Here is a 220,067-nt window from a genome sequence, read left to right as displayed (position 1 = left end):
CGCCGTTTGTCGAACCATTGTCCTGCATGCCGGTCCCGGTGGTGAATTGCATAGCCTAGTTATGTCCAACGCGTACGCGGCTTCATGGCAGCCGCGATGGCGCCGCGAATCAGTATTGCTTCCCCGCGAAGCCTAACTGCGAAAGTGTTAATGCCGGGATAAGGGTAGCACCCGATAGGGCCGGCAAGCGAACGGGTGGCTGGTACGGGTGGCGGGACTCGAACCCGCACGAGCAAAGCTCAGGGGATTTTAAGTCCCCGGCGTCTACCATTCCGCCACACCCGCCGATGGGGGCCGCTCTAATCGCTGCCGGTCGGGCGGGCAATCGCGGATCGTGCGCCGGCCAGCCAATCGCTCACTCGTCGTTGAGGCGCCGGCGCATGTCCTTGCCCGGCTTGAAATAGGGGACCCGCTTGGCGGGTACGTCGACGGTTTCGCCCGTCCGCGGATTGCGGCCCTTGCGCGCTTCGCGTTCGCGGGTGGAAAATGCCCCGAAGCCGCGCAATTCGACCCGACCGCCTTCGGCCAGTCGCTGCGCGATTTCCTCGAAAAAGATATCGACGACCTGCTCGACCTCTTCAGCCCGCAATTCGGGATTGTCCTGGGCCAGAGCGGCAAGAAGTTCGGATCGGATCATATGGATCTCCGGGTGCGTTCGATCGCAAATATCGTTTCCACGATGCGTCCCCGCCGAAATCACGCTCTCCCGCCCGATTCCAACCGTCAGACTGTGGCAGAACTGCTTGGCTGCCGCAAGGATGCAAAACGCCCCCCGGCGCAAGCGCGGCGGGCGCTGTCAGGCGTCGGCCAGCAATTCGCGCGCCGAGACGCCGAGACGGTCCATCCGGGCCCGGATCTCGGGCCATTCGACCTGCAGGAACTGTTCGCGTTCGGATTGGCGGAGCCGGTTCGCGGCGCCCTCGACCACATACATGCCGACGCCGCGCTGAACTTCGACCAGGCCGTCGTTCTGGAATTGCTGATAGGCCTTGGCGACGGTGAGCGGATTGGCGCCCTGCTCTGCCGCCAGCGCGCGCACCGAGGGCAGCATCTCGCCCTCGGCATAGCGGCCGTCGATGATTGCCGCCGCGATCATGTCGCGCAGCTTCATATAGACCGGCTTCGACTGGTTGCTCATCACTTGTCCCCGCAACAGACTGCATCAGTGCCATAATACAGCGCGGCGCACAAGGTTCCCGCCCTAGCGGGGAATACCTAGGGCGCCCGCAGGCAGACGGTCACTGCTGTAACTAATGCTTCACATGGGCGCGCAAGACGTTACGGTGCGCGCTTCTTCGGGGAGGAAGCACCGCGCGAGGCGGCTTCCTGAAATCAATCTAAGAGGTTTGCCACGCATGGCCACAACACAACCGGTTGACGGGGATTCGGCGGGGACCTTCCTCGGCCACCCCAAGGGACTGTTCGTCCTGTTCTTTGCCGAGATGTGGGAGCGTTTTTCCTATTACGGGATGCGCGCCCTGCTGATCTTCTACCTGACCAAGCACTGGCTGTTTTCGGATAGCGATGCGGGCATCATCTACGGTGCCTATACCGCACTGGTGTATATCACCCCGGTGGTTGGCGGTTATCTGGCCGACAAGTATCTGGGGCAGAGGAAGGCGGTGCTGTTCGGCGCGGTCCTGCTGACGCTGGGCCATTTCTTCATGGCCTTCGAAGGCGATCCCGCCGCGGGGACGGAGAACAATCCGATCGTCTACGTCTTCTGGCTGGCACTGGCGCTGATCATCGTCGGCTCGGGCTTCCTCAAAGCGAATATCTCCGTGATCGTCGGCCAGCTCTATCCGCGCACCGATACGCGCCGCGATGCAGCTTACACCATCTTCTACATGGGGATTAACCTCGGCGCCGCGATCGGTTCGCTGCTGTGCGGCTATATCGGCGAAACCTATGGCTGGGCTTATGGCTTCGGCCTCGCCGGGATCGGCATGCTCGCGGGTCTCGTCGTCTTCGTCTGGGGCAAGCCGCTGCTGCTCGGCCGCGGCGAACCACCCAAACAGCTCGCCAAGAAGACCGAATGGTCGATGTACGGTGTGGGCATCGCGCTGGTCGGCATCTGCTGGCTCGCGATCCAGTACCAGGACATGGTCGGCTATGTGCTAGGCCTTTTCGGCGGCTCGCTGGTGCTTTACGTGCTGTTCATTGCGGTGGTGAAGCTGCCCAGCGAAGAACGCGACCGCATCTTCGCGGCGATGTTCCTGATCCTGACCTCAATCGTCTTCTGGGCGCTGTTCGAACAAGCCGGTTCAAGCCTCAACCTGTTCACTGATCGCCATGTCGATCGTGGCGGCGTGCCGGCATCTACCTTCCAGTCGATCAATGCGATCTACATCATCCTGCTCGCCCCGGTTTTCGCGGTTACCTGGCAAACGCTTGGTCGCAAGGGCCTCGAACCCAGCGCACCGCTCAAGTTCGGCCTGGGTATCGTACAGGTGGGTCTCGGCTTCCTCGTGCTCGTATGGGGTGCGCAGTCGGTCGGCATGGACGCAGCGGTGCCCGTGCTGTTCATTTTCCTGATCTACCTGCTGCACACCACAGGTGAGCTGTGCCTGTCGCCGGTCGGCCTGTCGGCAATGAACCGCCTCGCGCCGTCACATATGGCTTCGTTGATCATGGGCACCTGGTTCTTCGCTTCGGCCACCGGCAACTTCGCCGCCGGCCTGATCGCCTCGGCTACCGGTGCCGAAGGTGTCGGCGAGGAAGCGGGCAAGCAGGTCGTGCTCGATGTCTATTCGACCGTCGGCTGGTATGCGATCGCGATCGGTGTCGGCGTGATGGTGATCAGCCCGCTGATCAAGAAGCTGATGCACCTCGATACGCTGCAGGACGACGACGTCGGCGACGACCTGCTCGGCCAGAGCGAGGGTCCGGGTGAGCCGCAGGGTGCCGGGATCCATCCGGAAACCCGCCCCAACAGCTGACGGGCAACCGGCGCCAATCTGCGAACCGCTTGATAGCGCCGACAAAATGCAATTGACCGCACGGGCCGGGGCAGCGATGCTCCGGCCCGACTGCATTGGGGGTTCCATGACACGTATTGCCTTGCTCGCCTGCGCGGCCGCATTCGCGGTTGCCGGATGTTCCACCACCGGGGGCGACGGCGTGGCCTCGGCCTCCGCAAAGGACTGGAGCGCCCCCGTCGGCGAGGACGGCAGGGTGCCCTTCGCATCGACTTATGCACCCTATCCCGGCCGCCCGACCGCGTTGACCGGCGCAACCATCTATGACGGGCGCGGCGGCATGATCGAGAACGGCACCGTGCTGTTCCGCGATGGCAAGGTGGTGGCGGTGGGCGATGCCTCGCTGGCCACCGATGGCTACGACCGGATCGATGGCACCGGCAAGTTCGTCACTCCCGGCGTGATCGACATCCATTCCCACCTGGGCGACTATCCCACTCCCAGCGTGCAGGCGCATTCGGACGGCAATGAAGCGACCAGCCCGATGACGCCCGAAGTCTGGGCCGAACATTCGGTCTGGCCGCAGGACCCGGGTTTCACCCGCGCGCTGGCCAATGGCGGCGTCACCAGCCTGCAGATCCTGCCCGGTTCGGCGAACCTGACCGGCGGACGGTCGGTCACGCTGAAGAACGTTTCCGCGCGCACCGTGCAGGGCATGAAGTTCCCCGGCGCGCCCTATGGCATGAAGATGGCGTGCGGCGAGAACCCCAAGCGCGTCTACGGCGGCAAGGGCCGCATGCCCTCGACCCGGATGGGCAATTTCGCGGTCAACCGGCAGATGTGGCTCGATGCGCAGGCCTATGACGGCAAGAAACGCGATCTCGGCAAGGAAACGCTCAAGGGCGTGCTCGACGGCGAAATCCTCGTCCACAACCATTGCTACCGCGCCGACGAGATGGCGCTAGTGATGGATATGGCCAAGGAGATGGGCTACAAGGTCACCGCCTTCCACCACGCGGTCGAAGCCTACAAGATCGGCGACCTGCTGCGCGAAAACGACGTCTGCAGTGCGATCTGGGCGGACTGGTACGGCTTCAAGATGGAAGCCTATGACGGCATCCTCGAGAATGCCGCCTTCCTCCAGCGCGAGGGCGCCTGCGTCGTGATCCATTCCGATGACGAGAACGGCATCCAGCGGCTCAACCAGGAAGCCGCAAAGGCCCAGGCGGCGGGGCGCCGTGTCGGTCTGGACATTCCCGACGCCGAGGTGGTCGGCTGGTTCACCTACAACGCCGCGAAGGCCATGGGCATCGCCGAGATGACCGGCAGCCTCGAGGCCGGCAAGATGGCCGATGTCGTGCTGTGGAACGGCGACCCGCTGTCGGTCTATTCACGGCCCGAAAAGGTCTGGGTCGATGGCGCGCTGATGTTCGACGCGATGGACCGCAAGCGGCGACCGGTGAGCGATTTCGAGCTTGGCCAGCCCGGCGAAGGAGACGTGAAATGATGCGCCTTGCCACTCTCCTCGCGACCGCTGCCTGCGCCCTTGCGACGCCCGCCGCTGCGCAGACCTTCGCGGTGACCAATGCCACGGTCGCAACCGGCGACGGCGGCGAACCGATCGAGGACGGTTACGTCGTCGTCGAAAACGGCGCGATCGCACAAGTCGGCCGCGGTACGCCCAGCGGCAACTATTCCGTGATCGACGCGGGAGGCGCTTGGGTGACCCCCGGCATCTTCGCAACGGTGACCAATCTCGGATTGTGGGATGTCGGCGCGGTCAGCGAATCCAACGACAGCCGGGCCGGCAATTCGCCTTTCAGCGCGGCACTCGACGTCGCCCCGGTGGTCAATCCGGCATCGCAGCACATCCTCGTCCACCGCGCCGCGGGGATCACGCGCGCAGCGACCGTAACGATGCCTTCGGCTTCGATCTTCGGCGGCCAGGGGGCGCTGATCGATCTCGGCGCCGATCCGCAGGCGATCAGCCGTCCGCGCGCTTTCCAGGTGGTCACGCTGGGCGAGCGTGGTGGGCAGATTGCCGGCGGAAGCCGCGCTGCGACGCACGCGCTGCTGCGCAATGCCCTGCGCGAAGCGGGCAGCTACGGTGACGGCGCACGCATCCCGGCGGGCGGCGCCCGCGCCGACCTGCGCACCGGCGACGACTTGCCGATTGATCCTCGACTGGCGGGACGCGAAACCGAGCGCGCCGGCGATGCCCTGCTGACCCGGTTCGATGCTGCCGCGCTGGTGCCCGTGGTGCGCGGCGAACAGCCGCTCTATGTCTATGTCGAACGCGCGTCGGACATTCGCGCCGCGCTGGCGCTGACGCAGGAATTCCCGCGTCTCGAACTGGTCCTGGTGGGCGCCAGCGAAGGCTGGCTGGTCGCGGACGAGATCGCAGCCGCGGGCGTTCCGGTGATCGCCGACGGGCTGGACGACCTGCCCGCGAATTTCGAGGAACTAGCTGCCACACAGAGCAATATCGGCCGGATGGTGAAGGCGGGGGTCAAAGTGGCGATCAACGCCGCCGCGATGGAAAACCCGCGCAACCTCAACCAGTATGCCGGCAATCTGGTGGCGCTGACCCGCATCCCGGGGGCCGATGGGCTGAGTTGGGGTGAGGCTTTCGCGGCAATCACGTCCGTGCCGGCCAGCATCAGCGGAATGGGCGGCAAGGCGGGCGTGCTGGCGCCGGGTGCGACCGGCGATCTGGTGATCTGGGACGGCGACCCGCTCGAAGTCGGCGCCATGCCGGTAAAGGTCTATATCGACGGGATCGAGCAGCCGCTCGACAGCCACCAGAGCCGCCTGCGCGATCGCTATCGCGATCTCGACACCAGCGATCTGCCCAAGGGCTACGACTGGTAGGGCGATGAAGGACATGCGCACCACCCTGCTGGCGCTTGGCGCAGCGGCGGCGGCCATCGGCTTCCACGCGCTGGCCGCACAGGATACGCCCGACCGGTCGCAGGATATTGCCTGGATGAACGCGCAGCAGGCCTATCTCACGGGATTGTCCGCCGAAGACGGCTGGCGCGTGATGCCCGGCGGCCTGCGCTGGCGCTATGTCGATTATGCCGGAAGCACGCAAAGCCCGCGCGTCGAAGACACGGTGACCGTGCATTACGCCGGCACTTTCATCGATGGCGAGACCTTCGATTCCAGTTTCGAGCGCGGCGAACCGGCAACCTTCCCGCTGAACCGTCTGGTCAAGGCGTGGCAAATGGCGATCCCGGAAATGGGCGTGGGCGACACAATCGAAATTGCCGCCCCTGCCGACCTCGCTTATGGGCCCCGCGGCAAGGGGCCGATCCCCGGTGGAGCCACGCTGCTGTTCACCGTCCAATTGCTCGGCATCGAACCCGCCGCCTGACTTGCTATCGACGATGCCGCTTGCTTCGCGGCACAGGCCTGCCACCCATGTTGATGCTGTAAACATGGAGGGGGTAATGGATCACGCCCTGGTTTCGCTGCTTGCCGCTTCGCTCGCTTTCGTCGGAATGCATTTCGCGCTGTCGCATCCGCTGCGCGCGCCAATGGCCCGCAAGCTGGGCGAGAACGGCTTTCGCGCGCTCTATTCGCTGGTCGCGCTGGCTACGTTCGTCTGGGCCGCCCGCGCGTTTCGAGCCGTCGGGCCCGGCGGCACTCCGCTGTGGAATGGTTCGGGCGACGCCATATGGGCCCTTGCCACCGCCATCATGCTCATCGCCTCGATCCTGCTGGCAGGCTCTTTCCAGCGCAACCCCGCCCTGCCCGATCCGCGGGCGGCAGCGCATGCGGCGCTGGCCCCGCACGGGGTCTTCCATGTCACGCGGCACCCGATGATGTGGTCTTTCGCGCTCTGGGCCGCCGCGCACATCCTGGTGAGCCCGACTCCGCGCCAGATCATCCTTGCCGGCGCCATCGGTCTGCTCGCACTGCTTGGCGCGCATCTGCAGGACCGCAAGAAGGAAAGCCAGCTGGGTGATGCATGGGCAGGCTGGGAAGCACGGACGAGTTACTGGCCGCGCTTCGCCGGGCTTGCGCGCGCAGGTACTGTGGCCTGGACCGGCGGAATCGTAATCTGGCTTGCCGCCACCTACGGCCATATCCACGCCAATGGCATCGCCGCTGGCCTGTGGCGCTGGTTCTAACCACCCTCTGACGGTTCAAGGCAGCGGCGCTCGTCCTGGCAGGCCCGCATATCCTCACGCGATTTGCGGTCGATCGCGACGAACCGGTCCCATTCGCGGCCGTTCATTCGGCTGATTTCGGCAGCGACATAATCATGCCGGTCCGCCGCGTCGTCGGAGACCCCCGAGCGCAGGGCGAACTCCGTATGGTCCAGATTGATCTGGTACGAAGCCTTTGCGCCATAGACCGGCGCCACGAAGGAGCGGCGAAACGCGGCCAGGTCATCGCCGCATTGCCGCGCAGCCACGCGGGAGATTTCGGGCCGTGATCGTCCCTGCAGGGTGGCAACGCACTGCGGATAGGGTTGCTGCTCTGCGCAGGTGAAGTCGGGCGGCTCGCCCAGATGGTCGCGCGCCCAGTCGGCCAGCGCCTGGGGTACGGCAACCCCGCAGCGTGCCACTGGCGGGCGGGGATCATCCGGAACCGGTGTGCGCGTCGGAACCGGCGTTGGCGTCGCGGTGGGTGCAGGCGGCGGCCCTGGGGGCGCGTCGGTGCGACTGGGGTGCGGGCCGGGCGAGACGAATGGCGAGGGTTCCGGCGTAGGCGTGGGCCGCGGAGGAAGGCCGCGTTCGCTGGCGAACACGAATGTAGCAACGCCGACCACGCCGCCGACCAGCGGAAAGACGACCGAGCGCTTGAGCCACTTGCCCGTTTCCTCGTCACGCGGCTGCCAAATCCCCGCAAGCGCGGCGAAACCGAGCAGTACGACCCCGACAAACAGGCCGACGCACGTCCAGACGACGACCGCGAGAACCCCTGCCGGCATGCCATTTCCCCCTTCGCTCCGGCGCGAAGTCTCACCGATTTTCGGGCGGCTGGCAAGCGCGGCCCCGACCGGGCCCGGTCAGGTGCCCTTGAAGACGGGCGCGCGTTTCTCGAGCAGGGCGTCCACCCCTTCCATGTGATCATCGGTCAGATGCATCATCGCCTGCGTGTTGGCGGCCAGTTCGAGCGCCGAATCGTAGCTCATCGAACGCCCCTGCCGCATCAGGTTCTTCGCATGGCGCAGCGCGTACGGGGGCATGGCGGCGATCTTGGCGGCGAGCGCCTGCGCTTCGGACATCAGCGCTTCGCCCTCGACCACCCGGCTGACCAGCCCCCAGTCGCGCGCGGTGGCCGCATCGATCACATCGCCGGTGTAGAACAGCTCCGCCGCGCGCGCCTCGCCGATGATCCGCGGCAGGATCCAGGTTCCGCCATCGCCCGGGATGATGCCCAGCTTGAGGAAGGTCACGCCGAACTTGGCACGGTCGCTGGCGATCCGCATATCGGCGAGGCAGGCGAGATCGCAGCCGAGCCCGATTGCCGGCCCGTTGACCGCTGCGATCAGCGGCACGCGCAGCGAATACAGCGCGCGCAGGACCTTGTGGATATTATTGCGATAACCATCGGAAATCTCGGGCGCGGTCCCGCCGAAAGTGCCCGTGCGCTGTTTCATCGCCTTGATGTCGCCGCCCGCACTGAACGCGCGTCCGGCCCCGGTCAGGATCACGCAGCGCACATCCATATCGGCATTGATCGCATCGCAGGCGGCGGCGAAAGCATCCCCGTCGCCCTTCGCGCCGAGCGGGTTCATGGTGTCCGGACGATTGAGCGTCAGCGTCGTGACGTGATCGGACGTTTCTACAGTCAGCAGGGTCATGCAGCCTCTCTTTCGCCCGCGGTCTTGCCAGTCCGCGGCGCGATGCGAAAGAGCTAGCTTGGGCGGGTGGCAGTCCGGTGGAACCGCGGCAGGAAAACGCGCACACCCGCGCCCGGTCAGGCGCGCGCTTCTTCGACCCCGGCGCTGTTGTGCCGCAGCGCGTTCAGCACCGTATCGACGATATGCGGCGCATTGAGCCCGGCTTCGTCATATTGCTTGGCGGGATCGTCATGGTCCTGGAATACGTCGGGCAGCCGCATCGTGCGCACCTTCAGCCCGGAATCGGTCAGCCCCTCATCGCTGGCGAAGGTCAGGACATGCGCGCCGAGGCCGCCCACGGCGCCTTCCTCGACCGTCACCACCACATCGTGGCTGCGCATCAGTTTCTCGATCAGCGCGGTGTCGAGCGGCTTGGCGAACCGCATATCCGCAACCGTGGTCGACAGCCCCTTGGCTTCGAGCAGGTCGGCTGCCTTCTTGGCTTCTTCCAGCCTTGCGCCAAGTGAGAGGATCGCGACTTTCGAGCCTTCGCGCACGATCCGGCCCTTGCCGATTTCCAGCTTCTCGAGTTCTTCGGGAATTGCCACGCCCGTGCCCGCACCGCGCGGATAGCGGAACGCGATCGGGCCTTCGTCATATTCCGCCGCAGTGTAGGTCATATGCGCCAGCTCGGCCTCGTCGGCGGCGGCCATGACCACGAAATTGGGGAGCGTCGCGAGATAAGTGACGTCGAAGCTGCCGGCATGCGTGCAGCCATCCGCACCGACCAGACCGGCGCGGTCGATCGCGAAGCGCACGGGCAGGTTCTGGATCGCCACGTCGTGGACCACCTGGTCGTAGGCCCGCTGCAGGAAGGTCGAATAGATCGCCGCGAAAGGCCGCATGCCCTGCGCTGCCAGCCCTGCGGCAAAGGTCACACCGTGCTGTTCGGCGATGCCCACGTCGAACGACTTGTCCGGATGCGCCTTGGCGAACTTGTCGACGCCGGTGCCGCTGGGCATCGCGGCGGTGATCGCACAGATACGCGGGTCGGTGTTTGCAAGCTTGGCGAGCGTTTCGCCGAAGACGTTCTGGTAGGCGGGCGGTCCGCCCTTCGACTTCTTCTGTTCGCCGGTGACCACGTCGAACTTGGCGACACCGTGATACTTGTCCGCGCTGTTTTCGGCCGGGGCATAGCCCTTGCCCTTCTGCGTCACGACATGGATCAGCACCGGGCCCTGTTCGCTGTCGCGGATGTTCTCGAGCACGGGAATGAGGTGCTCGAGATTGTGCCCGTCGATCGGCCCGACGTAATAGAACCCCAGTTCTTCGAACAGAGTACCGCCGGTCGCCATGCCGCGCGCGTATTCTTCTGCCTTCTCGAGCCCGCCCCACACGCGCCGGCCGAGCTTCTTGGCGATCTTCGAGGCCATGGTGCGCAGCCCGAGATACTCGCTCGAGGACACCATGCGCGCGAGATATGCCGACAGCCCGCCGACCGGCGGCGCGATTGACATGTCGTTGTCGTTCAGAATGACGACCAGCCGGTTGCCTGCTTGTTCGGCGTTGTTCATCGCCTCATAGGCCATCCCCGCGCTCATCGCGCCGTCGCCGATCACGGCGATGCCACGGCCGGGCTGGCCCTGCATCTTGTTCGCCATGGCGAAACCGAGCGCAGCCGAGATCGATGTCGAGCTGTGCGCCGCGCCGAAGGGATCGTATTCGCTTTCGGCGCGCTTGGTGAAGCCGCTGAGGCCTCCGCCCTGCCGCAGCGTGCGGATGCGATCGCGCCGCCCGGTCAGGATCTTGTGCGGGTAGCACTGGTGGCCGACATCCCAGACGAGCTTGTCCTCGGGCGTGTTGAAAACGTAGTGGATCGCCGTGGTCAGTTCGACCACGCCCAGCCCCGATCCCAGATGGCCCCCCGTCTGCCCGACGGCGTCGATCATTTCGGCGCGCAATTCATCGGACAATTGGCGAAGCTGGTCCTTCCCCAGCTGGCGCAGATCTTCGGGGGTATTGACCGTATCCAACAACGGCGTCTTGGGGCGGGTAGTCATAAACGAAGGCCCTACACCGGTAGAACGAAACTGTCGATGAACGCTTTAGCGGCAGGATCGCACGATCCGCCGCTGGCGCTCAGCTGGCGCAATCGTCGCACAGGCCGCGCAATTCCACCACCGGCCGGACATCGGTAAAGCCGGCATCGCGGCCCGCTTCGCGCAGCGCGCCCGAGACGCGTTCGTCGTCGATATGCGTGGCCTTGCCGCAATCGTCGCAAATCAGGAAAATGCAGTCGTGCCGGCAACCGGGATGCGTGTTGACCAGATAGGCATTCGCGCTCTCGATCCGATTGGCCAGATTGCTGCGGACGAACAGGTCGAGGATGCGGTAGACGCTGTTGGGAGCCACCCGCTTGCCGCGGCTTTGCGACAGATTGTCGGCAATGTCGTAGGCGCTGGCGGGTTTGTCGTGCCGCGCCAGTTCTTCGAAGACCGACTGCCGCATGCCAGTCCATTGCTCACCGCTGTCGGTGAGGGTGTCGCGCGCGGCCGCGATGAGTTCCGCGCCCTGATGTTCCTGATGTGCGTGCCTGGCCATGCGCCCGAAGTAAGCGCGCGCAGGGCCTATCGCAAGCTAGTCGGGCTGGAAACGCGCCGAATAGGCCCCCGGGTAAAGCGCCTTGAGAGCCTTCACCTTGGGAGCGTCCCACCGCACGATGTACCGGTGACGCGGGTTCTTGAGCATGAAGTCCTGGTGATAGGTTTCGGCAGGATAGAACGCCTGCGCGCGTTCGATCCGCGTGACGATCGGCTTGTCCCACAGATCGACAGATCGCAGCTGCGCCAGATAGGCCTTGGCGACCGCGTTCTGTTCGGCCGACAGCGGCACGATCGCGCTGCGATAATGCGCCCCGACGTCGGGGCCCTGCCGGTCGAGCTGGGTCGGATCGGTGACGACCGAAAAGAAGATGCGCAGCAGCTGGTCATAGCGGATGACCTTGGGGTCGTAGGTTACCCTGACCGCCTCGGCGTGGTCGGTGATCCCGCTCGATACGAGCTTGTAGTGCGCCTGCCGCTCGGTCCCGCCATGGTATCCGGAAACCGCGCTGGTTACGCCGCGGACATGGCTGAAAACCCCTTCGACGCCCCAGAAACAGCCGCCGGCGAAGATCGCGGTCTTGAGGCCGGATCCCTCCTTGGCCGCACGCTTCGCCGCCGGTGCCTCGACCGCGTTTTCAGCGGCGAGCAGCGGTTGCTGACACGCCGACGCGCCAAGCGCGAGCGCTGCTGCAGCGATGGCGTGACGCCAGCGCATCACAGGATCGAGGCGACCAGTTGCGGAACCGCAGACAGGAAATCGCTGCCATTCGAGAGCAGGACTGCCACGGCACCAAGGCCGAAGCCGATGCCGAAATTGCGATAGAGGTCGGATGTGAACAGGGCCATGAGGGGGGTGCTTTCGTTATGCTGACCCAGATGGCTACACCCACCGGACTTGCAACCGCCTTAATGGCCCCGTCGTCGGGCGTTCAGCTTCGTTCGTCGATCGTCTGCGCTCAGTGGCGGAAGTGGCGCATGCCCGTGAAGACCATGGCAAGCCCCTGTTCGTCGGCGGCCGCGATGACCTCTTCGTCGCGGATCGAACCCCCGGGCTGGATGATCGCGCTCGCACCTGCCTCGGCTGCGGCGAGCAAGCCGTCGGCGAAGGGGAAGAACGCATCCGATGCGACCGCGCTGCCAACCGTGCGGCTCTGGTCCCAACCGTATTTCTCCGCTGCCTCGGCTGCCTTCATCGCGGCGATGCGCGAGGAATCGCGGCGGTTCATCTGTCCCGCGCCGATACCCGCAGTCGCGCCGTCCTTCGCATAGACGATGGCGTTCGACTTGACGTGACGCGCCACGGTCCAGGCAAACAGGCAGTCCTTGAGCTCCTGTTCGGTCGGGGCCCGCTGGGTGACGACCTTGAGATCCGCTTCGCTGATCGTGCCGTTGTCACGCGTCTGCACCAGCAGGCCGCCGGTGATCGGCTTGACCGCCAGCCCTTCGCGCCGCGGGTCGGGCAGGTCGCCGGTCACCAGCAGGCGCAGGTTCTTCTTTCTGGCGAATGCCGCGCGCGCGGCTTCGCTGACCGCCGGGGCGATGACGACCTCGGTAAAGATTTCGCAGATGGCTGCGGCGGTTTCACCGTCGAGTTCGGTGTTCACCGCGACGATGCCGCCGAAAGCCGACACGCTATCGCAGGCAAGCGCGTGGTTCCACGCCTCGAGCAAGGTCGCAGCTTGAGCCACGCCGCAGGGATTGGCGTGCTTGACGATCACCACTGCGGGATCGCCGCCGGCAAATTCGGCGCACAGTTCCAGCGCAGCATCGGCATCGTTGTAATTGTTGTAGCTCAGTTCCTTGCCCTGCAGCTGCTCGGCCTGCGCGATGCCCCGGGCATGCGGCCCCACGGGCGTGTAGAGCGCCGCCTGCTGATGCGGGTTTTCGCCATAGCGCAGCTCGACGGGCGCCTTGCCGTTGATGGCCAGAAACTGCGGAAAACGCTGCTGTTGGTCGGCGAAGGCGAACCACTGGCTAATCATCGAATCATAGGCAGCGGTGGCGGCGAAGGCCTTGGCTGCGCACTGGCGGCGGAAATCGAGCGAGGTCGCGCCCGATGCCTCGAGCTCGCCCAGCAGCGCGGGATAGTCGGCGGGATCGGTGACGATGGTGACGAACTGGTGGTTCTTCGCCGCGCTGCGGACCATGCTCGGCCCGCCGATATCGATATTCTCGATGATCTCGTCACGCCCTGCGCCCTTCGCCACGGTCGCCTCGAACGGATAGAGGTTGACCACCACCAAGTCGATCGCGCCGATGGCGTGCGCTTCCATCGCCGCAGCGTGTTCGGGATTGTCGCGCACGGCGAGCAGGCCGCCATGGACCATCGGGTGGAGCGTCTTCACGCGCCCGTCCATCATCTCGGGAAAACCCGTCAGATCGGACACGTCGCGCACGTCGAGCCCCGCTTCGCGCAGCGCCCTGGCGGTGCCGCCGGTCGAAACCAGTTCGACGCCCCTCGCGGCCAGCGCTTCGCCCAACTCCACCAAGCCGCTCTTGTCGGACACCGAGAGCAGTGCCCGCTTGATCGCCACGTCAGCCACGTAAAATCACCCCATGCGTTTGAGCAGCCAGGGGAACCGTCCCCCGCTGCGCGATGTCAGCCCTTCGACGACCAGCTGTTTGGTGGCGCGCGGGCGGCCCTGCCCGTCGACCCACAGACTGTCCTCGATCGCGATATGCGCCTCGCCGCTATCGCCTCCGAGACGGAATTGCCAGTAGCTTCCATCGGGCAGCGCGAGCCCCGCGCCGCGCCGGTCGTCGGCCAGTCCGGCTTCGATCCCCGGACCGAGGTGGAAACGGATTGCAAAGGATATCTTGCCGCGCTTGCCCTGCCGGCCCGAAGGTTCGAGCACGTCCTCGCCGGACAGCCCGCTGCCGTCCGCGCCAAGCAGGAGGGTGCGGCGGTGGATGAGGCCATAGCGTGCCGCGTAGCCATTGTGCGACGCTTCCAGCCGCGCCGTGTCGCGGCCCTTCTGCTTCACCGTGGTGCGAGCAATATCGACTTCCTCGACACCCTTGCCGATCTGCCCCTTGATCAGGACGGCAGTGGAATTGGCATCGTCGAGCACCAGCGTCGAATGGGCCGCGGTGCCGCGCAGGCCCTGCTCGATCCGCACGGGCACCTGCCCGCCAGCCAGTTCCCCACCGCCGCAATTCACCACCACGCGCTGCTCTGCGTAGGACAGCTCGAATGCCAGCGTCGAGGCGCAGCCATAGCGCGAATGGCGCGAACGCGGCGGGGGCGCGGCATCGAGCACCAGCGTGGCCTTGCCGGCATCGACGCGCTGGTATCCCCAGTGCTTGGAATCCTTCCCCGGCCGCGCGCGGATGCCGCTTGCTGCGACGAGCGCATCGACCCGTGCCGCCGAAGTGGCACCGGCGCCCTGCCAGCTGCCCAGCCCCCGGTCGCCCATCCGCAGCGCGAGCAGGGGCGGCACGAGCAGGCCGAGCATGGTTTCGAGCGCCGGCGGAGGATCGCGATCGACTGCCGCATAACAGGCGCGCAGGTCGATCAGCAGCGCGATCGCATCCATCTGCGCGAGCGGGCTGCGCGACAGGACGCCGCCATCTTCGGCCACCAGTTCGCCCAGCGCGCGCAGCAGGCCGGCTTCGCCGAACACGCGCCGCGGGCGACCGTCGGGCAGCAGCAGGCCGGCCGCCACGATGGCGCACCAGCCCGCGACGCGGCCCAATCGGTCTTCGGTATTGGCGACCTGTCGGTCGAGATAGCGGGCAGTGGCTTCCATCGCTGCCAGCGTGCGGGCACGCAGCCCCGCATCGCCGCCGAGCAGGAGCGGCGCATTGACCAGCCAGCCCAGCAGCCGCAGCCCGGCGTGTTCGACAGTCCACGCGGGACCGCGGGCCGGCACCGGATTGGCCTTCAGCCACCGCGCCAGCAGCTTTTCACCGATCCCGGCGCATTCCTCGCGCGGGGCACAGGCCCCGAGATCGCGCAGCCAGGTGAACCCCTGGACCGCGCGCTGGACCGGCGGGGTCAAGGGTGCGTTGCTGGCGAAGTCCACCTTGTCGACGGGAACCTTGAGCCCGTGAACGACGAACTGGCCCGCCCGCAGCGCCATGCCCGCCCCGCGCTCTCCGCGCAACGGGCTGGACACCGTGGCCAGCAGGCGCGGAGCGGCAGGCTTGCGCAAAGGGGCGGCGAGCACCGAACCGGGCACACCCATGCGGTAGGCCAGCCGCAGAACCGCATCCACCGGCCCGGTGCGCGGCGCTTCGAATTCGGCCAGCACCAGCGCGCGCGCCGGTTCGAGCGGGACCGCTTCGGGCAATTCCTCCGGTTCGGTCTCGACCAGCGGTTCGTGCACTTCGCCGAGCGGCAATGCGGGTGCGGCGCTTTCATCGGGCGCGGCGCCTCCCTTCAGGAGAGTGCGCGCCCCGGCGTTCACGCCTGGCCCTTCAGCGCGGCGATATTGGCGGCATAGCGCTCCGGCCCGCCCTTGAAGGTCGCCGAACCGGCCACCAGCACATCGGCGCCGGCATCGACGCACAGCCGCGCGGTCTCGGCGTTGACCCCGCCATCGACTTCGAGATGGATGGGCTTGCCCAGTTTGTCGATCCGCTCACGGATCGCCTCGACCTTGCGCAATTGCGAATGAATGAAGCTCTGCCCGCCGAAGCCGGGATTGACGCTCATCACCAGCACCAGATCGACATCCTCGAGGATGTAGTCCAGCGCCTCGACCGGCGTGCCGGGATTGAGCACGACCCCTGCCTTCTTGCCCAGATTGCCGATCGCCTGCAGCGTGCGGTGGATATGCGGTCCGCCCTCGGGATGGACTGTGATGATATCCGCGCCGGCTTCGGCGAAGGCTTCGAGATAGGGATCGATCGGCGCGATCATCAGGTGCACGTCGAACGGCTTGTCGGTATGCGGGCGCAGCGCCTTCACCACAGCGGGGCCGATGGTAATATTGGGGACGTAATGGCCGTCCATTACGTCGACATGGATCCAGTCCGCCCCGGCAGCGTCGATGGCGCGCACTTCCTCGCCCAGCGCAGCGAAGTCGGCAGACAGGATCGACGGGGAAATCAGCGGGGTGGTCATGGCGGGCGTGGGGCCTCGGGTCGCGGGATAGCCTGGGCCTGCCCTACGCGCGCGAAACGAGGGTTAACAAGCGACCCGTCCCGCCTTTTCCACATTGACCACGCGCTGGATGAGCGCCGAGGCAGGGAATTCAGGCCTAATTCAGCGCGATTTGATAAACCGCACGTCATATCGGAGAACAAACAGCCGATCGGGCGCATGCGCGCCGAACCCTTTCCAGTTGAAGACGGACCCTGATCCTATGAACCGCAATCTCGTCGCCACCGTCGGCATTGCCACGCTTGCCATCGCCGGGCTCGCAGCCCCGGCCCCGGCCGAAGCGCAATATCGCCAGAAAATCACCAACGATGCCGCCAAATGCGCAGCAGGCGCAGGCCCCGCGGTCCGCGTCACCGTGACCGACATCAAGGAAAGCAAGGGCACGATCCGTATCCAGAACTATCGCGGGACGAAGGAAGACTGGCTCGAGAAGGGCAAGTGGATCTACCGCATGGAAGCGCCCGCCAAGGCGGGATCGATGACCTTCTGCATGCCCGTGCCCAAACCGGGGACCTATGCCATCGCGGTGCGCCACGATGTGAACGGCAATGGCGATACCGATATCTTCGCCGACGGCGGGGCGATGTCGAACAATCCCAGCATCAACATCTGGAACCTCGGCAAGCCGAGCTACACCAAGACCCGGTTCGATGTCGGAACGGGTGTCGAAACTATGTCGATCCGCATGCGCTACCGCTGAGCGCGGCGCTTGCGCCACAGTTCGAACAGCGCACCGGGCGCTGCGAGCAACGGATGCCGCGCGCGAAACGGCGTGACTTCGAGCGTTATGCCGGTGTGGCGCTGGAGCTTCCACGCGGCGTAATCGGCAGCGCCATCGAAGGTCGTGGTGGCCTTGGCCAGCCGCAGCAGGTTGAGCGGCTTGCCCAGCCGTGCGCGGCGGCGCCACCACTGCAGTACGCGCGCGCGTTCCGCCGCCGGCAGGTCGGGCTCGTACAGGCCATCATGGCATGCAAACGTGATCCCGCCCGCCTCCCAGGCAAGCGGCAGCAGGCCATCAAAATGCGCCGCGTTCACCTCGAGGATGGCGTTCTCGCGCCCCGGCTTCTCCACCCGGAATTCGGCCTGGTAGGTCGCACGGAACAGCGCCCGCCAGAAATCTTCCGCAGTGCCGCGTGATGGACCGACCGCCGCCGCCAGCTGCGCTGCGGTTATGGCTGCTGCACCGAGCGCTGCCAGCACCTGGCTACGCGCCTCGTCATGGGCGGACCACACCAGCGCCGACGGCTGCACGAACCGCGCCCAGATCGTCGTATCGCGCGATCCGCCGTTCGCGGCCTGCGCGAACTGCTGGAGCGACAGCGTGGCGATCTTGGCCCTGAGCCGCACCCCTGCATGATCCCATTCACGGTAGCTGACGCGCGGCCAGATCGCCTCGCGCTGGTCGCCGGGCAGGAGCACATAGAAATCGAGCACGCCGTCAAGCGATCCGGTACGCAGGTTCGACCCGTAGAACAGGACCGCCTGCGCACCCGCCTCCTCGCCGAGCCGGCGGGCGTAGGCCGCGACCGCAGCGTCGACCGGCCGCTCGAGGGCAGCTGCGATGCGATTGGCGAGGGTCTCGCTCACGTGCTGACGAAGGTGAGTTCCGGGCCCTGTTCGACGCGGTAGCGCCCGGGCGGAAAGGCTTCCCCGTCGAGGATGACGGGTTCGGCGACATCGACAGCCAGCCCTTCGGCATCGAGCTGGTGCAATCCTGCGCGGGACAGCCATTTCGGCCGCCACCCCATCAGCACCGCGGGCAATATCGCCAGCACCGAGCGGCGCGGACGATCGAGTACGGCCAGCTTGAAGCCGGGCCGTTCGGGCCCGTAAAGCTGGATGCCCATCGGCATGCGCTTGAGCGTCGAGACCAGCAACACGTGGCGCCGCGCGGGATCGCCCGAGGCGGAGCGCGGCACCGGCTCGCCCGAGGGCAGGAAATTTAGTTGCATTGGCGTCCCTCTCCGCCACTTGTTGCGGTCGGTCCCGAACAGGGCCTGCAGAATTCCCCATGCGCTGGTCGCCCCCACGGCAAGGCTGTTGAAGAAGCCCAGCGAATGCGCGTCCTGGCCGGCCTCGATACCCAGCGTGAACGCGCCCGCGCCGAAGATGAACCCGAGCATGGTCGGATCGTCATGGCCTTCGCGGCTCACGGCCAACGGGCGGCGGACCAGCCGCCGCCCGGAACCATAGGCCTCGATCGCCCCTTCGAGCGACCAGTCGGCCGGGGCGCCGAGGTCGACGTTGAGCGCATTGGTCTTGCCCTTGGGCAGCACGGCAATCGCCGGCCAGCGGTCGGCAAACACCGCCTGTCCCATGGTCAGCACGTCGCGCACCGTGCCATCGCCGCCGTTGATGATCAGGAAATCGATCCCGTCCCGTGCGAACCCCGCCAGCGCATGCGCGATCTCCTCGCGCGTGCGCGGCTGCGCGACCATGACGGTGTCGGCGCCGGCGCAGGCCAGGTCCTGCCCCTGGTTGCGGTGGCTGCGCGGATTGTAGATGATGCCGATGCGCGGCTCGCGCGTCTGCGGCGCACGGTAGACCGACCGGCGCTGGGGCGCTGCCGGGGGAGTGCTGCGCATGGGCAGGCTGTCGAAATTGTAGATTTGCCGGTCCATCAACCTTGTGCCTTAATCCGCCCCGCGGGCGCATACCTAGGGCATTTTCGTCATATTGTAATGGCGGGGCACAGGTTTCTTGGCTTGAGGATATCTGTCAGTAGCGGTTCCGCAGCCCACCATCGGCGGCGCGTGTCTACCCTCACCATGTCAGATGCTTGGGGGTGCTCGGATACCATAGTCATGTTCCCATGAGCTTCGAAACCGGCGGGCTCCAGGCGAGTGCCGAGATCATGGATCGGTTGCAATAGACTGAGTATGATGCAGCGCAGCTGCGAGTTGAGATGCACCGAAGCTTTGTGTGCAGGAAGCCTGCAAGAGCCGCCGATTGCCGTTCCTTCCGACATCGCAATGTCGCAACGGCCATTCGTTTCGTGATACTTCCCAAGCTGACGCGTGGTGCACCCGACAGGATTCGAACCTGTGGCCTCTGCCTTCGGAGGGCAGCGCCTAATTTCGAAAATGGCGGAAAACTGCGGTTTCTTCTTTTCTGATACGCGGAACAATACAAGAATACAACGTGAATATCGGCTAATTTCACCGGAGTTTCACCGGAGGACTGGAGCATCGAAAAGCTCCGGTCCGAGATTCTCCAAAGCCTTCTTACGCGTCCTCCAGTCGGGCATTTTTTCAGTAAGGTGAGCGATGAAGGCCGGTCCATGATCGCCATATCCAACGTGCGCGAGCTCGTGAGCGACGACGTAATCGATCAGCGGTGGCGAGACCTGCACGAGTGATCGATTGAGAATCAACGTATGGGTCACCTCTGCTGCGGTGTGCCCGTGCGCCGCCCAGTGCATCTTGTTCTGCACCGTCTGAAAGAAGGTCTGGCTGGTCTCCGCCTTCGGGTCGTAATCCACGCTGAGCGCGTAGATATCGAGCACCTTGCGGTAGAACACCTTCTCGGACGAACGGATGTCGCGAATGCGAGCGAGCAGCTCCGGGGGCGTCGATCCGCGCGCACGCTCGCCGAGCTGCCGACGAGGTGCAGGTCCTTTGGTTGACCTACCTTGCGGCCGGCTGCCGCGAGAACGACCGGACCTCGCTGGGCTCAGCCTACCAAGCCTGGCGGGCGATCGAGAACGCTCGCCCGCTCGTGTTCTGACGAACCGTGATTGTGCCGACATACAAGGAAAGGAAAAGGCAGATGGCGAAGCAAAGCTACATCGCGCTCGATTGCGAATTTCACTGGGATCAGGAACTGCACAAGGCCCATCTTGCAATGGATCGCAAATCGAAACGCAGAGCGGTTGCGGTCAAGAAGGTCATGGCAGCAGCTGCGTTCCAATTTTCGATCGACGAAGAAGGCCGGGTTTGCACTGGCGAAGTAGCCAGCTGGAACGAATACGATTGGGGTGATGAAGAGGCGGTAGTCACCCAGCTTTTCGACTTTCTGCGCGCGCGCGAGGACAAGCCAATCGTCACGTTCGGAGGGTTGGCGACGGATATCCCAGTGCTGCTTCTCGCGGGCTTGGCGCATGGTATTCGTCTACCGCCTCAGATGATCGATCAGCCAGGCAGGCGTGGGCCACGGCCACACCTCGATTTGGGGTTGATGTTGAAGGGTGGCGGTAGAACCTGGAGCCACCTGTCGCAGGTGCTGCTCCGGATGGGTGTGCCGTTCGACCTAGTAGCGGCAAAGCCGGGCGTGCAGCGACCCGTCAGCGCGGGCGCATGGCAGAACCTGCGGGATCACGTCGAGCTCGACTGTCTGCTGCTGTCTATTGCCAAGCTGGGCTGGTTGGTCGCGCAAGGCAAAGCGTGCCTGAGGCTTGAGCCCGCCATCATCGCATTGATCGAAGGGTTCCTCCGTCGGCGCCCAGACCATTCGTTAAGCAACGAGTTGCGGACCTATTCTAATCGGTTGCAACAGGAGCTTGCCAGAGGGTTCGACCTCGCAGCCTGAACCACGCCTCAGAATGCGCCGGACCGACGGAAACCAAGCACCGTCGGTCCGGCTCTTCAAGTATCATCCCACATTTAAGACTTCAGCCCTTGTGCTATTCGGGCTCGGAGGTCAGATCCCACCCGCTTAAATCCAAGTAGTCTCGCGGTAGCACGAATAAGATCATCAGCTTCAGCGCCCGCATTGTCCGTCAGCGCGATTTTCAAGGCTGCACGGATTTCAAGCAGCGAGATCGACTCTGCTTTGAGAGTGGCGCCGGCTTCATCCGTCCGGTCTCGCACAGTCGTCTCATCACGCTGCGCCTGCGTAAAATAGAAGCCATCATCGTAGAGTATCGAACCGCTGCTTTTGAGAGTCTTTAGCGCATCGAGCGCTACAGACTGGATGCGCCTGCCTGCACGTTCGCGACCGTAACAAGACGATATTCTACGAGCTGTCTCTTCTGCAGAAATCGGCCCCTCGAATTCTACAACCTTCAATGCCAATTCGCGCAATTCATAAGGATGAGCCTCATGCGGTTCACAGTTCGATGCAATGGGGAAGTATGCCCGCTCATACCTAGGCATTTGTCGTTCTTCCACTTCGGGAAGTGGCGCGACAGGTTCTTCATGAGTCGGGGTCGGCGCAGCTTCGGGCTTCTCGATAGTCTTCGGAGGTGAACCGTTCTCTTGGTCTCGCTTGGCGCTTTCCAATGCTTTGCGGAGGCGCTTGATTTCACGTTCGCGATTATAAAACCAATCGGTGCTCCATATCCTATGGAAGCGCCATCCCAGATGCTCCAGCACGCTTTGACGGAGGCGATCGCGCTCGCGTGCCCACAGCGCCGAATGGTATGTGGCTCCGTCGCACTCAACCGCCAGCAAATAACTCCCCGGTCTGTCAGGGTGGCGGATGCCCAAGTCAATCTTGAAGCCTGCTGATCCTACCTGTGGATCTGCAAGGAAACCGAAGGACCGTATGGTGTCCGCGACATCCTCCTCAAAGGGGGTGTCGGCTTCCTCGCCAGTTGGCATATGCTCGACAAGCTGGCGGTGCTTCGCAAATTCGAGGAAACGTTTGAGAACGCGCGGCCCTTCACGTGAAGCGCGACTTACATCAAGTTCGCCCGGGTCGAAGGAAGCTAAGATTTCACACCTGAGCCTAGCCCGCGTGAAAAGCACATTGAGACGACGTTCGCCGCCTTCGGAGTTGACCGGCCCGAAGCTCGCGCCAATCATTCTCCCGCCAGGCTCGGTCGGGCCATAACCGACACTGATGAAAATCACGTCGCGCTCGTCGCCCTGAACGTTCTCGATATTCTTGACGAAAACATCCTCAGCACCGCCTTCCCTCAGAAAATCGTCAAGAATGGCGTCCTTGCGACGAGCAAGCTCAAGGAGTTCGGTGATAGTGTTCTTTTGCGTTGCAGAGAACGTAACTATTCCCAATGACTGGTCCGGCATCGTTCGCGCGTGATTTGCAACGGCCTCCACCAGGGCTTCGCCCTCCAGCCGATTATCGCGACGACCACCCTTGTCATATGCGCCTGGGACTTGGGTGAAAACGAGGCCGTAAGCTGGGTCTTTCTCCAATGGCGAAGGTGGGAGGATCAAGCGGTCCGCATAAAATTCGCGGTTTGACACGCGAATGAGCGAAGGATCCCGCGATCGATAGTGCCATTCGAGCAGGCGGGCACCGAGGCCCCGCGCCTCGCACAGGGTCAGGATGCTTTCCAGCTCCGCCAGCTGGGCGGCGCCACCAAGCAAATCCTCGTCTTCGAGCTGTTCATCGTCGTCTTCATCTTGGCTGGCACTGGTGAGTCGGTCGAAGAAGGAGGTCGGTGGGAGCTGTTTTTGATCGCCAACAACGACGATCTGGCCAGCGCGGGCGATCGCACCAAGCGCATCCTCGGGGCGCACCTGACTGGCTTCGTCGATCAGCAACAGATCGAAAGAAAGCATCCCTGGTGTCAGATATTGCGCCACCGAGATGGGGCTCATCAACAGCACCGGTTTAATGCGCTGGATGGCATTTGGCGCTTCCGAAAACAGGCGACGAAGCGCTTTGTGGCCACGTTTCTTCCCCATCTCGCCGCGCAGCACCTTCATTTCTCCCAACGCACCGCGCGGGAGCTGGCCGAGATGGTTGGCGACAATATGCGTTACGTTGTCCCGCAGATGCTGCTTTTCGAGTTTGGTAAAGTCTGCAACGAGGGCGTTGCGATCGACGCTGCTGAGCTCCCGCAACGCCGGTTCGGCGCTTAGTGCACGTTCCCAAATCGCTTCCGCCCTTGCAAATTTGAGTTCAACGACCGCTGCATCGGCAGCGCATTCACCGGACTCCATGCGATCGGCGAGAGTGCCCGCACCAGCGGCGTCTACCTTTGCGCGAGCGTCGATAAGAGCAGCCCACTCTGGATACCGTTCTATTGCCGCTGACATCTGCGCGAGAGCGCCGGCAATTTCGGCTAGTTGCGCATCATCCCATCCTTCTTCGAAGCGGTCATCAGCTATCCCGAGTCGATCGCGAACAAGCGCGACTGATGTCCGTGCCGGGCCCGCCAACTGTCTGATCTTATCGGCCCAGTTTTCGGGCTGCCCAGCTAAAGCAGTGGAGACGAGGAATTCGGGTTCGGCATCAAGATCGGCATTGGCTGACAACACTCGCGCGGCCCATGCCTCGACAGCCTCGATGCCCTCCCAATCGGTCCGCTCGCCGCGCCAATTTTCGCCAAGCGTAGTTCGACAAAATTCCTCCTCTTGGCCCCATTCGTTGCGCAGGCGGGAGACTTGCAACAGGCTATCCACCAGCTCCACACGCTCATCGGCGGATTTCGGCAACTGATCAGTTAGCAAACCCGCAAGTTCACGCGATGCATTGCGGTAGGCACTACCCCAGCGAGCGAAGAATGATGTTGTCCCTGCGATAAGCGGGGCACGAAGGTGCGCCACATCAACCGTGAAGGCGTGATCGATAAAGTAAGCACTGGCCGCATCGCGTTCTTCGCGCCACCGGCGACCAGATGCGAGGGCTTGAGACAGGCGGTCCATATCGCGGCATTGCAGAAGCTCTTTGGCAAGATTGCCTTCGCCCTCGTTCAAACCGGAAAGCGCACGCAGTAGTTCTTCGACCGGCGCGACCAGGTCGAACCAGCCGCCTTCCGCCAAGCCGAGTGAATCCAAAGCGACATTCAGGACTTTATCAAGGGCCGTTACCGCTTCCCGTGCCTCATCCAGCATCGGTCGCAATCTTGCCTGATCGACCGGCTGCAGCTGCGTCACGGTTACTGACCGAAACGGATGCTTGGCGGGATCACCAGCCTCTTTCAACGCGGCGCCATAAAGCTTGAGTGCATCCACCGCCTTGTTTTCGGCAGCTCGATCCATTTCAGCTAAGTCATCTGCAGCGAAGGTCGGCGGAGGCGCTTTCAAGCCCATGAAGCGCGCTTGGCGACTCAGCATCCCGAACGCCGTTTCGTCTGTATCGCCGATAGGCGAATGGAGAGCCTGGGTAATGGCGTTGAGCTTGTCTCGGCTATGCTGCAGCGCTTCAGGCCGTTCTGGAATTGCAGGCACGGCGGCACCAGCGTTAAGGGTGCGCTTCAGCTCCTCAAGAACCTGGCGCTTGTTCGCGCTACGGGAATGCAGCTCAAGGCAGATATCTGCCAAACCCACTTTCACCAATCGGTCGTGCACGACCTCCAGTGCGGCCATCTTCTCGGCCACGAACAAGACGGTTTTGCCCTCCTGCGCGGCAGCCGCGATGATGTTGGCAATGGTCTGACTTTTCCCCGTGCCCGGCGGCCCCTGCACGACAAGGTTGCGACCAGACCGGGCCTCTTCGATTACCCGGGCCTGGCTCGCATCGGCATCGACTACGTGGAAGATTTTGTCCGGCGGCAAGACATCATCAAGCTTGTCCACTTCACCAAAAATTGCGTCATCGTCGCCCTCGAACCCTTCATAAAGAAGGCCTTTGACGAGCTCGTGGGTTTCCAGCGCGCTATCGGGCCATACATCGATATCAAGGTCGCGATACATCAGCAGTTTCGAGAACGAGAAGAAGCCCAGTTGAATGGCATCACGGTCGATTTCCCAGCGATCGCGCTCTTCGACAATTTCCTCGACCTCGTCGAAGTATTGCGACGGCTGCCAGTCCTCGCCGACTTCAAGTTCGGGAAGAACCAACCCGAAATCGTCCTGCCATCGCTGCTGAAGCGGAAGGTTCGTAATGAGATCCTCACCGCGCATGCGGATGTCATATGTTGACGTGCGCTGGTTGCGGACAAGTTCCACTGGGAGCAGGACAAGGGGCGCTTCTCGTTGAACGTCGGATTTCTCGTCTTCAAACCAAGAGACGAAGCCGAGCGCCAGGTAGAGGATATTTACCCCTTGCTCCTCCTCGGCGGTGCGCGCATCCCGCGCGATCTTAAGTAGCTTCTTGGCAAGTGCATCCGGCCCTAGCGGGCTTTCCAGCAAGTTGTCGGTGTAGCGGTTATCGTCGAAGGTCTCCGCGTTAGCAGTATCCTCTGCGAGCAGGATCTCACCTTGCTCGTGCTTGTCCTTGCCAAGGGCGCGAAAGCGCATCGTTTTGCCATTCGCAAGGATCGCATAGACGTCATCTGAGCGTTCGTTGATGATGTTGACGACCGCGCCGCGGGTGTTGGCTCTGTTGACGTGCACCAGCCTGTTGCGCGTTCCAGTTTCCACGAGGCGACGTCGCGTTTCGTCAAAAAGCTTACGCACCTGCGGACTGGCTTCGATATTCAATCTGATTCTCCCCGGCCTGTGTCGCCAACCTATTGACTTATCGCACCGTGAAGCAAGCGGGGTCACTCATAACGATGAGCGAAATCTACGCGGCTGATGCAGGCACGAGTAATTCGAAGTCCAAGAAACTCTCTGGCGGGACAACACCGAAATATGTCCGCTTCCGGGTCGTTCAGGGCGATCCTCGAAGTCAGACATTGGGGTGGAAATCGGTCAATCGATGCCCGCGATTGGAACGACAGCTTCTGGGCCGCTTCGAGACAGTCTGGTTTTGGGAGCTTTCCTAACAAAACGGACAATCCGTTCGCAATTCAAATCAGGGCGCGTGCCACATCCACATCGCATTCAAAGGCAAGCCCGCAAGTTAGCGACATAACTTACGTTCCCTGCCATTTCGAAGACGATGCCTGTCGCAACGAGGTACAAGCGATCGCGGCCTTACCGAATTTATCGGAATGGTTGCGCCTATCCGGGTTCCGCCTGTGCGTTACGGGCAGCAGCAATCGCCGCTGCAAGCTCCTTCGCTGGACCCACTCCCCAGTAGTGGAGGAAGTAGAACATCGGTTCGCCCCCGATCATGTGATTATGAAGCGCAACTATGTGAATTCCCTTCTGGCGCAGGGCGCGAAGGACGGGCTGAACTTCGTCCTCGGTCATGATGAAGTCGCCATCGACGGCAGCAAGATCGTCAGTCCCCGAGAATGCCGCCCACGTCGTCAGCCCCATGGATCCTCCGATATCGATGCCGTGCATGCGGCCCTGACGGGCGAAGGTGTATTTCACAACGCCGTCGCCAATGCTGGGCTCGGCGCCTAGGGTATCGCTCAGAGGCGCGGCATTTATCGTTCCGTCAGCATCCGGTGTCATGCCGCCGAAGCTGCGCCGCGGTGTCGGGGAGGCGGCGCGCACTTCCTTGATGGCATCCCAGACCGCCTTCACGCCCGCTGCCATCCTGGCTGTTTCTCCGTGCCCGCCGATGTGCATGAAATACACGGGTGGATCGTCGAAAATGAAATGATTGTGTAGCGCGGTGACCGAAAGACCGTTCGCCAGGGCAGCATCCATTGCAGCAGTGATTTCGTCCTCGAACACGACCGTATCACCCATGACCATGACCCCGCCATCGACGGGTTTGAAGGCAGCCCATGAACCGAGACCCGCAGGCGGATCGAGGCGCATGCCGTCGACCATCACCTCGACGTCGTCGCGCGTCCAGCCAATGCGCGCCACCCCGTCCTCGGTCATGGTAACGGTTGCATGCGAAGCTTCGAAGACGAGCGCCTCGAGGTTACCCGAATTGTCCTGTGCATGCAGATGCGACGGCATCGCCGCTACCGATAAAGCCAGACTGCCAACAAGCATTGTTTTGTGGAAAGGTTTCATTTTCCGGTCTCCTTCGATGTGTTTTCAGGCGCTCTGGGCTGTTCCAGGAAAGTCAGGTGCCTGGCGTTGTTCCAGAAAAGTAGAGCGCCCCTATGAGGGCGCTTGCAAAAAGGACAGGCAACATCCCGATCTTGAAGCGCAGCATCGCAACCAACGCTGCGGCGGCAATGACAACCGACGCGAGGTCGATCGTCGCCAAATCCGGCACGAGCAGTCGCGCGCCGTAACCTTGAACCTCATTGAGCTGTGAGAAGGCAACGTGCAGCGCGAACCAGATAGCGAGGTTGAGGATCACGCCCACGACCGCCGCCGTGACGCCCGAAAGCGCCGCCGTCAGGAGCTTCACACCGCGTAATTTCTCGATGAACGGTGCGCCAAGGAAAATCCAGAGGAAGCAGGGCACGAATGTGACCCAAGTCACGATCACCGAGGCCGCAATACCCGAAGCTACCGGGCCCAACAAATCTCCTTCGCGGTATCCCCCCATGAATCCTACGAACTGGACAACCTGAATCAGTGGCCCCGGCGTGGTTTCCGCCATACCCAATCCATCGAGCATCTCCCCCGGGGCCAGCCAACCATGCGTTTGCACTGCTTCCTGCGCCATATAGGCCAGAACCGCATATGCGCCGCCGAATGTGACGACCGCCAGCTTCGAGAAAAAGATCGCCAATTGCGTGAACACGTGATCGGGGCCGACGAGAAGGATCAGCGCGATTATGGGCGCCGCCCACATGCTGCCCCAGATCATTGCCGTGCGAACGGCTCCGCGCCACGTCGGCCGAACCGTCGCCATTCCCCCAGCATGAAGCACGGCTTCCGTCTTGCCCTCCCCGTCCTCGGATGTCTCGCGGGTGCGGATGACGAGGAAGCGCGCAGGATCGAAATGGCCGCCGAGAAATCCGATCAGCGCGGCAGCGACGATGATCAGCGGAAAGGGGATATCGAAAACGAATATGGCCGCAAACGCAGACGCGGCGATCAGATACATTGGCCACGTCTTCAGCGCCTTCCTTCCGATGCGAACCAGGGCTTCGATGACCACTGCAAGGACTGCGGCCTTTATGCCGAAGAAAATCGCCTGGACGAAACTGGCTTCCTGGAAGCTGGCATAGAGCACGCTGAGTGCTAGAATGCTGAGAAAGCCGGGAAGAATGAACAAACATCCCGCGACAAGGCCGCCGCGCACGCCGTGGAGCAGCCAACCGATATAGGTTGCAAGCTGCATAGCCTCCGGACCTGGCAGGAGCATGCAGTAATTGAGTGCATGCAAAAATCGGTTCTCGCCAATCCAGCGCTTCTCATCGACCAGAATGCGATGCATCACGGCAATCTGGCCAGCCGGTCCGCCGAAGCTCAGGGCAGCGACCCGCGCCCAGACACGCACAGCCTCTGAGAAGGGTATCGGACCTTGATCTACGGAGACTTGTTTACCGGGAGAATTCATCAACGCGTCCTTCGCACACAGCCCATCGGGCCGGACTTGGGCGCATTGCCTTACCGGGCGCCGGAATAAATGCCCGAAGCCAAACTGTTAGATCATCGATTTGGTGCTGTCAAAAGCCTTACGCGAACAGTCTACCTTGCACTTGGAGAATGTCGGCTTTCGATATCGGCATCTGTATCTTCGATTTCCGAATCGAGGGCACGAAGCCGCCCCCAAGCTACTACCTAATCCAATGGCAGGTATCAGGGTCGCGACGAGAACGATGAAATGTCCAATATGGGGGCGCGAAGCGGACATCTAACCGGCCTGCATACGAGTTAAAGGCTAACCGATCGATCGTTTATCGTCGCTGCCCATTTCCTCACACTTAACAGTCAATTTTTCAGCATCCTCAAAACGAAGCAGCCGGGCGAGCGCGTGCGAGGTCAACGCCAGTCGATCATCTATCGAGCCCTCGACCCGTCTAGCGAGCTTACGGGATGCGTGCATGCCGCGCTCAAACCTAGATAAAGTGCTGGCATCCACCCCGGCTGCTCGCGCAGCAGTTTCCAGCGATACGCCCCGTTCCTTACGGAGCAATCTCAATCCGACACCGGGATGTTCCGTGCCCGTCGTCAGTCTGTTGAGGTCATCGTCCTTCCATCCAGGTGCTAAATCCGAAATCTGAACTCCTAGCGCCGTCGCCAAGCGGCGAAGCGCAGGTTCGCTGGGGCGTTGTCTTCCCTGCTCATGCCTAGCCAGCGTCTTGCACGCGATCCCTGCTTCGGACGCTAGTTCTTGGCGGGTCAGACGCTTCGATTGGCGAATTGCCTTCAAACGCTTGGCGACCTCGGTGTCGAGGTCGTTGCGTGAAAATCGAGGAGGTCCTTCGGCTGGCATGGGTCGAGTTTGCAAAAACAGATTCCGTCCAATCCTACAAGTTCAATCAGCCGATTTGGCGACTGAATTTGCAGGAGCGAAGCGTGGAGCAGTCTTTGGGTGAGATCGCCCGGAAACGCGATGCCCGCGAACGGCGCGCGCATTTTTCCGCACTTGGACTGGCCATCCTCAACCGACGGAAATATAGCATCTCTAAGGGGATGGATGATGGCGAACCGTTCGAAGTTGCTGAAACTCGCTATTAAAAATGTAGGTTGCATTGGTACGGAGGGTGTAGAGGTTGCGCTAGATGATGTTGTTTGCCTCGTCGGTAAAAATAACGCCGGCAAATCGACCATTCTTCGAGCTTACGAGCTCGCGCAAAGTCCAAACAAGTTTGATGTTGGCCGTGATCGTTGCCGTTGGGCACCTGATGGTGAACCGTCGGTAGTGGAGCTTGACGTTCACATCCCGGAGGGCATTGCTAATGTTGCCGAAGAATGGAAGGTGGTTGAGGGTGATCTCCGTATTCTGAAGAGCCGGTGGGAGTGGCAAGCGGACGGATCGGGCGCGCGCAAGACATGGAGCCCTACGGAGAGCGGCTGGTCAGCAGATGCTAAGGCCGGTGGTGCCGACAATGTCTTCAAGTCACGGCTTCCTCGACCGCTACGAATTGGCTCCCTGGAGGATGCGGATAAGACCGAAGAGCTGCTGTTGACTCTAGCCCTCTCCCCCTTCGTGGCGGAGATGAAGGTGCATCAAGGTGATCCTGAGTCCGATCTCTCGAAGTCGGTCGTCACGTTGATGGGAGTCGTCGATGAGTTGAGTAAGACACACGAGGAGCGCTTCGACGGCATCGCGGCGAAGGTGCACGACGGGTTCAAGGGAGTGTTCCCAAGCCTTGGTGTCCGGCTGGACGTGGCAATGGCGGCGCCATCTATAAGCCTCGAGAAGCTAATGAAGGAGGGCTCCGGCATCCGTGTGCAGGATGGTGAGGTTGAGACCTCCCTTGCCCAGCAAGGCACAGGGGCGCGGAGAGCACTCTTTTGGTCAATGCTTCAGGTGCATAATCAACTCACCCGACAACTCGAAGTGCGGTCGGGGCTTGAGAAGGAGGCCAAGGGCAAAAAGGGCGAAGTCCTCGAAGCCGCTTTAGCCAAAATCGCCGCATTCGATGCGGGTGAGAAGCTGCCCGAGGCGGAGGACGATCCTGCGTTCCCTGGCTATCTCTTGCTTATCGACGAGCCAGAGAATGCGCTCCATCCGATGGCTGCCCGAGCGGCTCAACGACATCTCTACCAGCTCGCCACTGACCCGGACTGGCAGGTAATGATGACCACTCACTCGCCGTACTTCGTCAACCCGCTCGAAAATCACACCACCATTGTCCGACTCGAGCGCAAGGGTGGAGACCAATCCCCGCTTGAGCGTAAGACATACCGCACGGAAGAGGTGACGTTCGACGAAGGAATGAAGAAGAACCTCCAAGCATTGCAGCAAATGAACGTGGGCTTTTCTGAGGTGTTCTTTGGGTCCTACCCCATCCTCGTTGAGGGCGACACAGAGCACGCTGCATTCATTGCTGCGGTGGTCGAAACCAACCACGAACTCGCGGACCGAGCGGCCGTAATTCGGGCTCGCGGCAAGGGTATCCTTCCGGGACTCATTCGGATGCTCCGACACTTCCAAATCCCGTTCGGCATCGTTCATGATATAGATTGGCCTTACACGTCCAAGGGGGGCGCCAGCGCTATGTGGACGATCAATCAGAGCATCTATGACGAAATCGAGCAGTGCCGGTCAGACGGTGTAACCGTCCGCCATCGTTGCAGCGTGCCGGACTTCGAGCGAGCTCTCGGGGGGAGGAGCTAGGCAAAGATAAGCCGCTCGAGGCCTATCTCCGCATCAAGGCGGACCCCGATCTGGCAGGGCGGGCTCTGGCGATGATGCTTGACCTCTGCGACAGTGACGAACACCTCCCCTTTGGGCATGGCCCGGGGGACGGTGCTTACATCGACCAAGTTCACGCGCAACTTGGTGAGTGGTGCAACGCCAATGGATACAATGACGATATTCGTTTCAAGGGTGCCGCTTAAACCGCTGAGGGCTCGTGTCGTTCGCTCGATTGGCCACCGGGGACGGTACAGCCCGTTGTGCGCCCCTTTCGCTCTCGACATTGGAGGCAAGGCCGTGCCACCATAGCGGACGGCTGCCCGGAGCCGGGGCTTAGGTTTTTCCGCCCAAGGCAGCGAATATTGGGCAAAAAGATCTTTTCAAAGATCTAATTTTTTCCTAGTGTGTTCGGCATGAACATTGCCCAGACCCAACCGCTCCGCCCCGAACTTGAACCCGCGCCCCTGCCCCGAGTGGTTGGCGGCTTCTCTACCGTGCTGGCCGATCCCCCTTGGCGCTTCTCCAACCGCACAGGGAAGGTAGCGCCGGAGCATCGGCGGCTCGATCGCTATTCGACCATGTCGCTTGAGTCGATCAAGGACCTTCCGGTCAGCGATGTAGCGGCGAAGAACGCGCACCTCTATCTCTGGGTGCCGAATGCTCTGCTGCCGGACGGGCTCGATGTTATGTCAGCGTGGGGCTTTCGGTATGTCTCGAATATTATCTGGGCTAAGCGCCGGAAGGACGGCGGCCCGGATGGTCGTGGGGTGGGCTTCTACTTCCGCAATGTGACTGAAATCCTCCTCTTCGGGGTCAAGGGCTCGATGCGGACGCTCGCGCCCGGTCGCTCGCAGGTCAACATGATCGAGACGAGGAAGAGAGAGCATTCGCGCAAACCGGACGAGCAGTACGACTTGATCGAGAGCTGTTCGCCCGGGCCGTACCTCGAGCTCTTCGCCCGGCACCCCCGGCCGCAGTGGACGCTGTGGGGGGACAGAATCAGCAGAGGGCCAAGTACCGCGCGGGAAGGTCCACAAGGGGTATGCGGGTGGCGAAATCCTCCCTGAGCTTCGCGCCAATGAGCACCTCCAACCGGATGTTGCCTTGGCGCTTGGTGCCGAGCTCAAGAGCCGTTACGAGGCAGGAAACAGCGTTCGCCAGATCGCAGACGAGACCGGGTACTCGATCCAGCGGGTGCGTTCATTGCTTGCCAGTGCGGAAACGTCGATGCGCCCAAGGGGCAGACGGGGGAGCTAAGTCAGACGTAGGGCTGCCCGTTCCACGTGCTCTCGTTCGCCGCGACTATCAGGACGGGGCATGACCCCATCACGCCCCGGCGCATGCGCATCTCGGCCTTGTCCAACGCCGTCACGGTGGATGTGGTTAGGTCGATAGGCAGCCTAGCGACCCGCTCCTCCTGGGGCAGGGTAGCCTGATAGTCGCCCCAAAGTCGACGGGCGAGAGCTAGCAGGGAGAGTCGGTCCTTCGTGATGATGACGCCTGCGGAAATGATGCCAGCATCGAACCACGAGCGGTAGGAGGCGAGGTCGCGGTCGAGGTTGCCGTCCTTCGCGTTCCACTCCACGTCCAGCACGATACGGTTCTTAAAGTTGTCCACGAGGTAGCCCTCTTGCCGGATGACGGGGAGTTCGCCCACGGAATTGCCGTCCTTGTCGAACAACAGGCCGCGTGTCTCTAGGTCGAGCCGGGTCTCAGACCAGCCGCGCTTTCCGAATTCATCATCAATCTGCTCGGCAATGTCGCCCCGATTGCCACCGGCCTTCAACCAATACTTCGGGTCCAATCGGTAGGTCGAGAGCACCTCGACAATGTCCCTCCACTCGTCCGGGCAGACCGCCTTCATCACTGCGGCAGCGGAATTGCTCTCCATGTAGGCCCAGTGATCGCGGGAGGCGGCCGGAAGAATGGCCGGATCATCATAGGTGAAGGTCTCGTACATGCCCCACCAATGCTGCAATAATCGTCCAGTATCAATGCCGTATCCCCGGACGCTTCCTCCCTTCTCTTCCACACCGCGCCATCTCCCTGTATCAAGGCACCTCGGAAAACAGGGTATTCTGAATGACTAAGCGATGGCTGGGGCTCAGTGCCTCGAAGGAAGGTGTAACCTACGTCGATGTTGAGGTCCCCGACGACGAGGGGCCGATTGTCGTTTTGACCGACGACACTTGGAAGGTGCAGAAGGGCGACCGGAGCGAGGCCTACAGCTTCCTCCATCAGCAATGTGCCGACTACATCCGCGAAAATGGCATCGAAGACGTGGTGGTGAAAGCTAGCGCCGTGATGGGCAAGGGCGCAGCGAAGCTAGGGATGCTTCATAGCGCCGAGGTTCGCGGCATAGTCATCGCAGCGGCGGCTTCAGTCTGTCCGGTGAGGCAACTCACCAAAGGGGTAATCAGTCGCACCTATGGGGAGCGCAACGTGGACGACTATGTGGCGGATGACTCGTTCTGGGACGCCCACACGACCGGCGGGAAGCTGAGGAAAGGAAGCCGCGAGGTTGCGATGCTCCTCGTCGCTGCAAGGAATGACTGATGACCGACTACATTTCCGGCCTCACAATCGGCGTGAAAATTGGAAATGGCCATTTTGGTGAGGTGTTCCATGGTGTCGATCCGGCGCATGGAAACGTTGCGGTGAAGGTCCTGCGACGCGAAGCCCACCACGACGATGCGCGGTGGCAACTCTACAAAGGTGGCTCGCTGAACGAGGCCCAACACCTATCCAAGGCCACCCACAGGAACGTAGTCCAAGTCCATCACGTAGTGGAGGGCGACGGCGGCGACAGCGTCGTGATTTGCATGGAATACTGCGCTGGCGGCTCCCTTGAGAAGAAATACGAGGCCGGGCCCATGACTCTCCGGGCCGTAAAGAAGGCGGCGACCGAGGTGCTACAGGGCCTCGGGGTTCTGCATTCAAGGGGAATGCTGCACCGGGACATCAAGCCCGCCAACATCCTCCTCAACGGTCAGGGCGTGGCAAAGCTCGCAGACTTCGGCTTGGTGACGGATGACTTGCTCCTGGGCTATGGATCTCAGGCGGGCTACTGGGACCACATCGCCCACGAATGTTGGCACAACGGCCCAACCAGCGCGAAGAGCGATATATGGGCTCTCGGCATGACGCTTTACCGCCTCCTCCACGGCGAGGTCTGGTACGAGGAGGCCCCCAGACCGCAGACGATGATCGAGGACGGGGGCTTCGTGGATACCCTCAAGTGGCTTCCGCACATCCCGAAGCCTTGGCGCACGTTCATCCGCCGCACGATGAACGATGACCCGGCAAAGCGCTTCCAAAACACAACCCAAGTGCTGGCAGGCATAGCCGCACTTCCAGTCGAGCCGCAGTGGGAGGTTGAAGTGGCGCCCCAGCTAATCAAGTGGCACCGGACCAAGGGACAGCGGCGAATAAAGGTTGAGTGGGAACGGATTTCGTCACGTAAGCATCAATGGCGCGCGTGGAGCGAACCAATCGCTAGCGGGCGTTCCATGTCGTTGGACGGCTCCGGCGGAGTGGTTGGTCAAGGGAAGGCAATTGCAGGATTGAAGGCCTTCTTCGGCGCTTAGCTTGAGCGCAATCGCCTTGGGAGCAAATACGCACCTTTGATGTCGGAGGGGCTCAGGCGTTTCAGGCCAAAAACACCGACAGCTTTCGCGTGACGCTCCTTGGCGCACCGTTTGCAGTAAGCAGCGTTCGCATTGACGCCCGGCGCTGGACGCCAATAATTGCCGCAACAACGGCACTTGGGGAGACTTACCCCTATATTTGGTGACTTGCGCTTCATCGTTTGACCTCCCCTTCATACTGGGGACAAGCTGTGAACAAACCGTGAATCATCTGCGGGTTCCTGTCAAGAGTCACAGTATGTGGGGGCTCACGTCGAGCTTCCGGCGCGAACCGCATAGGCGGTTAAAAGCAACCTTCGCTCTCGAAGGCTTCCGACGCCGGCGCGCCAATTAGGTAGGAACGAAATGGGGTTGATAAGGAAATGGCGCACCCGACAGGATTCGAACCTGTGACCTTCGCCTTCGGAGGGCGACACTCTATCCAGCTGAGCTACGGGTGCTTTACGCTTACGCGATGCTTACGCGGAAAGAATTGCGATGTGAACCCAATCCTCGCATTCATCTAAGCTCTTAAATTTTTAACCAATTCCTTCGAACTATACAGCACAATCCCGCTTGACACCTGCCTTCGGAGGGCAGCGCTCTATCCAGCTGAGCTACGGGTGCTGGTCGCCGTGGCGAGGGGAGCGCTTAGCAAAGCGTATTCATGCTCGCCAGTGCTAAAACGGCCTTTGCCCAGCCTGGTGCCGCCGCGCGTTAGGCTTTTTGCAAGATTGCCCGCGTACCTCCGCCAGCATGAATGCGCTCTCCAACGAGTTCGACCTGTCCGAAGCCACCATGCTGTCGCCCGATACCGGGACCGCGGGCGAGCCCGACCCCGCGCTGGTGACCGAGCAGTGGGAAGCAGTTCATGAAGCAGCGGCCGCGGTCGGCGTTCTCGCCCAGCTCGGCCGCGAAACGATCGCACCCGAAGTCGCCGACCTGCCGCAACGCGCGGCGCGCAAGGGCGGTTGGCACTATGCCATGGCAGCGCGCGGCATTGACGACATTGCCGCCTTCATGCAACCGGGCCTGCGCGCATTGCTGGCGCTGACCGCCAAGGGCCAGGACACCACCGCCGCGGCGCTGACGCTGTGGCGCGAATTCCACGCGGCGCGCTGCGCCATCGGCGAGCTGATCGAAACCGCCTGAAGCGAATTCTCCCCGGTACGCCCGGCGTGTCCGTGCGCAGCGTGAAGTGTTTCTGCCCCAACCCTTGACCACGTTCCTCCTATGTTCCAGTTCGGCGGCATGAGCGAATCAACCCTGGCAGCCACCACGGCAAGCGACGTCGCCCGCGGCGTAGCGCGGCTGTTTGCGCGCAACGATATCTGGTGCCTCACCGAAATGCCGCTGCGCAATGGGCGGCGCGCGGACATGATGGGGATCGACGCCAAGGGGCAGGTGATCATCGTCGAGATCAAGGTCCAGCGGGGCGACCTGCTGGGCGATGGCAAATGGCCCGATTATCTCGATTTCTGCGACCGGTTCTTCTGGGCCCTGCCCCCGGGGATGGATCGCAGCCCGCTCGAAGGCGACGCATATCGCCCCGATTGCTGCGGCATCGTCGTGGCCGATGGCTATGACGGGGAAATTGTCCGTCCCGCCCCGCTCAATCCGCTGGCCGCCGCGCGCCGCAAGCTCGAGGTCGAACGGCTCGCACGAACGGCATTGCGCCGGGCGCGCGTGGCGCTCGATCCGCAATGCGCGCCCTGGGGTACGCCCGAGTAGAACTTCGCCTGTTCCCCCCGGCGCCGCGGGGGGCTAGGGTCGGCCCATGCCCTGGGCTGCCATTCTCCTGTCTGCTGCCGCCATGACCGCGATCGTGGCGCTGCGCTATCTTGCCGCCAGCGGGGCCTTCGCCTTCGTCACCGCGCGGGTGCGCCCGGGGTACCACGCACGGCTGGGCCCGCAGATCCGCCGCGAAATCGGCTGGTCGCTGGCGTCCGCGGCGATCTACGGCATTCCGGCAGGCATCGTCGCCTGGGGATGGCAGACCCACGGCTGGACCCGGATTTATACGCAGTGGGATGCCTATCCGCTGTGGTATCTGCCCGTCGCCGTGCTGTTGTACCTGCTGGCGCATGACACGTGGTTCTACTGGACTCACCGCCTGATGCACCGCCCCAAATGGTTCCGGAAAATGCATGCGGTCCACCATGCCAGCCGTCCGCCCACCGCCTGGGCGGCAATGAGTTTCCACCCGTGGGAAGCGATAACCGGTGCCGTGGCCATCCCCGCGCTGGTGTTCCTGATCCCGATCCATGTCGCCATGGTGGGCACGGTGCTGCTGATCATGACGGTCATGGGAGTGACCAATCACATGGGGTGGGAGATGTTTCCGCGCCGACTGGTTCATTCCAAGTTAGGCGAGTGGGTGATAACTGCCAGCCACCATCAGCGTCACCATGAAGAGTACAGATGCAATTACGGCCTCTATTTTCGCTTCTGGGATCGCGCCTGCGGGACCGATCGCGGGCTCAGCCCCAACGCCTGAAGAGGGCGGCGGCACTTGCCCTGATCCCGGCCGGCGCCGCGTTGGCTGGCGCGGTGCCTGCCCCCCGGCGGGCCCGGCTGCCAGTGCGCAAGCGCCGGGGGCGACGATCACGATCACGGTGACCGACCTGCGCAGCGCCAAGGGCATCGTGCGCGCCTGCATGACTGCGGACGAACACAGCTTCCCGCGCTGCCGCGGCGTGGCGGGCGCATTCGGCGCGACGGCGCAGGCGCGCGAGGGCAGCGTCTCGTTCACCTTCCGGCACGTCCGACCGGGGCATTATGCGATCGCGCTGCTTCACGACGAGAACAACAACGGCAAGGCCGACCGCGCGCTGGGGATGATGCCCCGCGAAGGGTTCGGCTTTTCGCGCGATGCCAAGGTGCGCATGGGTCCGCCGAGCTTCTCTGATGCCGCGCTCGACCTCGGCGGGAAGGATCGCGAGCTGACCATCCGGATGCGTTACATGCTCTAGACCGCCCGCATTTGCCTGCGGCATTCGGGACCCATGGTTAATTTCCTTTACCCGATGTTTACCGCGCCAGTCGCATAGCGGCCCCCTACGAGCAGAACTCTTCGGGGACAGACGCAGTGATAGACAGGCTAGGCGGCTTTTTCGGCTCGCGCGATGTGGACGAGGACTTCGACGACGATATCGAGGACTTCGACCCCGTCCCCGAACCGCCACCCTCGCCAGTTGGCCAGGATGAGCGCCGCATGCAGGTGCGGGCCTATAATCACTGGGCAAGCCTGCTCGGCGAATTCGACCTGCCGCTGGTCGCCGACCTCGATCCCGACGCGCTGCCCGATTTCGGCCCCTATTCGGTCCTGCTCGACCTGACCGGCGACATCGACGACCCGCAACTGCGCTTCGTTGGACGCGAGCTGGCCAGCGAAGCCGGGCTGACCGGCGCATGCCCCGCGCTGCTTTCGGCAGTCCCCGGACGCTCGGTGCTGAGCCGGATTACCGACCATTACCTGCAGATCCTTGCCAACCAGGCGCCGATCGGGTTCGAGGCGGAATTCGTCGGGGCAAGCGGTGCCGCCCTGCTGTACCGCGGGATCCTGCTACCCTATTCGAGCGACCGCCAGACGGTCGATTTCATCTATGGCGTGATCAACTGGAAGGAAATTGCCGACCAGCAGACCGCCGACGAGCTGTTGCTCGCGATCGACCAGTCGCTGGCCATGCCCGAGGAAGCCGACAGCGGCAGCGAACGCACGCTCGAAACCGCCGAAACTCTGACCCGTGCAACGCGCGAGGCAGCGGAGGCCGAAGTGCTCGAGCTGGGCGTCACGCACGTGCTGGAGCATCGTGAAAACCTGCCCAGCCCCGCCTTCGGCTCGATGATGCCCGGCGCCGATATCGACCTCGACGACGAAATCGGCCTCGACGACGAATTCGCAGCCGATCTCCCGACCGCGAGCCTGCCCGCGGCGACTGGCGGCGGTGGCCGGGTCGACGCCCTGGGCAACCGCGTCGGCGGGAACGCCCCCAGCGACGATGAGGGACTGGACGACAGCGGCGAGTTCGACAGCGCGATCAAGACCGCTGCCGATTACGGCCTGCCCGACTGGGAAGACGAAGAGGACGAGGGCGATGTCGACTCGGTGGTCGACCCCCTGGCCGATGAAGATACGGCAAGCAGCCTGGTCGCGCTGGTGAATCGCGGCGATCGCACGAAGAAGGCGATCGACCTTTCGCTCGATGGCGGCGCGGCGATCCCGCAGGCCTTCGAACCCGCCGAACCGGCACCGCCGCCGGTGCCGCAGGCGTTCGAACCCGCGCCCGGCATGCCCTTCGACGCCGAGGAAACTGCCGAGCCGATGGGGGCCGAGTTCTCGATCCTCGCGGAAAAGCCCGGAGCGCCGGAGCGCGACATTTTCATTCCCGAACTCGAGGCGCCGGCCCCGCAGCCAGCCGACAGCGCCGCGGACGAACCGCCTGCCGGGCTTTACGACAGCCTCGCCGCCGCGCGCGAAATGGCGCAGGCCGCGCAGAACACCGAGGACCGCAGCCGCAAGACGCTCTACGAAGCGGTCGGACGTGCGTATGACTTCAGCCTTGCCGCGCAGGACAATCGCGCCGACTTCGAGGCGCTGCTCAGCGACAACGGCCTGGTCCAGCAGGACCGCGCGCCGATGACCCCGGTGGTGAAGCTCGTCTTCGGGGCGGATTACGACAAGACCCGTCTGACCGAATACGCCGCCGTGCTGACCCATGCCCATCGCCGGCAGGTCGAACCGGGCGGACTGGCCAGTTTCCTGCGCCAAGCCGACGGCGGGCTGAAGGGCGTGGTGCAGGAGGAGCGCCGCCTGCGCCGGGAAGAGCAGGGCAAGCCGGTCGAGGACAGCCGGGTCGTTCGCCCTGCGCTGGCGCAGAAGCTGCGCGACGCGGACGCGCTCGAAATGGCCGACCTCGAGGAACACGATGGCGCCGAATTTGCGCTGGTCATGGTGCGGCGCACGCCCGAAGGGGCGCTGGAAATCATCGGCGAAGTGCCCGACGACGTGCCGCTGGTCGAACGCGCCGCGCGCAAGCTGCTGGGCTAGCAGGGCAAAGCGGGGAAAAGGCTTGTCGGGTCCGCGCTGCTCCGGCTAGCGCCCGGCGCATGCCATTCCTTCCGACCGCCCCCGTCCGCATCCAGCCCTATCTCGGCTATCGCAACCGCGAGCGCCTGCACATTACCGCACGCGCCCTGCGCTCACGCGTCGGCAAGTTCGAGAAACGCAGCCGCTGGCGTGCTGCGAAGACGATGATTGGCCAGTTCGCCAGTCACGAGGTCGCCGACATGCCCGTCGAACTCGAGATCGCGCGGCCGGGCGCGCCGCCGCAGCGGCACCGGGGCCTGACCGACGCGGAGGGGTTCGTCCGGTTCGATATCGAGTTCGATTCCGCATGGGATTACGACGAGCACCCCGCCTGGGAAACAGTGGTCTTCCACTGGCACACCGGCGACGAAGACCAGTGCATCGATGCGCATGTCCTCGCCCCGGGCGACGATACCGGCCTGGCGGTCATATCGGACATCGACGATACGATAATCGAAACCGGCATTACCGGCGATTTCCGCAAGGTGATGCGCAATTGGCGGCGCGTGCTGATGCAGATGCCCGAAGAGCGCATCATCGTGCCCGGCGCCGATGTCTTCTACAATGCGCTGGGCGGCGGTGAGGTGCTGGCCGAAGGCGCGGGCCATGTCGGCGATCGGCAACCGGCCACGCACCGGCCGTTCTTCTATGTGTCGTCCAGCCCGTGGAACCTGTTCAGCTATCTGGTGACCTACATCCGCGGTGCCGGCCTGCCGCTGGGCCCCATCGCGCTGCGCGATTGGGGGCTCGATCGCGCGACGTTCGGTTCGTCGAGCCATGGCGCGCACAAACGCACCGCGATCGAGGGCATTCTCGGCACCTTCCCCGATCTGAAGTTTGCGCTTATCGGCGACGACAGCCAGGGCGACCTGACGGCCTTTGCCGATATTGCGCTGGCGAACCCCGGGCAGGTGCGGGCAATTTTCATCCGCAAGGTCGGCGAGACGATGAGCCCCGAGGAACTGAACGCCAAGGCCCAATTGCGCGCTGCAGGCGTGCCGCTGTGGCTGGGCAACAGTTACGACACCGGTCACCAGTTCCTCGCTTCGATCGGCCTGCTGGCCGATGACGAGGCAACGGCCATCGTCGATTCGGTCGAGGCCAGCGACCCGGCGCGGAAATGAGCCGGGGCATGAAAATCCTCATCGCACTGCTCGCCGTCGCCCTGCTGGCCGGAGCGGGGCTGCTGGTGGCAATTCGCACCAACGGGCCCGCAGTGCTCAACGCGCTCGACCGGGTCACGAGCGGCAGCCGCGATGTCGCACTGGTCGCCCGGACCACCTATGGCGAACATCCCGCACAGAAGCTGCGCATCTATGCGCCCGCGGATGCGGCCGGCCCGCTGCCGGTATTCGTATTCGTCCATGGCGGCAGCTGGAGCTGGGGCGATCCCGACGATTACGATTTCGTTGCCCGTGCGATTGCGCCGGCAGGCTTCGTGACGGTGCTGGCAGGGTACCGGCTGGGCGGGGACGGGCGCTATCCCGCCATGCTCGAAGACACGGCGGCGGCGATTGCCGAAGCGGCGAGGCTGGCGCCGCAATATGGCGGCGATCCCGCGCGCATCGTGATCGCCGGGCATTCGGCGGGGGCGTACAACGTCGTCCAGGTGGCGCTGGAAGAACGCTGGCTGGCAGCCAGCGGGGTGCGCCCGGCCGGAGTGATCGGCCTGTCGGGACCATATGATTTCTACCCGTTCGACAGGCCGTCGGGCGAAGCCGCATTCGGATCGGTCGGTGCCGGGCCCGAGAGCCAGCCGATCAACCATGCGCGCGCCAATGCGCCGCCGATGCTGCTGGTCCATGGCGAACAGGACACGCTGGTCAAACCGCGCAACACCCGCGTGCTGGCGGCCGCGCTCGACCAGCTGGGCGCACCGGTCGAAACGCTGCTCTACGATTCGTTCGATCACAACGCCCCGCTGATCTCGCTTGCCAGCCCGTGGCGCGGTTCGCGCGATGTGGATGACGCGGTAATCGCCTTCGCGCAGCGGCACACCGAGGTTTCAGTTCCGGTTCAGGCTCAAACCCCCTAAAGCAGTCGCGATGCGTCTGATCGCCCGCCTGCTCGCCTTCCTTGCAGCTGCAACGCTTGCGGCCCAGCCGCTCGCCGCCCAGTCGATCCTGCGCGACGCCGAGACCGAGGCCTTTCTCGACGAGATTTCCGCCCCGCTGATCGAGGCCGCGGGCCTCGAGCCGGACAATGTCGACATCGTGCTGATCAACGATCCGTCGATCAACGCTTTCGTCGCGGGCGGACAGGCGGTCTACCTCCATTCGGGGCTGATCGACGCCGCCGACAGCGCCGAGGAAGTGCAGGGCGTGATCGCCCATGAACTGGGCCACATCACCGGCGGCCATATCCTGCGCTACGGCGAAGGCATGGCCGCGGCTTCGCGCATATCGCTGCTGTCGATGATCGCCGGGATCGGCGCCGCACTGGCCGGTGCGGGAGACGCGGCCATGGGAATCATGATGGCTGGCCAGCAAGCGGCAATGGGCAATTTCCTGTCCTTCAGCCGCACGCAGGAATCTTCTGCCGATTTCGCCGGCGCGCAATATCTGTCGGACGCGGGGATTTCGGGTCGCGGCTCGCTCGAATTCTTCGGCAAGCTGCTCAACCAGGAATATCGCTATGGATACAGCCAGAGCGACGAAGCCGGCTTCTATCGCACGCATCCGCTGTCGGGCGACCGTATTTCCGCGCTGCGCGAAGTGTACGAAGGCGATCCCGCATGGGAGCGTCCGCCCGATCCACGCAACCAGGCGAATTTCGAGCGGGTGAAGGCCAAGCTGACCGGTTATATCTCGAAGCCTTCGGTGACGCTGCGCAAGTATCCGGAGACCGACCAGTCGATCCCGGCGCTCTATGCGCGCGCCTATGCCTACCATTCGAACGCGCGCGTAGATCTGGCGCTCGATACCGCCGACCAATTGCTCGCCAAGGACCCCGCGGATCCCTATTTCCTCGAACTCAAGGGGCAGGTCCTGCTCGAATCCGGGCGCCCGCATGAAGCGCTCGATCCGCTGCGCCGCGCCACCGCGATGACCAATGCGGAACCGCTGATCGCCAGCCTCTTCGGGCATGCCCTCATCGCCACCGAGGACGACGGCAATTTCGAGGAGGCGGAACGCGTCCTGCGCGCCGCGGTGGGCCGCGATCGCCGCAATCCCTTCGCCTGGTACCAGCTCGGCGTGGTCTATGCCGCGCGCGGGGATACCGCGCGGGCCCGGCTGGCCTCGGCCGAACAGCAGGTGATGAACCGCCAGTACGGGCTAGCCCTGCGCAGCGCGCAGGCGGCCGAATACGGGCTCGAGCACGGCACCCCCGACTGGATCCGTGCACAGGATATCGGCATGCAGGCGCGCGCGCTGCTCGAACGCCAGTGCGAAATGGAACGCGGCCGCGATTGCGCGCCCGGCTGAAGCGAACAAGGGGCACCATGAAGAACCATCTGCTGACTGCGCTGATCGCGCTGGGATGCGGCTTTGCGGGTGCGGCCCTGTGGTCGCTATCGGGGCTGGGCCATGACCAAACCCGCGAGTATCTGATCGCCAATCCGCAGATCCTGCCCGAAATGAGCGAAGCCTATCAGCGCCAGGAAAGCCAGGACCGGCTCGCTGGCATTGCGGACGAGGTACGCGAGCCATTCCCCGGGGCGGTGCTTGGCAATCCGGACGGCGGCACGGTGTTGGTCAAATTCACCGATTACGGCTGCACCTATTGCCGCCAGTCGATTGCCGTGATCGACGAACTGATCGCAGGCGACCCCGATCTGAAGGTGGTGATCCGCGAATGGCCGATCTTCGATGGCAGCGAACAGGCCGCGCGCATGGCGCTGGCCGCAGCAAAGCAGGGCAAGTATCCCGCCTTCTACCACGCCCTGTTCGAACAGGGCCCCCCAAGCGACACCACGATCGCCCGGGCTGCGCAGATCGCCGGCCTCGATATCGAGCAGGCCCGCGCCTTCGCTGCGTCGGATGATGCCACCGGCGAACTGGCGCGCAACATGGCGCTGGCGCGCACGCTGCAGTTCACCGGCACGCCGAGCTGGGTGGCCGGTGGTGAAACGATCCAGGGGCTGGTCCCGCCCGAGCGCTTGGCCGAAGCGCTGGCCGCCGATAGCTGACCGCTTCGCAGCGGCTATTCTTGTTCGAGCGCCTTGGCATAGGCCGAGGCAAGCGGACGGGCCATCACCCGGCGCACCATCGGTTCGAAGAATTCGAGCGGTTCGCTGTCGTAATCGGGATCGAAGGCCGCCTGGTCGTATTTCTCGCAGAACAACCGGCACGCTTCGTAGTGCGGGTGACCGGTGAACTTGTCGCGCGCGTTCTGGTCCATGCCGAGGAAGTGGAAGTAGTAATACCCCTGGAAGGCGCCGTGGTTCTGGCAGATCCAGTGCACTTCCTCGCTGACGAAGGGCTTGATGATCGACGCGGCCACCTCGGGGTGGTTGTAGCTGCCCAGCGTGTCGCCGATATCGTGCAGCAGCGCCATCACCACATATTGCTCGTCCCGCCCGTCGCGGTGGGCGCGCGTGGCGGTCTGCAGCGAATGTTCCAGCCGGTCGACCGGGAAGCCGCCGAAATCGCCGTCGAGGAGCCTGAGATGGTCGAGCACGCGGTCGGGCAGCCCCTTCGCGAAGGCACGGTATTCGCCGCCGATGATCGCCCAGTCGTCGGCTGTGCCCTGTTTCATTTCGCGGAACTTGGCGCGTCCCGGTCCCGCTTCGTCGATAGTTTCCTGCACGCCCATCGCGTCTCTCCCTCGCTTCGGCTGTCACCGACGGTGTAGCGGCTGGCGCAATTCGCTGCAATTGCGCTAGGGAGGGTGGCTCATGGCCGTTTTGCCCATTCGTCCTACGCCGTTCTTCGCCAACAAGAACCAGGCGTTCTGGAACCTCCAGCTGGCCGGCTGGGGCGGGGCGACGATGCTGCGCGGGATGTCGGCGCTGGCCAATGGCCAGTCGCCCGACCGGCTGGTGATCATCCTGATCGCCACGATCACGGGCTTCTCGCTCAGCCTGATCCTGGCGGTGGCGTACGGCCGGCTGATCCGCCAGCGGCCGCTGGTTACCTGGGGCGCCACCGTGCTGGTGCTGGCCGCCGCAACCGCGGTCTACGCCTTCATCGACAGCTGGGTGCTCGATGTCGCCGGCGCTTCGGCAGGCAGCGCGAGCTTCGCCAATCTGTTCGTCGGGATCTACTTCATCGACCTGACGCTGCTCGGCGCATGGTCGGCGCTCTATTACGCGATCAATTTCTTCCTCCAGGTCGAGGAGCAGGCCGACCGGCTCGAACGGCTCGAAGCGCAGGCGACCAGCGCGCAGCTGGCCATGCTGCGGTATCAGCTCAATCCGCACTTCCTGTTCAACACGCTCAATTCGATCAGCACGCTGGTCCTGCTCAAGCAGAGCGAGACCGCCAACGCCATGCTGACCCGGCTCTCAAGCTTCCTGCGCCACACGCTGGTGACGCAGCCGGGCGGTAAGGTGACCGTGGCGCAGGAAATGGAGACGCTGCAACTTTATCTCGGCATCGAACAGATGCGGTTCGAGGAACGACTGCGGTCCAGCTTCCGGATCGAACCCGAAGCGGCCAAGGCGGAACTTCCCGCCATGCTGCTGCAACCGCTGGTCGAGAACGCGATCAAATACGGCGTCAGCCCGCAGGAGGAAGGCGCCGAGATCGACATCGTGGCGCAGGTCGTCGGACCGCGGCTGCGCGTGACCGTATCGGATACCGGCCCGGGCATGACCATGAACAGCGTCGAGGATGGCCTGCCCGCGGTGCGCCACACCCATGCCCGCCGCGATTCGACCGGGGTCGGCCTGGCCAATATCCGCGACCGGCTGGCCCAGGCTTACGGCGAGGAACACCGCTTCGAGATCCGCTCGCCCGAAAGCGGCGGGTTCTCGGTCCTGATCGAACTGCCTTACGAAACCAAGGAATCCCCCGCGTTAAGCGAGGCGCAAGCCGCACCCGCGCAGGCGCTGTCGCAGAAACCCTCGGCACCCCCGGTCGTTGTACCCTCACCCCTACCCCCGAAAGCACCCCAGACGACATGACCATCCGCACCATTCTCGTCGACGACGAAAAGCTCGCCATCCAGGGTCTCCAATTGCGCCTCGAACCCTTCGAGGACGTCGAGATCATTGACACCTGCCAGAATGGCCGCGAGGCGATCCGCGCGATCAAGACGCAGAAACCGGACCTGGTTTTCCTCGACATCCAGATGCCCGGCTTCGACGGTTTTTCGGTTGTGCAGGGCGTGATGGAAATCGACCCGCCGCTGTTCGTCTTCGTCACGGCGTTCCAAGAACATGCAATCCGTGCCTTCGAGGCGAATGCGGTCAATTACCTGATGAAACCGGTCGACGAGGACAAGCTAGCCGATACGATCGAACGCGTGCGCCAGCGGCTGGCGGAAAAGAAATCCACCGAGGAAGCCGAAAAGCTCAAGAGCGTGCTTTCCGAGGTCGCCCCCGAAGCTGCGGAGAATCTCGCCGGGGAAGATCCCGAAGCGGCCAGCCGGTTCGAAAAGCTCATCAACGTCAAGGACCGGGGGCAGATCTTCCGGGTCGAAGTCGGCACGATCGAGCATATCGAGGCCGCTGGCGATTACATGTGCATCTATACCGGCGACAATTCGCTGATCCTGCGCGAAACGATGAAGGATCTCGAACGCCGCCTCGACCCGCGCAAGTTCCAGCGCGTTCACCGCAGCACGATCGTCAATCTCGACCAGGTGCGGCAGGTCAAGCCGCACACCAATGGCGAATGCTTCCTCGTGCTCGAATCGGGCGCGGAGGTGAAGGTCAGCCGCAGCTACCGCGACGTCGTCGCGCGGTTCGTGCACTGACTTGCTTTTCGGCCCCGCAACTGCGGGGCCGTCCTCGACGCTGTCCCTCCGCTTCGCTACGGGCGTCTGCGGGCGGGCGGTCGCCCTTGCCGGGCCGCACCCGGCCCCGTTCTGGAGCGATCACTGTGACATTCAATCTCGACGGTTTCGACCTCGACGCCTTTGTCCGCAATACGCTGGCGGAAGACCTCGGCGTGGGGCTTTCGGGCGGCGGCCGCGACGTGACCAGCGAAAGCGTCATCCCTGCCGATGCCCGCTTCGCCGGGGTGATGGACACGCGCGATGCGATAGAGGTGGCGGGGCTGGGCGTAGCCGAAGCCTTCTTTCGCGCACTCGATCCGGACATGAAGATAGAGCTCGTGGTCGCCGATGGCGAAAGCGTGCCCGCGGGCACCGACCTGATGCGCCTGGAAGGCAATGCCCGCGCCATGCTGACCGCCGAACGCAGCGCGCTCAACACGGTGCAGCATCTTTCGGGCATCGCCACGATGGTGGCCCAATATGTGCGCGCGATGGACAATCCCGACTGCACCCTGCTCGATACGCGCAAGACCATCCCGGGCCTGCGCCACCTGGAGAAATACGCGGTGCGCATGGGCGGCGGCGCGAATCACCGGATGGGGTTGTGGGATGCGGCGATGATCAAGGACAACCACGTGCTGGTCGCCGGATCGGTCGGGGAAGCGGTTCGCCGCGCGGTTGCCGCCGGGGTTTCCGATATCATCTGCGAGGTCGACAGGATCGACCAGATCGAACCGGCGCTTGCTGCAGGGGCTACGCGGCTGCTGCTCGACAATATGGAGCCCCCGGTGCTGCGCGAAGCGGTGGCGCTGGTCGGCGGGCGCGTCCCGACCGAAGCGAGTGGCGGGATCAATCTCGAGACGATCCGCGCCAAGGCGGCGACGGGGGTGGATTATGTCTCGGTCGGCCGCCTTACCCAGAGCGCGCCGGCAGCCGATATCGGTCTGGACTTTACGCCCTTGTGATTCGGCGCCATTCCTGCCCTTTCGCCGTAAAGGGATAATCCATGCGCCCGACCTCCATCGTCCTGTTCGAACGCCTTTTCCTGCTCAGCCTGGCGATCGCGCTGGTCAACGGGTTCCTCCAGTATGACGCGCTCGTCGCACAGGTCGGAAACGATCCCGCACTGGCGCAGCTGGGCTGGGGTAGCGGCGCGATCCTGGCCGTCATGGCGATCAGCCTGCTGATCCCCTTGCTGCTGTGGTATTTCATCGCCCGCCGGGCCAGCAACATCGCCAAGTGGATCCTGGTGGTGATGACGCTGCTTGGACTGCTGTTCGTCAATCTCGATCCCGGCCAGCTCGGCAGCCTGGCCGGCATCGCCTCGCTGGCCGTGACCATCCTGCAGCTGGTCGCCATCGTGCTGCTGTTCCGCGCTGATGCGCGCGCGTGGCTGAGCGATGATGCCGATGATGCCGAGGCGCCCTAGCCTAACCGTCCTGGCGCCCCTGGCCTGCCTGCTGGTGCCCGCCGTACCGCTGGCAGCGCAGCACTATCAATGCAGCGTCCCGCGCAGCGTCAACGTGCCCCGGGTAACGCCCGATGCGCCGCCGCGTCCCATGCCCGTCACCGGCTATACGCTGGCGCTCAGCTGGAGCCCCGAATTCTGCAAGCCGCGTCGGGGGCAGCCGCGCCATGCGCGCCAATGCAGCGGGCAGGCCGGACTGTTCGGTCTGGTCGTGCATGGCCTGTGGCCCGAAAGCGGCCGCAGCTGGCCGCAGTGGTGCCCATCGCGCCGCCAGCTCCAGTCGCGGGATCTGGCGGCGAACACGTGCCTCTCGCCATCGGCGGCGCTGCTGGCCCGCCAATGGGCCAAGCATGGCAGCTGCATGGCGCGAAAACCGGCAACGTACTTCCGGGTAACGCGGATATTGTGGGACGGCCTGCGCCTGCCCGATTACGACCGGGTGAGCCGCGAGGACGGGCTTACTGCCGGCACGATCCGCACCCGCTTCGTCGATGCCAACAGGGGCTGGCCACGCGAGGCAGTGGGCGTGAAGCTGAATGCGCGCGGCTGGCTGGAGGAATTGCGGCTATGTTACGACAAGCGGTTCATGCCCGCACGCTGCGATCGGACGCGCTTCGGCGCGAGTGATGCCGCCCCGGCCAAGATCTGGCGCGGCCTCTAGCCGGCTCTTTGCCGCGAAGCTGGCGGCGTTCACCGTCGCTGCCTGAAAAACCCCTGCAGCATGTCCGCGGCGCGCTGCTCGCCGATTCCCGCATAGACTTCGGGACGATGGAGGCACTGCGGCTGGTCGAAAACGCGCGCGCCATGTTCGACTGCCCCGCCCTTCGGATCGCTGGCCGCGTAATACAGCCGGCCGATCCGCGCGTGCACGATCGCGCCCGCGCACATCGCGCAGGGCTCCAGCGTGACCCACAGGTCGCAATCGGTCAGCCGCTCGGTGCCGAGCGAATCGGCAGCGCGGCGAATCGCGAGGATTTCGGCATGGGCAGTGGGGTCGTGAAGATCGCGCGGCGCATTGTGCGCTTCGCCGACGATTGCGCCGTTCCGGGTGACGACTGCGCCGACGGGCACCTCGCCCGCAGCGGCGGCGGCGCGCCCCAGTTCAAGCGCGCGGTCCATGAAGCGCCGATCGATCACGGCGCTTGCCGTCCGGTTCGATGCCGAGGACCGCGCGCCGATGCTTATTCGTCGCCGGTTACGGGTTCGCCAGTGGCATCGTCCGGGCCATCGACATCGACGTCGAGCGTCGGGACTTCGACGGTTTCGGTACCGGTGTCGACATTCACTTCGGGGCCTTCCACGTCGAATTCGGGCATGTTGCCGCCATCGACATCGACTTCGGGCATTTCGCCTTCTTCCGTCTGGTCGACATCGCATGCCGCCAGCGACAGCGAGGCAAAGGCAACCGCGCCAGCAAGGACAAATTTACGCATAGAAGTGCTCCTAAGGATTGGAAGTGTATGGTAGGTGCCTGTGCGAACCGGCGCAACAACGCATCTACCTTGACGATTCGGCCCCTCGCCGCTATCCGCGCCGCTTTCCGGGACAAACCGAGCCCCGAACCCGATTTTCGGGGCACCAACACTCGAACGAGAGACGTATCATGTCGCGCATTTGCGAACTCACCGGCAAGGGCCGCCAGGTCGGTCACAATGTGAGCCACGCCAACAACAAGACCAAGCGGGTGTTCCTGCCGAATCTGCAGAACGTCACGCTGATGAGCGAGAAGCTCGATCGCAGCTTCAAGTTCCGCGTGTCGACGCAGGGCCTGCGTTCGGTCGAACACAATGGCGGGCTCGACAACTGGCTGCTCAAGACCAGCGACGAGAAGCTGTCGACCAACGCGCTCAAGGTGAAGCGTGAACTGAAGAAGGCGAACGCCGCTTCCGCATAAGCCGTGCGGGCGCTGCGGCGCCCCGGCACCTGCGGCGGTTCGAAAGGCGCGCGAGGGCTACTCGCGCGCCTTTTCGCGTGTCTGCCACCGCAGCTTGAGCAGCAGCGTCCGCTGGAAGGACATGAAGTTGTCGTCCGAGATCAGCCAGACATGCTGCCCATCGGCATCCTCGGTAAGGGTCAGGCCCTCGTAATTGTCGCGCGGGATGGTTTTTCCCAGTTCGGCCAGCAGGCGGGCCGTCACGATCCCGTCATCGTCGGGCGCGTCGACATCGAGTTCGGCGATCGCGGTTTCGAACCCCAGCGGGATGCCCCAGTCCAGACGCCGCAGCAGAACCAGCGCGCGGCCCTTTCCGACCGGAGCGGCATCGACCGGACGATATCCGGCAGGAATATCGACGACCACGCTTTGCGGATTGTCGTCCTGCACCGGGTCGCCTGAAAACAGCACCGCCATATGCCGCGATCCACGCCAGCGGCGCGAACGCTCCTCGATCGCGAGAAAGCGTCCATCGGCGAGACGAACGAGCGATTCGACACCCGAATTGCTGGCCCAATCCGCCATCAGCGCTGGCCGCACTTCCTTGTCGGGCCGGAAAGCGGCGTCGAGCCGGACGATCGCTTCGCGATATTCATAGCCGGCCCAGACCGTTCCGGTTTCCGGATCGACCGCCAGCGATTCGAGGTCCCGCCCCATCTTGTAGGATGTCTCGCTCGGCTCAAACGCGCTGAACAGGCCCGTCCGGCGCCCGCGATCGGGTCGGTGGAACTCGAGCTTGCGCCCCGTATCGCTGCCGGCAAGGAAGCGGCCATCGGGCAAGGCGACGAGCGCCGAGATTCCCCCGAAGCGCAGGCGATCGCCCGCCAGCTCCCATGCGCCAAGCAAAGTGAAGGGCCCAGCCGTGCGTTGCTGTGCCGCGATGGGTGTCAGAGTGACGTCCGGCTGCAATGCGCGGGGCGGCGGGGGCGAGCGCAGCCAGGTCCCGGGGGCGAGCGCGACCGTCAGCGCGGCGGCAAGGAGAAAGCGCTTTGGACGCATGCGAGCGGGTCTCTCCAGAGCGCGCGGACGCGCGTCAAGCGCTCAACGCATCGGCCCGGTGAAGAGCAGGGGATCAAGACGTGAATTGCGCCATTTCAGGCTCCAGTGCAGATGCGGCCCGGTCGCGCGGCCCGATGCGCCGATATCGCCGATATGCTGGCCCTGCCGGACCTGCTCGCCCTCGCTCACGTAAAGACGCGAGGAATGCAGGAACGCGCTGTTCAGGCCCTGGCCGTGGTCGATGATCAGCAGCTTGCCCTCAAGGCTGAAATCCTCGGCCGCAAGCACCACCACGCCGTCGGCAGGGGCGACATAGGGCGTCCCGCTGCCACCGGTCGCGATATCGATGCCCGAGTGGTAGCTGCCCGGTTCGCCGCGGTAGATACGCTGCGCCCCGAAGCGGCCCGAAATGCGTCCTTTGACCGGCCAGATGAAATCCTGTCGCCAACCCGTCGCCCCGGTCTCTCTGAGCCGCGCATCCCAGATCGCGTCGAGTTCGGGCTGGCGGCGCCGCATGAACGATGCCGAGCTTCCACCGGCGCGGCGTGCGACGTTCACGCGTTCGATGTCCCAGGCCCGCGGTGCAATCGCGAGCGGGCTGGTGACGGTCCGGCCATCGGCCAGCGTCGCCCGCAGGGTCGCGGCCGGGTTCGCATCGCGGTCGAAGGCGGCAAAGAACCGCCCGTCTTCGTCCAGCGACAACGGTTCTTCGCCGAGCGCGGCTTCCACCGTTCCGGCGGGTACACGCCCCCGGATCCAGCCGCCCTGCTCCAGCTCGCCATCGAAGGTGAATAGGGGCGCGGGGGCAGCGGCCGTGCTGGGGCTGGGTGTGGGAGTGGGCACCGGCGCAGGCGTGGCCCGTACGGGCTGTACGACTTCGGCCGAGGCCGCGGATTCCGGCTCGGCAGTCGGAACGCAGGCGGCGGCTACGAGGAGGAGCGGCGCGACCCGGATCGGATTCACGGTGCGAGCCGCTCGGTCGCGAGCTGCGCGCTGGCATAGGCTTCCTGGTGCTCGACCGACCAGTAACGCAGCTCGTCGAGCGGGATCGGCACCCCGCTCATCGCACAAAAGACATGGTTGCCCGCGCGCAGGACGCGAAAGCCCGAGGGGCCGTACTGCAGCTTGGCCTCGCCATTAGCCGGGCCCGAATTCTTGTTCATCAACATGGCGGCGTCCCTAGCATTTGCGCGTCACCCGAACAAATCATCCTGCTTGGGCGGGGTTCCGGATTTGCGCGGCTTGCGACGCGGCGCGGGAGGCGGAGGCTCCATGCCGGTCGCCACCGCGAGTTCGCCATCGCGGAACTTGAGCGTAAGCACCGCCTCCTGCGCCGCCGCCGCCCGGTCGGTGATCGTCCGCCCGTCGGGTCCGGTGACGCGCACATAGCCGCGCGCCAGCGGTCGGTCGGGATGAAGCTGTCCGGCCAGCCGTGCAAGCGCCGCCAACCGCTCGCGCCGCTCGGCCAGAGGGCGTTCGACCAGCGCGGGTGCAAGCTTCAGCCCGGCGAGCGCGCGCTGCGCCTCGCGCAGATTGCGCTGGAGCACGACCGGGGCCAGCCGCAGGTTGGAGAGCTTTTCGCGCCCCTGCGCCGCGCGGTCGCGCAAGCCTCGACGCAGGCGTTCGGCCAGATCGTCGAGCCGCTGCGCATGCGGCTCCAACAGCGCCTCGCGCTGGGGGAGCCGGTCGGCGCGCGCCTGCAGCCGTTCGCGCCCCAGCTGTACCGGGCGCAGGATCGCGCGTTTCTTGCGCGCTTCGAAATCGGCCAGCACCGCGGCGAGCTCGGCGCGCACCGGCACCGCCATTTCCGCCGCGGCGGTCGGCGTTGGCGCGCGGCGATCGGCGGCGTAGTCGGCCAGCGTGGTATCGGTTTCATGGCCGACCGCGCAGATCGTGGGGATCGGGCACTCGGCAATCGCGCGCACCACCGCTTCTTCGTTGAAGCTCCACAGATCCTCGATCGACCCGCCACCCCGCGCGACGATGACCAGATCGGGCCGGTCGGGGTGTTCGCGGGGCATCTGCGCGAACCCGCGGACCGCGCCCGCGACCTGCTCGGCCGCGCCCTTCCCCTGCACCAAGACCGGCCACACGATCACGCGGCTGGGGAAGCGGTCGGCAAGCCGGTGGAGAATATCGCGGATCACCGCCCCGGTGGGCGAGGTGACCACGCCGATCGTTCGCGGGAGGAACGGCAGCGGCTGTTTGCGCTCGGCCGCGAACAGGCCTTCCGCCGCCAGCCGCGCGCGGGTCTTCTCGAGCAGCGCGAGCAGCGCACCCTCGCCCGCCAGCTCCATCCGCTCGATCACGATCTGGTACTTGGAACGGCCGGGATAGGTCGTCACCTTCCCGCTGGCGACCACTTCGAGCCCGTCTTCGGGATCGAACGGCAGGCGCTGGGTATTGCCGCGCCACATGACCCCGTCGATCACCGCCTGTTCGTCCTTGAGCGCACAATACATGTGGCCCGATGCCGCCCGCTTCACCCCCGACAACTCCCCGCGCAGGCGCACGAAACCGAAGCGGTCTTCCACCGTCCGCTTCAACGCCTGCGAAATTTCGCTCACGCTGAGCGGCTCGGCGTTGTCGCCCGTGCGGCGCTTCGCTACCAAGCTCGCATCTTCGGAATCTGACGGGAAATCGGCGGCCATGAATATCCTTCTACTCGGGTCGGGCGGGCGCGAACATGCATTGGCGTGGAAACTGGCGCAATCGCCGCTGTGCGACAAGCTGTGGGCGGCGCCGGGCAACCCTGGTATCGCACAACATGCCGAATGCACCGCGCTGGATTCCGGCAACCACGATGCCGTGGTCTCCTTCTGCACGGACAATGCGATCGCCCTGGTCGTGATTGGCCCCGAAGCTCCGCTGGTCGACGGGCTCGCCGATACGCTGCGCGCGGCGGGGATCGACACCTTCGGTCCCTCGCGCGAAGCCGCGCAGCTCGAAGGCAGCAAGGGCTTCACCAAGGAGCTGTGCCAGCGCGCGAACATTCCCACCGCACGCTACGAGCGCTGCGTCTCGCTCGAACAGGCGTGGGGCGCGCTCAAGCGCTTCGATCCGCCTTTCGTGCTCAAGGCTGACGGGCTCGCCGCGGGCAAGGGCGTGGTCATCGCCGAAACCTACGAAGAAGCCCAGCACGCGCTCGACGAGATGTTCGACGGCAAGTTCGGCAGCGCGGGCAGCGAAGTGGTGATCGAGCAGTTCCTGATGGGCGAGGAGGCCAGCTTCTTCGCGCTGACCGATGGCACGGCGATCGTGCCCATCGGCACCGCGCAGGATCACAAGCGCGTGGGCGCGGGCGATACCGGACCGAACACCGGCGGCATGGGCGCCTATTCCCCCGCTCCGGTACTGAGCGAGGATTTGCAGGCGCAGGTCATGCGCGAGATCGTCGAGCCGACGGTGCGCACCATGACCGCCGAGGGTACGCCCTATTCGGGCGTGCTCTATGCCGGGCTGATGCTGACCAAAGACGGCCCGCAACTGATCGAATACAATGCGCGCTTCGGCGATCCCGAATGCCAGGTGCTGATGATGCGGCTGGAAAGCGATCTGGTCGAACTGATGCAGGCCTGCGCGCAAGGACGGCTGGGCGACATCGCCGAGCCGGCGCTATCCGGCGATTTCGCGCTGACCGTGGTGATGGCGGCCGAGGGCTACCCCGGCACGCCCAGGAAGGGCGGTAGGATCGATCTGGGCGAGGCCGAGGCCGGCGGCGCCAAGGTCTTCCACGCCGGCACTAAACTCGCAGGCGAGACGCTGACCAGCAGCGGCGGCCGCGTGCTCAACGTCACCGCGCGCGGAGCAAGCGCGACCGAAGCGCAGGCAAAAGCCTATGAGGCGGTCGACGCGATCACCTTCCCCGACGGCTTCTGCCGCCGCGACATCGGCCAGCGCGAAGTGCGGCGGGAGCAGGCCTAACGCGAAACGAAGCCGGGCCCCGGATCGGGTCCGGGTTGATTTCATCGGTAGCCGGAGGAAGGTAGCCTAGCCCAGCTTGTCCGCCACCAGCTCCTTGAGGTCGGCTTCGCTGCGTGCGCCGTAGTGCGAGATGATCTCGGCGGCGCAGATCGCGCCCATGCGCAGGCAGATTTCGAGGGTTTCGCCGCGCGCATGGCCGGTGAGGAAGCCCGCTGCGAAGAGATCGCCCGCGCCGGTGGTGTCGACGACCTTGTCGATCGGTTCGGCGGCAATTTCGGCGCGCGCGCCATTGGCAATGCCCACGGCGCCCCTGGCGCTGCGCGTAGCGACCAGCACGGGGACCTTGTCCTGCAGCATGGCCAGGCCCGCGTCGAAATCCGCTTCGCCGGTCAGCGTCGCCAGTTCGCTTTCATTGACGAAGAGGATGTCGATCTGCCCTTCCTCGATCAGCGCGCGGAAATCGTCGCCATGACGATCAATGACGAAGCTCTCGCTGGCAGTGAAGGCGACCTTGCGGCCCGCGTTGCGCGCTACCTCGATCGCGCGGCGCATTGCGCGGCGCGGTTCTTCCGGGTCCCACAGATACCCTTCGAGATAAAGGATGCCTGCGCTGGCGATCAGCTCGTCGTCGAGCGCGGCGGGGGGAGGAACTGGCTTGCCCCGAGGAAGGTGTTCATCGTCCGCTCGCCATCGGGCGTGACGAAGATGAGGCAGCGCGCGGTCGAGGGCTGGCCTTCGCGGGCGGGCGTGTCGAAATCGATTCCCACCGCGCGGATGTCGTGGCTGAAGACGTCGCCCAGCTGGTCCTGCGCCACCTGCCCGACGAATGCGCATTGCGCGCCCAGCGCCGACATGCCGGCAAGCGTGTTGGCGGCAGAGCCCCCGGAAATTTCCTTCGCCGGCCCCATCGCCTCGTACAGTCGCCGGGCGCCGTCCTCGTCGACCAGCGTCATCCCGCCCTTGTTGAGATCGAGTTCGGCGATCAGGTCTTCTTCGCAAGGGGCCATCACATCGACGATGGCATTGCCGATGGCGATTACGTCGTAACGGGGTTCGGTCATGGGTACTCCGGGGAGGGGATAATCGGTGTGTCGGGCGCGGTTAGCGGCTCGTCGGGGTTTGGCCAAGGGCAGCGTTGACTTGGGCAGGGCGCGCGCGCATCGCAGTGGCCCTATGGTGTCGCTTTCCCGCGCTCTTGTTCTGGCGATCGTCCAGCTCGGCGATCCCGCTATCCTGAAAGTGCTGGCAAAGACCGCAGTGGTCACGCTGCTGGTTTTCGCAGCGGGGGGCACGGCGCTCTATGTCGCGCTCCACAGCGCGATCGGTACCGCCTTCGGGATCGAGGCCGCCGGTCTTGGTGCACTGGCCGCGGCGGCGGCGACCGTGCTGGCTGCATGGTTCCTGTTCCGGGTAGTCGCGCTGTTCGTGCTGCAGTTCTTTGCCGAGGACGTGGTCCGCGCGGTCGAGCAGCGCCATTTCCCGCAAGCTGCGGCGAACGCCCGGCGAATCGGGTTCGGCGAGGAGCTGGGCCATGCCTTGCGTTCGCTGGGCCGCACGCTCGTTGCCAATACGCTGGCATTGCCGGTTGCCGGCCTGCTGCTGTTTACCGGCGTGGGCGCAGCAGCGGTGTTCCTGGTGGTCAACGCCTTGCTGGTCGGGCGCGAACTGCATGACGCCGTATGGCTGCCCCACCGCGCGCATGCGGCCGAAGCCGCGCCGATTGGCGGCGCGACCCGATTTCTGCTCGGCGCCGTGGTGGTGGCGCTGCTTGCAATACCTTTCCTCAACCTCCTCGCCCCGATACTGGGCGCGGCGAGTGCGACGCATCTCGTCCACCGCGCCCGAGAGAAAGGTCCGCATGCGTAAGTCCGTCCTGTTCCTGCTGCCGCTGCTGGGCGCCTGCGCCACCGGACCCGTACCCGGCTCCACTGCACCCTCGCGGCCGGCGTCCGCGCCGCCGCCGCAGCAAGTGCGGGTGGCTCCGTCGACCCCCGACTTCCGCGCGCCGCGGGTCATGAATGTGCCTGGCCTCGAAGGCGTGATCGGCCGCAACCAGACCGCGCTGGCGAATATTTTCGGGCCGCCGCGAATCGACGTAACCGAAGGTGACGCGAAGAAGCTGCAATTCGTGGGCGAGGCCTGCGTACTCGACATCTATCTCTATCCGCTCAGCCCGGGTGCGGAACCCAGTGCAACCTATGTCGATGCACGCCGCGCGAGCGACGGGCTCGATGTCGATCGCGCGGCCTGCGTGCGCGCGCTGCGCCGCTGAAGCCCGCATCCGCTAACCCGGACTTAAGCAAACCGCGCTAGGCTCCGCGAACCGGTGTTAGGCGGGAGTTTGGTACAGATGAGCGTGCATTTCGGCGAACTGGCGATGAAATTCGGTGCGGACGGCGTGATTTCGCCGGGCGAGGTGCTTGCGCTACGGCGCGAAGCCTGGCCCGATGGGCATATCTCGCAGGCCGAGGCCGAAGCGATCGTTGCGCTCAACCACCAGCTTACGTCGCGCTGCCGGGAATGGGTGGAATTCTATGTCGAGGCGCTGGGCGAATATGTCGTCAATCAGCGTGCGCCGAAGGGCTATGTCGATGCCGAGAACGCGGCATGGCTGATGGCGCAGCTGGACGCCGATGGCACGCTTGGCTCGATGGCCGAGATCGAATTGCTGGTGCGCGTGTTCGAATGCGCACAGAACGTGCCGGTATCGCTGAAGGACTATGCGGTCGCTCAGATGGAACACGCCGTTCTCGAGGGGACGGGGCCGACGCGCAATGGCGGCATGCTCGAAGCCGGCAATGTCAACGCGGCCGAGGCATTGCTGCTGCGGCGGGCGATATTCGCCCCCGCAAGCGAACGGCCCGCGGCCGTGGGACGCAAGGAAGCCGAAATGCTCTTCCGGCTCAAGGATGCAACGCTGGGCGCGGACAACGCCCCCGAATGGAAACATCTGTTCGTGCAGGGCATTGCCAATTACCTGCAGGCCTACAGCGATCCGAATGCGCAGCTGAGCCGCGAACGCGCGGCCGAACTGGATGCCTTCATGGGCGATACGCAGGCGCGGGTCGGCGGTTTTCTCGGCCGCATGGCCAAGGCCTCGCCCAATGCATTCGGCAAGGTCTTCGGCCGCAAGGCGCCTGCTCCGGATCGCTCGGAGGCCGTCGGCCGCGCATACGCCGTTACCGATGACGAGCGGGAATGGCTCGAAGCGCGGATCGAGGTCGATGGTCAGATCGACGAATACGAGCAGGCGCTGCTCGATTTCCTCGCCGAAGACTGAGCTTCACTTGCGGAGCGCGTGAAAACCGTTCTTGGCGAGCGCGCGCCAGCGTTTTTGCCGGTGCGCGTAGAACAGGCGCGCGAATCTCGCGACCAGCGGCGTCAGCCTGCCCGCATCGATATGCACGCGATCGGTGTAGCGCGTGCAGCCGTCACCGGGGGCGATTTCGATCCAGTGATCCCAGCGGCGAACGAACGGTGAATGGCCATTGTCGCGCAGCACTTCCGCAGTCGGCGGAGATGCGGGAAATTCGATCCCGATGACCTGCCAGCCGATGGGAAAGATCCCGAAGACGAACATCCACGCGCGGTATTCGCCCGGGGGCCAGCGGCGGGGAAAGCGCCCGCCGCACGGCACGAAGCGAATCAGCGGCGCAGCCACATGCCGGAGCAGGGCGCTCGTCTGCGCGTGAGCCCAGACCGCTTCGGGTAGCGCGTCGAGCCAGGTCGTCAGCTCGACGGTGCGGGTCACACCATGAAGCTTTCGCCGCAACCGCAGGCGCCCTTGGCATTAGGATTTTCGAACACGAAGCCAGCGGTGAAATCGTCTTCCACCCAGTCCATCGTGCTGCCAATCAGGTAGAGCACGCTGGCGCTGTCGATATAGAAGGTCCCGCCGGGGGTTTCGATCTTCTCGTCGAACTTGGCTTCCTCGGTGACGTAGTCGACCGAATAGGCAAGCCCGGAACAGCCGCGCCGAGGCGTCGACAATTTGACACCGATGGCTTCGTCGGGCGCTTTCGCCATCAACTGCGCGACGCGCTGTTCCGCGCGCTCGGTCAGGATGACGGCTGCCTTCGGCGCAGCGCGTGTCTTCGTATCGCCCATCACAGCATCCCCAGTTCGAGCCGTGCCTCGTCGGTCATCTTGTCCGGGCCCCAGGGCGGGTCCCACACCAGATTGACTTCCGCATCGCGCACGCCGGGCACGCTGGCCGCACGCAGTTCGACTTCGGCAGGCATGGTTTCGGCGACCGGGCAATGCGGCGTCGTCAGCGTCATGGTGACGGTGACATCGCTCTCGTCATCGACCTCGACCCCGTAAATCAGCCCGAGATCGTAGATATTCACCGGGATCTCCGGGTCGAAGATTTCCTTCAGCGCGGCAACGACCGCTTCATAAAGGTCGCCGCCCGGGGCGCCCGCGGGCAAGCCCTCGGGCTTTTTCTGCAGGAACCCTTCGAGATAGTCGCGCTTGCGCTCCATCGTGGCGCGCGCGCTTTCCTCGGTATCGACCGCATCCTCCACCCGGGCGCGCGGCGGCTTTGCCGTTGCCACGTCTGCGGGCGATGGTGCCGCGATCCAATCCTGGTCCTTGTTCGTTCCTTCGCTCATCCGAAGATCCTCTGGGTGCGTTCGATACCGCGCAGCAGCGCAGCGATGTCGTTTTCGTCGGAATACAGCCCGAAGCTTGCCCGGGCGGTGGCGGGAACCCCGAGATGGTCCATCAGCGGCTGCGCGCAGTGATGGCCAGCCCGGATCGCCACATTCTCTTCATCCAATATGGTGCCGAGATCGTGCGGATGAACCCCCTCGATCGCAAAGCTGACGATGCCGGCGCTTTCTTCCGGACCGAACAGCGTGACCGAATTGAGCGCACGCAATTCGTCGCGCAGCTGCCTTGCAAGGCCCGCCTCATGCGCGAACAGCCGGTCGGGTCCCAGCGCGGCGACATAGTCGATCGCGGCATGCAGCGCGATCGCCTCGGTGATGATCGGGGTTCCGGCCTCGAACCGCTGCGGGGGCGGCGCATAAGTCGTCTCTTCGAAAGTGACCCGGTCGATCATCGCGCCGCCGCCCTGCCACGGGGGCATGGCACCGAGAATTTCCTCACGCGCCCACAGCACGCCGATCCCGGTGGGGCCATAAAGCTTGTGACCTGACAGCGCGTAGAAATCGCAGCCGAGCGCCGCCATGTCGAGCGCCATGCGCGGCGCGGCCTGACAGCCGTCCAGCAGCAGCTTCGCACCGACCGAATGCGCGATATCCGCCGCGGCGCGTGCATCGAGCACGCTCCCGAGAACGTTCGAGACATGCGCCAGCGCGACCAGCTTGGTCCGCGGAGTCATCATGGCTTCGAGCGCACCCAGATCGATCCGGCCGTCTTCGGTCAGCGGGCAGACATCGATCTGCGCGCCGGTCCGTTCGGCGACCATCTGCCACGGGACGATGTTCGAGTGATGCTCCAGCATCGACAGGACGATGCGATCGCCCTCGCCGATCTGCGCCATGCCCCAGCTCGCCGCGACCAGATTGATCGCTTCGGTCGCACCGCGGACGAAGATCACCTCGTCCTCGCCCTTCGCGCCAATGAATTCGGCAACGCGGCGGCGCGCGACTTCGTAGCCAAGCGTCATTTGCGCGCTACGTCCGTACACGCCGCGATGGACGGTGGCGTAATCCACGCCGAGCGCGCGGGTCATCGCATCGATGACCGCCTGCGGTTTCTGCGCGGTGGCGGCTGTGTCCAGGTAATGCCACGGTGCGCCATCGCCGGTTACCATGCCGGGGAAATCGGCACGGACATCGGCAGCAGGCGAAAGGGTGGCAGCGACGCTCACAGCGCTTTGTCCACCTTGTCGAGCGCGATCTGCATCAGGGTTTCGCGCGTTTCGTCATCGTCGAGAGCAACCAGAGCATCGCCGAGAAACGCCTGCACCATCAAGCGGCGGGCGAGTTCGGGCGAGACGCCGCGCGCGGCCATGTAGAACCGTGCGGTCTCGTCGAGTTGGCCAACACTGGCGCCATGCGCGCATTTGACGTCGTCGGCGAAAATCTCGAGCTGCGGGACGGCGTTTACGCTCGCGCCTTTTTCTAGCAGCAAACCCTTGAAATCCTGCGCCGCGTCGGTCTTCTGCGCATGGCGCACGACATCGATATTGCCGAGGAAATTGCCCGTCCCGTGGCCCCAATGGACCGCGCGAACGGTCTGGTTGCTGGTGGCTTCGGGTTCGGCGTGGATCGTCCGCGTGACGAATTCGCGCACCGTATCGCGGCCGCCGACGGTGATTCCGCCGAATTCGAAATGCGCGCCCTTGTGCAGCGTGACTTCGACTTCCAGCCGCGCATATTCGGCGGCGGCAAGGACGGCGAAGAGTTCGCATGTCGCGCCTTCGCCGATGGTCACGCGCCAGCGGTGCAGCCGGGTGGGCTGCGGATCGTCGGCATCGCGGATCACCAGAGTATCGCGGAAGGTTTCGCCCGCCGAGATATCGATCGTACGCCAGTCGTCGAGCGCTTCGCCCTGCAGCCGTTCGACTGCAGAATAGCGCCAGCCCTCGTCGCGCCGGGTGGGAAGTTCAGCGGCTTCAGGCATCGGCCATCACCGCGTCATAGCCTTCGTTCTCGAGTTCGATCGCCAGTTCGGGACCGCCGGTGCGCACGATGCGGCCCTGCGACAGGATCGACACCTTGTCGGGCTTCACCACTTCGAGCAGGCGCTGGTAGTGGGTGATCAGCAGGACGCCCTTCGCCGGGTCGCGCATGATCGCATTGATACCATCGCCCACGACGCGCAGCGCATCGATGTCGAGACCGCTGTCGGTTTCGTCGAGCACGGCGAACTTGGGATCGAGAATGCCCATCTGCACCATTTCGGCGCGCTTCTTCTCGCCGCCCGAGAAGCCGACATTCACATGCCGCTTGAGCATGTCGGGATCGAGCTTGAGCAGGGCCGCCTTGTCCTTCGCCAGCTTGAGGAACTCGCCGCCGTTCAGCGCTTCCTCGCCCCGCGCCTTGCGTTGGGAATTCAGCGCTTCACGGAGGAATTGCAGATTCGAGACCCCCGGGATTTCGACCGGGTACTGGAACCCGAGGAACAGGCCCGCAGCCGCGCGTTCATGCGGTTCGAGGTCGAGCAAATCGACCCCGTTGAAGCTGACCGAACCCTGCGTCACCTCGTAACCGGGACGTCCGCCCAGCACATAGGCCAGCGTCGACTTGCCGGCACCATTGGGGCCCATGATGGCATGGACCTCGCCCGCGGGAATTTCGAGCGTCAGCCCGTTGAGGATCGTCTTGCCGTCGATTTCGGCGTGGAGATTGTCGATTTTCAGCATGTCAGTTCCTGTCGTCGCGACGCGGTCCGCGGCTGGGGCGCCGGGGCGTCGATCCGTATTTCGATTGGTGTTCGCGGCGCGCGGTCTGCTTGTCGCGGTAGCGCGCGTTCATGGCGGCGAAGATCGGCTGCATTGCTGCTTCCACGTCTTCGAGAATGGTTTCGGCGGGGATCCGCAGCACTTCGATGCCCACTGCGCCGAGGCTCTTGTCGCGCCGCCGCGCAAGCGCGTCGTTCTGCTCCGCCTCGTCGATCGCGACCGCCAGGCCGAGCGGGTGCGAGACGAAATCGAGAATCGCCGAGCCCACCACCGTGTGGCGCGTGAACTTGAACTTGCCGAAATCCTCTTTCGCAAAGCGCGCGGCGAGTGCCTTGTGTGCTTCGGTCGAATGCCGCCGCAGGTCGCGCGCACGGTCGTGTAGCGCGTCGAGCCGCTTCTCCGAGATCTCCCAGCCGCGACCCTTTTTCTTGATCGTGGGCGCGGCATCGGCGGTCTCGGAGGGATCGCGAAGCTGAAGGGTTTTGCGTTCGGTCATCCCACGCTCCCCTCGAGCGAGATCGCAAGCAGCTTCTGCGCTTCGACGGCGAATTCCATTGGCAGCTCCTTGAGCACGTCCTTGGCGAAGCCGTTGACGATCAGAGCCATGGCCTCCTCGTCGTCGAGACCGCGCTGCTGCGCGTAGAACATCTGGTCGTCGCTGATCTTGCTGGTGGTCGCCTCGTGCTCGATCTGCGCGCTGGGGTTCTTCACCTCGATATAGGGCACGGTGTGCGCACCCGACTGGTCGCCGATCAGCAGCGAATCGCATTCGGTGCGATTGCGCACCCCATCAGCGTTGGCGGCCACGCGGACCATGCCGCGATAGGTGTTGTTCGACTTGCCGGCCGAGATCCCCTTCGAGATGATTGTCGAACGGCTCCCCTTGCCATTGTGGATCATCTTGGTGCCGGTATCGGCCTGCTGGTAATTGTTGGTAACCGCGACCGAGTAGAATTCGCCCACGCTGTCTTCGCCGTTGAGCACGCAGCTGGGATATTTCCACGTCACGGCGCTGCCGGTTTCGACCTGCGTCCAGCTGATCTTGCTGCGCGCGCCCTGGCACAGGCCGCGCTTGGTGACGAAATTGTAGATCCCGCCCACGCCTTCGGCATTGCCGGGATACCAGTTCTGGACGGTGGAGTACTTGATTTCGGCGTCTTCCATCGCAACCAGCTCGACCACCGCGGCATGGAGCTGGTTCTCGTCACGCATCGGCGCGGTGCAGCCTTCGAGATAGCTGACATAGCTGCCCTTTTCGGCGATGATCAGCGTGCGTTCGAACTGGCCGGTGTTCTCTGCATTGATGCGGAAATAGGTGCTCAGCTCCATCGGGCAGCGCACGCCTTCGGGCACGTAGACGAAGGTCCCGTCGGAGAAGACCGCGCTGTTCAGGGTGGCGAAGTAGTTGTCGTGCTGCGGGACGACCTTGCCGAGCCATTTCTTGACCAGCTCGGGATATTCGCGAATCGCCTCGCTGATCGACAGGAAAATGACGCCCGCCCGCTTCAGCTCCTCGCGGAAGCTGGTGGCCACGCTGACGCTGTCGAACACGGCATCGACGGCCACCTTCTTTGCGCCCTTTACGCCCGCCAGCACTTCCTGCTCGCCCAGCGGAATGCCGAGCTTGTCGTAGACGCGCTTGATCTCCGGATCGAGTTCGTCGAGCGATTCGAGCTCAACCTTCTTCTTCGGGGCCGCGTAATAATAGGCGTCCTGATAGTCGATCGCCGGATAGCCGAGCTTGGCCCAGTCGGGCTCCACCATTTCCTGCCACAGGCGGAAGGCCTTGAGGCGCCAGTCGAGCATCCACTCGGGCTCGCCCTTCTTGGCGCTGATGAACCGGACCGTGTCTTCGGTCAGGCCCTTTTCGGCGAATTCGGTCTCGATGTCCGAAGACCAGCCGTGTTCGTACTCGGCGGCCTTTTCGGCAGCTTCACGCGCTTCGCGGTCCTGGATGTCGATTTCTTCGCTCATGCAATCTCTCTTTCGCGCGCCAGCTGGGTCAGCGGTATCGCTGCCAGCGCACCACGCAGTGCTTCATTGACGACCGGCCAGTGCGGCTTGACCAGGCATTCGTGTTCGACTGAACAGTCCGCGCCTTCGATGCAGGCGGTCAGTGCGATCGGCCCTTCGACCGCTTCGACGATATCGGCCACGGTAATCGCCGCGGCCGGCCGGGCGAGCTGCAAGCCGCCGCCTGCGCCCCGGCTCGACCGGAGCAACCCTGCCGCCGACAGCTTGCTGACCAGCTTCTGTACTGTCGGGACCGGCAATCCGGTCTCCGCGGCGAGTTCGCCCGCACTGGTCTTCGCGCCGCCGCAGTGACGCGAAGCGGCGCACATGGCGACCACGGCATAATCGGCTAGGTTGGAAAGGCGCATATCAAATTGGACCAAATCGTTCCGATTGGCCAATTAGGGGCGCATCCCCTGCTTTTCAACGGGAAACAGCGTGTTGCGAGTCGTTAGCAATCAGAGCTCGTCGAGCGGCTCCCGGCCCAGCTGCTCGGCTTCCCCGGCGCCGAACAGGCTCACCGAACTGTAGCCGTCGGGGCCCAGCATGTCGTTGATCGTGGAGCCCGAATTGGGCTGCAACCGCTTGGGTGTGCGCCCGGTGAAGAAGCGGATTTCCTTGATCAGATGTGCCTGGTCGTAAAACGCTTCGCGGATTTCCGCTTCGATCTCGTCGGGCAATTGCGGCATCGACAGCAGGGTCGCCGCACGCACGGCGCGGTAGCGGCGCACCAGCCGGACCGGCGATTGCCCGAAGAACTGCGCGACGAGGCGTTGCGCCTGTCGCTTCGAGTAGGGCAGCTGGTCGTACAATACGTCGAGCTCGGGCTTGAACGAACTCGACAGCCATTCGAGCGTGCGATCGATCACGGTCAGATGCTGGTCGGGCAGGCTCGACAGCCCTTGGCGGACGATGTCGCACATCGCGTCGAGCAATTCGCCATCATCGATCTCACCCGCTCGCCAGCGCGGCGCCAGTGTCGTATGGCGTTCGGCCAGCGGGTCTTGCAGCACCGTTTCCGGCTGCAGGAAGGCGTCGTGGTAGTCATGAACCGAAAGCCCGGATAGCGCGGCCCAGCCCCGGAAGTTGAGCGATACGCCGAACACCACCCCGGGCCCGCTGACGCTGAAGTTGCGCGCCTGGCACAGCGGCGCGACAAAGAACGCGTCGCTGGTATCGGACACCACATCGTCGAACTGCATTCGCCCGACACCGCGCCCGAACACCACCATCTGGCCCGAATAGGCCGGCAACACGTCGTCGAGCTGCCCATCGCTGGTGCGCCAGATATAGAGCGAGTTGAGATAGGGCGCCAGATCGGGTGGCGCCGCTACGAACTCGAACGAATGTGACGCCTCGCCGCTTGGTACAACCGCCAAACCCCTGCCCCCAAATCTCTTCCTCAACCAATTGTATAAATACGCCAATCCCGTTTGCTCCGCAATCGCTTAGTAAACGGGCTGTTTGGGATGGGCAGAAAAAAAGGGGGCAGCCTCGCAAGGTGCCCCCCTTTGAAGTCGAGAACTCGTTGCAGGAATGCTCCGAGCCCTTCGGGTCGCAAAACCCTCTTACGCCGGTCTTGCGGTAATTCATTGTATGCAAGCGACAACGCGGGCCCTGGCGGGTTGTTCAGCGGCGTTTTTTTGACGCTGCATGGCGTGCCCCAGCCGCGCGGGCGCTCGACAGCCTTCGCGGAACGCGGCAATGCGCGGTGCATGCTGTTCGACCTTGCCCGCCCTGTCCTGTTCGCGCTCGATCCCGAGCGCGCGCATCGCCTGACTGTGAAAGCTCTCGCCGTTTCGCCCCGCACCGCGCCGCCCCAGGCCGGCCCGCTGGCGATCGATGTCGCGGGGCTCGCCTTCCCCAACCCGGTCGGCATGGCGGCGGGATTCGACAAGGACGCCGAAGTCCCCGACCAATTGCTCGGCCTGGGCTTCGGTTTCACCGAAGTCGGTTCGATCACTCCGCTGCCGCAGGCGGGCAATCCCAAGCCGCGGCTGTTCCGGCTGGTCGAGGACCGTGCAGTGATCAATCGGATGGGGTTCAACAACGGCGGGGCCGAGGCCGCGCTCGCCCGGCTCGAACGCCGCGCCGGTCGGCCAGGCATTGTCGGAATCAATGTCGGGGCGAACAAGGACAGCGCGGACCGCGCGGCCGACTACGCGACGATGACCCGCATCATGGCGCCGCTGGCCTCGTATCTCGCGGTCAATATTTCCAGCCCCAACACCCCGGGCTTGCGCGCTTTGCAGGACGAGGGGGCGCTGATCGGGTTGCTCGATGCAGTGTTCGAGGCCCGCGGAGACCGGGGCCCGCCCGTATTCCTCAAGGTCGCGCCCGATCTCGAACCTGCGGATGTCGACGCGATTGCACGTATCGCGATCGACCGGGGGCTTGGCGCCCTCATCGTGTCCAATACCACCATCTCGCGTCCGGCGCTGGCCTCGGCGCATGGGGGAGAGACCGGCGGGCTTTCGGGCGCTCCGCTCCGCGATCTCGCACAGCAGCGCCTGCGCGACTTCCGCAAGGCAACCGGCGGCGAGCTTCCGCTGGTGGGCGTGGGCGGCATCGCCACCGCAGCGGACGCCTGGGCCCGCATCCGCGCGGGCGCCAGCCTGGTGCAGCTCTATAGCGCGATGGTTTATGGGGGCCCCGGCCTGCCCCGGCAGATCGTCCGGGGCCTCGAGCGGTTGATGCGCCGCGACGGTTTCGCTTCGATTGCCGAAGCGGTCGGAAGCGAATAGCGTCGCATCCATGAACAGACTGTTTTCCATTCCGCTTCTGGCCGCTGCCCTGGCTGGCTGCTCGATCAATCCATCGCCGGAATCCGCACCTCCTTTATCGCCGACCGCTTTTGCAGGCGCAGTCAGCGCGGCGGACCCGCGAGCGCAGGCCGCGGGCGAAGCGATGCTGGCACGGGGAGGCAGCGCCACCGACGCCGCCATCGCCGTCATGCTGGCGCTGACGGTGGTCGAACCGCAGAGCTCGGGCATCGGCGGCGGCGGATTCATGGTCCGCGGCATGCCGGACGGCACAGTCGCAACCTTCGATGGCCGCGAAACCGCTCCTGCCGGCGCCACGCCGGAATGGTTTCTCGACGAAAACGGCGAAGTCCCGCCGCGCAGCGAATCGGTCCGCAGCGGGCTGTCGGTCGGGGTGCCGGGGAACATCGCGCTCGCCGCCAAGGCGCACGCCGCGCATGGCAAGCTCGCCTGGGCTGACCTTTTCGAGCCGGCCATCCGCCTTGCGCGCAGCGGGTTCGAGATCAATCCGCGGCTCAATGGCATGCTCGAGAGTGCCCGGAACCGATCGGCACATTCCGCGGCCGCGCGATCGCTGTACTTCGACGATCAGGGCGATCCCCGGCCAGTCGGCACGCTGGTCGTGAACGAGCCGCTCGCGCAGACGCTCGAGATGATAGCGGGCGGTGGGCGGGAAGCCTTCTATTCGGGCGAACTGGCGGAACGGATCGCCGAGACGGTCAGCGCGGATACGCCGCGCACGGGCGCGATGACCTATGCCGACATTACGGGTTACGAAGCCAAGACCCGCGATGCTGTCTGCGCACCCTATCGGGCCTATCGCGTCTGCACCATGGGCCCGCCGACTTCGGGCGGTGTTGCGGTTTTGCAGATGCTTGGCCAGCTTGAGCGGTTTCCTATCGCCGAAATGGGAGTGCGCAATCCGCTGACCTGGCATCTGTTCGTCGAATCGCAGCGGCTGGCCTACGCCGACCGCGAGTTGTACCTGGCCGATAGCGATTACGTGCCTGTCCCCGTCGCCGGACTTGTCGATCGGGATTATCTCGCATCGCGCAGCGGATTGATCGCCCCCGACCGCAGACTGACCGAAGTCACTGCCGGAACCCCTCCCGGCGCGGACACTGCGCTGGCCGATGGCGACGAACCCGAAGAACACGGCACCTCGCATTTCGCCGTCGTCGACGCTGACCAGATCATGATCAGCTACACCTCGACGATCGAGGGGGCGTTCGGTTCGGGCCTGATGACGGGCGGGTTTTTCCTCAACAACGAGCTGACCGATTTCAGCCGGTCGCCCACGGTCGATGGGCAGCCGGTCGCCAACCGGGTCGAAGCGGGTAAGCGTCCGCGCAGTTCGATGGCCCCTACGGTCGTCTACGATCCTGAAGGCAAGCCCTTCCTCGCGGTCGGTGCTGCAGGGGGAAGTACCATCCCGGTGCAGACCGCGCGCAGCATCATCGGGGCAATCGATTTCGGCCTTTCGGCCGAAGAGATTCTCGCCCTGCCCTTCGTCATGTCGTTCGGCGACCGGCTGCTGCTTGAACGGGGCACCTGGCTCGAAGAGCAGGCCGATGCCTTCCGTAGCATCGGGCACGAACAGGTTCTGGTGCGCGAAGCCCCCGTGAAAGGCGGCGCCGTGCTGCGGACTGCGACTGGGTGGGAAAGCGCCCGCGACCCGCGGCTCGAAGGGCAGATCGAAATCCCCTAGCACGGCTCGCTTGCCGTGGACCGGCGGGCGTCCTAAGCCGTGCCCCGAACTGCGTCATGAAGAACACAGCCGTTGAGGAGCCTGCCGTGCTGTCGGAAATAGATTCCGCGAACAATCTCGTCGAACTTTTCCTCAAACGTGCGGATGAAAAGGGCGACCAGCCGTTCCTCGGCGCAAAGCGCGAGGGCGGGTGGCAGACCATCAGCTGGCGCGAAACGGCCGAAAAGGTTTGCCTGCTCGCCGAAAATCTGCGCGGCCTCGGGCTGAAGGATGGCGACCGCGTATGCCTGGTGTCGGAAAACCGGCCCGAATGGTGCATTGCCGACCTGGCGATCATGGCCGCGGGCTGCGTTACCGTGCCGGCCTACATCACCAATACCGAGCGCGACCACGTGCATATCCTCGACAATTCGGGGGCGCGCGCGGTGATCGTTTCGACCGAGAAACTGCTGCGCCCGCTGCATGGCGCGCTGCAGGCGTCGGGGGTGGCCGAACATGTTATCGGGATCGACGATCTCCATCGTCAGCAATCGGGCAGTTTCGGCTATTACAACTGGGCGACCATGCTCGAAGGCGATCCGGCGGCTGCGCGTGCAGCGGTCGAGAACCGCATCGCGGCGATCGGACGCGGCGATACAGCCTGCATCATCTACACCAGCGGCACCGGCGGCGCCCCGCGCGGCGTGCGCCAGCACCACGGCGCGATCCTGTGCAACGTGGCCGGTGCCGGCGAAATCCTGATCGATGATTTCGGTATCGACCGGGACGAACGGTTCCTGTCCTTCCTCCCGCTCAGCCATGCCTATGAACACAGCGGCGGGCAGTTCCTGCCGATCGGTGTGGGCGCGCAGATCTATTACGCCGAAGGGCTCGAGAAGCTCGCCAGCAATATCGAGGAAACCCGCCCCACGATCATGGTTGTCGTCCCGCGCCTGTTCGAGGTCTTGCGGACCCGGATCATGAAACAGATCCAGAAGCAGGGCGGCGTCGCCGAAAAGCTGATGAACACCGCGCTCGAAGTTGCCGAGCGCCGCGTGGCGGACGATCCCAAGTTCGGGGACGGGCTCAAGGACATGGCGGTCGGCCGCTTGCTGAGGCCCAAGATCCGCCAGCGCTTCGGCGGAAGGATCAAGGCCATGGTGTCGGGCGGCGCTCCGCTCAACCCCGAAGTCGGCGTCTTCTTCGAAGCAATGGGGCTGACCGTGCTGCAGGGGTACGGGCAGACCGAAGCCGGCCCCGTCATCAGTTGCAACCGCCCCGCGGCGGGCATTGCGATGGACACGGTTGGGCCGGCCATGCGCGGTGTGGAAACGCGCATCGCCGACGATGGTGAAATCCTCGTCCGCGGCGAGCTGGTGATGCACGGCTATTGGCAGAACGACGCCGAGACCGAGCGCACCATCAAGGATGGCTGGCTGCATACCGGCGACATCGGTCATATCGACGACAGGGGTCGGATCGTGATTACCGATCGCAAGAAGGACATGATCGTCAACGACAAGGGCGACAATATCGCCCCGCAGAAGGTCGAAGGCATGCTGACGCTGCAGCCCGAGATCGGGCAGGCGATGGTGGTCGGCGACAAGAAGCCCTATGTCGTCGGGCTCATCGTTCCCGATGCTGAATGGACGCTCGAATGGTGCCGTGCGCAGGGCAAGCAGTTCGACTGCAAGCAGCTGCAGGAACTGCCCGAATACCGCAATGCGGTGCGCGCTGCGGTCGACCGGGTGAACAAGGACCTGTCAGTCGTCGAGAAGGTGCGGCAGTTCTCCTTCGCCGATGAACCGTTCACGATCGAGAACGAGGAGATGACTCCCTCGATGAAAATCCGCCGGCATAAGATCAGGGACCGCTACGGCGAACGGCTGGAAAAACATTACCGCAGCTAGGCGGCGGCTTCCTCGATATATTCGGGATAGAAACTGGGCGCGCGGTCGCTCCATCGCGGCGCAGTAGCGGCCGCCTCGCTGAGCGATTGGAGCAGCATCTTGCGCCGTTCGGGCCGGATTTGCGGCAATGCCGCTGCTGCACAGAACGCGCTGGGTAGCCAAGGCCGCGAAGCCGCGGACACCAGCCGCTCGTAAAGAAAGCGGAAGGCGGAAAAACACTCGATCCGCTCCTGCGCGAGATCGAACGCGGCGACCCGGGTGAGCTTGCCCAGGAACCCTTCGATGCTGTCGAACCCCGAATCGACGGGCAGCGACTGACGCAGCGCGGCGAGCTCGCGATAGGCGACATACTGGCGGCGTATCGCAACGTTTTCGCCTGGGTCGCGGCCCCACACGCGAAAGGCGTCGCAGCGGCCGAGGCCGATATCGAGGCTGCGGCGGATGTAGCGTTGTTCGGCAGCGGTGAAGCCGGCGAACTCGCGCAGTTCAGCGATCGTCGGCGATGCAGTTTGCGTAGTGGCCATCACGGCACTCCCCTGTTGCCCGGCGAGTGTGTCCAAAGATGGTTAAGAAGCCGTAAGCGCGCAGTCCGTACGTCAGATAAGGCCCGCCAGCGGGCTCGAGGGATCCGCATATTTGCGGGTCGCCATGCGCCCGGCAAGATAGGCATCGCGGCCGGCGGCAACTGCCAGTTTCATTGCCCGCGCCATGCGGATCGGATCCTTGGCCTCGGCAATGGCGGTGTTCATCAGCACCCCGTCGCAGCCCAGTTCCATCGCCACGGCCGCGTCCGATGCCGTGCCCACGCCGGCATCGACCAGCACCGGAACGTTGGCGCCTTCCTTGATCAGGCGGATCGTCACCCGGTTCTGGATGCCCAGCCCCGACCCGATCGGAGCGCCCAGCGGCATCACTGCCACCGCACCTGCATCCTCGAGCTGCTTGGCCGCGATCGGGTCGTCGGCGCAATAGACCATCGGCAGGAAGCCCTCCTTGGCGAGCGTTTCGGTCGCCACCAGCGTTTCGCGCATGTCGGGATACAGGGTGCGCGCTTCGCCGAGCACTTCCAGCTTGACCAGATCCCAGCCGCCCGCTTCGCGCGCCAACCGCAAGGTGCGGACCGCTTCCTCGCCGGTGAAGCAGCCGGCGGTGTTGGGCAGATAAGTCACTTTCTTCGGATCGATGTAATCGGTCAGCATCGGGGCCTTGGGATCGCTGACATTGACCCGGCGGACCGCCACGGTGACGATTTCGGCCCCCGATGCCTCGAGCGCCGCGGCGTTCTGTTCGAAATCCGAATATTTGCCCGTTCCGACGATCAGCCGGCTCGAGAAACGCCGCCCGGCGACGCTCCAGCTGTCGTCGTCCTGTCCGCCGCCGACGAAATGGACGATTTCCAGCGTGTCACCATCGGCGATCCCGATGGCGGCAAGTTCGCTGCGCGGTGCGATCGTGCCATTGCGCTCGACTGCGACCTTGGCGGGATCAAGGTCGAGTTCGCGAACCAGTTCGGCGATGGTGGAAGCGGCGGTACGGCGGGTATCGCCATTGACGGTCAGGGAAATCATGCGCCCCGACTTAGTCGCCGCAGCGCTCCTTGCAAGCGGGGGAATGGACATGGCGCAAGTTGAGCACATGGCCGAGCGATACCAGCGCCACGCCGATAATCGTCAGCACGGCTTCCTTGTAGCCATGCGGTACGGCCAGCGCGCCGCCCATGAAGGTCAGCCCGGTCATGGCAATGACGAACGGCATCGCCATGCGGTGCCGCAACGCGCCCCAGCCGATCGCCACCGCGGCAATCACGGTCGCGAGCAGCAGGCCGACGCGGTGGAATTCGGGCGCGAGCAGGAATTCGCCGCCAAGCCCGAGGCCCGATACCAGCAGGATCGAGAGCACACAGTGGATCGCGCAGGCACCCGACAGGAAGATACCCGCACGGTCGAGCCTGCGACGAATCGGCAAGGTGGCACGCTGGAACATGTTGTGGCAGCTATGTGATGTTGTATCTTATTACAAGCGAAACCGCGCAAGCACGGCGGTTGCGTACTTGCAACGAGCTGTGTGGCGCTTGCCCGTTTTGCACTTGCGCCCCGGAGTGTCGCAAATCACAGACGGCATATGTCGCACTCGAGCAAACCCACGCGTCCTGCCGCGCTTGCCAACTGGCTGATGATCGTCGCTTTCCTCGTCGTCCTGATGGTGGCGGTGGGGGGGATAACCCGTCTGACCGAGAGCGGGCTGTCGATCACGCAATGGAAACCGATAACGGGCGCCATCCCGCCGCTCTCCGAGGCGGTCTGGCAGGCCGAGTTCGCGCTCTATCAGACCACCGGCGAATATCAGACGGTCACCGGGCCGGCCGGGATGGACCTTGCGGCATTCAAGTTCATCTTCTTCTGGGAATGGTTCCATCGGCTGCTCGGCCGGCTGATCGGTCTGGCATTCGCGGTCCCGCTCGCGTGGTTCTGGATCCGCGGCGCCATTCCGCAGGGTTACAAGGGCCGGCTGGTCGCGCTGCTGGCCCTCGGCGGGCTGCAGGGCGTTTTCGGCTGGTTCATGGTTCGCAGCGGCCTGGCGGGGACGATGACCGATGTAAGCCACTTCTGGCTTTCGATCCACTTGCTCACCGCACTGTTCACCTTGGGCGGACTGATCTGGACGGCGTTGGACCTGCGGCAGCTGGCGACCGGCGCTTCGCGGCCCGCACGCTGGACCGGTACCGCCAGCTGGGTGGGCGCGATCCTGTTCGTCCAGCTGCTGCTGGGGGCCTGGGTTGCCGGACTCAACGCCGGTCTGGCATCCGATACCTGGCCGCTGATGCAAGGACAGCTCGTCCCGGAATACGACCGGTCGCGCGGCCTTGCCTGGGCCGTGACGCACGACCCGTTCCTGCTTCACTTCCTCCATCGGTGGTGGGCCTGGATTGCAGTCATTGCGCTGGTGGTGATGGCGCGGCGCGTCAAACCGCTCGTGCGGCAGGCTTCGGTTGCAATCCATACCGCCTTCGGCATCCAGATCTTGCTCGGCGTTGCCACCGTATGGACTGGCGTGGCGCTATGGGTTGCCGTGGCGCACCAGGTCGTAGGTGCGCTGCTGGTCGCCAGCTTTGCCTGGGGCGCGCATATTCTGGGTCGGCGCACTGCATAGTCGCAGCGCGAACGCACAGCGCTTGCGCTCGTGAGATCCATTCGCAATAACAAGGAAATCACGCGTCGCTGCGGGGGCTACGGCGCGTGACCCCGGGCATGCCCGGGTGCTATGCGAAGGGGGCGGGATGACCACAGGCAACAGACGCGCATTTCTTGGGCAGCTCGGCATGGCCGCTGCCACCGCCGCTTCGGGCCTGCCGATATCGGCCATCGCACAAACCGGCGGTATCATCGTCCCGTCGGGGCCTTTCCGGTTGCAGCGCGAGCTCGAACGCGGACTGAAAGGCGGGCAGGCAGTGCGCGTGATCCGCGAATGGGATGGCCGCTTCCTAGAGGACCGCAACGGCTTAAAGGCGATCGGCGAACAGGTTTCGTGCGTCGTCTCGGCCCCTGCCGTTCTCGAACCGATTGCCGAGATCGAACGCAATCGGCAGGATGCGGGACCCTTCCCAGCGCAGATCGACCGGCAGGGCCGGATCGTCAAAGCCGGGCGGGCTGGCGGCGGTGCAGACGCCGCTGCCGCGGTTGCAGCCGCGATATCGATCCTCGAGCAGACGGGTCGATCATCGGGCGAGCTTGAGGATGCCAAGAGGTACCTCAACCGCCTTGCGCGATCGGCCGATACGGTCTTTGACGATCCGCCGCCCGACCTGTTCTTTCCCAGACCGGGACGGGCCACGGACCGGCGCGCTCTCGCGCTGCCCGACGCGCTCACGGGTGAAGTGCGCGTGACGCTGGAAGCGACCGCGCGCGACGACGGCCTGCTAGACCGGTTCGAACGGCGCATCGTCACCCGGATCGGCGATGATGTGCGGCCGTCGCACGAAATCTGGACGCTGCGGCTCCTCTCAATAGCGGGTGGTGCTATTTTACCTCCCGCGAGACACGCGGAAACGCTTGACTGAAAGGCGATCAGGCGCCATTTGCCGCGCGCTTCGCGAGTTCGCTCGTTCGGATTCGCCGATTGACGCCGTCGCCTTTCTCAAGACGCGGCACGAACACTAAGAACGGAAATCAGCCATGAAGGCTCTTACGAAGATCACCCGGTCGATCAAACCGGCCGAGGTCGAAAAGAAGTGGCACATCATCGACGCCGAAGGTCTCGTCGTCGGCCGTGTCGCGGCGATCATCGCCAACCATCTGCGCGGTAAGCACAAGCCGAGCTACACCCCGCATGTCGATTGCGGCGACCACGTCGTCGTGATCAATGCCGACAAGGTGAAGTTCACCGGCAAGAAGCTCACCGACAAGATCTATTACAAGCACACCGGTCACCCGGGCGGCATCAAGGAAACCACTCCGGCGAAGGTGCTGGAAGGCAAGTTTCCCGAGCGCGTGCTCGAAAAGGCTGTCGAGCGCATGATTCCGCGCGGCCCGCTCGGCCGTGCGCAGATGCGCGCGCTGCACGTATTCGCCGGCACCGAGCACCCCTATGACGGCCAGAAGCCCGAAAAGCTCGACGTTGCCTCGATGAACCGCAAGAACAAGGTTGTCGCATAATGGCCGACGAAACCAAGAACGAAACCGTCTCGGATCTCGCCGATCTGAAGGACATCGCCGGCAACGCTCCCGAAGGTGACGCGGCGCAAATCGCCGAAACCGCCCAGGTTCCGCTGCGCGAGCAGGAACTGGACAAGGAAGGCCGTGCCTACGCGACCGGTCGCCGTAAGGACGCCACCGCCCGCGTCTGGCTCAAGCCGGGCAGCGGCAAGGTCATCATCAACGGCAAGGACCAGGAAGTGTATTTCGCACGTCCGACGCTGCGGCTGATCATCGACCAGCCCTTCACCATCACCGACCGCCAGGGTCAGTACGACGTCATTGCCACCGTGCGCGGCGGCGGTCTGTCGGGCCAGGCCGGCGCGGTGAAGCACGGCATTTCGCAGGCGCTCACCAAATACGAGCCCGCGCTGCGCAGCACCGTCAAGGCGGCAGGCTTCCTGACCCGCGACAGCCGCGTGGTCGAGCGTAAGAAGTACGGCCGCGCCAAGGCCCGCCGTAGCTTCCAGTTCTCGAAGCGCTAAGCTTACCCGATCTTATCGATCACCGAGTGGGGCGGTTCCGGAAGGAGCCGCCTCTTTCGTATGTGCGACGCTAGCGCTGCAGCGTCATGATTCCCCAGGCCAGCCCGGTTCCCGCGAGGAACAATGGCCACGACCACCAGAAGTCGAACTGGTAGATTTCCGCGCGAAAGATGGCGAGCTGGCCGCCCTTCGACCCTTGCGAGCCGATCAGCAGCGCGACCACGAAAGTTAGTATCGCGCCAAGCGGCAATGCCTTTACCAGTTCCATCGCTTTCCCCTGTCCTGCAGCAAGTAGACGCGGTGCCTATGCAACAGGGGTTGCCGGTCCGGTTCCGGATTGGCTTAGCAGGGCTGGTTAACGCGCTTGGCTCAGTGGACGGGGGGATCGACCCTCGGGACCTGGCGCACCGGGGCCACGGGTTCGCCCTCGCTGCGCGGCGGGAGGGCATTTTCGGGGACATCGTCGATCTGCATGTCGCGCGTATCGACCTGCTGGAGATTGCGCACGCAGACGGTCAGCTTGCGGCCGTCCCATTCGATTTCGTTGAAGCTGGGCGGCGTGGAGCGAGTGCGCTGCGACAGCGTTCCCGCACCGATCATCCGCACCGGCCCTTCGCTCGTATCCTCCATGATGTCGAACGCATCATGGACATGGCCTGAAAGAACAGCGGTTACATTGCGCTTGGCCAATTCGCGCAGCGCAAGGTCGCCGTGCTTGGTCAGCGCTGTCCCCAAGGTCCCGACTTCGCGCAATGGATGGTGGACCGCGACCAGCGCCTGGATCCCTTTCGGCAGCGCGTCGAGGGCGGCCAGGCAACGATCGAGCGCGCGCTGGCTCACCCAGCCTTTCGACCAGTTGAGCCGAGGCTGCATGCGCACCGCAGTGTTCAGCGGGACGATCGCCAGCGCGCCGAGATCGAGTTCCCGTTCGACCTTCTCCTTCATCCCGCGAAACCGCTCGTAAGGGGAGAAGAAGCGTTCGATCAGGTTGAAATAGGGCATGTCGTGATTGCCCACCTCGACAGTCACCGGCGCGTCGAGCGAATTGATCCACTGCGTCGCGGCAGCAAACTCGCGGTGACGCGCGCGCATCGTCAGATCGCCGGTAATTGCCACGGCATCGGGCTGTTTCTCGGCAATCTCCTGCTTCACCCAATCGAGCGCCCGGGTGTTTTCGAGGCCGAAATGGATGTCGGAGAGGTGGAATATCCGCCGCGTGTCAGTAGCCATGGGCGGTCGCTAGCAGATCGACGGGGCACTCAGCCACCGAGAATTCGGCCCGCGGACCGAGGCTGGCCGGTTCGCCATCGATCAGCAATTGCAGCGGTTCGTCCGCGCAGTTTTCGATGGTCAGCCAGTCGAGCAGGCCCAGCCGCTCGTGCGGACCTTCGCGGAACCGCCGGCGCAGGACGGCAAAGCTTTGCTGCAGGAATTCGGCGGCATTCTCGAGCAAGAAACCGTCTACCTGCAACCCGCGGTGACTGGGGGTGAGTTCGATAAGCGGATATCCGTTCTGGTCGCCGATTGCCGGATCGGCCATCCGTACCCGGGATCCGCCGGTGGTTTCGGCTAGCGCTTCGCCGGCGCCCTGCGCCAGGCCGGCGACATCGAAATCGCGCATGGCTTCACGTACCCCGGCCCAGGCCGTACCGGGCCCGACCAGCAGGCCCGCATGCGCCCGCCCGGCCGCACAGGCAGCCATCGCGGGACGGACCGGACGGAAGGCCCCGCGGGCGATCCGCTCCAGAATGGCAGCGCAGGGCGTGTCTTCGCCATGCAGGCGGCCGCTCAACAGGTTCATCGTCCCGCCGGGAAGGACCAGCACGGCCCCGGCCCAACCGGACACTGCGTCGATCACCGCATTCAGCGTGCCGTCACCGGTAAACACGATGAGCTGCGAAACCCCGGCGGCTTCCAGATCGCTGCGCGTGGGAAGCTCCTGCGTGGGAAATTCGATGGTCCGCGCCACACCCAGCCCCTGCGTGGCCAGCAAGGCTTCCAGCTCGCGGAGCGCGGCTTCGCTGTTGCTGCCGCTGCGCTCGTTCACGACCAGGCAGGATGCGGAAGGGCTCATGCCGACCAAGCGCCGGAGACGGCCTGCGGTTCCCGCGGTCAGATGCGGTGGTTGAGCAGCAACCAGGCGGTAACGCCATTGAGAACGCTGTAGAATGCATAGATCCACGCAGCGGCGGGCCAGTCGTGCGCGGCCAGCAGCATTGCCAGCAGCAGGATCAGGAACTCGAGCGCGAGCGAAATCCGACAGCCACCGGCGCGGAAAGCCGCGGGCAGGCTGTCCAGAACGGGGTGATTCGACTCGAGCATCGCCTTGTGCATGGCGAAATTGGCCATTCCCAGCACGAAGAGGATCCCGAGCAGCATGCGACGAGCGTCTTACCCCTGTCGTATGCCGATTGCCAAATGCCATTGGTCGGGCCGACTGCGCACCCGGTCCAATCACACCGCCGCCCGTCGAGGGGCGCGTGCGATTACTGGTGTAGCCGTGCAATACAGTTCGTGCACCGAGCCTCTCCCCCTCTATTGATCGGGGCTCGCTGCATACCTGGAGATGGAACCATGAAAACGCTTTTCGCAACGCTCGCCGCCGCCGGTCTGGCGCTGTCCGCAACCGCCGCTCAGGCCGAGTCCGTGCGTGTCACCTATAGCGACCTCAACCTCGCGAGCCCCGAGGGCCAGAAGCAGCTCTCGCAGCGCATCGACCGCGCTGCCCGCAATGTCTGCGGCCACACCCGCGGTGGCACGCGTAATCTTCAGCTCGACCGGGCGACCCGGGCCTGTTTCGAAAAGGCGAAGGCAGACGCGGGGGCGCAATTCGCTTCCCTCGTAAGCGACCACGCCTTGGGCGGCTGATACCCCAAGTTCGCCCACCTTTGAGCCCCGGCCGGATGCAGGTCCCCGGCCGGGGTTCTTTTCGCGCCAGCTGTATGTCGGCAGCCAGATGCGGCGCGATGAACCTACCGGCCCGCCATGGCCTTCACCTTGGGCAGGTAGGTCCGCCCGATACGCAAGGCTTCTCCCTCGTCCAGTTCGACCGACCACACGCCGAGCCCATCGTGGCGCAGGCCGGTGATGCGGTCCTTTCGCAGGATCGTCGAGCGGTGGATCCGGATGAACTTCACCGGGTCCAGCCGTTCCTCGAGGCCGGCAATCGTCTGCAGGAGCAAATAGGTGCGCGCCGCATCGCCTTCGCCGACATGAAGGCGGACGTAATCGCGTTCGGCATCGATCTCGCCCCACTTCCGAAGTCGCAATGCGGATCAGCTCGCTGCGATGCGGAATCCACAATTCTTCGAGCCATTCGCTGTCGCTGCGTCCGGCATCGCCGCGCCGCGCCAGTGCGCGGGCCACGGCGCGTTCCAGCCGTTCGGGCTTGACCGGCTTGAGCACGTAATCGACCGCTTCGAGATCGAAAGCCTCGACCGCATAATTGTCATGCGCGGTGACGAATACGATCGCTGGCCGGTGCGCTTCCCTGGTCAGCGCCTTGGCCACCGAGATTCCGTCCACCTCGGGCATGGTCATGTCGAGCAGCACCAGATCGGGCTCGAGCGCCCCGATCAGGCGCAGCGCCTGCGCCCCGTCGCTGGCGGTGCCGACCACTTGCAACGCGTCGATCTTGGCGCAGATAACCTGCATCCGTTCGACCGCCAGCGGTTCGTCATCGACGATAAGCGTGCGCAGTTTGTCGTCGGATTCGTCAGCCATGTTTCACCATCGGTATCCTCAGCTCGGTTTCGTATCCGGTCAGCGATGGTCCGGACACGATCGTGGCGGCATTCCCGAACCGGGCCTCGATCCGGTCCCGCACATTGGCAAGGCCGATACCGAAGCCGTGATGGCCGGCGGTGCCGGGTCCGTCGTCGCTGACAGTGAGCACCAGGCGACCGTATTCCTCGCGCGCCGCAATCGTGATCGTTACTGGCCGGCTCGAGGCCGAGACGCCGTATTTGACCGAATTTTCCACCAGCGGCTGCAGGATCATTCCCGGGACCTTGAACCGGGCGAGGTCGGCAGGAAGGTCGACCTTCACCTTCAGCCGTTCCGGGAAGCGCACCGTCTCGATTTCGAGATAATGTTCCTGCAGGTCGATCTCATCCTCGAGGCTCACGTCGCCGGTCGAATCGTCGGCCAGGCTATGGCGGTAGAAGCGCGAGATCGTCTGGATCATCTGTTCGGCCCGGTCGGTCTTGCCGGTCATCACGAGGGCCGACAGCGAATTGAGCGTATTGAACAGGAAATGCGGATTCACCTGATAGCGTAGCGAGCGCAGTTCGGCGGCCTTGGCCGCGGTCCGGAAGCGTTCGCCGCGGCGCTCCGCCGCCCGGGCCTGCGCGCCGGCGAGCAGGGCGAGAAACAGCGCCGCCCAGGCAAGCAGCAGGAAGTAGCGCCCGATCGCCAGATCGAAGGTCATCTTCCACTGGTCGAGCGATGTCGGTGCAGGGGCAATCAGGACGCTTTGCGGAACCGCTTCCTCGGCCTGGTCGACGTCCTCGCCGATCTGCGCGCGGGGCAGGTCGATCAGCAGATTGCCCGCATCGTCACGGCGCAGCGCAATCCCGCGCTCCTTGCCCATCTGCTGTTCGACCTTCGCCTCGATCGAATCGAAGATCCAGCGATTTGCCTGCGCGATCATCATCGCCCCCGGCATCGCGGCGATCAGCGCGACGGCGATCTTGATCCCGAGGGCGCGGTTCTCGACCACCCGCAGGACGAGCCACAGGAGACCGGTCACCGCCACCCCGATCGCACAGACGAGTGCACGGCGCCAGAGCAGCTCATCCTGGAAGTCCAGCCCGACCACCACGCTGCGCAGCGTGATGAGCAGGAAATAGCACAGCCACACCCCGACCATGGAGGCAAAGACCACCCTGCCGGAAAGGCGTTCGTCTTCGGGATTCACCTGGCGTTCATCGATTGGCACCGTTGCGGTGTGCCCCTTTGCGTCCTTGGATGCCAGCGCGGCGGTCGAACGGACTGCGCCGTTGGTCGACCAGCTGAGCTATTCGGCGGGCTCGAACTCGCCCGCCGCAATTCGCTGGCGCCACTCGGTGGGGGCGAGCGTGTGGACATTGTTACCCGCCGCATCGACCGCCACGGTAACGGGCATGTCCTGCACTTCGAATTCGTAGATCGCTTCCATCCCCAGATCCTCGAAAGCCACCACTTCGGCGCCCTTGATCGCGCGGCTGACCAAATAGGCCGCGCCGCCGGTAGCCATGAGGTAGGCGACCTTGAACCGGCTGATCACATTGACCGCATCATGGCCGCGTTCCGCCTTCCCGATCATGGCGAGCAGCCCGAGGTCGAGCATCATTTCGGTGAACTTGTCCATCCGGGTCGCCGTGGTTGGACCGGCCGGCCCCACGACTTCGCCCATCACCGGGTCGACCGGGCCGACGTAATAGATCGCGCGGCCCTTGAACTCGACCGGCAGCTCTTCGCCCGCCTCGAGCATGTCGTTGATCCGCTTGTGTGCCGCATCGCGCCCGGTCAGCATCTTGCCCGACAGCAGCAGGCGGTCGCCGTGGTTCCAGCTGGCGACCTCTTCGGCGGTCAGCGCGTTGAGATCGACTCTCTTGGCCGCGCTGTCGGGCTGCCAGGTAACTTGCGGATAATCGTCGAGGCTGGGCGGTTCGAGATAGGCCGGACCCGAACCGTCGAGCGTGAAATGCGCGTGGCGCGTGGCAGCGCAGTTGGGAATCATCGCCACGGGCTTGCCGGCGGCATGGCAGGGCGCATCGAGTATTTTCACGTCGAGTACCGTCGCCAGTCCGCCAAGGCCCTGCGCACCGACGCCCATGGCATTGACCGCATCGAAGATATCGATGCGCAATTGCTCGATATCGTTCTGCGCGCCGCGCTGCTTGAGCTGGCCCATGTCGATCGGATCCATCAGGCTCTGCTTCGCCAGCTTCACGCAATGCTCCGCCGTGCCACCGATCCCGATGCCCAGCATCCCCGGAGGGCACCAGCCCGCGCCCATCGAGGGAATCTGTTCGATCACCCAGTCGACGATATTGTCGCTCGGGTTCATCATCTTGAACTTGGACTTGTTCTCGCTGCCGCCGCCCTTGGCCGCGACATCGATCTCGACCCGGTTCCCCGGGACCATTTCGACCGACAGGACGCAGGGCGTGTTGTCGCGCGTGTTGCGGCGGGTGAAGGCGGGATCGGCAAGGATCGAGGCGCGCAGCTTGTTGTCGGGATGGTTGTAGGCGCGGCGCACGCCCTCATCGACGACTTCCTGCAACGATTGCGTGCTGTCGAGACGGCAGTTCTGTCCCCATTTGACGAACACGTTGACGATTCCGGTGTCCTGGCACAGCGGGCGATGGCCTTCGGCGCACATGCGGCTGTTGGTCAGGATCTGCGCGATAGCATCCTTCGCCGCCGGACCCTTCTCGGCCTCGTAGGCTTCGCCGAGCGCGCGGATGTAATCCATCGGATGGTAGTAAGAAATGTACTGGAGCGCGTCCGCCACGCTCTCGATTACGTCGTTTTCCGTGATGACGGTCATGTCGCTCATCGCCGCAAATTCCCATGTTGCAGATTTGCGCTCCCCGATAGGCGCGTTAGCCGCCATCGGTCAAAGCGCTTGGCCACACCCGGCCATACGCCTAAGGCAACCGGAGCTTGCATAAGCGTGTTATTGATGTAATACAGCTCGCGGAACAACCATGACCCTGACCACGACCCGTCCCGACTATGCTGCCGCCCGCAAGGCGATGATCGACAGCCAGCTGCGCACCAGCGGTGTGAACGATACCTTCGTTCTCGAACGCATGGGAACGCTCCCGCGCGAGGACTTCGTCCCCGAAGGCTCGAAGGCAACCGCCTACATGGACCGCGCCATCCGGCTGGCCGACGGCGGTTTCCTGCCCGCGCCGCTGTTCCATGGCGCGATGCTGGCCGAGGCGCAGCCCACGCCCGCAGACAAGGTGCTCGTCATCGATGCGGGCAGCGGCTATCTCGCGGCGCTGGTCGAACCCCTGGTCGGCAGGCTCGATACGATCGCCCCGGACAAGGCTGCCAATGGCAGCAAGCGCGGCGATTACTCGCTGGTTCTGGTCGACGGGGCAATCGAACACGTCCCGCCGGCGCTCGCCAAGCTGGTCGCCGAAAACGGCCGGATCGTTACCGGCATGGTCGATCGGGGCGTTACCCGCCTTGCCACCGGCCGCAAATCGGGCAAGGCGCTGGCGCTGCTTCCGCTTGCCGAAATGGGTATCCCGCGGCTCGGCGCATTCGACCGGCCGCAAAGCTGGAGCTTCTGAATGCGTCGTGGAGGGGTAGCATATTTCCTGGTCTCGGGAGCCAGCGCGGTCGCGCTGGCGCAGGCCGCTCCGGCGCACGCCGATACGCTGCAGGAAGCGCTCACCGAAGCCTATCTCAACAACCCGTCGCTGCTGGCCGCACGCGCCAACCAGCGCGCGACCGATGAAAACGTCCAGATCCAGGAAGCGCCCGGTATCCCCGGCGTAAGCGCGTCCGGAAACTACATCGAATTCATCAAGAACTCGCCCAACAGCTTTACCGCACCCGATCGCCGGTTGCAGGTCGGGCCGGAACTGACCGTGCCGGTCTATTCGGGCGGTGCGATCAGGAATGCGGTGAAGGCTGCCGAAGAACGCGTGGCCGCAGGGCAAGCAGAGCTGCGCGCCACTGAAAGCGCGATCTTCAGCCGTGTTGTCGCAGCCTACATGGATGTCCTGCGCACGCAGGCGCTGGTGGCGCTGTCGCGCAACCAGGTCGAATTCCTCACGGTCAATCTGCAGGCCACCAGCGACCGGTTCGAGATCGGCGATCTGACGCGGACCGACGTCGCACAATCGCAGTCGCGACTGGCGCTGGCCCGTGGCGACTACAGGAACGCGCAGGCCAACCTCATCAACGCGCGCGAAACCTATATCGAGCTGGTCGGCGAAGCGCCCGACGACCTCCAGCCGCCGCCGCCGCTGCCCAACCTGCCCAGCGATGTGGCTACGGCGGTCGATATCGCCCTGTCGAACAACCCCGACCTGATCGCCGCGAAAGAACGCGCCGATGCCGCCGGCTTCGACAGCGAGGTTGCAGGGGCGGGCCGGTTGCCGCGCGTCTCGCTCTTCGCCGGGGCGAACTACACCGACTATTTCAATACGCTGGCCAGCGGCGCCACCAACGTCGTCCAGGAAGAAACCACGGCCAATGCTGGGGTCAATTTCAGCATTCCGATCTTCCAGGGCGGCTTGCCCGCGGCGCGTCAGCGCCAGGCGCAGGCCCGCGAAACCGCGGCGCTGGAACAGGTGATCGCCGCAGAACGCAACACCATCGCACAGGTTCGTGCAGCCTGGTCGAGCTGGCAAGCTTCGCTCGCAGTGATCGAAAGCAGCCAAGTGGCGGTCGAAGCCGCAGCGCTCAGCCTCGAGGGTGTCCGCGCCGAGAACTCGATCGGCAGCCGCCAGATCCTCGACGTGCTCAATGCCGAACAGGAACTGCTCAGCGCACAGGCGCAATTGGTGACCGCACGGCGCAACGCCTATGTCGCGGGCTTCAGCCTCCTGGCCGCCATGGGCCGGGCCGAAGCGCGCGATCTCGGTTTCCTCGATGAAGGCGTGCTCTACGATCCGCTGCAGAATTACGAGCGGGTCAAGGGCAGGGTATGGGATTGGGGCCGCGATCCGGAACCCGAATCCAGCGCCAGCCGGACGGTCGATATCGCCGCTCCCGACGCGTCGGTTCCGTCAGAGGATGAAACCGGAACCGAATCCGGCTATTGAACGCTGTATCGAATCGGGACCGCACCGATTCTGCCGACAGGGGCTTGGAACACGATGCAGCAACAGGACGAACCTTCGGTCGAAGAAATCCTCGACTCAATCAAGAAGGTGATTGCACGCGATAATCGCGAAGGGGCGATCCTCGATCGGCGCCGGCGTACCGCCAGCACCTTGCGCGAAGCCCATGCCGAACCCGCCGGCCCCGAAGAGGCGGAAGAGGTGCTCGAACTGGCAGAAGAAGTCGCGCTCGACGATGATTCGGAAAGCGATGATTGCGCGGCCGAAGCCGATGCGCTGACGCGGGGCGACACGCGCGAGGCGATGCGTCAGAATTTCGCTGCGCTTGCCATGCTTTCGCAGCCGGGCAGGGAACCGCAGATCGTGCGATCGGGTGAAACCTCGCTCGAGGGCCTGACCCGCGAGATGCTGCGCCCGATGCTGGCGCAATGGCTCGACGACAACCTCCCCGCAATGGTCGAGGAACTGGTCAAGGCCGAGATCGCGCGCATTGCCGGCAAGCGCAGCTAGGCTTCCCGCGCAACCTTTGACCGCGACACCGAAATCCCTACGCAAGGCCGAAAAAGCGCTGGCCAAGATCGGCGGCGCGCGTGCGCAGCGGCACATCTTCCTGTGTTCGATCTCGGAAAAGCAGAAATGCTGCAGCCGTGACGAAGGCAAGGAAGCCTGGAGTTATCTCAAGAAGCGCATGAAGCAGCTGGGGCTGGCCGGGCGCGAAGGCACCGTGCAGCGGACCAAGGCCGACTGCCTGCAGGTCTGCGAAGCGGGGCCGATCGCGGTCGTCTGGCCCGATAACGTCTGGTACCATTCGTGCCGGCCCGAGGTGCTCGAGCAGATCATCCAGCAGCATCTGATCGGCGGTGAGCCGGTGGCGCAATACCGGCTCGAGCCGGCGGCGGACTAATCGTCCTTGCGCAGCGGGTCTTCGACCGATTCGTCGTGCCCGGTTCCCGAAGACAGGAACACCAGCCCCATCAGCGCGCTCGTCAGCAGCATGGTGAAACCGATGCCCAGCGCTACCGCGATGTAGAAATGTACCGACACTTCCTCTTCGCCGAACTTGAAGAGCAGCGCCATCGCAATTGCCACGATCCCGACCGTCAGCAACAGCATGAAGCGCATGATCCGGCGATAACGGGCCCAAGCGAAGGCGGCGTTTTGCGGGTCGTCGAGCGGGCTCTTTTTGGTCATCGCAAATGCAAATGGCGGGTTTGGGCGGCGGTTTCAATCGCTGCGCCGGACCCGATTCGCTTTTGGCGGCGAAAATGGCACTTTGCTGAGCAACAACAGAAGGAGTGCGGGGATGGAAATTGGCAAGCTGATCGAGGATCGGGCCGGATCGCAGATCGTCTCGGCTTCGGGCGATATGCCGGTTCGCGAGGCTATCGCGCTGCTGGCAGCGAAGCGGATCGGGGCGATCCCGGTGATGGAGGGCGATACCGTCATCGGCATCTTTTCCGAACGGGACGTCGTCTACCGCCTCGCCGATGAAGGCGAGCTGTGCCTGACGCGCCCCTTGGCCGAAGTGATGACCGCGCCGCCCATCAGCGTAAAGCCGACGAATACGGTGCTCGACGCGCTGGCGCTGATGACCAAGCGCCGGATCCGCCACCTGCCGGTGATCGACGGCGATGCGATGTGCGGCTTCATTTCCATCGGCGACCTGGTCAAAGCGCGGCTCGACGAGATCGAACACGAGGCCGAAGCGCTGCGTACCTATATCCAGACGGCTTGAGAGGACAGGCCGGCCACCCTACATAGGCTACATGACCACTGCCCCCACGCTCACCGATGCCGCGGCCCAGCGCATAGCTGCAATCGCCGAAAAGCAGGCCAAGCCGGCCATTTTGCGGCTGTCGGTCGAAGGCGGGGGCTGTTCGGGGTTCCAGTACAGATTCGGCCTCGCCGACGGGGTCGATAGCGATGATTCGGTCAGCGACAATGCAGGCGTGAAGCTGGTGGTCGACCCGGTCAGCCTCGATCTGATCGCGGGCAGCACGGTGGATTTCGTCGAATCGCTCGGCGGGGCGGCTTTCCGGGTGGAGAATCCCCAGGCCGCCGCCGGCTGCGGCTGCGGATCGAGCTTCGGTATTTGAATTAGACCCGCGCCTACGTTTGGGGCATCAGGCCGCCATGCGAATAGCGAGCTTCAATATCAACGGGATCAAGGCGCGACTGCCGCGTCTTCTGGAATGGCTGGAAGAAACCCGGCCCACCGTCGCCTGCCTGCAGGAAATCAAGACGATGGACGAAGGCTTTCCCGCCGACGCCTTCGAGAAGATCGGCTACAGCGCGATCTGGCACGGCCAGAAGAGCTTCAACGGCGTCGCTATCCTCGCCGATGGGGTGGCGCCGGTCGAAAAACAGCGCGGGCTGGGTATCGATGGGCCCAAGGAAGGCGAGGGGGAGCAGGCGCGCTACCTCGAGGCCGAGGTCAATGGCGTGCGCATCTGCAATCTCTACCTGCCCAACGGCAACCCCCATCCCGGGCCCAAGTTCGATTACAAGCTGGCGTGGATGGAACGGCTGCGCGCGCGCATGGCCGAACTATGGGCGCAGGAAATCCCTACCGTGGTGCTGGGCGACTTCAATGTCATTCCGGAAGACAAGGATGTCTGGTCGGTCCGCGCGATGGCAAACGATGCGCTGATGCAACCCGAATCGCGCGATGCCTACCGCCGGATGCTGGGCGATGGTTGGACCGATGCCATCGATACGCTCAACCCGCGCGGCGGCGTGTGGACCTATTGGGATTACCAGGCCGGCGCGTGGCAGCGCGATCACGGCTTCCGCATCGACCACCTGCTGCTGTCGCCCGAGCTGGCCGACCGCATGCAGGCCGCAGGAGTCGACAAGGAATATCGCGGCCGCGAGAAAGCCAGCGACCATACCCCGGTTTGGGTCGAACTCGCGGAGTGACCGCCCCAACGAAAAGGGGCCGCCGCAGCAAGTGCGACGGCCCCCTTTCCGGAACAGGCTGACCTCAGCGGTAGAAGACGTGCGTGTCGATCGTGGCGAGGGCGACCTTGCGGCGGCTCCAGCTCGGCCGGACGTAATTCGCATGGAAGTACAGCGCGTCGCTGGCTTCGCTGTCCCACAGACCGCGGTGCGCGATGCGAGCCACTGCCTGCGCGCGTTTCCAGGCGAGCGTGCCCGTACGGATGCGCGGCATGTGGCCGTTCTTAACGAAGGAGAACTGCGAGCGCTGGAACACGACGCCGCAATAGCTCGAGGGAAAACGCCGGTCTTCGGCGCGGTTGATGATGACCTGCGCGACGGCCAGCTGGCCGGCAAGCGGTTCGCCGCGCGATTCGAAATAGACCGCGCCGGCAAGGCATTGCATCTCTTCGGAAAGGCTGCCCGCGGCAGGCATGGTCGCCACGAGTTCACGCAGACTCGAAGCCTGGGTCTCGGTGGCAGGAATCTCGGTGTCGGCTTCCGGCGTCTCGGGAAGCTCCTGCACCACTTCCTTCTCGACGAACACGGGAACCACCTCTTCGGTGAGCTGCGCGTCGGGAGCGGTGTTCTGGGCTGCTTGCGCCGCAACCTGGGCGTTGGCGCCGGAACCTTCCGCTCCGGCAAAAACTGTAAAGGCAATCGCCGCGATAACCGCGGTGAACCCGGTAGTCTTTCGAACCATTTTTTTCAGACAACTAAGCGGTTGGCGGTCTGTCGCAGGCTGGGATCCATGGGCACCGTGGCGCCCGTAAAGCCGGATCCATCACGTGGCCTGCCGACCACCCCCCGTCTGCGTGCTAGCGTGTCGACCCCATTGCCGTCCAAACGCCGCCTACGCATCGAAGCTGGCGGTCAAATAGTCGCAATTGCAATCAAGTCAAGTTAACCCGGACCCGGTGCGACGAAGCGTTCTGCATTCTCGATATCCAGTTCGATCACCCAGCAATCGGGGTCCGAACGCCGTCTCTTCCCCACGTATTCATCAATTTCTCGTGGATTTTCATCGTCTTGCTCGCGTGTGCAGCTGAACTTCCGCGACCCGTCCAACTGCGGCATACGTTCCCACAAGCGCGTATTCCGGCCATTCTGCGTGGTTAACACGAGGATCGTTCCGGCGTCTCGCTCGCCCTTCTGCAGGACCATGGCGAAGCCCCCTGCGCTTTCGACGGCGCGAATCAGTCCGGACACCTCGGCATGGGCGGGTAGGCGTGCGTCCATCGGGCTCAGCCCTGCGCAACGTAGCCGGGCAGGCTCGACAGCGGGATATGCGAACGCATGAAAGTACCGGTGCCGCGGCCGATCTCGTCCCCCTCCTCATCGACCAGCCGCGATTCGGCGACGAAAACCCGCTTCCGCCCGCTGACCCAGCGCCCCTCGGCGACGACCTGCCCGACTCGCACCGGTTTGGTGAAATGCAGGTTGAACGACGTGGTGAGCAGGAAACGGTCGCTGACGAAGGTGTTCGCCGCGTAGAAACCGGCATCGTCGAGCATCTTGAAGTAGATCGTGCCATGCGCGGCGCCGGCAGCGTGATACACTTCCTCGGTCACGTCGAAGGTGATCCGCGACGTGCCTTCCCCCGTTATCTCCAGCCGCGAGGCAAATTGCGCATTGATCGGCGCGGACGCATAAAGGCTTTCGAGCGCGCGGAAATGGCGTTCCGCCCCGCTGGTTGCGGCACCGGTCATTGCTGTGTTCGCCCTCCCTAGCGGGGTTCGACCCAGCCGATCGAACCATCGTGGCGGCGATAGACCATATTGTGTTCGCCGCTACCGCCATTCTTGAACAACAGGCCGTTTGCGTTCTGCAGGTCGAGCAGCATGACCGCATCGGCCACGCTGCATTCGGGGATCATCGCTTTGGTTTCGGCAATCACCGGCGGGCTGTCCGCGCTGACTTCCTCGTCATTGTCTGCTTCGGGCGAGGCGAGGATCGTATAGGCCGCTTCGGCCTCGCGCACTGCATGCGCCGTCTGCGCGTGGCGGTCCTTGATCCGGCGCTTGTAGCGGCGCAGCTGTTTTTCGATCTTGGCGGCAGCGGCATCGAACGCCTGATGCACGTCATGCGCTTCCGCGTGGCCCTTGAGGATCAGCCCCTGCATCACATGCGTCACGATATCGGCAGTGAAGGCGCCGCCCGGCCCCTTGCCGAAGGTCACATGCGAAGAAATCGCGCGGCTGAAATACTTGTCGACTATGGAGTTCAAACGATCGTCGACATGCTCCTGCAGAGCTGCGCCGGTATCGATCTGGTGGCCGGAAACACGAATATCCATCTTGCCATTTTCTCCTTTGCCGTCCCGTGCGATCCCAACGCTCCGACCATGCGGCCGGTTTCCCTTGCAGCCGATTTAACCCCAGAGCGGGTTTTCAATCCCGGCCATGAATTCGCGGTGCCGGGCCAGTTCGGCCGCGCTCGGTTGATGCGGCCGCGGTTCGCGGCGCGGACCGGTCGGCGCCATGCGCACGGCCGGGCGGTCAGGAGTGGTGGTAATCTCGACCACCGTGGCCTCCGCCGCCAGTTCGAAGCCGATCTGGCGCCCGCCCTTGAGTTCGACATAGACCTGCGCAAGCAATTCGGCATCGAGCAGGGCACCGTGTTTGACGCGGTGGCTGCGATCGATACCGTAGCGTGAGCACAGCGCATCGAGCGACAGCTTCGCCCCCGGGTGCCGTTTGCGCGCCAGCGCCACCGTATCGACCATTCGCGTAGTGCAAACCGGTTCGAGCTGGCACAGGCCGAGTTCCGAATTTAGGAAGCCGAAGTCGAAGCCCGCATTGTGCGCCACGAGGGGGAGTCGCCGATAAAGGCGAGGAGGTCTGCAGCCTGATCGCGAAACAGCGGCTTGTCCGCGAGAAATGCCGTGGACAGGCCATGCACGGCCTCGGCACCCGCGGGCATATCCCGCTCAGGATTGAAATAGGCGTGAAAGCTGTTCCCGGTGGGCACGAGATTGACCATCTCGATGCAGCCGATCTCGACCATGCGATCCCCGGTCTTCGGGTCTAGCCCAGTGGTTTCGGTATCGAACACGATCTCGCGCATTGGCTCTTCTATCGGCTCCGCTAGGCAAGATTACAAGAGGATTACGATGCTGCCCCATCCGGGTGCTTGCCACGCAATTCGGCGATCAGGCCGCGAACCGCATCCTCGGTCTGCGCCAGCGTGCTGCCGGTGTCGATGACATGATCGGCGCGCGCGCGCTTTTCGCTGTCGGGCGTCTGCAATTCGAGGATGTGGGCGAATTTCTCTTCGGTCATCCCGGGCCGGGCGAGCACGCGCTGACGCTGGGCCTGCGGCGGAGCCGACACCACCACCACGCTGTCGACCATTCCGGCACCGCCTTTTTCGAACAACAGCGGGATGTCGAACACGACCAGAGGCGCGCCCGCATGTTCGATCAGGAAGGCCTCGCGCCGCGCCGCGACCGCCGGGTGGACCAGCGCCTCGAGCCGGGCCAGCTCCGCCGGATTGCCGAACACCAGCGCGCCGAGTTTTTCGCGCGATACGCCGTCCGCATCGGTGCTGCCTGGGAAGGCCTGTTCGATCGCCGGTACCAGTTCCCCTCCGGGACCCTGCAGGGCGCGGACTTCGGCGTCGGCATCGAAAACCGGTACGCCGGCCGCTTCGAACATCGCCGCGACCGTCGATTTGCCCATGCCGATCGACCCGGTGAGCCCCATGATAAGCGGACGAGTCATGCGCCAAGCCTTTCGCGCAGCGCGGCATCGTCGCCGCGCGGCGGCGCGACGCTGAAGAAATGGGTGAAGGCCGCAGCAGCCTGCCCGATCAGCATGGCGAGGCCATCGATGGTGGCAAATCCCGCCGCGCGCGCCCCGGACAGGAATGGCGTATCGACCGGATCGGTCACGATGTCATAGGCGATCGAACCCGGCGGCGCATGACTCCAGTCGAATGCCAGCGGAGGCTGTCCGCGCATTCCGAGCGGCGAGGCATTGATCACCAGATCGCAGCATCCTTCGCGGTCGTCGAAAGCGAAATCGCTTGGCCCGGCGAAGTGGTCGAGCGGCGCGACATGGTGGTCGCCCGCGGGATCGATCTCGTCGAGCAATGCGCGGGCCTTGTCGGGGTTGCGGCCCGCCAGCACCAGAGTGAAGCCTTCCTTCGCCAGCCCGGCCACGATCGCACGTGCCGCGCCGCCCGTGCCCAATATCCGCGCCATGCGGAAATAGTGCCGGTGGCCCAATCGTTCGGTGAGGGGTTCGAGAAACCCTGCGACATCGGTGTTGCGGCCTACCAGCTTGCCATCGGCCGCCCTGACGACGGTGTTCACAGCCCCGACGCGCTTGGCCAGCGGTTCCAGCCGGTCGAGCAGCGGCATGATCGCCTGCTTGTGCGGCATCGTCACATTGCAGCCCCGCCATTCGGGATCGGCCTTGCGCTCCTTCAAATAGGCAGCCAGCCCGTCACCGGTTACATGCGCCGCCCGGTAATCCGCATCGAGCCCGAGCCGCTCGATCCAGAAACCGTGGATCACGGGGGATTTGGACTGGCGGATCGGATCGCCGATGACTTCGGCATAGGCGGTCATGCGGGCAGCGCCCCCTCTTCGCGCAAGGCGTCCAGAACCTGAAGCAGCGGCATGCCGAGCACGGTGAACTGGTCGCCAGCGATGCTGTCAAACAATTGTACCCCGGGCCCTTCGATCCGGAAAACGCCGACGCAATAGGACACCGCGGGCCATTCGGCATCGAGATAAGCCTCGATGAACGCGGCGCTGAGTTCGCGAACCCTGAGGCGTGCGAAATCCGAGCCGATCCACAGGATTTGCGACCCGCTTGCCAGCGCAGCGGCGCTGTGCAGCGTCATGACCTTGCCGGAGAATGCCCGCAGATGGTCGGCCGCATCGGCGCGGCTGGCGGGCTTGTCGAAACGCCGGCCATCGACCTCGACCAGCGAATCGGAGCCAAGCACCAGATCGTCAGGGAGGGCTGACGAAACGGCGGCGGCCTTTGCCGCGGCCAGCGCCTGCGCGATTTCGGCCGGTTCGGCGCCGTCCATCTCGTTCTCGAGCGCGCGTTCGTCGATATCGGCGCCCCTGGCCGTGAACGCGATCCCGGCGGCTTCGAGCATCGCCTTGCGCGAGGCGCTGTTCGAAGCGAGGACGATCCCGCTGCCATCGAGTGTCATATCGGCTTGATTCCCTGCTGGCTGCCACGCGCCTCGCGCTCGTTGTACAGGCGGATGACCGCGGCCGCGGTTTCCTCGATCGAACGGCGCGTCACGTCGATCACCGCCCAGCCATTGTCGGCGAACATGCGGCGGGCGAACTTGACCTCGTCCTTGACCCGTTCGTTGTCGACATAGTCGGTTTCGCGCTCCTCGTTGAGCGTCAGCAGACGGTTGCGCCGGATCTGCACCAGCCGTTCGGGCGCGGTGGTGAGGCCGACGATCATCGGATGCTTCAATTCGAACAGCTTGGGCGGGGGCGAGCTCTCGACCACCAGCGGGATATTGGCGACCTTGTAACCGCGGTTGGCGAGGTAGATGCTGGTCGGCGTCTTCGAACTGCGCGAAACCCCTGCAAGCAGGATATCCGCCTGTTCCCATTCCTCCCAGCCGATCCCGTCGTCATGGGCGATGGTGAACTGGATCGCTTCCACGCGGTTGAAATAGGCCTGGTCCATGGCGTGCTGGCGACCCGGGCGGCCGTGCGCTTCCTGACCCAGCGCCTTTTCCAGCGCCTCGGTCACCCGGTCGAGAATCGGCACGGCGGGCAGGCCGAGCTGCGTACAGGCTTCTTCCAGCCGCTGGCGCGTTTCCGGATTGACCAGCGTGAACAGCACCAGGCCGGGATTGCCCTTGAGTTCGGGAAGGATCCGCTCAAGATGCTGCCGGCTGCGAACCATCGGCCAGAAATGGCGAACGACGTCGGCATCCTCGAACTGGGCAAGCGCTGCCTTGGCCAGCATTTCCAGCGTTTCACCGGTGGAATCGGACAGCAGATGCAGGTGGATGCGGTTGGAAATGGCTCGATCCCGGTGCCTGTGGAGAACAAGGGCATAAACCACGGGAGAAAGCTGGCGACAAGTTCGGGGAGGAAAACGCTCCCCGATACGAGTCCTCCACGGGCCGATTCCCGCACAGCAAATCCGAGTTTTGCGCAGCCCCGGGGATAGCAGGGATAAGTTTGACTCGACTCAGACGGCTGGGCGAGTCGCTCACGCGCCTCGACCCTTTGCAGCGCGGGAGAAATCGGGCAGGGGCCGGTTATCCCTGAAATCCACAGGGCCAACAGACACCATCAACCTCTATATATACTATTATTTTATTGGATTGGACTCAGCGATGCCCGGTCTCCTGCTCGATACGCTGAACGGCAAGCCCGCCGATCGGACCCCCCTGTGGCTCATGCGCCAAGCAGGGCGCTATCTTCCCGAATATCGCGCGCTGCGGGCCGAAAAGGGCGGGTTTCTCGCGATGGCTTACGACAGCGAAGCGGCGTGCGAGATTACCCTGCAGCCGATCGACCGGTTCGGCTTCGACGGGGCAATCCTGTTTTCCGATATCCTGATCGTACCGCATGCGCTTGGTCAGCATCTCGAATTCATGGCCGGCGAAGGGCCCAAGCTTTCTCCGCCGCTGGTCGATGCGGTTCTCGCCGACCTGACGTCTGATCCCACGCGCTACGATCCGATCTACGAGACCGTGCGTCTGTGCCGCAAGCGGCTGCCCGACGGTGTGACCATGTTGGGCTTTGCCGGCAGCCCGTGGACGGTGGCGACCTACATGGTCGCGGGCGAGGGGAGCCGCGACCAGCATGCCGCGCGGGCGATGGCCTATGCCGATCCGGGCAAGCTGGATGCCATCCTTGACCGGATCGTGTCCGAGACGATCACCTATCTCTCCGGCCAGATCGCCGCCGGGGCCGAAGCGGTGCAGCTGTTCGACAGCTGGGCGGGCAGCCTGGCGCCCGACGAATTCGAACGCCTAGTGATCGCCCCCAACGCTGCGATCACCACTGCGCTGCGCGAACGCCATCCGGAAACGCCGATCATCGGTTTTCCCAAAGGTGCGGGAGAGAAATTGCCCGCCTATGCGCGCGAAACCGGGGTTGATGCTGTCGGGGTCGACGAAACGCTCGATCCGGAATGGGCTGCGCGCGAATTGCCCGCCGGCATGCCGGTCCAGGGCAATCTCGATCCGCTGCTGCTGCTTGCGGGAAGCGACCGGCTCGAACAGCGGGTTCGCACGATTCTCGAAGCGTTTGCGGGCCGGCCGCATGTCTTCAATCTCGGCCACGGGATCGACCGCCGCACGCCGATTGCCCATGTCGAGCGATTGATATCCACCGTTCGTGCGTTCGAGGGGTGACGCGGCGGTGAGTGGTCCCTACATGAAGTTTGAATGCAGGATCTGCTTGCCATGACCTATCTCTGGCTCAAGGCCGGACACATCATTTTCATGGTGTTCTGGCTCGCTGGCCTTTTCATGCTGCCGCGGCAGATGATCTACCTTCACCCCGCCAGCCCCGGGTCCGATGAATCCGCCCTGTGGGCGAAGCGGATAGGGCTGCTGCGCAAGGTCATCCTCACTCCCAGCCTGATCGTGGTGTGGGTTCTGGGACTGCTGCTGGCAATGACCATCGGTGCCTGGGACCAGGGCTGGTTCCATGCCAAGCTGCTCTTCGTCCTGCTGCTGACGGCGTTTCACGGGATCATGGTTGCCCGATCGAAGAAAATGATCGCCGGCGATCGTCCGATGAGCGAGAAACAGCTCCGGATGTGGGGCGAATTTCCCGGCATCATGCTGGCGACCATCGTGATCCTGGTCATTGTCAAACCCTTCTGACGAGCGGCGCGTCGCTTTGTGAATTGACGGCCCGACAGCGGGCCCGTATTCCGTGCCCATCCACCGGCGATAGGCCTCGCATATCGACGAGGCCGGGTCCGCTTTCTCCAAGCCCATACCGACCCGCCGGCCATCCAAACCCGAATACCGAGTAAAACTGATATGCATCTCAAGGATCTCAAAGAGAAAACCCCGGCCGATCTGGTTGCGATGGCCGAAGAACTGGGCGTCGAAGGTGCCTCGACCATGCGCCGGCAGGACCTGATGTTCTGCATCCTGCGCGAACTGGCCGAGGACGAGGAATACGAAGAAAAGATCATGGGGATCGGCACCATCGAGGTGCTGCAGGACGGCTTCGGCTTCCTGCGCAGCCCCGAAGCCAATTATCTCGCCGGTCCCGACGATATCTACGTTTCGCCCAACCAGGTCCGCAAATGGGGCCTGCGTACCGGCGATACGGTCGAAGGCGAAATCCGTGCGCCGCGCGAAGGCGAGCGCTATTTTGCGCTGACCGAGATCTACAAGGTCAATTTCGACGATCCCGACGCGGTCCGCCATCGGACCAATTTCGACAATCTCACGCCGCTGTACCCGGAAGAGAAGCTGTCGCTCGACACGCTCGACCCCACGGTCAAGGACAAGTCGGCGCGCGTCATCGATATCATCTCGCCGCAGGGCAAGGGCCAGCGCGCGCTGATCGTCGCCCCGCCGCGCACGGGTAAGACCGTGCTGCTGCAGAACATCGCCAAGGCGATCACCGACAACCACCCCGAGGTGTTCCTGCTGGTCCTCCTGGTCGACGAGCGCCCCGAGGAAGTCACCGACATGCAGCGCAGCGTGAAGGGCGAGGTCATCTCCTCGACCTTCGATGAACCTGCCAACCGCCACGTGCAGGTCGCTGAAATGGTTATCGAAAAGGCCAAGCGCCTGGTCGAGCACAAGCACGATGTCGTGATTCTGCTGGACTCGATCACCCGCCTGGGGCGTGCCTACAACACCGTGGTGCCCAGCTCGGGCAAGGTGCTGACCGGCGGTGTCGACGCCAACGCACTGCAGCGGCCCAAGCGATTCTTCGGTGCCGCCCGCAATATTGAGGAGGGCGGTTCGCTGTCGATCATCGCCACCGCGCTGATCGATACCGGCAGCCGGATGGACGAAGTGATCTTCGAAGAGTTCAAAGGCACCGGCAACAGCGAAATTGTGCTCGATCGCAAGGTCGCCGACAAGCGCATCTTCCCCGCGCTCGACGTGGGCAAGAGCGGCACGCGCAAGGAAGAGCTGCTGGTCGAAAAGGACAAGCTGTCGAAAATGTGGGTCCTGCGCCGCATTCTCATGCAGATGGGGACGATCGACGCCATGGAATTCCTGCTCGACAAGATGAAGGATTCGAAGACCAACGAAGACTTTTTCGCGACCATGAACCAGTAGGGGTTCGTACGCGATGCCCGTCCAGAGAGCCGCCATTACTGGGGCTCCCGGGGCGGGCAAGTCGACGCTGCTGGCAGAGCTGTCGCGCCGCGGCGTGGCGACGGTCTCGGAAGTCGCGCGGACGATCCTGAAATCCGCCGGCGGCATGGCGCTTCGCGAAGAGGATCCGCTCGCCTTCGCCGATGCAATGCTCTCAGCGCAACTGGCGGCATGGGACGATACGCAGATCGAGGGTTCGGTCGTATTCGACCGTGGCTTTCCCGATATTGCCGGTTTCCTGCGGGTCGAAGGACTACCCGTCTCCGACCAAATTACGCGGGCATGCGATGAATATCGTTTCGAGGGGCCGATCTTTCGCGCACCGCCATGGCGCGCGATCTACACGCCCGACGACGAGCGGATCCAGGATTGGGAAGAAGCCATTGCCAGCGACCGGGCCGTGTGTGCGGCCTGGCGCGACCATGGCTATGCGCTGATCGACCTGCCCATGGTTTCCGCCGAGGAGCGCGCGTCGTTCGTTCTCGCGCGCCTATGATGCTTTCATCGCCTCTAGCATGGCCGCCATCTGCTCCCAGACCTTGTTGACCGCCTTCAGCGGCCGCACCATGACCTTGAAATCGACGATCTTGCCGTGTTCATCGAAACGGATCAGGTCGATGCCGTTGACGTGGACACCGTCCATTTCGGTGGTGAACTCGAGCATCGCATTGTCCCCGTCGACGAGCTCGCGGACGTATTCGAAACTGTCGTTGCCGAGCGTTTGTCCCGCAGCAGCGAGATAGGCGACCACGAGATCTCGGCCCTGTTGCGGGGTGTGGACGACGGGCGAATGGAACACGGCATCTTCATGGATGATCGCGGCGAGCGCCTTGGGCGAATTGCCGCCCTCGATCACATCGTGCCATGCCTCGAGTCCGCGTTGCGCCGTCATATCGCCTCCCTGAATGTCTCCGCCCGAGCGGCGGCCCAGGCGTGGGCATAAGGAGTCGATTCGGGCGAGTCGAGCAGCGCGCCGGGTTGGAGAAAGCCGTGCAGGCGATCGAGGCTATCCGACTGTGCGCCATTGAGCCGTTCGGAGATGTCGCCGGGTTCGATCTGCCAAGGATTGTCGAGCCCCATCGCGACCACCATCTCGCGGAATGAATGCAGCGTATGGCGCTGAAAACGCGCGACTCTCTCGGCCTTTTCCATGGGCACCAAGCCACGCTGGCGGGTCGCATCCTGCGTGGCCACTCCCGTCGGGCAAGTATCGGCATGACACTTCATCGATTGCACGCAGCCCAGCGCGAACATGAAAGCGCGGCCCGCGTTGCACCAGTCTGCACCGAGGCCGAGATTCATCGCCATTCCTGCGCCTGAATGGACCATGCCCGCTGCGGCCAGTTTCACTTCGCTCTTGAGACCGGTCCCAACGAGCGCATTGCGAACAAGGATCAGTCCTTCGCGCAGCGGCATGCCCACGCGGTTGGAGAATTCCACCGGTGCCGCGCCGGTACCGCCTTCCGCTCCGTCGACCACGATATAGTCGACCGTGATACCGGTTTCGCGCATCGCTTTCATGATGGCGAAGACTTCATGGGGCTTGCCAACGCACAGCTTGATGCCGACCGGCTTTCCGCCCGACAGGTCGCGCAGCTGCGCAGCCCATTCGAGCATGCCGGTGGGCGTGGAGAAAGTCGAATGGGCCGGAGGCGAGATGCAATCGGTGCCGACAGGGACACCGCGTGCCTCCGCAATTTCCTCGGTGACCTTGCTGCCCGGCAGGACGCCGCCATGGCCGGGCTTGGCGCCCTGGCTGAGCTTGATCTCGACCATTTTGACCTGCGGATCCTGCGCGGTTTGTGCAAACTGATCGGGATCGAAGGAGCCGTCATCGGTCCGGCAGCCGAAATAGCCGCTGCCGATTTCCCACACGAGGTCACCGCCGTGCGAACGGTGATAGCGCGAGATGCCCCCTTCGCCGGTATCGTGGTAGAAATTGCCCGCGGCGGCCCCCTTGTTGAGCGCCATGATCGCATTGGCCGACAGCGATCCGAAGCTCATCGCGGAGATATTGAGGAGCGAGGCAGAGTAGGGCTGCGTACATTGCTTGCCGCCGACATCGACCCGCCATTCCGACGGGGCCTGCGCATTGGGCACGACCGAATGGGCGAGCCATTCGTACTCGTCCGAATAGACGTCAAGTTCGGTGCCGAAGGGATGCGAATCTAGCTGGCCTTTCGCCCGTGCGTAGACGAGGGCGCGCTGCTGGTGGTTGAACGGGCGTCCCTCGAGATCGCCTTCGACGATATAGGCCCGCGCATAGGGGCGCAGGTCTTCCATGATCCAGCGGATATGCGCGAGCAGTGGGTAATTGCGCCACAGCGTGTGCTGGCGCTGGAGGAAATCGTACAGCGCCAGCAACAGCAGAGGAACGGTGACTACCAGGCCCCAGCGCAAGGGTTCGACCAGCAGGAAGACCGCGCAGAGTAAAGCGACGACCGCGGTCGGCCCGAACCGCATCAGCAGTTCGGATGACTCGCGCAGATTGGCCCGGTTGCGCATCAGGCGAGGTGCTGGGTGAAGAACTCGCTTGTGCGCTTGTCGGCCAGCTGGGCCGCTTCTTCGGACCGCCGCTTACCGAACTCGGTGGCAAAGCCGTGATCGAGCCCCTGGTAGTCATACAGCGTGACCTTGGGGTGATCGTCCAGTCCTTCGTGCATGGCCTTCTGCGTATCCTTGTCGACGAAGCCGTCCTCGGTCGGCACATGCAGCATCAGCGGATGGGCGATGGCATGCTTTTCATTCAGCAGGCCGTCGATGCCGACTCCGTAATATCCGACGCTCGCATCCACGTCGGTACGCGCGGCAGTCATGTAGGCGAGGCGCCCGCCAAGGCAGTATCCAACGCAACCAACTTTCGCGATCTTCTCCGCTTCGCGCACCTGTTTGATGGTTGCTTCGATGTCGCGGATGCCCTGATCCTGATCGAACTTGCCCATCAGATCGAGCGCGCGCTGAAATTCCGGTTCGACATCGGGATCGAGCTCGATCTTCGGCTCGAGCCGCCAGAACAGGTCGGGAGCAATGGCGAGATAGCCGTCTTCGGCGAGACGATCGCACTTACGGCGGATCCCCGCGTTCACGCCGAAAATTTCCTGGATCACGACGATCGCGGCCTTGGGGGAGCCGGCCGGCCGCGCAACATATGCGGTGAACTCTTCGTCGCCGGACAGGGCGGTGATAGTGACTGTTTCGCTCATGGTGGTTTGGCTCCCTCGCTTCGTTTGGTGTCTTACGCTTGCATGACGCGTGATGCGGACCCAGATAGGCTCCTGCAAGCCATAACGGAGAAATCGCGATGAAGGTCCATATCGAAATCGACTGTTCGCCCGAAGAGGCGCGGACCTTCATGGGCCTGCCCGATGTTGGCAAGGCGAACGATGTCTATGTCGACATGATGTCCAAGGCGATGAAGGGTGTGAACAACACCGAACAACTTCAAGAATATGCCAAGCAATTGGCTCCCATGGGCCAGGCGGGGTTCAAGCTGTTCCAGAGCTTCATGGAAGGGGCCAATGCGGCGCGCAGTTCCTCCGCAAAGAAGCCGTCGGACGACAGCTGAGCCATTCTTTGCATGGATGACACGATCTTCGCGCTGTCGAGCGGGGCTCCGCCGGCGGCCATCGGTATTATCCGTATAAGCGGCTCGCAATCGGGCGCGGCATTGGCCGCACTGGCAGGAAAGCTCCCTCCGGCGCGGTCCCCGCGGGTGCGGACGCTGCGTGATCGGACCGGGACCGTCCTGGATACGACACTGGTTCTCTGGTTTCCCGGACCGCAGACCGCGACCGGCGAGGATCTTGCCGAAATTCACTGTCACGGGGGCAGGGCGGTAATCGCCGCGATCTCCCGCTCACTTGCTGACATGGATGGATTGCGCGCCGCCGAACCCGGGGAATTCACCCGCCGCGCCTTTGCGAACGGTCGGATGGACCTCGCCGAGGCCGAGGGTCTTGCGGATTTGCTTGCAGCTGAAACCGAATTGCAGCGGCAGGGCGCCCTTCTTTCCGCTGGCGGCAGCCTGTCAGAGCGCATCGAGGAATGGCGCAGCCGGATCCTCGGGTTGGCTGCTGCCGTCGAAGCTGTCATCGATTTCGCAGACGAGGATGATGTCGCAGGCCTTCCGCCCGGTTTGACCGATGAAACTGAAGATCTCGTCGCGGAAATCCGCCGGGTCGCCGGGCGGCCCGAGGCGGAGCGTTTGCGGGATGGTGTCCGAGTGATACTCGCAGGCCCGCCCAATGCAGGGAAATCTTCGCTTTTCAACGCGCTGCTGGCCGATGATGCGGCGATCGTGACACCCGAAGCCGGAACGACCCGCGATGTGCTGGAGCGCTCCGTTGGCATTGCGGGAGTGCCATTCGTGCTGGTCGATACTGCAGGCATGCGCAAGGAAGGCGCGGGCGTGATCGAGGAGATGGGCATCCAACGCGCACGCCGGGCCGTCGAATCGGGTCAGATCGTTCTATGGCTGGGCGATCCGGTGGAGGCGCCCGATGGCTCGATCATCGTCGCATCGAAAAGCGACCTTGGATCGGCCGACGAAGGGCCGGGCGATGTGAAAGTTTCATCTGTAACGGGGCAGGGCATGGACCTCCTGGTCGACATGATCGTCGAGCGGGGGAGGGCCGCGCTGCCTCCGGTGGACCGGATTGCCCTCAACCGCAGACAAAAGGAATGCGCGCTCGCGGCCGCTGACGATCTAGCGCAGCTCGACATATCGGGCGATCTCCTGATTGGGGCGGAACGGCTGCGCAGCGCCCGGCGCGCGCTTGATCGGTTGGTCGGGCGCGATTCGACCGAGGAAATGCTCGACGCGTTGTTTGGACGTTTCTGTATCGGCAAATAGTGTTTCACGTGAAACACGGCTTTTTGACGCGTGAGGCGGCGCCGGTTAAAGGGCCCGTCTGATGCACGAATTCAATGTCCTTGTTGTCGGCGGCGGCCACGCCGGAGTAGAGGCGGCCTGCGCAGCTGCCCGGATGGGTGCGCGAACGGGGCTGGTGAGCCTCGATCCCCACAAGATCGGCGCGATGAGCTGCAATCCCGCGATCGGTGGATTGGGCAAGGGGCATCTCGTTCGGGAAGTCGATGCGCTCGATGGTGTGATCGCGCGAGCGGCCGATGCGGCAGCAATCCACTACCGGATGCTCAATAGATCGAAGGGCAGCGCGGTCTGGGGGCCACGTGTGCAGGCGGACCGCTCTTTGTTCCGCACCCAAGTCCAGGCCATCGTCGCCGAAGAGACATTGCTGACCGTGATCGCTGGAGAGGCGGCGGCCCTGCTGCTTTCGGGCGGCGCCGTTTCGGGTCTCACGCTCGCGGATGGTACAAAGCTTACCGCGCCCGCCGTCGTCCTTTGCACTGGGACTTTTCTTGGTGGTGTTCTCTACCGGGGGGAGGAACGGTTCGAGGGGGGCAGGATAGGTGAGGGCGCAGCGCACAAGCTCGCCGAGCAGCTGCGTTGCGCCGATCTGCCGATGGGCCGGCTCAAGACCGGCACCCCGCCGCGGCTCGATGGGCGCACCATCGATTGGGCAAGCCTCGAAGAGCAAGCGTCGGATAGTGACAACTGGACGATGAGCGCCTTGTCCGGCGCGCGTGTGAACCCTCAGGTGTTTTGTGCCATCACTCGCACGAACGAGCGGGCACACGATATCATCCGCGCAAATCTCGACCGGTCACCCCTGTTTTCGGGCGCGATCGGAGCCGCAGGGCCGCGTTATTGCCCGTCGATTGAAGACAAGATCCATCGCTTTGCCGATCGCGACGGGCATCAGGTGTTCCTCGAGCCAGAGGGGCTCGATACCCACCTTGTCTATCCCAACGGCATCTCCACCTCGCTTCCCGTTGACGTGCAACTCGGCATGTTGCGCGAAATGGACGGACTGGCCCGCGTTGAGATGGCGGTGCCCGGATATGCCGTCGAATACGATCATATCGACCCCCGGGCGCTCCGGTCTACACTCGAACTGCATGCCATTCCCGGTCTCTACTGTGCCGGCCAGATCAATGGCACCACGGGATATGAAGAGGCGGCAGCACAGGGTCTGGTGGCCGGGATGGGCGCCGCGTCCGCGGTTCTCGGCAAACGACCGGCAGCGCTCGATCGGGCAAATTCCTATATCGCCGTAATGGTCGACGACCTCACGCTCCAGGGGATTACCGAACCCTACAGGATGCTGACTTCTCGCGCGGAGTACCGGTTGCGGCTGCGGGCAAGCAATGCCGATACGCGGCTCACGCCCCTTGGCATCGAATGCGGCATCGTTGGACAGCGGCGCGCAGATTGGTACCTGCAACGCGAACAGCGGCGCGCGGAGTATGAAGAAAGGTTCGCCACCAAGATACACTCTCGCGATCTTGTCGAAGCGGGGTTTCACGTGAAACAGGACGCGGGACCGCGTTCGGCGTCGGAATGGCTGGCTGGAGGCCATATGAACCTAGGCGAGTCAGCGCGCTGGATTGCGGTGGACCCGGTCGATCCGCTTGCAGTAGAAATGGCGGAGGACGCTTTCTACGCCCCTTATCTGGCGCGCCAACAGGCCGAACTCAGCGATTTGCGCAAGAGCGAGACTCAGGTCCTTGCGTCCGATTTTCCCTTCGCCAGCGTGCCAGGGCTTTCGAATGAGATGGTCGAACGATTGTCGCTCGCCAAACCCGAGACGCTCGCCGCGGCCGGTCGGATACGCGGCATAACGCCTGCGGCGCTTGCCGCTTTGCTCGTCCATGCGCGCAAGCTGGACCGTGCAGCGTGACCGCGATTGCCGATGAAAGCGAGGCGAGAGCCTATGTCGCTTCCCTGTGTGACGGCATCACCATGGACCGACTGGCGAAGTTGAGCGATCTGCTGATCGCCGAAAATGGGTCGCAGAACCTGGTGGCCAAGGCCACTATTCCAATTGTCTGGCAAAGGCATATTGCCGACTCGGCACAGCTCCTCGAACTTGTGCCGGCCACGCAGGCACCATGGCTCGACCTCGGGAGTGGGGCGGGCTTCCCGGGCCTAGTTATTGCCGCAATGCGGCCCAATCTCGAAGTAATATTAGTGGAATCGCGCAAGCGGCGGGTGGATTGGCTCGAACGTGCCAGAGAGGGGTTGGCTCTCGGAAACTGCCGCGTCGCAGGCTGCAGGCTCGAGGACGTCGAACGGTTCGATGCCGGGACGATCTCTGCCCGTGCCTTTGCGCCACTCGACCGCTTGTTGGGCTTGGCCGCGCGCTTCTCCACAAAGACAACCGATTGGGTGTTGCCCAAAGGGCGTTCGGCAGCGCAAGAAGTGCAGGGACTGCCGAAGAATCGCCGCAAGATGTTTCACGTGGAACAGTCTCAGACCGATCCCGACGCAGGCGTCGTCGTAGGACGCGGCCAGTGGAGCGCTAAACCATGATCACCATTGCAATTGCCAATCAGAAGGGCGGGGTGGGGAAGACCACCACTGCGATCAACATTGCTACAGCGATGGCAGCGACCGAATGGAAAACGCTGCTGATCGATCTCGATCCGCAGGGCAATGCATCGACCGGTCTGGGCGTTGCGGGCGCCGACCGCGAATACACGAGCTACGATCTGCTGCTCGACCAGGGTACTTTGTCGGAATGCGCGCAGCCTACCGACATTCCGGGGCTCGACATCGTACCAGCAACACAGGATCTATCCGGAGCCGAGGTTGAACTGGTTTCGGTCGATGATCGCACCGCGCGGTTGAGAAAGGCGCTGGATACGCAGGGATACGATGTGTGTTTCATCGACTGCCCACCCTCGCTGGGATTGCTGACGCTCAACGCGCTCTGTGCGGCCGATTCACTCCTTGTCCCTCTGCAATGCGAATTCTTCGCGCTCGAGGGGCTCAGCCAGCTCCTCCAGACGGTCGAGCGGGTCCAGCAGGGCTTCAATTCCGACCTCGGCATCATCGGGGTCGTTCTGACCATGTTCGACCGCCGCAACCGGCTGACCGATCAGGTTGCCGACGATGTGCGCGATTGCCTTGGCAAGCTGGTTTTCGAGAACGTGATTCCGCGCAACGTCCGGCTCAGCGAAGCGCCCAGTCACGGAATGCCGGCGCTGGTCTATGACCACAATTGCTCAGGCAGTCGCGCGTATATTGGGCTAGCGCGCGAATTGATCGGGCGTCTCCCGCAGAAAAGGAAAGCGGCATGAGCAAATCTTCCGCAAGCACCGGCCCTCGCCAGATCGATCGCAAGAAGAAGCTCGGCAAGGGGCTTGGCGCGCTGCTGGGCGAAACCCGCCGCGAAGAGCCGCTGGTGCGCTCGGACAGCGGCCAGAACCAGAGTGATGGGCAGGCGCAGTCGTCCGCAACGACGGCGGAACCGGCGGCGAACGGCCTTACCTCGATTCCCGTTGCGAATATCGAGCCGCTGCCCGGTCAGCCGCGTACGCATTTCGACGAGGAAAGCCTCGATTCGCTGGCTTCCTCGATCGCCACGCGTGGTGTGATTCAACCGATCATCGTCTCGCCGCTGGGCAAGGGGCGCTATCGGCTGGTTGCGGGTGAGCGCCGGTGGCGCGCCGCGCAGCGCGCCCGGCTGCACGAAATTCCTGCGCTGGTGCGCGATCTCGACCAGCGCGAGGTGATGGCGCTGGCGCTGATCGAGAACCTCCAACGCGAAGACCTCAATCCGGTGGAGGAAGCGCGCGCGTACCAGAAGCTTTCCGAAGACGATGGGATGACGCAGGCCGAAATCGCCAAGCTGGTCGACAAGTCGCGCAGCCATGTGGCCAATTTCCAGCGTCTGCTCGCCTTGCCCGACACGGTTCTGGCGCTGGTGGCCGATGGTGCGCTGTCGATGGGCCACGCACGGGCGCTTATCGGGCGCGAGGAAGCCAGCGAACTGGCGCAAAAGGCCGTGTCCGAAGGACTGTCTGTGCGTCAGATGGAAGCGTTGACCCGCAAGCCGCGCACGCGCCAACCATCATCCTCGGCCGGCACCACGCATGGCGCCGCTGGCGATGATGCCGATATCGCAGCGGTGCAGGGTCATCTGGAGGAGTTCCTCGGCATGCCCGTCAAGATCACCACCGATACGACGCCCAACAGCGGCGCAGTCACCATCCGCTTCCGCACGCTGGATCAATTAGACCTTATTTGTCAGCGCCTTACCGGCGGTGATATCTAGGCAGCCCATTCGCCGAACGCTTTCGCGCGAACTGACTACGGGCTGCGAAGCCGTGATCAGTTGGCGGGCGTCCCGTCACGGTAGACGCTCATCTGCGGCACTTCGACGGTAACCGGCACCAGCATGTACTGGCCCGGCTGATTGTACTGCGTTGCGCCGGCATCGGCCGTGGCCCGCTGCATGTAATCGTCGAGATAGGCCTGACACTGGCTGCGGCTGTCGCTGCGGCGACGCGAGCCGTCCTCGATCGCATCGCCGGCGGCCATGCCGGCCAGCGCGCCTGCGCCTGCGCCGATCAACGTGCCGGCGGTGCGATTGCCGCTTCCCGCGATGCGGTTGCCGAGCAAACCGCCCGCTGCCCCGCCAAGCAGGGCGCCGATGATTTCGCCCCGTTCGCTGTCGTTTTCATAGGTGTCGAGCCGCGCCCGGCATTCCTCGATCCAGGCGTTGCGATCGAAATCGACGACCTGCGATCCGGCAGGCAGATAAACCGAGGTAGCGTTTGGCGCCGGCTGGTAGCCCCCGGCATATTGCGGCTGGGCGCCGCCCGCGGACCCATCGCGGTAGATGACGCGCGAAGCGCCGCCCGCAGCCTGCGTCACCATGCCTTGCTGTGCCGGATAGACATAGACCACCTGCGGTGGTTGCTGGATGTAAACATAGGTCGGCTGGGCTTGCTGCACTGCAGGCACGGCGCTGCGATTCTCAATCGAACGCACGGCCGGTGCGGGTTGCGGCTCGGTTTGCTCAAACACGTAGTATTCGGGCTGCGAGGGATCGATCGGCTGGATCGTCGGGGACCGGACGAATACGGGCGTCTCGGCGCGTGCGGGAATGCTGCGCGCTGCGCCAACGGGCTGGTCCGCAGCTGCGGCCTCGATCGTTTCGGTGACGACGTCGTCGTCCAGTTCGGGCAGCGCCTGCGCATACTCATACTCCCCGGTCTCGTAGGAGATCGTGTTCTGCGCCGAAACATGCGCCGGTTGCAGCGCGATCGTCAGCGCGATCAGGGGAAGGGTAGTGCGGACAGTCATGATGCGTGTTCCTTTGAGCGACTCGATCACGATCGATGCCGAAACCATTCCTGCACGTTAGCATTGCCCCGCATGCACGCCAAAGTGCGCTGCCGGGGTGTTCCGCTATGGGGCAGCCGGTTCAGATGCGATCGGCGAGCATCGCTGCGAGCGCTTCGATTCCGGCAGCGTCGTGCTGGTCGAAGCGGCCCTTCTCGGGGCTGTCGAGATCGATCACTGCAATAGCCTTCCCATCCCGCAGGACGGGCACCACCAGTTCCGAATTGGTCACCGAATCGCAGGCGATGTGACCGGGGAAGGCGTGAACGTCTTCCACCAGCTGAGTCATCGCTTCGCTCGCGGCAGTCCCGCAGACGCCCTTGCCCAGCGGGATGCGGATGCAGGCCGGGCGGCCCATGAAGGGGCCGAGCACGAGTTCGCCATCGACCATGCGGTAGAATCCGGCCCAGTTCAGCTGGGGGAGGAAGTCCCATAGCAGCGCCGCGACATTGGCCATGTTGGCCACCGAATCGCGCTCGCCGGCAGTAAGCGCCTCCGCCGCGTCGAGCAGCTGGCGATAGGCTTCGGGCTTGGGCGTTCCCGCGTCGGGTCGGAAATCAAACATGGTGGGCGATGTAGCGCGGCGCGCCCCGGCTTCAAGCCCCATTGCCCGCGGCACGCGGCTCGCTTATCCCAGCGCCATGGGTATCCTCAAGAAACTGGGCATCGCGCTCCTCGTCATTGTGCTGGTCGCTGTGGTCGCCGGCTATTTCCTCACCCGCGGCGACACCGCCGATGTCGCCTTCGACGAGACGGTGGGCACCGACCCGACGCTCGACGAACCCGAAGAAGAAAGCATTCCCACGGTCGCGATTGCCGAGCCGGTCGGCTGGGGTGACGATGAACTGCCGACCGCTGCCGAGGGACTGGCAGTCACCCGGTTTGCCGACGGGCTTGATCATCCGCGCACGCTGCAGGCCCTGCCGAATGGCGATATCCTGGTCTCGCTGACCCGCGCGCCCAAGATCGATAGCGGCGAAAGCAACTTCTTCCGCGATCTCGTTGCCGGTTTCCTGTTCCGCAAGGCCGGGGCCGGGGGGAAAGCGCCAACCAGGTCGTGCTCCTGCGCGATAGCGATGGCGACGGTGTTGCGGAACGCCGGTTCGTCCTGCGGGAGGGTCTCGATCTCGCCGTCCGGCCTCGCCTGGGGGGATGGCACGCTGTACATCGCCAATCACGACGAGGTGCTCGCCTTCGATTACGAACTTGGCGCAACGCGACTTGCCGGTGAAGGGCGCAAGATCGCCGATCTTGCCGAGGGCACGGGACACTGGATGCGCAATCTCGCGCTCCATCCCGATGGCGACCGGCTCTATGCTGCAGTGGGTTCGAAATCGAATATCGCCGAAGACGGTCTCGAAATCGAGGAAGGCCGTGCGCTGATCTGGGAGATCAATCTCGAAAGCGGGCGCCAGCGCGTCTTTGGGGTTGGCCTGCGCAACGCCAACGGGCTCGATTTCAGCCCGTGGTCGGGCGAATTATGGACCACGGTCAACGAACGCGACATGCTCGGCTCCGACCTCGTGCCTGATTACCTCACCAATGTCCCGGTGGGCGTTCATTATGGCTGGCCGTGGATCTATTTCGGCGACAATTTCGACCGCCGCGTCAAATATCCCATTCCGCAGGCGCTCAGCTACGTCCGCACGCCCGAATACGCTCTTGGTCCGCATGTCGCGGCGCTCGGTTTCGTGTTCAGCGAAGGCGGCGCGAAAATGGGTCCCGATTTCGCCAGCGGCGCCTTTGTCGCACGGCACGGCTCGTGGAACCGCAAGCCGCCTTCGGGCTACGACGTGGTCTATGTCGCCTTCGACGAACGCGGCAATCCCATCGGCAAGCCGCAACCGGTCCTGACCGGCTTCCTGCAGGACGATGGTACCACGCGGGGCCGGCCGACGTGGGTCGAATGGGCTGCCGACGGATCGCTGCTGGTTTCGGATGACACCGCCGGGATCATCTGGCGGGTTTACGCCCCGGAAGCCGAGGCGCAGGACGCGATCAAACGGGTCACCGGCGACCGGCTACCCGCGCAGCGTGAGCTACGCGGGCAGGAAGCGAGTTTCGGCGAAGACGATTTTGCGCGGCGCGTGACCGCCGAATAGATCAGCCGACGAACTGTTCGGCGGTCAGCGCGTAGAGCGGTTCGGCCCCCGCCGTCGCTGCGGCCCGGAGCCCGCTGGCCTCGGGCACGATACGGTCGAGGAAGAAACGCACCGTCGCTGTCTTGGTCGTAGCCTGTGCGCTGTCGCTGTCGCCAATCGCCCGGCGCTGGCGCAGCAATTGCCACCCCGCCACGGCGACAGCGAACATGGTGCAGAACGGCACCGATCCGGCAAGGCGATCGTCAAGGCTCGCCTCGTCACGCATCCATCCCGCGACGACTTCGCAATCCGCTGCCAGCGCGGCAAGCGCGGGTTCGTCGCCGGCATCACGCGCGATATCCGCGATCAGTGCCGACAGCGCCTGGCCGCCGTCCATCCCCAGCTTGCGGGTGACGAGGTCGGCAGCCTGGATGCCGTTGGTTCCTTCATAGATCGGGGCGATGCGCGAATCGCGCCAATGCTGCGCCGCGCCGGTTTCCTCGACGAAGCCCATGCCGCCATGCACCTGCACCCCAAGGCTGGCGACTTCGATGCCGATATCGGTGCCCCATGCCTTGATCAGCGGGGTGAGCACTTCGCCGCGCGCCTTGGCATCGTCATTGCCCAGCGTCCCGCGGTCGACCTGGCCTGCGGTGTAATAGAGCAGTGCGCGAGCGCCCTCGGTCAGCGCCTTCATTCGCAGCAGCATGCGGCGCACGTCGGGATGTTCGAGAATGGCGACGGGGGCCTTGTCGGGCGAACCGGCCCGCGCGGACTGGATCCGCTCGCGTGCGTACATCTGGGCCTGTTGGGTGGCACGCTCGCCGATCTGCACGCCCTGATTGCCGACATTGATGCGCGCGTTGTTCATCATCGTGAACATCGCCATGAGCCCGCGGTTCTCCGCGCCGACCAGTTCGCCGATGCATTCGCCTTCGTCGCCATAGGACATCACGCAGGTGGGCGAGGCGTTGATGCCGAGCTTGTGTTCGATGCTGACACAGCGAACATCGTTGCGCTTGCCGAGCGAACCGTCGGCTTCGACATGGTATTTGGGCACGATGAATAGCGAGATGCCCCGGCTTCCTTCCGGCGCATCGGGCACGCGGGCGAGGACCAGGTGAATGATGTTTTTCGCCAGCTCGTGCTCACCCCAGGTGATGTAGATCTTCTGGCCCTTGATGCGGTACTTGCCCGCATGTTCGCCGTCCTTGATCGGGTGGGCGGTGGTGCGCAGCGCGCCGACATCGGAGCCTGCCTGCGGTTCGGTGAGGTTCATCGTCCCCGACCATTCGCCGCTGACCAGCTTGGGCAGGTACTTTTCCTGCAGCTCTTTCGACCCGTGGTGTTCGAGCGATTCCATCGCGCCGACGCTGAGCATGGGCAGCAGGTTGAACGCCATGTTGGCCGTGCCGAGATTCTCGAGCACGTTGCAAGACAGCGTGAAGGGCAGGCCCTGGCCGCCAAATTCGACGGGGCCGGCGATCGCATTCCAGCCCTGCTCGACGTAATGTTCGTAAGCTTCGGCAAAGCCATCCGGCAAGTGGACCGTGCCATTTTCGAGCCTGGCGCCTTCGAGGTCGCCCACCCGGTTGAGCGGGGCCCATTCGCCGGCAGCGAATTCGCCAATGCCGCTTACGATCGCTTCGACCATATCGGGCTCGGCGGCAGCAAATCGTTCGGATTGCGCCAGCTCTTCGATCCCGGCGTTTACGCGGATGGCGAGCAGCTGGTCCTGGGTGGCGGGGGTATAGGTCACTTCGGTTCCTCTTGGCTTTGGCTGGCGTGCAGATATAGCGCGCACGCATGAGGGGCAAATACGTTACGGAAACGCTTCGGGTCGAGGAAAGTGGCATTGCACGTGCCGCAGAAACTCTGCGTGCCGGAGGCCTGGTCGCTGTCCCCACCGAAACGGTCTATGGCCTTGCTGCCCGGGCGGACAGCGAAGCCGCCGTGGCCGACATCTATGCGGCCAAGGGGCGACCGAGCTTCAATCCGCTGATCGTGCATGTCGCCAGCCTCGACGCGGCGCGCGAATTCGCCGACTTCTCGCCGCAGGCCGAAGCATTGGCGCAGGCATACTGGCCCGGCCCGCTCACTCTCGTTCTCCCGCGCAAGTCCGAAGCGGGCCTCGCTGCCGCAGTGACTGCCGGGCTCGACACGATCGCGCTGCGCATGCCGGCCCATCCGGTCATGCGCCGAGTGCTGGAGGAGACCGGCCTGCCGCTCGCCGCGCCTTCGGCCAATCGCAGCGGCTATATCAGCCCGACTTCGGCCGCGCATGTGCTGGCATCGCTCGATGGCCGGATCCAAGCGGTGCTCGATGGCGGCGAATGCGAGCGCGGCCTCGAATCGACGATCGCAGCCGTGCGCGGCGACGGAACGATCGAAATCCTGCGCCCCGGGCCCGTCGAACTGGATGCGGGCAAGGGCGCGGGCGGGGGTATCGAGGCACCCGGCCAGCTCGCCAGCCATTACGCGCCGGGCAAGCCGGTCCGCCTGATGGCGACGCAAGTTGCGCCAGACGACTTCGTGATCGGGTTCGGCGACATCGCCGGGGACTGTTCGCTGTCCGAGAGCGGCGACCTGGCCGAAGCGGCTGCGCGGCTCTACGCGTGTCTTCACCTGGGTGCGCGATCGCCCAAACCACGTATCGCGGTGGCGCCGATCCCCGCAGAAGGCATCGGCATCGCGATCAACGACCGTTTGCAGCGCGCGGCGACGCCGCCCGATCAGTCGTCCTCGGGCTCGTAGGGGATCGAGGGGATGATCTGCTGCATTTCGGCATAGGTGTCGCGGGCGTCATCGCACGCCCGGCGATCGCCATCCTCGCAATCGTCGAGCTGCTTCTCATAGTCGCGTTCGAGCTTGGCGAGACGTTCCTCGCGCCGCCGGATTTCGCGGCCGCGCTTTTCATCAGCCTCGGACTGACTGGTGGTGGCAAGATCCACACCCTTGCTGACGACCTTGACCGGCGCCGTCGCGACGTCGACCACTGCCTTGGCGAGGCAGCCCCCCAGCATGAGCGTGGCGGGCAAGAGCAGGATGAGAGCTTGGCGGCGCATGCGAATTCCTTTCGCTGCGCCGCCTAGCCGATAATCGCCTGGCCGTCGATCAACTCAGGCCTGCGGATCGGCTTCCGCCTCGGGCTCGTCGTTCGGCGCCGCCGTGCTGGTTGCGCGGCAGTTGAGCTTGCCCGAACCCATAGAGGAGACGGTGCAATCGGCGCGTCCGTTCACCGTGACCGTGCCTGAACCCATGATCGAGGCTTCGACCTTGCCGTCGGAAGCGAATTCGGCATCGCCCGATCCGGCAACGGTGATGTCGGCGCCGCCCGCCTGCAGGCCGGCCATATCGGCCTTGCCCGAACCGGCGATCGTCAGGTCGAGCTGGTCGACCCTGCCCGAGGCCTCGAAATTGCCCGATCCGGCAATGGTGAGGTCGAGCGATTTGGCATCGAGATCGGCAATCCGGGCCTTGCCCGAACCGGCGATCGTGACCGCGCTGTCCGCCGCCGATTGCATCGATGCCACCTCGACGTCGCCCGATCCGGCGAGCACCAGCGTGCTGATATCGGGCGTGGTTACGCGAATGGTCGCGATACCCGTACCGCCCCAGTCGCTGCTTTCGCGGCTGATACCGAGCGCATCGTCGTCGAGCGAAAAGCGCAGCTCGGCGATTGCATCCTCATCGCCCGATACGTCGATGTCGAGCGTGTCGCCCTTGGTGACGATAACCTTGTCGGGGCCGGCAAACACCAGTTCGCTGGGCGGCGCGCCGGTCATGTCGAGTTCGGCCAGCGGGACACCATCGGAATCGCCGATCTGGATGTCCACCCCATCGCATGCCGATACCAGCATCGCTCCTGCAAGCGTTGCCAATGGGGCGAAGCCTTTGAGCAGTCGATGTATCATTGCGATGGATCCTCCTAAACCGGTTGCTGCGTGTTGCTGATATAATACAGCATGGCCAAAGCTTCAAGTCATGTGGGGGGAACGGGCAAAGCAGATCACCGCGTGCAGGTAAGACGGCCCGATCCCATGCGGTTCTGCGTGCAATCGCGCGTGCCGGTGACTGCGGCATTGCCGCTACCGACGATACTGGCGGAAACGCGTCCGCTGGCTTGCAGCCGGGTATCGCCGGACCCGGCGATCGCCAGCTCCGCGTCGGTCACCTGCATCGCTTCGCCGGAAAGATCACCGCTGCCGGCGATCTGTACCTGCATGGATGCCGCGCGGCCGGCCAGCCGCATGTCGCCCGAGCCTGCGATCTTTGCTACCAACCTGCCCACGTGGACCCGTTCGATCGCGAGTTCGCCCGACCCGCTGACTGCGGCCCGGCCCGTCTCGCCATCGAGATCGGATACGGTTAGCCGACCCGAGCCGGCGAGGTGCGCGCGCCTTATGGCGGGGGCGGACACTTCGATCCGCGCCGTCCCGGCCGCCGGCGTTCGTCGACAAATGTAATCGCTTGGCAGAGATGCTTTGCCAATTGCGATGCCGAACGAAAAAGGGGCGCTGGTGAGCGCCCCTTTTCCGAATGATTGCGAATGCGCTTACGCGTCTTCGGTGTTCTCGTAATATTGCGGCGCATGTTCGCGCAGCACGTCGAGGATCTTCTCGAGCGCGGTCGGCTCGTCGGTCTTTTCCATCGCGGCGAGTTCGCGCGCGAGGCGGCTCGAGGCGGCTTCGAAGATCTGGCGTTCCGAATAGCTCTGCTCGGGCTGGTCATCCGGGCGGAAAAGGTCGCGCGTGACCTCGGCGATCAGGACGATTTCGCCCGAATTGATCTTCGCCTCGTATTCCTGCGCACGGCGGCTCCACATGGTCCGCTTGACCTTGGGCTTGCCCTTGAGCGTCTCCATCGCTTCCTTGAGCGTCTTGTCGCTCGACAGCTTGCGCATGCCGATCGATTCTGACCTTGTTGACCGGAACGCGCAGCGTCATGCGTTCCTTCTCGAAGCGCAGAACATAAAGATCGAGCTGCATGCCAGCGATTTCCTCGCTCTGCAGTTCGATGACACGGCCAACGCCGTGCTTGGGGTAAACAACGTAATCGCCAACGTCGAAGGCATCAGCCTTGCTTGCCATGCAATCTTTCCTTTCGTCCGAGCAGCCTACGGCCAGCAACGGCATGACCGAAGCCTCTGGCCGCAGCCCTTGGCGGGATGCGGTCGGGCGCCGGTGGTGACGTTGCTGGTGACCTGCCCTTTCAATTCTCACACCTGGCCGGGAGCAAACCGGCGCAGTTGTTGCATTATATAGCACAGCTTGTGGTAAATTGCGAGTCCGGCGGAAATCGCCCGGCGCGTGTCAGCTGCGCCGGTTGCGAAGTGCGGTCAGCTCGCCGCCCAGCAGCAACAGGAAGCCGGTGGCCCAGAACCACGTGATCAGCGCAACCACCGCGCCAAGCGCGCCATAGGTCGCGTTGTAGCTGCCGAAATTCGCGGCATAGAAGCCGAAGGCGGCGGTTGCCGCGAGCCAGGTCACCGCAAAGAAGCACGCGCCCGGCCAGATCGCAGCCCAGGCGGGGGCGGGGGCATGGGGAGCGAAGCGATAGAGCAGACCAGCGGCAAGCGCTGCGGCGCCAAGCAGGAGAAGAAAGCTGGCGATACTGCCGAACATGCCGGCGATATTGGCGAGCGCCGCGCTGGCTGCCGCGGTCAGCACCAAGCCGGCAATCCCAGCCGCAGTGATAGCAAGAGCCATCAGATTGCCCCCGAGGAATCCGCGCGGGCCGTCGACGCCGAAGGCGATGTTCAGCCCGGTCATCAGCGAGCGGGCGCCATTGCGGGCTCCGAACAGCGCAATCGCCAGCGCGACCAGCAAACCGGCGCCCTGGGCACCGCTCGACCCCTGCGCCACGCTTTCCAGCTGGTCGGTGATGAGCTCGGCCGCGGAAGGTGGCAGCTGCGCGGAAATCAGTGTGATATGCGAAGCCACCGTCGCGGCATCGGCGAACAGGCCGTAGGCCAGCACCAGCGACCCCAGCGCGGGAACGAGCGCAAGCAGCGCGTAATGCGCAATGCCCGCGGCCACGATCCCGATATTGTCTGCGCTGCCGGCCTGCCAGGCCGCTTTCAGGTCAGCCAGCACGCGGCGCGGCAATCAGTCGCCTTCGCCGGGTTCGGGCGAGAAGAACTTCTCGAACTTGCCCTCTTCGCCCTTGTGCTCGTCGGCATCTGCGGGCGGTTCCTTCGACTGGGTGATGTTCGGCCATTCGGCGCTGAACTTGGTGTTCAGCTCGAGCCACTTTTCGAGATTGTCCTCGGTGTCGGGCAGGATCGCTTCCGCCGGGCACTCGGGCTCGCATACGCCGCAGTCGATGCATTCGCTCGGATTGATGACGAGCATGTTCTCGCCTTCATAGAAACAATCGACCGGACAGACCTCGACGCAGTCGGTGTACTTGCACTTGATGCAGTCATCGGTGACGACATAGGTCATGAGTAGCGTAATCCCTCGAAAATCATTCCAGACCGCGCTGCTAGGGGGAATTATCCGCCCGGGTCAAGCTCCCGATAACACGCCCGGGCCTCGCGCGGCGCACCGCGCCGTTCGGGAAGCGCGATGATCTCGACCAGCCTGACCGAATTGCCGAGCGGCAATGTCAGCACGTCCCCTTCGAGGATATCGCGCGAGGCGCGGGTGACGCGTTCGCCATTGCGGCGGATGTGCCCTTCGTCGACCAGCCGGTGTGCAGCGCTGCGCGTGCGTACGAAGCGCAGGTAGCACAGCAGCCGGTCGATTCTCATTCAGCGGTCGCCATCAGCGGACCAGATCTGCCAACGCGGCAAAGGCATTGCCCTCGCTGGGCCGGGCGGGTTTCGTGCGTTCCTGCTTGCGGCGCGAAGGGCGCCATTCCCAGCGATCGGGGCGGGGCGGTCCGAACTGCCCTTCGGCCTGCGGCTGGGCCCGCTGCACGCGGAAGCCCGCATTGCCAAGCAGCCGCGCGATATTGCCTTCCTCGAGCCCGATCGAAACCGGCAGCGCGTAATCGAGCACGAACTTGCGCCGGCGATCCTTGGCCTGCGCCTTCGCACGCGTTTCGTGGGCGGCGCGCAGGATCTTCTCTGCCAGATCGATCCGGATCGCCTGCGTCCCCGCATGGCGGTAGCCGGACGGCAGTTTCTTGATCTCGCCCAGTACTGGCAGCATCGCTTCCTGCAGTGGCCGGCGATCGCGGCCCAGCGCATGCAGCAATTGCCGCGGTGCCGGCTTGAGCAGGGCGGGGGCAAAGATGTCGAGCGCGCCGAAGGTCACGCCGATCTTGCGCAGGAAGGGCCGCATCTCCTTGGGCAGATGCTCCAGCCCGGCCTGTTCGCGGGTGACGTAGCCATGCCCCGCGATCAGGTTGAGCAGCAGCGCCCGCGCCTGCGACCCCGCATCGGGGTTGCTTGCCGCGTGATGCATTTTCTCGAGCGCTTCGAGCGGGGCCAGCTTGCCGGCCAGCCAGCTCTCCAGCGCGGCCACCAGCTTCGCCTGCGCCGCTTCGGGCAGCGCGGTAATTTCGCGTGCGGGCTTGATCAACGGGTACACCGTGCCCTCGCGCTGCTCCAGCTGCGCCAGGACCTGTCCCCTCCAGCGGATCGCGCCGCGCGCCAGCTCCAGCTCGGCCATGTCCGATGCGGCCAGCGCTTCGGCGCGTTCGCCCAGCAGCTTGGGCAAGCCCTTTTCGGCAGCGGCAAGCAACATCCGGCGATCCTCGTGGCGTGCGGCCGGATCGACGCTGAACCGCAGTCCCTCGACCTGGCCGAGCGCCTCGCCCTCGATGGTCACGGCGCCATCCTCGCCAATTTCGATCGGCAAAATGCCGGCATCCTGGCCCAATGATTTCATCAGGATTGCGGTCCTCCGGTTTACGAATCGTTCGGTCAGCCGCGCATGCAACGCGTCGGACAATTTGGCTTCGACAGCGCGCGCACGCGCGGCCATCTCGTCTCGCGCCAGCACCCAGTCGGGTCGCTGGCAGATATAGGCCCAGCTGCGAATCGCAGCGATACGGCCCTGCAGCGTATCGATGTCTCCGGACATATTGTCGAGTTCGCTGATCCGCGCCGCGACGTAATCCGCGCCGATATAGCCGCGACCGAGATCCTGCCATAGCCGCGCGACGAACCGCGCATGCACATCGGGACCCCGCTGGCGGAAATCGGGCAGCGAGCAGGCCTCCCAGAACCGGCGCACCATGCCCGGTCCGCGAACCGCGGCGGCCGCCGGTTCGTCGGCGAGCCGCTTGAGCGTGGCCAGGTCGATCGCCTCGGGCGCAAGCCGCAGCACCGGGTCGTCGGGCGGCGTCTCGAGATCGGCGATCAGCGCAGCCAGCGAATCGAAGCGCGGTTCGGGATCGCGCCAGAAAAGATGAGTCAGCGGGGCGAAGCGATGCTCCTCGATCGCATAGACCTCTTCCTCGGTAAACTCGGGCGCCGCGCCGTGCTTCGACATGCCCGACAGCGTGCCGAAAGTGCCGTCGCGCTGGTGCCGGCCCGCACGTCCGGCGATCTGCGCCATCTCGGCAGGCAGCAGACGGCGCATGCGGACGCCGTCGAACTTGGTCAGCCCGGCAAAGGCGACGTGATTGACATCGAGATTGAGCCCCATGCCGATCGCGTCGGTCGCGACGATGTAGTCGACCTCGCCGCTCTGGAAGAGCGCGACCTGCTTGTTGCGGGTTTCGGGACTGAGTGCTCCCATCACCACTGCCGCCCCGCCGCGAAACCGCCGCAGCATCTCGGCGACGGCGTAGACCTGGTCGGTGCTGAAGGCCACGATCGCGCTACGCGGCGGCAGGCGCGAGAGCTTGCGCGGCCCGATATGCGTCAAGGTGGAAAACCGCGGCCGGTCCGATATCTCCGCTTCGGGGATCAGCTGGCGGACCAGCGGTTCAAGCGTGGCCGCGCCGAGCAGCATCGTTTCCTCACGGCCGCGGGTGTTCAGCAGCCGGTCGGTAAAGATATGGCCGCGCTCGCGATCGGCACCGATCTGCGCTTCGTCAAGCGCCACGAATGCCGCCCCGGCTCCGTCGCGCGGCATGGCTTCGGCGGTGCAGCACATATAGCGCGCATTCTTGGGTTCGATCCGTTCTTCACCCGTGATCAGCGCGACGGCATCATCGCCCTTGATCGCCCGGACCCGGTCGTAGACCTCGCGCGCCAGCAGCCGCAGCGGAAAGCCCATGCAGCCGCTCGAATGCGCGACCATGCGCTCGATCGCGAGATGCGTCTTGCCGGTGTTCGTGGGCCCGAGGACCGCCTTGATCGCGCTGCGCTGCACGCGCCCTAGGTGGCAGTCCGCGCCGCAGCGCGCAACCACCCGGCCGGTGCTGTGCTCGGCTCGTCGCAAGCTCGACTCGCATGGCCGCAAGTTAAGGCTGCCTTTACTTTGTTTTGCCAAGCAAAGCGGGCAGACGCGCACCAATCAGGCCGTGCGCGCGCGGTAGCGCCGGATCTCCGGACGGAAGGGACACAGCACGTGTACAGGTCCCCAGCGGACACCGATGATGGACAGGCTTTGCCGGCACCCTCCGCGCAGGGCCCCCACGCGGCCGCGCTGGCGCATGACCAGATTCTGGCCGACGAACCGCGCGCCGCCACTTCGTGGACGACGGTGCGCGATCGCCTGTCCGTACGACTGGCCGGGCTGGACCTTGCGCCCGATCTCGGCAGCGATATCGGCAGCCGGCGCTGGGTGCGCGGGGTAGGGACGTTCGTTGGGCTGACCGCCGTCGCACTCGCCTTCTGGCCCAGCTTTGCCCCGCTCGAGGCGGCGCCATCGGCCCATGTCGACGATGCCGTGCGCGACGAATACCGCAGCCAGATGATCCTGCCGCTCGCGCTTGGCGCTGACAGCGGGCGGCGCATGGGCGCGACTACGCTGGCTGCTCCGCTCGCGGCGGCGCCCGAACGCCCCACGCTCGAACTGGTGACCACGCTCGCACGCGGCGACAGCCTCGAACGCATGCTACGGCGTGCCGGGGTGGGCCGCGACGACACTGCAAGAGTCGCCCAATTGGTGGGCGGCGCGGTCCCGCTTGAGGAAATCCAGCCGGGGACTACCTTTGGAATCACGCTGGGCCGCCGTACGGCACCGGGCGCGCCGCGCCCGCTCGAGGCGCTCGATTTCCGCGCCCGGTTCGACCTCGCGCTCGAAATTGGCCGCTTCACCGAGGGCGCCGATCTGGCGCTGACCAAGAAAGCCATTCGCGTCGACGAGACCCCGCTGCGGATCCGCGGCACGGTGGGCGACAGCCTCTATCGTTCGGCGCGCGCGGCCGGCGCCCCCGCCAGCGCGGTGCAATCCTATCTCAAGACGCTGGGCCAATATGTGAATCTCGACCGCGATATCCGCGCGGGCGACACGTTCGATTTCATCGTCGCACACCGGCGCGCCGCCACCGGCGATCGGCAGGCGGGCCAACTGCTCTATGCCGGGCTCGAGCGCGACGACACGCCGCGCGTCCAGCTGATGCGCTGGGGCGAGGACGGCGAATTCTACGAAGCCTCGGGCGTGGGCGAACAGCGCGGCGGGCTGATGGCACCGGTACCGGGGCGGACGACCTCGGCCTTCGGTATGCGCCGCCACCCGATCCTCGGCTATCGCCGGATGCATGCGGGGCTCGACTTCAAGGCACGGCACGGCACGCCGATCGTCGCGGTCACCGATGGCCGCGTCACCGGCGCGGGCCGCATGGGCGGCTGCGGCAATGCCGTGCGCCTGCGTCACGATAGCGGGATCGACACGCGCTATTGCCACATGAGCCGCATCGCAGTGAATCGCGGCCAGGCCGTGCGCCGCGGGCAGGTGATCGGCTATGTCGGTTCGACCGGCCTGTCGACCGGGCCGCACCTCCATTACGAAATGTACCGCGGCGGCCGCGCGATCGACCCGGCATCGGTGCAATATGTCACGCGCGCACAGCTGGCCGGCGCCGATCTGCGGCGCTTCAGGGAAGCGCTGGCGCGGATCAAGACGGTCGAACCCGGCGCCGCGCTTGCCGCGCTCGAACAGACTGCGGCCGAAGTCGCTGCGCAGGAACCGATCCGCGAGATCGACAAGCTCGGCCCGCCCAAGAAGGGCTGAGATTGCACCGCGCGTCCGCATGCGGCATTGCCGCGCGATGACCCAAGCAAGCTACCCCGCCACCCGCCTGCGCCGCACACGCGCCAACGGCTGGAGCCGCGCCATGCACCGCGAAACCGTGCTGACGCCCGCCGATCTGATCTGGCCGCTGTTCGTCACCGATGGTTCCGGGGTCGAGGAACCCGTTACCAGCCTGCCGGGCGTGTCGCGCTGGTCGGTCGACCACATCGCCAAACGCGCGAAGGAGGCGGTCGATCTGGGCATCCCCTGCATCGCGCTGTTTCCCAACACGCAGCCCGATCGCCGCAGCGACGACGGGGCCGAGGCGCTCAATCCCGACAATCTGATGTGCCGCGCGATCAAGGCGGTCCGCGATGCCTGCGGCAGCGATATCGGCATCCTCACCGATGTCGCGCTCGATCCCTATACCAGCCACGGCCAGGACGGGCTGCTCGACGAGGCCGGCTATGTCGTCAATGACGATACGGTGGCAGTGCTGGTCGACCAGGCGGTCAACCAGGCCGATGCGGGGGCCGATATCATCGCCCCGTCGGACATGATGGACGGCCGCGTGAAGGCGATCCGCATGGCGCTGGAAATGAACCGCCATCCCAATGTCCAGATCATGGCCTATGCGGCCAAATACGCCTCCGCCTTCTATGGTCCGTTCCGCGACGCGGTGGGTTCGGGCGGCCTGCTCAAGGGCGACAAGAAAAGCTACCAGATGGACCCTGCCAATGGCGACGAAGCGCTGCGCGAGATCGCTTTCGACATCGCCGAGGGCGCCGACAGCGTGATGGTCAAGCCGGGCCTCGCCTATCTCGACATCATCTGGCGCGCCAAGCAGGAATTCGGCGTGCCCGTCTTCGCCTATCAGGTCAGCGGCGAATATGCGCTGATCGAGGTCGGCGCGGCCGCCGGGGTGGGCGACCGCGATGCGCTCCTGATGGAAAAGCTGCTCGCGTTCAAGCGCGCCGGGTGCAGCGGGGTGCTGACTTATCACGCGCCGCGCGCCGCCCAATTGCTCAATGGCTGAGTTTCGCCACGAGACCGACCGGTTGATCCTGCGCGATTGGCGTGAGGAAGACTGGCCGTTCTTCTGGGAGGGGACCAATACGCCCGGCGTAATGCGCTGGCTGGGCGGGGTTTGCGATGCCGCGAAGCGCGATGCGGCGCAGCAGCGTCTGCTTTCCTACGAACGCGAACATGGCCACACCTTCTGGTGCGTCGAGCGCCGCAGCGATGGCGCGATCCTCGGTTTCTGCGGTCTCAAGCGTGCGAATCAGGCGGGCGGCCCGCTCGGCATGATGGAAGTGGGCTGGCGGCTGCGCGAAGACGCCTGGGGCAGGGGCTATGCGAAAGAGGCTGCTACCGCCTCGCTCGATCTTGCCTTCGACCGGTTCGATGCGGAAGAGGTGATCGCCATGACGGTTCAGCGCAACACGGCCAGCTGGGGGTTGATGCAGCGGCTGGGAATGCGCCGCCGCGACGATCTCGATTTCGACAATGCGGAGTTCGACAAGGAGGACCCGGTGATCATCGTCTATTCGGTCGATCGCGCGTCCTGGACAGCCCATCGTGGCTGATATCATCGCCGAAACCGACCGGCTGATCCTGCGCACGATGGAGGAAAGCGACGCCGCCCGACAGGACCGCCTGCTCAACACGCCGGCGGTCATGGCGCGGCTCGGCGGGGTCAAGGAACTGCACGAAATCGAGGCGAAACACGCCAAGGCGATGGCGATGTACGCGCGCGAGGGCTTCAGCTTCCTGTTCATGATCGAAAAGGCGAGCGGCGAGATGGTCGGGCATTGCGGGATCAAGCGCGTCGACAACCCACTGGCGCCCAATGTCGGCGATCACGAGATCGGCTGGCTGGTGCGCGAGGATCGCTGGCGGCGCGGCTATGCCGAAGAGGCGATGCGCGCGGTGCTCGACTGGGCCTTCACACGCATCGCGGCGCCGCACGTCGTCGCGCTGACCAGCCACGCCAATGCCGGAAGCTGGAAACTGATGCAAAAGCTCGGCATGGTCCGCCGCGAAGATCTCGATTTCGCGGACCCGGCCTTCCCGGCCGAGGACAATCCGACGATCCAGTATTCGCTCACGCAAGAGCAATGGGAGAGCGCGAAGTGACTGCAAGCCGCCCCGGCGTAACCATCATCCCGATCCACGGCCACACGCCGCGTATCCACGACAGCGCCTTCATTGCGCCCGGTTGCACGATCATCGGCAATGTCGAGATCGGGGCCGACAGCTCGGTATGGTACAATTGCGTGCTGCGCGCCGACGTCAGCCGGATCGTCATCGGCGAGCGCTCGAACATCCAGGACGGCAGCGTGGTCCACTGCGATCCCGAGCGTCCCGGCGATCCCGATGGCGCACCCTGCATCATCGGCGATGACGTCCTCGTCGGCCACATGGCGATGGTCCACGGCTGCCGAGTCGAGGACCGCGGTTTCGTGGGGCTCGGCGCGATCGCAATGAACAAGGCGGTAATCGGCTCCGACGCCATGCTGGCAGCGGGCGCCATGCTGACCGAAGGCAAGGTCATGGGCGCGCGCGAACTATGGGGCGGCCGTCCCGCGCGCAAGATGCGCGATCTCGACGATGCCGCGATCGCGGGCATGCGGATGGGCGTGGCGCATTATGCCGAGAATGCCCGGCATCACGCCGCCGCGGTCGATGCCGCGACCCAGCGCTGACCTGCCCGACCGCGCCGCTCTGGCAACGCGGATCAGCGCGGGCGAGATTTCGCTGCGCGTCACGCCCGACGCGCGCAGCGAATCGATCAGGCTCGAAAGTGATTACGTCGCCGTGAAGGTCCGGGCCCGGCCCGAAAACGGGGCGGCGAATGCAGCGACGGAGAAACTGGTGGCGCGGGCGCTTGGGGTCGCGACGTCACGCTGTCGGATTGTGCGCGCCGCAACTTCGCGCGCAAAGGTTCTGTCGGTCAGTCCCTGATCAGCGCGCGCAAGGCTTCGATCCGGTCCGCTTCGTGCGGCGGCTTGTCCCAGCGGATCCGGTGAATGCGCGGAAAGCGCATGGCGAGGCCCGATTTGTGGCGCTTGCTGGCATGGACGCTGTCGAATGCAACCTCGAACACCAGCTTGCGCTCGGTCTCGCGCACCGGGCCGAAGCGGTTGACCGTGTTCTGCCGCACATGGCGGTCGATCTTCTTCAGTTCCTCGTCGGTGAACCCCGAGTAGGCCTTGCCCACCGGCAGCAGGTCGGCCCCCTGGTCCGGATCCCCGTCCCAGCATCCGAAGGTGTAGTCGGAAAAGAAGCTCGAACGCTTGCCGCTGCCGCGCTGGGCATACATCAGCACGCAATCGACCAGCAGCGGATCGCGTTTCCACTTGTACCAATAGCCCACCCGTCGCCCGGCGATATAGGGGCTGTCCTTGCGTTTGAGCATCAGCCCTTCGATTGCGTCGTCGCGGCTGCCTTCGCGGATTTGCGCGAGATGGTCGAAATCGCGTGCTTCCACCACCCGGCTGATATCGAAATGGCTGTCGGGCAGCCGCCCCATCAGCTTTTCGAGCGTGGTGCGGCGATCGGTCCAGGGCCGTTCGCGCTGGTCCTCGCCATCGAGCAGCAGCACGTCGTACAGCCTGACGAAGGCGGGGAATTCGCGCAGCATCTTCTTGCTGACAGTCTTGCGCCCGAGCCGCTGCTGCAGCGCGTTGAAGCTGGCGGCGCCACCTTCCTCGCCGCCCTGCGTCGATCCGCGCACCAGCAATTCGCCGTCGAGCACTGCGGGGAACGGCAGCACGTCGAGCAATTCGGGAAAAGTCGAGGAAATGTCGTCGCCCGAGCGGGAGTAGATGCGCGTTTCCCCGCCCGCGTGGACGATCTGGACGCGGATGCCGTCCCATTTCCATTCGGCCGCGTAATCGCCCAGGTCGACCACGGTTTCTTCCAGCGGATGCGCCAGCATGAACGGGCGGAAGGTCGGCAGATTGTCGATGTCGGGCGGCGGCTGGCCCTTTGCTGCCCAGTCGAACAGCGCGGTATAGGGCGGCTCCAGGCCGTGCCAGTATTCCTCCACCTCGTCGACCGACACGGCGAAGGCCTGCGCGAAGGCGGTCTTGGCGAGGCGGCTGGATACGCCGATCCGCATGCCGCCGGTGGCCAGCTTGAGCAGCGCATAGCGGCCTGCGGCGTCGAGCCGGTCGAGCAGGCGCGGCAGTTCGGCCACCACGCTCTTGCGGTTCATCGCCGACAGCAGGTCCACGCTCTCGCTGACCGAAGGCGGATCGGGCTCGCGATCGGGCGAGGGCCACAGCAGGCTGGCGGTTTCGGCGGTATCGCCCACGAAATCGCGGCTGAGCGTCCACAACACCGGATCGACCCGGTCCTTGAGCAGATTGCGGATGGTCGAGCTCTTGACCGCGGGAAAGTCGAGCCCGTCGGCCAGCGCGGCGAGCGCCCAGCCGCGATCGGGATCGGGCGTCGCGCGCAGATATTCGGCGATCAGCCGCAGCTTCTCGTTGCGGCTGCGCGTATAGACCAGCGCGTCGATCAGGGCGGCGAACTCTTCCATGCTATGTCCGGGGGCGGGCGATGGAGGCGGGAAGCAAATCAGTCATCCTCGTCCTCATAGCCGACCAGCGCGAGCGCCCGGGCACGGCGCTGGTGCAGCTGGCACCAGCGCAGCAGCGCATCTTCGCGGCCATGCGTGATCCAGTTTTCCTGCGCGTCGACTTCCTCGATCGTGCGCGTCAGTTCGCCCCAGTCGGCGTGGTCGGAAATGACCAGCGGCAGTTCGACATTGCGTTGCCGTGCGCGCTGGCGCACGCGCATCCACCCGCTCGCCATGGCGGTGATCGGTTCGGGGAGCCGGCGGCTCCAGCGGTCGTTGAGCGCCGAGGGCGGGCAGACCACGACATGCCCACGCATGTCCTCCTTGCTGTGATCGGCCACCAGCCGCAATTCACCCAGATCGACCCCGTGTTCCTCGTACAGGCGGCACATCTTCTCCATCGCCCCGTGCAGATAGATCGGCTGGCGATGCCCCGCGGCGCGAAGTTCGGCGATCACGCGCTGCGCCTTGCCCAGCGCATAGGCGCCCACCAGCACGCAGCGGTCGGGATGCGCGGCCAGCCGGTCGAGCAGCTTGGCCATCTCCTCGGCGATCGGCGGGTGGCAGAACACCGGCAGGCCGAAGGTCGCTTCGGTGATGAAGATATCGCACGGGGTAACTTCGAATGCGGGGCAGGTGGGGTCGGCGCGGCGCTTGTAATCGCCGGTCACGATTACCCGCTCGCCCGCGTGTTCGAGCAGGATCTGCGCGCTGCCGAGCACGTGGCCGGCGGGGATATAGGTCGCATCGACGCCGCCCGGCAGGCGGATCGTTTCGCCGTACTCGACCGGCACCGCTTGATGCGGGATCTCGCCGGCGTCGTCCTCGGCCCCGGTGCGATAGCGCAATTCCATGATCGCCAGCGTCTCGGGCGTGGCGACCGTCTGGCCATGCCCGCCGCGCGCATGGTCGGCATGGCCATGCGTCACCAGCGCCTTGTCCACGGCGCGGCTGGGATCGACCCAGCAATCGGCGGGGACGACATGGATGCCCCACGGCTCGGGCTTGATCCAGGAGAAGGGGGTAGCACTCATCTCCGACTCAAACGAAAAGGGCGCCGACCGTTCCCGGTGGCGCCCTTTCATGTGATGCGAAATGCCGCGTCAGCTGTTGCCGCCGTTTTCCTCGCTGGCATCGGCTTCGGGCTTCTTGTTGCCCGCCGGTTTCTTTTTCGCGGCCGGTTTGCGCTTGGTACGGGGCGGGGCGGGGGTGAGTTCGAAGGCCGGTTTGCCGTCCTTCATCGTCACCGAAACCTCACCGCCGTCGGCCAGCTTGCCGAACAACAGTTCCTCGGCCAGCGGTTGCTTGATCCGATCCTGGATCAAGCGGCCCATCGGGCGCGCGCCGAACAGGCGGTCGTAGCCCTTGTCGGCCAGCCATGCGCGGGCTTCCTTGTCGAACTGGATGTCGACATTCTGTTCGGCCAGCTGCAGTTCGAGCTGGAGGATGAACTTGTCGACCACGCGCGCGACGGTGTCCTTGCCGAGATAACCGAACGGCACGATCGCATCGAGCCGGTTGCGGAATTCGGGCGTGAACATCCGCTTGACCGCTTCCTCGCTCGCATCTTCCTTGGACACGTCACCGAAACCGATGCCCTGGCTTGCCATGTCGGCCGCGCCGGCATTGGTAGTCATGATCAGCACGACATTGCGGAAATCGACCGTCTTGCCGTGATGGTCGGTCAACCGGCCGTTATCCATCACCTGCAGCAGGATGTTGAACAGGTCGGGATGCGCCTTCTCGATCTCGTCAAGCAGCAGCACGCTGTGCGGATTCTGGTCGACCGCATCGGTCAGCAGGCCGCCCTGGTCGTAACCGACATAGCCCGGGGGTGCGCCGATCAGCCGGCTGACGCTGTGGCGTTCCATGTATTCGGACATGTCGAAGCGCTTGAGTTCGATCCCCATGATGCTGGCGAGCTGACGCGCGACTTCGGTCTTGCCGACCCCGGTCGGGCCACTGAACAGGAAACTGCCGATCGGCTTGTCCGGATCGCGCAGGCCCGCGCGGCTGAGCTTCATCGCAGTCGCCAGCTTCTTAACGGCCGCATCCTGCCCGAAGACCACGTGCTTGAGATCGCGTTCGAGGTTCTCGAGCGCTTTCTTGTCGTCCTTGCTTACCGATTTGGGCGGAATCCGCGCCATCGTCGCAATCACCGCCTCGATCTCGCGCGCAGTGATCTTCTTCTTGCGGCGGCTGGGTGGGACCAGCATCTGCATCGCCCCGACTTCGTCGATCACGTCGATCGCCTTGTCGGGCAGCTTGCGGTCGTTGATGTAGCGGGCCGACAGCTCGACCGCGGTCTTCAGCGCATCGGCGGTATAGGTAACCTTGTGATGGTCCTGGAAGGCGGTCTTCAACCCCTTGAGGATCTTTACAGTGTCCTCGATGGTGGGTTCGTTCACATCGATTTTCTGGAACCGCCGCAACAGCGCGCGATCCTTCTCGAAGTGGTTGCGGAATTCCTTGTAAGTGGTCGAACCGATGCAGCGGATGGCGCCGCTCGACAGCGCGGGCTTAAGGAGGTTGGACGCATCCATCGCTCCGCCACTGGTCGCCCCGGCACCGATCACCGTGTGGATTTCGTCGATGAACAGGATCGCTTCGGGCATGCCTTCGAGTTCGGTGACCACCTGCTTGAGCCGTTCCTCGAAATCGCCGCGATAGCGCGTGCCGGCCAGCAGCGCGCCCATGTCGAGCGAATAGATCACTGCTTCCTGCAGCACTTCGGGAACGTCGCCCTCGACGATCTTGCGCGCCAGCCCTTCGGCAATGGCGGTCTTTCCCACGCCGGGATCACCCACGTAGAGCGGGTTGTTCTTGCTGCGGCGGCACAGGATCTGGACCGTGCGATCGACTTCCGGCCCGCGGCCGATCAGCGGATCGATGCGTCCGTCCTCGGCCTTCTTGTTCAGATTGACCGTGAACTGGTCCAGCGCGGTTTCCTTCTTGCCCTTGTCGCCCGCCTTGTCGTCACCCTGCGCCTCGCCGCTTTCGGCGCCTTCGGGCGATCGGCTTTCGACCGGCTTGCCGCCCTTGCCGATACCGTGGCTGATGAAGCTGACGGCGTCGAGGCGGCTCATGTCCTGTTGCTGCAGGAAATAGACCGCGTAACTGTCACGCTCGGAAAACAGCGCAACCAGCACGTTCGCGCCGGTCACCGTGTCCTTGCCCGATGACTGGACATGGAGGATGGCGCGCTGGATCACGCGCTGGAACCCTGCAGTCGGCTGCGGATCGGCGCTCTCGTCCGACTGCAGCGACTGGTATTCCTGTTCGAGATATTGCTTCACCACCGCGGTAAGCTCGGCCAGGTCGACGCCGCAGGCCGCCATGACCTGCGCCGCATCCTCGTCATCGATCAACGACAGCAGCAGGTGCTCGAGCGTGGCATATTCGTGCCGGCGCTCGCCCGCGTCGGTGAGCGCGGCGTGAAGGGTCTTCTCGAGATTGGCGGCGAAGCTGGGCATTCAGATATCTTTCTCGTGGGACTTGCGCGAAGCGGACATTAGACAGCCTATGCGGCGAAAGTTAGCCAAAGCTGTATGCGGGCGTGATATGGGTACGGAACCCGGCTTTTTCAGCCCCGGCACCGGCAACTATTCCTTCGCCCCGAACAACGCTTCGGCCGCGTCGCGATGCGCGGCTGCGGCCTGCCGGTGTTTCTCGACCCGGGCGATCTCCGCTTCGAGCAGGGCGATGCGGGCGGCGAGCTCGCTTTGCGAATAGGGGGCCAGGTCCTCGCCGGCCAACTGGCTGGCGGCGTCGCCTCGCGGGCGTGGACTCGCGTCATCTTCCATTGACAGCAATGTCGCAATTCTGGGTGGTTGCTGTCAACGGTAACGCGAGGTATTGCGCGGCGGGCGTGCCGGGGGAAAGCGCGCAGCAACCGATCTAGAGGGGGTCCGCGAGTGGCAGCCAATTTGCCCGAGACGATGACGGCGATGGGATTCGACGAGGCCGGGGGGCCCGAAGTGCTCCGTCCGGAAACGCTGCCCGTGCCGGTGCCCGGCGCCAACCAGATCCTGGTCCGGGTCGCCTATGCCGGGGTCAACCGCCCCGACGTTATCCAGCGGCAGGGCTTCTATCCGCCGCCGCCGGGCGCCTCGCCGATTCCCGGGCTCGAAGTGTCGGGTACGGTGGTGGCAACCGGCCCCGGTGTCGGACCCGAGGTGCAGGGTCGCCGCGTCTGCGCGCTGGTGTCCGGCGGCGGCTATGCCGAATATTGCCTGGCGCATGTCGCACACAGCCTGCGCCTGCCCGACGAGATGGCGTTCGATACGGCGGCGGCCATTCCCGAAACGCTGTTCACCGTGTGGCACAATGTGTTCGAGCGCGGCTGGGCCAGCGACGGCGAAACGCTGCTGGTGCATGGCGGGACCAGCGGCATCGGGACCATGGCGATCCAGCTCGCCAAGGCCTTCGAGATGAAGGTGATCTCGACCGCGGGCAGCGACGATAAGTGCGCGGCCATCCGCGAACTCGGCGCCGATCTGGCGATCAATTACAAGACCCAGGACTTCGTCGAGGAGGTCAAGCGCTTCACCGATGGCGAAGGCGTCGATGTCGTGCTCGACATGGTCTCGGGCGATTATGTTGCACGCAACATGGAATGCCTCGCCGAAGATGGCCGTCACGTCACGATTGCCGTGCTTGGCGGGCTGAAGGCGGAAATCAACATGGCCACCGTGATGCGCAAGCGGCTGTCGCTGACCGGATCGACGCTGCGGCCGCGGTCGGACGAATTCAAGGCGCTGATCGCCGACGAGATCTATCATCACGCCTGGCCGCTGTTCGAAGAACGGGCGGTCGCCCCGGTGATGGACCAGACCTTCCCGCTTGCCGAAGCCGGCGCGGCGCATGCGCGGATGGAAGAAGGCGCGCATATCGGCAAGATCGTGCTCGAGGTGTTCGGCAACTGAGGTGGGTTGCTACCTGACCGACCGGGCGGAGACCTTTTGGCGCTTGCCGTAAGGCCCCCGACGACTCGGGATTGTCGCACTGTCGCCTATCGGTAACTCCACTGTGAATCGCCCGTAACAAACATGTGCCAGGGCTAGGGCCGTAACCCATCAGGGGGTCCGGCCCATGAACGATCTGCCCAATCATTTCGACGCCGCGCACAAGGTTGCGAATTTCCCTTCGATCAAGCCCCGCGTACCCGAACGCAGGCTCGAAGAGCGACGCACCTATCGCACGATCTGGATCAGCGACGTGCATCTCGGCACCAAGGGCTGCAATCACGAACTGCTGATCGACTTCCTCGACCACACCGACAGCGACACTATGTATCTGGTCGGCGACATCATCGACGGCTGGCGGCTGAAGAAGAAGGTCTACTGGCCGCCCGAACACAGCGATATTCTCTGGCGCATCCTCAAGCGTGCCAAGCGCGGCACGCGGATCATCTATATCCCGGGCAATCACGACGAGATGGTCCGCCCGTTCAGCGGCATGAATTTCGGCGGAGTGGAAATCATGCGCGCCGCGTTCCACGACACCGCTGACGGGCGCCGGCTGATGGTCCTGCATGGCGACGAATTCGACACCATCATGCTGGCGCACCGCTGGCTCGCCTTCGTCGGCGACGCGCTCTATCACGTGATGATGAAGCTCAACAATTGGGTGGCCGCCGCGCGCAAGCGGTTGGGCCTGCCCTATTGGTCGATCTCGAAAGCGGCGAAGAACAAGGTCAAGAACGCGGTCGAGTTCATCTCGAAATACGAGGAAGTGGTCGCCCGCGCGGCGGCGGAGCGCGGCGTCGACGGCGTGGTCTGCGGTCATATCCACACCGCCGAGTTCCGCAGTTTCGAATATGGCGGCAAGCGCGTCGAATATTGGAACGACGGCGATTGGGTCGAAGGGTGCAATGCGCTGGTCGAACATGCCGACGGCCGCATGGAAATCCTCCACTGGCCTGACGAAGTCGCGCGGCGCAACCGCTGCGAAAGTGACGTCACGCCGTCAGTGCCGGAGGCCGCGTGACCGCGCAACTCGCTGCCGCCGGCACTCGTGCGGCCTGCCCGGCTGTCGCGCCGCAGCGCATCGCGATCGTCACCGATGCCTGGCTGCCGCAGATGAACGGCGTGGTGCGCACGCTCACCACGACCTGCGACCATTTGCGCGCGCAGGGGCACGAGGTGCTGGTGATCTCGCCCGACCAGTTCAGCAGCGTGGCCTGCCCGACCTATCCCGAAATCCGGCTGGCGCTGGCATTGCCGGGCGTGGTCGGCGAAAGACTGCGCACCTTTGCCCCCGAAGCGATCCATATCGCCACCGAGGGGCCACTGGGCATGGCCGCACGCGGCTATTGCACGCGCCGGGGCATCCGCTTCACCACCGCCTATCACACGCAATTTCCGGATTACCTCGCCAGTCGGACGCACCTGCCCGCGCAGTGGTTCTGGCGGTATATCGAGTGGTTCCATCGCCCCGCGCGGCGCGTGCTGGTCGCGACCGAGAGCATCAGCGCGGAATTGCGCGCGCACGGCCTGCCGCAGCTGCATCGCTGGAGCCGTGGCGTCGATCTGGCCTGTTTCACGCCTGATGCGCCGCCGCCACCCGAATTCGCCGACCTGCCGCGCCCGATCCAGCTCTATGTCGGCCGGGTGTCGGTAGAAAAGAACATCGGCGCCTTCCTCGCCAATGGCTATCCCGGCAGCAAGGTCGTGGTGGGGGACGGCCCGGCGCTCGAAACGCTCAGGGCGGATCATCCCGAGGTGCACTTCCTCGGTCGCCGCACGGGACGCGGCCTTGCCGGATGCTACGCCGGGGCGGATGTCTTCGTCTTTCCCAGCAGGACCGACACCTTCGGCCTGGTGATGATCGAAGCACTGGCCTGCGGCACGCCCGTCGCCGCCTTTCCCGTCCCCGGCCCACGCGATATCGTCACCGAACAGGTCGGTGCGCTGAGCGAAAACCTCGACCGCGCGATCGCTGCAGCGCTGTTCTGCGACCGCAAGAGCTGCGCCGATTATGGCGCGGGCTTCAGCTGGAGTGCGGCGACGGGCCAGTTCCTCGCCGGGCTGGCTGCACTCGAGCCGGAGGCATTGCCGAGCGCCTGAGGCTTTCGCTTGTACAATCGGGCACTCTCGCCTAGATGGGCAGGATAACGGCCGTCCCGCGAGGGGCGGCCCTTCTATTTTCGCAAGACGAGAAAAGGCATTTCCATGGCCGACCAACCCAAACCGCTGATGCCGCATGCGACCGCTACATGGCTGGTCGACAACACCGGTCTGTCGTTCGAACAGATCGCGGAATTCTGCGGCCTCCATATCCTCGAAGTGCAGGCGATGGCGGACGATCTGGCGGGCAGCAAGTATACGGGGCGCGACCCGGTGCATGCTGGCGAACTGACGCAGGAAGAGATCGAAAAGGGTCAGGCCGACGCGGAGTATCGCCTCAAGATGCAGCGCGCGCCGGTGGCGGTCAGCCGGACCAAGGGCCCGCGCTACACTCCCGTATCGAAGCGGCAGGACAAGCCCGACGGCATCGCCTGGATCCTGCGCAACCACCCGGAAATTTCCGATGCGCAGATCGGCAAGCTGATCGGCACCACGCGCAACACGATCGGCGCGATCCGCGAACGCAGCCACTGGAACATCCAGAACATCCAGCCCAAGGACCCGGTTACGCTGGGCCTGTGCTCGCAGCGCGAACTCGACGCCGTGGTGGCCAAGGCGGCCAAGAACCTGCCGGTCGACGATGAAGAAGCAGCGCCGGTGGTGGCCAGCGGCAGCAGCGATCGCGAGAAGCTGATCGAGGAACTGCACGCTGAACGCGAAGCCAACGTCAAGGCCGCTGCCGAAGCCGCGCAGGAAGCCGAAGCCGCGGCGTGGCTCGAAGCCAAGCGGACGAGCGAAGACGGCGGAGAGCCGGGCGATACCGGCCCTGCCTAACGCATCGGGGAAAAGCATTCGAAGGCGGGGAAAGCGTTGGCTTTTCCCGCCTTTTTACTTGCGTTTGAGACGCAATACTCCATGCTATTGACATGGATGTAAGCAAGCTACCGAACCATCATCCGGTGCCCTGGAACACCACGTTCGAACCGCTGGCGCTGCCCGCCATGTTCGCGCGGACGGTGCAGGCCCGCCCCGATGCGCCTTTGCTGTATTTTCTCGGCCGCACCTTCACCTATGGCGAACTGTTCCGCGATGCGGAGGCCTTCGCTCATGCGCTCAAGCGCCGCGGGATCGCCCCGGGCGACCGGGTCGGGCTCTTCCTGCCCAATGTCCCGAGCTATGTCGTCGCCTATTACGGGGCGATGATGGCGGGCGCGGTGGTGGTGAATTTCTCGCCGCTCTATTCGGTCGAGGAACTCGAGCAGCAGGTGGCCGATTCGGGCACCCGCCTGCTGGTTACCGTCGATGTCCCCGAGCTCTACGCCACTGCGCAGAAGGTGCTGCAGGGTTCGGCGCTCAAGACGCTGGTCGTCAGCTCGCTGGCGCAGATGCTGCCGTTTGCCAAAGGGCTCGCCATGCGCGTGTTCGCGCGCAGCAAGATCGCGCGCGTCGACTATGGCGAATCGGTCCTCCGCTGGGACGAATTCCTCGAGGGCGGGCGAAAGCACGGGGGCAAGCTGCCCGAGATCGACCCGCAGGCGCTGGCCTTGCTGCAATATACCGGTGGGACGACGGGGACGCCGAAGGGCGCGATGCTCACGCATGCCAATCTGTCGATCAACGCGCAGCAGGTTGCCGGGCTCAATCCCTATGGCGACCCTTCGCACGAGGTCTTCATGGGCGCGTTGCCGTTCTTCCATGTCTTTGCCAACACGGCGTTGCTCAACCACGCGGTGGTGACGGGGGCGGCGATAGCCATGGTCCCGCGGTTCGATGCCAAACAGGTCCTCCAGACGATCGAAAAGCACGGGGCGACCGGATTTCCGGGCGTGCCGACGATGTTTCAGGCGCTGCTCGACCATCCCGACCTGGACAAGACCGACGTGTCGAGCCTGCGAGTATGCATCTCGGGCGGCGCACCGCTCCCTGCGCCCCTGCGCGAGAAGTTCGAAGCCAGGACCGGCGTACGGCTGGTTGAAGGCTACGGGCTTACCGAAAGTTCGGGTGTGATATCGACCAATCCCTACGAAGGCACACGCAAGCCGGGGACCATCGGTCAGGTTGTCATGCAGACCGAAGTGCTGCTGCTCGACAAGGAAGATCCCAGCGTCCTCGCGGCGGAAGGCGAGCCGGGCGAGCTCGCACTCCATGGTCCGCAGATCATGCAGGGCTATTGGAACCGGCCCGATGCAGCGAAGGACGTGTTCGTCGAGCATCAGGGCAAGACCTGGCTGCGCACCGGCGACGTCGCCACGCTCGACAGCGACGGCTTTCTCGAAATCGTCGATCGGATCAAGGACATGATCGCGGTGGGCGGGTTCAAGGTCTTCCCCAGCCAGGTCGAAGACGTCCTGCTCGACCATCCGGGGGTGAAGGAAGCGCTCGTGATCGGACGGCCCGATTCCTATCGCGGCGAAGCGCCGGTGGCCTATGTCACGCTCAACGCCGACGCTCGGGCGACCGGCGAGGAACTGCGCGACTGGCTCAATGCCCGCGTGGGCAAGCACGAACGTGCCGACGAAGTGGTGATCCGTGCCGATCTGCCCAAGACCATGATCGGCAAACTTGATCGCAAGGCGCTGCGCGCCGAAGTGCTCGGCTGACCATACGACAAGGCCGCCTGCGTTCGCACGCAAGCGGCCTCGTGATGTAGCAAGGGCTAGAGGTCAGCCGGCGACGGTCAGCTCGGGCTTTGCCGAGCTTGACGAAGGCGCGGTAGCCGCGCCGCTCTTGGCGTTGCGATGCGCGAAACGTCCCTCGACCTGCGCGCCCTGTTCGATCGTGAGCGCATCGTAGAAGACGTCGCCGGTAATCTTGGCGGTCTTGAGGATCACGAGTTCACGCGCGGTGATCGATCCCTCGACGGTGCCGGCAAGCCGGGCGGTTTCCGCCTTGATCGCGCCCTTGACCGTGCTGGTTTCGCCCTGGACGAGCGCGGAGCAGGCGATATCGCCTTCGACCGCGCCATCGACATGCAAATCTGCCGAAGCGGTGATGTCGCCGGTGATCGCGAGGTCCGATCCGAGGACCGAGAAGGTGGAATTGCTCTTGCTGGCCATGCGCTCGCGTCCCTGATTACTTGGCACGGGCGGGGTTGGGGCTCCGCCGGATTTCTTCGAGAACATCAGGAGCGGTCTCCAGGAAAGTGCGCGGATTGACCGCGCGATTGTTGATACGCACCTCGAAGTGGAGATGCGGGCCGGTCGAACGGCCGGTATTGCCGATGGCCCCGATCGTCTCGCCCGCGGCGACGCGCTGGCCGACTTTCGCGTTGAAGCGCGACATATGCGCATAGCGCGTCATCAGGCCGTTGCCGTGCGTGATCTCGACCGTCTTGCCATAGCCGCCCTTCCAGCCGACGAAGCTGACGCGGCCGTCCGAGGCGGCGCTGATCGGCGTACCGATCGCCCCGCGGAAGTCGAGGCCCTTGTGCATCGCCCCGCCGCCGTTGAACGGATCGCGGCGGAAACCGAAGCCACTGGAAATCATGTCCTTATGCGCCGGCGTCACCTGCGGCACGCCCGCGAGGCCACGCTCGAGCGCATCCATGCGTGCGATCGACAGGCCGAGCCGCACGAAGCGCGGGTCGATCGAACCATCGGCTTCGGTGGCGAGGTTTTCGAACGGACCACCCATCGCGCCGCGTTCGGCGGTGCGGATCATGCTCGCAGAATCGAGCCCGAGCTTCTCGAGCGCCGCGGCAGCGCGCTGGGCACGCCAGTCGGCATAATGTGTGAGACCTTCGACCAGTGCGAGCTGGCGTGCTTCGATGCGGGCGAGTTCGGCGGCTTCGGGAAAGGCTGCACTGACCTTCTCGACCGTCTCGGCAGCCTCTGACGCGCTGTCGCTGACGCTGCTGAATGCCTTGAGGTCTTCGGGCAGCGCCTCGCCCATCGCTTCGAGGAATTCCATGCGGCGGTTGAGGTCGTCCTTCACCGCGGCAATGTCCGCGCCATAGGCATCGACGCGTTCTTCGGCCGTCGCGACGCGGGCTTCGCGGTCGCGGAGCGAAAGCCGCTCGGTTTCCGCGCGATACTGCGTCCAGCCGGCAATCGCGACCGACGCGGCACATACCACCAGCGCAGCCAGCGCCAGCGCCGCTGCCGTCATCTGGACCTTGGACGATATGGTAATGAAGCGCACTTGGCCTTCGGATCGCATGAAGAATTCGCGATCCGGAAACCAGCTGCGCACGCGATTCGCCAAGCCAATGATGGCGTTGCTGTTGCTCAAAACGACCCGTCCCTTATGGTCTTTTCACGTCCCACAGCCGGGCTACCAAACGATGGTTATGAAATCGAATCGCGGTTCCCACAAAATCTACGAGTCGAAGCATCGATGGGACGAGTCGTTTTTATACAATCTTTCAGGGGATCAATTTTGCTTGCCGAAACGAAGTCCAATATTCCCAAGGGCTTAGAATCTTCAAGGGTCGAAGCGGGCAAGCCATTGTATAAGAACGACAAATTCCAGGGCAGAGCCCTTTGACGGGCCCGCGGCGTCGAATCGGGTTGCTCGGCGGCAGTTTCAATCCCGCCCACGGCGGACATCGCCGCATATCGCTCTACCTCTTGCGCGCGCTTGCGCTCGACGAAGTGTGGTGGCTGGTCTCGCCGGGCAATCCGCTCAAGCCCAGGACCGGGATGGCGCCGCTCGCAGCCCGCGTGCGATCGGCAATGGCGCAGGCCCGGCGCGCGCCGATCCGGGTAACCGCGATCGAGCGCGAACTGGGCACCCGCTACACCGTCGATACGCTCGGCGCGCTGACGCGGCGCTATCGCAAAAACGATTTCGTCTGGTTGATGGGATCGGACAATTTGGCGCAATTCCATCGCTGGAAGGACTGGCGCGGAATTGCGCGAACGATGCCGATTGCGGTTATCGCGCGGCCCGGCTATGATGCCTCTGCAATCGCGAGCCCCGCGATGGCCTGGCTGAGGCGCTTTTCCGTGCCGCTGTCCAGCTTTGTTGGAAGGGGCGAATGGAGCGCACCGACACTGGTGACCTTGCGTTTCGATCCCGATGAAAGGTCGGCCACGGCAATTCGCCGCGCCGATCCCGATTGGGCCTTACGCTTCACCGGACCGCCTCCAAGGGACCAACTGACGCATCGCTTGATACTGTCGGGGGAGGAAACCACCGCGCCATGATGCGCGTTGGTCCTTCCATGGCCCAAGCCTCTCAATTCAGGAGCATCGCATCCGCCTATGACACAGGCGCAATCCATCCCGGCATCCGCCGGTTCCAATCCGGCACAGGTGATCGACTTGTCTGACGCAAACCTCGACCCGCTGCTCAAGCTCGTGCTGACGCAGCTCGATGACGACCAGGCGCAGGACATCGTGACCATCGATCTGAAGGGCAAGAGCTCGATCGCCGACCATATGGTCATCGCCTCGGGCCGCTCGACCCGCCAGGTCGCTGCCATCGCGCAAAAGCTGGCCGAGAAAATCAAGCAGGCCGGTTTCGGTCCGGTGAAGCTCGAAGGGCTTCCCGCGGCCGATTGGGTGCTGCTCGACGCGGGAGATATCGTTGTCCACCTGTTCCGGCCCGAAGTGCGCAGTTTCTACAATCTCGAGCGGATGTGGGCCTTCGGCGATGCGCCGCCGGTGGCCGGGAACGCCTGACGCCAGACCGATCTTGAGCAGGGCCGGCCGACGCCCGGTTGGCCCGATCGGACCATCGCCTGCCGGAGGGGTGCGCCATTCTCTTGCATATCATCGCCCGCGGCAAGATCGCGCGCTCGCCCGAAGCGGAGCTCGTGGCGCGCTATGAAAAGCGGCTCACCTGGCCACTGCGCCTGACCGAACTGCCCGAGACGGGCGGGCGCATTCCGGAGCCGCAAACCCCGTGCAAGACCGTGCTGCTCGACGAACGCGGGCAGGATCTGCCGTCCGAAAAGCTCGCGGCCATCCTCGAGCGTTGGCGCGACGTCGGGATGCGCGAATGCCGCTTCGTGATCGGCGCTGCCGATGGCCATGCCGATGACGATCGCCGCGCGGCCGATCTGCTGCTCGCCTTCGGCCAGGCGACGTGGCCGCATCTGCTGGCGCGCGCGATGCTGGCCGAACAGCTCTACCGCGCCACGACGATAATCGCGGGTCACCCCTATCATCGCAGCGGCTGATCGGGCAGATTGTCGCGATGCGCCGCCCCGCCGTCATCGCCGGATTGCTTGCCGCGGCCTGGCTGGGGCTGCCCGCCACCGCGCAGGCGCCTGCCCGGATCGACACCGTCGAAGACGCGCAAGCCGCGCTCGATGCCGCGCGGCAGCAGCAGCGCAACGCCCGCGCCCGCGGCGAACGGCTCGAACAGCGCGCCTCGCGGTCGCGCGAAACCGCGCAGAAGGCGCGCAGCGCCGCTGCCGCCCTGGCGGCGCGCGTCCAGCAGGCCGAAGCCGGTATCGCCGCCGCCGAAGCGCGCCTGCAACTCGCCAATAGCAAACGCCGCAAGCTGGACCGCGAACTGGCTGCCCGCCGTGCGCCCCTGGCGCATCTGGCCGGCGCGCTGCAATCGATGACGCGCAGGCCGCTATCCCTTTCGGCGCTCCAGCCCGGGTCGCTGCGCGACCTGGTCTATACGCGCGCCGTGCTCGACAGCACGATCCCGGTCGTGCGCGAGCGGACCGCGGCGCTGCGCAGCCAACTCGACCGGGCCCGCGCGCTCGAGGCGGAGGCGCGCGCGGCGGTAAGCGATCGCCGCGACAGCGAAGCCACATTGCTGCAGCGGCGCAAGCAATTGGTGGCGTTGGCGGCGCAGGAACGGCTCAAGGCACAGCAGGCTGCCGGCGGCGCCGATCGCGAAGCGCAGCGCGCGCTGGTCCTCGCCGAACAGGCGATCGATCTCGACCAGCTGGTTGCCCGCCTCGAATCCGCCGGATCGCTACGCAAACGGCTTGCGTTGCTGCCCGGACCGGTGGCGCGGCCGGCAAATCCCGCTGCGGCGACCATCTCCGCGACGCCGCGCCCCCAGCCCAGCGCCACCCAGCCGCCGCAGCAATACCAGCTGCCCGTGGCGGGCAGGATCAGCGCGGGCTTCGGCGAAGCGGGGGCCAGCGGCCAGCGCCAAGCGGGGATCGCACTCGACGCGCGCGGCAGCGGACAGGTGGTCGCGCCGGGTGCGGGGCGCGTGATCTTCGCCGGGCCCTATCGCGGCTTCGGCCGTATTGCGATCGTCGAACATGCCAATGGCTGGACTAGCTTGGTGACCGGGTTGGCGTCGCTCGACGTGGCAGTCGGCCAGGCGGTCGACGCGGGGTCCCCGCTCGGCCTTGCCCCGCAGCAGGGCGGCGAAGTGGCGCTGGAACTGCGGCAGGATGGCGAACCGGTGAACCCACTCGATTACCTGCGCTAGGCGCTGGTCGAAACCGGCTCGCGCGTACTGCGTAATGCTGCTCATCTGGCATTAAGCGCGCACAGGCGATAGATTGGCCTGCGCAAAGGAGTCCTCTCGCCCATGAAATTCGCCGCTCTCGCCCGTTCGGCCGCACTCGTGACCGCCGTCGCGCTGATTCCCGCGACCACTGCCAGCATGGCGCAGGTCGATGGCCGCGCGGGGGCCGAATTCTCGAAGGTCCTCGGGGTCTACCAGCGGATCAAGGCGAGCTATGTCGACCCGGTCGACGATGAAACGCTGATGCGCGGCATGATCGATGGCATGCTGGCCGCGCTCGATCCGCATTCGGGCTATCTCGACGGCAGCGATTTGCAGCGGCTCGAAACGATGATCGACGGCAATTATTCGGGCCTGGGCCTCTCGGTCGTGGCGGAAGACGGCGCGGTGAAGGTGATCTCGCCGTTCCGCGGCAGCCCGGCCGATATCGCGGGGATCAAGGCCGGCGATTTCATCACCCATCTCGATGGGCGGCTGATCGTGGGGCAGGAGCTCGACGAATCGGTCGCGCAGATGCGCGGCCGCGAGGGTACCTCGATCCAGCTCACGATCTTCCGCCCGGGCCGCGACGAACCCTTCGATCTTTCTGTGAAGCGCGGCGTGATCGAACTCGAACCGGTCACCTGGGAACTGCATGAGGGCAATATCGGCCAAATCATGGTCAATGAATTTTCCCGCGATGTCGGCAGCGATGTCTTTACAGCGTGGGAAGAAATGAAAGCAGAAGCCACCGGCCGGATCGACGGGCTGGTGCTCGATCTGCGCTCCAACCCCGGCGGCTCGCTCGACGAAGCGGTCGCGCTGTCCGATCTCTTCCTCACCGAAGGCCGCATCGTCTCGCAGCGTGGCCGCGCCCGCGGCGAGAATATCGCCTATGACGCCGAAACCGTATTCCGCGGCGACATCGCCGGCGGCCTGCCGATGGTCGTGCTGATCGATGCTGGCTCGGCGTCGGCTTCGGAAATCGTCGCTGGTGCCCTGCAGGACCATCGCCGCGCCGTGGTGATGGGCGAGCGCAGCTTCGGCAAGGGCAGCGTGCAGTCGCTGCTGCCGCTCGGCCGCGATGCGGCACTCAAGCTGACGACGGCGCGCTATTTCACGCCTTCGGGCCATTCGGTCCAGGAAGGCGGGATCGACCCCGACATTACCGTCCCGCAGCTGTCCGATCCCGATCTGGCCAAGCGCGCGCGCTTCCAGATGCGCGAATCGGATCTGCGCGGCCATCTCATCAACGAGATCGGCATCGAGGACGACGCGGTGGAGAAAGATGCGCGCGACGATCCGCGGTTCCAGCAGACCGCCGAGGAACTGGAAGAGCAGGGGATCGAAGATTTCCAGCTGCATTACGCGCTGCAGACGCTGCGCCGCACGAGCCCGATGAACATTGCCGCGCGCGCGAAATAGGCTAGGCCGCGCAGCATGTTCCTGACGCAGCACGCCCGTCTCGCCCGCCTGCTCGCGCTTGCCGTACCGGCAGCGCTCCTGGGCGGGGCGTATCTCTCAGAATACGGTTTCGGCCTGTACCCCTGCGAGATGTGCTGGTGGCAGCGCTGGCCGCATTTCGCTGCGGTCGGACTGGCGCTGCTAGCCTACACCGTGACGCCGCGGCGACTGTGGATCTGGCTTGCGGCGCTCGCGATCGCGCTGTCGGGCGCCATCGGCCTGTTCCACGCAGGTGTCGAATACGGTTGGTGGCCGGGGATCACCTCCTGCGCGGTCATCGCCGGAGGCGGCAGCGGTAATGCGCTTGAGGACATCATGAACACGCCGCTGGTGCGGTGTGACGAGCCCGCCTGGACGCTCGCGGGGATTAGCCTGGCGGGCTACAATTTCCTCGTGTCGAGCGCGGCAGCACTGGCAATTTCCGTCCTGATGGTGAAGGATCGCAACGCATGACCAAGGTGCCCGACCATATAGCTCGCATGATCCGCGTCGACCAGGCGGGCGAATTCGGCGCCACGCGGATCTACGCCGGCCAGCTGGCGGTGATGGGTGATCGCGGCCCCGATTCGGCTGAAATCGCCGGCATGGCAGAGCAGGAAGCGGGCCACCGCGCGCAGTTCGATGCATTGATGGCGCGCCGCGGGGTCCGCCCGACCGCGCTGCAACCTTTCTGGGACAAGGCAGGGTTCGCACTGGGCGCGGTTACGGCGCTGATCGGCCCCGAAGCGGCGATGGCCTGCACCGCGGCGGTCGAAACCGAAATCGACGATCACTATTCGCGCCAGCTCGACCGGTTGCAGGAGACCGGTGAGGACCCCGAACTCGCGGCGATGATCGAGGAATTTCGCGAGGACGAACGCGAGCATCGTGATGCGGCGCTTGCCGCCGGTGCGGAACGTGCGCCAGCCTACCCGCTGCTGTCGGGCCTCATCCGGCTCGGCTGCCGCGCTGCGATCCGTGTTTCCGAACGTGTCTGACGGGAACCGGGACCCCCGCTTTCGCGCTTCATGACCAGTTCACTGCCCGAAGCGTCTTGTCGCTTCGCCTGCAAACGCCCGAGAGGATACCCATGTCGAAATCGCTGATAGCCATTGCCGGTCTTGCGCTTGCCCTGCCGGCCGCCGCCCATGCGCAGGACGCGGTGGACACGGGCGACGACAGTTACAACATGGTGATCGTCTACGGCGATGACGAATGCCCGCAGTCGACCGCCGACCAGATCGTCGTCTGCGCGCGCAAGGCTGAAAACGACCGCTACCGGATCCCCGAAACCCTGCGCTTCTCGCAAAGCCCGGCGAACACTTCCTGGGCAGAGCGCGTGGAGCGATTCGAAATGGCAGGCGACTTCGGGATCATGTCCTGTTCGCCCACGGGTGCCGGCGGCTTTACCGGCTGCACGCAGGAAATGATCAATGCGGCCTATGCCGACAAGGCGAATGACGCGGGCGTTCGCTTTGGCGAGATCATCGCTGCAGAACGCGCCAAGCGCCTCGCCACGATCGATGAAGACGCAGCCGCCGAACAGGAACGCGTCGAAATGATCGAGCGCGAATATATGGAACGGCTTGAGCGCGAACGCGCTGCCGAAACCGCCGGGGAAGACGCGCTTCCGCAGCCGGAAGCGGGCGCCGATCCGGAGTAGTCTATCCGCGGTTAACCATTTGTGGCTAGGGCAGTGCAATGGCCGCGCCGCGCAAGATCCTCACTGTGTTCGGGACGCGTCCCGAAGCTATAAAGCTGTTCCCGCTGGTTCACCGGCTGGCGCGGGACGACCGGTTCATTGGCCGCGTGTGCATTTCAGCGCAGCACCGAGAGATGCTCGACCAGGTGCTTGATATCGCCGGCATCGTTCCCGATCACGATCTCGACTTGATGACCCCCGGACAAACGCTCGATGCTCTCACCGCGCGGGCGCTGGTGGAAATCGGCAAGGTGCTCGATCTCGAACAGCCCGACTGGGTCGTCGTCCAGGGCGATACCACCACCGTGATGGCGGGGGCGATTGCCGCCTATTATCGCAAGATACCCGTGTGCCATGTAGAAGCGGGCCTGCGCAGCGGCGACATCCACCATCCCTGGCCTGAGGAAGTGAACCGCCGCGTTGTCGGCAGTTTTGCCGCGCTGCACTGCGCGCCGACCACGACCGCCCGGGATGCATTGCTGCGTGAAAACGTGGATCCGGCGACCGTCCACGTGACGGGCAACACGGTTATCGATGCCCTGCAATGGGTCACCGCACGCGTGGGCGACAGCCCCGCGCTGGCGGATGGTCTGCGCGCGCTGGAAGAACGTTTCGCAGGGCGGCGGATCATTGGGGTCACCAGCCACCGGCGTGAAAATTTCGGCGATGGCATGCAAGCTATCGCCAAAGCGGTTAAGTCGATCGCCTCTCGGCAGGACGTTGCGGTTATTTTCCCCGTCCATCTCAACCCTCAGGTGCGCGCGGTGATGAAGGCCGAACTGGCCGGGCTAAACAATGTCGCGCTGCTCGAGCCGCTTGATTACCCGCAGTTCGCGCGGCTGCTCGATATCAGCCACCTAATGCTCACCGACAGCGGCGGCGTACAGGAAGAGGCGCCCGCGCTGGGCAAGCCGGTGCTGGTGATGCGCGAAACCACCGAACGGCCCGAAGGTATCGCCGCCGGAACCGCCCGGCTGGTCGGAACCGATGCCGACAGGATAGTGCGCGAAACCAATCGTCTGCTCGACGACCCGGCTGCCTATGCGGCGATGGCGCAGGCGCACAACCCGTTCGGCGACGGGCATGCCGCCGAACGGATCGCCGATCTGCTCGCAGCCAGCTGACCGGCGTTACTGTTAAATTTACCGACACGCGCTACCACAACCCGCCAAAGGTTCAGGGAAACAGTTTCATGCGTGGTGATACAAAGCCGGATGTGTGCGTCATCGGTCTCGGCTATATCGGCTTGCCCACGGCGGCGATCATTGCACGCGCCGGGTGTCCGGTGCACGGCGTCGATGTGACGCAGACCGTGGTCGACACTATCAATCGCGGCGAGATCCATATCGAGGAGGTCGATCTCGACGGGCTGGTCCAGGCGGTCGTGCAGCGCGGCCTGCTCAAGGCCTCGACCGAAGTTGCGCCCGCGGATGTCTTCGTCATCGCGGTACCCACGCCGTTCGCCAAGGATGGCAACCACACCCCCGATACTTCCTATGTCATGGCCGCGGCAGAGCAGGTCGCTGCTGTCCTAAGAAAAGGCGATACGGTCATCCTGGAATCGACTTCGCCGGTCGGCACCACGGAGGCCATGCGCGATGCCATCGCCGCGCGGCGTCCCGATCTTGCATTGCCCGGGCTGACCGAGGGGCTGCCCGACGTAAGCATCGCCTATTGCCCCGAACGCGTGCTGCCCGGCCGGATCCTCGAAGAACTGACGCATAACGACCGTTCGATCGGCGGAATCACTCCGCGGTGCGCGCGCAAGGCGCTGGCGTTCTACAAACGCTTCGTGAAGGGCGAATGCGTCACCACCGATGCGCGCAGCGCCGAAATGACCAAGCTGGTCGAAAACGCCTTTCGCGACGTCAACATCGCCTTCGCGAACGAGCTTTCGATGATCGCCGACCGTCAGGGGCTCGACGTGTGGGAGGTCATCCGCCTGGCCAATCGGCATCCGCGTGTGAATATCCTCACCCCCGGGCCGGGCGTAGGCGGGCACTGCATCGCAGTCGATCCCTGGTTCATCGTCCATGGCGCGCCCGACGAGGCCAAGATCATCCGCCAGGCCCGCGATACCAACGACGCCAAGATGCACCACGTCCTGGCCCGCGCGCGGGCACTGGCCGCGGCCCATCCGGACGCGAAGATTGCCTGCCTTGGGCTCGCCTTCAAGGCCAATATCGACGACTTTCGCGAATCGCCCGCGCGCTTCGTCGCCGCATCGCTTGCCCGCGAATTCGGCGCGCGCGTGCAGGTGGTCGAACCCTATGCCGGCGCCCTGCCAGCCGAATTCGAAGGCACTGGCGCCGAACTGGTTGATATCGACACCGCGCTAGAGGAATCGGAGGTGCTGATCCCGCTGGTAGACCACGATGTCTTCAAGGTAATTCCGCCCGAAGAGCGGCTGGGCAAGGCGGTTTACGACACGCGCGGGATATGGCCCGACGTGGCCTGAGCCGCAGGGCAGTTCGCTAATCGAGCGCGATATCGGGCGCGTCTTCCTGTTTCATGCCCACGACGTGGTAGCCGCCGTCTACATGGTGCGTTTCACCCGTCACGCCCGATGACAGGTCGGACAGCAGATAGAGGCCCGAGCCGCCGACATCGTCGATGGTAATATTACGCCGCAGCGGCGAATTGAGCTCGTTCCATTTGAGGATATAGCGGAAGTCGCCGATCCCGCTCGCAGCGAGCGTTTTCACCGGGCCGGCGCTGATCGCATTGACGCGGATGTTTTCCGGGCCGAGATCGTTGGCGAGATATTTCACGCTGGATTCCAGCGCCGCCTTGGCCACGCCCATCACGTTGTAATGCGGAATGACCTTCTCCGCGCCGTAATAGGTCAGCGTCAGGATCGAACCGCCCTCGGGCATCATGGCGCGTGCGCGCTTGGCCACCGCGACCAGCGAATAGGCGGAGATGTTCATCGTCATCAGGAAGTTGTCGAGGCTGGTGTCGACATATTTCCCGCGCAGTTCGCTCTTGTCCGAAAAGCCGATCGCGTGAACGACGAAGTCGATCGTCTCCCAGCGCGACTTGAGCGTATCGAAGGCGGTGTCGAGCGTATCCATGTCCGATACGTCGCATTCGATCAGGAAATCGCTGCCCACCTGTTCCGCCAGCGGGCCGACGCGCTTCTTGAGCGCTTCGCCCTGGTAGGAAAAGGCCAGTTCCGCCCCATGCTCCGCCAGTTGCCTGGCGATGCCCCATGCCAGCGACTTGTCGTTGGCGAGCCCCATGATCAGCCCGCGCTTACCTGCCATCAACCCGCTCATGCGGCATGCTCCTCTTCTTCCATTTCGCGCGCCAGGGCGGCGCGGCGGCCTTCGTCGGTTTCTTCCGTCTGGCTGAGTTCCTCTTCGGGCGTCTCGGCCAGCGCCGCATTCAGTTCCGCGCCGATAACCACCCCGAGCCCGACAAGCCAGAAAAAGAACAGGACGATCATCACGCCCGCAAGCCCGCCATAGGTCAGGTCGTAGGCGAAGAAATTGCGCAGCACTGCTGGCATGATCGTGGTCACCGCGATCCACCAGATCGTGGTGAGGAGCACCCCCGGCCACTTGGGATACCGCTTGCGCCGGTATTTGGACGGGGTCAGCGAATAGAAGATCAGGTAGAGCGAGCCAAACAGGCCGAGCGACGGCACGATCCGCGACAGGCGCAGCGCCACCACGCGGTCGACCAGCTGGGGGAAATAGGCCTCGATCACCTCCTGCGCCGCGCCGATCAGGAATTGCGCTATCAGGCTGAGCAGCAGGAGAAAGACCGCGGCGAGGATAACGCCCGCGGACAGCAGCCGGTATTTCCAGAAGGCATGCGTCGCCTGCGTGCCATAGGCGCGCCGCAGAATGTCACGGATCGTTTCGATCAGGCTGCCCACGGTCCACAGCGCCACCGCCGCCCCGGCCCAGAGCAGCCAGCCGCTGCGCGCTTCGATCACGTCGCGCGCGACGGGTTCGATGACGCTGCCGACCATTGGCGGCAGCGCATAGAGGACGGCGTTGATGGTGGCCGCGCGTTCGGCTTCCTCGCCGAAGGCGGAAAACACCGCCGCGCCGAGGATGAAGAAAGGGAAGATCGCCAGCATCGACAGATAGGCCAGATTGCCCGCGTGGATGAACCCGTCGTTATAGGTGCCGATCAGCGCACGCTTGGCGACTTTCCAGGCGCGTGTTCCCGGGCCGACCTGCTGTTCGATCCGGCCGCGCAGATCGCGGGCTTCCTCGCGCCGCTTCTCGGGCGAAAGCGACTGGATTTCGCGTCGCCAGTTGTCCGGCATTTCCTTTTGCGACAAGGGCTACACCCCGAGCTTGCTCCGCGGATCGCTCTCGTCCTTCCATCCATCGAGGCGCTTGGCAAGTTCGTCGAGCGTATCGGGCAGCTGGATTTCGAGCGTTACCAGCTGGTCGCCGCGGGTGCCGGTCTTGCGGGTGAACCCCTTGCCCTTGAGGCGCAGCACGGTGCCGCCGCTGGTCCCGGGCTTGAGCGTCATCATGACCGGGCCATCGACCGTCGGGACGCGGACCTTGCCGCCGTTAACCGCCTCGTCGAGCGTGATCGGCAGGTCGAAGCGCACATCGTCATCATGGCGCTTGAAGAAACTGTGCGGGTCGATCGCGATCGTGACCAGCCCGTCGCCCGGTCCGCCGGGCCCCTGTTCGCCCTTGCCCTTCAGGCGCATCTGCGTCCCGTCCTCGACCCCGTTGGGGAGTTTCAGATCGATCGTCTTGCCGTCCGCCAGCGTGATCCGCTGCGGCTTGAGCGTCGCGGCATCGATGAAGGGGACCCGCAGCCGGTATGCGACATCGGCGCCCTTTTGCGGCGCGCGTCGCTGCTGCGCCCCGCCGAAGGGGCTGCCGCCGGGTCCACCGCGCGGGCCGCGGCCGCCGAACAATCCTTCGAAGATATCGCCCAGGTCGACGTCCTCGGTGCCGAAACCCTGCATGTCTTCGGGCCGGTAGCCGCGTTGGCCGCCGCCGGGCCTGAACCCGCCGCCGCCCATGCCGGCGAAGGGATTGGCCGGATTGCCATCGGCATCGATTTCGCCGCGGTCGAACTGCGCTCGCTTGTCCTTGTCGGACAGCAGGTCATAGGCATTGGTGACCTTGCTGAAGCGTTCGGACGCTTGCGGATTGTCCTTGTTGCGGTCTGGGTGCAACTCCTTCGCCAGCGTGCGATAAGCGCTCTTGATGTCTTTCTCGGACGCATTGCGGCTGACGCCGAGCGTGGCATAGGGATCTGAAGAGTTCGTGGCCATTTGGCGTATCAGCTAGGCACTACAGCGGCACCGCGCAAGCACGCGCGGTTTCCTACGGCTGGGATCGGGGATAGGGGATCAATCATGGATACCGCAATTCTCCTGTCTGTACCGCTCTCGAAGCGCCAACGGCCCGCGCAGAATTTTGCTCCAGAACCGTGTTCCATGTGTTCCAAGTCTCCCACCCCCTAGGAAAGCCCGCATGCAGTCCGACGAAAGCGCCATCCCGCAAAGCGATCCCTTCATGCTCTTCGAAGTGTGGTACGCCGAAGCGAAGGAAAGCGAACCCAACGATCCCAATGCGATGGCGCTCGCAACCGCGTCGGAAGACGGGCTGCCCTCGGTCCGCATGGTGCTGCTGAAGGGCCACGGCCCGGACGGTTTCGTGTTCTATACCAATGCCGAAAGCCGCAAGGGCGAACAGATCCACGCCAATATGCGTGCGGCGCTGCTGTTTCACTGGAAGAGCCTGCGCCGCCAGATTCGCATCGAAGGCCCGCTGGAGGAAGTGAGCAGCGCGGAAGCCGACGCCTATTTCCATTCGCGGCCGCGCGTCTCCCAGATCGGCTCGGCAGCCAGCGACCAGTCGCGCGCGCTGCCCGACCGGCAGGTCTATCTCGACCGGGTAACGGCGCTCGAGGAACGCTATCCCGAAGGTGACATTCCGCGCCCGCCGCACTGGACGGGTTTCCGGCTCAGCCCGCGGCGGATCGAGTTCTGGCAGGATCGCCAGTACCGGCTGCATGATCGCCGGCTGTTCGTCCGCGATGCTGCGGAAGAGGCGTGGTCCGACACGCTTCTGTACCCATGACGACCGATCGCGCCCTGCTCGCGCGGTCCGCTGCCGTCGCGTCGATCTCGGTCGCGCTGATACTGGTCGCGCTCAAGACCTGGGCTAGCTGGCGGACCGGGTCCACTGCCATGCTCGGCAGCCTGGCCGATTCGGCGCTCGATCTCGTGGCCAGCCTTGCCACGCTGACCGGCGTCTGGATCGCGTCGATGCCTGCCGACGAGGATCACCGCTTCGGCCATGGCAAGGCCGAGGCGCTCGCGGCGATCTTCCAGGTGATGCTGATCGCGCTTTCGGCATTCGGCATTGCGGTGCGCGCGATCATGCAGCTGGCGGCGGGCGGGCCCACCGCTGCGGCGCAGGAAGGCATCGCGGTGTCGCTGATCGCCATCGCGCTCACTTTCGCGCTGCTTTCCTGGCAGCGATTCGTAATGAACCGGACGCGGAGCCTCGCGATCCAGACCGATCACCTGCATTACAAGTCCGACCTGCTGCTCAATCTTGCCGTGATCGCCGCGCTGGTGCTCGACCAATATGCGGGTTTCGGGATCGCCGATCCGCTGTTCGGCCTGGCCATTGCCGGCTGGCTGGCATGGGGCGCATGGCGCGGGGCGAGCGATGCGGTCGACGATCTGATGGACCGCGAATGGCCCGACGAAAAGCGCCAGGCCTTCGTCGAAGCTGCGGCGCGCCATCCCGAACTGTCCAATCTCCACGACCTGCGGACGCGCACCAGCGGGAACCGCGACTTCGTCCAGTTCCATGTCGACCTGCCCCCGGCGCTGACCATTGCGGCCGCGCATGCGATCATCGACCGGGTCGAGGCCGACCTGCTCGAACAGTTTCCCGGAACCGAATTGCTGATCCACATCGACCCCGAAGGCCATGTCGACGAGCCCGACAACCCGCTGGTCGAAGACAATGAATTCGCCAAGCTGGAGAAAGACGCATGAGCCGCACGATACCCTATTGGCATGTCGACGCATTCGCCGACCGGCCGTTCACGGGCAACCAGGCTGCGGTGATGCCGCTCGAGCGCTGGCCCGACGATGCCGAATTGCTGGCGATAGCCGAAGAGAACAATTTCGCCGAGACCGCTTTCCTCGTCCGCGACGAGAGTGGCGCGGACGAGTGGGAGCTGCGCTGGTTCACCCCGGCCGAGGAAATCCGCCTGTGCGGCCACGCCACGCTGGCGAGCGGACATGTGCTGCTAATCCGCGATGGAGGCGACAGGGTCACCTTTCGTACGCGCAGGGCCGGGCTTCTCGAAGTCGCGCGCACCGGCACGGGATACGAACTGGCGCTGCCGCTTATCCGCAGTGCGCCGGGATCATGGCCCGAAGCGGCGGCGTTGCTCGGCTCCGAACCGGCCGAAGTGTGGCTGAACGAGGATGGCTACGGCATCTATCTGTTCGACCGCGAAGCGCAGGTGCGCGCACTCGATCCCGACCTGCGCGGCCTGGGCGCGCTGGGCAGCGACCAGTTCATCTGCACTGCGCGCGGTTCGGACAGCGATGTCGTCAGCCGCGTGTTCGTACCGGGAAGCGGGGTGGACGAAGACAGTTTCACCGGCTCCGCCCATGCCGCGCTGACCTATTTCTGGACCGAACGGCTGGGACGCGACAGCTTCACCGCGTTCCAGGCGTCGCAGCGCGGCGGCCATGCCACTTGCCGCCGCGATGGCGAGCAGGCGATCTTGTCCGGCGACTGTGTGACCGTGGTCGAGGGCCGGTTCCTCCTGCCCTAGCTGGCGGGGTACAATTCGATGAGATCCGCCAGCTGCTGCAGCATGGCGCGGCGCTCGGGCGCGTCGGAATGGCCGAGCCTGACGATGGTGAGCTTCTGCGCGGGCGAAACAAAGACATACTGGCCCATGTGCCCGATCATCGAAAAGGCGGATTCGGGCGCGCGGGCAGGTATCAGCGGGTGCTGGTCTTCACCCGTCGGCCGGTTGAGCCATGTCTGCAGCCCGTAATGCGGGCTCTTGGGGCTGGGGGTGACCATTTCCTCGACCCAGGCGCGCGGCACCAGCTGCTCGCCGCGATAGGAGCCCTTGTTGCGCAGCAGCTCGCCCAGCTTGGCCCAGTCGCGGGCGGTGGCATGGATCAGGCTGCCGCCGATCAGCGTGCCGGCGCGATCGAATTCGGGCACCACGCTGGTCATGCCCAGCGGTTCGAACAGCCGAGCGGCGAGATAGTCGGTCACCGCCTGCCGGCGGATATCTGGATCGCTGCTGCCGGTCAGCGCCCGGGCCGCGATATCGGCGAGGATGACAGTGGTGTTGGAGGAGTATTCGAACCGTTCGCCCGGTTCCGCCTCGAGCGGCTGCGCGGTGGCGTAATCGGCCATGTCGTCGCGCCCGTCGAGGAACAGCATGCGCACTTCGCTGCTGTCATAGGGTGGGTCGCCGGCCTCGGTATGTTCGAGCCCGGCGCGCATCTGCAGCAGGTGGCGCAGGGTGATTTCGGCGCGCGGATCGCCGGTGCGCTGCCACCGGGGCACGGGCGCGGGCGCATCGAGCCGGAGCTGCCCGTCGGCAACCAGCATGCCGATCATGATCGCGGTGACCGTCTTGGCCATGGACCAGCTGACGAAACGCGTGTCGGCATCATATCCTGGCGCATAGCGCTCAACCGCCAGGGTGCCTCCGTGATAAACCACCAGCGCGCGGGTTTCGCCAAGGCCCTCGCGCGTGAACAGATCGTCCGCTGCCCGCGCCAGCGGCCGGGTGGGCGCGCCGGGCTGCTTGCTTACCGCAGCGAGCGCTTCTTCGCTGAGCGGGGGTTCCTGCGCCGGTCCGGACGACCCGCAGGACGCAAGGCTTGAGGTGGCGAGCGCAAGCGCGATAAGGGGGGTGGGCCGCATGAACATATGTGCGTCACTCGCATGAAGGAATCCCGCTTGGCAACGGCCAAAACCCGCACTCGCAAAACCCGCTTCTGGTTCTGGTCGATCCTGCTTGTCGCCGTGCTGCTCGGTGCGGCGTGGCTCGCGTGGGGCGAAGGGCTGCGCAAGACCGGCGGGGCAGGGGTTGCCTATGCCGCGCGGGTCGGCTGCTCGTGTCGTTTCGTCGCGGATCGCAGCCTGGACGATTGCGCCAAGGACAGGCTGGCAGGGATGGAGCTGGTTTCGCTCAGCGATGACGCGGCGGCCAGGAGCGTCACGGCATCGATCCCGCTGGTCGCATCGGAAACCGCCGCCTACCGGGAAGGCTATGGCTGCGTCCTGCAGGAGTGGCGCGACTAGGCGGCGACGCGGGTCGTCGAATCGATCCATCCGCCGCCAACGACCCTCTCGCCCGCGTAGAGGACGGCCGCCTGGCCGGGCGCGACGCCGAATTCCGGATCGGCAAAACGGATCGCAACTTCGGCCCCATTGCCCAGCGAGCCTTCGAGCGTGACCGGCACCGGTTTGGCGAGGCTGCGCACCTTGGCGGTCAGCGGGACATCGGGCAGCGGACCGATGCGGTTGGTCTCGATGATCTGCGCGGCGGTCACGGCCAGCATGCGCTTGGGCCCGACCCTGACCTGTGCGGACGCGGCGTCGATGCCGACGACATACAGCGGTTCGGGCTGGCCCCCGATGTCGAGTCCGCGGCGCTGGCCTACCGTATAGTGGATGACGCCCTTGTGTTCGCCCAGCTGCTCTCCGGTCGCGGCATGGACGATCGCCCCCGGCTGTGCGCCTTCGGGCCGCATCTTGCGCACGATCTTGGCATAGTCGCCATCGGGTACGAAGCAGATATCCTGGCTGTCGGGCTTGGCAGCGTTGCGCAATCCCGACCCTTCGGCAAGCTCGCGCACTTCCGCTTTCGGCATGCCGCCGAGCGGGAAGCGCAGGAAGGCCAGCTGGTCGTCGGTGGTGGCATAGAGAAAATAGGACTGGTCGCGCGCAGGATCGGCAGCGCGGTGCAATTCGGGGCCGGCTGTCCCCATGACGCGCTTCACGTAATGCCCGGTGGCAAGGCAGTCCGCCCCCAGTTCACGCGCCATGTCGAGCAGATCGGTGAACTTGGGCCCCATGTTGCAGCGGATGCAGGGCACGGGCGTCCGTCCGGCGAGGTAGTCGTCGGCGAATGTCTCAACCACTTCTTCGCGAAAAGCGCCCTCGTGGTCATGGACGTAATGCGCGATGCCCAGCCGTTCGGCGACCTCGCGTGCATCGCGGATGTCATCGCCAGCGCAGCAGGCGCCCTTGCGCCCCGTGGCGGCGCCGTAATCGTACAGTTGCAGGGTGATGCCGATGACTTCGGCACCCGTCCTTGCGGCAAGCGCGGCGACCACCGAACTGTCGACGCCGCCCGACATGGCGACGACGATGCGGCATTCGGCTGCCGGTCGCGGCAGGTCGAACAGAGCGGCGGCCTGGTCCGGCGAAAGGATATCGGTTGCGGGCATGGCAAAGCCATACACGGATTGGCGCGAGGCCGCCAGATACCAAGGGCTGGCGAGCGCTGCTGCGACCTTCACGATCCGTTTACCATGGGTGGCCTATGTACGGAGACCATGTTTGAGGGCCGCTCCAAAGAAAAAACGCTACCGGATCAGCGCGGAAGCGCGGATCTGCGCCAGTTTCGCTGGACCGATCTGGTCGCGAAACTCGCCGCGACTCGCGATTTGCGCGATGAATTCGAACGGGTGGAGGCTGGCTTCAATGCCTTTGGGCAAGCCCGCCGCGAGGGCAATGAAGAAGGTAAACTGACCGTTAACCAAGCTGCTTTAAGCGATGGAAAAGCCGCCCCCCTAGGTCTTGGTCATCCCGCGAACGACGCGGACCAAGGCGACAGAGAGTAGAGAATGATCGAAAACCAGGACATCCGCCCTGCACAGGTTATCGGGCCGCTTGGCGAGCCGTTAACCGTGGACGACTTGCCTTCGCCCGATACGAAGCGCTGGGTGGTGCGGCGCAAGGCGGAAGTGGTCGCGGCGGTGAATGGCGGGTTGCTGACGATCGACGAGGTGCTCGAACGCTATTCGCTCAGCCTCGAGGAATTCGCTTCGTGGCAGCGCGCTGTCGATCGGTCGGGCATGCAGGGGCTGCGCGTCACCCGGATTCAGCATTACCGCGACCTTTACGAACGCCAGCTCAAATACTGATCGCCATCCGTCACGGGAACGATTTGACTCCTCCATCGCTGCGCGTTCATCCTCGAGCCGAATTCGGGGAACCGGTCAGCCCATGCTTTCGTTGAAGGCACATCGGGTTGACGGGAAGAACAGGAGGAATTCGAATGGCTTGGATTATCGCTATTATCGTCGGTGGGATTATCGGTTGGCTGGCTAGCCTGGTTATGAACCGCGACGCCTCGATGGGCATCTTTTGGAATATCGTTGTCGGCATCGTCGGCTCTTTCATCGGCCGCTTCATCGGTTCGCTAATCGGGGTCGGCTCGACGCTGACCGAATTCAGCATTCCGGGTCTGCTGATGTCGCTGGTCGGTGCCATCGTATTGCTCGGCATCGCCAATCTCATCCAGCGTGGCCGCGTCCGTTAAACTGGGTCACTTACTGAAGTTTCAGGGCGGGGCGTCGCAGGACGTCCCGCCCTTCGTATATGCGGCAGTGCTGCTTGTGGCGCGCGGGCGACATTCGTCCGGCTATACCGGCCCCCGGTCGAAGCGTCGATTGCCCTGCGCTGGGCCCGGGTCTATCGCCTCCATGCGAAATTCTTGCGCTGAGTGATATAGCAATGTAATACACTGCTCGTTCGCAGCGCTTCTGGGGCAGGGTACGACATGAATTACGAGTCAGGTGTAATGGCCGAGAAGGGCGATCCGATCACGGTTGACTTCGATCCCGACGAAGACGACCGTCTCGAGAAACGGCGTACGGATCGCCGCAGGATCATCATCATCGCCGGCCTTATCGTCCTCGGTCTCGCGATTGCGGCCTATTTCGCCATGCGTGGTGGCACGACGACCCCCGCCGGGGAAGAAAACGCGCAGGCGCCAACGGTTACCGTGGTGCGTCCGGGGCGGACCACGGTCGAAGGTGAAATCACCGCAACCGGCTCGCTCGCCGCGCGGCGTGAAATGCCGGTCGGCGTCGTGGGCGAGGGCGGCCGTGTCGTCTCGGTGCCGGTCGATGCTGGCGACTGGGTAAGTCAGGGCCAGGTGCTTGCCCGGATCGACCGCTCGGTCCAGTCGCAGCAGGTCCAGAGCTTTTCCGCACAGGTCCAGGTCGCGCAGTCCGATGCCGATCTAGCGCAGGCCAATCTCGATCGCGCGTTGCAGCTTGTCGAACGCGGCTTCGTTTCGCAAGCCGATGTCGACCGGTTGACCGCGACCCGCGATGCCGCCGTCGCCCGCGTCCGCGTGGCACAGGCGCAGCTGGCCGAATTGCGCGCGCGCAATGCCCGCCTCGACATCCTCGCCCCCGCGGCGGGTTATGTGCTCGAACGCAATGTCGAACCCGGCCAGACGGTCAGCGCCGGTTCGCCGCCACTGTTCCGGATCGCCCGCGGGGGCGAAATGGAACTGCTCGCGCGGCTCAACGAAGATGCGCTGGCGTCGATCTCGCCGGGGACGCGTGCGCAGGTGCGCCCGGTCGGCACCGACAAGCTGTTCACCGGGCAGGTTTGGCAGGTTTCGCCGATCATCAGCGAGCAGGATCGCCAGGGCACTGCACGCATTGCGCTGAGCTACGCTCCGGGCCTGCGGCCGGGTGGTTTCGCCACTGCAACGATTGCCAGCGGCACGGTCGTCGCGCCGATCCTTCCCGAAAGCGCGGTGCTGTCCGACGAGGACGGCGCTTACGTCCTGATCATCAATGGCGAGGACAAGGCCGAACGCCGCGCGGTGACCACCGGCACGGTCACGTCGAAAGGTATCGTGATCGCCGAAGGGCTGAACGGTTCGGAACGTGTCGTGCTGCGCGCAGGGGGCTTCCTGACCGAAGGTGAAACGGTCCGGACGCAGCTCGCCGAGCTCGACGGCTAAGCAGGGGTAACTCGATGAATTTCCGCAACATCTCTGCCTGGTCGATTCGCAACCCGGTCATTCCGCTGGTGGCGTTCACGGCGCTGCTGCTGGCGGGCCTGATCAGCTTCGCCCGGATGGATGTTGTCAACAATCCAGACATCGAGTTTCCCGCCGTCAACGTCTCGATTTCGCAGCCCGGCGCCGCGCCGACCGAAATCGAGAACCAGATCACCCAGCGCGTCGAATCCGCCGTGCGCTCGATCAACGGCGTGAATTCGCTCAATTCGACCGCGCGCGAGGGCAATTCGAACACCTTCATCGAGTTCGAGATCGGCACCGATCCCAACGATGCGGTCGCCGAAGTCAAGAATGCAGTCGACACGGTCCGTGGATCCCTGCCCGACGGAATTCTCGAACCGCGCGTCACCAAGGAGGAAATCTCCGGCGGCTTCCTCGCGATCTATGCGGTCGAAGCCGACGACATGACGATCGAAGGGCTTAGCTGGTTCATCGACGATTCGGTCGCCAAGCAATTGCTCAGCATCGAAGGCATGGCCGAGGTCAATCGCTTCGGCGGGGTCGACCGCGAGATCGAAGTTATCCTCGACCTGCCGCGGATGCAGGCGCTGGGAGTAACAGCAAGCCAAATCAACGGCGTGCTGCGCCAGAGCAATGTCGATGCAGCGGGCGGTATGGCCGAAGTCGGCGGCACGCGCCAATCGGTGCGGGTGCTGGGCAACAGCGAGGATGCCTACGCGCTCAGCCAGCGGCAGATCCAGCTGGGCGGTGGCCGCACGGTCAAGCTGGCCGATGTCGCCACGGTGCGCGATGGCTATTCGGAACGCACATCGATCAGCAAGGTCCGCGACAAGGAAGTCGTCAATTTCGCGATGAGCCGCGCCAAGGGCGCATCGGACGTGACCGTCTATGAAGAAGCGCTCGAGAAGATCGCGCAGATCGAAGCGGAGAATCCGGGGGTCAAGTTCATCCCGCTGTTCAACACGGTCAAATACACCAAGGACCAGTACGAAAGCGCGATGGCGGCAATGATCGAGGGCGCCATCCTTGCCGTCGTGGTCGTGTTCTTCTTCCTGCGCGACTGGCGCGCGACAGCGATATCGGCTGTCGCGATCCCGCTGTCCGCGATCCCGACCTTCTGGTTCATGGATCTGCTCGGCTTCAACCTCAACCAGCTGTCCTTGCTGGCGCTGGCGCTGGTCGCAGGCGTGCTGGTCGACGATGCGATCGTCGAGATCGAGAACATCGTGAGGCACATGCGGATGGGCAAGACTGCCTACCAGGCCTCTATCGACGCGGCTGACGAGATCGGCCTGCCAGTGGTCGCCACCAGTTTCTGTATCGTCGCCGTGTTCTTCCCCGTGGGGGCCATGCCCGGGATCTCGGGACAGTTCTTCAAGAACTTCGGCTTCACCGTCGTGGTCGCGGTGCTGATGTCGCTTGCCGTCGCCCGGATGATCACGCCGATGCTGGCCGCCTACTTCCTCAAGGCACACGGCCAGGCCGCGCATGGCGAGGGCCGCATGATGGACCGGTACATGGGCATCCTGCGCTGGTCTCTCGATCGCGGCAAGATGCTGGCGGTCCGGCAGGGTATAGAAGGGCCGCGCAGCCGCGGGCTTTACATCGTCGCATTGCTACTGGTCGTGCTCGGCGCCTTGGCAATCTCGGCCATTGCGACTTTTCAGGCGTCTTCCCTCATCCAGGGACTGGGGCTGCCCGATCTCATCACTGGGGGCGATCCTGATCCGCAGGGCCTGGTCAAGTTCCTTGCCACGCTCGTCGGCCTGGTCCAGCTTGCCTTGGCGCTGGCGATCGGCCTGCTCGCCGCCTTGGCATTCTTCCGCATAACCGGGTTCGTCGTCCGCATGTTCGGCGACCATATGGCGCAGGCCTGGCAGTATCTCTATGCGCGCTTTCTCGATCACCGGGTCTGGATGCTCGGGGTCGGCTATTTCGCGCTGTTGCTTACCATTCTCCTGTTCAGCATCGTCCCCGGCCAGTTCCAGCCCAACATCGACGATGAAAACAGCCGGGTTGAAATCGAGATGGTTCCGGGCACCACGCTCGAAACCACCGAGCGCGTGACCGATCAGGTCGCCGACCTCCTCTATGCGCAGCAAGAGGTCGAACTCGCTCTGGAACGCGTTCGTGAAGGGCAGGCAACGCTCTACGTCACGCTCAAGCCCGACCGCGAGCGCACCTCGATCGAATTCGAACGCGCCCTGGCACCGGAATTCGCCAAGATCGCGGACGCAAGGGTGCGCTTCGCCTCGCAGTCGGGCGGGTTCGGTTCGGGCCGCGACGTGACAGTGATGCTGGCCGGTTCGAATCCCGAGCTGCTCAACGACACCGCCGCCACGCTGGTCGAACAGATGAAAGGGATCGACACGCTGGTGGCCCCGCGAATCAGTGCGGACATCAACCGTCCCGAACTGATCATCGAACCGCGCGAGGACCTCGCCGCGGAACTCGGGGTGACGACTCTTGCGATCAGCCAGACGATCCGGATCGCCACCATGGGCGAGATCGAACAGAATGCCGCGAAGTTCTCGCTCTCCGATCGGCAGATCCCGATCCGCGTGAAGCTGCCCGAGCGCTCGCGCGAGGACCTCGAAACGATCCGCAACCTGCCGGTCCAGACCGCCAGCGGCGGATCGGTTCCGCTCTCGCGGGTAGCCGATGTTTCTTTCGGATCAGGCCCGACAACGATCCAGCGCTACAACCAGAACCGCCGGGTGCTGGTGGGGGCTGATCTGGCGCAGGGTGTCGTCAAGGGCGAGGCGCAGGCCGAGATCGACGCGCTGCCGATCCTGCAGGATCTCCCGCAGGGGGTCATCCGCGATGTCGTGGGCGAGGATGAATGGCAACAGGAACTGATCAGCAGTCTTCTGATCGCCATCGTGTCGGGCGTCCTGCTGGTGTTCGCAGTGCTGGTCCTGCTGTACAAGCGACTGATGAGCCCGCTGGTCAACATGACCAGCCTGGCGCTCGCTCCGCTGGGCGGCATCCTGCTGGTCTGGCTGTTCGGCCAACCCCAGTCGATGCCGGTGTATATCGGTATCCTGCTGCTGCTGGGGATCGTGTCGAAGAACTCGATCCTGCTGATCGACTTCGCGATCGAGGAGATGGACAAGGGCACCCGCCAGTTGCCCGCGATCATCGACGCCGGCCACAAGCGCGCCCAGCCGATCGTGATGACGACCGTTGCCATGACCGCAGGCATGGTTCCGACCGCGCTTTCGGGTGTCCTGGGGTCCGGTGACGGCGCCTGGCGCGCGCCGATGGGCACGGTGGTAATCGGGGGGCTGATCCTGTCGACCCTGCTCACGCTGCTGATCGTCCCCGCCGGCTTCAGCCTTGCAGACAGCTTCGAGAAGCGCGTCGGACCGTGGCTGCGCAACCGCCTGCTCACCTACAAGGAGGGCGACGATACGCGCGGCATCATCGGCGATAGCACCGCCGGGCCGGGGGCCGAACCCGCGGAGTGAGCGACCCACTGCCAACGGGCCGGGCGGCTGCCGGCGTTCCGATCCCGGCGGATCGCGCACGGATGATGCGGCGCACGGCGACGGGGCTGATCGTCCTCATGGCGGCACTGTTCCTGTGGTCGGGTCGGTATCTGGGCGAGCACCCGGGATGGGGTTATCTCCACGCCTTCGCGGAAGCCGCGATGGTCGGCGGGCTGGCGGACTGGTTCGCGGTGACCGCGCTGTTCCGCCGCCCGCTCGGCCTGCCAATCCCGCATACGGCGATCATTCCCGAGAACAAGGACCGCATCGCCGATACGATGGCGGGGTTCCTGCGCGACAATTTCCTGACGCCGGCGGTCGTGGGCCGCCGGATGGGGTCGATGAACCTTGCCGGTGCGATCGGCAGTTACCTCGCCGATCCCAGGGCGACCAGGGATTCGCGGATCCAGGCGGGGGCCGGCGAGCTGGCGGTGGAGGTGCTCGAATCGCTCGATCCCGACCGGCTGGGCACGCAGGTGCGCAGCGGGATCAAGACCCAGCTTGGCAAACTCGAGGTCGCCCCGCTGCTCGGGGGCATGCTGGAAGCGATGATCGCCGACGGGCGCCACAAGCCGCTCATCGACAAGATCATTCGCTGGGCGGGTCTGGTGCTCGAAGACAACGAGGCAATGGTACGCGAGATGGTGCACCGGCGCGCGAATGCGGTTCTGCGCTTCACCGGGCTTGACGAGCGACTGGCGAATTCGGTCATCGACGGGCTCTACAAGCTGCTCGCCGAAGTGCTGGTCGATCCCGAGCACCCGCTGCGCAACAAGATCGAGGAAGGCCTGGAGGATCTCGCGCGCGGTCTGCGGGACGACCCCGTGATGCAGGAGCGGGTCGAGCGGCTGAAGAACGAGCTACTCGACAATCCTGCGATCGGTGACTGGTGGCAGGGAGTGTGGGAACGGCTGCGTGCCGGGCTGATCAAGAGCATCCGCAATTCCAGCGGCGGAACCGGTCCCAGCTATATCGGCGAAACGCTGGCGGAGCTCGGCGCCGCGCTGCGTGACGACCAGCGCTTGCAGCGACAGGTCAATCGCTTCACACGCCGGACCGCAGTGGGGGTCGCGACCCGCTACGGCGACCAGATCGTCCAGCTCGTGTCCGAAACCGTGCGCCGCTGGGATGCGGGGACGATCACCGACCGAGTGGAAAGCGCTGTGGGCCGCGATCTCCAGTTCATCCGCATCAACGGCACGCTGGTCGGCGGGCTGGTGGGGCTGACGATCCACGCGCTGGATGTCTACGTAATCTGATTTGCACCGCTTTCGCGATAGAGCGAGTTCGTTTGGTACCGCGAACGATCCGCTGGGCTGCGCGACCTGAATTGTCCTTGCGGCAATCCGGCGATGCCGTTTGCCTACCAGAATGCGATGCCGGCCGAACGGCGGATGCGGGCAAAGGAAAACCCTCCCGTCGAACATCGACGGGAGGGTTGATTGTTCGGTCGAACTTTGCGCTCAGAGCTTTTCAGTCAGCTCCGGCACTGCCTTGAACAGGTCGGCGACCAGGCCGACATCGGCAACCTGGAAGATCGGCGCATCCTCGTCCTTGTTGATCGCGATGATGGTCTTGGAATCCTTCATCCCGGCAAGGTGCTGGATCGCACCCGAGATACCGATCGCGATATAGACCTCGGGAGCGACGATCTTGCCCGTCTGGCCGACCTGGTAGTCATTGGGGACATAACCCGCGTCGACCGCCGCCCGGCTTGCGCCAATACCGGCGCCGAGCTTGTCGGCGAGCGGGGTAATGACCTGTTCGAAGGTTTCCGAATCCTTGAGTGCGCGGCCGCCTGAGACGATAACCTTGGCACTGGTCAGTTCGGGACGATCGCTTTCGGCGATTTCTTCGCTGACGAAGCTCGAGAGACCTGCATCAGTCGGGCCCGAAACCTCTTCGATCTCGGCCGAACCGCCATCGGCATCGGCCTTGTCGAAGGCGGTGCCGCGGACGGTAATGACCAGCTTGGGATCGGAGGATTCGACCGTCGCGATGGCGTTGCCGGCATAAATCGGGCGAGTGAAGGTCTTGTCGCCTTCGACCGAAAGGATGTCCGAAATCTGCATGACGTCGAGCAGCGCGGCGACGCGCGGCGCGATGTTCTTGCCGGTGGTGGTGGCGGGCGCCACGAATGCGTCGTGATGTTCCATCAGCTCGGCCACCAGCGGGGCAACGTTTTCGGCCAGCGCGTTGGCATAGGCTTCATTGTCGGCGATGTGGACCTTGCCGACGCCGGCGATCTTCGCCGCCTGGTCGGCCACTGCGCGGCAGCCCGAACCAGCGACCAGCAGGTGGACTTCGCCCAGCTTTCCGGCGGCGGTAACCGCCGCCAGCGTGGCATCGGCGAGGCTGGCGTTGTCGTGTTCGACCCAAACGAGGGTTTTCATGTCTGTATTCCTTCTCGTCTGTCTGACTTAGGCGATACCGAGCGCTTTGATCTTGGCGACCAGCGCATCGACATCCTCGACCTTCTCGCCTGCCTGGCGAACCGGCGGTTCGGAGACATTCGTGGTCGTCAGGCGGAGTGCGGTATCGACACCGTAATCGGCGGGCGACTTGGTCTCGAGCGGCTTCTTCTTCGCCTTCATGATATTGGGCAGCGATGCGTAGCGCGGCTCGTTCAGACGCAGATCGGTGGTGACGATTGCCGGCAGGTTGAGCTTCACCGTCTGCAGACCGCCGTCGACTTCACGCTTCACGGTGACGCTGTCGCCATCGACTTCGACGGTGTTAGCGAAGGTACCCTGCGGACGGCCCATAAGCGCGGCGAGCATCTGGCCGGTCTGGTTCGAATCGTCATCGATCGCTTGCTTGCCCAACATCACCAGGCCGGGCTCTTCCTCAGCGGCGATCGCCTTGAGGATCTTCGCGACTGCTAGCGGTTCGACCGCATCGTCTGTTTCGACCAGGATCGCGCGGTCGGCACCCATCGCGAGCGCCGTGCGCAGCGTTTCCTGCGCCTTTGCCGGGCCGATGCTGACGGCGATGATTTCCTCGGCCTTGCCCGCTTCCTTGAGGCGGATGGCTTCTTCGACGGCAATTTCGTCGAAGGGATTCATGCTCATCTTGACGTTGGCGAGGTCCACGCCCGAACCGTCCGCCTTGACGCGCGGTTTGACGTTGTAATCGATCACCCGTTTCACGGGGACGAGGATTTTCATGCGATACCTTCCTCTCGATAGAAACTGTAGGCACCGCCTAGCTTGCGTTTACGTAAACGTCAAGCAAGCCGGAGTGCCACCATGCGGCGCTTGGCACGATCCCTCGCGTGACCGGCACGGCGGGTCAAGCGTTGCCGGCCTGCAGCTTTACTATGGCTGGCGAGGCGAATAGTTTCGCCTCCTGTCGATGGGAGGAAAGCCATGCGCGTCTGGACGATTGCCGCGGCCGTGGGAGCGCTGATGGCGCCACCGGCGCAGGCGAACGAAACCCGCGTCGCTCCGGAGGGTCACATACCTCCGCCGGCGCAGGTGGAAGCGCTCGATTGGCTGGTCGGCCAATGGCACGGCAGCGGGATCGGCGAAGCGGCGGCATACGAGAGCTGGCTCCCCTCAAGCGGCGGAACCATGGTGGGAAGCTTCCTGCAGGAAACGCCGGCCGGCGGCATCATGTTCACCGAGCACATGTATATTGCCGAAGACGCCGGATCGCTCGTCGTCCGGCTCAAGCATTTCAATCCCGACCTCACTGGCTGGGAGGAGAAGGACGAGATGGTGTCCTTCCCGCTGCTGGCGATCGAGGAATGTGCCGCCTATTTCAGCGCATTGACCTATCGCTGCGATGGCGCGGACGGGCTGCTGGTGGCGGTCCGGGTAAAAGGCGCCGGCGAAGCGGCCGAGGAACTGGTGTTCCGCTTTACCCGCATTCGCTGAAAGCACGCCTGCGAAACCCGCTGTTCGCATGGCCCGACCTGTATTCGGGACCGGGGGATCGGGCCGCCCCGCTCGCACAGGCATGATGCCCGCACGAGCGGATGCGGCAATTCGTTAGGCGCCGATCAGGCTGCCTGCTTCACTTCGGCGACGATCTTCTTCGCTGCGTCGCCCAGATCGTCGGCGCTGACGATCGCGAGACCCGAGTTGTCGAGGATGGCCTTGCCTTCTTCGACATTGGTGCCTTCGAGGCGGACCACCAGCGGGACCGAGAGATTCACGTCCTTCGCGGCCTGGACGATGCCATTGGCGATGACGTCGCACTTCATGATCCCGCCGAAGATGTTGACGAGGATGCCTTCGACCGCGGGGTCCTTGAGAATGATCTTGAACGCCGCCGTCACCTTCTCGGTGGTCGCGCCGCCGCCCACGTCGAGGAAGTTGGCAGGGAAGGCGCCATTGAGCTTGATGATGTCCATCGTCGCCATGGCGAGGCCCGCGCCATTGACCATGCAGCCGATGCTGCCGTCGAGCTTGATATAGGCCAGGTCGTATTCGCTGGCTTCGACTTCGGCCGGGTCTTCCTCGGTCTCGTCGCGCAGCGCCTCGACATCCTTGTGGCGGAACAGCGCATTGCCGTCGAAGCTCATCTTGGTATCGAGCACGAGCAGGTTGCCGTCCTCGGTTTCGACCAAAGGATTGATCTCGAGCATCTCGCAGTCGAGATCCATGAAGGCAGTGTAGAGCTGCTTGGCAAGTTTCTGCGCCTGCTTGTTGAGGTCTCCCGTCAGCTTCAGCGCGAAGGCCACTGCGCGGCCGTGGTGCGGCATGAAGCCCTGCGCCGGGTCGATGGTAATGGTGGTGATCTTTTCAGGAGTCGAATGCGCGACTTCCTCGATGTCCATCCCGCCTTCGGTCGAAACGATCATGGCGACCCGGCCGGTGGCGCGGTCGACCAGCATCGACAGATAGTATTCCTGCGCGATGTCGACACCGTCGGTCACATAGAGCCGGTTGACTTGCTTGCCGGCATCGCCGGTCTGGACAGTGACCAGCGTGTTGCCGAGCATGTCCTTGGCGTTGGCTTCGACTTCCTCGATGCTCTTCGACAGACGTACGCCACCCTTGGCATCGGGGCCGAGTTCCTTGAACGTGCCCTTGCCGCGGCCCCCGGCGTGGATCTGCGCTTTCACGACGTAGAGCGGACCGGGCAGCTTCTTGGCGCCTTCCACCGCTTCTTCGACAGTAAGGGCGGCATGGCCGGCGGGGATGCCGATGCCGTATTTCGCAAGCAGTTCCTTGGCCTGGTATTCGTGGATGTTCATGGGAATCCTTCGTCCTTCGCGTGACGCGCGTGGGGGAATAAGAGTCGCACCGGCCATAAGCATGTCTGGGCCCGCTTGAAAAGGCCCGCTTTCGGGTGCAGGGCGCGGACCGATAGCCATGATCGACAGCCAGCGCCTCGAATCCATCGTCTCCGAAGCCGGACGGATCGCATACGATCTGTGGCCGGGGGCGGGCAATGCGCTGGATGCATGGGAAAAGAAACCGGGTGATCCGGTGTGCGAGGCCGACCTCGCAGTCGATGCCTTCCTCAAGCGCGAGCTTGGCGCGCTGCTGCCTTCCGCGGGGTGGCTGTCCGAAGAAACCGCCGATGACCCGGCGCGTCTCGGCCACGACCTGATCTGGCTGGTGGACCCGGTCGACGGGACCCGCGATTTCATCCGTGGGCGCAGCGGCTGGGCGGTTTCGGTCGCGCTTATTAGCGCTGGCCGGCCACTGATCGGCACGCTGTGTGCCCCTGCGCGAGGCGAGACATGGCAAGCGGTTGCAGGGCAGGGCGCGTTCCGCAACGGTACGCGGCTGACTGCTTCCACCCGCCGCGAATTTGCCGGATCGCGTGTGCCTGCGCATGTCTTGCCCAAGACCGACACCGATCTGGTCACGGTCGACCAGCCCAATTCGATCGCCTTGCGAATCGCGATGGTGGCGGCGGACGAAGCGGATCTGGTTGCGACGGTGCGTTGGGGTTTCGAATGGGATATCGCCGCGGCCGGAATGATCGCGCGCGAGGCCGGTGCCGCAGTGAGCGACGCCTATGGCCGCAAGCTCGACTACAACAAGCGCGACCCGCGGGACTTCGGCGTATTGGTCAGCGCGCCCGATATTCATGCCAATGCCGTGGAGCGGCTGGCACGGCGAATGGACAACCCGCCCGAATAACGGCTGGAAGAGCTGCCCGAACGAAATCGGGGCCAGCGCAATGCCGGCCCCGATCGATGATCTGAATGTCGGACTTGTCCGTTACATTCCCTGCGACTGGGCCGCCTGGATGTCCTGCTGGTCGAACGGAATGATCTTGATTTCGACGCGGCGATTGAGCGGTTCGTTGACATTGTCGCCGGTGGAAACCTTGGGGCGGGTCTCGCCGAAGCCCATCCAGCGGATGCGCGATGAATCGACGCCGCGCGACGTCAGGTAATTCGCCACTGCCTGCGCGCGCTGTTCGGACAGGCGCTGGTTCGAATCGGCCGAACCGACGGTATCGGTATGCCCGTATACGTCGACGAGGCTGTTGGGATATTGCGTCAGGCTCGAGGCCACGCGGTCGAGCAGGTCACGGAAGCCCGGAGTGATGGTGTAGCTGCCGGTGGCGAAGGTCACGCCGTCGGGCAGGTTGACCAGGATCGCTTCGCCGCCATCGGTTTCGCTGACGTCGACGCCCGAACCGGCCGTCTGCTCTTCGAGTTCCTTGATCTGCTGATCCATGTTGTAGCCAACCACGCCGCCGGCCACGCCGCCAGCTGCCGCGCCGATGATGCGTCCGGTCTTGCCGCCGATCACGCCGCCGAGCAGGCCGCCGGCAAGTGCGCCGCCGGCCGTGCCGAGCACGGTCCGCGAAACCTTGCGTTCGCCGGTGTTGGGGTCGGTTACGCAGGCCGATACGGTCATCATCGATACGGCAGCGAGGCTGGCGGTAAGAATGCGCGATTTTTTCATGTAGTTTTCCTCCTCTGAGGTGGCAGACGGCCCCAATACGGGCTTGGTGCCAGGCGAAATATCCCGGACGCGCCCACCCACGTCACAACCAAGCCAACCGCCCAGCGGCGCGCCTGTTCCGCGCCCGGCGCAGATAAGTCGCACGAAACGCTGGCAGCTTGGACCAATTGTGCTAGCCACGCGCGGGTGACACCTTTTCCCTGGACCGACCTGCTGATCATTGCAGGACTGATCGTGCTCAACGGCGTGTTCGCCATGAGCGAACTGGCCATCGTGTCGGCGCGCACCGCCCCGCTGCGTACGGCAGCGCAGCAAGGCAATCGCGGCGCGCAGATCGCGCTTTCGCTGGGCGCGGAACCGGGCAAGTTCCTCTCGACCGTGCAAATCGGCATTACGCTGATCGGAATCGTGGCGGGCGCCTATTCTGGAGCCAGCCTCGGCGGACCGGTGGGCGAGCGCCTGGCCGTGCTCGGCGTTCCTGCGGACTGGGCGGACCAGGCGGGCTTCGCCACGGTAATCGCACTGACCACTTACCTCAGCCTTGTGGTTGGCGAGCTCGTGCCCAAGCAGGTGGCTCTCCGCGCTGCGGTGCCAATCGCGATCTACATGGCGCGGCCGATGGCGGTGCTGGCCAAGGTCGCCGCCCCGCTGGTGTGGTTGCTTGACGCCTCGTCCGGTCTGCTGATCCGGCTGCTCGGCGTGCGGCCGGCAGGCCAGAGCGCGGTTACCGCCGAAGAGCTGCACATGCTGTTTGCCGAAGCCACGCGCAGCGGCGTCATCGAACACGAACAGCACCAGATGCTGCAAGGCGTCGTCCGGCTGGCCCAGCGGCCCGTGCGCGAGCTGATGACCCCGCGCACGGAAGTCGACTGGATCGATATTGCGGCGGACGAAGCTGCGGTTCGCGCGGTGCTCGACGCCAGCCCCCATTCGCTGTTGCCCGTGGCCGAAGGCTCGCCCGACAGGGTGCTGGGCGTGGTCAAGGTGCGCGATATCCTGTCGCGCCTCATCGCCAACGAGCCGGTCGATATTGCCGCGCTGATGAGCAAGACCGAGGTGGTCCCCGACCAGTTGGACGCGGTCGACGCACTGCGCGTGCTGCAACAGGCCGAAATCGCCATGGCGATGGTGCATGACGAATACGGTCATCTCGATGGTATCGTTACGCCGGTAGACCTGCTCACTGCGCTGGTCGGCGATTTCGCGAGTGATCAGGACCCGGGCGATTCGCCGGGGGTTACCGAGCGCGCCGATGGCAGCCTGCTGGTATCGGGCTCGCTATCCGCCGACGTGCTCGCCGATCGGCTGGGCATCGAATATGGCGAAGACCGCGAATTCGGCACCGCGGCGGGGTACGCACTGCATGTGCTCAAGCGCCTGCCCAACGAAGGCGACCATTTCACCGATCAGGGCTGGCGTTTCGAAGTCGTCGATATGGATGGCCGCCGGATCGACAAGCTGCTGGTAAGCAACGAGGCGGACGGGGCAGCGTAGCCTGCCTGACGCGGCGTGGAAATCTGCCGGCACTGGTGCCGGCAGCTTCTTCCAAATAGCTAGGCTCTCAACCGGGGATTACGGCGACGGCATTGGCGCCATCGCCCTCGGGCGCAGCGACGATGTCGCGCGTCACGCTGCCCTTGGCGACGGTGGCGGTCGCCGGATCGCCGACGGCGCTGCGGATCCCGGGGTCTGCGGCTCCCGCGCGTTCGAGCACGCTGGTTTCGACACTGCTGCGCGCCTGCGGACCGCCGAACAGGGCTTCGAGCGTCTGCGCGGCGGCACTGCCTTCGGCCGGACGCGGAGCGCCAGGTTTGGGCGGGATCAGGTTGAAATCGGGCGGCACCACCAGCGGGGCCTGCCGCTGGACGGCGAATTCATCGGGCCGGTCGCGGTTGAGCAGGCCACTGCTGCCGCAGGCTGCGGTCATGGCGCCAAGCCCGGCGATCAGGGCGAAACGGGTGAATTGGTTCATCACTTGCTCTCCGCGGCGTCGGCCGCCTTGCTGTTCATGAGGTCGTCGACCTCTTGCTCGTCCTTGTCGCGCATGAAAAAGGCGCGTGCAAGGACGATGACCACGCCGATGGTGATAGCCGCATCGGCGACGTTGAAAATCAGGAACGGACGGAAATCGCCGAAATGCAGATCGGCGAAATCGACGACATAGCCCAGTTCGTAGCGGTCCTTGATGTTGCCCAGCGCCCCGCCGAGAATCAGCGACAGCGCGAGGATGTCGCCCAGCAGCTTTTCGCGCAGCATCCACACGGTCACCACCAGCGCGATGACGGCGGTCACCAGCACCAGGCCCCAGCGCATTTCCGGGCTGGTTGCTTCGAACATGCCCAGCGACACCCCGAAATTGCGCGTGAAACGCAGATCGAAGATCGGCAGCAGCTCCATCGCGTCACCCACCCGGTCGATGCCGAGCGTCTTGGTGACGTAGTTCTTGCTCCACTGGTCGGCCGCGAAAATCACCAGGGCGATCACGCAGCCGATCAGGCGATTGCGCAGGAGGGGGGTCATGCCGCACCGTCCAGCGTGGCGACCACGTCTTCGCAGCGATCGCACAGGTCGCCATCCTCGGCGACACTGGGCAGCAGGCGCCAGCAGCGCCCGCACTTGCTTTCGTCTGTCCGCGTAACCGTCACCGTGTCGCTATCGCCGCGCGCGACTGACGCGGTGATGAACAATTCGGCCAGGTCGGCGTCGCTGAAACCTTCGGGTACGGCGCTGGCGGGCACGACGACGTCGGCTTCGAGGCCCGAGCGGATCACCTTGTCGCGGCGCAGCGGCTCGATCGCTTCCATGACGTCCTCGCGCAATTCGCGCAGTTGCGCCCAGCGCGCGCCATCGGCGGTCACACCCGGCACCTGCGGCCATTCGAGCAGGTGGACGCTGCCGCCATCGGGATAGCGCGTCGACCACACTTCCTCTGCCGTGAACACCAGCACCGGCGCGGCATAGCGGACCAGCGCGTGAAACAGCAGGTCGAGCACAGTGCGGTAGGCATTGCGCTTCACGCTGCCCGGCCCGTCGCAATAGAGCACGTCCTTGCGGATATCGAAGTAGAAGGCCGACAAATCCTCGTTGCAGAAATCGACCAGCAGCCGCGTATAGGCGTTGAAGTCGTAATTCTCTGCCGCGTGGCGCAGCTTGCCATCGAGATCGGCCAGCAGCGCGAGGATATAGACCTCGAGTTCGGGCACCTCGCCGACATCGCCCATATCGCCGACGAAACCGTCGAGCGCGCCGAGCAGGTAGCGGAAGGTATTGCGCAGTTTGCGGTACTGGTCGCCCGCGCCCTTGAGGATTTCGTCGCCGATGCGGTGGTCCTCGGTCGAATCGACGCTGAGCGCCCACAGCCGGATGATGTCCGCGCCGTACTGCTCCATGACCTTGAGCGGGTCGATCGTGTTGCCGAGGCTCTTGGACATCTTGCGCCCGTCGCTGGCCATGGTGAAGCCGTGTGTCAGCACCTGGTCATAGGGCGCGCGGCCGCGCGTGGCGCAGCTTTCGAGCAGCGAGGACTGGAACCAGCCGCGGTGCTGGTCGCTGCCCTCGAGATAGAGGTCGGCGGGCCATTTCAGCGCCGGCCAGCGCCCGCTTTCGAGCGTGAAGGCATGCGTGCAGCCCGATCGAACCAGACATCGAGGATGTCGGCGACCATTTCGTAATCGTCGGGATTGTGCGCATCGCCGAGGAATTCGGCCTTGCGGCTCTCGTCCCAGGCATCGACGCCTTGCTCGCGTACTGCGGCGATGACGCGCGCGTTGACTTCGGGGTCCTGCAGATATTCGCCCGTGCCGTTCTTCACGAACAGCGTGATCGGCACGCCCCAGGCGCGCTGGCGCGACAGCACCCAGTCGGGGCGGCCTTCGACCATCGAGCCGATCCGGCGACGGCCCTTTTCAGGGATGAAGCGGACGCGCTCGATCTCGGACATGGCGCGGCTGCGCAGCGTGCCGCCGCCATCGAGCTCCTTGTCCATCGGCACGAACCACTGCGGCGTGCAGCGATAGATGACCTTGGCTTTCGAACGCCACGAATGCGGGTAGGAGTGCTGGTAATCGTCGCTCGCGGACAGCAGGGCGCCTACTTCGCGCAGGTCCGAACAGATCGGGCCTTCGGGCGAATTGAACGGCTTGTTGATTACGCTGCGGCGGCGTTCCTTGCCGTTCTCGTCCAGATCGCCCGCGCCGAGCCATTCCCAGTCATCGCGATAGCGCCCGTCGGCCATGACCGCGAAGATCGGCTCGAGTCCATTGGCGCGGCACAGCAGGAAGTCGTCCTCGCCATGGTCAGGCGACATGTGGACGAGACCGGTGCCGCTGTCGGTGGTGACGAAATCGCCCGGCAGGAAGGGGCGCGGCTTGGCGTAGAACCCACCGAGATGGTGCATCGGGTGGCGAGCCTTGGTCCCGGCGAGGTCGGAGCCCTTGTAAATCTTACCGGCTTTCTCGACCATTTTTTGCGGGCGGTCATCCTGAATGACGCCGCCATCCTTTTCAAAACCAGCACGAAGATAGAATTCTTGGTAAAGGGCCCTCGCTACAAGATAGCTTTGGCCTTCCATCGTAAATAGAAGGTACTCAATCTCCGGCCCATAGGCCAAAGCCTGGTTCACCGGGATCGTCCACGGCGTGGTCGTCCAGATCACCGCATGTGCGCCAACCAGTTCCTCGATTGGGCTTTCCGTGATCTCGAACGCCACGTCGATCTGGGTGGAGGTGATGTCCTCATATTCGACCTCGGCCTCGGCCAGCGCGGTTTCCTCGACCGGGCTCCACATCACCGGTTTCGAGCCGCGATAGAGATTGCCTGCCTCGGCGAATTTCATCAGTTCGGCGACGATCGTCGCCTCGCTGTCGAACTGCATTGTCAGGTACGGATTGTCCCAGTCGCCCATGATGCCGAGGCGCTTGAGCTGCTCGCGCTGCACATCGACCCATTTCTGGGCATAGGCGCGGCATTCGGCGCGGAATTCGGCTGGCGGGACCGCTTTCTTGTCGAGCTTCTTCTTGCGGTACTGTTCCTCGACCTTCCATTCGATCGGCAGGCCGTGGCAATCCCAGCCGGGCACGTAGGGCGCGTCCTTGCCCATCAGGTTCTGCGTTCGGCAGACCATGTCCTTGAGCGTGTGGTTAAGCGCGTGCCCGATGTGCATATCGCCATTGGCGTAGGGCGGGCCATCGTGCAGCACGAAGGTCTCGCGCCCGGCGCGCGCTTCGCGCAGCTGCTGGTACAGCCTCTCTTCCTCCCAGCGCGCGGCGATCTTCGGCTCCTTCGCAGGAAGGCCGGCCTTCATGGGGAAATCGGTCTTGGGCAGGAAGACCGTGTCTCTGTAATCGCGCTTTTCGGACATAGAGGCGAGCCGTTAGGCCAAACCCGCTCCGCAATAAAGACTTTCGTCGCCCCTGCGCAGGGGAGACGGGCTACACCAGCAGCCGCCGCGCCTCGTCGCAGTCCTTCTCCATCTGCGCGACCAGCGCATCGAGGCTGTCGAACTTGGCCTCGCCGCGCAGGAAATGGTGGAAGGCCACCTCGATCTCCTGCCCGTAGAGATCGCCGGAGAAATCGAAGAAATAGGGCTCGAGCAATTCCTTGGGCGGATCGAATTGCGGGCGCACGCCGATATTGGCCGCACCCTTCAACTCCTGCCCGGTGGCGAGCACGCGGCCGGTGACGGCATAGATACCGTATTTGGGGCGCAGATAGTGCTCAACGGGCAGATTTGCGGTGGGATAGCCGATCTCGCGCCCGCGTTTGTCGCCATGCTGGACCACGCCGCGGATCGCGAAGGGGCGCGTCAGCAACCGTGCGGCTTCCTGCGGGTCGCCATTGCGCAGGGCGTCGCGCACGCGGCTGGACGATACCGGTGCGCCTTGGTCCATCACCGGCGGCACAGCCCGCGCGGCCATGCCGATATCCTTGCCCAGGCTGACGAGTTTGGCGAAATTGCCGCCCCGCGCCTTTCCGAAGGTGAAGTCCTCGCCGGTGACCACTCCGGCAGCGCTCAAATGGTCGCCGAGCAGCTGCTGCACGAAATCTTCCGCCGTGGTGCCCGCCAACGCGCCATCGAAATGGAACACCAGCATCGCGGTGGCCCCCGCGGCCAAGTAGAGTTCCTGCCGCTGTTCGAGCGTGGTCAGGCGGAAAGGCGCGGCATCGGGCTTGAAGTGACGCACCGGATGCGGATCGAACGTCGCAATGATCGACGGCCGGCCTTCTGCGCGCGCCCAGCGAATCGCCTCGCCCGCCACCGCCTGGTGGCCCAGGTGGAAGCCATCGAAATTGCCCAGCGCGATGATCGCGCCGCGCAGGCTTTCGGGCAGCGTCTCGCGGTGGTCGAGAAACCTCATGCCGCGCGCTCCAGGGTCACGAAGCTGTAGGCCGGGGTGTCCCCATCGGCGGCGAAATCCTCCCGCCCGCATATGGTCCATTCGGGACCCGGCGGCTTCATGAAGGTATCGCCGTCGAACTCGGCATGGATTTCGGTCAGCTCGATCCGGTCGGCATGCGCCATGAACACGTCGTAGATCGCGGCGCCGCCGATTACGGCCACGTCGCCTTCACCGGCGAGCGCGAGCGCTTCCTCGACCGAGCGGGCAATCTCGGCACCGCTCGTATCCCAACGTTCGCGCCGGGTCAGCACGATATGGCGGCGGCCGGGCAACAAGCCGGGCAGGCTTTCGAATGTCTTGCGGCCCATGATCATCGGCTTGCCCATCGTCAGCGCCTTGAACCGCTTCAAGTCCGCAGGCAGGTGCCAGGGCAGGGCGCCATCCTTGCCGATGCACCCATTGGCGGCGCGCGCATAGATCAGGAACAGGCTCATCGCACGAGACGGGTGACGTGACCCATCTTGCGTCCTGCTCGAACCTCGGCCTTGCCATAGTCGTGCAGATGGGTGTCGGCCGTGTCGAGCTGCGCGTATGCGTCCCGAATGTCGGCGCCGATGATATTGGTCATGGTAACGCTTTTCGCGACCGTGTCCGTGTCGCCGAGAGGCAGGCCGACGACCGCGCGGATGTGGTTTTCGAACTGGCTCGTGGCCGCGCCCTCGATGCTCCAGTGCCCCGAATTGTGCACGCGCGGCGCCATTTCGTTGAACACCGGGCCCGCAGCAGTGGCAAAGAATTCGAGTGTGAGGACGCCAACGTAATCGAGCGCGTCGGCAACCTGCCGCGCCAGATCCCGCGCCGGTGCGACCTGATCCGCGATCGGCTGTCCGGCGGGCAGCGCGGAAGTCGCCAGAATGCCGTCGTCATGCGTGTTGCGGGTCGAATCCCAGAACCGGATCGCCCCGTCCTGGCCGCGCACGAGGATGACCGAGAACTCGGCCTCGAATTCGACGAACGCTTCGTAGATCAATGGCAGGTCGGGCAGGTTCAGACCCTCGATATTGCGCGCCGAAGTGATCCGCCACTGACCCTTGCCGTCGTAACCATCACGGCGGGTCTTGAGAATGCCGGGCACGCCCAGTCGCTCCACCGCCCGGTCGAGATCTGCGCGCCCGTCGACGCAGGCATGGGCAGCAGCCGTACCGCCAAGTCCCTCGACGAAGCGTTTCTCGCTCAGCCGGTCCTGCGCGGTTTCCAGCGCACGCGGATGGGGGAAGATGCGGCCCTCGGGCATGGCCTGCGCGGTGGCTACGGGGACGTTCTCGAATTCCCACGTCACCACATCGCATTGTGCGGCGAAGGCGGCGAGCGCCGCCGTATCGTCCCATTTGTTGGCGAAGACATCGCCGCATACCTGTTCTGCCACGGTGTCGCCCTCGGGTGCATAGGCGATGCAGCGATAGCCGAGCTGTGCAGCGCTCATGGCCATCATCCGGCCTAGCTGGCCGCCGCCAAGAATGCCGATCGTGCCGCCGCGCTTCAGCATCAGTCGACGGGGCGCGCGGTCACCGCCGCGCTGCGCGCTGCGCGCCAGTCCTGCAGCCGCTGCGACAGGTTGGGGTCGTGGTTGGCGAGGATCGCCGCAGCAAGCAGGCCTGCATTGGTGGCCCCGGCCTTGCCGATAGCCAGCGTTCCCACGGGGACCCCGGCCGGCATCTGCACGATCGAGAGCAGGCTGTCCTCGCCCGACAGCGCCCGCGATTGGACCGGTACACCGAGCACGGGGACATGCGTCAGCGCGGCGATCATGCCGGGCAGATGCGCCGCCCCGCCGGCGCCGGCGATGATGACTTCGAAACCGTCTGCTGCCGCACGCTTGGCGAATTCATACATCCGGTCGGGCGTGCGATGCGCGGAGACGATGCGGACATCGGTGGCGACGCCAAGTTCGCCGAGCACTTCGTCGGCGCAGGTCATGGTTTCCCAATCGGACTGGCTGCCCATGACGATCGCAACCTTGGCGTTCCCCGGGGCAGTCATCTCAGCTGTCCTTCAGGTAATAGCGTTCGCCGGTCACCTGCGTGCCGTCGAATTCATAGATGATCGGCTGGCCGGTGGGTATCTCGAGCCCGGTGATCTCGTCATCCGAAATGTTCGACAGGTGCTTGACCAGCGCGCGCAGCGAATTGCCATGTGCGGAAATGATCACCGTCTCGCCCTGGCCCAGCCGGGGCAGGATCGCTTCTTCCCAATAGGGCAGCACGCGTTCGATCGTGAGCTTGAGGCTTTCGGTACGCGGCACGTCGATCCCGGCGTATCGCGGATCGTCGGACAGGTCGAACTCGCTGCCTTGTTCGAGCTCGGGCGGCGGAATGTCGAAACTGCGGCGCCAGATATGCACCTGTTCGTCGCCGTGCTTGTCGCGGGTCTCCTGCTTGTTGAGCCCGGTCAGCCCGCCATAGTGGCGTTCGTTGAGATGCCAGTCGCGCGTTACCGGGATCCACAGCCGGTCGCATGCTTCCAGCGCAAGGTTGAGCGTCTTGATCGCGCGTTTCTGAACGCTGGTGAAGGCAAGCGTCGGCAAAACGCCCTTCGCCAGCATCAATTCGCCCGCTTCGCGCGCTTCGGTCTCGCCCTTTTCGGTCAGGTCGACATCCCACCAGCCGGTAAAGCGGTTGGCGAGGTTCCACTCGCTTTGCCCGTGACGGACGAGGATCAGCTTGGACACTGGGAGCTCCCGTAATTCCCCTAGGAGCAAGGCGCGTTAGCTGCCCGCATCGCCCTTGGAAAGGGGGTGGTCGTCCGATTCGCGGATTTCGCGCGCCTGGCCCTTGCGGCGGCGCAGGTTCTCGCGAAGTTTCGCGGCGAGGCGCTCTTCGCGGCTCAACTTGTCGTCTGGGCTGTCCATGACGCAAGCTTTCGCCAATTTTGCCGCTCCGCTCAAGCGAAGGTTGACTTATGCTGCGCGTCTGCCATTAGCGCGCGCCTCCACCCCGACGGCATTTCCGGGGCGAGATGTGCTGCTGTAGCTCAGTGGTAGAGCGCACCCTTGGTAAGGGTGAGGCCGGGAGTTCAATCCTCCCCAGCAGCACCATTTCCCATATCTTCGTCCCCGGTCCCGGGGGCCGCCCCCGCGTCAGGAGGCCGTTTGCGCGTCATGCCGTGCGTTCGGCCTTGTCCGCGGCATTCGTCCCCTTGATCATGCTGCGCATCGCCTCCCACTGCTCGTCGCCCATGTCCTTGAGCGCGCCGTAGAAGGTTCCGCCGGTCGCCTGGTACCCGGCGCCGTCGATGACGATGGTCTGACCGTTGAGCCATTCGGCACCCGGTCCCATCAGGAACACCGCCAGATTGGCCAGTTCGTGCATTTCGCCGTGGCGGCCCATCGGATTGGTGTCTTCATGCGCATTGCCACCGCGACCGCCGGGTGACAGCCGCGCGCTCATCCCGTCGGTGGGAAACAGCCCCGGGGCGATCGCGTTGAAGCGCAATCCGTGGCGTCCCCATTCGACCGCCAGGCTCTGGGTCATCGCGTTGAGACCGGCCTTGCTCATCGCGCTGGGCACCACGAAGGGTCCGCCGTTCCAAATCCAGGTGGTGAGGATCGACAGGAAGCTTGCACGCCGTCCTTCGGCGATCAGCCGTTTGCCGATGTCGAGCGTGACATAGAAACTGCCCCGAAAGACGATATCGCTGATGGCGTTGAAACCGCCGACCGACAGGTCCTCGGTGCGGCTGATGAAGTTGCCCGCCGCATTGTTGACCACGCCGGTCAGGGGACCGTGGCTCCAGATCGTATCGACCATGGAATGGATCGCGCCCGGGTCGCGGATGTCACAGGCATGGCCGTGAACCGTTCCGCCGTGCCGCTGCATGAGTTCACTCGCCGTGTCGTCGAGCTTGCCCTGTCGCCGTCCGCAAATATGCACCGCGGCGCCGAGCTTGAGGAAGGCTTCGGCCATTTCGCGGCCCAGCCCGGTGCCACCCCCGGTTATCAGGATGCGCTCGCCTTCCATAAGGTCGTCGCGGAACATCAGTTTGGAAATATCCATGCCTCTCCCTTTCCCTTTTGTACGGCATAGCGCACCCGGACCGCGAAACCAGATTGAATAGCCCCACTGTATTGCCTAACTAGAACGCCATGGATGCCGCCGACGACCTCACCCCGCTCGACCCCGCCTACAAGACGCTGCTGCGCGTTCAGTTGGCGATCGCCGCGCTGGTCTTGCTGGCGGCAGCCACGATCGCGGAAGTGGCCATCCCGGGATGGACCGGGGTGGTCTGGCTCCCCGCTCTGGCGGTGGCGGCCTATGCGCTGATCCGCGTACCGCTGCGGCGCTATCATGCGCGCGGCTATTCTCTCGCCGGAGAACGGTTGCGCGTGGTCCGCGGCGTGATCTTCCGCTCCGATACCGTGGTGCCCTTCGGCCGCGTCCAGCATATCGATGTCGGCCAGGGACCGCTGGAGCGCGTCTTCCATCTCGCCACGCTCACGGTGCACACGGCGGGCACGCACAACGCTTCGGTTGCGCTGCCCGGGCTCAGCCATGGCGACGCGGTGGCCATGCGCGAGGAAATCCGCGCTGCGATCAGGCGCGACACGCGGTGAACGAAGAGGCCGGGAACGACGCGCTCAGAACCGATCCCCGCACCTTCGCGGTGCGCGCGATCGCGATGCTTGGTCAGCTGGTCCTGCCGATAATCGTCGGCGCTTTCGCCATCCTCGATAAAGGCGATCTGGGCGACTTGCTGCTGTATTTCGTGCCGCTGGTGCTGGTGGCGGGCGGAGGCAACCTCCTGTTCGCCTATCTGCGCTGGACCCGGCTGACCTATACTGTCGGGAACACCGATATCCGGGTGGAAAGCGGCGTTCTGTCGCGCGCGGCACGGTCCGTTCCTTACGAACGGATCCAGGACGTCAGCCTCGAGCAGAAACCGCTGCCCCGGCTGTTCGAACTGGTCGAGGTGCGTTTCGAAACCGGCGCGGGCGGTGGTGACGACCTGTCGCTCGCCTATCTGCGCGAAAGCGAGGGCGAACGCCTGCGCGAACTGGTGCGTTCGCGCCGCGAAGGGCCGGCCGCTTTTGCTGCGCCCATCGGCGAGGAAGAACTTGCCGAGGCCAACACTGCGCATCTGCTGTACGCCATGTCGCCCAGGCGGGTCGTCACTTTCGGTCTGTTCGAATTCTCGCTGGTGGTCGTCGCGGTCGCGGCAGGCGTGGCGCAGCAGTTCGATTTCCTGCTTCCCTTCGAAATCTGGGATTGGCGCGGCTGGCGCGACATTTCGGATTGGCGGGCCTGGGGCGACCAGCTTTCCGGCCCTGGCGCATGGCTCGCGGGTTTGGGGATCCACGCACAGGTCTTGGGCGCCCTGATCGCGGCCCTGGCGTTGCTTCTGATCGGCGTGGCGAGCGGAGTGGTGCGGACGGTCTTGCGCGAATGGGGGTTCCGGCTGGAACGAACCGACAAGGGTCTGCGGCGGCGGCGCGGGCTGTTGACGCGAACCGATCTGGTCATGCCGACCCACCGGATCCAGGCGCTGCGGGTGCGGACCGGAATGGTGCGGCGCCTGTTCGGCTTCCATGCGCTCAAGGCTGTCAGCCTTGCGAGCGATAGTGGATCCGCGAATCACGACGCCGTCCCCTTCGGACGGATGGATGAAATTGCGCGCGTCGTAAGCGAAACGGGGTTCGCGCTGCCTGACGAAAGCTCCGACTGGCATCGCGGGGCACCGGCCCACCGAATCGATGCCTTCCTGTTGGGGCTGGCGGCGATGCTTGTCCTGTCCGGGATAGCCCTAGCCTTGGGGCACTGGAAGCTGGCGATCGTGCCAACCATTCTCGGTGGCGGCGCGATTGCGTTCGACCAGTTCCTTACCTGGCACTGGACTCGCCATGCGCTCGATCGTGATCGGCTCTATACCCGGCGCGGATGGCTGGCGCCCGGCATGACCATCGCCGCGCGGCATAAACTGCAATCGGTCGAGCTGGTGCAGCATCCGCTGGCCCGGCTACGCGGTTATGCCGACGTCCGCTTTGGGCTGGCCGGCGGGAATTTGCGCCTGCGCGGGCTGTCGGTGGCCGAAGCCGAGCGGGTGCGTGCGGCAGTGCTCGACAGCATGGCTGCGAACGACTTTTCACAGATCGGTGAGGCGACGCCGACCGGCTGCTAGGCGCGCAGCGGCTCCCATTCGGGATGCTGATCGAATTGCGCGGCGACGTAAGAGCAGCTGGGAATGATCTTGAAGCCTTCGCGCCGGGCATCGCGCACCAGCGCATCCACCAGCCGCCCGGCGATACCCTGTCCGCGAAGTTCCGGCGGTACGATCGTATGCTGGGCATCGCGGGCATCGCCGCGCTGCGTCCAGGTGAGCTTCCCGGCCGCATCGCCCGAGCCGATGCTTACCAGATATTCGCCATGAGTGGTGTGATCGTGGCGTTCGATTACAATTTCGTCGTTGTCCATGTCCGAAAGTTTCCCTTCTGGGCAAGCAACGTTCCCCTGTCTAAGGGGTTCCGATGCTGTTTCTCTCCGACAATGCAGCCGCAGTGCACCCTGCGGTCTGGGACGCGCTCAAGGCCGCCGACGAGCCCGATTCGCCCTATGACGGCGATAGGTTGAGCGCGGCGCTGGACGACCGGTTTTCGCAGCTGTTCGGCCGCCCATGCACGGTACTCTGGGCAGGCACCGGGACCGCAGCGAACTGCCTCGCGCTCGCCACCATGGTCCCGCCCCACGGAGCGGTGGTCTGCCATGAAGAAGCGCATATCGAAATGGATGAAGGTGGTGCGCCGGGTTTTTTCCTCCACGGGGCCAAGCTGATTCTGGCAGAAGGCACTGGCGCCAAACTGTCGCCGGAGGCCATTCGCGCAGCGGTCAATCCGATCCGCGACGATGTCCACCAGGTTCAGCCGCATGCGATCTCGATCACGCAGCCGAGCGAATATGGCTGCGTTTACCGCCCGAATGAAATCGCCGCGATCGCCGAACTTGCGCGCGAACGCGGGCTTGGCCTGCACATGGACGGCGCACGGTTCAGCAATGCGGTCGCGTTCCTCGATTGCGCGCCCGGGGACGCGGTCGGAGCGGCCGACGCGCTCAGTTTCGGTTTTATCAAGAACGGCGGGATGAGCGCCGAGGCGATCGTATTCTTCGATCAGGAGCTCGCCGATGTCGCGCGCTATCGCCGCAAGCGGGCAGGGCACCTCCAGTCGAAGGGACGCTTTCTCGCCGCGCAACTCCACGCCATGCTCGAGCGGGACGTCTGGCTGGACAATGCCCGGCACGCCAATGCCGCCGCGCAGGAGATCGCACGCGCGTGCGAAACGCGGCTGATGCATCCGGTCGAAGCCAATGAAGTGTTCGTTCGCTGTACAGCTGACGAGCGTGATGTGCTTCGTGCACAAGGCTTCGGCTTTTACGACTGGGGTGCAGATGCGGCGCGCTTCGTCACGGCCTGGAACACGCGCGACGCCGACGCCGCCGCGCTCGCTCGGGCCATCGCCAGCCTATGAGCGAGCTTGCCGAGGCCGAGAGCCTGTTTACCCCGCGCAATTTCATCGCCTTCGTGATTGTCAGCCTGATCTGGGGCGGCACCTGGCTGGTCATTCGAGACCAGATCGCCAGCGTTCCGGCGAGCTGGTCGATCTCATACCGCTTCGTAATCGCCGCGCTGGGCATGTTCGCACTTGCCGCCCTGCGCCGCGAACCGCTGCTGCTGGTCGCGGGGGGCTGCGCTGGGCGGCCTTGCTCGGCCTCTTCCAGTTCACGCTCAACTTCGCGTTCGTCTACAATGCCGAAGCCTATATCACCTCGGGCCTGGTCGCAGTGATGTTCGCCTTGCTGGTGGTGCCCAATGCCGTCCTGGGCCGGATCTTCCTGCACCAACCCATCACCGGTGCATTCGTGCTCGGGTCGCTGATTGCGGCGATCGGTGTCGCGCTGCTGTTCGCGCATGAATGGCGTTCTTCGCCGGCAACACTGCAACAGGTGCTGCTCGGGGCTGGCCTGACGGTTGGCGGTATCCTTTCGGCCAGCGCAGCCAATATCACGCAGGCAATGGAGGGCGCGAAAAAGCAGCCTTTCCTTGCGCTCCTTGCATGGGCGATGACGATCGGCGTGCTTATCAACACCGTCTTTGCGCTGGCGACGGCAGGCCCGCCCCAATTCGATCCCCGACCATCCTACACGATGGGTATCCTGTTTCTCGGCCTCGCCGGATCGGTCGTCACCTTCCCGCTTTATTACGGCCTCGTCCGCAAGGTCGGGGCGGGGAAGGCGGCTTACAGCTCGGTGATTGTCCCGGTTGTGGCCATGATCCTCTCGACGCTGTTCGAAGGGTTCGTCTGGGGACCGCTGCCGGCTGCCGGGGCAGTCGTCACGCTGGTCGGTATGGTCGTGGCCATGCGAGGCCGGGCAACCGCACCACCGCGGCGGGCTACGCCCGAGCCATGATCGTCGCGAGCCCTTCGCGATAGGTCGGGAAGGCGGGTTCCCAGCCAAGCACGCGTTTCGCCTTGCCATTGGCGACGCGTCGGTTCTCGGCGTAGAAACCGCGCGCCATCGGCGACAGCCCTGCATCCTCGATGCTTTGCAGTGGCGGCGGCGCCTGGCCCAGCAGACGACAGGCTTCTTCAATTACGGTGTTCTGGCTCGTGGGCAGATCGTCCGCCAGATTATAGGCGCCCGCTGGTGCATCGCGGCCAACCGCAGTGATCACGCCCGCCACGATATCCGCCACGTGAACGCGGCTGAAAACCTGCCCCGGAAGATCTATGCGGTGCGCCTTGCCCTGTTCGATCCGGTCGAATGCGCTACGACCCGGGCCGTAGATGCCGGGAAGACGGAACACACGCGCGCCGGCATCCAGCCAGCGCGAATCGCATTCCGCCCGTGTGCTGCGCCGTCCGCCGCCGGTGGGGGAAGCCTCGTCGACCCAGGCCCCCTGCGCATCACCATAGACCCCCGTCGACGACAGATAGCCCAGCCACCGGTCGCCGATCAGGTCGCCATAGCGGTCGAGCACCGGATCGCTTCCTTCGCTGGGCGGAACGCTGCTCAGGACATGGGTGGCAGCATCCACAGCCTGCGCGACGGCGGTGCGGTCGTCGAACGCCAGATTGCCCGCGCTGCCGGTAGCATCGACATGCCAGCCCCTGCCGCGCAGCGCATCGGCGATCCGTGTCGCTGTATAGCCGAGGCCGAAGATCAGCAGGCGAGTCATGCCACGCCGTAACCAAACGCTTGCCTGGTGGACCGCGTGCAAAAGGCACTCGGAGCAGCACGGAGCGGGGCGGAAATGTCGCCGCTGATATTGGCCGCAGAAAAGAGGTCGAACGCGAGGGTCATGCGAGGTCGCTGGCTGGGGCAGGCCAGCGGCACTGTCAATCGCTGCAATCGGCGCAGCGCCTTGTGAACGCAATGTCTCGACGGACGTTGCAAGGAGTGACAGACCAAGAAGCTACGCATTCGACAGGAATTCCATGGATATCGCGCGCACTCCCGCAACCCCCGACGGCAATCCCGAAATGGCCGACGCCGCCATCCAGCCAAAGGCCCCACCCGAAATCCGCCGCGAGGATTACAAGCCCTTTCCCTGGCTGGTTCCGACCATCCGCCTGACGTTCGATCTCGCATTGGATAAAACGCGAGTTACCGCAAGACTGGAGATCGAACGCAATCCGGCGGCTGAAGCGGAGCGGACCATCCGCCTGAACGGCGACGGGCTCCAGCTCGAGTCCCTATCGTGCGACGGCAACGAAAGTACCGATTACCGGATGGATGGCGATGATCTGCTGGTGACGCTTCCGGGCGAACGCCATTCGCTCGAGATCGTCACCGTCATCGATCCGTCGGCCAATTCGCAACTGATGGGGCTGTACGCTTCGGGCGGAATGCTGTGCACGCAATGCGAAGCGGAGGGGTTCCGACGGATCACCTTCTTCCCCGACCGGCCCGATGTGCTGAGCACCTATACCGTCCGGATGAGCGGGCCCAAGGCCCTGTTTCCTGTCCTGCTCTGCAACGGCAATCGGACGGATCAGGGCGAGGAAGGCGATACGCACTGGGCCAAATGGCACGATCCGTGGCCCAAGCCGTCCTATCTCTTCGCACTCGTCGCTGGCGATCTTGTCGCCCGCAGCGACAGCTTCACGACCATAAACGGCCGCAAGGTGGAGCTCAACGTCTATGTCCGCGACGGCGATCTCGGCCGGACCGAGCACGCGATGGAAAGCCTCAAGCGCTCGATGCGCTGGGATGAGGAAGTCTTCGGGCGCGAATACGATCTCGACCTGTTCAACATCGTCGCCGTATCCGATTTCAACATGGGGGCGATGGAGAACAAGGGCCTCAACATCTTCAACACCAAATACGTCCTTGCCGACCCCGAGACCGCCACCGATGGCGATTACGACGGGATCGAAGGCGTAATCGGCCACGAGTATTTCCACAACTGGTCGGGCAATAGGGTAACCTGCCGCGACTGGTTCCAGCTGAGCCTGAAGGAAGGCTTCACGGTACTGCGCGACCAGCTGTTCAGCGCGCAAATGGGCAGCGCGCCGGTCAAGCGGATCGAGGATGTGCGCGTGTTGCGCGGTGTGCAGTTTCCCGAGGATTCGGGGCCGCTGGCACATCCGATCCGTCCGGATTCGTATCGCGAAATCAGCAATTTCTACACTGCCACTGTTTATAACAAGGGCGCCGAGGTCATTCGCATGATGCGGACGATGGCAGGCGAGGAAGCCTTCCGCCGCGGCACCGATCTCTACTTCGAGCGCCACGATGGCGAAGCGGCGACCTGCGAGGACTTCGTTCGCGCGATGGAGGACGGCGCCGATCTGGATCTTGCGCAGTTCCGGCTATGGTACTCGCAGGCTGGGACCCCCAAGGTTGCCGCGCGGCTGACACATGAAGGCCAGACCGCCACGCTCACGCTGACGCAAACCGTACCTGCGACGCCAGGCCAGCCCGACAAGCAGCCGATGCCTATCCCGCTCAGCCTGGCGTTGTTCGACCGTGAGAGCGGCAATCACGCGGGTGATGAACTGGTAGTGCTCGATAGCGAGACCGCACAATTTTCCTTCGACGGCTTTGCGACCAGACCCGTGCTCTCGATCAATCGCGGCTTTTCGGCGCCGGTCTCCATCGACCGTGATGTTCCGCGCGACGAACTCGTCTTCCTCGCCGCGCGCGACGACGATCCCTTCGCGCGGTACGAAGCGATGCAGGAACTGATGACAGGCTATCTTGTCGGCAGCGTCTCGGGCGAGCTCGACGATGCCGAGCGCGACGCTGCGCGCGGCGATATCGCGCAGGCGATGCGCGCAGTGATCGAGGATAGCGCGCTCGACGATCTAATGCGCGGCGAACTGATGGTCATGCCGAGCCAGGCGTACATAGCGGAACAGATGCTGATCGCCGATCCGGGCAGTATCCATGCCGCTCGCGAAGCGCTCAAGGCGGACGTAGCCACACGGCTCGCCGATCCTCTCCATGCGCTTTACGAAAGAGCCGTCCAAGTGCCCTTTGCGCTCGATGCCGAGGCGAAGGGCGCGCGCAAGGTCAAGACGCTGGCGCTATCCTATGCCGCTGCCGGCGATCCGGCCACCGCATCCGGTCTTGCGGCGCAGCAATACGACCGCGCGGACAATATGACCGATCGGCAGGGCGCGCTGATGGTGCTGGCCGGGCTCGACAGTGCGGAACGCACCGGCCGGCTGCTCGACTTCTACAATCGATACCAGGGCAACGCTCTGGTGATCGACAAGTGGTTCGCGCTACAGGCCAGTTCGCTTCATCCCCACGCGATCGAGCATGTGAAGTCCTTGCGCGAACATGAGGATTTCGCGCTGCGCAATCCGAATCGCGTGCGGTCGCTCTACATGGCCTTCGCCAGCAACCCCGGCGCGTTCCATTCTGCCGATGGCGAGGGCTATCGCATGCTCGCCGATCTGATCCTCGAACTCGATCCGATCAATGCGCAAACCGCTGCCCGGTTCGTTCCCGCACTGGGGCGCTGGCGCCGGATCGAGGAAGGCCGCGCGGAGTTGATGCGCGAAGCGCTCCAGCGGATTGCCGAAGCGCCGAAGTTGTCGCGCGATACATATGAACAGGTTACCCGTTCGCTGGGCTAGTACGATGAGCGATTATCTTACGGCTTCCTCGCAGGGCGATATCCCTCATGGGTTCTCCAGCTCCGCGGGCCTTGGCGCGGACCAGGTTCTTCCCGGCGCCGCGCTTGTCCGCGTCAGGCAGGTCCATTCCGCGACGGTCGTGACCGCTTGCGATGCCTGGGAAGAGCCTCCCGAAGCCGATGCAATCGTCACGAACCGGCCTGCCCTTGCGCTGGGTATCGTTACCGCGGACTGCGCGCCGGTGCTGCTCGCCGATCCGGAGGCGCGCGTCATCGGCGCGGCGCATGCCGGGTGGCGGGGTGCGTTGGCTGGCGTGCTTGGCAACACGGTAGCTGCGATGGAGACCCTCGGCGCAAGCCGCGGGGCTATCTGGGCGGCCATCGGGCCGACAATTGCGCAGGCCAGCTACGAGGTCGACGCCGCGTTTCGGGACCATTTCACGCACGCCGATGCCCGCTTCTTCACGCCCGGCCGCGCTGGACATTGGCAGTTCGACCTGCCGGCCTATGCGGCCCAGCGCTTGCGCGAGGCAGGCGTCACCCGGATCGCCGACGTGCGACAGGATACCTACACGCAGCCAGAGCGGTTTCATTCCTATCGCCGCGCAGGGCACCGGGGCGAGGAAACGGCCGGCCGCCAGCTCAGCATCATCGCGCTTGGCCGATAGAGCCAATCGCCGGTGCCGGGCCGGAACGGGCCTCGGTTGCACGCGACTGCATAAAGCTTGCCAAAATGGCGGTTGGCAACCCGCCGCAGAGCGGCTAGAGGCGCGTCCAAACCGGGCACATATGGGGCTTTTGCGGACGCGTTATCTATGTCGTGTGCGCCGGCTTTCTACCTCACCCGGTCGATAAATTCGCACAGCGCGTCTCCGGGTCCAGGCCCGGGGCGCAGGTACAAGGCAGGCAAGGCAAAGCGCTGATGGCAGACACGGCTGCAACCGCAACTCCCGAAACGGCAGGCGACACCGCCGATGGCATTCGCCGCCGCGATTTCCTCGACATCGCTGCGGTAAGCGCGGCAGGTATCGGCGGCCTCGCGGTCGTCTATCCGCTGGTTACTCAGATGGCGCCGTCGAAGGACGTGCTCGCCGCCAGCTCGACCGAGGTCGACGTTTCGGCGATCGAGCCGGGGCAGGCGATCAAGGCCGTCTTCCGCAAGCAGCCGCTGTTCATCCGCCGGCTTACCCCGGCTGAAGTCGCCGCCGCCAATGCGACGCCGGCAGGCTCGCTTCGCGATCCGGCATCGCTCGCCGATCGGACGAAGGAAGGGCATGAGGACATGCTCGTCACCATGGGTGTATGCACCCACCTCGGCTGTGTCCCGCTCGGGGCGGCCGAAGGCGAAGTGAAGGGCGAATTCGGCGGGTATTTCTGCCCCTGCCACGGTTCGCACTACGACACCGCGGGCCGTATCCGTAAGGGTCCGGCACCGACCAACCTCGAAGTGCCGGAGTACGAGTTCACCTCGGACACCGTCATCCAGGTCGGCTGAGCTTAGAGAGAAGAGACGATACGATGAGCTTTCCCTGGGCCAAGGAATACGCCCCCACCAATGGGGTCACCAAATTCCTCGACGAGAAGTTGCCGCTGCCGCGCCTCGTTTATAACGCTGTCGGCGCAGGTTATCCGGTGCCGCGCAACCTGAGCTATTTCTGGAATTTCGGCGTCCTCGCCGGCTTCTTCCTGGTGGTGCAGATCGTCACCGGTGTGGTTCTGGCGATGCATTATGCCGCCAATGCGCAGGTCGCCTTCGCGACGACCGAGCATATCATGCGTGACGTCAACTGGGGCTGGATGATGCGCTATGCGCACGCCAATGGCGCCAGCTTCTTCTTCATCGTGATCTACCTCCACATCTTCCGCGGCCTGTTCTACAGCTCGTACAAGGCCCCGCGGGAAATGATCTGGCTGCTCGGTGTGGTCATCTTCCTGCTCATGATGGCGACCGCGTTCATGGGTTACGTCCTGCCCTGGGGCCAGATGAGCTTCTGGGGTGCCAAGGTGATTACCGGCCTGTTCGGCGCGATCCCGCTGGTCGGCGAGCCGATCCAGATCTGGCTGCTTGGCGGGTTCGCGCCCGACAATGCCGCGCTCAACCGCTTCTTCTCGCTGCACTTCCTGCTGCCCTTCGTGATTGCGGGTGTCGTCATCCTGCACATCTGGGCGCTGCATATCCCGGGTTCGTCCAACCCGACCGGGGTCGAAGTGAAGAGCGAAAGCGATACGCTGCCGTTCCACCCGTACTACACCGCGAAGGACGGCTTCGGCCTCGGCATTGCGCTGCTGCTGTTCTTCACCATGGTGTTCTTCCTGCCCAATGCGCTGGGCCACCCGGACAATTACATCGAAGCCAACCCGCTTTCGACGCCGGCGCACATCGTGCCCGAATGGTACTTCTGGCCGTTCTACGCGATCCTGCGGGCCTTCACCGTCGACTTCCTGTTCTTCCCCGCGAAGCTGCTCGGCGTGATTGCAATGTTCGGCTCGATCCTGGTGTGGTTCATCCTGCCCTGGCTCGACAAGTCGCCCGTGCGCAGCGGCCACTACCGCCCACTGTTCCGCAAGTTCTTCTGGTTTGGCCTGATCCCCGCGATGGTCGTGCTGTTCATCTGCGGCGGTGCCCCGGCGGAAGAGCCCTATGTGATGCTCAGCCAGATCGCGACGGCGTATTACTTCCTGCACTTCCTCGTGATCCTGCCGATCGTCGGCCAGATCGAGAAGTCCGAACCGCTGCCCTATTCGATCACCGAAGCCGTCCTCGGCTCGGACAAGAAGGCGGTGCTCGGCGAAAACACCACGCCGGCCGTCTAAGCGAGTTACGAGACCAGACATGACCAAGCTTCTCAGCATCCGCCTCGTCGCCATTCTCGTCGGCCTCGGCTTCGCACTGATTGCGCTCTATTCCTTCGTCTTGGGTGCCTATGCCTGGGTGACCGAAGAGCCTGCCGGGCACCTTCCCTACGAGGAACCGCGTGATATCGCCTTCTCGTTCGACGGGCCGTTCGGCAAGTGGGACATCCAGCAGCTGCAGCGCGGCTTCAAGGTTTACGACGAGGTTTGTGCGGCATGCCACAGCCTCAAGTTCGTCGCCTTCCGCGACCTCGAACAGCTTGGCTATGACGAGGGCCAGGTAAAGGCGTTCGCCGCTTCGAAACAGGTGCCGGGTATCGATCCGAACACTGGCGAAGCGACCACGCGCCCCGGCCTTCCGACCGATTATTTCCCCGATCCCTATCCCAACAATGTTGCGGCTGCGGCGGCGAACAACAACGCCATTCCGCCCGACCTATCGCTGATGACCAAGGCGCGCGGCGACGGCGTGAACTACGTGGCTTCGCTGCTTTCGGGCTATTCCGAGCCGACGGCGGAACTGCTCGCGGAGCATCCCGAAGCCGCTCCGGGACCGGGTCTCTATCACAACCCCTATTTCCCGAACCTCAACCTCGCGATGGCTCCGCCGCTGACCACCACGGGCCAGGTCACCTATGACGACGGGACCGAGGCGACGGTGGAACAGATGTCGTCCGATGTCGCGGCCTTCCTCGCCTGGACCGCAGAACCGACCATGGTCCAGCGCAAGCAGACCGGCTGGCCGGTGTTGATCTTCCTGCTCTTCGCTACGGTTCTGGCCTATTTGTCGAAACAGCAGATCTGGGCAGCGGCAAAGCCCAAGAAAGACTGAACCCATTCGGTCTGACGATTTTCGCGCCCCTTGCATCCTGGTGATGCGAGGGGCGTTTCGATTCCGGGGAGGTAGGCCATGACGCCTGACGAAATCAAAGCACTTGTCCGCACGATTCCGGACTTCCCCAAGACGGGTATCCAGTTTCGCGACATCACCACGCTTCTCGGTCATGGCCGCGGTTTTGCTGCAACGGTCGAGTGGCTGACGCAGGCGGTTGCGGGCGCTGAAGCGATTGCAGGCATGGAAGCGCGCGGCTTTATCTTCGGTGCAGCGGTGGCTGCCCGGCTCGAGTTGCCCTTCCTGCCGATCCGCAAGCCGGGTAAATTGCCCTGCGAAGTGATCGGCGTCGAATACGAACTGGAATACGGGCTCGACCGCTTGGAAATGGATCCCGCCGCGGTCGGCGCAGGCCAGCATGTGGCGATCGTCGACGACCTGCTCGCGACCGGGGGCACCGCGGTCGCCGCTACCGAACTGCTCCGCAAGGCCGGTGCGCGTGTCGATCGCGCTGCATTCGTGATCGACCTGCCCGATCTGGGTGGCAATGCGCGCTTGGCCAGCCAGTCGCTTGATGTCCGCGCCTTGATGGCCTTCGATGGCGACTAAGCGTTTCGCGCAGGACTGGATATATTCTGTCCATCGGGCATTAAGGGTACTCGCGCGTTGCGGCGCACCGGTCGGCGGACAGCCGCGCAGCCAGAGAGACCCATGGAACAATCACTAGTCATCGCGATGGTCGGCATGCTGGGCATAGGTGCCCAATGGCTAGCCTGGCGGACGGGTTGGCCAGCCATCGTCCTGATGCTTGCGGCGGGCTTCCTGGCGGGTCCGGTGCTCGGTTTGTTCGATCCCGAACATGCATTCGGCGACCTGCTCGATCCGATGATCGCTATCGGGGTCGCGCTCATCCTGTTCGAAGGCGGGCTCAGCCTCGATTTTCGTGAGTTGCGCCATGCAGGCGAAGGGGTCTGGCGGCTGGTCTTGCTGGGTGGGCCGATCGCCTGGGTGCTCGGTGCATTCGCTGCGCACTCAATCGGCGGTCTCGAATGGCCGGTGGCGATCCTCTTCGCCGGCATCCTGGTAGTCACCGGGCCGACGGTGGTGATGCCGCTGCTGCGCCAATCGTCGGTCAAGGCACGGCCCGCAGCGATCCTCAAATGGGAAGCCATCGTCAACGACCCCATCGGCGCGCTCTTCGCAGTGGTGTCCTACGAATATTTTCGCGCGGTTACCGAATCGCCTGGTGCCAGCCTGTTCGAAGTCGTTCCGCCGCTGATCATCGCCGCCATCATCGCAGGTCTGATCGGGTATGTTGCGGCCGCGGCGATCGCTTGGGCGTTTCCGCGCGGGGCCATTCCCGAATATCTCAAGGTGCCCGTGCTGCTTACCTCGGTCATCGTGGTGTTTGTGCTGTCCAACCAGATCGAGCACGAAGCCGGGCTGGTCGCGGTGACCGTGATGGGCATCGCGCTGGCGAACATGAACGTTTCGTCCCTGCGCAGCATTCATCCGTTCAAGCAGAACATCGCGGTAATCCTTATCGCCGGCATATTCGTCCTGCTTTCGGCCAGCCTCGAATTCGAGGAACTGGCTTATCTCAACTGGAACTTCGGCCTGTTCCTGCTGGCCTTGCTGTTCCTTGTTCGACCCGCAACCATCCTGCTGAGCCTGCTCGGCAGTTCGGTCCCGTGGAACGAACGGCTGTTCCTTTCCTGGATCGCACCGCGCGGTATCGTGCTGGTGGCCATCTCCGGCCTGTTCGCGCTCCGGCTCGAGGATATCGGCTATGACGGTACGGCACTGATTGGGCTCAGCTTCGCGGTGGTGGTCGCCACCATCGTGGCGCACGGTTTCACGATCGATCTCGTCGCGCGCCTGCTCAATCTCAAGGGCAGCAACCGCCCGGGCGTGCTCATCGTCGGGAGCACGCCGTGGACGATCTCGCTTGCGCTTATGATGCAGGAACTCAAGGCGCCCGTGATGGTCGTCGATTCGAGCTGGCAGCGGCTCGCGCTCGCCCGCCAGAAGGGGCTGCCTTTCTACCATGGGGAAATCCTTAATGAGGCGACCGAGCACAATCTCGACCTGACCCCCTATTCAGTGCTGGTGGCGGCAACCGAAAACGAGGCGTACAACGCGCTCGTCTGCAATGAATTCGCCTATGAGATCGGACGCGATACGGTTTTCCAGCTCGGTGATGCGATCGACGACGAGGACCGCCACGCGCTGCCGAGCGGCATCCGCGGCCGCGCCTTGTTCGAGAGCGGCTTCGGCGTCGAAGACGTAAACGAACGGCTGGCGCGGGGCTGGGTGTTCCGCAAGACCAAGCTCTCGGAAGAATTCACCTTTGCCGCGGCGCAGGATCGCTTGCCCGATGCCGCCGCCATGCTGCTGCTGGTGCGCGACAACGGCACGCTGCGCTTCTTCACGCATGCCGCGCGACCCGAGCCGCGGGCAGGCGACGTGATCGTCAGTTTCGCGCCGCCGCAGGAACGCAGCGCTCAGGATGCGGCTGCCAAACGCGATCGCAAACGCAACAAGACCGCCGAACAGGGGGCATGAGATGAAGCACCGTTCCACTCTGACACTGGCGGCCGCCATGGCGGCTACGATGCTTGCAGGCTGCAAGGATGATCAGCCGCAGCCGCCCTCCGATGCCGACGCGCCGCCCGAAAAGCGCTCGATCTTCCGGCCCGAGTTCCAGGTCGAGCCAATCGAGAGTTTCGAGCCCAGCGGGTCGCTCGAAACCACTGTGGAGTTCCCCGACGGCACCGAGCTGACCGAAGAAGGCCGCGCAGCGCTCGCCACAGTGCTTGCGTCGCCGCAGAACGAGGAAGGCGGGCTGATCTATCTGCGCGGCCACACCGACAGCGGTGGCAGCGACGAGGCGAATATGCGGGCATCGCTCGCCCGGGCCGAGGCGGTGCGCGACTGGCTGGTCGAAAACGGCGTCGCCGAAGACCGGATCCGCACAATCGCCTTCGGCGAGCAGAACCCCATCGCCCCGAATGCCCTCCCGGACGGTACGCCCGACGAAGACGGCCGTGCCGCCAACCGGCGCGTCGAAATCGAGGTCCTCACGCGCGAACCGCCGACGATCGAGGATGAGCCGACACTGGCGGAAACGCTGGCATCCTCGGCAGAAGAAGAACGCGGTGAAAGCAGCGATACGTCACAATAGCGTGTTGACGCCGAAGCCGCTTCGATGGCATTGGCGCCGCACCCGAGCGGGTATAGCATAGTGGTAATGCTCCAGCCTTCCAAGCTGGCTAGAGGGGTTCGATTCCCCTTACCCGCTCCATTTTTCCTTCGTTTCTATCGCTTGTCCCGGACAGCTTCCGGGAGCGCGGTCACGTCAGCCGCATATTGTCGATCAGCCGGGTCCCGCCGATCCGTGCGGCCACGAACAGCCGGCTGTCTGCCATAGCGCTATCGGCGGGGCCAAGATCGTCGCCGCGGCGTATTTCGGCATAGTCGATACTGGCAAAGCCCGCGCTGGTCAGTTCCCCCCGCAGGTCATCGAGCACAGTGTTGGTCGGTTCGCCCTGTATAAGGCGGGCGATCGCCTGCTTCATGCTGCGTGGCAGTGCCGCAGCGGCAGAGCGCTGGTCGGGCGTGAGATAGGCATTGCGGCTCGACATAGCGAGGCCATCGGCCTCGCGGACGATAACAACACCGTGAATCGCATCGACATGCGGCCGCGTAAGATCGAGGTCGCGCGCCATCCTGCGAATTACTGCCAACTGCTGCCAGTCCTTTTCGCCAAAGAATGCCATGTCCGGGCGAACCTGGTTGAACAGTTTGCAGACGACCGTGGCCACGCCGTCGAAATGCCCAGGGCGATCGCCGCCGCACAGGCCCTCGCTGACGCCCGCGACCGAGATGTTGGTGGCATAGCCCGCCGGATAGACGATGTCGGGAGCAGGCGCCCATAGCAGCGCCACGCCTTCCGTTTCGAGCAATGCGGCGTCCCGTGCGAGCTGCCGCGGGTATGCATCGAGATCTTCGTTTGCGCCAAACTGGCGCGGATTGACGAAGATGGAGACCGCCACATGATCCGCCTTGGCCCGGGCGGCCCTGACCAGGGTCAGATGCCCCTCGTGCAGCGCGCCCATGGTGGGGACCAGCGCAATCGAGCCGCTACCGCCCAGTCTATCGGTGGCAGCCCGCAGGTCATCGAGCGTGTGGACGGTAAGCAGCATTCGTCTCCCGAAAGAAAGGCAATGGATTCGAAAGGGGCGGAGCGACCTGTGCCGTTCCGCCCCTCGCGTGGCAAGATCGCCGATGTCAGCGTGCGATGGGTGCCGCGGCCGCCGCATCCGTCGGCAGGCCGCCCAACTGGGTCACCAGATCGGTATAGGCATTGAGGTAGGCCAGCACGATGATCTGTCCGATCGCCGTGTTCTCATACCCGCCGAAGCCCCCTGCAGCGCCGCCCCCGCCGCCGAACAAGCCGCCCCCGGCCGCCCAGCCGAGGTCCTTCTTGCGAAAATAGCCTTCGACCAGCGCTTCCTCGACCGTGGTTCGGGCATTCACCAGCGACAGGACGACATTGGCTTCGCCTTTCTTGACGCGAATTCCGCCTACCAGCGCGCCGGCGGTGCGGCCGAACAGGCCGCCGACCACTCCACCGAGCACTCCGCCGCCGCCGCCCGAATTGCTGTTCGCGCTGACAATGTCGGGTTGGAGGAAGTAATCGGCTGTGCGGACCTGGCCCAGGCCGACATTCTGCCCGTCCTGCAATTCGCCCTGTTCCTCCAGCGCGCGTTCCATGGCGCGGCTGCGCATTGCCCGGCCGCGGCTGACCATGGTAAAACAGCCAGAGCGTTGGACAAACACCCGGATGATCTGTTCGGGGCTGCCGAGATTGAGCTCGCGCCACCATTTGTCGTCGGGTTCGACCACGGCAATCGTCCCAAGGTTTTGCGAGCAGCGCGGAATTTCCATGCTCGCCCGCTCCTGCGCCTTGCGGCCTGAGGAACGCCCCTGCGCAACTACGGGTTCGGCAGCCATGCCGGTCACGCAGAAGAGGGCGAGTGCGGTGTAGATCAGTTTCTTCATATCCTGGGGTTCCTCTAGAATGAGCGTTCGCGGCTGCCGGCTTTGGCCGGTTCTCGCCGGTCTACTGCGACCCAGGCGGCCGCGATTCTAGCAAAGCGGACAATGACCGCTAGTAAGCATCCGTCATTGTGGGAATCGGACACGGCAGGCGGGCGCCACATTGCCGCAGCGCGATGGGTTGGATAGGGACAGGCGCAGTATGAAATTCCCGGCCCCTATTCGATGACCGCCCGTCCCCACCGTATCGTTTTTGCGAATGAAAAGGGCGGCACCGGGAAATCGACCACCGCGGTGCATGTCGCAGTCGCGCTCGCTTTCGGCGGTGCGCGGGTGGCCGCGTTCGATCTCGATCACCGCCAGCGGACCATGTGCCGTTATTTCGAGAACCGTGCGGAGACGATGAAGCGCCGCGGGATCGAACTGCCGACCGCGCAGTGCCATGTGGTCGAGGACCTGGACGAAGCGGGCATGGAAGCGCTGATTGCGGCGGAGTCCATCGGCGCCGACTTCGTGATCATCGACACGCCTGGCCGTGATGATCCGCTGGCCCGGCATGCGGCGACCATGTCCGACACGCTGGTCACACCGATGAACGACAGCTTCGTCGACTTCGATCTGATCGGACAGGTCGAAAGCGAGAATTTCAAGGTGCGCAAGCTTTCGTTCTATGCGGAACTCATATGGGAAGCCCGGCTCAAACGCAGCCGTACGTCGATCGAACAGAACCGCGCGCAGATGGACTGGGTGGTCGTACGCAACCGCACCGGTTACACCGAGGCGCGCAATATGGCGCGGATCGAACAGGCGCTCACCGAAATGTCCAAACGAGTCGGCTTCCGCGTCGCCAAGGGCCTGTCCGAGCGCGTGGTCTACCGCGAGCTCTTCCCCTCGGGCCTGACGCTCCTCGACAAGGGCCATCTGGGTGATCTGGGGACCAGCCACCTGGTGGCGCGGCAGGAATTGCGCGGGCTTATCGCCACGTTGCGCCTGCCGGGATCAGAAGCCCGGGAGAAGGCAGCGGCCGCACGATGATCCGCTATATTGCCCTGGCCCTGGTAATTTGCGTGGCATGCCGCTGGCTGCTTGGGAAATGGCCGTGGGAGTATCTCTCGACCCGCAGTTCGAGCGAGCGCGCGCTCGACAATGCGCGCCGCCTGCTCGATGTCCCGCGCAACGCTTCGGCCGAAGAAATACGTTTGGCACATCGGCGCATTGCTACAATCATCCACCCGGACAAAGGCGGTAGCGCCGCGGCGCTGCAAGAGGTGAATGCAGCCCGCGACCTGCTGCTTGCCCGGCTTGAACACACGCGAACGGAGCGTTCAGAATGACTCACAGTTTCCATCCTACCGTTTTGCGCGAATACGACATCCGCGGGATCATCGGCGAAACGCTTGGCGCGGATGACGCGCGCGCGATCGGACGCAGTTTCGGCTCGATGTTGGCAGAGGCTGGCGGCAGGAAAGTGGCGGTGGGCTACGATGGCCGGGTCAGTTCGCCCATGCTTGAACACGCCCTCGTCGAAGGGTTGAACGCGTCAGGGATGGATGTCGTCCGCATCGGCATGGGCCCCACGCCGATGCTGTATTACGCCGAAGCGTCAGCCGAGGACGTGGATGGCGGCATCGAGATAACCGGCAGCCACAACCCCGCCAATTACAACGGCTTCAAGATGGTGTTTCAGGGGCGGCCGTTTTTCGGGGCGGACATCCAGGAGCTGGGCCGCAGGAGCAGTGCGGCCGAATGGGTCGACGGCTCGGGATCGGTCGAGGACCGCGATGTCATCGATGCCTATATCGATCGGATGCTGGAAGCGCTTGACGGGATCGATCCCGCCTCGCTTGCCGGCCTCAAGGTCGGTTGGGATGCGGGGAACGGCGCGGCCGGTCCGGCGCTCGAAAAGCTCGCCGCGCGTCTTCCGGGCGAACATCACCTGCTGTTTACCGATGTCGATGGCGAATTTCCCAATCATCACCCCGATCCCACCGTCGAGGAGAACCTCGCCGATTTGCGCAATCTGGTTGCCGAGAAGTCGCTCGATTTCGGGGTGGCTTTCGACGGGGACGGCGACCGTATCGGTGCGATCGACGGCGAAGGCCGGGTCATCTGGGGCGACCAGTTGCTGATGGTGTTCGCCGAAGACCTGCTCGCGCGGCGCAAGGGCGCCACGATCATCGCCGATGTGAAGGCCAGCCGTGCGCTGTTCGACCATGTCGCAGCGCATGGCGGCGAACCCCTGATGTGGAAGACCGGGCATTCGCTAATCAAGTCCAAAATGAAGGAAACGGGCTCGCCGCTTGCCGGCGAAATGAGCGGCCACGTGTTCTTCGCGGATGAATATTACGGTTATGACGACGCGCTCTATGCCGGCGTTCGGCTGATCGCTGCCGCTGCGCGGTTGGGGAAATCGGTGACCGAACTGCGCTCGGCCATGCCGCCGATGATCAACACGCCCGAAATGCGCTTCCAGGTCGATGAAAGCCGCAAGTTCGCTGCTATCGGAGAGATCGCCGGACGCGTTGCTGCCAGCGATGCACTGGCCGACACGACCGATGGTGTGCGGGTTACCACCGATGACGGCTGGTGGCTGCTGCGCGCTTCGAATACGCAGGACGTGCTCGTTGCGCGAGCGGAGAGCGAGAGCGAGGAGGGGCTTGCCCGGCTCGTTGCGCAGATCGACGAACAACTGGCGGAATCGGGCCTCGAGCGCGGTCCGCAAGCCGGTCACTGAGTCCGGGCCAACAGGGGGCAAGTTATGAAGGGAATGGCAGGCAAATTCATCGCGGCGGCTGCGCTGGTCTGCGCTGCGCCGGTAGTCGCGCAGCAGGAAACGGCCACCCACGAAAGCGCGATGTCGCCGGAGGCCCTCGACGGGTTTGCGGGAATGATGGCCGGTCTGTTCCAGACCGAACCCTTGACCGACGAGCAGACCGCCCGGTTGCCCGCTGCACAAGCGGTGGTCGGCCAGATGATGCCCGATGGCTTCTATGGCGAAATGATGGGCGGCATGATGGACAAGATGCTTCGTCCGATGCTGTCGATGTTCTCGCAGCCCGAATTTGTGCTTGGGGCGCGTCTGGCTGTCGAAGCCGAGGCCATCGAGGCGCTCGGTGAAGACGAACGGGCGGAACTGACCGCAATGCTCGATCCTGCCTATGAGGCGCGCGGCGATGCGATGGTCGAGGTCCTCACCTTACGCATGGGCGGGATGTTCTCGGCCATGGAGGCCCCGATGCGCGAAGGGCTGTCGAAAGCCTATGCTGTCCGTTTCGACGAGGGGCAACTGGCCGACATCGCGGCCTTCTTCGCCACCCCGACGGGGAGCGAATATGCGCGGGAATCCATGGCGCTGTTCGCCGATCCGCAGGTGATGCAGGCGAGCATGCAGGCGCTGCCCGCGATGATGAACGGCTTCGGCGATATCGAAAGCGCGATGCGCGAGGCGATGGCGGCGCTCCCGGCCGAGCGCGGATACGGTGATCTGACGGGGGCACAGCGCCAGCGCATGGCGGAACTGCTCGATGTCGACCCGGCTAAGCTAGCCGACCTCGTCAATCCGCCCAAGCCGCTGGATGAGACGGCAGAGCAATAGGCCGCAGGGGCCGGGGGGCGTCCCAAGGTCGCTCCCCGGAACCAGTATGGTGTCTCCGGCGCTTCTAGGCTGATGCAGCCCGACGTTCCGCCCGAGATCGCCGATTGGTTTGCCGGGCGCGATTGGCGCATCCGGCGGCACCAGCTCGATATGCTGGTTGCCAGCGATCGGGGGCGGCACGCCTTGCTGGTGGCTGATACCGGTGCGGGCAAAACCCTTGCAGGCTTCCTGCCAACGCTGGCCGATTTTACCCAGGCGCGTCTCAAAGGGTCGGAGCCTCCACCGGGCCTGCACACCCTGTATATCTCACCGCTCAAGGCTCTTGCGCATGATGTCCAGCGCAATCTCCTGGCTCCGATCGAAGAGATGGGCCTGCCGCTGAGGGTCGAAACGCGCAGCGGCGACACGCCTTCCGATCGTAAGAAGCGGCAACGCAGCCGCCCTCCGCACGTCCTCCTGACCACGCCGGAGAGCCTGTCGCTGCTGCTCTCCTATCCTGACAGTTTCGAACTGTTTCGCGGGCTGAAGCGCGTGGTGATTGATGAAGTGCACGCCTTTGCCACGGACAAGCGAGGCGATCTCCTCGCGCTTGCGCTGACGCGGCTGCAGGCGCTCGCACCTGACCTGCAACGGGTCGCGCTATCGGCGACGCTCGCCAACCCGGAAGGGTTCCGCGAATGGCTGGCCCCGTGGGGCGATATCGATTCGGTCGAATTGGTTGCAGGCGAAACGGGGTCGCCCGCGGAAGTCGAGATCCTCCTGCCCAATGAGGAACGGGTTCCGTGGGGCGGACACGCGGCGACCTGGGCGGTGCCGCAGCTCTACGAACAGATCCGCGCCAACCGCACGACGCTGATCTTCACCAACACGCGGTTCCTCGCCGAGTATATTTTTCAGAACCTGTGGGATGTGAACGACGACAACCTGCCTATCGGCGTTCATCACGGCTCACTGAGCAAGGAGGCGCGCCGCAAGGTGGAAGGCGCGATGGCGAGGGGCGAGTTACGCGCGTTGGTGGCGACCGCCAGTCTCGACCTGGGAGTCGACTGGGGTGATATCGACCTGGTGGTCCAGATGGGGGCCCCCAAGGGCTCTTCGCGGCTACTGCAGCGTATTGGGCGCGCCAATCACCGTCTCGATCAACCGAGCCGGGCCTTGCTGGTACCGGGCAACCGGTTCGAATTCCTCGAAGCCACCGCTGCGAAGGAGGCTGTCGACGAAGGCAAGCGGGACGGCGAAACCTTCCGTCCGGGCGGGCTCGATGTGCTCGCCCAGCACGTAATGGCCTGCGCCTGTGCCGCGCCGTTCGACGAAGCGGGCCTGCTGGCCGAAATCCGGGCCAGCCTGTCCTATGCCTGGGTCGACGAAGCGGTGTGGCAGCGGGTGCTCTCATTCGTTGAAACGGGTGGCTATGCGCTCAAGGCCTATGACAAGTTCAAGCGGATCCAGCGCGACGGGGACGGCATCTGGCGGCTGGCGCATCCGCAGCAGGCACAGCGACACCGCATGAACGCGGGCATCATCATCGATTCCGAAATGCTCGAAGTGCGCATCAGCTCGGGTCGCGGGCGCGGGGGACGTAGCCTTGGCAAGGTCGAGGAACGGTTTGCCGCCTCGCTCAGTCCCGGTGACACCTTCGCCTTTGCGGGGATGAGCCTCGAGGTGGTCAAACTGCAGGATATGGAGGTGCTCGTCCGGGCGGCGAAAGCCAGTGCGATGATACCCAGTTACGGGGGCGCGCGCTTGCCGCTGACGACGCATCTGGCAGACCGGGTGCGCGCCATGCTGGTCGACCGGGCGGGGTGGGCCCGCTTCCCTGATGATGTACGCGAATGGCTCGAGGTGCAGGATTGGCGCTCGCAGATGCCTGGTCCCGGGCAGTTGCTGGTTGAAAGCTTCCCGCATGCGAAGCGGCATTACAGCGTCTACTATACCTTCGAAGGCTGGAACGCGAACCAAAGCCTGGGGATGCTCATCACGCGGCGAATGGAAGATCGCGGGCTGATGCCCGGCGGCTTCGTCGCCAACGACTATTCGCTGGCTGTATGGGGGCTCAAACCGGTCAGTCAGCCGGGGCCGCTGCTGTCACCCGATATACTGCAGGACGAATTCGTCGAATGGGTGCAGAATTCGCATCTCCTGCGCCGCGCGTTTCGCGAGGTTGCGGTTATCGGGGGCCTGGTCGAACGCCAGCATCCGGGCAAGCGAAAGACCGGCAAGCAGGTGACCTTCTCGACCGACCTCATCTACGACGTGCTGCGCAAGTACGAACCCGATCATGTGCTGATCGAAGCCGCCTGGGCCGATGCGCGGACGCGGATGACCGATGTCGGGCGGCTTGGCGATTTGCTCGATCGCTCGGCCGAGCAATTGGTCCACGTCGAACTCGACCGCGTGAGTCCGCTCGCCGTGCCGGTCATGGTGATGATCGGGCGTGAGGCGACGCCGCAAGGGACGGTCGATGACGAATTGTTGCTTGAAGCGGAAAGCCTGGCCGGATCGGCCATGCGCGTCGACGACCCACTTGCGGGGGACTGACGCGCAAAGAAAAAGGGGCGGATCGCTCCGCCCCTTTCCCGGTTTTTCGAGGTCTCGAAATCTCAGCTCTTGCCGAAGGTCCGATACTGTTCGTTGCCGACGAAGCCGAACTTGGTGACTCCGCTAGCCTTGATCAGCTGCAGCACCTTGGCCGCAAGATCGTAGCTGGCCTGGGCTTCCGGTTCGAACTGGAGTTCGGGTTCCGGATTGATGTTCTTCGATTCTTCCAGCAGCGTACGCAGCTGGCCCATATCGATCGCATTACCGTTCCACAGGATCTCGTTCTGCGCTGAAAGCACCAGCTTGTTCTTTTCCGGCTCGACGGTGATGTCTTGCGGAACGTTATTGGGTGCGGGCAGGTCGATATCGACCGAGTGCGTCGCGACCGGGATGGTGATGATGAACATGATGAGGAGAACGAGCAGGACGTCGATCAACGGCGTCATGTTCATTTCCATCATCGGCGCGCCATCATCCTTGCCGCCTGACATTGCCATAGTGGGTTACTCCCTAATCTGCTTTGTCGAACCGCGCGATCACGCGTTGGGATCAACCGGGTTCGAAATGAAGCCGACGGTGGGATAACCCGCCGCCTGGACGTTGTAGATCGCGCCGGCCACGCAGGACCACGGAGCGTTCACGTCACCGCGAATGTGTACCTGCGGGATCTTCTCCGGATCGTCCATGATGGCGTCGGGACCACCGGCACGCTGTACGATGGCATCGAGGCGTTCGAATGCCTGGTCATAGAGCTCTTCCGAGGTGACCGGGGTAACATTGCCGAAATAGACGCGGCATTGGCCGTTCCGCGAAGCGCCGGCGAAGCCGGGTTCGCCCGCGCTGACACCGTTCTCGTCGGTCGTGCTGACGGTCAGGAGAAGGTTTTCCACCTTGTCCTTCGATTCAGTCGATTCAAAAACCGGGATTTCCAGCTTTTCGATGGTCTGGATCGCGACCGGAACCGCGATGAGGAAGATGATCAGAAGCACCAGCATCACGTCCACGAGCGGAGTGGTGTTGATGTCCGACATCGGCGTGTCGGCGCCACCTCCTGTCGAAATCGCCATGGTTCAGTTCCTAACGTTCGAAATTCTTGGGTTCGATGCGGTGGGCGGGGGCGGCAGGAGGCCGCCCCCGGTCCGATCGATTACTTCTTGACCGTGGTGGTCGTCGCAGCGGGCTTGGCAGCCGGAGCGGTGCGGGCGGCCTTGCCGGCAGCCTGCGTCGACGTCGCGGTCATGTAGGTCGGCTTGACGCTGCCGGCCGAGTTGATGTTCGCAAGCAGATCGGTCGAGAACGCGTGGAGCAGTTCGGCGATGCGCTTGTTGCGGCTCTGGAGCCAGTTGTAGGCGAACACGGCGGGAACCGCGACGAGCAGGCCGATGGCGGTCATGATCAGCGCTTCACCGACGGGGCCGGCGACCTTGTCGATCGATGCCGAACCGGCGATGCCGATGTTGATCAGGGCGCGGTAGATACCGATAACCGTACCGAGCAGGCCGACGAAGGGAGCGGTTGCACCGACCGTCGCGAGGAACGACAGGCCGCCCGCGAGCTTCGAGTTGATCGTGTCTTCCGAGCGCTGGAGCGAACCGTGCATCCAGTCGTGGGCTTCGAGCTTGTCGGTCATCTTGGCGTGCTGGTCTTCGGCCAGGATGGCGTCGTCGACGAGCTGGCGCCATGCGCTGTTCTTGTCGAGCTTGGTCGCGCCGTCGCGCAGCGAACCGGTCTTCCAGAACTGCGTGCGGACGGCCTTGTACTGCGCCAGCACCTTGCGCTGTTCGAACAGCTTGGTGAACAGGATGTAGAACGAACCGACCGACATGATCACCATCACGCCGAGAATGAACCAGGCAACGAAACCGCCCTGTTCCATGGCTTCAAGAAAACCGAAGGAGTTCTCCGGTGCCGCATCAGCGGCAGCTGCAAGAAGTTCGAAGGTCATAACGAATGGTCCTTTTGAGAGTGTCTTTTGCGCCGGGTACCCTGACCCTGGGCAGAAACGAGGTTAGTTAAGCCGATAAACGATCGTCGTGGACACGGTGTCCTGGATCGGGTTGCCCGCAGCATTCAGCGCCGGTTCGTAACGCGCATAGCGGGTCATGCCGTCGCAAGCAGCCTGGTCGAGATCGCTCGACCCGCTGGAATTGCTCACGCGGCAGGATGCTACGCGCCCGTCGGTTCCGACCGTGATGGTCACACCAACGTTACCCTCGATGCCTTCACGTTCGGCACGGCGGGGATAGTTGCTCTGGATGCGACGTGCCCAGCCGGCCTGACCCTTGGGCGATGCGCCACGTGCCTGCGAAGGCGGCGGCGGCGGTGCCGGGGGCGCAGGCGGCGGAATGACGAGCTGCGGCGGAGCCGGCGGCGGGATCGTCGTCTGCGTACGGATCGGAGGCGGTGCCGGCGCGATGTTGATCGGCGGCGGCGGTGCAACCGGCGGCGGAGGCGTGTCGGGCACGTTCTCCGGCGGCGGCGGCGGCTCTTCCTCGGGCGGCGGGGGCTCCTCGATATCGATCGTCGTTACGCGCTCGACCACCTGCTGGACCGCATTATATGCGAGACCGGTGATGAGAGCGTAACCGAGAGCGACATGGATGAGGGCAACAATGATGATCGCGACGATGCGATTGCCGCTCATCTGTTGGTCAGCATAAGCCATTCGGTTGCTTCACTCCATCGGTCACCCCGGAAATCCCGGGGCAATTGAAAACCCCTTTGCGACCCGCCGGATTGGCGCGACTTGGGGAATCGTTAACGCGTTCGCGCCGCTCGAGACCCTGAAGACTCTCGCGACGAAGGCAGACCGAAATTCTCACTAAGAACCCGGACGCCTCTCCCCAAGCAATAAAGTGTCATCCACTCGGGTCCGGTCCGACCCTTTAGCTACGATGCGAAGCGTCCGCAAACCCTTTATCGGTTAACCGCCAATTCAGTAGCTTGGCTGGAGGAACCGACCTTAACGCCGGTGGGTTCAGTGATTCGAAACCGTACCGCAAAATCGAAAGCTGCTCTTATGTCGATCTTACGCACCACCGGCCCGTTCCTGCTTCTCGGTGCAGCGCTCGCGGCAGCGCCCGTGACGGCCATGGCGCAGGACGGTGCGCGCACGGCGGAACTGACCTATGCCGACATGGTCGATCTGGCTGACGAGGCGCCGCTGGTGGTGCGCGCGCAGATCCGCCGGCAGGCAACCGTCGAACCGGAACGTTCGCCAGGTCTGCAGCCCGGCTTCGTCCGGCTGTATATCGAGGCCCGCACCTCGGCGCTGATTGCGGGCTATGCGCCGCTGGGCGAAGCGCTGCGCTATCTGGTCGATGTGCCGCTCGATGCGAAGGGCAAGCCGCCCAAGCTGAAGAAACAGGAAGTCATCCTGTTCGCAAGGCCCGTCGCCGGCAGCCCGGCGCAGCTCCAGCTGGTCGATCCGCGCGCGCAGTTCGCCTATAGCGAGGCGTTCGAGGCGCGCCTGCGTCCGGTGCTGGCAGAATTGCTGGCGCAGGATGCACCGCCGCGAGTCACCGGGATTCGCGATGCGCTCGCGGTCGAGGGTACGCTGGTCGGCGAATCGGAAACGCAGCTGTTCCTCGATACCGAAAACGACGGCCCGGTATCGGTAACGGTCGTGCGCCGGCCGGGGCAGGCGCCGCGCTGGGGGGTTTCGTGGACCGAGATCGTCGACCAGGCGGCGCGTGCGCCGCAGCCGGGGACGCTCGAATGGTATCGTCTGGCCTGTTCGCTGCCTGAGACGCTGCCCGAAACCGCGATTCTCTCGCGTGACGCCAACGCCCGCGCACTGGCGGCAGACGATTATGCCTTGGTGCGCGAGGACCTCGGGACCTGCACGCGAACGCGCGGGTAAAGGCGGGACTTCACCGCGGCCAAGACAAATTGTTTCCAACCCGCCGTATCGCTGCGCTAGGCGGCGGATATGGCAGAATCCCTTCGCATCGCCCTCGCCGGTCTCGGCACCGTCGGTACCGGCGTCATCGAACTACTCGCAGCCAACCGTTCGACCATCGAACGCCGTGCGGGACGCCCGCTCGAAATCGTAGCGGTGAACGCCCGCGACCGGGCGCGTGACCGCGGCGTCGACCTTTCGCCCTATGCCTGGGTCGACGATATGCAGGCGATGGCGCAGCGCGGTGATGTGGATGTCGTGCTCGAACTGGTCGGCGGATCCGATGGTCCTGCGCTCACGCTGGCGCGGGCAGCGCTCGATGCCGGCAAGGCTTTCGTAACCGCCAACAAGGCGATGATCGCGCACCACGGCCTGGCACTAGCCGAACAGGCGGCGCTGCGCGGCGTCCCGCTCAAGTTCGAAGCTGCGGTCGCGGGTGGCATCCCGGTAGTGAAGGGGCTGCGCGAAGGTGCGGCAGCAAACCGCATCGAACGAATCTACGGGATCCTCAATGGGACCTGCAATTACATCCTTTCCGAAATGGAGCATACCGGCGCGGATTTCGGCGAGATGCTCAAGGCGGCGCAGGAGAGGGGCTATGCCGAAGCCGACCCCACCTTCGACATCGAAGGCGTCGATGCGGCGCACAAGCTCGCGATACTGGCCGCGATCGGGTTCGGCGCGCGGGTCGACTTCGCCAACGTCGAAGCGACCGGTATCGGCGAAGTGCGCGCGGCCGATATCACGCAGGCGGGTGCCCTGGGCTATGTCATCCGGCTGGTCGGGATCGCTTCGCTCGACGAAAGCGCCGACGAGACGCGATTGCTCCAGCGCGTGCGGCCCTGCCTTGTCGCGCGCGGCCACCCGCTGGCCGCGGTGACCGGGCCGACCAATGCAGTTGTCGCCGAAGGCAATTTTTCAGGCCAGCTGCTGTTCCAGGGAGCCGGGGCCGGTGCGGGGCCGACCGCGAGCGCAGTGGTCGCCGATCTCATCGACATCGCCCGCGGCGACAGCGGCGCGCCGTTCTCGGTTCCGGTCGAAGAGCTCGAGCAGTTCGCTCCGGCGGATCCCGGCAACCGCATGGGGCGCGACTACATCCGCTTCACTGTGAACGACCGCCCCGGCGTACTGGCGGAAATCACTGCCGCGATGCGCGATGCCGAAGTCTCGATCGAGAGCCTGATCCAGCGCGGGCGCGATCATGCAGGCGGGGAAGTGCTGGTGGCCATGGTCACGCACGAAGGACCCGAACGCTGTGTGACCAAGGCGCTCGATTTGCTCAATGGCTCGCCTAGCCTGACGGCTGCGCCGCTGGTGATGCCGATCCTGGCCGACTGATTTCGTCCTCTTCGCCGGCCCTGTCGGGCGGGGGAGGCAGGCCGAGCTGGGCTTCGCGCGGGGACACTTCCGGCGCAGCGTTTTCGCCGCGCGGTGCAAGACCGCGGGAGACGCGGTCCGCATCCGAACCGGCCGGCGCTTCGGGCAGTGCCTCGATATCGATGATGAGCGCGGGCGGCGGCGGCTGGCCGAAGCCGATGCAGGCGCCCTTTTCAGGGTTCTTCTTGCATGATTCGCCAAAGTCGGGCGCTCGGGGATCGCCCCTGTTCATGGTCTCCGCCGCGTAACGCTGTAGCGCACGCTCTTCGTCATAGCCGAATTCGCGCTGGTCGCGCCGTGTACGGCAAACGATGATTTCACCCGAGATCGAGGCGGCTTCCTGCTCGTCGCTGCAGTCTTCGAGCGGCGCGTCATAATCCTGCTGCGGGATCAATATGTCGATCCGTTCGGGCGGGGCTGCGGCATCCTGTGCCGATCCGGGAAACGGCAGGCCCGCCGCCGCCATTGCCACGCAGGCCGCCCACCAGCGTCTCGACAATGTCAGGCTCCCTGTCTATCCGCCGCACGACCGCAAACCGTGTGGCCAACGTCATGCGCCACACACACGTGAGGGACTGAACCGACTATGAACTCGCCCGCCGAAAATCCGCTCGACCGCGTCCTTGTCCTCGAAATGGTTCGTGTGACCGAAGCTGCGGCAGTGGCCGCATCCAAGCTGATCGGGCGCGGCGACGAGAAGGCTGCCGATGCGGCTGCCGTCGAAGCCATGCGCAAGGCGTTCGATACGCTTGCTATCGATGGCACCGTGGTGATCGGCGAAGGCGAGCGGGACGAGGCGCCCATGCTGTTCATCGGCGAAAAGGTCGGCGGCGCGCCGGGTGAAGGCCCCAAGATCGATATCGCGCTGGACCCGCTCGAGGGAACGACCATCACCGCGAAAGCGGGGCCCAATGCCCTGGCAGTCCTCGCGGCGGCGGCAGAGGGCTGCCTGCTCAACGCTCCCGATGTCTATATGGACAAGCTGGCGGTGGGCCCGGGCTATCCCGATGGCATCATCGACCTGGCCAAGAGCCCGACCGAAAACGTGCAGGCGGTGGCGAAGGCCAAAGGCGTGGCGCCTTCCGACATCATCGTCTGCGTGCTCGACCGCCCGCGTCATGCCGAACTGATCGCCGAACTGCGCGGCCTGGGCTGCGGGGTTGTGCTGATCGGCGATGGCGACGTCGCCGGCGTGATCGCGGTGACCGACGAGGACACGACGATCGATATGTACATGGGTCAGGGCGGTGCGCCCGAGGGCGTCCTGGCGGCGGCGGCGCTGCGCTGCGTCGGGGGCCAGTTCAACGGCCGGCTGGTGTTCCGCAACGATGACGAACGCGGCCGCGCGGCGAAATGGGGCATCGACGATCTCGACCGCATCTATACCCGCGACGATCTGGTGAAGGGCGATTGCATCTTCGCCGCGACCGGAGTCACGCCGGGTTCGCTGCTCGACGGGGTAAAGTATCTGCGCGGCGGACGCATGACGACCGAAAGCGTGGTCATGCGCTCGAGCAGCGGCACGGTGCGCTGGATCAAGGGCGAACACCGCGAGGGCTAGGCGTGGTCGGGGCGGGGAAACGCGCCCGTCGGTTGTTGCATATCCGTGACGCTCGGCTAGGCGGGGCGCACATCCAGTTTGCCCGGGGATTCTCCGCATGAAAATCATGGCCGCCAACTCGAACCTGCCGCTTGCACGGGCCATTGCAGGTTATCTCGAAATGCCGCTGGTGGATGCGCAGGTGCGCCGCTTTGCCGACGAGGAGATCTTCGTCGAGATCCACGAGAACGTGCGCGGCGAAGACGTGTTCGTCGTCCAGTCGACCAGCTATCCGGCCAACGACAATCTGATGGAACTGCTGATCTGCATCGACGCGCTCAAGCGCGCTTCGGCGCGGCGCATCACAGCAGTCGTGCCCTATTTCGGCTATGCCCGCCAGGACCGCAAACCCGGCCCGCGGACTCCGATTTCGGCCAAGCTGGTAGCCAATCTGATTACCGAGGCAGGGGCCGAGCGCGTGCTCGCGGTCGATCTCCACGCGGGACAGATCCAGGGCTTCTTCGACATCCCGACCGACAATCTGTTCGCCGCCCCGGTGATGGCGGCAGATATCCAGGCGCGCTACGGCGACGAGGACCTGATGGTCGTCAGCCCCGATGTCGGCGGCGTCGTGCGTGCGCGTGCACTGGCCAAGCGGCTCGACAATGCACCGCTGGCGATCGTCGACAAGCGGCGCGATCGCCCCGGCGAAAGCGAAGTGATGAATATCATCGGTGACGTGTCGGGCCGGCACTGCATCCTGATCGACGACATCGTCGATTCGGGCGGGACCCTGTGCAACGCGGCGCAGGCGCTGCTCGATCAGGGTGCGGCTTCGGTCGCGGCCTATATCACGCATGGCGTCCTTTCGGGCGGGGCCGTGGCACGGGTCGACAAGTCGGCGCTCAAGGAACTGGTCATCACCGATTCGATCCGGCCAACCGATGCCGCCAAGGATTCCGAACGGATCCGCATTCTGACGATCGCACCGCTGGTCGGTGAAGCGGTCCGCCGCATTGCCGACGAAAGCTCGGTCAGCTCGCTGTTCGATTGAGCATGGCGACGGCTGCCGATCTCGCGCTTGCCAATCGCCTGGCTGAAGCGGCGGGTGAAGCGATTCGTCCGCTGTTCCGCGGCGAATGGTCGCAGGAACAGAAGGCGGATCGCAGCTTCGTGACCGAGGCCGACCGCGCCGCCGAGGCGGCGATGCGCGCGATCCTCGAGAGCGAGCGTGCGGATGACGGCATCATCGGCGAGGAATACGGCACGCGCAACGAGGGTGCGGGGCGGCAATGGGTGCTCGACCCGATCGACGGCACCACCAGCTTCATCGCCGGTCGCCCCATTTTCGGTACGCTGATCGCGCTGATGCAGGATGGCTGGCCGGTGCTCGGCGTGATCGACCAGCCCATCGCGCGTGAACGGTGGGTCGGACGAATCGGCGAGGGCACCACCTTCAACGGCAGTCCGGTGCGCGCGGTTGCGTGCAAGGAGCTGGCTGACGCGGTTCTCGGCACGACCACGCCGCACCAGTTCTCCGGCGACGACGTCGACGCCTTCATGGGTGTCGCCAAGGCGGTGGCCGAGCGCAAGATCATCTATGGCGGTGATTGCTACAATTACGGGCTCGTCGCCTCCGGCCATGTCGACATCGTCGTCGAGGCCGGCCTCAAGCTTTATGATTTTGCAGCACTGGTGCCCGTGGTCGAAGGCGCGGGCGGGGTCATGAGCGACTGGCAGGGCAATCCGCTCGATGCCGAAAGCGATGGCCGGGTCATCGCGCTGGGCGATGCCGCACGGCTCGAAGACGTGCTCGAGGCAATGGGCGGGCCAGCCCACGACCATGGGCACTGATCGGCGCCAGGCCCGTTAGCCCGGCATGCAAACCATCTTGATAACCGGCGCCGCCAACGGGATCGGGCGCGCAACCGCAATGCATTTTCATGGCCTCGGCTGGCAGGTGATCGGTCTCGACACGGATACCGAAGCGCTGGCCGAATTGTGCGGCGCGCTACCGCGGGAAAGCGCGCTCTTCCTGAGCTGCGATGTCGGCCGCGAGAGCGAGGTAAGGAACGCGTTCGAGGGGATCGGCGAATGGCTGGGGGAGTGCCCGCTCGATTGCCTCGTCAACAACGCCGGTATCGCCGATCCCGTAGCTGGCACGCTGGAGGAGCTCGAGCTGGCTGAATGGCAGACGTGGATCGATGCCAGCCTGACCGGCGCCTTTCTGGTTACGCGCGCTTCGCTGGCGTTCCTGCGGCGCAGCGGTGGCGCGAGTATCGCGAATATCTCATCCACCCGTGCGGTGATGAGCGAGCCTGATACCTTTGCCTATACGGCGTCAAAGGGCGGGCTCGATGCACTCACCCATTCGCTCGCGGTCTCGCTTGGGCCCAGGATCCGCGCGAATGCGATACGTCCGGGCTGGATCGAAACCGGGCCGTGGCAGAAAGAGGGCAAACGGAGCCATCCCGAGCATCGACCCAAGGACCGCGAGCAGCATCCGGTCGGGCGCATCGGGCGGCCGGAGGATATTGCCGAGGCAGTCGCCTATCTGCACGCAGCGGGGTTCGTGACCGGGCAGCACCTCAATATCGACGGTGGCATGACGGCGAAGATGATCTACGAGCACTGACATGACAGTGGAGGGATCGCTTGCCGGGCGCATCGCGCTCGTTACCGGCGCGTCGCGCGGGCTCGGTTTCGAGATCGCCCGGCGCATGGCAGAACAGGGCGCGCGCGTCTGGCTTAACGGGCGTGGGGCCAGCGCAGTCGAAGCCGCCGCCGAACGGATCGGCCCCAACGCCCGGGCCTTGCCCTTCGATATCGGGGATGACCAGGCGAGCGCGGCGGCATTCGCGCGCCTTGCCGAAGATGGCCTCGATATCCTCGTCAACAATGTCGGGCAACGCGACCGGCGGCCGCTGGGGCAATTGCGACGGGCCGATATGGCGGCGATGCTCTCGACCAACCTCGTCGCGCCCTTCGATCTTGCGCGCCGCGCGGCGCCGCTGATGCAGGCGCGCGAATACGGGCGGATCATCAACATCACCTCGATCGCGGCCGATATCGCCCGGGGCGATGTGCTCTACACTGCCAGCAAGGGCGGGCTCGCCGCGCTGACCCGTGCGCTGGCGGCTGAACTGGGCGCCACCGGGATCACGGTCAACGCCGTCGCCCCGGGCTATTTCGCTACCGAAGCGAATGGCGAAATGAGCGCCGATCCGGAAATCGCACGGCACCTTGCCCGCCGGACCTCGCTGGGCCGTTGGGGCGAACCGAGCGAGATCGCCGGGGCAGTCGCTTTCCTTGCCGCGCCCGAGGCGAGCTATATCACCGGCCATACGCTGGCGGTCGATGGCGGTTATCTGACCCACTTCTGACTTGCTTTACCGCGCAGAATCGCTATCAGCGCGCCCTTCACCGACACGTGATTCATCTGCCGGTCTGGCCGTAAGGGCTGCCAGGGCTGGTTGGACGTGTCTCTGTCAAGGAGATGAAAATGCCCAAGCTTAAGACCAAAAGCGGTGTGAAGAAGCGCTTCAAGATCACTGCGACCGGCAAGGTCAAGCATGGTGTCGCCGGCAAGCGCCACCGCCTGATCAGCCACAATGCGAAGTATATTCGCCAGAACCGCGGCACCACTGTCCTGTCGGAAGCCGACAGCAGAACGGTGAAAAAGTGGGCCCCCTACGGCCTCGACTGAGCGCGAATTAAGGAGAATACGAAATGCCTCGCATCAAACGCGGCGTCACCACGCGCCAGAAGCACAAGCGTCTACTGGATCAGGCGAAGGGCTATCGCGGCCGTCGCAAGAACACGATCCGCGTCGCCCGTCAGGCCGTCGAAAAGGCCGGCCAGTACGCCTATCGCGACCGCAAGGTTAAGAAGCGCAGCTTCCGCGCGCTGTGGATCCAGCGCATCAATGCCGCGGTCCGCGCAGAAGGTCTTACCTACTCGCAGTTCATGCACGGGACCAAGCTCGCCGGCATCGAACTCGACCGCAAGGTCATGGCCGACCTGGCGATGAACGAATCGGCCGCCTTCAAGGCGATCATCGATCAGGCCAAGAAGGCGCTGCCCGCCTAAGTTGCGGTCCGTACCCGGAATTGCGAAGGGCGCTCCGTATGGGGCGCCCTTTTGCGTTGGGCCGCTTGCCGCCGTCCGCCAAGGCGTTATGAGCTTTTGGCAGGGGAAACGGGGGGCGCGTGGCCGAGGGTGATGTGATCGATGTGCGCTTCTTCGCACCGCCGGCCGATCTGGCGCATTGCTTCACGACATTCTACCGGCTGGAAGTGAATGTTCCGCCAGGCGAAAAGCTCGAGGACTGGCTGCAGCCCGAATGGGGCAACCTTCGCTTCTTCACCGATGATCCTCCGACTGCGCAAGCGCTCAAGGGCCCGCGCGTCGATGGCGCCCGTTTCCAGGCGACCGGTCCCAGTTCCTGCATGACCCACTTCACGCTCGGCCGTACCCGCATGTGGGGCATCGGCCTGCGTCCGCTCGGCTGGGCACGGTTCGTCGCCGACGATGCCAGCGCACATGCCAACACGGTGGTCGATGGCGAAGCGGCACCGCCGTTCGCGCGCTTTGCCCCGCTATGCGATGTCCTGTGCACGCGGGCCCGGTCCGATGAAGAGCAGTTCGATGCGCTGTCCAGCTTCTTTCGCCAGCTTGCCGAACCTCCGCGCGACCAGCCGCGGATCCAGCGGGTGCACGAGGTCATGGTCGACCCGCGGCTGCTGCAGGTCGAGGAGTTCGCCCGGCGCAGCGGCTTGTCCAAGCGAACGCTGGAGCGCGTGTGCGCCCGCCATTTCGGGTTCGCACCGCGTCTGCTGCTGCGCCGGCAACGGTTGATGCGCAGTCTTGCGGCATTCATGCTCGAACCCCGCGCCAGCTGGTCCGCAGTGATCGACCGCCATTACCACGACCAGTCGCATTTCGTGCACGAGTTCCACGCTTTCATGGGCTGCACACCGAGCGACTACGCCGCGCAGCCGCATCCCGTCCTGAGTGCGTTCATGGCCGAGCGCAAGCGGATATGGGGATCACCCGTACAGACGCTCGATCCGCCGACATAGCGGTCGATCAACGGATGCTTTTTTGCTAGCCGGGATGCCAAGGGCGTTTTCACGATGATTTTGACGCATCAGGGCCGGTCATATTCTTGCGCGGAGAACCCGCGATGAGCACGGGGGAAGCGCCGGCGGGTGTCGCGCTGCGGTTCTTCCTGCCGCCCCGCCGATTGCGTCCCTTCATCACCACCCTCTACCACATGGAAATCTCAGGTGCCGAGGACGAGCCGGTGGTCGACTGGCTCCATCCCGAATGGGCCAATCTGCGCATCATTCCCGAACGCACAGTCGCAGCCGGGATGCGCGGCCAGCCGCTCGAGCGCATGCCGCGGGCGGTAATGGCCGGGCCGACCAGTTTCGCCACGCATTTCAGCGCATACACCGGCCGGTCGTGGGGTATCGGCCTGATGCCGCGGGGGTGGGCGCGGCTGACCGATACGCCCGCCAGCGCCTACGCCGATCGGTACAGCGACGTCGAGAAAGACCCCGCGTTCGATCATCTGCGGAGCCTGTGCGCCTGTGTCCCCGCAGCAAACGGAAATCTCCTTGCCGAACGCGACGCCCTGGTGCGCGGACTGGACCGTCTGCTGGCGCAGCCCGTCGCGCGCGAAGAGGACATCCTGCGTCTGGAGGAGGCGCTGACCGACCCACGGTTCCACACCGTGGCCGAACTGGCTGAAGCGCTGGGGATGAGCCCGCGGACGATGGAACGGTTCTGCAGCCGGGTGTTCGGGTTCTCGCCCCAATTGCTGCTGCGCCGCCAGCGCTTCGTGCGCAGCCTGGCCAAGTTCATGCTCGATCCCTCGCTTAAATGGATCGACACGCTCGACGGACATTATCACGATCAGGCGCACTTCGTCCGCGACTTCAAGCGCTTCATGTTGATGTCGCCGAGCGAATACGCCGGCCGGCCCCACCCGGTGCTGGCTGCAGCAGCGCATGCGCGTCTGGCCGTAGCGGGTCAGGCGATGCAGGTCCTGCACGAACCCAGCGCCGATTGAGCACAGCGGATCCTGCGGGCCGATCACCAAACTGGGCTTTAGCATTGGGGCACTTGGCGCTAGGGCCAGCGGGTAGTCCCATCCGACAGTTCCAAGCCAGGCAGAATGACCGACCTCGACCAACTCAAGACCGATGCGCTGACGCGGATCGAAGATGCTCCCGATGCAGCGGCGCTCGAAGCGCTGCGGATCGAATTCCTCGGCAAGCAGGGATCGATCTCGGGCTTGATGAAAACGCTCGGCAAGATGTCGCCCGAAGACCGGCAGGTGCAGGGTCCGCTGCTCAACAGTCTGCGCACCGCGGCCGCCGATGCGATTGCCGCGCGCAAGGCCGTGCTCGAGGATGCGGAGCTCGAAGCGCGCCTTGCCACGGAAGGCCTCGACCTGACGCTGCCGGCGCCAGCCATGCCGAGCGGCTCGGTCCATCCGGTCAGCCAGGTGATGGACGAACTGGCGGAAATCTTCGCCGACCTCGGCTTCTCGGTTGCCACCGGTCCGGAGATCGAGGACGACTGGCACAATTTTACCGCGCTCAACATGGCCGAAACGCATCCTGCGCGGGCGATGCACGACACCTTCTATTTCCCCGACCACGATAGCGACGGGCACCGCATGCTGCTGCGCACGCATACTTCGCCGGTGCAGATCCGCTCGATGGTCGAGGTTGCTTCAAAGGATGCAGGGGGCGCGCCGATCCGGATCATCGCCCCGGGCCGCGTCTATCGCAGCGACAGCGATGCGACGCACACGCCGATGTTCCACCAGGTCGAAGGTCTGGTGATCGATCGCGATATTCACCTGGGCCATCTCAAGTGGACGCTGGAGACCTTTCTCAAGGCCTTCTTCGAACGCGACGACATCGTGCTGCGCCTGCGCCCGTCCTATTTCCCCTTCACCGAGCCGTCGGTCGAGGTCGATGTTGGCTGGCAGGATGTGAAGGGTCGCCGCGTGCTCGGCGGGGACGGCGATGCACCGGGCCATGGCTGGATGGAACTGCTGGGCAGCGGCATGGTCAACCGCCGCGTGCTCGAGTTCGCCGGGCTCGATGCCGACGAATGGCAGGGCTTCGCTTTCGGCGTGGGCGTCGACCGCCTCGCCATGCTCAAATACGGGATGGACGATTTGCGGGCCTTCTTCGATGGCGACGGACGCTGGCTCGATCATTACGGCTTCAGCCCGTTCGACCAGCCGACCCTTTCCGCAGGCGTAGGAGCGAAGGCATGAAGTTCTCGCTCGAATGGCTCGAACACTTCCTCGACACCGATGCTTCGGTGCCGGAAATCGCAGCTGCGCTCAACCGAATCGGCCACGAGGTCGAAGGCATCGAGGACCCGGCGGAAAGGCTCGCAGGGTTCCGCGTCGCCAAGGTGCTGACCGCCGCCAAGCATCCCGATGCCGACAAACTGCAGGTGCTGAGCGTCGACACGGGCGAGGGCGATCCGCTGCAGGTCGTCTGCGGCGCGCCCAATGCGCGTGCGGGCATGAAGGGGGTGCTGGGCCTGCCCGGCGCGGTGGTTCCGGCCAATGGCATGGAACTGCGCAAGAGCGCGATCCGCGGGGTCGAATCGAACGGCATGATGTGTTCGGTGCGCGAGCTCGAACTGGGCGATGAACACGACGGAATTATCGAACTGCCCGAGGACGCGCCGGTCGGCACCAGCTTTGCCGAATACAGCGATGCCTCGCCGGTGTTCGACGTCGCGATCACGCCCGACCGGCCCGATTGCATGGGCGTGATGGGCATTGCGCGCGATCTGGCTGCCGCGGGGCTGGGGACGTTCAAACCGGTCGACGCGCCTGCCATCACGGGTGACGGCGCGTGCTCGGTTGAAGTGAAGATCGAGGACACGGAAGGCGTCCCGGCCTATTTCGCCCGGGTGATCCGCGGCGTCCGCAACGGGCCGTCGCCCGAGTGGATGCAGCGCCGGCTCAAGGCGGCCGGCCAGCGGCCGATCAGCGCGCTGGTCGATTGCACCAATTACCTGATGTTCGCGACCGGGCGCCCGGCGCATGTCTACGACCTCGCCAAGCTGAGCGGGGCGATGGTCGCCCGCCGCGCTGCCGCTGGTGAGAGCGTCGAGGCGTTGAACGAGAAGACCTACACGCTCGACGAGACGATGACCGTGATTGCCGATGATAGCGGCGTCCATGATATCGGCGGGATCATGGGCGGGGCGCATTCGGGCGCGGCCGATGACACTTGCGATGTCCTGCTCGAGATCGCCTATTTCGATCCCGAACGCATCGGTGTGACCGGGCGCAAGCTGGGTCTTGCTTCCGATGCACGTACGCGCTTCGAGCGTGGCGTCGACCCGGCGTTTCTCGACGACGGTCTGGCGCTGCTGACCGATCTGATCGTCCAGACCTGCGGTGGCCACCCGACAGAGGTGGTGCGCGTGGGCGAGCCGCCTGCCGAAGCGAAGATCGTGGCATTCGATCCCGCGCTGACTGCGCGTCTGGGCGGTGTCGAAATCGGCGAAGTTGAACAGCGCCGCATTCTCGAAGCGCTCGACTTCACCGTCGGGGCCGACTGGCAGGTCACCTGTCCGCTACGCCGCCATGATATCGAGGGCGCGGCCGACCTGGTCGAGGAAGTGGTCCGCATTTACGGTCTCGATCACGTTGCCAGCACCGCGCTACCCCGCGCCGAAGGCGTGGCCACGCCGACCGCATCGCCGCAGCAGCAGCTCGAACGCAAATTGCGCCGCGCTGCAGCGGCACGCGGACTCAACGAAGCGGTGACCTGGTCCTTCCTCCCCACCGCCGAGGCCGAGCATTTCGCCGACGGGGCACGGCTGTGGGTGCTCGACAACCCGATCAGCGAAGACATGAAGGCGATGCGGCCTTCATTGATCCCCGGCCTGCTGTCGGCCGCTAAGCGCAATGCCGATCGCGGGAGCGACGGGTCGCGTCTGTTCGAGCTTGGACGCCGCTATTTCCGCGGCAAGGGCGGGGCGAGCGACGAGAAACCGACGCTGGGTGTCGTCCTTGCAGGCGACAAGACGCCGCGCGGCTGGGCGCAGGGCAAGGCCAAGCAATTCGATGCCTTCGACGCCAAGGCCGAAGCCGAAGCGTTGCTCGCTGTTGCCGGTGCACCGGTCGGCAATCTCATGGTGATGGGCGAAGCGGGGAGCCAGTTCCACCCCGGCCAGTCGGCCACTTTGCGCCTCGGCCCGAAGAACGTGCTCGCCCGGTTTGGCGCGCTGCATCCCAAGACGCTGAAGACCTTCGATATCGAGGGTCCGGTCATGGCAGTCGAAGTGTTCCTCGATGCCATACCCGCCAAGCGGGGCGGCGGCAGTTTCGCGCGCGCACCCTATGCGCCCCCGGTGCTCCAGCCGGTCACCCGCGACTTTGCTTTCCTCGTTCCTGCCGATCTCGCCGCCGGCGATCTGGTGCGGGCAGTGAGGGGGGCGGACAAGGCCGCCGTGGTCGATGCCCGCGTGTTCGACGTCTTTGCGGGCCAGGGCGTGCCCGAAGGCAAGAAATCGGTCGCGGTCGAGATCGTGCTACAGCCGGGCGACAAGAGTTTCACCGATGGCGAGATCAAGGCGATTGCCGACAAGGTCGTCGCCGCGGCCGGCAAACAGGGCGCGGAGCTACGCGGATGACCAGGACAGCTTTCGTGACCGGCGCCACAGCGGGCATTGGCGAGGCCACTGTCCGCACACTGGTGGCAAGCGGCTGGCGCTGTATTGCGACCGGTCGCCGCAAGGAGCGGCTTGATGCGCTGGTGGAAGAGTTGGGCGCGGACAAGGTCCACGCTGCGGCTTTCGACGTGCGCGATATCGAGGGGATGGAAGCCGCACTCGCAGCCTTGCCCGAACCCTTCGCCGGAATCGACCTGCTGGTGAACAATGCCGGCCTCGCCCGCGGGCTAGCACCCGCGCAGGAAGCCAGCCTCGACGACTGGCAGACCATGATCGACACCAATGTCACGGCAATGGTGGTGCTTACCCGCAAGCTCCTGCCAACGCTGATCGAGCGCAAGGGCGCGATCATTGCGATCGGTTCGGTGGCGGGCAATTATGTCTATCCGGGCGGCAACGTCTATGCAGGCTCCAAGGCCTTCGCGAACCATTTCACGCTCGCGCTGCGCGCCGACCTGCATGGTACCGGCGTACGCGTGACCAGCATCGAACCGGGGATGGTCGAGACCGAATTCACGCTGGTACGCACCGGCAGCCAGGATGCCAGTGATGATCTCTACCGCGGGGCGAACCCGATGACCGGGCAGGATATCGCCGACATGATCAAATGGGTCGCCGAACTGCCTCCGCATCTCAACATCAACCGGCTCGAACCGATGCCGGTGAACCAGGATTTCGCCGGCTTTCGGGTGGCGAGAGAGCACCACTGACCGTCACCCCCGCGACGGCGGGGGTCCAGCCGACCTTTCCGCCCGTTGATATGTTATCTGGATTTCCGCCTGCGCGGGAATGACGAGGAAAGTTGAAATGTCGAACCGCCGTACCTTCGCGATCATTTCGCACCCCGACGCGGGCAAGACCACGCTGACCGAAAAGCTGCTGCTGACCGGCGGCGCGATCCATCTGGCGGGCGAGGTCAAGGCGCGCGGACAGGCGCGGCGCGCGCGGTCTGACTGGATGAAGATCGAGCAGCAGCGAGGCATCTCGGTGACCAGCTCGGTCATGACCTTCGAACGCGAAGGCATCACCTTCAACCTGCTCGACACGCCGGGGCACGAAGACTTCTCCGAAGACACCTACCGCACGCTGACCGCTGTCGACAGCGCGATCATGGTGATCGATGCCGCCAAGGGTATCGAGCCGCAAACGCGCAAGCTGTTCGAGGTCTGCCGCCTGCGCAGCGTGCCGATCATCACCTTCGTCAACAAGGTCGACCGCGAGGGCCGCCCCGTATTCGAGCTGCTGGACGAGATCGCGGACATGCTCGCGCTCGATGTCAGCCCGCAGGCCTATCCGGTCGGCATGGGCGGCGAGTTCGAAGGCGTGCTCGATTTCGCCAGCGGCTGCGTCGCGCGGCCGGAGGGACCGAGCAAGGAATTCCTCGGCACGCGCGACTGCGATGCGCAAATCCCCGAGCGCTTCGCGGAAAACATCGAACTGGCTCAGATCGGCTATCCCGAATTCGATCTGGAGGCCTATCGCAGCGGCGACCTCACCCCGGTCTATTTCGGCTCGGCCCTGAAGAATTTCGGCGTCACCGAGCTGATCGAGGCGATTGCGAAATACGCCCCGCCGCCGCGTCCGCAGCCTGCGGGAGATGAGCATATCCCGCCGACCCGCGACGAGGTCACCGGTTTCATCTTCAAGGTCCAGGCGAACATGGACCCCAACCACCGCGACCGGATCGCCTTCATGCGGCAGGTCTCGGGGACCTTCAAACGCGGCATGAAGCTGACGCCGAGCGGGCTGGGCAAACCGGTGGCGATCCATTCGCCCATCCTGTTCTTCGCGCAGGACCGCGAGGTGGCCGATACGGCCGAACCGGGCGATATCATCGGCATTCCCAACCACGGCACGCTGCGGGTGGGCGATACGCTGTCCGAAAAGAACGTGATCCGCTTTACCGGCCTGCCCAATTTCGCACCCGAAATCCTTCGCCGTGTAGCGCTGGTCGATCCGACCAAGACCAAGCAATTGCGCAAAGCGCTCGATGACCTTTCGGAAGAGGGCGTGATCCAGGTGTTCTATCCCGAGCTTGGTGGGCAGTGGATCATCGGCGTCGTTGGTCAGCTCCAGCTCGAAGTGCTGATCAGTCGCTTGTCTGCCGAATATAAGGTCGAAGCCAAACTCGAAGCGTCGCCCTTTACCACTGCGCGCTGGGTCAGGGGGGATGCGAAGGCGTTGGCGGAATTCGAGAAATTCAACCTGTCGACGCTGGCCAAGGATCGCGACGGCGATCTGGTGTTCATGGCCAAGAGCCCGTGGGACGTGAACTACCAGCAGGAAAAGAACCCCGACCTCACCTTCTCGGCGACGAAGGAGCGGTAGGCTTGCGGGCACGGCGGCGACGCGGCATGGAAATCGCATGACGCTACATGCCGGACCGACCTCGCAGACCTTCATCTCGCAGCGCCTGCGCCTGCACTATCTCGACTGGGGCAATCGCGGAAAGCCCCCGCTGGTCCTCGTGCACGGCGGGCGCGACCATGCGCGCAGCTGGGACTGGGTGGCCGAGCAATTGCGCGAGGACTGGCATGTGGTCGCGCTCGATCACCGTGGCCACGGTGACAGCGACTGGGTCAGCGATGGCAATTATTCGGCGAACGACATGGTCTACGACCTTGCCCAGCTGATCCACCAGCTGGGTGTCGGACCGGTCACCATCGTCAGCCACTCGATGGGCGGCAATGTCTCGCTGCGCTATGCCGGAACCTTTCCCGACATGGTCAAGAAGATCGTGGCGATCGAAGGGTTGGGCCCCAGCCCCAAACGGCAGGCCGAAATGCGCGCCGATCCTTATCCCGAGCGCCTCAACGAATGGATCGGCAAGAAACGCGCCGCTTCGGGACGCAGTCCGCGCAAATACGACAGCATAGAAGCGGCATTCGCGCGCATGATCGAGGAGAACAGCTATCTCACCGAGGAGCAGGCGCGCCACCTGACCGTGCATGGGGTCAACCGCAACGAAGACGGCACCTACAGCTGGAAATTCGACCCGCATCTCAACGTCTGGGCGGTAGAGGACATCGCCGATGAATTCCTCTACCAGACCTGGGCGGCGATCAGCGCGCCGACACTGCTGCTCTATGGCGCCGACAGTTGGGCGTCCAACCCCGAAGGCGACGGCCGGCTCGACCACTTTGCCAATGCCGAAGTGATCGAGTTCGAGAACGCGGGTCACTGGCTGCACCACGATCAGTTCGACCGTTTCATGGCGACGCTGCGCGATTTCCTCTGACGTGAACTCCGCGTGCAGCTGACTTTCGCCAGCTACAACATCCACAAGGGTGTCGGGCTCGATCGCAAGCGCGATCCCGAGCGCATCCTGTCGGTGCTGCACGAGATCGATGCCGATATCGTCGCGCTGCAGGAAGCCGACCGGCGGATCGGCGAGCGCGCCAGCGTGCTCCCGCGCGCGGAGATCGACGACACCCACTGGCGCGTGATCGAGGTGGCCAAGCGTCCGCGGAGCATCGGCTGGCACGGCAATGCGCTGCTTGTGCGACGCGACCTTGAGATCCTCTCGGGCGAAGCGCTCGACCTGCCGACGCTCGAACCGCGCGGTGCCGCATGCGGTGAAATCGTCGTCGAAGGCCGGCCCCTGCGGGTGATCGGCACGCATCTCGACCTGTCCGGACTGCGCCGCCGCGACCAGATCCGCTCGCTGCTGGCTTTCGTGGGCGCTTGCAACCGCGATCTGCCGACCGTGATCATGGGCGATTTCAACCAGTGGGGGCGCACCACCGGGGCCATGCGCGAGTTCTCTTCCGACTGGCAGATCGTAACGCCCGGGCGCAGCTATCCCAGTCGGCAGCCGGTTGCCACGCTCGACCGGATCGTGGCCAGCAAGCATTGGCGGCTGGTCGAAACCGAGGTCCATCATACCGGCCTCGCCGCCGTGGCATCGGATCATCTGCCGGTCATTGCCAAGCTGGAATTGCTTAAATAACAGGCAGGCGCCCAATCATTGGGCAATCAACTGCGCTCATCCGCTCCTCCTGCGTTCGATTTGTACCGAAATCGCGTTTGGCACGCACATTGCTGACTGTGATCCCGCCGGTGCTTGGCCGGTGGATCACACAGGGGGTGAAGGCGTGAAATTCATC

228 protein-coding genes, 5 tRNA genes and 6 pseudogenes (2 of these 239 only partly in view) are annotated in these 220,067 nt (G+C 64.5%); 131 read left to right on the top strand and 108 right to left on the bottom strand.

What is annotated here, in order from left to right:
* From WKH79_RS11390 to WKH79_RS11375, 4 genes are all read right to left on the bottom strand, one after another.
* Positions 1–52: the 5' end (the start) of a PilZ domain-containing protein gene (locus WKH79_RS11390; RefSeq protein WP_050601570.1), read on the bottom strand. It extends 599 nt beyond the left edge of the window; the window shows 52 of its 651 coding nt (coding positions 1–52); it begins with the start codon at positions 50–52; its stop codon lies off the left edge, out of view.
* Positions 53–200: 148 nt separating this feature from the next.
* Positions 201–285 (bottom strand) — tRNA-Leu (locus WKH79_RS11385).
* Positions 286–355: 70 nt separating this feature from the next.
* Positions 356–637 carry an integration host factor subunit beta gene (locus tag WKH79_RS11380; RefSeq protein WP_050601569.1) on the bottom strand — a complete coding sequence of 94 codons (282 nt, stop codon included), beginning with the start codon at positions 635–637 and terminating at the stop codon, positions 356–358.
* A 159-nt stretch (positions 638–796) separates the two neighbouring features.
* Positions 797–1,138 carry a GntR family transcriptional regulator gene (locus WKH79_RS11375; protein ID WP_050601568.1) on the bottom strand — a complete coding sequence of 114 codons (342 nt, stop codon included), beginning with the start codon at positions 1,136–1,138 and terminating at the stop codon, positions 797–799.
* Between the two features lie 217 nt (positions 1,139–1,355).
* Here WKH79_RS11375 and WKH79_RS11370 point away from each other — a divergent pair, with 217 nt between their 5' ends.
* The 5 genes from WKH79_RS11370 (at position 1,356) to WKH79_RS11350 (ending at position 7,054) form a co-directional block, all read left to right on the top strand.
* Complete coding sequence (locus WKH79_RS11370) at positions 1,356–2,939, top strand: peptide MFS transporter (protein WP_341858929.1); 1,584 nt, start codon at positions 1,356–1,358, stop codon at positions 2,937–2,939.
* A 106-nt stretch (positions 2,940–3,045) separates the two neighbouring features.
* Positions 3,046–4,425, top strand: coding sequence for an amidohydrolase (locus tag WKH79_RS11365; RefSeq protein WP_341858928.1), 1,380 nt, complete (start codon positions 3,046–3,048; stop codon positions 4,423–4,425).
* Positions 4,422–5,789 carry an amidohydrolase family protein gene (locus WKH79_RS11360; RefSeq protein ID WP_341858927.1) on the top strand — a complete coding sequence of 456 codons (1,368 nt, stop codon included), beginning with the start codon at positions 4,422–4,424 and terminating at the stop codon, positions 5,787–5,789. The genes WKH79_RS11365 and WKH79_RS11360 overlap by 4 nt, the downstream gene beginning before the upstream one ends.
* A 13-nt stretch (positions 5,790–5,802) precedes the next feature.
* Entirely contained in the window at positions 5,803–6,294 is a 492-nt protein-coding gene (locus WKH79_RS11355; protein WP_050601825.1) for an FKBP-type peptidyl-prolyl cis-trans isomerase, read from the top strand.
* A gap of 76 nt (positions 6,295–6,370) precedes the next feature.
* Entirely contained in the window at positions 6,371–7,054 is a 684-nt protein-coding gene (locus WKH79_RS11350) for an NnrU family protein (RefSeq protein WP_341858926.1), read from the top strand.
* Here WKH79_RS11350 and WKH79_RS11345 read toward each other — a convergent pair.
* From WKH79_RS11345 to rpe, 9 genes are all read right to left on the bottom strand, one after another.
* Complete coding sequence (locus tag WKH79_RS11345; RefSeq protein ID WP_341858925.1) at positions 7,051–7,860, bottom strand: hypothetical protein; 810 nt, start codon at positions 7,858–7,860, stop codon at positions 7,051–7,053. The two genes, WKH79_RS11350 and WKH79_RS11345, sit on opposite strands and share 4 nt — an antisense overlap.
* A 78-nt stretch (positions 7,861–7,938) precedes the next feature.
* A complete protein-coding gene (locus tag WKH79_RS11340; protein WP_341858924.1) occupies positions 7,939–8,736 on the bottom strand; it encodes a crotonase/enoyl-CoA hydratase family protein in 798 nt (265 codons plus the stop codon).
* Between the two features lie 116 nt (positions 8,737–8,852).
* On the bottom strand, positions 8,853–10,775 hold the full coding sequence (gene dxs, locus WKH79_RS11335; RefSeq protein ID WP_063511530.1) for a 1-deoxy-D-xylulose-5-phosphate synthase: 1,923 nt from the start codon (positions 10,773–10,775) through the stop codon (positions 8,853–8,855).
* 79 nt (positions 10,776–10,854) lie between these two features.
* On the bottom strand, positions 10,855–11,316 hold the full coding sequence (locus tag WKH79_RS11330) for a transcriptional repressor (protein ID WP_050601560.1): 462 nt from the start codon (positions 11,314–11,316) through the stop codon (positions 10,855–10,857).
* Between the two features lie 36 nt (positions 11,317–11,352).
* Positions 11,353–12,033, bottom strand: coding sequence for a peptide-methionine (S)-S-oxide reductase MsrA (gene msrA, locus WKH79_RS11325; protein ID WP_341858923.1), 681 nt, complete (start codon positions 12,031–12,033; stop codon positions 11,353–11,355).
* The gene (locus WKH79_RS11320; protein WP_255357763.1) at positions 12,033–12,164 is read right to left on the bottom strand and encodes a hypothetical protein; all 132 of its coding nucleotides are present in this window, start codon (positions 12,162–12,164) and stop codon (positions 12,033–12,035) included. The genes msrA and WKH79_RS11320 overlap by 1 nt, the downstream gene beginning before the upstream one ends.
* Before the next feature lie 110 nt (positions 12,165–12,274).
* Positions 12,275–13,861 carry a bifunctional phosphoribosylaminoimidazolecarboxamide formyltransferase/IMP cyclohydrolase gene (gene purH, locus WKH79_RS11315; RefSeq protein ID WP_341858922.1) on the bottom strand — a complete coding sequence of 529 codons (1,587 nt, stop codon included), beginning with the start codon at positions 13,859–13,861 and terminating at the stop codon, positions 12,275–12,277.
* Between the two features lie 6 nt (positions 13,862–13,867).
* Positions 13,868–15,727 carry a heparinase II/III family protein gene (locus WKH79_RS11310; protein ID WP_230832184.1) on the bottom strand — a complete coding sequence of 620 codons (1,860 nt, stop codon included), beginning with the start codon at positions 15,725–15,727 and terminating at the stop codon, positions 13,868–13,870.
* Positions 15,724–16,386, bottom strand: coding sequence for a ribulose-phosphate 3-epimerase (gene rpe, locus WKH79_RS11305; RefSeq protein ID WP_050601556.1), 663 nt, complete (start codon positions 16,384–16,386; stop codon positions 15,724–15,726). The genes WKH79_RS11310 and rpe overlap by 4 nt, the downstream gene beginning before the upstream one ends.
* A 241-nt stretch (positions 16,387–16,627) precedes the next feature.
* Here rpe and WKH79_RS11300 point away from each other — a divergent pair, with 241 nt between their 5' ends.
* Entirely contained in the window at positions 16,628–17,125 is a 498-nt protein-coding gene (locus tag WKH79_RS11300) for a DUF2141 domain-containing protein (protein WP_160766192.1), read from the top strand.
* Here WKH79_RS11300 and WKH79_RS11295 read toward each other — a convergent pair.
* From WKH79_RS11295 to rhuM, 3 genes are all read right to left on the bottom strand, one after another.
* Positions 17,116–18,012, bottom strand: coding sequence for a hypothetical protein (locus WKH79_RS11295; RefSeq protein WP_063506928.1), 897 nt, complete (start codon positions 18,010–18,012; stop codon positions 17,116–17,118). The genes WKH79_RS11300 and WKH79_RS11295 overlap by 10 nt on opposite strands.
* Positions 18,009–19,046 carry a diacylglycerol kinase family protein gene (locus tag WKH79_RS11290; RefSeq protein ID WP_341858921.1) on the bottom strand — a complete coding sequence of 346 codons (1,038 nt, stop codon included), beginning with the start codon at positions 19,044–19,046 and terminating at the stop codon, positions 18,009–18,011. Before WKH79_RS11290 ends, WKH79_RS11295 begins: the two co-directional genes overlap by 4 nt.
* A gap of 548 nt (positions 19,047–19,594) precedes the next feature.
* Entirely contained in the window at positions 19,595–20,173 is a 579-nt protein-coding gene (gene rhuM, locus WKH79_RS11285) for a RhuM family protein (protein ID WP_341858920.1), read from the bottom strand.
* Positions 20,174–20,193: 20 nt separating this feature from the next.
* Here rhuM and WKH79_RS11280 point away from each other — a divergent pair, with 20 nt between their 5' ends.
* Complete coding sequence (locus WKH79_RS11280; protein WP_341858919.1) at positions 20,194–20,952, top strand: hypothetical protein; 759 nt, start codon at positions 20,194–20,196, stop codon at positions 20,950–20,952.
* A 74-nt stretch (positions 20,953–21,026) separates the two neighbouring features.
* On the opposite strand, the gene WKH79_RS11275 is transcribed toward WKH79_RS11280, so the two are convergent.
* The 3 genes from WKH79_RS11275 to chrA form a co-directional block, all read right to left on the bottom strand.
* Entirely contained in the window at positions 21,027–25,700 is a 4,674-nt protein-coding gene (locus tag WKH79_RS11275; protein WP_341858918.1) for a DUF3320 domain-containing protein, read from the bottom strand.
* Positions 25,701–26,165: 465 nt separating this feature from the next.
* Positions 26,166–27,083 (bottom strand): DUF1259 domain-containing protein, encoded by a 918-nt coding sequence (locus tag WKH79_RS11270; protein WP_341858917.1) that lies wholly within the window; start codon positions 27,081–27,083, stop codon positions 26,166–26,168.
* A gap of 52 nt (positions 27,084–27,135) precedes the next feature.
* A complete protein-coding gene (chrA, locus tag WKH79_RS11265) occupies positions 27,136–28,530 on the bottom strand; it encodes a chromate efflux transporter (RefSeq protein ID WP_341858916.1) in 1,395 nt (464 codons plus the stop codon).
* Between the two features lie 848 nt (positions 28,531–29,378).
* On the opposite strand from chrA, the gene WKH79_RS11260 reads away from it, so the two are divergent.
* The 3 genes from WKH79_RS11260 to WKH79_RS11250 all read left to right on the top strand — a co-directional run bounded on the left by WKH79_RS11260 (position 29,379) and on the right by WKH79_RS11250 (position 32,348).
* Entirely contained in the window at positions 29,379–29,654 is a 276-nt protein-coding gene (locus tag WKH79_RS11260; RefSeq protein ID WP_341858915.1) for a hypothetical protein, read from the top strand.
* Positions 29,617–31,260 (top strand): AAA family ATPase, encoded by a 1,644-nt coding sequence (locus tag WKH79_RS11255; RefSeq protein ID WP_341858914.1) that lies wholly within the window; start codon positions 29,617–29,619, stop codon positions 31,258–31,260. The genes WKH79_RS11260 and WKH79_RS11255 overlap by 38 nt, the downstream gene beginning before the upstream one ends.
* Positions 31,261–31,694: 434 nt before the next feature.
* Positions 31,695–32,348, top strand: coding sequence for an MT-A70 family methyltransferase (locus tag WKH79_RS11250; protein ID WP_341858913.1), 654 nt, complete (start codon positions 31,695–31,697; stop codon positions 32,346–32,348).
* A gap of 191 nt (positions 32,349–32,539) precedes the next feature.
* On the opposite strand, the gene WKH79_RS11245 is transcribed toward WKH79_RS11250, so the two are convergent.
* A complete protein-coding gene (locus WKH79_RS11245) occupies positions 32,540–33,241 on the bottom strand; it encodes a BglII/BstYI family type II restriction endonuclease (protein WP_251567114.1) in 702 nt (233 codons plus the stop codon).
* A gap of 122 nt (positions 33,242–33,363) precedes the next feature.
* On the opposite strand from WKH79_RS11245, the gene WKH79_RS11240 reads away from it, so the two are divergent.
* Complete coding sequence (locus tag WKH79_RS11240; protein ID WP_341858912.1) at positions 33,364–33,837, top strand: hypothetical protein; 474 nt, start codon at positions 33,364–33,366, stop codon at positions 33,835–33,837.
* Complete coding sequence (locus WKH79_RS11235; protein WP_341858911.1) at positions 33,837–34,868, top strand: serine/threonine-protein kinase; 1,032 nt, start codon at positions 33,837–33,839, stop codon at positions 34,866–34,868. The genes WKH79_RS11240 and WKH79_RS11235 overlap by 1 nt, the downstream gene beginning before the upstream one ends.
* Positions 34,869–35,291: 423 nt before the next feature.
* Here the strand turns inward: WKH79_RS11235 and WKH79_RS11230 are convergent.
* A tRNA-Arg gene (locus WKH79_RS11230) sits at positions 35,292–35,368 on the bottom strand.
* A gap of 18 nt (positions 35,369–35,386) precedes the next feature.
* Positions 35,387–35,529: transfer RNA gene (locus tag WKH79_RS11225), tRNA-Arg, on the bottom strand.
* A gap of 134 nt (positions 35,530–35,663) precedes the next feature.
* On the opposite strand from WKH79_RS11225, the gene WKH79_RS11220 reads away from it, so the two are divergent.
* From WKH79_RS11220 to WKH79_RS11180, 9 genes and pseudogenes are all read left to right on the top strand, one after another.
* Positions 35,664–36,059, top strand: a complete 396-nt coding sequence (locus WKH79_RS11220) for a hypothetical protein (RefSeq protein WP_341858910.1) — start codon at positions 35,664–35,666, stop codon at positions 36,057–36,059.
* Positions 36,060–36,158: 99 nt separating this feature from the next.
* On the top strand, positions 36,159–36,638 hold the full coding sequence (locus WKH79_RS11215) for an MmcB family DNA repair protein (RefSeq protein WP_341858909.1): 480 nt from the start codon (positions 36,159–36,161) through the stop codon (positions 36,636–36,638).
* Between the two features lie 46 nt (positions 36,639–36,684).
* Positions 36,685–37,404 carry a sterol desaturase family protein gene (locus WKH79_RS11210; RefSeq protein WP_341858908.1) on the top strand — a complete coding sequence of 240 codons (720 nt, stop codon included), beginning with the start codon at positions 36,685–36,687 and terminating at the stop codon, positions 37,402–37,404.
* A gap of 118 nt (positions 37,405–37,522) precedes the next feature.
* On the top strand, positions 37,523–37,879 hold the full coding sequence (locus WKH79_RS11205; RefSeq protein WP_341858907.1) for a DUF2141 domain-containing protein: 357 nt from the start codon (positions 37,523–37,525) through the stop codon (positions 37,877–37,879).
* Between the two features lie 179 nt (positions 37,880–38,058).
* A pseudogene (locus WKH79_RS11200) lies at positions 38,059–38,586 on the top strand (hypothetical protein); the annotation flags it as partial.
* 1,430 nt (positions 38,587–40,016) lie between these two features.
* Positions 40,017–41,120, top strand: a complete 1,104-nt coding sequence (locus tag WKH79_RS11195; RefSeq protein WP_341858906.1) for a phosphatase domain-containing protein — start codon at positions 40,017–40,019, stop codon at positions 41,118–41,120.
* 8 nt (positions 41,121–41,128) lie between these two features.
* Entirely contained in the window at positions 41,129–42,031 is a 903-nt protein-coding gene (locus tag WKH79_RS11190; RefSeq protein WP_341858905.1) for an alpha/beta hydrolase, read from the top strand.
* A gap of 10 nt (positions 42,032–42,041) precedes the next feature.
* Positions 42,042–43,421, top strand: a complete 1,380-nt coding sequence (locus tag WKH79_RS11185) for a M48 family metalloprotease (RefSeq protein WP_341858904.1) — start codon at positions 42,042–42,044, stop codon at positions 43,419–43,421.
* A 17-nt stretch (positions 43,422–43,438) separates the two neighbouring features.
* Positions 43,439–44,125 (top strand): DsbA family protein, encoded by a 687-nt coding sequence (locus WKH79_RS11180; protein WP_341858903.1) that lies wholly within the window; start codon positions 43,439–43,441, stop codon positions 44,123–44,125.
* A 14-nt stretch (positions 44,126–44,139) separates the two neighbouring features.
* Here the strand turns inward: WKH79_RS11180 and WKH79_RS11175 are convergent, their stop codons facing one another.
* Entirely contained in the window at positions 44,140–44,751 is a 612-nt protein-coding gene (locus tag WKH79_RS11175; RefSeq protein ID WP_050601539.1) for an HD domain-containing protein, read from the bottom strand.
* A gap of 82 nt (positions 44,752–44,833) precedes the next feature.
* Here WKH79_RS11175 and WKH79_RS11170 point away from each other — a divergent pair, with 82 nt between their 5' ends.
* The 5 genes from WKH79_RS11170 (at position 44,834) to WKH79_RS11150 (ending at position 49,007) form a co-directional block, all read left to right on the top strand.
* Positions 44,834–46,063 (top strand): histidine kinase, encoded by a 1,230-nt coding sequence (locus tag WKH79_RS11170; RefSeq protein ID WP_341858902.1) that lies wholly within the window; start codon positions 44,834–44,836, stop codon positions 46,061–46,063.
* Positions 46,060–46,857: a LytTR family DNA-binding domain-containing protein gene (locus WKH79_RS11165; RefSeq protein WP_050601538.1), complete on the top strand. Its 798-nt coding sequence runs from the start codon at positions 46,060–46,062 to the stop codon at positions 46,855–46,857. The genes WKH79_RS11170 and WKH79_RS11165 overlap by 4 nt, the downstream gene beginning before the upstream one ends.
* Positions 46,858–46,982: 125 nt before the next feature.
* Positions 46,983–47,843, top strand: a complete 861-nt coding sequence (gene nadC / locus WKH79_RS11160; RefSeq protein WP_341858901.1) for a carboxylating nicotinate-nucleotide diphosphorylase — start codon at positions 46,983–46,985, stop codon at positions 47,841–47,843.
* 41 nt (positions 47,844–47,884) lie between these two features.
* Complete coding sequence (locus WKH79_RS11155) at positions 47,885–48,307, top strand: hypothetical protein (protein ID WP_341858900.1); 423 nt, start codon at positions 47,885–47,887, stop codon at positions 48,305–48,307.
* A gap of 34 nt (positions 48,308–48,341) precedes the next feature.
* On the top strand, positions 48,342–49,007 hold the full coding sequence (locus tag WKH79_RS11150) for a ribonuclease T (RefSeq protein WP_341858899.1): 666 nt from the start codon (positions 48,342–48,344) through the stop codon (positions 49,005–49,007).
* A gap of 29 nt (positions 49,008–49,036) precedes the next feature.
* On the opposite strand, the gene WKH79_RS11145 is transcribed toward WKH79_RS11150, so the two are convergent.
* Positions 49,037–49,465 carry a nucleoside deaminase gene (locus WKH79_RS11145; RefSeq protein ID WP_341860121.1) on the bottom strand — a complete coding sequence of 143 codons (429 nt, stop codon included), beginning with the start codon at positions 49,463–49,465 and terminating at the stop codon, positions 49,037–49,039.
* A 62-nt stretch (positions 49,466–49,527) separates the two neighbouring features.
* Positions 49,528–49,779 (bottom strand): hypothetical protein, encoded by a 252-nt coding sequence (locus tag WKH79_RS11140; protein WP_341858898.1) that lies wholly within the window; start codon positions 49,777–49,779, stop codon positions 49,528–49,530.
* A 170-nt stretch (positions 49,780–49,949) separates the two neighbouring features.
* Between WKH79_RS11140 and rpmB the strand changes: the two genes are divergently transcribed.
* Positions 49,950–50,240: a 50S ribosomal protein L28 gene (rpmB, locus tag WKH79_RS11135; RefSeq protein ID WP_050601534.1), complete on the top strand. Its 291-nt coding sequence runs from the start codon at positions 49,950–49,952 to the stop codon at positions 50,238–50,240.
* A gap of 57 nt (positions 50,241–50,297) precedes the next feature.
* Here the strand turns inward: rpmB and WKH79_RS11130 are convergent, their stop codons facing one another.
* From WKH79_RS11130 to xseA, 4 genes are read right to left on the bottom strand one after another with little or no spacing between them, the layout of a single operon-like run.
* Entirely contained in the window at positions 50,298–51,278 is a 981-nt protein-coding gene (locus WKH79_RS11130; protein WP_341858897.1) for an esterase-like activity of phytase family protein, read from the bottom strand.
* 42 nt (positions 51,279–51,320) lie between these two features.
* Complete coding sequence (locus WKH79_RS11125; RefSeq protein WP_341858896.1) at positions 51,321–52,241, bottom strand: M23 family metallopeptidase; 921 nt, start codon at positions 52,239–52,241, stop codon at positions 51,321–51,323.
* A complete protein-coding gene (locus WKH79_RS11120; protein ID WP_063505881.1) occupies positions 52,238–52,447 on the bottom strand; it encodes a DUF2093 domain-containing protein in 210 nt (69 codons plus the stop codon). The genes WKH79_RS11125 and WKH79_RS11120 overlap by 4 nt, the downstream gene beginning before the upstream one ends.
* Before the next feature lie 24 nt (positions 52,448–52,471).
* Positions 52,472–53,929, bottom strand: a complete 1,458-nt coding sequence (gene xseA, locus WKH79_RS11115) for an exodeoxyribonuclease VII large subunit (RefSeq protein ID WP_341858895.1) — start codon at positions 53,927–53,929, stop codon at positions 52,472–52,474.
* Here xseA and purD point away from each other — a divergent pair.
* The gene (gene purD, locus WKH79_RS11110; protein ID WP_341858894.1) at positions 53,928–55,202 is read left to right on the top strand and encodes a phosphoribosylamine--glycine ligase; all 1,275 of its coding nucleotides are present in this window, start codon (positions 53,928–53,930) and stop codon (positions 55,200–55,202) included. The two genes, xseA and purD, sit on opposite strands and share 2 nt — an antisense overlap.
* A gap of 66 nt (positions 55,203–55,268) precedes the next feature.
* Here the strand turns inward: purD and WKH79_RS11105 are convergent.
* Positions 55,269–56,263, bottom strand: a pseudogene (locus WKH79_RS11105) (adenosine kinase).
* 112 nt (positions 56,264–56,375) lie between these two features.
* On the opposite strand from WKH79_RS11105, the gene WKH79_RS11100 reads away from it, so the two are divergent.
* From WKH79_RS11100 to WKH79_RS11090, 3 genes are all read left to right on the top strand, one after another.
* The gene (locus WKH79_RS11100; protein ID WP_341858893.1) at positions 56,376–57,068 is read left to right on the top strand and encodes an EI24 domain-containing protein; all 693 of its coding nucleotides are present in this window, start codon (positions 56,376–56,378) and stop codon (positions 57,066–57,068) included.
* Positions 57,061–57,474 (top strand): hypothetical protein, encoded by a 414-nt coding sequence (locus WKH79_RS11095; RefSeq protein ID WP_050601526.1) that lies wholly within the window; start codon positions 57,061–57,063, stop codon positions 57,472–57,474. Before WKH79_RS11100 ends, WKH79_RS11095 begins: the two co-directional genes overlap by 8 nt.
* Positions 57,475–57,552: 78 nt before the next feature.
* Positions 57,553–58,482 (top strand): hypothetical protein, encoded by a 930-nt coding sequence (locus WKH79_RS11090; protein WP_341858892.1) that lies wholly within the window; start codon positions 57,553–57,555, stop codon positions 58,480–58,482.
* 3 nt (positions 58,483–58,485) lie between these two features.
* Here the strand turns inward: WKH79_RS11090 and WKH79_RS11085 are convergent, their stop codons facing one another.
* The 10 genes from WKH79_RS11085 to WKH79_RS11040 form a co-directional block, all read right to left on the bottom strand.
* On the bottom strand, positions 58,486–58,953 hold the full coding sequence (locus tag WKH79_RS11085; RefSeq protein WP_341858891.1) for a hypothetical protein: 468 nt from the start codon (positions 58,951–58,953) through the stop codon (positions 58,486–58,488).
* Complete coding sequence (locus WKH79_RS11080) at positions 58,950–59,309, bottom strand: iron-sulfur cluster assembly accessory protein (RefSeq protein ID WP_063506612.1); 360 nt, start codon at positions 59,307–59,309, stop codon at positions 58,950–58,952. Before WKH79_RS11080 ends, WKH79_RS11085 begins: the two co-directional genes overlap by 4 nt.
* On the bottom strand, positions 59,309–59,815 hold the full coding sequence (locus WKH79_RS11075) for an SUF system Fe-S cluster assembly protein (RefSeq protein WP_341858890.1): 507 nt from the start codon (positions 59,813–59,815) through the stop codon (positions 59,309–59,311). The genes WKH79_RS11080 and WKH79_RS11075 overlap by 1 nt, the downstream gene beginning before the upstream one ends.
* Complete coding sequence (locus WKH79_RS11070) at positions 59,812–61,041, bottom strand: cysteine desulfurase (protein ID WP_341858889.1); 1,230 nt, start codon at positions 61,039–61,041, stop codon at positions 59,812–59,814. Before WKH79_RS11070 ends, WKH79_RS11075 begins: the two co-directional genes overlap by 4 nt.
* On the bottom strand, positions 61,038–61,796 hold the full coding sequence (locus tag WKH79_RS11065; RefSeq protein WP_341858888.1) for a SufD family Fe-S cluster assembly protein: 759 nt from the start codon (positions 61,794–61,796) through the stop codon (positions 61,038–61,040). The genes WKH79_RS11070 and WKH79_RS11065 overlap by 4 nt, the downstream gene beginning before the upstream one ends.
* Positions 61,789–62,538, bottom strand: coding sequence for a Fe-S cluster assembly ATPase SufC (gene sufC / locus WKH79_RS11060; protein WP_341858887.1), 750 nt, complete (start codon positions 62,536–62,538; stop codon positions 61,789–61,791). Before sufC ends, WKH79_RS11065 begins: the two co-directional genes overlap by 8 nt.
* A 1-nt stretch (position 62,539) precedes the next feature.
* Positions 62,540–63,073: a DUF559 domain-containing protein gene (locus tag WKH79_RS11055; RefSeq protein WP_341858886.1), complete on the bottom strand. Its 534-nt coding sequence runs from the start codon at positions 63,071–63,073 to the stop codon at positions 62,540–62,542.
* Positions 63,070–64,551 carry a Fe-S cluster assembly protein SufB gene (sufB, locus tag WKH79_RS11050; protein WP_063506607.1) on the bottom strand — a complete coding sequence of 494 codons (1,482 nt, stop codon included), beginning with the start codon at positions 64,549–64,551 and terminating at the stop codon, positions 63,070–63,072. Before sufB ends, WKH79_RS11055 begins: the two co-directional genes overlap by 4 nt.
* Positions 64,548–64,958 (bottom strand): SUF system Fe-S cluster assembly regulator, encoded by a 411-nt coding sequence (locus WKH79_RS11045; protein ID WP_050601517.1) that lies wholly within the window; start codon positions 64,956–64,958, stop codon positions 64,548–64,550. The genes sufB and WKH79_RS11045 overlap by 4 nt, the downstream gene beginning before the upstream one ends.
* Before the next feature lie 90 nt (positions 64,959–65,048).
* The gene (locus WKH79_RS11040; RefSeq protein ID WP_063506606.1) at positions 65,049–65,969 is read right to left on the bottom strand and encodes a helix-turn-helix domain-containing protein; all 921 of its coding nucleotides are present in this window, start codon (positions 65,967–65,969) and stop codon (positions 65,049–65,051) included.
* A gap of 336 nt (positions 65,970–66,305) precedes the next feature.
* On the opposite strand from WKH79_RS11040, the gene WKH79_RS11035 reads away from it, so the two are divergent.
* Genes WKH79_RS11035 through WKH79_RS11025 form a run of 3 tightly spaced genes read left to right on the top strand, consistent with a single transcriptional unit; the run spans position 66,306 to position 70,949 of the window.
* Positions 66,306–67,334 (top strand): quinone-dependent dihydroorotate dehydrogenase, encoded by a 1,029-nt coding sequence (locus WKH79_RS11035; RefSeq protein ID WP_341858885.1) that lies wholly within the window; start codon positions 66,306–66,308, stop codon positions 67,332–67,334.
* Between the two features lie 10 nt (positions 67,335–67,344).
* A complete protein-coding gene (ggt, locus tag WKH79_RS11030) occupies positions 67,345–69,060 on the top strand; it encodes a gamma-glutamyltransferase (protein ID WP_341858884.1) in 1,716 nt (571 codons plus the stop codon).
* A 56-nt stretch (positions 69,061–69,116) separates the two neighbouring features.
* Positions 69,117–70,949, top strand: coding sequence for a long-chain fatty acid--CoA ligase (locus WKH79_RS11025; protein ID WP_050601513.1), 1,833 nt, complete (start codon positions 69,117–69,119; stop codon positions 70,947–70,949).
* Here the strand turns inward: WKH79_RS11025 and WKH79_RS11020 are convergent.
* From WKH79_RS11020 to WKH79_RS11010, 3 genes are all read right to left on the bottom strand, one after another.
* Entirely contained in the window at positions 70,946–71,473 is a 528-nt protein-coding gene (locus WKH79_RS11020) for a hypothetical protein (protein ID WP_341858883.1), read from the bottom strand. The genes WKH79_RS11025 and WKH79_RS11020 overlap by 4 nt on opposite strands.
* A 72-nt stretch (positions 71,474–71,545) precedes the next feature.
* A complete protein-coding gene (thiS, locus tag WKH79_RS11015) occupies positions 71,546–72,517 on the bottom strand; it encodes a sulfur carrier protein ThiS (protein ID WP_341858882.1) in 972 nt (323 codons plus the stop codon).
* Positions 72,518–72,527: 10 nt separating this feature from the next.
* Complete coding sequence (locus WKH79_RS11010; protein WP_050601511.1) at positions 72,528–72,932, bottom strand: MerC domain-containing protein; 405 nt, start codon at positions 72,930–72,932, stop codon at positions 72,528–72,530.
* A 138-nt stretch (positions 72,933–73,070) separates the two neighbouring features.
* Between WKH79_RS11010 and WKH79_RS11005 the strand changes: the two genes are divergently transcribed.
* The 4 genes from WKH79_RS11005 (at position 73,071) to rpsI (ending at position 76,125) form a co-directional block, all read left to right on the top strand.
* A complete protein-coding gene (locus tag WKH79_RS11005; protein WP_341858881.1) occupies positions 73,071–74,099 on the top strand; it encodes a COX15/CtaA family protein in 1,029 nt (342 codons plus the stop codon).
* A gap of 127 nt (positions 74,100–74,226) precedes the next feature.
* The gene (locus WKH79_RS11000) at positions 74,227–75,006 is read left to right on the top strand and encodes a hypothetical protein (RefSeq protein WP_341858880.1); all 780 of its coding nucleotides are present in this window, start codon (positions 74,227–74,229) and stop codon (positions 75,004–75,006) included.
* A 115-nt stretch (positions 75,007–75,121) separates the two neighbouring features.
* Positions 75,122–75,601 (top strand): 50S ribosomal protein L13, encoded by a 480-nt coding sequence (rplM, locus tag WKH79_RS10995; protein ID WP_050601508.1) that lies wholly within the window; start codon positions 75,122–75,124, stop codon positions 75,599–75,601.
* On the top strand, positions 75,601–76,125 hold the full coding sequence (gene rpsI / locus WKH79_RS10990) for a 30S ribosomal protein S9 (RefSeq protein ID WP_082835593.1): 525 nt from the start codon (positions 75,601–75,603) through the stop codon (positions 76,123–76,125). Before rplM ends, rpsI begins: the two co-directional genes overlap by 1 nt.
* A 70-nt stretch (positions 76,126–76,195) precedes the next feature.
* Here the strand turns inward: rpsI and WKH79_RS10985 are convergent, their stop codons facing one another.
* From WKH79_RS10985 to WKH79_RS10970, 4 genes are all read right to left on the bottom strand, one after another.
* Positions 76,196–76,393, bottom strand: coding sequence for a hypothetical protein (locus tag WKH79_RS10985; RefSeq protein WP_050601507.1), 198 nt, complete (start codon positions 76,391–76,393; stop codon positions 76,196–76,198).
* A gap of 101 nt (positions 76,394–76,494) precedes the next feature.
* On the bottom strand, positions 76,495–77,355 hold the full coding sequence (locus WKH79_RS10980; protein ID WP_341858879.1) for a metallophosphoesterase: 861 nt from the start codon (positions 77,353–77,355) through the stop codon (positions 76,495–76,497).
* Positions 77,345–78,199 (bottom strand): acylglycerol kinase family protein, encoded by an 855-nt coding sequence (locus tag WKH79_RS10975; RefSeq protein ID WP_341858878.1) that lies wholly within the window; start codon positions 78,197–78,199, stop codon positions 77,345–77,347. Before WKH79_RS10975 ends, WKH79_RS10980 begins: the two co-directional genes overlap by 11 nt.
* A gap of 38 nt (positions 78,200–78,237) precedes the next feature.
* Positions 78,238–78,504, bottom strand: coding sequence for a hypothetical protein (locus tag WKH79_RS10970; RefSeq protein ID WP_341858877.1), 267 nt, complete (start codon positions 78,502–78,504; stop codon positions 78,238–78,240).
* 195 nt (positions 78,505–78,699) lie between these two features.
* Between WKH79_RS10970 and WKH79_RS10965 the strand changes: the two genes are divergently transcribed.
* Positions 78,700–78,993 (top strand): UrcA family protein, encoded by a 294-nt coding sequence (locus WKH79_RS10965; RefSeq protein WP_050601503.1) that lies wholly within the window; start codon positions 78,700–78,702, stop codon positions 78,991–78,993.
* A gap of 104 nt (positions 78,994–79,097) precedes the next feature.
* Here WKH79_RS10965 and WKH79_RS10960 read toward each other — a convergent pair.
* The 3 genes and pseudogenes from WKH79_RS10960 to WKH79_RS10950 form a co-directional block, all read right to left on the bottom strand.
* Positions 79,098–79,848, bottom strand: a pseudogene (locus WKH79_RS10960) (LytTR family DNA-binding domain-containing protein).
* Positions 79,841–81,064 carry a histidine kinase gene (locus WKH79_RS10955; RefSeq protein WP_341858876.1) on the bottom strand — a complete coding sequence of 408 codons (1,224 nt, stop codon included), beginning with the start codon at positions 81,062–81,064 and terminating at the stop codon, positions 79,841–79,843. Before WKH79_RS10955 ends, WKH79_RS10960 begins: the two are co-directional and overlap by 8 nt.
* Positions 81,065–81,142: 78 nt before the next feature.
* The gene (locus WKH79_RS10950) at positions 81,143–82,669 is read right to left on the bottom strand and encodes a fumarate hydratase (protein WP_341858875.1); all 1,527 of its coding nucleotides are present in this window, start codon (positions 82,667–82,669) and stop codon (positions 81,143–81,145) included.
* A 151-nt stretch (positions 82,670–82,820) separates the two neighbouring features.
* On the opposite strand from WKH79_RS10950, the gene WKH79_RS10945 reads away from it, so the two are divergent.
* The 4 genes from WKH79_RS10945 to WKH79_RS10930 are packed head-to-tail and all read left to right on the top strand — an operon-like array spanning position 82,821 to position 85,821.
* Positions 82,821–83,417 (top strand): protein-L-isoaspartate O-methyltransferase, encoded by a 597-nt coding sequence (locus tag WKH79_RS10945; protein WP_341858874.1) that lies wholly within the window; start codon positions 82,821–82,823, stop codon positions 83,415–83,417.
* Positions 83,418–84,899: a TolC family outer membrane protein gene (locus tag WKH79_RS10940; RefSeq protein ID WP_341858873.1), complete on the top strand. Its 1,482-nt coding sequence runs from the start codon at positions 83,418–83,420 to the stop codon at positions 84,897–84,899.
* Between the two features lie 54 nt (positions 84,900–84,953).
* Positions 84,954–85,427: a DUF2497 domain-containing protein gene (locus WKH79_RS10935; protein ID WP_160766227.1), complete on the top strand. Its 474-nt coding sequence runs from the start codon at positions 84,954–84,956 to the stop codon at positions 85,425–85,427.
* Between the two features lie 16 nt (positions 85,428–85,443).
* On the top strand, positions 85,444–85,821 hold the full coding sequence (locus WKH79_RS10930; RefSeq protein WP_341858872.1) for a (2Fe-2S) ferredoxin domain-containing protein: 378 nt from the start codon (positions 85,444–85,446) through the stop codon (positions 85,819–85,821).
* Here the strand turns inward: WKH79_RS10930 and WKH79_RS10925 are convergent.
* Positions 85,818–86,108, bottom strand: a complete 291-nt coding sequence (locus tag WKH79_RS10925; RefSeq protein WP_050601496.1) for a hypothetical protein — start codon at positions 86,106–86,108, stop codon at positions 85,818–85,820. The two genes, WKH79_RS10930 and WKH79_RS10925, sit on opposite strands and share 4 nt — an antisense overlap.
* Positions 86,109–86,220: 112 nt before the next feature.
* Between WKH79_RS10925 and WKH79_RS10920 the strand changes: the two genes are divergently transcribed.
* Genes WKH79_RS10920 through xth form a run of 3 tightly spaced genes read left to right on the top strand, consistent with a single transcriptional unit; the run spans position 86,221 to position 87,836 of the window.
* Positions 86,221–86,652: a CBS domain-containing protein gene (locus WKH79_RS10920; RefSeq protein WP_050601815.1), complete on the top strand. Its 432-nt coding sequence runs from the start codon at positions 86,221–86,223 to the stop codon at positions 86,650–86,652.
* Between the two features lie 31 nt (positions 86,653–86,683).
* On the top strand, positions 86,684–87,013 hold the full coding sequence (locus WKH79_RS10915; RefSeq protein WP_050601495.1) for an iron-sulfur cluster assembly accessory protein: 330 nt from the start codon (positions 86,684–86,686) through the stop codon (positions 87,011–87,013).
* A 37-nt stretch (positions 87,014–87,050) separates the two neighbouring features.
* Positions 87,051–87,836, top strand: coding sequence for an exodeoxyribonuclease III (gene xth, locus WKH79_RS10910; RefSeq protein WP_050601494.1), 786 nt, complete (start codon positions 87,051–87,053; stop codon positions 87,834–87,836).
* 64 nt (positions 87,837–87,900) lie between these two features.
* On the opposite strand, the gene WKH79_RS10905 is transcribed toward xth, so the two are convergent.
* The 9 genes and pseudogenes from WKH79_RS10905 to WKH79_RS10865 all read right to left on the bottom strand — a co-directional run bounded on the left by WKH79_RS10905 (position 87,901) and on the right by WKH79_RS10865 (position 93,808).
* Positions 87,901–88,557 (bottom strand): cell wall hydrolase, encoded by a 657-nt coding sequence (locus WKH79_RS10905; protein WP_050601493.1) that lies wholly within the window; start codon positions 88,555–88,557, stop codon positions 87,901–87,903.
* A 200-nt stretch (positions 88,558–88,757) separates the two neighbouring features.
* A complete protein-coding gene (locus WKH79_RS10900) occupies positions 88,758–89,093 on the bottom strand; it encodes a DUF1491 family protein (protein ID WP_341858871.1) in 336 nt (111 codons plus the stop codon).
* Between the two features lie 5 nt (positions 89,094–89,098).
* The gene (locus tag WKH79_RS10895; RefSeq protein WP_050601491.1) at positions 89,099–89,563 is read right to left on the bottom strand and encodes a PaaI family thioesterase; all 465 of its coding nucleotides are present in this window, start codon (positions 89,561–89,563) and stop codon (positions 89,099–89,101) included.
* 17 nt (positions 89,564–89,580) lie between these two features.
* On the bottom strand, positions 89,581–90,150 hold the full coding sequence (raiA, locus tag WKH79_RS10890; RefSeq protein ID WP_050601490.1) for a ribosome-associated translation inhibitor RaiA: 570 nt from the start codon (positions 90,148–90,150) through the stop codon (positions 89,581–89,583).
* A 75-nt stretch (positions 90,151–90,225) separates the two neighbouring features.
* Positions 90,226–90,920 (bottom strand): annotated as a pseudogene (gene dnaQ, locus WKH79_RS10885) (DNA polymerase III subunit epsilon).
* 41 nt (positions 90,921–90,961) lie between these two features.
* The gene (gene coaE, locus WKH79_RS10880) at positions 90,962–91,576 is read right to left on the bottom strand and encodes a dephospho-CoA kinase (protein ID WP_341858870.1); all 615 of its coding nucleotides are present in this window, start codon (positions 91,574–91,576) and stop codon (positions 90,962–90,964) included.
* Positions 91,573–92,427, bottom strand: coding sequence for a shikimate dehydrogenase (locus WKH79_RS10875; protein WP_063510947.1), 855 nt, complete (start codon positions 92,425–92,427; stop codon positions 91,573–91,575). Before WKH79_RS10875 ends, coaE begins: the two co-directional genes overlap by 4 nt.
* Positions 92,424–93,026 carry a Maf family protein gene (locus WKH79_RS10870; protein WP_341858869.1) on the bottom strand — a complete coding sequence of 201 codons (603 nt, stop codon included), beginning with the start codon at positions 93,024–93,026 and terminating at the stop codon, positions 92,424–92,426. The genes WKH79_RS10875 and WKH79_RS10870 overlap by 4 nt, the downstream gene beginning before the upstream one ends.
* Positions 93,023–93,808 carry a pyruvate, water dikinase regulatory protein gene (locus WKH79_RS10865; RefSeq protein WP_341860120.1) on the bottom strand — a complete coding sequence of 262 codons (786 nt, stop codon included), beginning with the start codon at positions 93,806–93,808 and terminating at the stop codon, positions 93,023–93,025. Before WKH79_RS10865 ends, WKH79_RS10870 begins: the two co-directional genes overlap by 4 nt.
* A 376-nt stretch (positions 93,809–94,184) precedes the next feature.
* Here WKH79_RS10865 and hemE point away from each other — a divergent pair, with 376 nt between their 5' ends.
* The 4 genes from hemE (at position 94,185) to WKH79_RS10845 (ending at position 97,650) form a co-directional block, all read left to right on the top strand.
* On the top strand, positions 94,185–95,210 hold the full coding sequence (gene hemE / locus WKH79_RS10860; protein WP_341858868.1) for a uroporphyrinogen decarboxylase: 1,026 nt from the start codon (positions 94,185–94,187) through the stop codon (positions 95,208–95,210).
* Between the two features lie 33 nt (positions 95,211–95,243).
* Complete coding sequence (locus WKH79_RS10855) at positions 95,244–95,687, top strand: CopD family protein (RefSeq protein ID WP_341858867.1); 444 nt, start codon at positions 95,244–95,246, stop codon at positions 95,685–95,687.
* A 162-nt stretch (positions 95,688–95,849) separates the two neighbouring features.
* Positions 95,850–97,115, top strand: a complete 1,266-nt coding sequence (gene rho, locus WKH79_RS10850) for a transcription termination factor Rho (protein WP_050601483.1) — start codon at positions 95,850–95,852, stop codon at positions 97,113–97,115.
* A gap of 13 nt (positions 97,116–97,128) precedes the next feature.
* Positions 97,129–97,650: an AAA family ATPase gene (locus tag WKH79_RS10845; RefSeq protein WP_341858866.1), complete on the top strand. Its 522-nt coding sequence runs from the start codon at positions 97,129–97,131 to the stop codon at positions 97,648–97,650.
* Here the strand turns inward: WKH79_RS10845 and WKH79_RS10840 are convergent.
* From WKH79_RS10840 to WKH79_RS10830, 3 genes are read right to left on the bottom strand one after another with little or no spacing between them, the layout of a single operon-like run.
* Positions 97,645–98,046 (bottom strand): nuclear transport factor 2 family protein, encoded by a 402-nt coding sequence (locus WKH79_RS10840; protein ID WP_341858865.1) that lies wholly within the window; start codon positions 98,044–98,046, stop codon positions 97,645–97,647. The genes WKH79_RS10845 and WKH79_RS10840 overlap by 6 nt on opposite strands.
* Positions 98,043–99,659: an FMN-binding glutamate synthase family protein gene (locus tag WKH79_RS10835; RefSeq protein ID WP_341858864.1), complete on the bottom strand. Its 1,617-nt coding sequence runs from the start codon at positions 99,657–99,659 to the stop codon at positions 98,043–98,045. Before WKH79_RS10835 ends, WKH79_RS10840 begins: the two co-directional genes overlap by 4 nt.
* On the bottom strand, positions 99,659–100,357 hold the full coding sequence (locus WKH79_RS10830) for a dienelactone hydrolase family protein (RefSeq protein ID WP_341858863.1): 699 nt from the start codon (positions 100,355–100,357) through the stop codon (positions 99,659–99,661). The genes WKH79_RS10835 and WKH79_RS10830 overlap by 1 nt, the downstream gene beginning before the upstream one ends.
* 98 nt (positions 100,358–100,455) lie before the next feature.
* On the opposite strand from WKH79_RS10830, the gene WKH79_RS10825 reads away from it, so the two are divergent.
* From WKH79_RS10825 to WKH79_RS10800, 6 genes are all read left to right on the top strand, one after another.
* Entirely contained in the window at positions 100,456–100,719 is a 264-nt protein-coding gene (locus WKH79_RS10825; RefSeq protein WP_050601479.1) for a DUF6489 family protein, read from the top strand.
* A 12-nt stretch (positions 100,720–100,731) separates the two neighbouring features.
* On the top strand, positions 100,732–102,006 hold the full coding sequence (gene mnmE / locus WKH79_RS10820; RefSeq protein ID WP_341858862.1) for a tRNA uridine-5-carboxymethylaminomethyl(34) synthesis GTPase MnmE: 1,275 nt from the start codon (positions 100,732–100,734) through the stop codon (positions 102,004–102,006).
* 61 nt (positions 102,007–102,067) lie between these two features.
* A complete protein-coding gene (mnmG, locus tag WKH79_RS10815; protein WP_341858861.1) occupies positions 102,068–103,915 on the top strand; it encodes a tRNA uridine-5-carboxymethylaminomethyl(34) synthesis enzyme MnmG in 1,848 nt (615 codons plus the stop codon).
* A complete protein-coding gene (rsmG, locus tag WKH79_RS10810; RefSeq protein ID WP_341858860.1) occupies positions 103,912–104,547 on the top strand; it encodes a 16S rRNA (guanine(527)-N(7))-methyltransferase RsmG in 636 nt (211 codons plus the stop codon). The genes mnmG and rsmG overlap by 4 nt, the downstream gene beginning before the upstream one ends.
* The gene (locus WKH79_RS10805; RefSeq protein ID WP_341858859.1) at positions 104,544–105,317 is read left to right on the top strand and encodes a ParA family protein; all 774 of its coding nucleotides are present in this window, start codon (positions 104,544–104,546) and stop codon (positions 105,315–105,317) included. Before rsmG ends, WKH79_RS10805 begins: the two co-directional genes overlap by 4 nt.
* Positions 105,314–106,294, top strand: coding sequence for a ParB/RepB/Spo0J family partition protein (locus WKH79_RS10800; RefSeq protein ID WP_341858858.1), 981 nt, complete (start codon positions 105,314–105,316; stop codon positions 106,292–106,294). Before WKH79_RS10805 ends, WKH79_RS10800 begins: the two co-directional genes overlap by 4 nt.
* Before the next feature lie 56 nt (positions 106,295–106,350).
* On the opposite strand, the gene WKH79_RS10795 is transcribed toward WKH79_RS10800, so the two are convergent.
* Both WKH79_RS10795 and WKH79_RS10790 read right to left on the bottom strand, forming a co-directional pair.
* Positions 106,351–107,328, bottom strand: a complete 978-nt coding sequence (locus WKH79_RS10795; RefSeq protein WP_341858857.1) for a glycine zipper 2TM domain-containing protein — start codon at positions 107,326–107,328, stop codon at positions 106,351–106,353.
* A gap of 121 nt (positions 107,329–107,449) precedes the next feature.
* Positions 107,450–107,932 (bottom strand): GAF domain-containing protein, encoded by a 483-nt coding sequence (locus WKH79_RS10790; RefSeq protein WP_341858856.1) that lies wholly within the window; start codon positions 107,930–107,932, stop codon positions 107,450–107,452.
* 76 nt (positions 107,933–108,008) lie between these two features.
* On the opposite strand from WKH79_RS10790, the gene WKH79_RS10785 reads away from it, so the two are divergent.
* Positions 108,009–109,469: a PQQ-dependent sugar dehydrogenase gene (locus tag WKH79_RS10785; protein WP_341858855.1), complete on the top strand. Its 1,461-nt coding sequence runs from the start codon at positions 108,009–108,011 to the stop codon at positions 109,467–109,469.
* 1 nt (position 109,470) lies between these two features.
* On the opposite strand, the gene WKH79_RS10780 is transcribed toward WKH79_RS10785, so the two are convergent.
* Complete coding sequence (locus WKH79_RS10780; protein ID WP_341858854.1) at positions 109,471–111,207, bottom strand: acyl-CoA dehydrogenase; 1,737 nt, start codon at positions 111,205–111,207, stop codon at positions 109,471–109,473.
* 47 nt (positions 111,208–111,254) lie between these two features.
* On the opposite strand from WKH79_RS10780, the gene WKH79_RS10775 reads away from it, so the two are divergent.
* Positions 111,255–112,202 (top strand): L-threonylcarbamoyladenylate synthase, encoded by a 948-nt coding sequence (locus WKH79_RS10775; RefSeq protein WP_341858853.1) that lies wholly within the window; start codon positions 111,255–111,257, stop codon positions 112,200–112,202.
* On the opposite strand, the gene WKH79_RS10770 is transcribed toward WKH79_RS10775, so the two are convergent.
* The 8 genes and pseudogenes from WKH79_RS10770 to WKH79_RS10735 all read right to left on the bottom strand — a co-directional run bounded on the left by WKH79_RS10770 (position 112,181) and on the right by WKH79_RS10735 (position 118,648).
* Positions 112,181–112,513: a hypothetical protein gene (locus WKH79_RS10770; protein ID WP_050601470.1), complete on the bottom strand. Its 333-nt coding sequence runs from the start codon at positions 112,511–112,513 to the stop codon at positions 112,181–112,183. The genes WKH79_RS10775 and WKH79_RS10770 overlap by 22 nt on opposite strands.
* A 54-nt stretch (positions 112,514–112,567) precedes the next feature.
* On the bottom strand, positions 112,568–113,362 hold the full coding sequence (locus WKH79_RS10765) for a head GIN domain-containing protein (RefSeq protein ID WP_341858852.1): 795 nt from the start codon (positions 113,360–113,362) through the stop codon (positions 112,568–112,570).
* 95 nt (positions 113,363–113,457) lie between these two features.
* Positions 113,458–113,874 (bottom strand): DUF2807 domain-containing protein, encoded by a 417-nt coding sequence (locus WKH79_RS10760; protein ID WP_341860119.1) that lies wholly within the window; start codon positions 113,872–113,874, stop codon positions 113,458–113,460.
* Positions 113,875–114,003: 129 nt separating this feature from the next.
* Positions 114,004–114,538 (bottom strand): annotated as a pseudogene (locus WKH79_RS10755) (CarD family transcriptional regulator).
* A gap of 222 nt (positions 114,539–114,760) precedes the next feature.
* Positions 114,761–115,543, bottom strand: a complete 783-nt coding sequence (locus WKH79_RS10750; protein ID WP_341858851.1) for a YhjD/YihY/BrkB family envelope integrity protein — start codon at positions 115,541–115,543, stop codon at positions 114,761–114,763.
* A gap of 12 nt (positions 115,544–115,555) precedes the next feature.
* A complete protein-coding gene (gene fdxA / locus WKH79_RS10745; RefSeq protein WP_050601465.1) occupies positions 115,556–115,894 on the bottom strand; it encodes a ferredoxin FdxA in 339 nt (112 codons plus the stop codon).
* Positions 115,895–115,944: 50 nt separating this feature from the next.
* Positions 115,945–116,202 carry a S4 domain-containing protein gene (locus WKH79_RS10740; protein ID WP_050601464.1) on the bottom strand — a complete coding sequence of 86 codons (258 nt, stop codon included), beginning with the start codon at positions 116,200–116,202 and terminating at the stop codon, positions 115,945–115,947.
* Positions 116,203–116,215: 13 nt separating this feature from the next.
* On the bottom strand, positions 116,216–118,648 hold the full coding sequence (locus tag WKH79_RS10735) for a helicase-related protein (RefSeq protein WP_230832344.1): 2,433 nt from the start codon (positions 118,646–118,648) through the stop codon (positions 116,216–116,218).
* Between the two features lie 309 nt (positions 118,649–118,957).
* Here WKH79_RS10735 and WKH79_RS10730 point away from each other — a divergent pair, with 309 nt between their 5' ends.
* Genes WKH79_RS10730 through WKH79_RS10705 form a run of 6 tightly spaced genes read left to right on the top strand, consistent with a single transcriptional unit; the run spans position 118,958 to position 123,490 of the window.
* Complete coding sequence (locus tag WKH79_RS10730) at positions 118,958–120,526, top strand: M23 family metallopeptidase (RefSeq protein ID WP_341858850.1); 1,569 nt, start codon at positions 118,958–118,960, stop codon at positions 120,524–120,526.
* 37 nt (positions 120,527–120,563) lie between these two features.
* Entirely contained in the window at positions 120,564–121,562 is a 999-nt protein-coding gene (gene hemB / locus WKH79_RS10725) for a porphobilinogen synthase (protein ID WP_341858849.1), read from the top strand.
* Positions 121,555–122,112: a GNAT family N-acetyltransferase gene (locus tag WKH79_RS10720; RefSeq protein ID WP_341858848.1), complete on the top strand. Its 558-nt coding sequence runs from the start codon at positions 121,555–121,557 to the stop codon at positions 122,110–122,112. Before hemB ends, WKH79_RS10720 begins: the two co-directional genes overlap by 8 nt.
* Positions 122,105–122,662, top strand: coding sequence for a GNAT family N-acetyltransferase (locus tag WKH79_RS10715; RefSeq protein ID WP_341858847.1), 558 nt, complete (start codon positions 122,105–122,107; stop codon positions 122,660–122,662). Before WKH79_RS10720 ends, WKH79_RS10715 begins: the two co-directional genes overlap by 8 nt.
* Entirely contained in the window at positions 122,659–123,231 is a 573-nt protein-coding gene (locus WKH79_RS10710) for a gamma carbonic anhydrase family protein (protein WP_160766250.1), read from the top strand. The genes WKH79_RS10715 and WKH79_RS10710 overlap by 4 nt, the downstream gene beginning before the upstream one ends.
* Positions 123,212–123,490: a DUF167 domain-containing protein gene (locus WKH79_RS10705; RefSeq protein ID WP_341858846.1), complete on the top strand. Its 279-nt coding sequence runs from the start codon at positions 123,212–123,214 to the stop codon at positions 123,488–123,490. The genes WKH79_RS10710 and WKH79_RS10705 overlap by 20 nt, the downstream gene beginning before the upstream one ends.
* Here WKH79_RS10705 and WKH79_RS10700 read toward each other — a convergent pair.
* From WKH79_RS10700 to WKH79_RS10685, 4 genes are all read right to left on the bottom strand, one after another.
* Positions 123,480–125,072, bottom strand: coding sequence for a cisplatin damage response ATP-dependent DNA ligase (locus tag WKH79_RS10700; protein WP_341858845.1), 1,593 nt, complete (start codon positions 125,070–125,072; stop codon positions 123,480–123,482). The genes WKH79_RS10705 and WKH79_RS10700 overlap by 11 nt on opposite strands.
* Positions 125,073–125,110: 38 nt before the next feature.
* The gene (locus tag WKH79_RS10695) at positions 125,111–126,145 is read right to left on the bottom strand and encodes a ligase-associated DNA damage response exonuclease (protein ID WP_341858844.1); all 1,035 of its coding nucleotides are present in this window, start codon (positions 126,143–126,145) and stop codon (positions 125,111–125,113) included.
* 69 nt (positions 126,146–126,214) lie between these two features.
* A complete protein-coding gene (gene clpA, locus WKH79_RS10690) occupies positions 126,215–128,584 on the bottom strand; it encodes an ATP-dependent Clp protease ATP-binding subunit ClpA (protein ID WP_341858843.1) in 2,370 nt (789 codons plus the stop codon).
* 129 nt (positions 128,585–128,713) lie between these two features.
* Positions 128,714–128,914 (bottom strand): DUF1192 domain-containing protein, encoded by a 201-nt coding sequence (locus tag WKH79_RS10685; RefSeq protein WP_063506515.1) that lies wholly within the window; start codon positions 128,912–128,914, stop codon positions 128,714–128,716.
* Positions 128,915–129,025: 111 nt separating this feature from the next.
* Here WKH79_RS10685 and WKH79_RS10680 point away from each other — a divergent pair, with 111 nt between their 5' ends.
* From WKH79_RS10680 to WKH79_RS10660, 5 genes are all read left to right on the top strand, one after another.
* Complete coding sequence (locus tag WKH79_RS10680) at positions 129,026–130,036, top strand: NAD(P)H-quinone oxidoreductase (RefSeq protein ID WP_341858842.1); 1,011 nt, start codon at positions 129,026–129,028, stop codon at positions 130,034–130,036.
* A gap of 166 nt (positions 130,037–130,202) precedes the next feature.
* A complete protein-coding gene (locus WKH79_RS10675; RefSeq protein ID WP_341858841.1) occupies positions 130,203–131,099 on the top strand; it encodes a UDP-2,3-diacylglucosamine diphosphatase in 897 nt (298 codons plus the stop codon).
* Between the two features lie 92 nt (positions 131,100–131,191).
* Positions 131,192–132,178, top strand: coding sequence for a glycosyltransferase family 1 protein (locus tag WKH79_RS10670; RefSeq protein ID WP_341860118.1), 987 nt, complete (start codon positions 131,192–131,194; stop codon positions 132,176–132,178).
* A gap of 105 nt (positions 132,179–132,283) precedes the next feature.
* Complete coding sequence (locus WKH79_RS10665; protein ID WP_050601452.1) at positions 132,284–133,012, top strand: DUF1013 domain-containing protein; 729 nt, start codon at positions 132,284–132,286, stop codon at positions 133,010–133,012.
* Positions 133,013–133,104: 92 nt separating this feature from the next.
* Positions 133,105–134,778 carry a long-chain fatty acid--CoA ligase gene (locus tag WKH79_RS10660; RefSeq protein WP_341858840.1) on the top strand — a complete coding sequence of 558 codons (1,674 nt, stop codon included), beginning with the start codon at positions 133,105–133,107 and terminating at the stop codon, positions 134,776–134,778.
* Between the two features lie 63 nt (positions 134,779–134,841).
* On the opposite strand, the gene WKH79_RS10655 is transcribed toward WKH79_RS10660, so the two are convergent.
* Together WKH79_RS10655 and WKH79_RS10650 are read right to left on the bottom strand one after the other, a co-directional pair.
* Positions 134,842–135,234, bottom strand: a complete 393-nt coding sequence (locus WKH79_RS10655; protein ID WP_050601450.1) for a polymer-forming cytoskeletal protein — start codon at positions 135,232–135,234, stop codon at positions 134,842–134,844.
* A gap of 16 nt (positions 135,235–135,250) precedes the next feature.
* Positions 135,251–136,336, bottom strand: a complete 1,086-nt coding sequence (locus tag WKH79_RS10650) for a M23 family metallopeptidase (RefSeq protein WP_341858839.1) — start codon at positions 136,334–136,336, stop codon at positions 135,251–135,253.
* Between WKH79_RS10650 and WKH79_RS10645 the strand changes: the two genes are divergently transcribed.
* From WKH79_RS10645 to wecC, 11 genes are all read left to right on the top strand, one after another.
* Positions 136,319–136,663, top strand: a complete 345-nt coding sequence (locus WKH79_RS10645) for a hypothetical protein (RefSeq protein ID WP_341858838.1) — start codon at positions 136,319–136,321, stop codon at positions 136,661–136,663. The genes WKH79_RS10650 and WKH79_RS10645 overlap by 18 nt on opposite strands.
* The gene (locus WKH79_RS10640; RefSeq protein WP_269420603.1) at positions 136,660–137,325 is read left to right on the top strand and encodes a nicotinate-nucleotide adenylyltransferase; all 666 of its coding nucleotides are present in this window, start codon (positions 136,660–136,662) and stop codon (positions 137,323–137,325) included. Before WKH79_RS10645 ends, WKH79_RS10640 begins: the two co-directional genes overlap by 4 nt.
* 57 nt (positions 137,326–137,382) lie before the next feature.
* Positions 137,383–137,802 (top strand): ribosome silencing factor, encoded by a 420-nt coding sequence (rsfS, locus tag WKH79_RS10635; protein ID WP_050601448.1) that lies wholly within the window; start codon positions 137,383–137,385, stop codon positions 137,800–137,802.
* A 77-nt stretch (positions 137,803–137,879) separates the two neighbouring features.
* Positions 137,880–138,302, top strand: a complete 423-nt coding sequence (locus tag WKH79_RS10630; RefSeq protein ID WP_341860117.1) for a 23S rRNA (pseudouridine(1915)-N(3))-methyltransferase RlmH — start codon at positions 137,880–137,882, stop codon at positions 138,300–138,302.
* Positions 138,303–138,319: 17 nt separating this feature from the next.
* Positions 138,320–139,528: a peptidoglycan DD-metalloendopeptidase family protein gene (locus tag WKH79_RS10625; RefSeq protein ID WP_341858837.1), complete on the top strand. Its 1,209-nt coding sequence runs from the start codon at positions 138,320–138,322 to the stop codon at positions 139,526–139,528.
* A gap of 102 nt (positions 139,529–139,630) precedes the next feature.
* Complete coding sequence (locus tag WKH79_RS10620; RefSeq protein ID WP_063506519.1) at positions 139,631–140,971, top strand: S41 family peptidase; 1,341 nt, start codon at positions 139,631–139,633, stop codon at positions 140,969–140,971.
* Positions 140,972–140,986: 15 nt separating this feature from the next.
* On the top strand, positions 140,987–141,463 hold the full coding sequence (locus WKH79_RS10615; protein ID WP_050601445.1) for a disulfide bond formation protein B: 477 nt from the start codon (positions 140,987–140,989) through the stop codon (positions 141,461–141,463).
* Complete coding sequence (locus WKH79_RS10610; protein WP_063506521.1) at positions 141,460–141,987, top strand: demethoxyubiquinone hydroxylase family protein; 528 nt, start codon at positions 141,460–141,462, stop codon at positions 141,985–141,987. Before WKH79_RS10615 ends, WKH79_RS10610 begins: the two co-directional genes overlap by 4 nt.
* A 92-nt stretch (positions 141,988–142,079) precedes the next feature.
* Entirely contained in the window at positions 142,080–142,652 is a 573-nt protein-coding gene (locus WKH79_RS10605; RefSeq protein ID WP_160766260.1) for a hypothetical protein, read from the top strand.
* A gap of 38 nt (positions 142,653–142,690) precedes the next feature.
* On the top strand, positions 142,691–143,815 hold the full coding sequence (gene wecB / locus WKH79_RS10600) for a UDP-N-acetylglucosamine 2-epimerase (non-hydrolyzing) (RefSeq protein ID WP_341858836.1): 1,125 nt from the start codon (positions 142,691–142,693) through the stop codon (positions 143,813–143,815).
* Positions 143,816–143,883: 68 nt separating this feature from the next.
* Entirely contained in the window at positions 143,884–145,149 is a 1,266-nt protein-coding gene (wecC, locus tag WKH79_RS10595; protein WP_341858835.1) for a UDP-N-acetyl-D-mannosamine dehydrogenase, read from the top strand.
* 16 nt (positions 145,150–145,165) lie between these two features.
* Here the strand turns inward: wecC and fabI are convergent, their stop codons facing one another.
* The 3 genes from fabI to WKH79_RS10580 are packed head-to-tail and all read right to left on the bottom strand — an operon-like array spanning position 145,166 to position 147,951.
* Positions 145,166–145,969 carry an enoyl-ACP reductase FabI gene (gene fabI / locus WKH79_RS10590; RefSeq protein ID WP_341858834.1) on the bottom strand — a complete coding sequence of 268 codons (804 nt, stop codon included), beginning with the start codon at positions 145,967–145,969 and terminating at the stop codon, positions 145,166–145,168.
* Entirely contained in the window at positions 145,966–146,973 is a 1,008-nt protein-coding gene (locus tag WKH79_RS10585) for a YihY/virulence factor BrkB family protein (protein WP_341858833.1), read from the bottom strand. Before WKH79_RS10585 ends, fabI begins: the two co-directional genes overlap by 4 nt.
* Before the next feature lie 18 nt (positions 146,974–146,991).
* Complete coding sequence (locus WKH79_RS10580) at positions 146,992–147,951, bottom strand: J domain-containing protein (protein ID WP_063505504.1); 960 nt, start codon at positions 147,949–147,951, stop codon at positions 146,992–146,994.
* Positions 147,952–148,153: 202 nt separating this feature from the next.
* Between WKH79_RS10580 and pdxH the strand changes: the two genes are divergently transcribed.
* Genes pdxH through WKH79_RS10565 form a run of 3 tightly spaced genes read left to right on the top strand, consistent with a single transcriptional unit; the run spans position 148,154 to position 150,488 of the window.
* Entirely contained in the window at positions 148,154–148,762 is a 609-nt protein-coding gene (pdxH, locus tag WKH79_RS10575) for a pyridoxamine 5'-phosphate oxidase (protein ID WP_341858832.1), read from the top strand.
* Entirely contained in the window at positions 148,759–149,694 is a 936-nt protein-coding gene (locus WKH79_RS10570; protein WP_063505502.1) for a cation diffusion facilitator family transporter, read from the top strand. The genes pdxH and WKH79_RS10570 overlap by 4 nt, the downstream gene beginning before the upstream one ends.
* A complete protein-coding gene (locus WKH79_RS10565) occupies positions 149,691–150,488 on the top strand; it encodes a PhzF family phenazine biosynthesis protein (RefSeq protein WP_341858831.1) in 798 nt (265 codons plus the stop codon). The genes WKH79_RS10570 and WKH79_RS10565 overlap by 4 nt, the downstream gene beginning before the upstream one ends.
* Here WKH79_RS10565 and WKH79_RS10560 read toward each other — a convergent pair.
* Positions 150,485–151,612, bottom strand: coding sequence for a serine hydrolase (locus tag WKH79_RS10560; protein WP_341858830.1), 1,128 nt, complete (start codon positions 151,610–151,612; stop codon positions 150,485–150,487). The two genes, WKH79_RS10565 and WKH79_RS10560, sit on opposite strands and share 4 nt — an antisense overlap.
* Positions 151,613–151,642: 30 nt before the next feature.
* On the opposite strand from WKH79_RS10560, the gene WKH79_RS10555 reads away from it, so the two are divergent.
* Positions 151,643–151,987, top strand: a complete 345-nt coding sequence (locus WKH79_RS10555) for a hypothetical protein (RefSeq protein WP_341858829.1) — start codon at positions 151,643–151,645, stop codon at positions 151,985–151,987.
* Here the strand turns inward: WKH79_RS10555 and mnmA are convergent.
* Positions 151,984–153,138 carry a tRNA 2-thiouridine(34) synthase MnmA gene (mnmA, locus tag WKH79_RS10550; protein WP_341860116.1) on the bottom strand — a complete coding sequence of 385 codons (1,155 nt, stop codon included), beginning with the start codon at positions 153,136–153,138 and terminating at the stop codon, positions 151,984–151,986. The two genes, WKH79_RS10555 and mnmA, sit on opposite strands and share 4 nt — an antisense overlap.
* Before the next feature lie 108 nt (positions 153,139–153,246).
* Between mnmA and WKH79_RS10545 the strand changes: the two genes are divergently transcribed.
* The 6 genes from WKH79_RS10545 (at position 153,247) to WKH79_RS10520 (ending at position 160,449) form a co-directional block, all read left to right on the top strand.
* Positions 153,247–153,534: a hypothetical protein gene (locus tag WKH79_RS10545; protein WP_156488744.1), complete on the top strand. Its 288-nt coding sequence runs from the start codon at positions 153,247–153,249 to the stop codon at positions 153,532–153,534.
* Between the two features lie 3 nt (positions 153,535–153,537).
* Entirely contained in the window at positions 153,538–153,837 is a 300-nt protein-coding gene (locus WKH79_RS10540; RefSeq protein ID WP_050601432.1) for a DUF1153 domain-containing protein, read from the top strand.
* A 134-nt stretch (positions 153,838–153,971) separates the two neighbouring features.
* Positions 153,972–154,235: a GlsB/YeaQ/YmgE family stress response membrane protein gene (locus tag WKH79_RS10535; RefSeq protein ID WP_050601431.1), complete on the top strand. Its 264-nt coding sequence runs from the start codon at positions 153,972–153,974 to the stop codon at positions 154,233–154,235.
* Positions 154,236–154,475: 240 nt separating this feature from the next.
* The gene (locus WKH79_RS10530; RefSeq protein ID WP_063511043.1) at positions 154,476–155,678 is read left to right on the top strand and encodes an efflux RND transporter periplasmic adaptor subunit; all 1,203 of its coding nucleotides are present in this window, start codon (positions 154,476–154,478) and stop codon (positions 155,676–155,678) included.
* Between the two features lie 14 nt (positions 155,679–155,692).
* On the top strand, positions 155,693–159,169 hold the full coding sequence (locus tag WKH79_RS10525; RefSeq protein ID WP_341858828.1) for an efflux RND transporter permease subunit: 3,477 nt from the start codon (positions 155,693–155,695) through the stop codon (positions 159,167–159,169).
* A gap of 65 nt (positions 159,170–159,234) precedes the next feature.
* Positions 159,235–160,449: a DUF445 domain-containing protein gene (locus tag WKH79_RS10520; protein WP_341860115.1), complete on the top strand. Its 1,215-nt coding sequence runs from the start codon at positions 159,235–159,237 to the stop codon at positions 160,447–160,449.
* Between the two features lie 204 nt (positions 160,450–160,653).
* On the opposite strand, the gene WKH79_RS10515 is transcribed toward WKH79_RS10520, so the two are convergent.
* Both WKH79_RS10515 and WKH79_RS10510 read right to left on the bottom strand, forming a co-directional pair.
* Positions 160,654–161,583, bottom strand: coding sequence for an electron transfer flavoprotein subunit alpha/FixB family protein (locus WKH79_RS10515; protein ID WP_341858827.1), 930 nt, complete (start codon positions 161,581–161,583; stop codon positions 160,654–160,656).
* A 27-nt stretch (positions 161,584–161,610) separates the two neighbouring features.
* Complete coding sequence (locus WKH79_RS10510; protein WP_341858826.1) at positions 161,611–162,357, bottom strand: electron transfer flavoprotein subunit beta/FixA family protein; 747 nt, start codon at positions 162,355–162,357, stop codon at positions 161,611–161,613.
* A gap of 201 nt (positions 162,358–162,558) precedes the next feature.
* On the opposite strand from WKH79_RS10510, the gene WKH79_RS10505 reads away from it, so the two are divergent.
* Complete coding sequence (locus WKH79_RS10505; RefSeq protein ID WP_341858825.1) at positions 162,559–163,068, top strand: DUF6265 family protein; 510 nt, start codon at positions 162,559–162,561, stop codon at positions 163,066–163,068.
* A gap of 125 nt (positions 163,069–163,193) precedes the next feature.
* Here the strand turns inward: WKH79_RS10505 and sucC are convergent, their stop codons facing one another.
* Positions 163,194–164,393: an ADP-forming succinate--CoA ligase subunit beta gene (sucC, locus tag WKH79_RS10500; protein WP_050601424.1), complete on the bottom strand. Its 1,200-nt coding sequence runs from the start codon at positions 164,391–164,393 to the stop codon at positions 163,194–163,196.
* A gap of 118 nt (positions 164,394–164,511) precedes the next feature.
* Between sucC and WKH79_RS10495 the strand changes: the two genes are divergently transcribed.
* The gene (locus WKH79_RS10495) at positions 164,512–165,291 is read left to right on the top strand and encodes a 3'(2'),5'-bisphosphate nucleotidase CysQ (protein WP_341858824.1); all 780 of its coding nucleotides are present in this window, start codon (positions 164,512–164,514) and stop codon (positions 165,289–165,291) included.
* 81 nt (positions 165,292–165,372) lie between these two features.
* On the opposite strand, the gene WKH79_RS10490 is transcribed toward WKH79_RS10495, so the two are convergent.
* The gene (locus tag WKH79_RS10490; RefSeq protein WP_050601422.1) at positions 165,373–166,068 is read right to left on the bottom strand and encodes an OmpA family protein; all 696 of its coding nucleotides are present in this window, start codon (positions 166,066–166,068) and stop codon (positions 165,373–165,375) included.
* 186 nt (positions 166,069–166,254) lie between these two features.
* On the opposite strand from WKH79_RS10490, the gene WKH79_RS10485 reads away from it, so the two are divergent.
* On the top strand, positions 166,255–167,562 hold the full coding sequence (locus WKH79_RS10485; RefSeq protein ID WP_230832267.1) for a hemolysin family protein: 1,308 nt from the start codon (positions 166,255–166,257) through the stop codon (positions 167,560–167,562).
* 67 nt (positions 167,563–167,629) lie between these two features.
* Here the strand turns inward: WKH79_RS10485 and WKH79_RS10480 are convergent, their stop codons facing one another.
* From WKH79_RS10480 to WKH79_RS10440, 9 genes and pseudogenes are all read right to left on the bottom strand, one after another.
* On the bottom strand, positions 167,630–168,040 hold the full coding sequence (locus tag WKH79_RS10480; protein ID WP_341858823.1) for a DUF3035 domain-containing protein: 411 nt from the start codon (positions 168,038–168,040) through the stop codon (positions 167,630–167,632).
* A complete protein-coding gene (lspA, locus tag WKH79_RS10475) occupies positions 168,040–168,588 on the bottom strand; it encodes a signal peptidase II (protein ID WP_197458148.1) in 549 nt (182 codons plus the stop codon). The genes WKH79_RS10480 and lspA overlap by 1 nt, the downstream gene beginning before the upstream one ends.
* Positions 168,585–171,427, bottom strand: a pseudogene (gene ileS / locus WKH79_RS10470) (isoleucine--tRNA ligase). Before ileS ends, lspA begins: the two are co-directional and overlap by 4 nt.
* Before the next feature lie 70 nt (positions 171,428–171,497).
* Positions 171,498–172,424 carry a bifunctional riboflavin kinase/FAD synthetase gene (locus tag WKH79_RS10465; RefSeq protein WP_341858822.1) on the bottom strand — a complete coding sequence of 309 codons (927 nt, stop codon included), beginning with the start codon at positions 172,422–172,424 and terminating at the stop codon, positions 171,498–171,500.
* Entirely contained in the window at positions 172,421–172,900 is a 480-nt protein-coding gene (locus WKH79_RS10460) for a dihydrofolate reductase (protein ID WP_230832272.1), read from the bottom strand. Before WKH79_RS10460 ends, WKH79_RS10465 begins: the two co-directional genes overlap by 4 nt.
* On the bottom strand, positions 172,897–173,952 hold the full coding sequence (locus WKH79_RS10455) for a 5-(carboxyamino)imidazole ribonucleotide synthase (protein WP_341858821.1): 1,056 nt from the start codon (positions 173,950–173,952) through the stop codon (positions 172,897–172,899). The genes WKH79_RS10460 and WKH79_RS10455 overlap by 4 nt, the downstream gene beginning before the upstream one ends.
* Complete coding sequence (gene purE, locus WKH79_RS10450; protein ID WP_341858820.1) at positions 173,952–174,446, bottom strand: 5-(carboxyamino)imidazole ribonucleotide mutase; 495 nt, start codon at positions 174,444–174,446, stop codon at positions 173,952–173,954. The genes WKH79_RS10455 and purE overlap by 1 nt, the downstream gene beginning before the upstream one ends.
* A gap of 1 nt (position 174,447) precedes the next feature.
* Positions 174,448–175,134, bottom strand: coding sequence for a 2,3-diphosphoglycerate-dependent phosphoglycerate mutase (gpmA, locus tag WKH79_RS10445; RefSeq protein ID WP_063505692.1), 687 nt, complete (start codon positions 175,132–175,134; stop codon positions 174,448–174,450).
* Between the two features lie 36 nt (positions 175,135–175,170).
* Positions 175,171–175,314, bottom strand: coding sequence for a hypothetical protein (locus WKH79_RS10440; protein WP_197458147.1), 144 nt, complete (start codon positions 175,312–175,314; stop codon positions 175,171–175,173).
* A 111-nt stretch (positions 175,315–175,425) separates the two neighbouring features.
* Between WKH79_RS10440 and WKH79_RS10435 the strand changes: the two genes are divergently transcribed.
* Positions 175,426–175,500: transfer RNA gene (locus WKH79_RS10435), tRNA-Thr, on the top strand.
* 61 nt (positions 175,501–175,561) lie between these two features.
* Here WKH79_RS10435 and WKH79_RS10430 read toward each other — a convergent pair.
* On the bottom strand, positions 175,562–176,458 hold the full coding sequence (locus WKH79_RS10430; RefSeq protein WP_341858819.1) for an SDR family oxidoreductase: 897 nt from the start codon (positions 176,456–176,458) through the stop codon (positions 175,562–175,564).
* Positions 176,459–176,547: 89 nt separating this feature from the next.
* Between WKH79_RS10430 and WKH79_RS10425 the strand changes: the two genes are divergently transcribed.
* Complete coding sequence (locus WKH79_RS10425; protein ID WP_050601412.1) at positions 176,548–177,015, top strand: PH domain-containing protein; 468 nt, start codon at positions 176,548–176,550, stop codon at positions 177,013–177,015.
* Positions 177,012–178,577, top strand: a complete 1,566-nt coding sequence (locus WKH79_RS10420) for a PH domain-containing protein (RefSeq protein WP_341858818.1) — start codon at positions 177,012–177,014, stop codon at positions 178,575–178,577. The genes WKH79_RS10425 and WKH79_RS10420 overlap by 4 nt, the downstream gene beginning before the upstream one ends.
* Here the strand turns inward: WKH79_RS10420 and WKH79_RS10415 are convergent.
* Positions 178,574–178,870: a GNAT family N-acetyltransferase gene (locus tag WKH79_RS10415; RefSeq protein WP_341858817.1), complete on the bottom strand. Its 297-nt coding sequence runs from the start codon at positions 178,868–178,870 to the stop codon at positions 178,574–178,576. The genes WKH79_RS10420 and WKH79_RS10415 overlap by 4 nt on opposite strands.
* A gap of 53 nt (positions 178,871–178,923) precedes the next feature.
* Between WKH79_RS10415 and WKH79_RS10410 the strand changes: the two genes are divergently transcribed.
* Genes WKH79_RS10410 through WKH79_RS10400 form a run of 3 tightly spaced genes read left to right on the top strand, consistent with a single transcriptional unit; the run spans position 178,924 to position 180,859 of the window.
* The gene (locus tag WKH79_RS10410) at positions 178,924–179,919 is read left to right on the top strand and encodes a beta-eliminating lyase-related protein (protein ID WP_341858816.1); all 996 of its coding nucleotides are present in this window, start codon (positions 178,924–178,926) and stop codon (positions 179,917–179,919) included.
* Positions 179,916–180,236, top strand: coding sequence for a hypothetical protein (locus tag WKH79_RS10405; protein WP_341858815.1), 321 nt, complete (start codon positions 179,916–179,918; stop codon positions 180,234–180,236). The genes WKH79_RS10410 and WKH79_RS10405 overlap by 4 nt, the downstream gene beginning before the upstream one ends.
* Complete coding sequence (locus WKH79_RS10400; RefSeq protein WP_341858814.1) at positions 180,152–180,859, top strand: DMT family transporter; 708 nt, start codon at positions 180,152–180,154, stop codon at positions 180,857–180,859. The genes WKH79_RS10405 and WKH79_RS10400 overlap by 85 nt, the downstream gene beginning before the upstream one ends.
* On the opposite strand, the gene WKH79_RS10395 is transcribed toward WKH79_RS10400, so the two are convergent.
* Positions 180,843–181,628: an SDR family NAD(P)-dependent oxidoreductase gene (locus WKH79_RS10395; protein WP_341858813.1), complete on the bottom strand. Its 786-nt coding sequence runs from the start codon at positions 181,626–181,628 to the stop codon at positions 180,843–180,845. The genes WKH79_RS10400 and WKH79_RS10395 overlap by 17 nt on opposite strands.
* A 259-nt stretch (positions 181,629–181,887) precedes the next feature.
* Here WKH79_RS10395 and pepN point away from each other — a divergent pair, with 259 nt between their 5' ends.
* The 9 genes from pepN to WKH79_RS10350 all read left to right on the top strand — a co-directional run bounded on the left by pepN (position 181,888) and on the right by WKH79_RS10350 (position 191,527).
* On the top strand, positions 181,888–184,539 hold the full coding sequence (gene pepN, locus WKH79_RS10390; RefSeq protein WP_341858812.1) for an aminopeptidase N: 2,652 nt from the start codon (positions 181,888–181,890) through the stop codon (positions 184,537–184,539).
* Positions 184,540–184,543: 4 nt separating this feature from the next.
* Positions 184,544–185,206: a peptidoglycan editing factor PgeF gene (pgeF, locus tag WKH79_RS10385; protein WP_341858811.1), complete on the top strand. Its 663-nt coding sequence runs from the start codon at positions 184,544–184,546 to the stop codon at positions 185,204–185,206.
* A gap of 254 nt (positions 185,207–185,460) precedes the next feature.
* On the top strand, positions 185,461–186,033 hold the full coding sequence (gene petA, locus WKH79_RS10380) for a ubiquinol-cytochrome c reductase iron-sulfur subunit (protein WP_050601404.1): 573 nt from the start codon (positions 185,461–185,463) through the stop codon (positions 186,031–186,033).
* Positions 186,034–186,056: 23 nt separating this feature from the next.
* A complete protein-coding gene (locus WKH79_RS10375; RefSeq protein WP_341858810.1) occupies positions 186,057–187,352 on the top strand; it encodes a cytochrome b/b6 in 1,296 nt (431 codons plus the stop codon).
* A 19-nt stretch (positions 187,353–187,371) separates the two neighbouring features.
* Complete coding sequence (locus tag WKH79_RS10370) at positions 187,372–188,223, top strand: cytochrome c1 (protein WP_341858809.1); 852 nt, start codon at positions 187,372–187,374, stop codon at positions 188,221–188,223.
* Between the two features lie 78 nt (positions 188,224–188,301).
* Positions 188,302–188,832: an adenine phosphoribosyltransferase gene (locus WKH79_RS10365; RefSeq protein ID WP_063505356.1), complete on the top strand. Its 531-nt coding sequence runs from the start codon at positions 188,302–188,304 to the stop codon at positions 188,830–188,832.
* Positions 188,833–188,934: 102 nt separating this feature from the next.
* Positions 188,935–190,788, top strand: a complete 1,854-nt coding sequence (locus tag WKH79_RS10360; protein ID WP_063505357.1) for a sodium:proton antiporter — start codon at positions 188,935–188,937, stop codon at positions 190,786–190,788.
* A 1-nt stretch (position 190,789) separates the two neighbouring features.
* Positions 190,790–191,407, top strand: a complete 618-nt coding sequence (locus WKH79_RS10355; protein WP_341858808.1) for an OmpA family protein — start codon at positions 190,790–190,792, stop codon at positions 191,405–191,407.
* A gap of 46 nt (positions 191,408–191,453) precedes the next feature.
* Positions 191,454–191,527, top strand: a tRNA-Gly gene (locus tag WKH79_RS10350).
* A 49-nt stretch (positions 191,528–191,576) separates the two neighbouring features.
* Here the strand turns inward: WKH79_RS10350 and panC are convergent.
* Both panC and WKH79_RS10340 read right to left on the bottom strand, forming a co-directional pair.
* Positions 191,577–192,425 (bottom strand): pantoate--beta-alanine ligase, encoded by an 849-nt coding sequence (gene panC, locus WKH79_RS10345; RefSeq protein ID WP_341860114.1) that lies wholly within the window; start codon positions 192,423–192,425, stop codon positions 191,577–191,579.
* An 88-nt stretch (positions 192,426–192,513) separates the two neighbouring features.
* Positions 192,514–193,287, bottom strand: coding sequence for a CsgG/HfaB family protein (locus WKH79_RS10340; RefSeq protein ID WP_050601398.1), 774 nt, complete (start codon positions 193,285–193,287; stop codon positions 192,514–192,516).
* A 222-nt stretch (positions 193,288–193,509) separates the two neighbouring features.
* Here WKH79_RS10340 and WKH79_RS10335 point away from each other — a divergent pair, with 222 nt between their 5' ends.
* From WKH79_RS10335 to WKH79_RS10315, 5 genes are all read left to right on the top strand, one after another.
* Positions 193,510–194,319, top strand: a complete 810-nt coding sequence (locus WKH79_RS10335) for a division plane positioning ATPase MipZ (protein ID WP_063506802.1) — start codon at positions 193,510–193,512, stop codon at positions 194,317–194,319.
* Positions 194,316–194,618, top strand: a complete 303-nt coding sequence (locus WKH79_RS10330) for a J domain-containing protein (protein WP_050601396.1) — start codon at positions 194,316–194,318, stop codon at positions 194,616–194,618. Before WKH79_RS10335 ends, WKH79_RS10330 begins: the two co-directional genes overlap by 4 nt.
* On the top strand, positions 194,615–196,018 hold the full coding sequence (locus tag WKH79_RS10325) for a phosphomannomutase/phosphoglucomutase (RefSeq protein WP_341858807.1): 1,404 nt from the start codon (positions 194,615–194,617) through the stop codon (positions 196,016–196,018). The genes WKH79_RS10330 and WKH79_RS10325 overlap by 4 nt, the downstream gene beginning before the upstream one ends.
* Before the next feature lie 33 nt (positions 196,019–196,051).
* Positions 196,052–196,879 carry a DUF2059 domain-containing protein gene (locus WKH79_RS10320; RefSeq protein WP_341858806.1) on the top strand — a complete coding sequence of 276 codons (828 nt, stop codon included), beginning with the start codon at positions 196,052–196,054 and terminating at the stop codon, positions 196,877–196,879.
* Between the two features lie 72 nt (positions 196,880–196,951).
* Entirely contained in the window at positions 196,952–199,417 is a 2,466-nt protein-coding gene (locus tag WKH79_RS10315; protein WP_341858805.1) for a ligase-associated DNA damage response DEXH box helicase, read from the top strand.
* A 62-nt stretch (positions 199,418–199,479) separates the two neighbouring features.
* On the opposite strand, the gene WKH79_RS10310 is transcribed toward WKH79_RS10315, so the two are convergent.
* From WKH79_RS10310 to WKH79_RS10295, 4 genes are all read right to left on the bottom strand, one after another.
* The gene (locus WKH79_RS10310) at positions 199,480–199,914 is read right to left on the bottom strand and encodes a biopolymer transporter ExbD (protein WP_050601392.1); all 435 of its coding nucleotides are present in this window, start codon (positions 199,912–199,914) and stop codon (positions 199,480–199,482) included.
* A 39-nt stretch (positions 199,915–199,953) separates the two neighbouring features.
* Entirely contained in the window at positions 199,954–200,484 is a 531-nt protein-coding gene (locus WKH79_RS10305) for a biopolymer transporter ExbD (protein ID WP_197458156.1), read from the bottom strand.
* 80 nt (positions 200,485–200,564) lie between these two features.
* A complete protein-coding gene (locus WKH79_RS10300; protein ID WP_050601390.1) occupies positions 200,565–201,362 on the bottom strand; it encodes a MotA/TolQ/ExbB proton channel family protein in 798 nt (265 codons plus the stop codon).
* 63 nt (positions 201,363–201,425) lie between these two features.
* Entirely contained in the window at positions 201,426–202,082 is a 657-nt protein-coding gene (locus WKH79_RS10295) for an energy transducer TonB (RefSeq protein WP_050601389.1), read from the bottom strand.
* Between the two features lie 354 nt (positions 202,083–202,436).
* On the opposite strand from WKH79_RS10295, the gene WKH79_RS10290 reads away from it, so the two are divergent.
* A complete protein-coding gene (locus WKH79_RS10290; RefSeq protein WP_341858804.1) occupies positions 202,437–203,279 on the top strand; it encodes a hypothetical protein in 843 nt (280 codons plus the stop codon).
* A 69-nt stretch (positions 203,280–203,348) separates the two neighbouring features.
* Positions 203,349–204,656: a homoserine dehydrogenase gene (locus WKH79_RS10285; protein WP_341858803.1), complete on the top strand. Its 1,308-nt coding sequence runs from the start codon at positions 203,349–203,351 to the stop codon at positions 204,654–204,656.
* Here WKH79_RS10285 and WKH79_RS10280 read toward each other — a convergent pair.
* Positions 204,610–205,194, bottom strand: coding sequence for a hypothetical protein (locus WKH79_RS10280; RefSeq protein ID WP_341858802.1), 585 nt, complete (start codon positions 205,192–205,194; stop codon positions 204,610–204,612). The genes WKH79_RS10285 and WKH79_RS10280 overlap by 47 nt on opposite strands.
* An 87-nt stretch (positions 205,195–205,281) precedes the next feature.
* Here WKH79_RS10280 and glpX point away from each other — a divergent pair, with 87 nt between their 5' ends.
* The 16 genes from glpX to WKH79_RS10200 form a co-directional block, all read left to right on the top strand.
* A complete protein-coding gene (glpX, locus tag WKH79_RS10275; RefSeq protein ID WP_050601385.1) occupies positions 205,282–206,256 on the top strand; it encodes a class II fructose-bisphosphatase in 975 nt (324 codons plus the stop codon).
* A 97-nt stretch (positions 206,257–206,353) separates the two neighbouring features.
* The gene (locus WKH79_RS10270) at positions 206,354–207,289 is read left to right on the top strand and encodes a ribose-phosphate pyrophosphokinase (RefSeq protein ID WP_050601384.1); all 936 of its coding nucleotides are present in this window, start codon (positions 206,354–206,356) and stop codon (positions 207,287–207,289) included.
* 2 nt (positions 207,290–207,291) lie between these two features.
* Positions 207,292–208,089, top strand: coding sequence for a histidinol-phosphatase (gene hisN / locus WKH79_RS10265; protein WP_341858801.1), 798 nt, complete (start codon positions 207,292–207,294; stop codon positions 208,087–208,089).
* A 37-nt stretch (positions 208,090–208,126) separates the two neighbouring features.
* Positions 208,127–208,870, top strand: a complete 744-nt coding sequence (locus WKH79_RS10260; protein ID WP_341858800.1) for an SDR family oxidoreductase — start codon at positions 208,127–208,129, stop codon at positions 208,868–208,870.
* Position 208,871: 1 nt separating this feature from the next.
* Positions 208,872–209,618 (top strand): SDR family oxidoreductase, encoded by a 747-nt coding sequence (locus WKH79_RS10255; protein WP_341858799.1) that lies wholly within the window; start codon positions 208,872–208,874, stop codon positions 209,616–209,618.
* A 119-nt stretch (positions 209,619–209,737) separates the two neighbouring features.
* A complete protein-coding gene (gene rpmI, locus WKH79_RS10250) occupies positions 209,738–209,941 on the top strand; it encodes a 50S ribosomal protein L35 (RefSeq protein WP_050601380.1) in 204 nt (67 codons plus the stop codon).
* 23 nt (positions 209,942–209,964) lie between these two features.
* Positions 209,965–210,324, top strand: a complete 360-nt coding sequence (rplT, locus tag WKH79_RS10245) for a 50S ribosomal protein L20 (RefSeq protein WP_050601379.1) — start codon at positions 209,965–209,967, stop codon at positions 210,322–210,324.
* 119 nt (positions 210,325–210,443) lie between these two features.
* Complete coding sequence (locus tag WKH79_RS10240; RefSeq protein WP_341858798.1) at positions 210,444–211,316, top strand: AraC family transcriptional regulator; 873 nt, start codon at positions 210,444–210,446, stop codon at positions 211,314–211,316.
* A gap of 104 nt (positions 211,317–211,420) precedes the next feature.
* Positions 211,421–212,311, top strand: coding sequence for a helix-turn-helix domain-containing protein (locus WKH79_RS10235; protein WP_341858797.1), 891 nt, complete (start codon positions 211,421–211,423; stop codon positions 212,309–212,311).
* Between the two features lie 105 nt (positions 212,312–212,416).
* Positions 212,417–213,535, top strand: a complete 1,119-nt coding sequence (gene pheS, locus WKH79_RS10230; protein WP_341858796.1) for a phenylalanine--tRNA ligase subunit alpha — start codon at positions 212,417–212,419, stop codon at positions 213,533–213,535.
* Positions 213,532–215,922: a phenylalanine--tRNA ligase subunit beta gene (gene pheT / locus WKH79_RS10225; RefSeq protein ID WP_341858795.1), complete on the top strand. Its 2,391-nt coding sequence runs from the start codon at positions 213,532–213,534 to the stop codon at positions 215,920–215,922. The genes pheS and pheT overlap by 4 nt, the downstream gene beginning before the upstream one ends.
* Complete coding sequence (locus tag WKH79_RS10220) at positions 215,919–216,671, top strand: SDR family NAD(P)-dependent oxidoreductase (protein ID WP_230832299.1); 753 nt, start codon at positions 215,919–215,921, stop codon at positions 216,669–216,671. The genes pheT and WKH79_RS10220 overlap by 4 nt, the downstream gene beginning before the upstream one ends.
* A 97-nt stretch (positions 216,672–216,768) precedes the next feature.
* A complete protein-coding gene (locus WKH79_RS10215) occupies positions 216,769–218,289 on the top strand; it encodes a peptide chain release factor 3 (RefSeq protein ID WP_341858794.1) in 1,521 nt (506 codons plus the stop codon).
* A gap of 37 nt (positions 218,290–218,326) precedes the next feature.
* Positions 218,327–219,199, top strand: coding sequence for an alpha/beta hydrolase (locus WKH79_RS10210; RefSeq protein WP_341858793.1), 873 nt, complete (start codon positions 218,327–218,329; stop codon positions 219,197–219,199).
* A 12-nt stretch (positions 219,200–219,211) separates the two neighbouring features.
* The gene (locus WKH79_RS10205; protein WP_050601372.1) at positions 219,212–219,910 is read left to right on the top strand and encodes an endonuclease/exonuclease/phosphatase family protein; all 699 of its coding nucleotides are present in this window, start codon (positions 219,212–219,214) and stop codon (positions 219,908–219,910) included.
* Between the two features lie 145 nt (positions 219,911–220,055).
* A protein-coding gene (locus WKH79_RS10200) for a P-II family nitrogen regulator (protein ID WP_050601371.1) crosses the window boundary here: on the top strand, positions 220,056–220,067 show its 5' end (the start). 327 nt of this gene lie beyond the right edge of the window; 12 of the gene's 339 nt are visible here — the first part of the coding sequence; its start codon is at positions 220,056–220,058; its stop codon lies off the right edge, out of view.

This window comes from Qipengyuania sp. GPGPB31 (assembly GCF_038396345.1).
Lineage (GTDB): Bacteria > Pseudomonadota > Alphaproteobacteria > Sphingomonadales > Sphingomonadaceae > Qipengyuania > Qipengyuania citrea.
The sequence above is the reverse complement of the archived record's forward strand: the minus strand, read 5'-3'. Positions and strand labels throughout refer to the sequence as shown.

What these genes read in the sequence shown, in the direction of transcription:
- WKH79_RS11165 (WP_050601538.1), top strand. Translation starts at nt 46,060, where the DNA reads ATGACCATCCGCACCATTCTCGTCGACGACGAAAAGCTCGCCATCCAG.
- WKH79_RS10300 (WP_050601390.1), bottom strand. Translation starts at nt 201,362, where the DNA reads ATGACCTTCGAACTTCTTGCAGCTGCCGCTGATGCGGCACCGGAGAAC.
- WKH79_RS10625 (WP_341858837.1), top strand. Translation starts at nt 138,320, where the DNA reads ATGCGCCGCCCCGCCGTCATCGCCGGATTGCTTGCCGCGGCCTGGCTG.
- WKH79_RS10620 (WP_063506519.1), top strand. Translation starts at nt 139,631, where the DNA reads ATGAAATTCGCCGCTCTCGCCCGTTCGGCCGCACTCGTGACCGCCGTC.
- WKH79_RS11380 (WP_050601569.1), bottom strand. Translation starts at nt 637, where the DNA reads ATGATCCGATCCGAACTTCTTGCCGCTCTGGCCCAGGACAATCCCGAA.
- WKH79_RS10360 (WP_063505357.1), top strand. Translation starts at nt 188,935, where the DNA reads ATGGAACAATCACTAGTCATCGCGATGGTCGGCATGCTGGGCATAGGT.
- pepN (WP_341858812.1), top strand. Translation starts at nt 181,888, where the DNA reads ATGGATATCGCGCGCACTCCCGCAACCCCCGACGGCAATCCCGAAATG.
- WKH79_RS10375 (WP_341858810.1), top strand. Translation starts at nt 186,057, where the DNA reads ATGAGCTTTCCCTGGGCCAAGGAATACGCCCCCACCAATGGGGTCACC.
- rho (WP_050601483.1), top strand. Translation starts at nt 95,850, where the DNA reads ATGCATCTCAAGGATCTCAAAGAGAAAACCCCGGCCGATCTGGTTGCG.
- msrA (WP_341858923.1), bottom strand. Translation starts at nt 12,033, where the DNA reads ATGCGCTGGCGTCACGCCATCGCTGCAGCAGCGCTCGCGCTTGGCGCG.
- WKH79_RS10425 (WP_050601412.1), top strand. Translation starts at nt 176,548, where the DNA reads ATGGATGCCGCCGACGACCTCACCCCGCTCGACCCCGCCTACAAGACG.
- WKH79_RS10325 (WP_341858807.1), top strand. Translation starts at nt 194,615, where the DNA reads ATGACTCACAGTTTCCATCCTACCGTTTTGCGCGAATACGACATCCGC.
- xth (WP_050601494.1), top strand. Translation starts at nt 87,051, where the DNA reads ATGCGAATAGCGAGCTTCAATATCAACGGGATCAAGGCGCGACTGCCG.
- WKH79_RS11355 (WP_050601825.1), top strand. Translation starts at nt 5,803, where the DNA reads ATGCGCACCACCCTGCTGGCGCTTGGCGCAGCGGCGGCGGCCATCGGC.
- WKH79_RS10395 (WP_341858813.1), bottom strand. Translation starts at nt 181,628, where the DNA reads ATGACTCGCCTGCTGATCTTCGGCCTCGGCTATACAGCGACACGGATC.
- WKH79_RS10785 (WP_341858855.1), top strand. Translation starts at nt 108,009, where the DNA reads ATGGGTATCCTCAAGAAACTGGGCATCGCGCTCCTCGTCATTGTGCTG.
- WKH79_RS11350 (WP_341858926.1), top strand. Translation starts at nt 6,371, where the DNA reads ATGGATCACGCCCTGGTTTCGCTGCTTGCCGCTTCGCTCGCTTTCGTC.
- WKH79_RS10415 (WP_341858817.1), bottom strand. Translation starts at nt 178,870, where the DNA reads ATGGACAACGACGAAATTGTAATCGAACGCCACGATCACACCACTCAT.
- WKH79_RS11255 (WP_341858914.1), top strand. Translation starts at nt 29,617, where the DNA reads ATGGCGAACCGTTCGAAGTTGCTGAAACTCGCTATTAAAAATGTAGGT.
- WKH79_RS10775 (WP_341858853.1), top strand. Translation starts at nt 111,255, where the DNA reads ATGAGGGGCAAATACGTTACGGAAACGCTTCGGGTCGAGGAAAGTGGC.
- WKH79_RS11235 (WP_341858911.1), top strand. Translation starts at nt 33,837, where the DNA reads ATGACCGACTACATTTCCGGCCTCACAATCGGCGTGAAAATTGGAAAT.
- WKH79_RS11045 (WP_050601517.1), bottom strand. Translation starts at nt 64,958, where the DNA reads ATGCGCCTTTCCAACCTAGCCGATTATGCCGTGGTCGCCATGTGCGCC.
- WKH79_RS11095 (WP_050601526.1), top strand. Translation starts at nt 57,061, where the DNA reads ATGCGTAAGTCCGTCCTGTTCCTGCTGCCGCTGCTGGGCGCCTGCGCC.
- WKH79_RS10535 (WP_050601431.1), top strand. Translation starts at nt 153,972, where the DNA reads ATGGCTTGGATTATCGCTATTATCGTCGGTGGGATTATCGGTTGGCTG.
- WKH79_RS11145 (WP_341860121.1), bottom strand. Translation starts at nt 49,465, where the DNA reads ATGGACCGCGCGCTTGAACTGGGGCGCGCCGCCGCCGCTGCGGGCGAG.
- chrA (WP_341858916.1), bottom strand. Translation starts at nt 28,530, where the DNA reads ATGAATTCTCCCGGTAAACAAGTCTCCGTAGATCAAGGTCCGATACCC.
- WKH79_RS10900 (WP_341858871.1), bottom strand. Translation starts at nt 89,093, where the DNA reads ATGGACGCACGCCTACCCGCCCATGCCGAGGTGTCCGGACTGATTCGC.
- purD (WP_341858894.1), top strand. Translation starts at nt 53,928, where the DNA reads ATGAATATCCTTCTACTCGGGTCGGGCGGGCGCGAACATGCATTGGCG.
- WKH79_RS11035 (WP_341858885.1), top strand. Translation starts at nt 66,306, where the DNA reads ATGCTGTTCGACCTTGCCCGCCCTGTCCTGTTCGCGCTCGATCCCGAG.
- WKH79_RS10525 (WP_341858828.1), top strand. Translation starts at nt 155,693, where the DNA reads ATGAATTTCCGCAACATCTCTGCCTGGTCGATTCGCAACCCGGTCATT.
- WKH79_RS10605 (WP_160766260.1), top strand. Translation starts at nt 142,080, where the DNA reads ATGTCGAAATCGCTGATAGCCATTGCCGGTCTTGCGCTTGCCCTGCCG.
- WKH79_RS10845 (WP_341858866.1), top strand. Translation starts at nt 97,129, where the DNA reads ATGCCCGTCCAGAGAGCCGCCATTACTGGGGCTCCCGGGGCGGGCAAG.
- WKH79_RS11090 (WP_341858892.1), top strand. Translation starts at nt 57,553, where the DNA reads ATGAGCGTGCATTTCGGCGAACTGGCGATGAAATTCGGTGCGGACGGC.
- WKH79_RS10965 (WP_050601503.1), top strand. Translation starts at nt 78,700, where the DNA reads ATGAAAACGCTTTTCGCAACGCTCGCCGCCGCCGGTCTGGCGCTGTCC.
- WKH79_RS11185 (WP_341858904.1), top strand. Translation starts at nt 42,042, where the DNA reads ATGCGTCTGATCGCCCGCCTGCTCGCCTTCCTTGCAGCTGCAACGCTT.
- thiS (WP_341858882.1), bottom strand. Translation starts at nt 72,517, where the DNA reads ATGATTTCCCTGACCGTCAATGGCGATACCCGCCGTACCGCCGCTTCC.
- WKH79_RS10945 (WP_341858874.1), top strand. Translation starts at nt 82,821, where the DNA reads ATGACCCTGACCACGACCCGTCCCGACTATGCTGCCGCCCGCAAGGCG.
- WKH79_RS10835 (WP_341858864.1), bottom strand. Translation starts at nt 99,659, where the DNA reads ATGCGCAACCGGGCCAATCTGCGCGAGTCATCCGAACTGCTGATGCGG.
- WKH79_RS11175 (WP_050601539.1), bottom strand. Translation starts at nt 44,751, where the DNA reads ATGGGCGTGCAGGAAACTATCGACGAAGCGGGACCGGGACGCGCCAAG.
- rpsI (WP_082835593.1), top strand. Translation starts at nt 75,601, where the DNA reads ATGGCCGACGAAACCAAGAACGAAACCGTCTCGGATCTCGCCGATCTG.
- WKH79_RS10975 (WP_341858878.1), bottom strand. Translation starts at nt 78,199, where the DNA reads ATGAGCCCTTCCGCATCCTGCCTGGTCGTGAACGAGCGCAGCGGCAGC.
- ggt (WP_341858884.1), top strand. Translation starts at nt 67,345, where the DNA reads ATGAACAGACTGTTTTCCATTCCGCTTCTGGCCGCTGCCCTGGCTGGC.
- WKH79_RS11100 (WP_341858893.1), top strand. Translation starts at nt 56,376, where the DNA reads ATGGTGTCGCTTTCCCGCGCTCTTGTTCTGGCGATCGTCCAGCTCGGC.
- WKH79_RS10430 (WP_341858819.1), bottom strand. Translation starts at nt 176,458, where the DNA reads ATGGATATTTCCAAACTGATGTTCCGCGACGACCTTATGGAAGGCGAG.
- WKH79_RS10795 (WP_341858857.1), bottom strand. Translation starts at nt 107,328, where the DNA reads ATGACTGTCCGCACTACCCTTCCCCTGATCGCGCTGACGATCGCGCTG.
- WKH79_RS10805 (WP_341858859.1), top strand. Translation starts at nt 104,544, where the DNA reads ATGATCACCATTGCAATTGCCAATCAGAAGGGCGGGGTGGGGAAGACC.
- WKH79_RS10285 (WP_341858803.1), top strand. Translation starts at nt 203,349, where the DNA reads ATGGCAGAATCCCTTCGCATCGCCCTCGCCGGTCTCGGCACCGTCGGT.
- WKH79_RS10335 (WP_063506802.1), top strand. Translation starts at nt 193,510, where the DNA reads ATGACCGCCCGTCCCCACCGTATCGTTTTTGCGAATGAAAAGGGCGGC.
- WKH79_RS10320 (WP_341858806.1), top strand. Translation starts at nt 196,052, where the DNA reads ATGGCAGGCAAATTCATCGCGGCGGCTGCGCTGGTCTGCGCTGCGCCG.
- sucC (WP_050601424.1), bottom strand. Translation starts at nt 164,393, where the DNA reads ATGAACATCCACGAATACCAGGCCAAGGAACTGCTTGCGAAATACGGC.
- WKH79_RS10465 (WP_341858822.1), bottom strand. Translation starts at nt 172,424, where the DNA reads ATGAGGTTTCTCGACCACCGCGAGACGCTGCCCGAAAGCCTGCGCGGC.
- WKH79_RS11180 (WP_341858903.1), top strand. Translation starts at nt 43,439, where the DNA reads ATGAAGAACCATCTGCTGACTGCGCTGATCGCGCTGGGATGCGGCTTT.
- WKH79_RS10340 (WP_050601398.1), bottom strand. Translation starts at nt 193,287, where the DNA reads ATGAAGAAACTGATCTACACCGCACTCGCCCTCTTCTGCGTGACCGGC.
- WKH79_RS10800 (WP_341858858.1), top strand. Translation starts at nt 105,314, where the DNA reads ATGAGCAAATCTTCCGCAAGCACCGGCCCTCGCCAGATCGATCGCAAG.
- WKH79_RS10440 (WP_197458147.1), bottom strand. Translation starts at nt 175,314, where the DNA reads ATGGACAGCCCAGACGACAAGTTGAGCCGCGAAGAGCGCCTCGCCGCG.
- sufC (WP_341858887.1), bottom strand. Translation starts at nt 62,538, where the DNA reads ATGCTGAAAATCGACAATCTCCACGCCGAAATCGACGGCAAGACGATC.
- WKH79_RS10920 (WP_050601815.1), top strand. Translation starts at nt 86,221, where the DNA reads ATGGAAATTGGCAAGCTGATCGAGGATCGGGCCGGATCGCAGATCGTC.
- purE (WP_341858820.1), bottom strand. Translation starts at nt 174,446, where the DNA reads ATGACTGCCCCGGGGAACGCCAAGGTTGCGATCGTCATGGGCAGCCAG.
- WKH79_RS11005 (WP_341858881.1), top strand. Translation starts at nt 73,071, where the DNA reads ATGTCGCACTCGAGCAAACCCACGCGTCCTGCCGCGCTTGCCAACTGG.
- WKH79_RS10255 (WP_341858799.1), top strand. Translation starts at nt 208,872, where the DNA reads ATGACAGTGGAGGGATCGCTTGCCGGGCGCATCGCGCTCGTTACCGGC.
- WKH79_RS11240 (WP_341858912.1), top strand. Translation starts at nt 33,364, where the DNA reads ATGACTAAGCGATGGCTGGGGCTCAGTGCCTCGAAGGAAGGTGTAACC.
- WKH79_RS10270 (WP_050601384.1), top strand. Translation starts at nt 206,354, where the DNA reads ATGAAAATCATGGCCGCCAACTCGAACCTGCCGCTTGCACGGGCCATT.
- WKH79_RS10655 (WP_050601450.1), bottom strand. Translation starts at nt 135,234, where the DNA reads ATGGCCAGCAAGAGCAATTCCACCTTCTCGGTCCTCGGATCGGACCTC.
- hemE (WP_341858868.1), top strand. Translation starts at nt 94,185, where the DNA reads ATGCCCGGTCTCCTGCTCGATACGCTGAACGGCAAGCCCGCCGATCGG.
- WKH79_RS10735 (WP_230832344.1), bottom strand. Translation starts at nt 118,648, where the DNA reads ATGGTCGCGCATTCGAGCGGCTGCATGGGCTTTCCGCTGCGGCTGCTG.
- WKH79_RS10670 (WP_341860118.1), top strand. Translation starts at nt 131,192, where the DNA reads ATGAACGGCGTGGTGCGCACGCTCACCACGACCTGCGACCATTTGCGC.
- glpX (WP_050601385.1), top strand. Translation starts at nt 205,282, where the DNA reads ATGAACTCGCCCGCCGAAAATCCGCTCGACCGCGTCCTTGTCCTCGAA.
- WKH79_RS10290 (WP_341858804.1), top strand. Translation starts at nt 202,437, where the DNA reads ATGTCGATCTTACGCACCACCGGCCCGTTCCTGCTTCTCGGTGCAGCG.
- WKH79_RS11375 (WP_050601568.1), bottom strand. Translation starts at nt 1,138, where the DNA reads ATGAGCAACCAGTCGAAGCCGGTCTATATGAAGCTGCGCGACATGATC.
- WKH79_RS11360 (WP_341858927.1), top strand. Translation starts at nt 4,422, where the DNA reads ATGATGCGCCTTGCCACTCTCCTCGCGACCGCTGCCTGCGCCCTTGCG.
- WKH79_RS10675 (WP_341858841.1), top strand. Translation starts at nt 130,203, where the DNA reads ATGAACGATCTGCCCAATCATTTCGACGCCGCGCACAAGGTTGCGAAT.
- WKH79_RS11300 (WP_160766192.1), top strand. Translation starts at nt 16,628, where the DNA reads ATGAACCGCAATCTCGTCGCCACCGTCGGCATTGCCACGCTTGCCATC.
- pheS (WP_341858796.1), top strand. Translation starts at nt 212,417, where the DNA reads ATGACCGACCTCGACCAACTCAAGACCGATGCGCTGACGCGGATCGAA.
- WKH79_RS11080 (WP_063506612.1), bottom strand. Translation starts at nt 59,309, where the DNA reads ATGGGCGATACGAAGACACGCGCTGCGCCGAAGGCAGCCGTCATCCTG.
- WKH79_RS10530 (WP_063511043.1), top strand. Translation starts at nt 154,476, where the DNA reads ATGAATTACGAGTCAGGTGTAATGGCCGAGAAGGGCGATCCGATCACG.
- WKH79_RS11215 (WP_341858909.1), top strand. Translation starts at nt 36,159, where the DNA reads ATGAGCGAATCAACCCTGGCAGCCACCACGGCAAGCGACGTCGCCCGC.
- WKH79_RS10510 (WP_341858826.1), bottom strand. Translation starts at nt 162,357, where the DNA reads ATGAAAATCCTCGTCCCCGTGAAACGGGTGATCGATTACAACGTCAAA.
- mnmE (WP_341858862.1), top strand. Translation starts at nt 100,732, where the DNA reads ATGGATGACACGATCTTCGCGCTGTCGAGCGGGGCTCCGCCGGCGGCC.
- WKH79_RS11025 (WP_050601513.1), top strand. Translation starts at nt 69,117, where the DNA reads ATGAAGAACACAGCCGTTGAGGAGCCTGCCGTGCTGTCGGAAATAGAT.
- sufB (WP_063506607.1), bottom strand. Translation starts at nt 64,551, where the DNA reads ATGAGCGAAGAAATCGACATCCAGGACCGCGAAGCGCGTGAAGCTGCC.
- rhuM (WP_341858920.1), bottom strand. Translation starts at nt 20,173, where the DNA reads ATGTCGGCACAATCACGGTTCGTCAGAACACGAGCGGGCGAGCGTTCT.
- WKH79_RS10560 (WP_341858830.1), bottom strand. Translation starts at nt 151,612, where the DNA reads ATGTTCATGCGGCCCACCCCCCTTATCGCGCTTGCGCTCGCCACCTCA.
- WKH79_RS11320 (WP_255357763.1), bottom strand. Translation starts at nt 12,164, where the DNA reads ATGGCCCTGTTCACATCCGACCTCTATCGCAATTTCGGCATCGGCTTC.
- WKH79_RS11345 (WP_341858925.1), bottom strand. Translation starts at nt 7,860, where the DNA reads ATGCCGGCAGGGGTTCTCGCGGTCGTCGTCTGGACGTGCGTCGGCCTG.
- WKH79_RS11220 (WP_341858910.1), top strand. Translation starts at nt 35,664, where the DNA reads ATGAATGCGCTCTCCAACGAGTTCGACCTGTCCGAAGCCACCATGCTG.
- WKH79_RS10610 (WP_063506521.1), top strand. Translation starts at nt 141,460, where the DNA reads ATGACCAAGGTGCCCGACCATATAGCTCGCATGATCCGCGTCGACCAG.
- WKH79_RS11365 (WP_341858928.1), top strand. Translation starts at nt 3,046, where the DNA reads ATGACACGTATTGCCTTGCTCGCCTGCGCGGCCGCATTCGCGGTTGCC.
- WKH79_RS10330 (WP_050601396.1), top strand. Translation starts at nt 194,316, where the DNA reads ATGATCCGCTATATTGCCCTGGCCCTGGTAATTTGCGTGGCATGCCGC.
- rplT (WP_050601379.1), top strand. Translation starts at nt 209,965, where the DNA reads ATGCCTCGCATCAAACGCGGCGTCACCACGCGCCAGAAGCACAAGCGT.
- coaE (WP_341858870.1), bottom strand. Translation starts at nt 91,576, where the DNA reads ATGACTCGTCCGCTTATCATGGGGCTCACCGGGTCGATCGGCATGGGC.
- WKH79_RS10940 (WP_341858873.1), top strand. Translation starts at nt 83,418, where the DNA reads ATGCGTCGTGGAGGGGTAGCATATTTCCTGGTCTCGGGAGCCAGCGCG.
- WKH79_RS10370 (WP_341858809.1), top strand. Translation starts at nt 187,372, where the DNA reads ATGACCAAGCTTCTCAGCATCCGCCTCGTCGCCATTCTCGTCGGCCTC.
- WKH79_RS11270 (WP_341858917.1), bottom strand. Translation starts at nt 27,083, where the DNA reads ATGAAACCTTTCCACAAAACAATGCTTGTTGGCAGTCTGGCTTTATCG.
- mnmA (WP_341860116.1), bottom strand. Translation starts at nt 153,138, where the DNA reads ATGCCCGCAACCGATATCCTTTCGCCGGACCAGGCCGCCGCTCTGTTC.
- mnmG (WP_341858861.1), top strand. Translation starts at nt 102,068, where the DNA reads ATGCACGAATTCAATGTCCTTGTTGTCGGCGGCGGCCACGCCGGAGTA.
- WKH79_RS10405 (WP_341858815.1), top strand. Translation starts at nt 179,916, where the DNA reads ATGAGCGAGCTTGCCGAGGCCGAGAGCCTGTTTACCCCGCGCAATTTC.
- raiA (WP_050601490.1), bottom strand. Translation starts at nt 90,150, where the DNA reads ATGGATATTCGTGTTTCCGGCCACCAGATCGATACCGGCGCAGCTCTG.
- WKH79_RS10950 (WP_341858875.1), bottom strand. Translation starts at nt 82,669, where the DNA reads ATGAGCGACATGACCGTCATCACGGAAAACGACGTAATCGAGAGCGTG.
- WKH79_RS11075 (WP_341858890.1), bottom strand. Translation starts at nt 59,815, where the DNA reads ATGAGCGAAGGAACGAACAAGGACCAGGATTGGATCGCGGCACCATCG.
- pdxH (WP_341858832.1), top strand. Translation starts at nt 148,154, where the DNA reads ATGCAGTCCGACGAAAGCGCCATCCCGCAAAGCGATCCCTTCATGCTC.
- WKH79_RS10455 (WP_341858821.1), bottom strand. Translation starts at nt 173,952, where the DNA reads ATGCTGAAGCGCGGCGGCACGATCGGCATTCTTGGCGGCGGCCAGCTA.
- WKH79_RS10685 (WP_063506515.1), bottom strand. Translation starts at nt 128,914, where the DNA reads ATGGAAGATGACGCGAGTCCACGCCCGCGAGGCGACGCCGCCAGCCAG.
- xseA (WP_341858895.1), bottom strand. Translation starts at nt 53,929, where the DNA reads ATGGCCGCCGATTTCCCGTCAGATTCCGAAGATGCGAGCTTGGTAGCG.
- WKH79_RS10490 (WP_050601422.1), bottom strand. Translation starts at nt 166,068, where the DNA reads ATGAAAAAATCGCGCATTCTTACCGCCAGCCTCGCTGCCGTATCGATG.
- WKH79_RS10585 (WP_341858833.1), bottom strand. Translation starts at nt 146,973, where the DNA reads ATGCCGGACAACTGGCGACGCGAAATCCAGTCGCTTTCGCCCGAGAAG.
- WKH79_RS11280 (WP_341858919.1), top strand. Translation starts at nt 20,194, where the DNA reads ATGGCGAAGCAAAGCTACATCGCGCTCGATTGCGAATTTCACTGGGAT.
- dxs (WP_063511530.1), bottom strand. Translation starts at nt 10,775, where the DNA reads ATGACTACCCGCCCCAAGACGCCGTTGTTGGATACGGTCAATACCCCC.
- WKH79_RS11190 (WP_341858905.1), top strand. Translation starts at nt 41,129, where the DNA reads ATGAAAATCCTCATCGCACTGCTCGCCGTCGCCCTGCTGGCCGGAGCG.
- WKH79_RS10790 (WP_341858856.1), bottom strand. Translation starts at nt 107,932, where the DNA reads ATGTTTGATTTCCGACCCGACGCGGGAACGCCCAAGCCCGAAGCCTAT.
- WKH79_RS10855 (WP_341858867.1), top strand. Translation starts at nt 95,244, where the DNA reads ATGCAGGATCTGCTTGCCATGACCTATCTCTGGCTCAAGGCCGGACAC.
- WKH79_RS11065 (WP_341858888.1), bottom strand. Translation starts at nt 61,796, where the DNA reads ATGCCTGAAGCCGCTGAACTTCCCACCCGGCGCGACGAGGGCTGGCGC.
- WKH79_RS10895 (WP_050601491.1), bottom strand. Translation starts at nt 89,563, where the DNA reads ATGACCGGTGCCGCAACCAGCGGGGCGGAACGCCATTTCCGCGCGCTC.
- WKH79_RS11195 (WP_341858906.1), top strand. Translation starts at nt 40,017, where the DNA reads ATGCCATTCCTTCCGACCGCCCCCGTCCGCATCCAGCCCTATCTCGGC.
- WKH79_RS10315 (WP_341858805.1), top strand. Translation starts at nt 196,952, where the DNA reads ATGCAGCCCGACGTTCCGCCCGAGATCGCCGATTGGTTTGCCGGGCGC.
- WKH79_RS10295 (WP_050601389.1), bottom strand. Translation starts at nt 202,082, where the DNA reads ATGGCTTATGCTGACCAACAGATGAGCGGCAATCGCATCGTCGCGATC.
- WKH79_RS10985 (WP_050601507.1), bottom strand. Translation starts at nt 76,393, where the DNA reads ATGGAACTGGTAAAGGCATTGCCGCTTGGCGCGATACTAACTTTCGTG.
- WKH79_RS10740 (WP_050601464.1), bottom strand. Translation starts at nt 116,202, where the DNA reads ATGAGAATCGACCGGCTGCTGTGCTACCTGCGCTTCGTACGCACGCGC.
- WKH79_RS10220 (WP_230832299.1), top strand. Translation starts at nt 215,919, where the DNA reads ATGACCAGGACAGCTTTCGTGACCGGCGCCACAGCGGGCATTGGCGAG.
- clpA (WP_341858843.1), bottom strand. Translation starts at nt 128,584, where the DNA reads ATGCCCAGCTTCGCCGCCAATCTCGAGAAGACCCTTCACGCCGCGCTC.
- WKH79_RS11000 (WP_341858880.1), top strand. Translation starts at nt 74,227, where the DNA reads ATGACCACAGGCAACAGACGCGCATTTCTTGGGCAGCTCGGCATGGCC.
- WKH79_RS10310 (WP_050601392.1), bottom strand. Translation starts at nt 199,914, where the DNA reads ATGGCAATGTCAGGCGGCAAGGATGATGGCGCGCCGATGATGGAAATG.
- WKH79_RS11340 (WP_341858924.1), bottom strand. Translation starts at nt 8,736, where the DNA reads ATGACCCTGCTGACTGTAGAAACGTCCGATCACGTCACGACGCTGACG.
- WKH79_RS10875 (WP_063510947.1), bottom strand. Translation starts at nt 92,427, where the DNA reads ATGACCGCCTATGCCGAAGTCATCGGCGATCCGATCCGCCAGTCCAAA.
- WKH79_RS10505 (WP_341858825.1), top strand. Translation starts at nt 162,559, where the DNA reads ATGCGCGTCTGGACGATTGCCGCGGCCGTGGGAGCGCTGATGGCGCCA.
- WKH79_RS10925 (WP_050601496.1), bottom strand. Translation starts at nt 86,108, where the DNA reads ATGACCAAAAAGAGCCCGCTCGACGACCCGCAAAACGCCGCCTTCGCT.
- WKH79_RS10830 (WP_341858863.1), bottom strand. Translation starts at nt 100,357, where the DNA reads ATGAGCGAAACAGTCACTATCACCGCCCTGTCCGGCGACGAAGAGTTC.
- wecB (WP_341858836.1), top strand. Translation starts at nt 142,691, where the DNA reads ATGGCCGCGCCGCGCAAGATCCTCACTGTGTTCGGGACGCGTCCCGAA.
- petA (WP_050601404.1), top strand. Translation starts at nt 185,461, where the DNA reads ATGGCAGACACGGCTGCAACCGCAACTCCCGAAACGGCAGGCGACACC.
- WKH79_RS11370 (WP_341858929.1), top strand. Translation starts at nt 1,356, where the DNA reads ATGGCCACAACACAACCGGTTGACGGGGATTCGGCGGGGACCTTCCTC.
- WKH79_RS11290 (WP_341858921.1), bottom strand. Translation starts at nt 19,046, where the DNA reads ATGGACCGGCAAATCTACAATTTCGACAGCCTGCCCATGCGCAGCACT.
- WKH79_RS10515 (WP_341858827.1), bottom strand. Translation starts at nt 161,583, where the DNA reads ATGAAAACCCTCGTTTGGGTCGAACACGACAACGCCAGCCTCGCCGAT.
- WKH79_RS10235 (WP_341858797.1), top strand. Translation starts at nt 211,421, where the DNA reads ATGAGCACGGGGGAAGCGCCGGCGGGTGTCGCGCTGCGGTTCTTCCTG.
- WKH79_RS11020 (WP_341858883.1), bottom strand. Translation starts at nt 71,473, where the DNA reads ATGGCCACTACGCAAACTGCATCGCCGACGATCGCTGAACTGCGCGAG.
- fabI (WP_341858834.1), bottom strand. Translation starts at nt 145,969, where the DNA reads ATGAGCGGGTTGATGGCAGGTAAGCGCGGGCTGATCATGGGGCTCGCC.
- WKH79_RS11210 (WP_341858908.1), top strand. Translation starts at nt 36,685, where the DNA reads ATGCCCTGGGCTGCCATTCTCCTGTCTGCTGCCGCCATGACCGCGATC.
- hisN (WP_341858801.1), top strand. Translation starts at nt 207,292, where the DNA reads ATGGCGACGGCTGCCGATCTCGCGCTTGCCAATCGCCTGGCTGAAGCG.
- WKH79_RS10365 (WP_063505356.1), top strand. Translation starts at nt 188,302, where the DNA reads ATGACGCCTGACGAAATCAAAGCACTTGTCCGCACGATTCCGGACTTC.
- WKH79_RS10305 (WP_197458156.1), bottom strand. Translation starts at nt 200,484, where the DNA reads ATGGCGATTTCGACAGGAGGTGGCGCCGACACGCCGATGTCGGACATC.
- WKH79_RS10865 (WP_341860120.1), bottom strand. Translation starts at nt 93,808, where the DNA reads ATGCTGGCCAAGGCAGCGCTTGCCCAGTTCGAGGATGCCGACGTCGTT.
- rpmI (WP_050601380.1), top strand. Translation starts at nt 209,738, where the DNA reads ATGCCCAAGCTTAAGACCAAAAGCGGTGTGAAGAAGCGCTTCAAGATC.
- wecC (WP_341858835.1), top strand. Translation starts at nt 143,884, where the DNA reads ATGCGTGGTGATACAAAGCCGGATGTGTGCGTCATCGGTCTCGGCTAT.
- WKH79_RS11245 (WP_251567114.1), bottom strand. Translation starts at nt 33,241, where the DNA reads ATGTACGAGACCTTCACCTATGATGATCCGGCCATTCTTCCGGCCGCC.
- rplM (WP_050601508.1), top strand. Translation starts at nt 75,122, where the DNA reads ATGAAGGCTCTTACGAAGATCACCCGGTCGATCAAACCGGCCGAGGTC.
- WKH79_RS11330 (WP_050601560.1), bottom strand. Translation starts at nt 11,316, where the DNA reads ATGGCCAGGCACGCACATCAGGAACATCAGGGCGCGGAACTCATCGCG.
- WKH79_RS10695 (WP_341858844.1), bottom strand. Translation starts at nt 126,145, where the DNA reads ATGAGTGCTACCCCCTTCTCCTGGATCAAGCCCGAGCCGTGGGGCATC.
- WKH79_RS10545 (WP_156488744.1), top strand. Translation starts at nt 153,247, where the DNA reads ATGTTTGAGGGCCGCTCCAAAGAAAAAACGCTACCGGATCAGCGCGGA.
- WKH79_RS10765 (WP_341858852.1), bottom strand. Translation starts at nt 113,362, where the DNA reads ATGATACATCGACTGCTCAAAGGCTTCGCCCCATTGGCAACGCTTGCA.
- WKH79_RS10650 (WP_341858839.1), bottom strand. Translation starts at nt 136,336, where the DNA reads ATGCGATCCGAAGGCCAAGTGCGCTTCATTACCATATCGTCCAAGGTC.
- WKH79_RS11250 (WP_341858913.1), top strand. Translation starts at nt 31,695, where the DNA reads ATGAACATTGCCCAGACCCAACCGCTCCGCCCCGAACTTGAACCCGCG.
- WKH79_RS10615 (WP_050601445.1), top strand. Translation starts at nt 140,987, where the DNA reads ATGTTCCTGACGCAGCACGCCCGTCTCGCCCGCCTGCTCGCGCTTGCC.
- WKH79_RS10870 (WP_341858869.1), bottom strand. Translation starts at nt 93,026, where the DNA reads ATGACACTCGATGGCAGCGGGATCGTCCTCGCTTCGAACAGCGCCTCG.
- WKH79_RS10825 (WP_050601479.1), top strand. Translation starts at nt 100,456, where the DNA reads ATGAAGGTCCATATCGAAATCGACTGTTCGCCCGAAGAGGCGCGGACC.
- WKH79_RS11155 (WP_341858900.1), top strand. Translation starts at nt 47,885, where the DNA reads ATGCGCCCGACCTCCATCGTCCTGTTCGAACGCCTTTTCCTGCTCAGC.
- WKH79_RS10970 (WP_341858877.1), bottom strand. Translation starts at nt 78,504, where the DNA reads ATGCTGCTCGGGATCCTCTTCGTGCTGGGAATGGCCAATTTCGCCATG.
- WKH79_RS10460 (WP_230832272.1), bottom strand. Translation starts at nt 172,900, where the DNA reads ATGAGCCTGTTCCTGATCTATGCGCGCGCCGCCAATGGGTGCATCGGC.
- WKH79_RS10540 (WP_050601432.1), top strand. Translation starts at nt 153,538, where the DNA reads ATGATCGAAAACCAGGACATCCGCCCTGCACAGGTTATCGGGCCGCTT.
- WKH79_RS10495 (WP_341858824.1), top strand. Translation starts at nt 164,512, where the DNA reads ATGATCGACAGCCAGCGCCTCGAATCCATCGTCTCCGAAGCCGGACGG.
- WKH79_RS11010 (WP_050601511.1), bottom strand. Translation starts at nt 72,932, where the DNA reads ATGTTCCAGCGTGCCACCTTGCCGATTCGTCGCAGGCTCGACCGTGCG.
- WKH79_RS10520 (WP_341860115.1), top strand. Translation starts at nt 159,235, where the DNA reads ATGCGGCGCACGGCGACGGGGCTGATCGTCCTCATGGCGGCACTGTTC.
- WKH79_RS10915 (WP_050601495.1), top strand. Translation starts at nt 86,684, where the DNA reads ATGACCACTGCCCCCACGCTCACCGATGCCGCGGCCCAGCGCATAGCT.
- pgeF (WP_341858811.1), top strand. Translation starts at nt 184,544, where the DNA reads ATGAGCGATTATCTTACGGCTTCCTCGCAGGGCGATATCCCTCATGGG.
- WKH79_RS11130 (WP_341858897.1), bottom strand. Translation starts at nt 51,278, where the DNA reads ATGCGTCCAAAGCGCTTTCTCCTTGCCGCCGCGCTGACGGTCGCGCTC.
- WKH79_RS10355 (WP_341858808.1), top strand. Translation starts at nt 190,790, where the DNA reads ATGAAGCACCGTTCCACTCTGACACTGGCGGCCGCCATGGCGGCTACG.
- WKH79_RS10705 (WP_341858846.1), top strand. Translation starts at nt 123,212, where the DNA reads ATGCCGCGACCCAGCGCTGACCTGCCCGACCGCGCCGCTCTGGCAACG.
- WKH79_RS11055 (WP_341858886.1), bottom strand. Translation starts at nt 63,073, where the DNA reads ATGACCGAACGCAAAACCCTTCAGCTTCGCGATCCCTCCGAGACCGCC.
- pheT (WP_341858795.1), top strand. Translation starts at nt 213,532, where the DNA reads ATGAAGTTCTCGCTCGAATGGCTCGAACACTTCCTCGACACCGATGCT.
- hemB (WP_341858849.1), top strand. Translation starts at nt 120,564, where the DNA reads ATGACCCAAGCAAGCTACCCCGCCACCCGCCTGCGCCGCACACGCGCC.
- rpmB (WP_050601534.1), top strand. Translation starts at nt 49,950, where the DNA reads ATGTCGCGCATTTGCGAACTCACCGGCAAGGGCCGCCAGGTCGGTCAC.
- WKH79_RS10210 (WP_341858793.1), top strand. Translation starts at nt 218,327, where the DNA reads ATGACGCTACATGCCGGACCGACCTCGCAGACCTTCATCTCGCAGCGC.
- WKH79_RS10980 (WP_341858879.1), bottom strand. Translation starts at nt 77,355, where the DNA reads ATGGCTACTGACACGCGGCGGATATTCCACCTCTCCGACATCCATTTC.
- WKH79_RS10580 (WP_063505504.1), bottom strand. Translation starts at nt 147,951, where the DNA reads ATGGCCACGAACTCTTCAGATCCCTATGCCACGCTCGGCGTCAGCCGC.
- WKH79_RS10570 (WP_063505502.1), top strand. Translation starts at nt 148,759, where the DNA reads ATGACGACCGATCGCGCCCTGCTCGCGCGGTCCGCTGCCGTCGCGTCG.
- WKH79_RS10905 (WP_050601493.1), bottom strand. Translation starts at nt 88,557, where the DNA reads ATGGTTCGAAAGACTACCGGGTTCACCGCGGTTATCGCGGCGATTGCC.
- WKH79_RS11140 (WP_341858898.1), bottom strand. Translation starts at nt 49,779, where the DNA reads ATGCGTAAATTTGTCCTTGCTGGCGCGGTTGCCTTTGCCTCGCTGTCG.
- WKH79_RS10840 (WP_341858865.1), bottom strand. Translation starts at nt 98,046, where the DNA reads ATGACGGCGCAACGCGGACTCGAGGCATGGCACGATGTGATCGAGGGC.
- WKH79_RS11120 (WP_063505881.1), bottom strand. Translation starts at nt 52,447, where the DNA reads ATGTTGATGAACAAGAATTCGGGCCCGGCTAATGGCGAGGCCAAGCTG.
- WKH79_RS11170 (WP_341858902.1), top strand. Translation starts at nt 44,834, where the DNA reads ATGGCCGTTTTGCCCATTCGTCCTACGCCGTTCTTCGCCAACAAGAAC.
- fdxA (WP_050601465.1), bottom strand. Translation starts at nt 115,894, where the DNA reads ATGACCTATGTCGTCACCGATGACTGCATCAAGTGCAAGTACACCGAC.
- WKH79_RS10720 (WP_341858848.1), top strand. Translation starts at nt 121,555, where the DNA reads ATGGCTGAGTTTCGCCACGAGACCGACCGGTTGATCCTGCGCGATTGG.
- WKH79_RS10410 (WP_341858816.1), top strand. Translation starts at nt 178,924, where the DNA reads ATGCTGTTTCTCTCCGACAATGCAGCCGCAGTGCACCCTGCGGTCTGG.
- lspA (WP_197458148.1), bottom strand. Translation starts at nt 168,588, where the DNA reads ATGACCCCCCTCCTGCGCAATCGCCTGATCGGCTGCGTGATCGCCCTG.
- WKH79_RS10665 (WP_050601452.1), top strand. Translation starts at nt 132,284, where the DNA reads ATGGCCGACCAACCCAAACCGCTGATGCCGCATGCGACCGCTACATGG.
- WKH79_RS10700 (WP_341858845.1), bottom strand. Translation starts at nt 125,072, where the DNA reads ATGGAAGAGTTCGCCGCCCTGATCGACGCGCTGGTCTATACGCGCAGC.
- rsfS (WP_050601448.1), top strand. Translation starts at nt 137,383, where the DNA reads ATGACACAGGCGCAATCCATCCCGGCATCCGCCGGTTCCAATCCGGCA.
- WKH79_RS10480 (WP_341858823.1), bottom strand. Translation starts at nt 168,040, where the DNA reads ATGAACCAATTCACCCGTTTCGCCCTGATCGCCGGGCTTGGCGCCATG.
- WKH79_RS10565 (WP_341858831.1), top strand. Translation starts at nt 149,691, where the DNA reads ATGAGCCGCACGATACCCTATTGGCATGTCGACGCATTCGCCGACCGG.
- rpe (WP_050601556.1), bottom strand. Translation starts at nt 16,386, where the DNA reads ATGACCACCCCGCTGATTTCCCCGTCGATCCTGTCTGCCGACTTCGCT.
- WKH79_RS10935 (WP_160766227.1), top strand. Translation starts at nt 84,954, where the DNA reads ATGCAGCAACAGGACGAACCTTCGGTCGAAGAAATCCTCGACTCAATC.
- WKH79_RS10660 (WP_341858840.1), top strand. Translation starts at nt 133,105, where the DNA reads ATGGATGTAAGCAAGCTACCGAACCATCATCCGGTGCCCTGGAACACC.
- WKH79_RS10215 (WP_341858794.1), top strand. Translation starts at nt 216,769, where the DNA reads ATGTCGAACCGCCGTACCTTCGCGATCATTTCGCACCCCGACGCGGGC.
- WKH79_RS10770 (WP_050601470.1), bottom strand. Translation starts at nt 112,513, where the DNA reads ATGCGCCGCCAAGCTCTCATCCTGCTCTTGCCCGCCACGCTCATGCTG.